We start from the raw sequence: 230,686 nt of genomic DNA on the forward strand, positions 1-230,686 counted from the left end.
ACGCCGCCCGGAGGTGGCGTGCACGGAATGTGTGGATTTCACGCTGCCGACGTCGGTGCTCAGTCCGTCGCGATCGTGGGAACCGTGCTCGTCGTACTCGGCGTGGTCGTGGCATCGAACGGACTCGAGGCACTGGAGGCGCCCCGAGTCCGCCGGGTGAATCAGTTGGTGGGGAAGGGGTTCGTGGCAACAGTCATGCCGAGCGCGTCCCCGACCTCAGGGGTGAAGAGCTCCCCGGCGTGGGTGCTCAGACCTGCGGCGAGCGCCGGACTCTGGGCGAGGGCGGTCTCCCACCCCAGGTCGGCGAGGCGCAGCACGTACGGGAGTGTGGCGCCGGTGAGCGCTTGCGTCGACGTACGCGCGACGGTGCCCGGCATGTTGGCGACGCAGTAGAACACGCTGTCGTGCACGGTAAAGGTGGGATCGTCATGCGTGGTGGGCCGCGAGTCCTCGAAGCAGCCGCCCTGATCGATGGCGATGTCGACCAGAACCGAACCCGGCTTCATCTGGGCAACAAGGCTGTTGGGCACCAGCACCGGGGCCTTCGCGCCGGGGACGAGCACCGCGCCGATGACGAGGTCGGCCTCGCGGATTGCTTCCGACAGTGCGAGCGACGTGCTGTATCGGGTCTGCACCCGACCACCGAACCGCGCGTCAATGGCGCGCAGCTTGGTGATGTCGAGGTCGAAGACGGTGACCTGGGCGCCCATGCCCATCGCGATGGTCGCAGCATTGACGCCGCTGACGCCGCCCCCGATGACCACGACATCGGCCGGCTCGGTGCCCGGCACGCCGCCCATCAGGACACCGCGACCGCCCTCCGAACGCATCAGGTGGTAGGCGCCGACCTGCGGGGCGAGACGTCCGGCCACCTCACTCATCGGTGCAAGCAGCGGCAACGATCCGTCGGCGCCGCGCACGGTCTCGTAGGCGATGGAGGTGGTGCCCGATGCCAGGAGGGCGTCGGTGCACTCACGGCTGGCGGCGAGGTGCAGGTAGGTGAACAGGGTCTGGCCGGACCGCATCCGTGAGTACTCCGCGGCGATGGGCTCCTTGACCTTGAGGATCATCTCGGCCTGGTCCCACACCTGATCGGCGGTGGACAGGATCTGCGCGCCCGCCTCCTTGAAGTCGGTGTCGGAGATGGCCGATCCCATGCCGGCGCCGGCCTCGATGACGACCTCGTGGCCGCGATGGGTCAGCTCGGCCACACCGGCCGGGGTGGCGGCGACGCGGTACTCGTGGTTCTTGATCTCGGTGGGGATGCCGATACGCATCTGGTGCTCCTGAAGTGTCGTCGGAAGTTGTGGTGAGGAAATGCAGGCGGATGAATGTTCCTCGATTAACGTGCCTCAATCGTGAAGTAACTACGAAAACAGGGCAAGAGATATGACGATGATTCTCCATAGGGCTATTCTGACGAAGATGAATCGACACGGAGGAGTGAGATGCCCGCTCAGGTGAAGGATGTTCGGCCGCAGCTCGACGAGATCGATCGTCGGTTACTGCGTCATCTGCAGTCCGATGCGCGCATCACCAACAGCGACCTGGCCGCACGAGTCGGGATCGCGGCGTCGACATGCCACGGACGGGTGCGGCGTCTCCTGGAGTTGGGTGTCATCCGTGGATTCTTCGCCGACGTCGATCCCGCCGCTGTGGGACGCCCGTTGCGCGCGATGGTGGCGGTGAGCCTGCAGTCGGACGCGCGGGGGCAGATCCGGCAGTTTGTCGCCGAGATCACCGGACATGACGAGGTCATCGACGTCTTCTTCCTCGCCGGCACCGACGACTACCTGCTGCACGTCGCCACTGCGGACACCGAGACCCTCCGACGCTTCGTGGAGATGCTCAATTCCCGGCGCGAGGTGGCCGGTACGACGACGTCCCTGGTCTTCGACCACCAACGCGGTGATGCGCCGATCTATTGAGTCGACGGGTTTGGTGCCGTGCCCATTTCTACGCATTCGCCGTGTGCGAGTACGCCAGGTGACCTGGGGTTTTGTTGACGTGTCACGTGGGGAATGCGTAGAAATGGGCGAGCGGTGTGGGCGAGGACGGCTTGTGACCCCCGAATCCGTTGACAGCGCTTGCCTGAACGGTGACAGCGCTCGGGTACCGCTCGTGACGCCGTTTCTCCTCGCCGATGGGCCAGGATTACGTGATTACCCCGACTGCATAGACTTGGCGCGACAAGCAACGACCGGCTGGTGGCCCAGCCGAGACGAAAGGCTGGCATGACAGACGGCATCAAGGTTGGCGTGTTCGGCTCCAACGGCAAGGTGGGCAAGGCGATCGTCGCCGGTGTCGAGGAGGCTGCCGACCTCACGTTCAGCGCCGGTGTCGACAAGGGTGACGACCCGGCGCGCTTCGTCGAGTCCGGCACCCAGGTCGTCGTCGACTTCACGCATCCCGACGTCGTGATGGACAACCTGAAGTTCCTGATCGACAACGGAATTCACGCGGTGGTGGGTACCACCGGATTCACCGAGGAACGTCTCGCGCAGGTACGGGAATGGCTGTCGGCCGCCCCGGGAGTGGGTGTGCTGATCGCACCAAACTTTGCCATCGGCGCTGTCCTGTGCATGCGTTTCGCCCAGCAGGCCGCACGGTTCTTCGACTCGGTCGAGGTGATCGAACTCCACCATCCGGCCAAGGCCGACGCGCCGTCGGGAACAGCGTTCCGCACCGCGTCGCTGATCGCTGAGGCCCGCGATGCCGCCGGTGTCGGCGTCAGTCCCGACGCCACCACCAGCGAACTCGACGGCGCCCGAGGTGCCGTCGTCGACGGCGTGCGGGTGCACTCGGTGCGGCTGGCCGGTTTGGTTGCGCACCAGGAGGTCCTGCTGGGTACGCAGGGTGAGACGCTGACGATTCGTCACGATTCGCTCGACCGAACCTCCTTCGTGCCGGGTGTCCTCCTCGGTGTCCGTAACGTCGCCGGCCGTCCCGGCCTGACCGTTGGTCTCGACGTCCTGATGGATCTCTGACCCGAATGGCGGCCGATAAACCGCGCCACCGCGATTCCCGCCCGATCGTCTGGATGATCGGGTTCCTCGTCGTCGCCATGTGCGTCTACTTCGTGCTGCTCGGGCAACGGGGTATCGACCTGATTTCCAGTGGCACCGCCGCTGGCATCGGTATCGGTATCGGTGTGCTCATCCTGCCGTTCCTCGGAATCTGGATGATCGTCGCGACCCTGCGCGCGGGCATCGAACACCAGAAGCTCGCGCGGATCATGGCCGAGGAAGGTCGCGAACTCGACGTCTCCGATCTCCCACGACGACCGTCGGGGCGCATCGAACGTGACGCCGCCGACGCACTCTTCGCCGAGGTGAAACTCGAGTGGGAGGCCGACCCTCAGAACTGGCGCAACACCTACCGCATCGCTCGCGCCTATGACTACGCGGGCGACCGTGGTCGTGCCCGGCAGATGATGAAACGTGCTGTCGCACAGTTTCATGAGTCCCCGGACGGAACCGCGTCGTGAGTCGTCTGCTGATCGTGCACCACACCCCGTCACCGCATTGCCAGGCGATGTTCGAGGCGGTGATCGCCGGTGCGACCGACCCCGAGATCGAGGGCGTCGAGGTGGTGCGCCGGGCGGCATTGTCGGTGTCGACGAGCGACTTCCTCGACGCGGACGGCTACGTGCTGGGCAGTCCGGCGAACCTCGGGTCGATCTCAGGTGCTCTCAAGCACGCCTTCGATTGCTCGTACTACCAGATCCTCGATTCCACGCGTGGCCGTCCGTTCGGCTTGTACCTGCATGGCAATGAGGGGACCGAAGGCGCGGAAAATGCCGTCGACCGGATCACCGCCGGGCTCGGCTGGGAGAAGGCCGCCGAGTACGTGATCGCGTCGAACAAGCCGGACAAGGCGGTTCTTGAGGCGTGCTGGGAACTGGGGGCGACGGTCGCCGCCGGACTGATGCCGCCGGACTGATGGAGTGCCATGTGCTTCGTGGTCGCTCACTCCCGGCGCTCGGGACAGACCGCATCGGTGACATAGGCGGCGATCGCGGCGTGGATGAGGAACCGGCCCGGCGAGAGCAGTTCTGCGAAGGTCATACTGACCACGAACTCCAGGGCTGTCCGCGGATCGGGGTGCAGGTGGCGAGCGAGTTCGGAATTCTCCACGTGGATCAGTGACGATGGTCCGGTGATCGGAACCGCGAATCATCCAGGGTGTCGGGGCGGCTCCGTCGAAGCGCAGCACTGCCTGGATGGTCTCGTTGGCGGCGTTGACGTCGAGCACCTCGCGAAGCAGCGTATGGATGGCGTCGAGTTCCGCGTCGATCAACGCCGCGATCAATTGATCGCGAGAGGCAAACCGACGGTTCACCGTTGCGCGGCTCAGGCCGGACTCTGTGGCGACGGCCGCGAATGTCAGGGCACCCACGCCGACACGTCGGAGACTGCGCGCGCCGCACACGGATGTGAATTCCCTCAACTCGACCCTCGCCGGTCGAGCCGGGAGCACCGGTTCTCCTATGTCGCCGAGGCGTCTCGCCGGGGCGGCACACCTGATTCGATCGTGACGATCGATCACCAGAACGGGGGATGCCGTCGCTACACCGTCGATGACGGTTCGACGGTGTGTGAGCTACTCTTCGCGGCCGAACCCGATGCCGACGGGGCGGAGGGGAGGGGTGACTGCTGACCCTCGAACATGTTCCGGCGCGCTGCGGTGTTCCCGGATGATCGTGCTCCCGGCCGAGGATCGATCCGGTCGCGGTCCGATGGCGACCGCCACGCTCGAGGGTCACGTTCCGATGACCTTCGACGGGGCGTTCGCCGCTCTCGGGTGATCGACCTCAGCCGATCTCGATGTGCACCGTACCCTCGTCGTCGACGCGCACCCCATAGGAGGTCGTCGAGTTCCCGTCGAAAGCCGTCTCGGCGCCGGTGCACAGGTCGAAGGTGTGATTGTGCAACGGGCACACGACGACCCGCGCGTCGAGGAGTCCGTCGGCCAGGGGACCCCCGCGGTGTGGGCACACGGCATCGAGTGCGCGCAGGGTGTCGTCGCGGAGCCGGAACACCGCGATCTGGCGGTCGCCGACCCCGAATGCGCGTCCTTCGCCGGGTGGGATCTCGTCGAGTCGTGCGACAGCGTGTTCGGTCATCGGACCGGGACCTGAGGGAGTGGGAGAAGTGGTAGAGCGGAACGGAATTGGCCCGGGGTCACCGGATCCTTGCCGTCGAGCCACGGGTCCCGGTACGCGTCCACCGATTCCTGCATGCGTGAATCCAGTTCGGCCGCAAGGCCGTCGCTGTCGTCGACGACGACCGCCCGTATCCGCTCGATTCCGTATCGCGGCACCCAGGCGTAGGTGCGTTCCAGCCATTTCGCGTTCTCGCGGTAGAACTGCAGGAATCGGCCCGTCAGGGTGATGACCTCGTCGGCGGTGTCGACGGTTGCGAGCAGATCGCCCTTGCGGATGTGGGCGCCCGCCGCACCGCCGACGTAGATCTCCCAGCGTCCGCCATCGATGGCCACCACGCCGAGGTCCTTGCACAATGCCTCGGCGCAGTTGCGGGGGCAGCCGGTGACCGCGAGTTTCATCTTGGCCGGTCCGGCGATCCCCTGGAACCGGGTCTCGAGGTCGATGCCCAAAGCCGTCGAGTCGCCAACCCCGAATCAGCAAAAGTCCATCCCCACACACGTTTTCACCGTGCGGAAACTCTTGCCGTAGGCATATCCGGACGGCATGTCGAGATCGGCCCACACCTTCGGTAGGTCTTCCTTGCGGATACCGAGGAGGTCGATGCGTTGTCCGCCGGTGAGTTTGATCATCGGGACGTCGTACTTCTCGGCGACGTCGGCGATGGTGCGCAGTTGGTCGACGCTGGTCACCCCGCCCCGCATCTGAGGCACCACCGAGAAGGTGCCATCACGTTGGATGTTCGCGTGCACCCGGTCGTTGATGAAGCGTTCGGCGCGTTCATCGATGAAGTCGGCGCCCCACATCATCTCCAGCAGCGACGACAGTGCCATCTTGGAGTTGGCATCCTCGGCGCCGTCCGGCGCGAGAGCGGCGAACACCGATGTGACGGAGTGCAACCGCAGTTCGCGGATCAGCCGCATCAGTTCCGGCTTCTCGTAGGGGATGGACGGCACATACCAGTTCACCGACGGATCCTCGGTGACGGCGTCACCGGCAGCCCACTCGACGATCTGGGAGACCAGTGATGTACATGAGCCGCACCCCTTGCCCGCGCGGGTCTGCGCCATCACGCCGCCGACCGATGTCGTTCCGGCCGAGACACATCCGACGATGGTCTTCTTGTTCACGCCGTTGCAGTTGCACACCTGGGCGTCGTCGGCGAGCTCGGCAACGCCAGTTTCCGCGTCGGGGGTGCCGACGTCGAACATCAGCGACACCCGCTCATCCGGAAGCGGTGTGCGCTGATCGAAGGCCTGCAGCAGGAACGACACCTTGCTGACGTCACCGACGAGGGTCGCGCCGATCAATCGGTTGTCACGGATCACGACGGTTTTGTACACGCCGTGACGCGGCTCGTAGAACTGGACGAACTCGTCGTCGGGGTGTTCCGGGTGTTTGACGCCCATCTGGGCGACGTCGACGCCGGCCACCTTGAGTTTCGTCGAGGTCCGCGAGCCGTGATAGGCGGCCGCGCGGTCGTGTCCGGTCAGGTGCGCGGCGAGGATCTTGGCCTGCTCCCACAACGGCGCCACCAAGCCGTACACCTGCCCGCGGTGCTGCGCGCATTCACCGACGACGTAGACGTCGTCGTCATCGATCGAGCGCATGTGATCGTCGGTGACGATGGCGCGTTCGACGGTCAGGCCCGCTGCGCGGGCAAGCCCGACGTTGGGGCGGATGCCGGTGGACAGCACCAGCATGTCGCAGTCGAGGGTCGTGCCGTCGGCGAAGCCGATCCCGGTGATAGCCCGGCGCTCGTCGGAAAAGGCCGTGGTGGTGCGTTTGTCGGTGACCACATCGATCCCGATGTCGCTGATGGCGCGGCGCAGCACCGCGCCGCCGGTCTCGTCGAGCTGGGCGTTCATCAGTACCGGTCCGGAATGGATCACGGTGGCCGCCACCCCGCGGCTCTGGAGTCCGCGGGCCGCCTCCAACCCGAGGAGTCCGCCACCGACGATCGCGGCGCGTGAGCGGCCCGGCGCGTACTCGATCATCGCGGTCGTGTCGTCGAGGGTACGAAACCCGAACACCCCGGATACCAGTGTCGTGTCGTCGACCCAGAGGCCATCGATCGGCGGCAGGAACGCCCGGCTCCCGGTCGCGATGATCAGTTTGTCGTAGGCCACGATCGAACCGTCGTCGGCGAACACCCGCTTGGCGAAGGTGTCGATGCGCACCACACGCACACCGGCACGCAACTCGATGTCGTTGTCGTCATACCAGGCCAGGCTGTTGAGGTAGATCCCGTCCGGGGTCTCCGACCCGGCCAGCACATTGGACAACTGGATGCGGTTGTAGTTGCCGTACGGTTCGTCACCGAAGACGACGATGGCAAACTGTTCGCCACCGCCGAGTGCGAGGATCTCCTCGAGTGCACGCGCGCCGGCCATCCCGTTGCCGATGACCACCAGCAATGCGCGGTCGGCCCGTGACGGGTGAGAAGCGGTGGCCGACATCAGAACTCGACCAATCCGAGGTCGATGATGAGGGTGCCGGTGGTGTCCTTGTCCGCGGTGACGTGCAACTCCACCACCTCCCCGGCATCGAAATCCTCGACCAGACGCAGCGGTACGTGCGTTGTGCCCTTCGCGCCGATCGGGAAGTACCGGACCGGCACACCGTTACGCAGCAGTGTGACGGTGACGAGTTCGTTGCTGCTGTTACCACCGCGAAAGTAGACCGCCTGCAGCGTCTTTCCGTCGGACACCGTGAGGGTCAGTGACTCGTCGATCGGTGCGAGACTGTCGAAGCCGTTGCCGGTGAACGGGAATCGGCCTTGCAGGAATCGCGGTGTGCTGGCATCGCTCATGGGGCATCCGTCCTGGGGTGATGGATATCTGGGGGTGATGGATATCTGGGGGTGATGGATATCTGGCGGCATCGACAGATGGTGGTGGTCAGGGCTGGTCAGTAGACATCGCGGACGTAGCGTTTCTCGGCAGACAGGGCCTTGACGTAGGCCTGTGCACTGGGACCGGACAGTTTTCCGTGTTGGGCGACGACGGCGGTCAAGGCGGCGTCGACGTCGCGGGCCATCCGGGTCCGATCGCCGCACACGTAGAAGTGGGCGCCCGCATTCAGCCACTCCCACAGCTGTTTTCCCTTGGCCATCATCCGGTCCTGCACATAGATCTTGCGGTCCTGATCGCGGGAGAACGCGAGGTCGAGGTCGGTGAGGAGGCCGTCGGCGTGAAAGCCCTCGATCTCGTCCCGATAGTAGAAGTCGGTGGCCGCGTGTTGCTCACCGAAGAACAGCCAGTTCTTTCCGGTGTGTCCCAGTGCGCGACGCTCCTGGAGGAACCCGCGGAAGGGCGCGATGCCGGTGCCCGGTCCGACCATGATCATCGGCGTGTCCGAGTCCGCCGGCGGACCGAAATGCGCCGACGGCGCGACCCACACACCGATCTCGTCGTCGCCGGCGTGATCGGCGAGGTAGGTCGAGCAGACCCCGTGGCGGGGCACGCCGTGGACGTTGTACCGCACCGCCGACACCGTCAGCTGCACCTCGCCGGGATTCTCCAGTTGCGACGACGAGATCGAATACTGGCGTGGGGCAAGCGGGGTGAGAACGGCGAGCCAGTCGTCGGCGGAGGCGCGGATTCTGTGCTCGCCCAGCAGGTCCGCGAGCTGTCGGCCCCACGACCAATCGTCGAACGTGGCGCGCTCGGCGCCGGCGAGCCCTTGCAGGTCCTCGGACCCGCACCGCTGCGCGACGAACGACACCAGGGGCTGGGTGAGGCGCGCGATGTCGAGCTTGTCGCGCAACGCCATGCGCAGGTCCATGTCGGTGCCGCCGATCGAGACCACCGACGATCCGTCGAGGCCGGTGAGCTCCAGGACGTGCTCGACCAGTGCCGGACTGTTGCGCGGCATCACCCCGACGGCATCGCCCGCGGTGTAGGTGAGTGTTCCTTCGGGAAGCGCAAACCCGATCTGGCGCACATCCTTCTGCGATCCGGCGCCGGTGAGGACGGTATTGCGGATCAGCCGCGTCGGCAAGGGGTTCTTACGGCCGTAGCCCACCGGCCGCGCGGACGACGGTTGCGCAGACGCCGGGGCCGGGGACGGGACGGACGACGTCACGGCATCCGCCGCCGCGAGGTTCTCGGTGACGGTATGCAGCCAGGCGGCGGCACTGTCTTCGAATTCCGGTTCACAGTCGGTGCGTTCGGCCAGGCGCGTCGCGCCGAGTTCGGCGAGGCGCGCGTCGAGTTTGCGGCCGAAGCCGCAGAACTCGTCGTAGCTGGGATCGCCGAAGGCGAGCACCGAATAGCGCAGCGCCGAGAGTGAGGGTGCGTCGGCGGCGCTGAGGCGGTCCCAGATGGCGCTCGCATTGTCGGGTGGATCGCCGTCGCCGGTGGTGCTGGTCACGAACAGTGCGGTGCCGCCGGAGGTCAGGGAGTCGAGCCCGGCCTCGTCGAGGGTGCGCAGATCTCCGGTCATCCCCGCCGAGGTCAGCGCGTCCACGACGGTGGGCACGTAGTCCTCGACGGTGCCCGTCTGCGACGCCCAGAGGACCGCCACGGCGCGCCGATCCGGCGACGGCGCGTCACCGGAGGAGTGGCCGGCCGGGGACGGTGTGGCCGTACGCGAGAACGTCCCCGCCAGAACGCCGTTCACCCATGCCCGGTCACGCTCGGACAGGGGGGCATCGGCGGGCAGGGTCGGGACGCCCGGATGGGCCGCCGATGATGCGAGGCCGGCCAGCACACCCGCCAGATACGAGCCGGCGACCGGATCGAACGCCGGTGGCGCGACGGGGCCGATGCCCAGCGCATCGGCGAGGGCGTTGCTCGGGGTGCCGACCTCCTGGGGTCGGGCACCCGGCGCCTGGGGGTCGATCGCAGCCGGGGCCGGAGCCGGCGCGAGCGCCACCGCACAGGCCTTGAACTCCGGTTGCAGCGAATCCGGGTCGACGGCGTCGTTGGTGATGGCGTTGATCGCGAGGTTCGCGCCGAACATATCGCTCCAATGAAACGGTGCGAAACAAGTACCGGGGCGTACGCGGTCGGTGACCACGGCCGGTAGCACCGCCTGGCCGCGGCGGGAGGACACGCGAACCGGATCACCGTCCTGGACCGACATGCCCGCGGCGTCGTCGGGGTGGATCTCGACGAAGGGGGCCGGGTTGAGTTTGTTGAGCTTGGCCACCCGGCCGGTCTTGGTCATCGTGTGCCACTGATGCTGGAGCCGACCGGTGTTGAGGACGAACGGGAAACCGTCGTCGGGCATCTCGGCGGGGGGCAGGCCCGGGCGGGCGTGAAAGACGGCGCGGCCGTTGGCGGTCGGGAACGCGAGCCGGGGCCGGGTGCCGTCGGCGCGGGCCAGCAGGCGTTGGCTGCGACCGTCGTTGAGGTAGCGGACCGGATGACGGTCGTCGGGATCGTCGGGCGGGCACGGCCACTGCACCGGGGTGCGGCGCAGGAGATCATAGGAGACACCGCGGATGTCCCAGCCGGTCAACGGATTCCAGAACCGTTGGATCTCGGTGAAGACGTCCTCGGCGTGGGAATGGGCGAACGATTCGGCGTATCCCATGGCGCGCGCGACGCGGGCGATGAGTTCCCAGTCCGGTGTGGCGTCTCCCGGCGGTGGCACGGCAGCCTGATACAGCGTCAGGTTGCGTTCCGAATTGACCATCACCCCTTCGGATTCGGTCCACATCGCGGCGGGCAGTGCGACGTCGGCGTAGGCGAGGGTCTCGTTGTCGGCGAACACATCCTGCACGATCACCAGCTCGCATCGCTGTAACGCCTCGATGACGGTCGCCCGATTCGCGACGCTGGCAACGGGATTGGTGCAGATGATCCAGCAGGCCCTGATCTCACCCGCGGCCATCTTCTCGAACATGTCGATGGTGCCGCGGCCGACCTCGGCGCGGATGGTGCCGCGGGGCAGACCCCATGCGTCCTCGGTGAAGTCGCGGTCGGCCTCGGACAGGACCGAGCGTTGACCGGGCAACCCCGGACCCATGTATCCCATCTCGCGGCCACCCATCGCATTGGGCTGCCCGGTGAGGGAGAAGGGTCCGCTGCCCACCCGGCAGATCGCGCCGGTCGCCAGGTGCAGATTGCACAGGGCGTTGGTGTTCCAGGTGCCGTGGGTACTCTGATTGAGTCCCATGGTCCAGCAACTCATCCAGTTGGGCGCCGCGGCAATCCAGCGTGCGAGGGTCTCGACGTCCGCGGCGGGCACGCCGGTGATTCGTTCGACCTCGGCGGGTGGGTAGTCCGCCAGGAACTCGGGCATGGCGTCGAAGCCGTCGGTGAACTCGGCGATGAAGTCGTGGTCGACGGCATCGGCGGCGATGAGCAGGTGGAGGAGCCCGTTGAGGAGGGTGAGATCGGTGCCCGGGCGCACCTGGAGGAACAGATCGGCCTTCTCGGCGGTGGCGGTGCGTCGCGGATCGACCACGACCAGTTTCGCGCCCGCCTTGACCCGTTCCATCATGCGCAGGAACAGGATCGGGTGGCAGTCGGCCATATTCGACCCGATGACGAGGAACAGGTCGGCGTGGTCGAAGTCCTGATACGACCCGGGTGGCCCGTCGGCGCCGAGCGACTGCTTGTATCCGGTCCCCGCACTCGCCATGCACAGTCGTGAGTTCGACTCGATGTGCACCGAGCGCAGCATGCCCTTGGCGAGTTTGTTGGACAGGTACTGCGATTCGAGCGACATCTGCCCGGACACGTAGAGCGCCACCGAGTCCGGCCCGTGCTCGTCGATGATCGCACGGAGTCGCCGGGCCGCGTGGTCGATGGCGTCGGACAGCGCCACCGCCTCCCGGTCGGCGGAGCGGTCGGTGCGTAGCGACGCCTTCTCCATCCGACCCGGTGCCGCCAGCATGTCGGCGGTTGTAGAGCCCTTGGTGCACAGTCGGCCGAAGTTCGTCGGATGATCCTTGCGTCCCACGGTTTTCGCGATCACCCGGGTGCGCGGCGTGGACGGCGACTCGTCGACCTTGAGTACCATCCCGCATCCCACACCGCAATAGGCACACAGGGACTGGACGTCGGACATGACCGTCACACCCGCTGCCGGTGGCCGGCTGCGACACATGCATCCCGGTATCGGGCGGCCATCAGATCCGCGATCCGGGGGTCCGCGCCGAGCGGAGCGGCTACTCCCGTAGCGCCCAGCGAATGCAACCTCTGGTGAAAGAGACCGGGAGCCAACAGGTATGACGCGATGAACACCCGACGGCGCCGACGCGACACCGTGGACACCACGTCGGCGATGGCCGGTTGTGCGGTGGCGATGTAGCCCACCGGCACCTCGCCGTGGACACGATCGGCGAGATGTGTTGCGGCACGTTCGACCTCGGCGAGCGCCTGCGGGTCCGACGAGCCGGCCGCGGCCATCACCACGCGGTCGCCGGGTCGCGCGCCCGCCTCACGCAGACGCTCGACCATGATGTCGGCGAGAACGGGATCGGGTCCGAGATTGCTCGCGACCACCGCATCGGAATGCCCGCTGGCCAGCACGTGATCGGGAATATCTTGTCGCACATGGTATCCCGAGGCGAGGAAGGCGGGCAGGACGACGGCCGGCACGGCCTCGTCGGAGAGCAGTTCCGACGGTGACGGGCCGAGTACGTCGACGAATGCGACGCGGGTGGCGCCGATGCGCTCGGAGGTCAGTTGCGCAAGGCGGGCGACGGTGGTGACTCCGTGGGGTGAACGCGTGCCGTGGGCCACCATGATCGGTGCCCGCGGGGCGGTCTCGTGAACGCCGTTGCGCGGAGCGTGGTCAGTCATCGTCTTCTCCTTCCGATTCGTCGTATTCGAGGTCGACGGCGAGCCGATAGCCACGTTTGACCACGGTCTGGATCATCTTCGGGTTGCCCAGCGCACCGCGCAGACGCGTCACCGCCATCTCCACCGCGTGGGTGTCGGTACCGCCCCCGGGCAGATGATCGAGGAGGTCGGGGCGCGAGATCACGTGTCCCGGAATTTGTGTCAGGGCACGGAGCAACACCAGCCCGGTGGTCGAGAGCTCGCGGGGAGTGCCGTCGATCACCACGCCGGAGGCGCGCACGGTCAGCTCCGAGCCCGCGACGTGAAACGTGCGGGCTCGCCGCGGTACCTCGTCGGCGATGAGCCGGGCCAGCGCGCCGAGCCGAAAACGCTGGGGCTGCATGGTCGGCACGCTCAGCGCCTGCAGTGGACCGGCGGTCACGTTGCCGACGCAGAACGCCGGTACGCGGGTGCGCATCGCGTGCAGCAACGCTTCGAGCACGCCGAGCTTGTCGGCCTGCCCCAGCATCGATGCCACCGCCGGGGCGGAGGTGAAGGTGATGGCATCGAGGGTCGAACCCACGACCGCGTCGATCATCAGTGCCATCGGTTCGGGGTTGTCCGGCGGAACCCAGCGGTAGACGGGGATCGGGATGATGGTGGCCCCGGCCTCGCGCAGCACCATCGCCAGGTCGGGCAAGGGCTCCCATTCGGTGGTCGCCCCGTGCAACTGCACGGCGACCCGAAGACCGTCGACTCCCTCGTCGAGGAGTTCCTCGATCAGTTCCGAGGATGACTCGCTCGGCGGCGACCACTGCTCGTGCAACCCGGCGGCGCGGACCGCGCCCTTGGCCTTGGGGCCGCGCGCGAGGATTCGGGTGCGGCCCAGACAGGTCACCAGGTCGTCGGCGAGGCCCCATCCGTCGGCGGCCTCCACCCAACCGCGGAATCCGATGCCGGTGGTTGCGACGGTGATGTCGGGTGGGTCGGCGAGGACGGCGTCGGTGGCGTGGCGCAACTCGTCGTCGTCGACGAGCGGGATGATCCGGATGGCCGGGGCGTGCATCACCCGGGCGCCGCGCCGTTCCAGGAGAGCGGCGAATTCGTCGGCCCGTCGCGCCGCGGTCACACCGATCGTGGCGCCGGCGAGCGGAAGGTCGGTGGGAGCGGTCACCGACTGTTCCCCGTCGCGGTCACACTAGCCGGTGACCGGCCGGTCGACGGGGCAGTGCGGTGGCCGATCTGGACGTCACCGTCGACGACGCGGACCGCGTACACCGGTAGTGCCCCGGTCGCGTCATCGAGGCATTCGCCGTCGTCGAGCGAGAAGACCTGCTTGAGCAGCGGTGACGCGACGGTCGGCACACCGTCGCGGTCGCCGACCAATCCGCGTGACATCACCGCGGCACGCCCGAACGGATCGATGTTGCCCACCGCACGTACGTCGGGGGCTCCGGACTCGTCGGTGCCGAGGTAGAAGACCGCCACCTGCCGGTCATCGAGCAGGGCGGCGACACCGCGGCCGGGAACGAGGTCGGCGAGTGGGCAGACGTGAACCCAGGTGCGCGATTCGACGATGGTCATCGTTGGTGTTCCCTCTCAGATGGTGCTGGGCTGGGTGCGGGCACCGGCACGGACGGCCGGTTCACCGAGGAGTACCGGAACCTTGCGGGCGCCGGAGTCGTCGAAGGCGATTGTCGGGTCCGGGGTGTCCGGGGCATTGACGAACGACACGAACCTGCGCAGTTTGTCCTCGTCGTCGAGGACGGCCGCCCACTCGTCGCGGTAGCCGGCGACGTGACGTTCCATGGCCGCTTCGAGATCCCCGGCGATCTCCAGACTGTCTGCGCAGATGATTTCCCGCAACTTGTCCAGGCCACCGTCGAAGGCCTGCTGCCACGGCGCGGTGCGTTGCAGCCGATCCGCGGTGCGGATGTAGAACATCAGGTACCGGTCGATGTAGCCGATCAGGGTGTCGTCGTCGATCCCGGACGCCAGCAGCTGCGCATGGACCGGATTCTGGCCGCCGTTGCCGCCGACATACAGATTCCAGCCGGCCTCGGTGGCGATCACGCCGACGTCCTTGCCGCGCGCCTCGGCGCATTCGCGTGCGCACCCCGAGACACCGAACTTGAGCTTGTGCGGCGACCGCAGTCCCCGATAGCGGGTCTCCAGCCGGACGGCCATCGCCACCGAATCCTGCACGCCGTACCGGCACCAGGTGGATCCGACGCAGCTCTTCACCGTGCGCAGACTCTTGCCGTAGGCGTGGCCGGATTCCATCCCGGCGTCGACGAGGCGCCGCCAGATCAGGGGGAGTTGTTCGACGCGGGCGCCGAACATGTCGATCCGCTGGCCGCCGGTGAGTTTGGTGTACAGCCCGAAATCGCGGGCGATCTCGCCGATCACGATGAGCTGCTCGGGGGTGACCTCCCCGCCGGGCATGCGGGGCACCACCGAATAGGTGCCGTTGCGTTGCAGATTGGCCAGGAAGTGGTCGTTGGTGTCCTGCAGGGCGGCTTGCTCACCGTCGAGGATGTGATCACTGGACGTCGAGGCCAGGATCGACGCCACGGTCGGCTTGCAGATCTCACATCCGCGTCCGGTCCCGAAGCGGCTCAACAACTCCGAGAAGGTGCGGATGCCGGTGGCCGCGACGACCGAGAACAACTCGGACCGTGACTGGGTGAAGTGCTCACACAAGGCCGTCGGCAGGTCGACGCCGGATTCGGCGAGCAACCGGGTCAGCGACGGCACGCAGCCGCCGCAGGTGGTGCCGGCGCCGGTGCACTTCTTGAGGTCGGCCACCGTGCACGCGCCCTCGGCGATGGCGCCGCAGATACTGCCCTTGGACACCCCGTTGCAGGAGCAGACCTCCGCGTCGTCGGGCAGTGCCGACAGACCGACACCCTCCGACGCGCCGCCGGCCGGTGCGATGAACGAGGCGGGATCACCCGGAAGTGCCTGTCCCACCAACGGTTTGAGCATCGCGTAGGCGTCGGCATCGCCGACCAGGATGCCGCCGAGCAGGGTGGTGGCGTCGTCGGAGATGACCAGTTTCTTGTAGGTGCCGGCCACCGGGTCGGAATGCACGATCTCCAGGGCGCCCGGTGTGGTGGCCATGGCGTCGCCGAAACTCGCCACATCGACGCCGAGGAGTTTGAGCTTGGTCGACATGTCGGCGCCGGTGAACTCCTCGTCGGCGACGTCGATGATGTCGGCGGCGGCGATGGCGGCCATCGTGTAACCGGGTGCCACCAGGCCGTAGCACCGACCGTTGACCGCGGCCACCTCGCCGATGGCATAGATGGCGGGATCGCTGGTGCGGCAACGGCTGTCGGTGATGATGCCACCGCGCTCACCGACCTCGAGTCCGGCGGCGCGGGCCACGGCGTCGCGGGGCCGGACGCCGGCGGAGAACACCACGAGCGCGGCGTCGAGCGTGCTGCCGTCGGAGAGGGCGACCTCCAGCATGCCCGGCGCGGAAGCGCTGGGGGCGTCGGCGATGGCCGTGGTGGACACCCCGGTGTGCACACTCAGACCCAGGTCGGTGACCAACCCGGCCAGCAGCGCACCGCCACCGTCGTCGACCTGCAGCGGCATCAGGCGAGGTGCGAACTCGACGACATGCGGTGACATCCCCAGCAGGCGAAGCGCATTGGCGGCCTCCAGGCCGAGGAGCCCGCCGCCCACCACGACACCCGGTGTGCCCGGCCCGGCCGCCTCGGCCGCGGCCCGGATCTCGTCGAGATCGGCGAGGGTGCGGTAGACGAAACTGCGCGGATGATCCGCTCCGGCGACCGGCGGGACGAACGGGTACGACCCGGTGGCCAGCACCAGGGTGTCGTAGCCGATGATCTCGCCGGTGCTCGTCGTCACGCGGCGGGTATCCCGGTCGATGACTGCGGCCGACTCGCCGAGACGCACCTCGACCATCTCGTCACCCGGATAATCGTTGCCAGGCAACGCCATTGACGCCGGATCCCACGCGCCGACATAACCGGACAACCCCACCCGGTCGTAGGCCGCGACCGGCTCCTCACTGAGCACCACGACCCGGCAGGTGTCGGCGACGTCGCGGCGACGGAGTTCCTCGACGAAGCGGTGACCGACCATCCCGTGTCCGACGACCACGACGGTGCGCAGATCGGTGGCGATGTGCAGATCGGAGGTGCTGCGTGGATCGGATGTGGTGTGCTGCGACATTGGTGTCCTCGTGGGCTGGTGGTGGTCGGTTCAGACGCGGGCGTCGCTGGGTGCGGCCACCGTGATGTCCGAGGTGGCGCTCGGCGCGGTGTTGCTCTGGTCGGCGTCGTCGAGGTGGATCTCGCGTCGGGCATAGAACCACCAGGTGACCGCAGCGGCCAGGGCGTAGAAGCCCAGGAACACCCAGAATGCCGCGGTGGCAGACTGATTCGCCTTGTAGCTGGTACGCAGGACCAGGTTGATGCCCACGCCACCCATGCCGCCCAGGGCGCCGGCGATGCCGATCAGCGCGCCGGACATCTTCCGTGACCAGATCACCTTGCCCATCGCGTCGAGGGTGGTGTTGGCGCGGGCCTTGTGCTCGAAGACGGTCGGGATGATCTTGTACACCGAGCCGTTGGCGATCCCCGAGATCAGGAACAGCAGGACGAATCCGACGATGAAGGCGGCCAGTTGCGGGGTTTCGATGCGGTGGGCGGGGTGACCGTCGGCGATGGTGCCGGCGACGACGAGGATGGCCGCCGAGGCGATCATGGCGCCGAAGCAGGCCAGGGTGATGCGGCCGCCGCCGAAGCGGTCGGCGAGTTTGCCGCCGTAGGGGCGGGCGATCGATCCGAGCAGCGGACCGATCCATGCGATCTGGGCCGCCGCCAGGGTCGGGTTCGCCGCGCCGGACGACTTGAAGCTCAGCTGCAGTACTTGGGTGAACGCGAAGCTGAATCCGATGAACGAACCGAACGTACCGATGTACAGCAGCGAGATGAGCCAGGTGTCGCGGTACTTCAGGCAGTCGAACATGGAGCGGTAGCTGGCGGTCTGGTGATCCAGATTGTCCATGTAGATGGCGGCGCCGATACCGGCGAACGCCAGGGCCACCAGGTAGATGGCGCAGATGATCTCGGGGCGGTCGGTGGTCAGCCAGATGACGACCAGGCCGATGAGCTGGATGACCGGGACGCCGATGTTGCCGCCGCCGGCGTTGAGTCCCAGCGCCCAGCCCTTGAGTCGCTGCGGGTAGAAGGCGTTGATGTTGGTCATCGACGAGGCGAAGTTGCCGCCGCCCAGACCGGTCAGTGCCGCCGCCAGCAGGAACCAGCCGAATCCGAACTCGCCGGGGTTGAGCATCAGGACCATCACCAGCGAGGTGGGGATCAGCAGTACGACGGCGGAGAAGATGGCCCAGTTGCGCCCGCCGAATTTCGCCGTCGCCTGGGTGTAGGGGATGCGCAGGCACGAACCGACGAATGCAGCGGTCGCGGTGATCGCGAACTTCTGATCCACGGAGATGCCGTACGCGGGCGTCATGAACAGGACCATCACCGAGAAAAGCGACCAGATCGAGAAGCCGATGTGCTCGCAGACGATGGACCAGGTGAGGTTGCGGCGGGCGATCTGCGCGCCGCCGCTGTCCCATGAGTCGCGGTCTTCGGGATCCCAGCCGGTGATGTGGTGTTTGCGGGTGTAGGTGTAGGCAGCCATCGGGCGTCATTCCTCGGGGTGGGCGTGTGTCGGCTGAGGCGTCCTCAGATGCGGAGTTCTCAGATGGGGGACTCGTCGACGGCGACGAGGTTGTCCTTAACGGTAGGAAGCCGGGATTGCCACGACTTATCTCAGCGTGAACCCGCGGTCACTTTCTGCTCACCGACCCGCGGCGGCGAGTGTGAGACCGATTGTGGGGACCGATGTCGGGCGAATCCGTGCCGTCGAAGTGTGCAGGTGCGTGCACACGCCGTCGTACCGTGTGATGCTGGGAGTTCTGCGTCCGGTACTCCGACCGGCAACAATGCGACGAAAGCGGTGCGAGTGGTCTCGGCGATCGGATCGGTCCTTCCCATTGCGATCGCGCTCGCCATCGCACCGTTGACCATCATCAGTGGCATCGTCCTGCTCCTCGGCGAGCGAGGGCGCCTCAAGGCGGCATTGTTCGGCGGTGGGTGGTTCGTGGTCATCGCGGCCGTCACCGCGGTGGCCTACCTGGTCACCGATGTGGCCGAGGAGGAGGACGTCGAGGTCGCCGACGACGGCGTGCACGTTCTGACCGCGGTGATCGGTGTGTTCTTCCTGGTGCTCGCGGTGGTCATGTGGTTTCGCCGGCCCCGAAGCGACGAGCCGCACGAGGAGTCGGCGCTGATCCGGCGCGTCACGGGAATGTCGCCGATCGGTGCGCTCGGACTCGGTGCGGCCGAGGGCGTCGTGGTGATCAAGAACATCCCGTTGTGTCTTGGCGCGGGCGCGGTCCTGGCGCGTTCCTCCGAGCTCGCGGCCCCGCAGGCGTGGGCGGTGATCGCCGCGTTTGCCCTGGTCGCGAGTGCGGGGGTGTTCATCCCGGTCCTCATCGCCGTGGCCGGTGGCCGGCGGCTCGATGCCCCGTTGGCTGCGACCCGGACCTGGCTCGAACACCACATGTCGCCGATCACCATCGTCACGCTGCTGGTGGTCGGCGTGTACTTCCTCCTCAAGGCCTTCACGGTCATTTGAGGTCGGGCGACCTACACTGGACCGCGTGACAACGGCCACCGACATCGCCGCCGGCGCCGCGGCGCAGATCCCCACGCCGTATGAGGATCTCCTGCGACTCGTCCTCGAGACCGGCACCCCCAAGGCCGATCGCACCGGCACCGGCACCCGAAGCCTGTTCGGCCATCAACTCCGATACGACCTGGCGCAGGGCTTCCCGCTGATCACCACCAAGAAGGTGCATCTGAAGTCGATCATCTACGAACTGCTGTGGTTCCTCCGGGGTGATTCGAATGTGCGCTGGCTGCAGGAACGCGGCGTCACCATTTGGGACGAATGGGCCGACGCGAACGGTGAGCTGGGCCCCGTCTACGGAGTGCAGTGGCGGTCCTGGCCCACGCCGTCGGGGGAGCAGATCGATCAGATCTCCGCGGCGCTGGACATGCTCAAGACCAACCCGGATTCGCGACGCAACATCGTCTCGGCATGGAACGTCGGGGAGATCCCGCAGATGGCACTGCCGCCGTGCCACGCGTTCTTCCAGTTCTACGTCGCCGACGGCAAACTCTCGTGCCAGCTGTATCAACGTAGCGCCGACCTGTTCCTCGGCGTGCCGTTCAACATCGCCTCCTACGCACTGCTGACTCACATGATGGCGCAGCAGGCCGGACTCGATGTCGGGGAGTTCGTCTGGACCGGCGGGGACTGCCACATCTACGACAATCACATCGAGCAGGTCACCCGGCAGCTCTCGCGTGAGGCGTACCCGTATCCGACGTTGGTGCTGCGGCACCGGGATTCGATCTTCGACTACGAGTTCGACGACATCGAGGTGCTCGGGTATCAATCGCACCCGGGGATCAAGGCGCCCGTCGCCGTCTGACGCCCACTCGACGGAATTCGGCGCCCACTCGGCCGGATAGGACGCCCACTCGACGGAATTCGGCGCCCACTCGACGGTAGGGTGGACGACATGATCACGCTGATCTGGGCGCAGGATCGGGCCGGGGCCATCGGCCGAGACAACACCATCCCGTGGCGGGTGCCCGAGGACATGGCCCGGTTCCGGGCGATCACCGGCACGCACGCCGTGGTGATGGGCCGCAAGACCTGGGAGTCGCTGCCGGAGCGGTTCCGCCCGCTGCCGGGGCGACGCAACATCGTGGTGACCCGTTCGGTGGACTATCGGGTGGACGGCGCCGACGTCGTGCACACCGTCGACGATGCGATCGCGCTGGCCGGGGTGGATGTGGTGGTCATCGGCGGCGGCGAGATCTATTCGGCCGCCATGGATCGGGCCACTCACCTGCGCGTCACCGAAATCGACGTGCTCGTCACCGGCGCCGACGCCTTTGCGCCGTCGGTCGACGAATTACGCTGGGACACCGTCGAAACGAGTGAGTGGCAGCGGTCGCGCACCGGTACCCACTACCGGTTCCTCGATTACGTCCGGCATTTGTGAGCGGGGCGTCGTCGGTCGATGTCCGCTGACCTCACGCCGACGCAGGCGCGGCGTGTCGCCCTGACCGCTCAGGGGTTCACCGATCGTCGGCCCACCGGTGCGCCGACGATGCGACTTGTCGAACGAGTTGTGCAGCGTGCCAAACTGTTTCAGATGGACTCGGTAAACATCGCAGTCCGTGCGCATTACCTGCCGCTGTTCAGTCGGCTCGGTGCCTACGATCGTGGACTCCTCGATCGCGCCGCCTGGCGACCGGGCCGGGGGCGCCGAGTGCTCACCGAGTACTGGGCGCACGAGGCGGCGCTCATTCCCACCGACGACTGGCCGCTGTTCGGCTTCCGGATGGCCGAGTTCCGCGACGGCCGGTATCAACACACCCGAGATATGATGCGGCGCAACCGAACCCTGGCCGCCGACATCCGTGACGTGATCGCCGCCGGCGGGCCGATGATTCCCCGGCGCATCGAGGCCGCGCTGGGCATCGAGCGGGATCCGGCCCCGTCGGGCGGCTGGTGGAATCGTGGTGAGGTCAAACACCTGTGTGAGGCGATGTTCGCCGCCGGCGAGTTGGCCGCCACCCGCGACGACGCGTTCGGCCGACACTATGACCTCGCCGAACGGGTGCTCGGACCGGATATCTGTGCCCGGCGCGTCTCACGGGAGGACGCCCACCGCGAACTGGTGGCCCGCGCCGCCGCCGCACTGGGTGTCGCGACCGTTGCGGATCTGGCCGACTACTATCGCCTCAAGGTGGTCGACGTCCGCCCGGCCATCGACGAACTGGTATATTCCGGTGAGCTGCAGGAGGTTTCGGTATCCGGGTGGAAGGATCGGACCTATCTGCACGCCACCGCCGACGGTGGTGGCCGCGCGAAACGCTCCCGCGCACCCCACGGGACGATTCTCTCCCCGTTCGATCCGCTGGTATTCTTCCGTCCCCGCGCCAAGCGGATCTTCGATTTCCATTACCGTATCGAGATCTACGTCCCCGAGCACAAACGCGTCCACGGGTACTACGTGCACCCGTACCTGCTCGGTGACCGGATCGCCGCCCGCGTCGACCTCAAGGCCGATCGCCGGCGGGGTGTCCTGATGGTGCCCGGCGCCTTCGTCGAAGAGGGACACGACCCGGGTGAGGTGGCAGAGAATCTCGGTGCGCACCTGCGTGAGCTGGCGCAATGGCTCGGCGTGGGCGATGTCGAGATCGGTGGTCGTGGATCGCTCGGCGCGGCACTGCGTCGAACGTTCAACTGACTGCGTCATCGTCGTGTAGCGCGCGGGGGGTCATCATCGATAGACCGGGTGAGCGTGACGCGCGCCGACGCCCGGCAACGGTCTCGATGGGATGCGGCGGTGTCGTCGGGGTGGCGCGTGGTGCATTTTCTCCGTTTTCGTGCATTCGGCGAGACGGCACATACATCGCGGCAAGCCGTTAGTGTGACAAAAGGACCAGACTTCCGGAGAGGAAACGCTGTGCACCTGTTGGGGCCGTGGAGCGAACAATCAGAGCTGGCCGGACGCGGGGGAGGCAAGGCCGGTGGCCTTCGTCTGTTGTCCGAAAGTGGTCTGCAGGTACCGGATTGGATCGTCCTGGGCACCGATGTCTTCGATCTGGTGGTGCTCGAAACCGGACTCGCGTCCGGTCTGCATCGACTCCGGACCGCGACCGAACTCGACGACGCCCTCGTCGTGGCCGCCGACGTGCGTGACGAGATCATCCACTGTGCCCTGTCTGCCGACGTGAGTGAGGTTATCCGACAGGCATATTCGCGGGTCGGTGGCTCGGCGGTGGCGGTGCGGTCGTCGATGGCGGGCGAGGACGGCGAGTATCGTTCGTACGCGGGCCAATTCGACACATTCCTGAACGTATGTGGTGAGTCCGCGGTGATCGACGCCGTGCGCGGATGCTGGGCGTCGGCGTTCTCACCACGGTCGATCGCCTATTCCCACGCTCGCGGCGGCGGTGACGCCGGCGGAGTCGCCGTCATCCTGCAACACCTCGTCGACGCCGATGCCAGCGGGGTCGTATTCACCTGCAACCCGATCACCGGTAGCGCACAGGAGACCGTCATCAGCGCGGTGTACGGTCTCGGCGAAGGCCTGGTGTCGGGTGCGGTGGACGCCGACACCTACATCGTCGACGCCGATGGTGTGATCGGCGATACCGCCATCGGCGCCAAGGAAAGTCGTCATCGACCCGATCCGGACGGCGGAGTGCAGCAGGAGCCGGTCGGCATCACCGAGCGGGCGCGTGTGGTACTGACCTCCGCCGAGATCGGCGAATTGACCTCGGCGGCACACCATGTCGCCGACTCCGTCGGGTCACCTCAGGATATCGAGTGGGCGATCAGCGATGGCACCCTCTGGTACCTGCAGGCGCGGCCGGTGACCGCGTCGGCGCCGGCGACCACCGACGTCGGCGGACACCGTGGCGATGGCGATGTCCGCGATACTGTTGTCCGCGAGGCCATTGCGCGCGGTGCGGTTGTGCGTGGTGCCGGAGAAATGCTGGGGGACAACGAGAAGCGAATCTGGGACAACTCCAACATCATCGAGAGTTTCAACGGCATCACCTCACCGTTGACGTTCACCACCGCCGCCGACATCTACGGGCGGGTATACCTCGGCTACGCCGAATCACTGCGTGTGCCGCCTGCCCAACTCGCGCAGGTCGCGCGGTGGACCCCGGTGATGCTGGGGACCTTTCACAGCCGGGTCTACTACAACCTGGTGCATTGGTACCGAATGGTGGGTATCGCGCCCGGGTACCCGCTGAACCGCAAGGTCCTCGAGGCCGCACTCGGCGTGGCCGAACCGCTGGACACCGCGTGGGCAAAGACGTTGCGACCCTACGACTTCGCCACACCGCTGCATCGGGTGGTCGGACGTGCGGTCACCACGGTCACCTATCTGCGCCGGCTGCGCGACATCGATGCCATCGTGGCGGACTTCCTCGAGGAGTTCTATCGGGTCTACGACCGCTTCGAGGAACTGGATCTGGACTCGGTGTCCGGAGCGCAGGCCTACGCCGCCTATCGGGATGTGGACGCCGATCTGGTCCGGCGGTGGGGACCGTTGATGGTGCTCGACGCGATCCTGTTGACCCTCACCGGCTCGATGTACCTGCTGACGAAGGTGTTTCTGCCGAAGGCCCCCGAATGGTTTCTCTATGCGGTCCTCGGTCCGGGTGCCGATGTCGAATCCGCGGAGCCGGCCCGGGCGATGACCGACCTGGCCCGGCGCGCGGTCGCCGACCCCGCGGTGCGGCACCTGATCGAGACGACCGCACCCGCGCGGTGCCGTGACGCCCTGGTCGCCGGCGGGCACACCGCGTTCCTCGCCGCGGTCGAGGACTACCTGCGCCGCTACGGGTATCGGAGCCTGGACGAGTTGAAACTCGAGATCCCCGACCTGCGTGAGGATCCGTCGTCGGTGTTCGTGATGGTGCGTAGCGCGATGACGCAGGCGCAGGACTCGTCGGTGACGCGCGGCGCGGGGAGCTCGTCGACTCCCACGGCGCAGGAGTATCTCGATGAGCACCTGGCCGGTATCCGGCGACGCATCTATGATCGCTTGCGCGCCAAGGTGTCCCGATGCGCAGCGCACCGCGAGCGGTTGAGATTTGCGCGCACCAGGGCCTTCGGGATGGTCAAGAGACTGATCCGGGTGATGGCTCGTGACCTCGTCGAGCGGGGGGTGCTGGAAAACTTCGAGGACGTTTTCGACCTCACGGTGCACGAACTGCGCCGGTGTTACGATTCCGGGCCCCCCGACGATATCGCTGACATGGTGCACGCACGACGGGCGGCGCGCCTGGACGATTCGGCGCTCGTGGCGCCGGAACGCTTCGTGACCGTCGGCGCGCAGTTCGGCGACGCCGAGCTCTCGGAGCAGGGCTGGGTGCCGCTCGAGTCGATTCCACCCGCACCGACCGGCTCGGTGCTGGTCGGCACCCCCTCGTGTGCCGGGGTCGCCGAGGCCACCGCCGCGGTGGTCACGCGGCCCGACGACGTTCGTGGTGGCGTCCTGGTCGCCTACCGCACCGATCCCGGTTGGGTGGCCGCGCTGCCGTCGGCGTCGGCCCTGGTGATCGAGCGCGGCAGCCCCCTGACCCACGTCGCGATCGTCGCGCGGGAACTCGGCGTGCCGACCGTCGTACAGGTCCGTGACGTGACGGCCCGATTGCGCAGCGGAATGCGGGTCCGGGTGGACGGCACCGTAGGCACCGTGACGGTGCTGGAGTCGGCACCCGAGGACGCGGCCGATGACGCCGAACCACTTCGTGAGGAGCGACATGCGTGAACTCGACGACCTGAGCGCCACCGAAGTCATCCGGGGCTGGTTACGGAACCCGTCGCACGACCGCGGCATTCATCTGGCCGGTGAGGGGCAGGAGTGGACGTTCCGCTCCTACGGCGCCATCGCCGATCATGCGGTGCGGATCGCGGCGGACGTGCGGGAGCACGGCGTCGCCGGCGGCGACGGGGTGTGTGTCATCCTGCCGACCGACCACACCTGTGCCGCGGCGTTCTATGCGGTGTGGGTGTGCGGTGGTGTGCTGACCCCCATCGTGCCGCCGACGTTTGCCGATCTCGACCAGTACCGGTCCCACGTCGCCGCCATCATCGATCAGGCGCGGCCACGGCTGGTGGTGACCGAACCGGGACTCGCCGGGCTGGTGCGGGAGGCACTCGAGTTGTCACGTGTGCGCTGCCGGCTGCTGGAGGTGACCGATGACCCGGCGCCAACGGCGGGCGAGGGCGCCGACCTCGACGAGGTGTGGGGCCCGGCCGGCGACTGTGCGTTGCTCCAGTTCACCTCCGGATCCACCGGTGCGCCCCGAGGCGTGCGTATCTCGTGGGAGAGTCTGTCCACCAACACCGCCATGATCAGCGAGCTACTCCGGTGGCGCGACGGCGAACCGATGGCATCGTGGTTGCCCCTTTATCACGACATGGGGCTGGTGGGCGGATTCCTGACCACCGTGACCAATCAGGAGGATCTCCACCTGATGCGGCCGGATCACTTCGTCCGTGACCCCGTGCGGTGGCTACGTGCGATGACCGTCGCGCGTCACACGCCGTCGCCCTCGTTCGCGCTGGGCTATCTCGCGCACCGCATCGGGGCCGACGAGATCGCGGACCTCGATCTGTCCGGGTGGCGAACGCTCGCCGTCGGTTCCGAACCCGTCGAGATCGGCGACCTGCAGTCGTTCACCGAGCTCGCCGGTCCGTGCGGATTCGATGCCGAGGCCGTCACCCTGGCCTACGGATTGGCGGAGTCGACGTTGATGGTCTGCTCCTCGCGCCGGGACGCACCCATCACATTGGTGCGTCCGGGCGTGGGTGGACTGCGCTTCGGGTACCCCGTCGACATCGCCGAGACCCGCGAATTCTCTGCTGGTGCAACCTATTCCGGTTCCGGATGGATCGCCGGACTCGGCTGTTCGACGGCCCGTTCACAGGTCGCGATCGTCGACGACGCCGGAGACACGCTCCCCGCCGGGGTTCTCGGTGAGGTGATCGTCACCGGCAGCTCGGTCGCCTCGGGCTATTCCGACGACCGCGCGCCGGCCGCCGGGAGCACCCGCATCATCGACGGGGTTCTCTACACCGGCGATGCGGGATTCCTGCTCGACGATGAACTCTTCGTGTTGGGCCGGATGGGGTCGAGCCTCAAGGTCCGCGGACGGTCGGTGTTCATGGAGGATCTGGAATCGAAGGTGTCCGCCGAATCCGGCATCACCAAGGGCAAACTCGCCGCCGTCGCCGTCACCGACTCGGGCGACCGCGGGGTCGCACTGTTCGCCGAAGCGCCACCCGGTGAGTGGATGAGTGCCGCGCGCACCATCATTCGTGCCGAGCTCGGGCCCGCGCACACGGTCACCGTCGTCACCGGGCCGCGCGGATTGATCCGCCGCACCTCCAGCGGTAAGCCTCGCCGGCGGCACATGTGGCAGCTGCACATCGCGGGCGCTCTCGACGGCGCCCAGACCCACGACGTGGACGGAACCAGCGCCCACCCGGCACCGACCCCGACCCTCGGCGCTCAGCGCGTCACCGGACTGCTGGACTCCGCACTGGAGTTGGTGACGGTGCCCGACGCATGTGCGGTGGTGTTCGAGGGTTCGCTCGCCGAGGGATTCGGCAACGAGGGTTCCGACGTCGACTTCCTCGTCATCGCGGCCGGCGACGACGAGATGCCGACGCTACCCTCGGTGCTGTTCGCCGATGGTCGTCGGCTCGAGATCCGCACGCGGTCGGTGGCCCAGCTGCGGGAGCAACTCGAGACGGTGGCGCGACACACCGCCACCGACTCCGTCGACGAACTCGGCGAGGACCTGCTCAACCGGTGTCAGCGATTCCTGAACTCCACCACCATCCGCGACGGCGCCGGGGTCGATCTGGACGAACTGCGAAACATCCTGTCGCGCGAGCGATTCGCCGATACGCTGACCTCGTGGTGGGCGGATCGGGCCCGGCAGGCCTTCCGTCAGGCGGTTGCGCTGCGTGTGCTGGGCTGTGCCGACGAGGCACTCGGGTGGGCCGTCGACGCGCTGACCCAGGCCGCCAAGTGCTGGTGCGCCGCGCATGGCGAAACCTACCTCGAATCCAAATGGCTGCCCCGTCAATTGGATCGGGCCGCCGAACGCGGTGACGCCGATCTGATCGACCGATATCGCGTCCTTGTCGACGACGCGCGTCGCACGCCGGAGCCCGACAGGGCGTGGTGGGCGCGGGTCGCCGAGATGTCGACCGCGTTCGGTGTCGACGCGGACCGATGGTGCGATCCGGCTCCGCTCCGCCTGACCCGGGTGCCGGGTGTGACGACCTGGACCGTGGCCGATCGTATCCACGTCATCCGTTCCGGCGCCGACGTTGTCGCGCTGAGCGACCGCGCGGCCCAGGTGTGGCGTCAGGTGGTGTTCCGCCGGCCCTTGACGGCCGTGCTCGGGGGTGCCACGGCGGCCATGGAGGAATCGGAGACCGACGAGTCCGGGGCCGGGGGAGCCGTTCGGTCCCGATTGCAGTCGCACTCGCAAACGGAGTCGCACCCGCCGTCGCCGTCGGTAGCCGCGTGTATCGCCGAGTTCATCCGTCTCGGGCTGGTGGGGCTGGACTGGCGAGGTGCGGGTCCGGTACGACCCGCGATGACGATGTGCGAACCCTCGCCGCCCTACACGCCGATGCCCTACACGCCGCCTCTCGGCGGCGGGCGACCGCTGGTGGGGCTGACCGGCGCGGCGCGACCCGACACCGGAATCGCGGTGCTCTCACCGCTGCCCGCCGCCCGATTCGCCTCCGCGGCACTGGATCTGACGTGGGCGAATGTGGTCGCGGAGAACGCCCGCGAGGATCTGGCCGGAGCGGTCAAGAGCGGCCAGGGCGCGGTGGCGCAGGTCGCCGCACATCGGCTGATCGCAATGTCGGCCCGAATGATGCTGTCCTCGAACGGTATCCATCCGTTGCCGCCAGACGTCGCACCGGTCGCGACGCTGCGGCGGCTGCTTCCCGACGGGGCCGGACACGACGCGTTGGTGATGCGGTTCGAGGCGGCCACCGCGGTGGACTTCCCGGCGCTGGTCGACGGGGGTGATCCGCTGGCCGGTCTCGAGACCCTCGACGACCTCCTCGGCGAGGTCCGGGCCCGCGTCGGGGGTGCCGACTTCCCGTCCTCCTTCGACTCGAAGGACCAATGGCGCGCCACCCTGGGGATCGCCTACGACTGGGTCCGTATCGGTACCCACCTCGGGGTCCCGCTGCCGTTGGCCGAGGCCGGCGACCTGGTCGGGACCGGAGGCGCGCAGCCACACACCGAAGCGCAGCCACACACCGGAGCGCAGCCATGAGCGAGGTGACGGCCGGTGTGCGCGAGGTGATCGCCGCCATGATTCCGCCGTCGGTAAGCAACGTGGGTGCCGAGGACCTCACCGGAACCGCACGCCTGCGCGAGGACCTAGGCTTCGAGTCCATCCGGCTCATCGAACTCACCATGGTCCTCGAGCGACGCTTCGCACTCACCGCGATACCACCGGAACACCTGGCCGGCGTGCGCACCGTCGACGATGTGATCGCCGTGATCACCCGAGCGGTCGAGGCGGGTGCGGCGTGAAGGACCATGTGCTGCTCACCGGCGCCGCGGGCCTCGTCGGCGTCGAAGTCATCGCCCGCCTTCAGGCACACGGGACGCCGGTGATCGCGTTGACCCACCATGTCGGTGAGTTCGTCGCGAATGACGGTGCGCTCGTCACCCCGCGACGCGTCGTCACCGGTGACGTCCGGGAGCCCGACTTCGGTTCCGGGGTCCGCGAGGTCGCCGACGATCTGCGTCGCGAGGTGGGGGCGATCGTGCACTGTGCGGCGACCACCGCGTTCGACGCCACCGACGAGGAGTACGCCACACTCAACGTCGCCGGCACCGCGAACGCCATCGAACTCGCCCGCCGCTGGGAGGTGCCGCTGGTGCACGTCTCCACCGCCTACGTCTGCGGGCTGCGCACCGGGCGGATCGCCGAGGACGATCTCGATGCCGGACAACGATTCGGCAACCGCTACGAGCACAGCAAGTTCCGTGCCGAGCAGCTCGTCGACCAGGCCCGCGACGAGGGCCTGCGTGCGGTCACGGTGCGACCCGGGATCGTCACCGGCACCACCACCGACGGGGCGATCCGCGACCACAAGAACCTCTACACCGTCGTCAAGCTGATGGTCGAGGGCAAACTGCGCACCCTGCCCGGTCGCTACGACGCCACCATCTCCCTCGCCCCGGTCGATCACGTCGCCGAGGTGGTCACCGCCGCGGCCCTGCGCGCCGACGAACTCGACGGGATGACGCTGCACGCCGTGGGTTCTCACCCGATGACCCTCCGCGAACTGTCCGATGTCCTTGCCGAATACCCCTCCTTCGCGGTGGCCACCTTCGTCCCCGACTCGGCCTTCGACGTCGACGCACTCGAGGCGATCGAACGTGACTACTACCTCCGCGTCGGATCGCTCTACACCAGCTACTTCGCGCGGCGCCTGTCCTTTGACACCACCCACGCCGACGCGCTCCTGGGCCGCCGGTCACCGGAATGCGGCGCCGAATACCTGCGACTGCTGCTCGACCACAGCCTCGACATCGGCTACCTCGGTGCGCCACTGCCCGGCGTCGAGGCGATCCTCGCCCGACTCGGGGGTCGACGATGAATGCTCCCGTCCCATCCCCGGCGCGCGAGATGGTCGGAACACCTCGCCCGACCGTGGACCTCCTCGCCGCACTCGGTGTCCCCGCCGCACACCACGCCGAACTGCTCGGTGACACCTACGTCCTCGAGGCGATCGAACATCTCGACCGCGCCGGAGTCGATCCGCGATGGTTCGCCACCGGATGCTCGTTGCTGCTGATCAAACCCGACGCGATCGTGGCGCGGGCCGTGCAACCCAGCCTGGACTGGCTCGCCGACCGGGGGTGGCTCGTGCGTCACGCCGCTCGGGTGCCCGCGGATCGTCATCTCGCACGGGCGCTCTGGGCGCGGTCCTGGGCGACCGCGTCACCGGAGCGGCGACGTCTCGCGGACTTGCTGGTAGGCATCTGCGATGCGATGGTTCTCGTCGTCGAGGAGCCCACGCAGCCGGGGACCGAATCGGCGACCGAACGGCTCACCCGGGAGAAGGGGCCGACGAAACCGTCGGCGCGGATGCCGGGGGAACTGCGGTACCTGCTCGGGCGCCACACGTACCTGCTGAACCTGGTGCACACCCCGGACACGCCGATCGACGTGCTGCGGGAATGGGCGATCATCTCCGATGAGGCGGCGAGGCAACGATGTCTGGCCGACCTGATCCGACCGCCCGACGTATCCGATGCTGCCGACGAATCCGATGGTGCCGCAGCGGCTCTGAGCCTGGCCCACGAGCTCTACCGCCAGGTGCCGGCGTGGGGTTTCGAGCGGGACGCGGCGCTGGCCCGTATCCGCCACGACCTCGCCGGCACCGGAATCGGAACCGGGTGCGCATCCGGCGATGACGCCGCGTGTGCCGCACTTCTTCGCGCCGCATGGGCGTCGGGAACGCCGATGGACCCGTGGTCGGTGATCGTGCTCGGCTCCCATGTCCTGCCGATGATCGGCGATCCACAGGTGCGCGCGGCGTCCTCGGCGCCGATCGCACCGACCACCTTCTCGACCACCCGGAGGGCACGATGAGTACCGACCCACTGAGCTCACGACCCGAACACGCTGTGCACGAGACGATCTCGACACACTCTCAGACCATTGCCCGTGAGCTCGTGCACCGCTGCGCGATCTCGGAGGTGTTCGTCACCTCGCTCGACCGACCGTATCCCAGGGGTGACGCCGATTTCGTCGTCGGTGCGCAACTGCCGCGTATGCACGCCTACTACGGCGATCACCTCGGTGCCCAGGCCGGGCGCCATGATCCGCTGATGGTGATGGAGGTGGCGCGGCAGGCGTCGATCGCATTGACCCACACCTACTTCGACGTCCCGATCGACAGCGCATTTCTGGTGCGTACCTTCAACGGGCTCGCCGCACCGGGATCCGCGTGGGAGATCGGTCGCGCACCGGCCGACCTGGACATCGCTGTGCGCGTGGCGAATCGGCATGTAGCCGCGGAACGGTTGCGGGGCCTCGATCTCATCCTCGACGTCGGCCTGGACGGCGCGCATCTCATGACCGTCGACGGTTCGTTCTCGTGGACCACCCCGAAGCAGTGGCGGGCGTTGCGGTCGCAGGCCCGTGGCGGCGCCGAGATCGGGCCCATCACGATGCCCGATCCGATCTCGGAGGAGACGGTGGGTCGCAACGATCCGCGCAACGTCGTCATCGGCTCGTGGGACCCGGCGGCCGGGGCACCGAGCGCACCGCTGGTCGTCGACATCGACCACGGTGGACTGTTCGACCATCATCTCGACCACGTGCCGGGAAGCCTGTTGCTGGAGGCCGCGCGGCAGGTCGCGCTCGCCGTGTCCGGTGTGGTGCCCGGTGTGCCGGCCGGCCGGATCACCGCCGTGCACAGCACATTCGGACAGTTCGTCGAACTGGATCGGCCCGCGGTGTGCGTGGCGCGGCGGGTCACCTCCGCGGACGGGGTCACCACGGTGCTGGTGAGCATCGAGCAGGAGGGTCGACGCTGTGCCGACATCCATGTCGCGGTGACCTCGGACGCGGCGCAGCGCCGGTGAGCGTCATCGACCGGGGTCGGGGCACGACGCCGCGAGGTGTCTCGGCGTCTCGGCTCGTCCGGTTCACCGCGGTCATGTACAAGCCGCAATATCTGCTGTACGGGATCCTGTGGACCCTGGCATTCGAGGGCACCGCGGCACATCTGAGCGGTCACGAGTGGCGGCCCGCAGCGGCGACCGCGGTGCGGATTGTCGTCGTCGTCATCGTGTTGCTCTACCTGCGCATGGTCGATGAACAAAAGGACCTCGAGTACGACCGTCTGCACCATCCCGATCGACCCCTGGTGACCGGTGCGGTGACCGCCGCCGATCTGCGCGTCGGGATGGCGGTGATCGCCGCTGTCGCGGTGGGGGTCTCGGCGCTGTTGTCGTGGGGATCGGCGGTGGCCATCGCGGTGGTCCTGGCCTACGGGCTGGGATTGTGGGCCGCCGAGTCGATGTGGCCGGCGTTGCGCGACGGCGTGCTGGTGAACCTGATCATCACTTACCCGATACAACTCCTGATCGCCGGCTATGTGCTGGTGTCGGGGATCGGCACCGGTCAGATCGACGCCGACGGGCAGGTCGGCTGGGCGGTGCTGATCGTCGCTGCCGCGTTTTTGCAATTCGAGTTCGCGCGCAAGATCTCCCGTAGACCCAGGCCGGGGGAGATGTACTACTCCAACACGCTGGGGGCGTGGCCTGCGGTCGGGGTGTCGCTCGGTCTGGTCGCCGTCGCCGTGGGTGCAAGCCTCGTCGCCTTGGCGCCATGGCGGTTCGGCGGATGGCCCGCCGCCCTCGGGTGGTTGCCCCTGGCGACCGCGATGATCCCGGGACCGGCCGCAGTCGCATTCCGTCGTGGCGGCGACGACTATTCGCCGGTACCCGCCGTCATCTTCGTCCTCGCGTTGTATCTCGAACTGATCGTGGCCGCACTGGTGGTGCCGGTGTCATGACGTGTTCGACGAGGAAGGTGATGCTGCCGTCACCGACGGACCTCGAGTCGTACCCGCAGATGCGACGGCGACGCGACGAAGTCGGTGGTCGACGGACGAACCGGGCGCGGGTCGGCGAGCCGCGGCGTCCGGCGCGCGAACAATGCCGCCGTGGCGAGCAGGATCGTCGACATCGCGAAGTTGCTTCCCGGGCAATGACGTTCGCCGACGCCGAAGGCAAGGTTGGCCCGTTTGTCGAGATGCTCGACCCGCCCGGGCGCCCAGCGGTCCGGATCGAAGGACTCCGGATCGGCGAAGTACCGGGGATCGTGGCTGACCAGGTACGGACTGTAGATCACCATCGCGTCGGCCGGCAGGGTCAGACGGCCGGTGGTGTCGTCGCCGAAAGTGACCGGACCGTCGGCGTTCTGACTGCTGATCCACGGACCCCACATTCGCAGTGTCTCCTGGACCACCCGCCGCAGGTACACCAACTCGGGCAGGTGGTCGGCACGGACCGGGCCGTCACCGACCACCCGCGTCACCTCGTCGACGACCCGCGCCATCACCGATGGTGCCCGCAGGATCTCGTACCAGACCCACGCGAGAATCGAAGCGGTGGAACCGACTCCGGCGGCCACCATCAACAGCAACTCGTCGACGATCTCGTCATCGGTCAGTCCGTCGGCGGGGTCGTCGGTGTGGCCGACCAATACCGACAGCACATCGTCGTGATCGCGGTCCTCGGTGCGGTACGCGGCGACGACGGCGCCGATCTCGCTGCGCAGCATGGCCGCTCGTCGGGCGAAGCGACGGTTGGCCACGATGCGCAGACGTTGCACCGGCGCCGGCAGCGCACCGCGCACGATCACCTCGCCCAGCAACCAGGGCACGGTGTCGCGGACACGTTCGAGGGCGGACGCGCCGAAATCGGCGCTGAACAGGGTGGAGGTGACGGTCTCCAGGATCAGTCCGTGTGCCTCGGTGGTGAGGTCGACGGTGTCCGCGGCGGGCAGTCGGCGCGACCACGAGTCGACCAGCGCGGCGGTGGTGATCGCGTATCGGGCGAGCCGGCCCTGCCGCAACGCCGGCGCCATCTGCCTGCGGCGCTTCTCATGTCGACTGCCGTGCAGCACGTTGGAGGCCTCGCGGATGGCCTCGTGCATCGCGCGCGCGAGGTCGTCGCGATGGAACTCGCCGGCGGTGCGGAAGCCGACCTGGCGGATGAGGTCCGGCGTGGTGAGCAGATACGCCGGCGAGCGCCCCAGGTTCAGGCGCACCACCGGGCCCACCGCACCGAGGGTGCGGATGAAGTGCAGACCACGGCGCAATGCCACCACGCTGTGCCCGAGAACCGGCACCGCGCCGGGTGCGGCGGGAACCTCGTCGGGTGTCGCGGGCAGGCGGGTGTGTCGCGCCCGGGCGTCGTCGATGAGATCGGAGTACAGCGAGATGATGTCGGTGCTCAGTTCCGATTGCCGGACGGGCGATGCGCCGCCGATGCCGGACGAACCGACTCGCGACAGGCGATCGGCGGCCTCCCGCAGGCGATGGCGATCGTCGGCGAGCCCGGCCAGCAACCCGGCCATCGTCGATGTGGTTGTGCCACCGAGGAATCCCGAGCCGGCGTGAATGCTCTCGGCGACGTCGGGATCGCTGTGGATCACCGGGAGTCCGGCGGCGGCCGCCTCGGTGAGGACGAGTCCCTGCGTGTCGAACCCGACCGAGGTGAACAACAGCGCGTCGTACCCACGCATTGCCGTGATCACCGCGGCGCGGTCCCGCCGACCGAGGAGACGAACCCGATCGGCGACGTTCAGTTCGGCGATGCGGTTGGCTGCGGCGGCGATCTGGTCGCCGTCACCGATGAGATCGAGTGTGACACCAGGGGATGCGGCGACAGCCTCGATCGCCTGAAGGGGCCGCTTCTCGGCGGAGAGCCGGCCACACCACAGCAGGCGCAACGGGCCATCCGCGGGATCGGGCCGCGATCCGGTGAGTTCGTCGATGAGGGCGTCGTCCACGCCGTTCGGGATCACCCGCACGTCGCCGGCGTAGCCGTGGTCGGTCAGCCGCGTGGCGAAGTGGTGGCTGGGTGTGATCACCGCGTCCGCGGCGCGGCACTGGGCGATCATGGTGTGCCACACGTGATGTGCCGCGCGCGATTCCGTGATTCGGGTGGTGCGGGCACCGCGGGCACCGCGGGCACCGCGGGCAGCTCGGGCACCAGGCACCGCATCGGACGGTTCCTCCCGGCCGCGCTGAGAGATGGCCGCGCGGTGCAGGATTCGCATCGCGAGGGCGGTCGGCAGGGGTGCCGGCGAGGTCAGTTCGACGAAGGCGTCGTCGCGGCTGTGCATGGTCTGGACGAGCGGCAGATGATGCCTGCGAGCGGCACGCACCCCGGCGGCGCCCACACCGTAGGTGGTGTGCACGTGCACCAGGTCGACCGGGCCGCGACGGGTGAATTGCTCATCGATGAGACCGGCGACCGACCGGGTCGGAAAGACCGCGGGAAAACCGTTGACGGACAAGCCGAACACCGGTGGCAGGGTGACGAGCCAGTCCGCCGCGGCGGTCGGCTCGTCGCGTTCGGATTCCGGTGCGAACACCGTCACCGTATGTCCACGGCGTCGCAGTTCTCGCGCCTGGTCGGCGACGGCAACCGAGATCCCACCCAGGGTGTCGGGGTGGAAATCGGTGAACATGGCGATGTGCATCACCAGCAGGGTAACCACATACGGCCGTGCGCGGCCAGCATCGTCGGCGGTCGCGCCGTCGTCTGGATGACGAATCGGAGGACAGCGCAATGAAAGTGGCGATACCACTCACGGGCACACGAGGTGATGTACAGCCGGCCATCGCACTCGGGCTGGAACTCATCCGGCGGGGCCACGACGTCCTGGTGGGTGCACCACCCAACCTCGTCGACTTCACCGGCCGCGCCGGACTGTCCGCCGTGGCGTGCGGACCCGATGTGGCGCAACTGTATTCGTCCGACGAAGGCCAGCGGGCGTTGGCCGCCGGCAGCACCCTGGCGCTGATGCGGATGGTCGGCGATCAGATGGCCGCCTACGCCGACCAGATGAACTCGGAGGTCATCGAGGTGTGCCGGGGGGCCGACGTCGTCGTCGCGACACTGCTCACCGAGGACCGCGCGGCGTCGGTCACCGAGGCATTCGACATTCCGCTGGTCACCATGCACGGATTCCCGGGGCGGCCGAGTCGCACCTACCCGTTTCCGGGGGCGCTTCCCACTCATCTGCGGCCACCGGCACTGGTGAACCGGGCCACGTGGACCATTGCCGACAACCTCCGTCGAATGGTGTTCCTACCGTACCTCAACCGTCTGCGTCGTGAACTGGGCCTGCGACGCAGCATCGCCACACCGACGGAGATGTGTGCCCGGCGTGGCGTGCCGGAGATCCAGATCTATGACCCGGCGCTGGTACCGGGTCTCGCCGAGGAGTGGGGCGACCGCCGACCCTTCGTCGGGTTCCTGCCGCTCGAGCGTGACGCTCGAGAGGCCGTCGGAGAGATGGCCGACGGACACGGCGAGGTGATGGACTGGATCGACGCCGGAGATCCCCCGCTGTACTGCGGATTCGGATCCATGCCGATCCGGGATGCGGCGGCCACCGTGGACATGGTGCGCGACGTCGCGGCACGTTTGGACACCCGCATCCTGGTCAGTGCCGGGTGGAGTGATCTCGATGCCGATCCTCCTGGCAGCGATGAGCGGGTCCTGGTGACCGGCGCGCTCGCCCACGACGTCGTGTTCCCGCGGTGCGTCGCGGCCATGCATCACGGTGGTATCGGCACCACCTTCGAAAGCCTGCGCGCCGGACTGCCAACCCTGGTGTGCTCGGTGTCCTTCGACCAGCCGATGTGGGGTGCACAACTCGAGCGACTCGGCGTCGGCGCCCACCTGCCGTTCGTGAAGCTCACCACGGACTCGTTGACCGCATCCCTGCGCACGGTGCTGGAACGCGATGTCGGGGTACGTGCGCGTGAGTTCGCCGGGCGTCTGGCATGTCGCACCGATGCGACGGCACGGACCGCCGACATCGTCGAGGCGGCGGCCCGGTGACGAGTCGATGCGCGGAAGTGTCGGTGGCCATGACATCCTGATCTCCACGAAGTCCACCCGCCGCGCCCCGGTGGGGCGATCTGTTTCGAGGAGTGAGCGCACAATGTCGGTGACCTATGGCGGCCACGAGTATCGGCTGGTCATGTTCGATCTCGACGACACTCTTGCCCCGTCGAAGAGTCCACTCGACGACTCGATGGTCGACGTGATGCGGCGCCTGCTGCAGCGCAGCCTGGTGTGCATCATCTCCGGCGGACGCTACGAACAGTTCCGGGCCCAGGTACTCGATCGGATCGGCGACATCGACGACGTAGCCAACCTGCACCTCATGCCCACCTGCGGCACCCAGTACGTGCGATGGTCCGACGGTCAGTGGCAGACCGTTTACGCCGAGGACCTCACCGACGATCAGAAGCAGCGCACCCTCGACGCATTGGAGACCGGCGCCAAGGAACTCGGTGTGTGGGAGTCGGAGACCTGGGGACCGATCCTCGAGGATCGCGGGAGCCAGATCACGTTCTCCGCGCTCGGTCAGTCCGCACCCGTGGATGCCAAGAAAGCATGGGATCCGGACGGCGCCAAGAAGGAAGCGCTGCGTGCCTACGCACAGGAACGACTGCCCGATCTCGAGGTGCGCAGCGGTGGCTCGACGTCGGTCGACGTGACCCGAAAGGGAATCGACAAGGCCTACGGCGCAGGCAAGCTGATGGAGATCCTCGATCTGAAGCTGTCCGACATCCTGTTCTTCGGCGACCGCCTGGATGAGGGCGGCAACGATCGTCCCGTACAGGACATGGGTATCGACTCGGCGGCCGTGCACGGCTGGGAAGACACCCACGCGAAACTTGTTGCGCTGCTGGAGAACTGATCGGTAACGCCGGGGACCACGGCGCGGTCAGAAGTGATCGAGGGGTGGCCGCCGTCGAAGTTCCTCGCGACGCAGGCTCTCGATCTGCACCGCTGTCGACAGCACCACCGGTTCACCCCCGGGCGGGCCGATGACCTGCACGCTCTGCGGAAGACCGGCCCGATCGAATCCCACGGGAACGGCAGCGGCGGGATTGCCGAGCACATTCCACATGCTCGTGTACGACGAGACATCGGACGCGGCCCGTGCGAGACCGACAAAACCGTGACGGTCGATCTGGCCGATCGACAGCGCCGTCGTCGGCGTGGTGGGCGTGAGCAGCACATCGACATCGGAGAACAGGGTGGCCAGAAAGCTCTGTGCGGTCGCCTCGGCGTTGCGTTCGGCGCGTCCCACGAACGGGCGCAGCACGCGGCCCAGCGTGGCCATCCGACGCGTCGGGCGTTCCAGGAGATCGGGATGCTCCACCCGGGACGCCTCCTCGGCCACTCCCGTTGCGACCTGAATCTGGAAGGGGATCGCGACATTCGGGTAGTCGGGGTCATCGTGCACCACCTGGTGGCCGGCGGCGGAGAGGTGGTCGGCCAGCGCGGTGAGCGCCGTGACGGATTCGGTATCGGCTTGCCCGCCACGCATCGGGTTGCGGGTGGAGACCAGAATCCGGAGCGGCTGCCGCGGAGAAGCGGCGGCCTCGGTGAAGGTGCCGGCCAATGGTTCCGCGCGGAAGCGATCGGTGTCGGCGGCGCCGGCGATGACGTCGTAGATGAGTGCGCTGTCGGCGACGGTGCGGGTCAGCGGGCCGAGAGTACCCAGGGCTCGCCACAGATCCGGGTGGGGTGCGGTCGGAACCCGGCCGCGCTGTGGTTTGAGGCCGAAGAGTCCGCACCAGGAGGCGGGCAGTCGGATGGATCCACCACCGTCGCCACCGATCCCGGCGGCCACCATTCCCGACGCCACCGCGACCGCGGTACCCCCGCTCGACCCGGCCGGTGATCGGGTCGGATCCCACGGATTGCGTGTCCACCCGTGCGCGGCGGACTCGGTGAACGGCCAGATCCCGAACTCGGGCATCCGGGTCTTGCCGATGATGATGGCTCCCGCCGCGCGCAGTCGACGCACTATCTCGGCGTCGTCGCGTGCCGGTGTGAGAACGGCGCCGCCCCCATAGGCGGTGGGGAGTCCCGCGACGTCGTTCTCGTCTTTGACGGCGATGGGGATGCCATGGAGCGGTCCGCGCAAGGTTCCCGCGCGACGTTGCGCATCGAGGTCATCGGCGGTCGCACGAGCCGAGTCGCTCAGGACGTGACCGAAGGCGTTGAGCGTCGGATTGAGGCGCGCGATCCGGGCGAGGCTGTGCTCGACGAGGTCGCGGGCGCTGACCACGCCGTCCGTTATCCACCTGCGCTGGTCTGTGACCGTACTGAACGCCAACTCCACCACGCAGGTCATTATGACGGGTAACGATCTGAGGTGTCGAGGCCCGTGCGATGCGGCTGGATCGGTGATGTGTGCCGGGGTGCGGATTCGCCGGCGCTGTCAATGGAAAACCGAGCGCTGTCAACGGAGAACCGGGCGCTGTCAATGGAAAACCGAGCGCTGTCAATGGAAAACCGAGCGCTGTCAACGGAGAACCGGGCGCTGTCAACGGAAAACCGAGCGCTGTCAACGGGGAACCGGGCGCTGTCAACGGAGAGCCGGGCGCTGTCAACGGAATTGCGGGCGCTGTCGGTTGGGCCACGGCGCCGTCAGGTGATGGGGCCTGCCGCCGGTTTGACGTACGGGGCGCCGCTGGCGACCGCAAAGGACCGCGCGTGGTAGCTGCCCGTGCGGGGATCGGTCTTGTCGGTGAGGAAGTACCAATCCATCTGTGTCGCAGACGGAGTGACGGTGAGGACCGAATAGCCGTGGGCGTCGAAATCGTTCCATCGGACGTGCCGGTTGGCGGCGATGAGGCCGGTGGTGACGGCCGTGCCCGCGGTGTGTTCGGGTACACCGAGAATGTCGTCGATGTTGCTCGACGTCACCGAGGTGACCACCAATTCGGTTGCCACCGAGCCCTTCTGGGGATAGGCCGCCGCGTCGACGGGGACGTCGCACGCCCACGACGAGTGGATGTCGCCGGTGATGAAGACGACATTGTTGATGCGGTTCTTCGTGATCGTGTCCAGCAGCCGATGCCGGTCGGCGGTGTAGCCGTCCCACTGATCGGGGTTGTAGGGCATGCCCTCCCGGGGGAGTCCGAGGGTCTCGGTGAGGGCGGAGGTTGTCTGGGCGTCCAGGGGTGGCAGCAGCACCGGGCTGATCATCACCGGATTGCCGACGATGCGCCACCGCGTGGATGAGTCGACCAAACCGTCTGTCAGCCAACGCATCTGGTCGGCTCTGGTGATCGATCGAGCCGGGTCGTCGATACTGCTCGAGGTCATCGACGCCTGTTCGTCGCGGTAGGTGCGCAGATCGAGCATCGACAGTTCCAGTAGTCGTCCGAAGCGGAGGCGGCGGTACAGGTGGCGGCCGCCGGCATCGGCGGCGGGGCGGACCGGCATCCACTCGAAGTAGGCGCGCTCCGAGGCGGCCTTGCGGGCCGCCCACGCACCCTCGTCGGCCGAGTGGTTCTCGGCGCCGCCGGACCAGGCGTCGTTGGCGGATTCGTGGTCGTCCCAGGTGCAGATCCAGGGCAGGAGACGATGCAGCGCCGCCAGATCCGCATCGGTCTTGTACTGTGCGTGTCGGATCCGGTAGTCGTGCAGGGTGATGATCTCGTTGCGGGGTTCGTGCGTGCGCACCGCGCCGGTCTTGCCGGTGTACCCGCCGTGTTCGTATTCGTAGAGGTAGTCGCCGAGATGGACGATGGCCGTCAGGTCGCGGTGGTCGCGCAGATGACGGTAGGCGCCGAAGTATCCGGCCTCCCAGTTGGAACACGACACCACGCCGAAGCGGACGCGCGCGACGTCGGCGTCGGGCGACGGCGCGGTGCGGGTGTGTCCGGTCGGTGACACGGCGCCTGCGGCCGGACCCGAGCTCACCCGGAACCGGTACACGTAGCGTGTGTCGGCCGACAATCCCGTTGCGTCGACCTTCACGGTGAAGTCGGTGTCCGGTCCGGCCACTGCCGAACCGGACGACACCACGTGGGTGAACTGCTCGTCGCGTGCGATCTCCCAGGCCACGGTTGCTGCGACTCCGCGCCCCGAACCCGGCGTCGCATCCGCCGTCGGTGTCACCCGGGTCCACAGGATCACCCGATCGGCCAGCGGATCCCCGGAGGCGACGCCGTGCGCGAAGACCGGATGGCCCGGCGCGGCCGCAGCCGGCGACCGGGCCGACAATGGTGCTCCGACGACGGCGGCGGAGCCGGCGATCAGCCCGGACCCCAACAGCGTTCGGCGTGACGTGCCGGTTCGTCCGAGATCGGGCCGTGTCGATCCGGTGGACGCCGAATCGGTGGTGGATGCGGTGATGATGTCCCCCGGACGCTCGCGATGATGGTGTGCGAGGCACATCATGCGGCACCGGCGGCGGTCCGCGCGAGTTCGGGCACACCGAAATCGTGTGGTCGGCAAAATGCGTCACCGGGGCGTCGCCTACTGTTCATCCCCCGGCTGTTCATTCCCCGCGACTCGGCGGTGAATCGTCGGCGTCGGCGAGGGCACGTCACCGGCGTCGACGCCGCTGGTGGACAATCGGTGGGATCGCGCGGCCGCGTGGCCGGCGACGACCAGATGAGGAGTCGACGTGTCGGAGATGGTGCCGTTGCGAGTGCAGATGGTGGCCGCCACTGCCTTCACCCCGCCCGCGGAGGTGCCATGGACCACTGATGCCGATGGGGGAGAGGCGCTCGTCGAGTTCGCCGGCCGGGCCTGCTACCAGAGCTGGGACAAGCCCAATCCGCGGACCGCCACCAACGCCGGATACCTGCGGCACATCCTGGAGGTCGGTCATCTCTCACTGCTCGAACACGCGACGGTGACCTTCTACATCACCGGGATCTCACGGTCGTGCACCCACGAACTCATCCGGCACCGGCATTTCTCCTACTCGCAACTGTCGCAGCGCTTCGTGCCCGAGCACGACTCGAACGTCGTGCCGCCCCCGGCCATCCGGGGTGACGACGAACTCGAGCGGCTGTTCACCGAGGCCACCGATGCGAGCCGGGAGGCCTACACCGAACTGCTGGCCGCCCTGGAAGCGAAGTTCGCCGACGTCCCCAACGCCATCCTGCGACGCAAGCAGGCCCGTCAGGCCGCGCGGTCGGTACTGCCCAACGCCACCGAGACGAAGATCGTCGTCACCGGCAATTACCGCGCATGGCGGCATTTCGTCGGCATGCGGGCCACCGAACACGCCGACGTCGAGATCCGCCAGCTCGCCGTCGAATGTCTACGGCAACTGATGGAGGTCGCACCGACCGTCTTCGGTGACTTCGAGATCGGCGAACTGGCCGACGGCACCGAGGTCGCGACGTCGCCGTTCGTCCTGGAGGGCTGAGCGACCCCAGCGCCGTATGCAGGTGCCAACAGCTGACACCTACGGACGGCACTGGCAGGGGACACGCCGGACACGCGTCACCTGCGACCCGTTCGCTCCGGCGAGGACCGCCACGGTAGCCTTGAGCACCATGAACGCAGCCGCTTCGCAGCCACAGGCGCACCCATTCGGGACCAACGTCGTGGCCATGGTGACCCCCTTCCGGCCCGACGGTTCGCTGGATCTGGACAAGGCTGCCGAACTGGCCGACCATCTCGTCGGAAAGGGCTGCGACGGGTTGGTGGTCTCCGGCACCACGGGGGAGTCGCCGACGACCACCGTCGCCGAGAAGCTGGATCTGTTGCGTGTGGTGCTCGACGCCGTCGGTGATCGTGCCCGCATCACTCAGGGTGCCGGTAGTTATGACACCGCCGAGAGCATTCGTTTCGCCCGGGCATCGGCACAGGCCGGTGCCCATGCCCTGCTCGTCGTCACGCCCTACTACTCGAAACCGCCGCAGGCCGGGCTGCTCGCACATTTCCGTGCCGTCGCCGACTCCACCGACCTACCGGTGCTCCTCTACGACATCCCGCCACGCTCGGTGGTGCCCATCGCCAACGAGACGATGCTGGCGCTCGCCGAGCACCCCCGGATTCTCGGGGTCAAGGACGCCAAGGGCGATCTGCATTCGGCCGCCGGACTCATCGCGTCCACCGACCTGGAGTACCTCTCCGGCGAAGACGCGCTGAACCTCCCGTGGCTGGCGATCGGCGCCACCGGATTCGTCAGCGTGATCGGACATCTCGTCGCGGATCGCCTGCGCGACATGCAGATCGCCGTGGAGAAGGGTGACATGCAGGCCGCGCGTGCGATCAACGTCACGATGCTCCCGCTCGTCAACGCGATGGGACGCCTGGGTGGGGTGACGATGGTGAAGGCGTCGCTGCGGATTCTGGGCCTCGAGGTCGGCGATCCCCGACTTCCTCAAGTGCCCGCCGACGGTCAGCAGATCGAGGCGTTGAACGCCGATCTGCGCGCAGCAGGGTTGCTGAGCTGATGACCCGCCCACCGCGTCGCCGCAGCGCCCGCCGCCAGGCCGGCCCGCCCGAGATCGCTCCCGAACAGCAACCGGCCGAACAGAATCCGGCCGATCAGACCACATCACCTCACACCGCCGACAATGCCGAACCGCCGGTGGTCGCGGTGTCCGAGGTGCCCGACACCACCGTTCCGGACAAACCGGCGGCCACCCGCGGGGGCAACCAGGGCTCACGCCGATCCGGACGACACGAGCGGCGTGACAACAGGGGATCCGAGAACAAGGGACCGGGCAACAAGGGATCGGGGCGGAACGCATCCGGTTCGTCGCACACCGCCCCCGTCGACCGGCTCGGCACTCCACGCCGTCTGCCGAAGGGTGCGCTGCGCGTGGTCGCGCTCGGCGGGATCGGTGAGATCGGCCGCAACATGACCGTCTTCGAATACGGCGGACGGCTCCTCATCGTCGACTGTGGGGTGCTGTTCCCCGAGGACGCCCAACCCGGCGTCGACCTCATCCTGCCCGACTTCCGCTACATCGAGGACCGGATGGATGACGTCGAGGCCGTCATCCTCACCCACGGACACGAGGATCACATCGGTGCGGTGCCATTCCTGCTCCGGTTGCGCAGCGACATCCCGGTGATCGGCTCGAAGTTCACGCTGGCATTGGTCGAGGCCAAGTGCCGCGAGCATCGGTTGCGTCCCAAGCTGATTCAGGTGCGTGAGGGTGAACGCACCCAGCACGGCCCCTTCGAATGTGAGTACTTCGCGGTCAACCACTCGATCCCGGACGCCATCGCCGTGGCAATCCGCACCCCGGCCGGTGTGGCGCTGCACACCGGCGACATCAAACTCGATCAGTTGCCGCTCGACGGCCGGTTGACCGACCTCGCCGGTTTCAGCCGCCTCGGTGACGAGGGCGTGGACCTGTTCCTCGTCGACTCCACCAATGCGGAGGTCCCCGGCTTCGTCACGCCCGAACGTCAGATCGGCGGTGTGCTCGACCAGGTGATCGGCAAGGCGCGGGGGCGCGTGATCGTGGCCTCGTTCGCCAGTCACGTGCACCGCATCCAGCAGATCATCGACGTCGCCCGCGCCCACGACCGCCGGGTCACCTTCGTCGGCCGGTCGATGGTCCGCAACATGCAGATCGCGCAGGATCTCGGATACCTCGAGGTGCCCGCCGGGGTCGTCATCGACATGGACACCGCGGCCACCCTGCCCGATCACCGCGTCGTCCTCATCTCCACCGGGTCGCAGGGTGAACCGCTATCCGCGTTGTCGCGGATGGCCCGCGGTGAACATCGACAGATCAACATCCGCTCGGCCGACCTCGTCGTGCTGGCATCCTCGTTGATCCCGGGCAACGAGAACTCGGTGTTCGCGGTGGTCAACGGCCTGGCGAAACTCGGTGCGACCGTCATCACCCAGCAGAGCGCCAAGGTGCACGTGTCGGGTCACGCCTCGGCGGGTGAACTGCTGTATCTGTACAACGCCGTCCGGCCGAGCAACGCGATGCCGGTGCACGGCGAATGGCGGCACCTGCGTGCCAACGCCGCCCTCGCCGAGGCCACCGGGGTCAACCCCGACAGCATCATGCTCGCCGAGGACGGTGTGGTGGTCGACCTCATCGACGGGCAGGCACGGATCGTCGGGCGTGTCCCCGTTGGCCACGTCTACGTCGACGGACTGTCGGTCGGCGACGTCGGCGAGTCCACCTTGTCGGAGCGACTCGTCCTCGGTGAAGGCGGCTTCATCGCGATCACCGTGGCGATCGACGCCACCACCGGTCGTGCGGTCAGCACCCCGGAGGTCTCCGGACGCGGATTCTCCGACGATCCCGACGCCCTCAAGGCCGCGGCCGATCTGGTCGATCAGACCCTCGACGCGCTGGCCGCCGAGGGTGTGTCCGACACCCATCGCATCGCGCAGGCGATCCGGCGCGCCGTGGGCCGATGGGTCGCCGACACCTACCGCCGGCGCCCGATGATCGTCCCGACGGTGCTGGCGGTCGGCGACTGATCGCTGCGGTCGGATCACCGGCCGACCGGTCGTTGGAACACAGTCGTTGGAACACAACGGCCGGACCGTCGCTTCGTCGCGCACGCCTTAGGGTCTTAGGGTGGAGTCGTGAGCTACGCACAGGATGAGCGCCAAGCCCTTGTCGAGACCTTTCGTGACGTCGGTCCGGATGCCCCCACGCTGTGCGAAGGATGGACGACCCGCGACCTGGCCGCGCACCTGGTGGTCCGGGAGAGGCGACTCGACGCCGCCCCGGGCATCCTGATCAAGGCCCTCTCCGGTCATACCGCCAAGGTGCAGGACAAGGTGGCCGCCGAGGCGGGATGGTCGAGGTTGCTCGACGACATCGCCTCCGGACCACCGATCTACTCGCCGATGAAGCCGGTCGACCGCTGGGCCAACCTCGCCGAATACTTCATCCATCACGAGGACGTGCTGCGCGGCGCGGCCGATCCCACCAGCGACTGGCAGCCCCGCCGCCTCGACCCGGGGCTCGAGAAGGCCCTGCTGACACCGCTCAAGACGATGGGCAAGATGTCGGTACGGTCACTGCCCGCGGATGTATCGCTCTGCCTGCCGGATGGCACCGTCGCACTGCGCGGCGGTTCGGGACCCGCGGTCACCGTGACCGGACCGGTCGGTGAATTGATCCTGTTTGCCACCGGCCGCAAGCCGGTGGCGGTGACCTTCGACGGTGATCCCGCCGCGATCGAGGCCGTGAAGGCGGGTGTGCACGGGTTGTGATGTGCCCGTGATGGGCGCCGGCCCGCTGGGGTCACAACTTCGACACACGCCCGTGTTGCCTGTGTTGCCCGTGTGACTGAGGTGATGGTTGCCGACTAGTCTGTCGGCATGGCTTCGAAAGCGAGCACTGGTACGCGCGCGTCCGCATCACGTGCGTCCGGGGGGAACAAGACCGGCGCCGGTTCGACCCGATCCGGTTCGACCCGATCGGCATCGGCCGGAACCGTGCGGTCGTCATCACCGAAGGGTTCCTCGGGGGCGGCGTCACGCTCGACCGGATCCCGTGCGCGGGGTGGTCCCGCCTCGACGGCGCGCAGTCGGACGTCGGGTGGTCGGACGTCGGGTGGTCAGGGTTCCCGCGGCGGCGCGGGCACGTCCCGTTCGCGTGCGGCCGCCTCGGCCGACATCTCCCGCAGGGGCAGGGGAGCGGGTGCCGCCGGTGCCGTCGGCAAGGGGGTCGGCAAGGGCATCGGCGCGGGCTGGTCATTGCTGGCGCGGGGGGTCGGTGGCGTGGCGCGCGCCGGTTCCGGTGGCGGTCGGCGACGTGCTGATCGGGCCTTCGACGACGCCTTGGATGTCGACCAGGACGTCGAACAGGACCTCGACTACGACGATGGCGGCGACGACCGGTCGCCGAACGCGCCGGAGCGTGGGGGCGCGGGGCACACCCATCGCCGCGACGGCACCGCGCTGGCGATCATCGCGATCGCCGTCCTGATCGCCGCCGGCGTCTGGTTCGGCGCGGCCGGCCCGGTCGGCGCGTTCATCGACGCATTCATCCGGGCGATCGTCGGGTTCCTCGCCGTCGTCGTCCCCGTCGCCCTCGTCGTGATCGCCGTCATCCTGATGCGGCGACCGCCGAACCCGCAGCGCCGCGGCCGTTACATCGGCGCCGGACTGCTGATCGTGCTGCCGTTGCTCGGTCTGATCCATCTCGTGGCGGGCTCGCCGACCGACCTGACGGATCGCTCGGCCGCCGCAGGATTCCTGGGATTCGCGGTCGGCACGCCCCTCACCACCGGCGTGACGGCCTGGGTGTCGGTGCCGATCCTGTTGTTGTGCATGGCCTTCGGCGTTCTGATCATCAGCGGTCGCACCGTCCGCGAGGTCACCGACGGCGTGCGTCGCTGGCTGGGTCTGAGCGCACCACTCGCCGAGGACTGGGACGACGACGCACCCTGGGATGACGAGACCGAGGGCGATCTCGACGCGTACGCCGACGATGACGACCTCGACGACGATGGCGCGCGGTTCTCGTCGTCGATCGCACGTCGAGGCGGATGGTCGGCCGACCCGTACGACAACTACCCGCCCGACGCCGTCGACGAGGCACCGCGACGCTCGGCGCGCCGATCACGCCGTCCGGCGCCCGGCGCCCGGGCCGGGGATGTGTTGGCGTCGGCGCCGACCGAACCACTCGGTGATGCGGCCACTGATCCGTTCGGCGCTGAGGGGTTCGGCGCTGAGGGGTTAGGCGCTGACATGTTCGACGAGCCGACCGAACCGATCGACGAGCCACCCGCGGCGCCGCGCTCTCCGAGCCGGTCGTCGGCGCGGGGTGCGTCATCGCGCACGCGTGATTCCGCCGCGCCGGCCAAGGCCGCCAAGGTCAGGGCTCCGGAGCCGGCACCCACGCCGAGTCCGGCCGATGACGCCGATGACGAGGCGTTCGCCATCGCCCCCACCGAGGGGGACTACCGCCTGCCGCCGACGAGTCTGCTCATCGAAGGGGATCCGCCCAAGCAGGGCAGCCGATCCAACGACGACATGATCGACCGGATCTCCGGCGTGCTGGAGCAGTTCAAGATCGACGCGGCGGTCACCGGCTACACCCGCGGGCCGACCGTCACCCGCTACGAGGTGGAACTCGGTCCCGGTGTGAAGGTCGAGAAGATCACTGCGCTGCAACGCAACATCGCCTACGCGGTGGCCACCGACAACGTGCGACTGCTCGCGCCCATCCCGGGCAAGTCCGCCGTCGGTATCGAGGTCCCCAACTCCGACCGGGAGATGGTGCGGCTGGCCGACGTGCTCGAGGCGCCGGCGACCCGCAAGGACACCCACCCCCTGGTGATCGGTCTCGGCAAGGACATCGAAGGTGACTTCGTCAGTGCGAATCTCGCGAAGATGCCGCATCTGCTGGTCGCCGGATCGACCGGCTCGGGTAAGTCCAGCTTCGTCAACTCGATGCTGGTGTCGCTGCTGACCCGGGCCACTCCCGAGCAGGTACGGATGATCCTGATCGACCCCAAGATGGTGGAACTGACTCCCTACGAGGGCATTCCGCATCTGATCACCCCCATCATCACGCAGCCGAAGAAGGCTGCGGCGGCGTTGGCGTGGCTGGTCGAGGAGATGGAACAGCGCTATCAGGACATGAAGGCGTCGCGGGTCCGTCACATCGACGACTTCAACGCGAAGGTGCGATCCGGTGAGATCACCACCCCGCTCGGTTCGGAGCGCGTGTACAAGCCGTATCCCTACATCATCGCGATCGTCGACGAGCTCGCCGACCTGATGATGACCGCCCCGCGCGACGTCGAGGATGCGATCGTGCGGATCACCCAGAAGGCGCGTGCGGCCGGCATCCACCTGGTGCTGGCGACCCAGCGTCCGTCGGTAGATGTGGTGACGGGTCTGATCAAGACGAATGTGCCGTCGCGGCTGGCGTTCGCGACGTCGTCGCTGACCGACTCCCGCGTCATCCTCGATCAGCCGGGTGCGGAGAAACTCATCGGCATGGGCGATGGCCTGTTTCTGCCGATGGGCGCGAACAAGCCGATCCGGATGCAGGGTGCGTTCATCACCGACGAGGAGATCGGTGCCGTCGTCGACTACGCCAAGGAACAGGCCGACCCGGAATACACCGAGGGTGTGACCACCGCGAAGGCCGGCGACAAGAAGGACATCGACTCCGACATCGGCAATGATCTCGACGACCTGCTCCAGGCCATCGAACTGGTGGTGAGCAGTCAGTTCGGGTCGACGTCGATGCTGCAGCGCAAACTGCGCGTCGGATTCGCCAAGGCCGGTCGCCTGATGGACCTGATGGAGACCCGTGGCGTCGTCGGTCCCAGCGAGGGCTCGAAAGCCCGCGAGGTACTGGTGAAACCTGACGACCTGGCCGGGGTGATCGCCTCGATCACCGGTGGTGGCGACGACGGGGATGACGAGGGGGCGCCGGCCGGGTAGGGCGGGCGGGTCAGGCCGACGGGTCGTGCTCGGCCAACCATGTCCGGGCACGGCGTGCCGACGCTCGCGACAGCCACGCGTCGGCGATGATCTCCGACAGCTCGGTCTCACTCACCTCGCCGATCCCGCGACGTGCGAAGCAGTACCGAGGGGTGTCCGTCGAAGTGCGCCGTGAAGAACGGTGACCGACTGTCGTGGACGAGTGCCTGTTTGTCGGCCTCCGACGGCACCCAGAGGACGACGACATCGTCAAAACGTTCACCGGTGTCGGCGTCGACGGCGTCTGGGCGCGGGGTGCGGAAGTAGACGAAGCTCTTCCCGCCGACCTGGTAGACGGGTCGCTCGGGAGCCCCGCCCGCGTCGGTCACATAGGGCATCGCACGGGCAAGGCGATGGATGTCGTCCACGGTTGCGGGCCGATCTCGGCGCCGGGGCATGGCTTGATGGTAGGCCGCACGCCGCCGCCCGCGAGCGCCGACGAGGCCCGACAAAACGGACATAGGGTATGGTGGTCCGCAGATCGAAGAGGGGAGTATCCCCACGCGGCGTATCCGTCAATACGGTCGCGGTAGTCAGAGATGCAGATCATTTTTGCGACCGCGGCCCGGGTACCCGGTCGTCCACCTCGGCGGGAGAGACCTCTGGCATCGCAACCAATTCTGTGCTGCGCGCTGGAGGTAGATCGTTCCCATGGAAGTAACCGCAACCATCTGGATCATCACGTGTGTGGTGATCGCCGGCCTGTTCATCTTCGACTTCTTCGCCCACGTGCGGGTGCCGCACGCCCCGTCGCTCAAGGAATCCGGATTCTGGTCGGCGGTCTACATCACCATCGCCCTCATCTTCGGCCTGTTCGTGTGGTGGAAGTGGGGATCGACATACGGCGGTGAATATTTCGCCGGCTACGTCACCGAGAAGGCGCTCTCGGTGGACAACCTGTTCGTGTTCGTGATCATCATGAGCAAGTTCGCCGTGCCCAAGGAGTATCAGCAGAAGGTGCTGCTGCTCGGCATCGTGATGGCCCTGGTGTTGCGTGGTGTGTTCATCGCCGTCGGTGCGGCCGCCATCAACGCCTACAGCTGGGTGTTCTACCTGTTCGGTGCCTTCCTGATCTTCACCGCGATCAAGCTGCTGCGTGAGAGCGACGATCCCGTCGACCACGAGGAGGAGCGCGAGTCGCGGCTGGAGCGTTTCCTCAAGAAGTACCTGCGGACCAGCGACGAGTACAACGGTGACAAGCTGTTCACCCGCATCTCCGGCAAGCGGATGGCCACCCCGATGCTGATGGTGCTCATCGTCATCGGCTTCACCGACATCCTCTTCGCGCTCGACTCGATCCCGGCGATCTACGGCCTCACCCAGGAGCCCTACCTGGTGTTCACCGCCAACGCATTTGCGTTGATGGGTCTGCGGCAGCTGTACTTCCTGCTCGGCGGACTGCTGGATCGTCTCGTCTACCTGTCGTTCGGGCTGTCGTTCATCCTCGCGTTCATCGGTGTGAAGCTGGTGCTGCACGCGCTGCACGAGAACACCTTGGGATTCATCAACGGTGGTGCGCACGTGTCGGTCCCGGAGATCTCCACGCCGCTGTCGCTGGGTGTCATCGTCGGCACACTCGTGATCACCACGGTCGCCAGCCTGCTCAGTTCCAAGCGCAACAACGTACCCGAGGTCGATTCTGCCGAAACCGATGGTGTGGAAGCGTCATCGGGACGCGATTACGACGCCAGGTAGGCGCGCGCCGCGGCGTCGAGGATCTCGACGGTGAGATCGCATGAACTGCGGTAGGTCTGGTACGCCTCGACCAGGGTCTCCGTGCGTTCGTACCGTCAGATCCGGGAGCCAGTCCGGGACCACCGTGGATCGACGCCTCATCGACACCGCCCATCGGCAGCGGCGTGAACGTGCCGAAGCCCAGGAGGTGAAACGGTGTGGGGGAGATCGAGTTCCGGGCGGTCGCCTCGTCGAAACGCAACTTACAGTCGATGATTTCGCTGGTGAGACCGACATCGCAGGGTTGCGCGTCGGCGGCCCGACGGCAATCTGTGGATAACTCGAACGGTGGGATCGCGCGGATCGCGCCTGTCAGGCGTCGAACGGACCGTAGACCTGGGTCCACTCGACGATGCGGACGCCGTCGATCGCCTCATGGGCGTTGAACGGATCGTTGGCCATGAAGGCCTCGGCGGCGTCGATCCCACCGTCGGCCTTGATCATGATCAGCGCGCCGGATCCGTCGGGATAGGGGCCCGAGATCAACACATTGCCCGCCCCGTACTCCTCGGACAGCCACTGCCGGTGTTGTGCCCGATGCTCGTCGCGGATCGCCGCCTTCGCTGCGGTGTAGGTGTAGTGGACCGCGTAGATCGCCACGGTGAAGGTCTCCTTGTGTTCGAGTGTCGTGTGTGAATTGTCTTGGGATGTCAGGGGTTCTGCGCGTCCGGGGTTTGCGCGTCCGGGGTTTGCGCGTCCGGGGTTTGTGCGTCCGGGGTGCCGTCGAGCGAGACCAGCATCCGGGTGTTGCCCAGCGTATTCGGCTTCACGTAACTGAGGTCGAGGAACTCCGCGACACCGGTGTCATACGACCGGCACATCTCCTCGAAGACCTCGCGCGTCACCGGGGTGCCCTCGATCTCGCGAAACCCGTGGCGGCCGAAGAACTCGGTCTCGAAGGTCAGCACGAACACCCGCGACAGCTGCAGTTCGCGGGCGACGCCGAGCAACCGGGCCACCAGGCGGTGGCCGATCCCGCGTCCGCCGCAGGTCTTGTCCACGGCGACGGTACGGATCTCACCGAGATCGGCCCACAGCACATGCAATGCGCCGCAACCGACGACCGCGTCGTCGAGTTCGCACACCCAGAACTCCTGCACCGCCTCGTACAGCGTGACGAGGTTCTTCTCCAGCAGGATCTTGCCCGCGTACTGGTCGACGAGGGCCTTGATCCGGGGAACGTCAGAGGTACGGGCACGTCGGATGGTCACCTCGCCGGTGGTGCTGCGGGTGTCATTCGATGAGGCGAACTCCACCCCGTCCTCGCTGTGCATGCGCCCATCTTGCCCCGAGGGATGTCGGCGCGTCCTACCAGGCTCGGTTCCGCTTCGTTCACACGCGTAGAGGAGTCGGCGAGTGCGACGATACGAGTTCACCGGGGAAGCTCGGAAAGATGTTGGGCGAGCGAACGCGCCGGCACGACAGTGATCGTGCGTCACGGGCGGCTCGACACGGCCGGGCGCGCGAGTCGATGCATCGTCGTGCGGCCGTTGTCGTGACCGACGGGAAAGCCATTGTCCTCTCGGTGAGATGGCAGAAACTCGTGCACCCGGATCGGACCGACCCGGGACCCGCGTAGGCGGCAACGGATCAATGCCGCAGCCGCCGACCGCTGCCGCGACCTGATCACGCGCAGAGGAATTCATCTACGGCAGCATCATCGACGGGGGAGATCCGGAGATCGTCGACGCGGCCCACACGGGCACCTCCGCGTTGGGACACGCCGCCATCGCCTTCGCCCTCCACGAGAGTTACCGCGGACCGGAGGGTATGACGGTGCGACCCCGATCGGCTTCCCGATGGCGGCACCGGATCGGGCTCGGGGACCGAAGCGCCCGGCTCCGGTGGGCTCGTATCCGACGATGTCCTCGTCGCCGAACTGGAATCGATCATGGTGTGTGGACGGGTCTGGGACGCGCCGGTGTTCACACGGCGATTCCTCGGCCGTCGCACCGGTTCCCCGAATTACTCGGGTGGTGTTCGCGGCGCGATCGAAAATCCGAAACTGTTGTGCCCGAACCCTTTCGGATCGCCAAGGACGGATCGCCAAGGACGGGACTCCGGTCGACGCGGACGGTCGGGTCGTCGACTTCGACACCGACACGGTGATCGGTGTGGCGCATCCGATGCGCATGGGTGAGCCGGCGGTACGACGGTGGCGCCGCGTCTTCGACGACCTCGGACCATCGCAGCCCTTCGAACAACTCCGGCGCACGGTCTACCACGTCTGCGCGGACACCGCCCGGGGCACTCAGTTTGACGCAGTCACCGGAATGGTCCTGCGAGTGACGACGCAATTCTGGCGAGGATTTCCCGGATCGTCATGGTCGATCACGGTGCGAATCCGTCCCGGAGTGCCGCGCGGCGCGGGCGTCCGCGATGACGGCATCGGCCGGCAGACGCTGGACGCGGCCACCCTCGTCGATGCGGCGGGGGCGCGCGTCGCGCCGGCAATCATCGATCCGGCGCTGTCCTCGGAGATCCTCGGCGAGCTCGACTGGTTGGCGTCGTGAGTAGAGAGCGGGTGGAGGCGATCGTGGGTGTACGGCCGGCCACGGGTCCGCCGACCGGATGACGGGACGGAGTCGATACTCTGTTGATCGTGCGAATGACTGACACCCGCCCGATGGCGAAGTGCCTCGATCGGCGCGTGCCGGCGCTGCCCGTCATCGCTGCCGCAGGTGTGTGCCCGTGACCGATCGGATGCGACGAGCGGTCAACGAGCGGGGATTGGCCGACGTCGGACGCGGACCCGATCACATCACCGATCCGGTGGACCCGGTGCCGGTGGTCAACATCGCCAACGCGTTGACGGTCTTCCGCATCGTCCTGGTTCCGGTCTTCGTGATCGTCCTGTTCGTCGCCGGCGGCCACGACACGGCGTGGCGTATCGCCGCCGCCGTCGTGTTCGGTATCGCCGCGATCACCGACCACATCGACGGCAGGCTGGCGCGGAACCGGGGACTGGTCACCGACTTCGGCAAGCTCGCCGACCCCATCGCCGACAAGGCGTTGATCGGGGCCGCGCTGATCAGCCTGTCGCTGCTGGGGGAGTTGTCGTGGTGGATCACCGCGATCATCCTGGCCCGTGAACTGGGGGTGACCGCCTTGCGGTTCTGGGTGCTGCGCCACGGGGTCATCCCGGCCAGTCGCGGCGGCAAACTCAAGACCTTGCTCCAGGCCATCGGAATCGGTCTGCTGCTGTTGCCACTGTCGGGCGCATGGCATCTGGGTGCCGTCGTCATCATGTGGGTGGCCGTCGCGATCACGGTGGCCACCGGGGTCGACTACGTGTGGCAGGCGATCAGGTTGCGCACCGGCAGTGGAGCGAGCGATCGGCGAGGACCCTCTGCGTCGCGCAACCGGACGCCGATCACCGACTCGGGTAGCGACGCGAGCTGATCGGTCGGTGGGGTCGGCATCTGTCCTCCGGTGATCTGTACCGGTGATCTGTCCATCGGCGGTACGGCACGCGGGGCAGGTGCGCGGCAACCGGCGCGGAATTCGACTACTGTCGTCCACACACGTCGCCGGAAACGGCGGCGTGTGGCTTCGGGAACGGTATGCGCTCGGCAGACGTTGAGGTACCGGTCGGTCCGGTTCGATGTCCGGCCCGGCGAGTCCAGGCCGTGGTGTGCGAATCGACTCACATCGAGTCGGCGCGGACCGTATATGGACTCATCGCAGAGGAGGAGGGATACCCGATGGCAGTGCTCTTGCGGGAGGCGCTCGGCGACAGCCTGCGCCGTGTTCGCACTCAGCAGGGCCGGACGCTTCGTGAAGTGTCCACCGATGCGCGGGTGAGTCTCGGTTACCTCTCGGAGGTCGAGCGGGGACAGAAGGAAGCGTCGAGCGAATTGCTGGCCTCGATTTGCGATGCACTGGACGTGGAGATCGCCGATCTGCTTCTCGAGGTCGGGACGGCGATGCGGCCCGAGCCTGCCCAGTCCACGTCTGCCGACCACGACGCCGCGATCACCCCGGCCGTCGTCATCCCTGCGCCCGAGGTGCATGCACGGGCCACCGCCCTGGCCGCCGCCTGACCGCGCGGGTCGACATCCGCATTGCCACCCGCTGTGGACGGCCGCGGTCGCGCGTCAGACGCCGGTGACTGTCATCCGCCGAAGACCGTGTGTCCGTGCCGCACCGGTGAGTGAGGCGCTAGATTGGGTGGAACCCTCACGACGAAATCCGTTCTGAATGGAGTTGACGAGAAGCATGGCGAACCCGTTCGTGAAGATGTGGCGATACCTGATGGCGCTCGGCAACGCGAAGATCGACGAAAATGCCGATCCCAAGGTGCAGATCCAGCAGGCGATCGAGGATGCCCAACGGCAGCATCAGGCCCTGTCGCAGCAGGCCGCATCGGTCATCGGCAACCAGCGTCAGCTGGAGATGAAGCTCAATCGGCAACTCGAGGACGTCGAGCGGCTGCAGGCCAACACCCGTCAGGCCCTGACGCTGGCCGATCAGGCCAACGCCGCCGGTGACGCTCAGAAGGCGCAGGAGTACACCAACGCCGCCGAGGCCTTCGCGGCGCAGCTGGTGACCGCCGAGCAGAGCGTCGAGGATCTGAAGTCGCTGCACGATCAGTCGTTGCAGGCCGCGCAGCAGGCCAAGCAGGCCGTCGAGCGCAACGCGATGATCCTGCAGCAGAAGCTCGCCGAGCGGTCGAAGCTGCTCAGCCAGCTCGAGCAGGCCAAGATGCAGGAGCAGGTGAGCGCCTCGCTCAACCAGATGAGCGAACTGTCGGTGCCCGGCAACACGCCGAGCCTCGATCAGGTGCGCGAGAAGATCGAACGCCGCTACGCCAACGCCCTCGGTTCGGCCGAGTTGGCGAAGAATTCGGTGCAGGGCCGGATGGCCGAGGTGGAGCAGGCCGGGGTGCAGATGGCCGGCCACGCGCGCCTGGAGCAGATCCGGGCCAGTATGTCGGGTGGTTCGCTGCCGGCCGGTGGCGCCGCGGCCCCCGCCACACAGCCGGCTCCCGGGCGGCTGTCCAAGCCCGAGCCCCCGCAGGCGGGCAGCTGACATCGTCGTCGTTCTCACGACACAACCCGCGGCCGCCGGTCGCGGGTTGTGTGCGTCTATCCGGGGATCGTCGGTGATCCGGTGAGGGTGGCGATCGTCGCCGGCCCCGATGCCGGACACGCCTTTCCCGCCTTCGCGCTTGCCGAAAGGCTTGTTGCGGAAGGTATTTCGGCGACAGTGTGGACGGGGACGTCGTGGTTCGCGTTGGCGGAATCGCGCGGGATCGACATCGCCGAACTGCCGGGACTCGCGGCCGAGGACGACGATGACGACACCGACGCCGGCAGGAAGCTCAGTGTCCGGGCGGCGCGGATGGCGGTGGCGCTGGCGCCGGTGCTGGCGGTGCGCGGCGTCGATCTGGTGATCTCCGATGTGATCACTGTGGCCGGGCTGTGGGCCGCCGAACTGTGCGGCATCCCGGCCGTCGAACTGTCCCCGCATCCGCTGTATCTGCCGTCGCGGGGACTGCCGCCGGTGGGTGCCGGTCTGGAACCGGGAACCGGGCTGCTCGGGCACCTGCGGGACACCGCGCTGCGGGCGGCGAGCAACACCTCGGTGCGTGCCGGTCGTCGCCAGCGGGGTGCCGCGCGCCGGTCGATCGGCTTGCCGGCCGACCCGCCGACGTATCGGCCACGGCTGATCGCCACCCTGCCGGCGCTCGAGGTGCCGCGGCCGGATTGGCCGGCCGACGCCCATCTGGTGGGCCCGTTGGTGTGGGAGCCGACCGCCGAGATCATCGAACCCCCGTCCGGCGACGCACCGCTGATCGTCATCGCGCCCTCGACCGCCCAGATCGGTGCCGACATGGTGGGTGCGACGATGGATGCGGTACGTGACAGGGCGGCGCATTCTCCTGTGCGCGTGGTGATCTCGGCGCTGCACCCACCTTCGGCGGAGCTTCTGGCCACGGCTCCCGGATTGTCGGTGCGGGCCGGGCTCGGGCGCCAGGATCGGCTGCTCGAGCGTGCCGACGCGGTGGTGTGCGGCGGCGGGCACGGGATGCTCGCGAAGTCGCTGTCGGCGGGTGTGCCCGTGGTGACGGTGCCCGGCGGCGGTGATCAATGGGAACTGGCCACCCGGGTGACCCGGCAAGGTGGTGGGCTCGTGGTGCGCCCGGTCGACGCCGAGGCGATCGGGCGGGCCGTCGGAGCGGTGCTCGACGATCCCGCGCATCGGGAGGCCGCGGCGCGTGCGGGCGCCTCGGCCGTCGACGTCGTCGACCCCGTGCGGGTCGTGCGAACCGTTCATCAGAGGTACCTCGCCTCGCGCGAACCGACCGAAGGGGCCGACGAATGCGACTGACCGAGTTCACCGAGCGGATCACCGAACAGTTCGGCGCGATGTCGGCGGATTCGATCATGACCGACCATGTGCTCACCGAACTGGGCGGCCGGACCGGCGCCCAGGCGATCGAGGACGGAGTGGACCCGCGCGACGTCTGGTTGGCGATCTGCCGGGATTTCGACGTCCCCAGACACGTGTGGTGAGAGTTGTGTGGTGAGAGTGCTGTGCTGAGATTTCTGTGCGGATGGTGCTGTGGCGATGGTTCTGGGGCCTTTGAGACGGCGGTGACGTGTGGCTGCGGTGATTTCCGGCGGCGTCCGCGTGTCACACTTGCCATCGAACACATGTTCTCCGAAAGTGGAGGGGTACGGACCGAACCGGGGTGGCGAGCGTCAGAACTTTTTGTCGGACCCCATGAGTAGCGTGCGACGCGTCAGAAGTTCCGACGGATATCCGTCGGAAACAGCCACCACCACCCACACGACAACCACAACCGCCGGAGCACTCCGGCGCACAACCGAGGAGACAAGTCCCATGGCACCAGCGGCCCCCGATCGTGACAAGGCACTCGATCTCGCCCTCGCGCAGATCGACAAGAACTTCGGCAAGGGCTCGGTCATGCGCCTTGGCGAAGAGACCCGTCAGCCCATCGAGGTGATCCCCACCGGTTCGATCGCGCTCGACGTCGCTCTCGGGATCGGCGGGCTGCCACGTGGCCGCGTCGTCGAGATCTACGGCCCGGAATCCTCCGGTAAGACCACCGTCGCGTTGCATGCGGTGGCCAATGCGCAGGCGCAGGGCGGCATCGCCGCATTCATCGACGCCGAGCACGCCCTCGATCCCGACTACGCCGCCAGGCTGGGCGTCGACACCGACGCGTTGCTGGTCTCCCAGCCCGACACCGGTGAGCAGGCGCTGGAGATCGCGGACATGCTGATCCGTTCCGGTGCGCTGGACATCCTGGTGATCGACTCGGTCGCCGCGCTGGTGCCCAAGGCCGAGATCGAGGGCGAGATGGGTGATTCGCATGTGGGTCTGCAGGCCCGGCTGATGAGCCAGGCGCTGCGCAAGATGACCTCGGCGCTGAGCAACTCCAACACCACCGCGATCTTCATCAACCAGCTGCGCGAGAAGATCGGCGTGATGTTCGGTTCCCCCGAGACCACCACCGGCGGAAAGGCACTGAAGTTCTATTCGTCGGTGCGACTGGACGTGCGCCGCATCGAGACCCTCAAGGACGGCACCGACGCCGTGGGCAACCGCACCCGCGTGAAGGTCGTCAAGAACAAGGTGGCGCCGCCGTTCAAGCAGGCCGAGTTCGACATCCTCTACGGCAAGGGCATCAGCAAGGAGGGCTCGCTGATCGATATGGGTGTCGCCGAGGGATTCATCCGCAAGTCGGGTTCCTGGTTCACCTACGAGGGCGATCAGCTGGGTCAGGGCAAGGAGAACGCCCGCAAGTTCCTGCTCGAGAACGACGACATCCGCGACGAGATCGAGAAGAAGATCAAGGAGAAGCTCGGCATTGGCGCGGTCGTCGACGCCGACGACGTGGCCCCGGCTCCGGTCGAGTTCTGATCGGTCGGCGTGGGCGACACCACCACCGACCCCGAGGGACGCAAGCAACCCAGCGCCTGGGACGCCGCTCTGCGGCTCCTCGGGGTCCGCGCACGGTCACGCAGTGAGATGCGGGAACGCTTGTCCCGCCGGGGTTTCGAACCCGACGTCGTCGACGACGTGATGGATCGGCTGGATCGCGGCGGCCTGCTCGACGACGAGGATTTCGCCGCCGAATGGGTGCGGTCCCGGCACGCCAACTCCGGACGGGGCCGCGTGGCGCTGCGTCATGAGCTGGTGGCCAAGGGTGTCGACGCGGACACCATCGAATCCGCACTGGCCGACATCGACCCGGACACCGAGCGGTCCGTCGCCGTCGGCATAGTCGAGCGAAAGTTGACGGCGACGGTCCGCGAACAGATCCGCGACGACCGCTCCGCACGGGACAGGCAGTACCGCAGGTTGGTCGGGCTGCTCGTGCGGCGTGGTTATCCGCAGACGTTGGCGATCGATGTCGTGGGGGAGTGTCTCGATGCGGCCGCCGCGGATGCACACCTCTGACCCGCCGGTCGCCCCGGAGATGCACTCCTGACATGCCGATGCCCTGACGATCTGCTGCTCGTCAGGGCATCGGTCACTCGGGCATCCAGTCTCGCAGGCCGCGTGCCCCGTGGCTGCGTACGATCCGGCGGTCGGTTCCGGCCGGCGGATCAGTGCTTGCCGAAGGACGGCATGTTCTCCATTGCGGCACGGTCGGCCTCGTCGGGGTCGGGAGCCGCGGTCTTACGACGCCCCTGCCGCAACGACTTCTCGATGAAGGTCGCCAACGACGACAGGCCGAAGTTGATGACGATCATCACGATGGCGACCACCACCAGCGCCGGGAGGTAGTTGCCGTAATACGACGCGGACTGCAGACCCGACCGCACCACCTCGACGTAACCGATGGCGTAGCCGAGCGCGGAATCCTTGAGCGCGATGACCATCTGCGAGATGAGTGCCGGCAACATGGCAGTGACCGCTTGCGGGAGCAGGATGATGCGCATGATCTGCGATTTGCGCAATCCCAACGCCTGAGCGGCCTCGGTCTGGCCCTTGGGCAGCGAATTGATCCCGGATCGCAGGATCTCGGCCATCACCGATCCGTTGTAGAGCGTCAGACCGGTGACGACCGCCGCGAACGCGAGCTGCGACGACGGGAAGATCGCATAGTCGGCGAACAGGTAGTACGAGAAGATCATCAGGATCAGCACCGGGATGGCGCGGAAGATCTCCACGAACAATCCGCTCAGGCTGCGCACCCACCAATGGTCCGACAGTCGGCCGATCCCGAGAATCGAGCCCAGGATCATCGCGAAGACGATCGAGAGGGCCGCAGCCTTCAGCGTTCCCCACAGTCCGGGGAGTATGTAGGTCGTCCAGGTGGTCCCGATGACGAAGGGATTCCACTTCTCGCCGGTGAGCTGGCCGTTGTTCGCCAGCACCACGACCACATACGCGAGGATCGCCACGATGATCGCGACGAAGACGACGGCGATGATCGCGTTGCGGACCCGGGCCTTCGGGCCGGGAGCGTCGTAGAGGACTGTTGCGCCGCTCATCGTTTCACCGCCAGTCGATTCGCGAGGTAGCCGAAGACGGCTCCCTCCAGGAGGGTGATGATCATGAATCCGACCGCGGTGATCGCGAAGATCGCGATGATCTGATCGGAGTAGGTCTCCAGCTCTTCCTTCATCAGCAACGCGGCCTCACTGACGCCGATCACCGAGGCGATCGTGGTGTTCTTCGTCAGGGCGATCAGCACGCTGCCCAATGGTCCGATCACCGCGCGCATGGCCTGCGGCAACACGATGATCCCGAACACCTGCAGGAACGGAAGTCCCAGCGACCGTGCCGCCTCCGCCTGCCCGATCGGCACGGTGTTGAAACCCGAGCGCAGCGTCTCGCACACGAACGTCGACGTGTAGAGGATGAACGCCAGAACCGCGAGCCAGAAATTGTTGTTCTTGACGAAGTTCTCGTTGTCCGGGGCGAGCGCCAGACCGAGGTTCTGGTAGAGCCCGATCGAGCAGAACAGGACGATCAACGTCAACGGCGTGTTGCGCACGATGTTGATATAGGTGGCGCCGAACCACCGCATCACCGGCACCGGTGACACCCGCATCCCGGCCAGGACCACACCCAGGATCAATGAGCCGAGGGCCGACCAGAAGGTCAGTTGGATCGTCACCCAGAATGCGGGCCACAACTGTGGCCCCATGCTGGACCAGAGGTCACTCATGGTTCACCCCTCTCAGCTCATGCCCGCAGGGCACGGCACCGACGGTGCGTCGATGATGGTCTGGACGGCTTCGACACTCGGATCGGGCAGGAATTTGTACTTCGCCGGTTCGCGTTCGGCACGCGTGATCATCTCGTCGACGTACTCGTTGCCGATCGCGTCACGCAGTGCGAGCTCCCACGCCGATTCGCTGCCGTTCGGGCCGGGCGCGAGCATCGCGTCCAGCGCCTGGTTCACCGCGACCACCGCGTCGGGGAACTGCTTGGCCATGCCGATGCCGTAGCGCTCGGTGGAAAACGGGGCCCCGGCGGTCTTGAGGACCTTCTTGCCGCTGCTGGTGACGCAGGCGGCGGCCGGGTAGGTCATCCCGACGATCTTGAACTCGTCCGGGAAGAAGTTCGCGTAGCCGGCGAGGATGACCTCGTCGGTGGTCAGCGCATCGACCTTGCCGCGGCGCAACGCCTCCACGCAGGAGGAATACGAGTCGTACTCCTGCAGCTGTACCGACGGCAACTGTGCCTTGACGTTCTGCGCCGACGTCGAGCCGGTCACCGAACACAGCTTCTTGCCCTTGTTCAGATCGGTCAGCGACGTGATCGAATCGTCGTCGTCGCGGACCAGCAGGCCCTGGTAATTGATCAGATACGGCCCGGCGAAGTCGACCTTCTTGGCACGTGCGCCGGTGATCGAGTAGGTGGCGGCGATCATGTCGACCTCACCGTTGTTGATCAACGTCTCACGCTGCGCCGACGGTGTCTCGCGCCAGGTGATCTCCGGATGCGGCACCCCCAGGGAGTCGGCGATGTGGTTGACCACGTACGTCGACACCGACGGATCGAATCCGGTGACGCTCTTGTCCGGGTTGCGGATGCCCAGTCCGGGCTGGTCGAACTTGGTTCCCAGCACCACCTTGCCGGCGCGGATCGAATCCAGCAGGTTGCGGGGTTCGGTGCTGCCGCACGCAGTCAGCGTCGCGGCGAGGACGGCCGCGATCGTCGCGATCACGCCGAGCGCCAGCATCCGGGGCAGTCGGGTCCGGGGTGTTCGGGTATGAGGTTGTGTCGTCTGTCGTGTCGACGAAGGTGTCATGTCAGTGGCCCAGAATCTTGCCGAGGAAGTCCTTCGCCCGGTCGGATTGGGGATTGTCGAAGAAGGAATCCGGGTCGGTGTCCTCGACGACGGCACCGTCGGCCATGAAGATCACCCGGTCGGCCGCCTTGCGCGCGAAGCCCATCTCGTGGGTCACCACCAGCATGGTCATGCCCTCCTTGGCCAGCGAGACCATCACGTCGAGGACCTCGTTGACCATCTCGGGATCGAGCGCCGAGGTGGGCTCGTCGAAGAGCATGATCCGCGGTTCCATCGCCAGCGAACGGGCGATGGCGACACGCTGTTGCTGCCCGCCGGAGAGCTGCGCGGGATACTTGTCCTTCTGGCTGGCGATACCGACGCGGTCGAGGAGTTCCAGCGCGCGTGTGGTGGCGTCGGCCTTGCTCTGCTTGCGCACCTTGATCGGTGCGAGGGTGACGTTCTGCAGAATCGTCTTGTGTGCGAACAGGTTGAACGACTGGAAGACCATTCCGACGTCGGCGCGCAGGCGCGCCAGGTCCTTGCCCTCGGCCGGCAGGAGCTCGCCGGAGATGCGGATCTCACCGTCGTCGATGGGTTCGAGCCGGTTGATGGTGCGGCACAGGGTGGATTTACCCGAACCCGAGGGCCCGAGAACCACCACCACCTGCCCACGGGGGACCTCGAGGTTGATCTCCTTGAGGACATGGAGCTCGCCGTAGTGCTTGTTGACGGCCGTCATCGAGATCATCGGAGGCGACTCGGATGCGGTAGACGGACCGGGTGCCTGGACGGGGGATTCGGTCATACGTGCCAAGCCTAATCACGGTCGGCGGTATCGGCGCGGCAAATGGGACATGCCCGGCGTGCCGCGAGCCGGCCGGCGCCGCGCGACCAGGCGATTTGCGCTCACACCGTACTCTGGATCCAGTGAGTATCGACCTGTCCGAGCCCGTGGCACCCACCCCGACATCGACTGCTGCGCCGTGGGCGCCGGCCGTCGCGGATGCCGATGCGGTCACCGCGCCCGTCGACGCATCGGCCGATTCGCCTCGATACCAGGTCCGCACCTACGGCTGTCAGATGAATGTGCATGACTCGGAACGGATTTCGGGTCTGCTCGAACAGGCCGGCTACGTCCGGGGCGCCGACGACGACGAGGTCGACCTGGTCGTGTTCAACACGTGTGCGATCCGGGAGAACGCCGACAACAAGCTCTACGGCAACTTGTCGCACCTGGCGCCGGTGAAGGCGTCGCGGCCGGGAATGCAAATCGCGGTCGGCGGGTGTCTGGCGCAGAAGGACAAGGACACCGTGCTGCGGCGGGCACCGTGGGTGGACGTGGTCTTCGGCACCCACAACATCGGCTCGTTGCCGGTGTTGCTGGACCGGGCCCGGCACAACGAGCAGGCGCAGGTCGAGATCCGGGATTCGCTCGAGGCCTTCCCGTCCACGCTGCCCGCCAAGCGGGAATCGGCCTATGCGGGCTGGGTGTCGGTGTCGGTCGGCTGCAACAACACGTGCACGTTCTGCATCGTTCCGTCGCTGCGCGGCAAAGAGGTCGACCGGCGGCCCGGCGACGTCCTCGCCGAGGTGCAGACCCTGGTCGACGCCGGTGTGCTCGAGGTGACGCTGCTCGGGCAGAACGTCAACGCCTACGGCATGTCTTTCGCCGATCCGGATCAGCCCCGCAACCGTGGTGCCTTCGCGGACTTGCTGCGCGCCTGCGGTGGCATCGACGGACTCGAGCGCGTCCGGTTCACCTCGCCGCACCCCGCCGAGTTCACCGACGACGTGATCGAGGCGATGGCGCAGACCCCCAACGTCTGTCCGCAGCTGCACATGCCGCTGCAGTCGGGTTCGGATCGGATTCTCAAGGCGATGCGGCGCAGCTATCGGCGCACCAGGTTCCTGGGCATCCTCGACAAGGTCCGCGACGCGATGCCGCACGCGGCGATCACCACCGACATCATCGTCGGATTCCCCGGCGAGACCGAGGAGGATTTCGTGCAGACCCTCGAGGTCGTCGAGCAGGCACGCTTCTCCAGCGCGTTCACCTTCCAGTACTCACCGCGGCCGGGCACCCCGGCCGCCACGATGGACGATCAGGTGCCGCCCGAGGTGGTCAAGGACCGCTACCAGCGACTGATCGACCTGCAGGAACGTATCTGCTTGTCGGAGAATCGCGCCATCGTGGGACGCGACGTGGAGTTGCTGGTCATCGCCGACGAGGGACGAAAGAGTGCCCATGCGCACCGGATGACCGGTCGTGCCCGGGACGGGCGACTGGTGCACTTCGCTCCCGGCGATCGGGGTGCGGCGATCCGCCCGGGTGACGTGGTGACCACGGTGGTGACCGACGCGGCGCCGCATCACCTGATCGCCGACGTGGGCATCGGTTCGCACCGACGGACGCGCGCCGGCGATGCCCACGAGCAGGCCCTGACGCCGACGACACCGCCGGTGGGAGTCGGCCTCGGAATGCCCGGGGTCGGACCGAGCGCTCCGGTCGCCTCCGGTGGCGGCTGTGAGTCCGGTGCCTGCGGGGCCCCGGCCTCCCGATGAGCGGCACACAGGACCGGACTACATCGAAGATCGAGGAAGCAGTGAACGAGCAGGACAACGCCGGCCCAGAGCCCGAACCGTCAGCGCGCCGCAATCCGGCGAAGCGTGATCCGATCGACGACGGCTTCGCCGGGTACGAGGACGATTTGCGCAGGGCCGAACGCAAGGTGGCCGGCGAGATCGATCCGGGTGCCCGCGCCGTCGTCGTTGCCGTCGCCGTGCTGGTCGCCATGGTGTCGTTGGTGCTTCCGCACACCGGTGCGGCGAGCGGCATCGACGTGTTGACGGTGTCGCCGGACGCGGTCACCGAACGGGTGGCCATCACCTCGAAGGTGTTCGTCTGGCTGTTGCTGGTATTCGGCATCGGGGCGTCGATGCTCGCCCTGCTCACGCGTCGCTGGATCATCGCCTGGATCGCCCTGTGCGGGTGCGCGGTCTCCTGCGTCGCCGGCATGCTGGCCTGGTGGACCCGCAACACGCCGGGCGTCGGCGGAGTGGAACCGCCGCACGGTGTCGGTATCGGCCTGATCCTCGGCTGGATCGCCGCGTTGGTCCTGACCTTCCACTGGGCGCGGGTGGTGTGGGCCCGCAGCACGTATCACCTCGCGCTGGAAGAGGAACGCCGTCGGGAGTCCGCCGCGCGGGAGGACGCCGCGCGCCGTCTCACCGGCCGCACCATCACCCGGCCGAGTGATATCCCGCGAGAAGACGGAACGACGGGAAGCTCGTAGCCGCCGCACGCCCAACGGGTAAGCGCGCCCACTCGACGGGGTCGGGGGTCACCGATCCTCGATGGCGCTCTGGGCCGCGCTCGCCCATTCGCGCCACTGCGCCGCCTGATCGCGCAGCTTCGCGGCGTCCTTGGCCTTGCCGCGTTCCACGGCCTTGCGGGCCTGCTCCTCGTACTGCGCGGCGCGTTCGGCGAACTGCGCGGCGCGTGCCTGCGCCTCCGGGTCGGTGCGCTGCCACTGCGCGTCCTCGGCGTCGCGAATCCGCTTCTCGAGCGCGCGTGCGCGGCTTTCCAGCGAATGCATCTGCTCGCGGGGCACCTTGCCGATCTCGTCCCACTTGTCGCGGAACGCGCGGAACTCCTTGCGTGCGCCGTCGAGGTCGGCGGCCGGGTCGATGCTCTTCTCGGCCTGCGCGAGGAGATCGAGTTTGGCCTGTCCGTTGGCGCTGAATTCGGCGTCGCGTTCGGAGGCGACCGCATTGCGTGCGGCGAAGAAGACGTCCTGGGCTGCCTTGAACCGCTGCCACAGCGCCTCGTCGGCGTCCCGGGGAGCACGTCCGGCGGCCTTCCACTCGGTCAGCAGGTCACGGAACTTCGCCGCGGTCGTGCCCCAGTCGGTGGAGCCGGACAGTTCCTCGGCCTGCGCGATCAACTCCTCCTTGCGTACCTTGGCGCCGGCGCGAACCCGGTCGAGTTCGGCGAAATGTGCGCCGCGCCGACGGTTGAATGCGTCGCGTGCCTTCGCGTACCGCTTCCACAGCATGTCGTCGGTCTTGCGGTCGATGCCTTTGATCGACTTCCACTCGTCGAGGATGGCTCGCAGCCGATCCCCGGACGACTTCCATTGGGTGGATTCGGCGCCGATGGTCTCCGCCTCCGCGGCCAACTCCTCCTTGCGCGCGATCGCGGCCGCGCGGGTGGCCTCCCGCTCCGCCTTGAGTGAGTCGGCGACCTCGTCGGCGGCCCCGACGATCACCGACAGGCGCTTCTCGAGGGCGTCGACGTCGCCGATGACCGCGGCGTAGGGCAGCGAGTCGAGCAGGTGACGGGCCGCGGTCTGTGCCTTGCGCGGATCCCCGGATCGCGCAGCCAGCCGTTCCTCGAGGATTTCCACCTCGGTGGCCAGATCGTCGAAGCGCCGGCTGAAGTGATTGAGACCGTCCTCGACGGAACCGGCCTGCCAGGAGCCGATCTGGCGTTCCCCGGATGCGGTGGTGAGCCAGACGACGCCGTCGGCGTCGATCCGTCCGAATCGGTGCGGGTCGGTGTGCGGGACGTGGGTGGGTGTCACCACCGGGGTCACCGCGGACGCGGCAGGTGGGGTCGGGCGGGGCCGCGGTCCGGGCTTGGGGCCGGGTCGGGGTCCGGGCTTCGGGACGGGCGTGGAAGCCCCGCCGATATCGGTTGCGCCGATATCGGTTCCGGGACCGGGCTCGCCGGTGTTGTCTCCGGTGCCGTCTCCGTTGCTGTCGTGTTCTCCGCTCATGTGCAGATGCCCCTTCTGCGCTTCATGGTGCCGCGCGACACGGCTGCCAGGTCACTGAATCCATCCCGGACGGACCACCGGCCGCCGGGCTGTTCCCCATTCAAGCAGCTCAGGCTCCGTCGCGTGCGCGCTGCGCGACAATGATCCGCGCGCGTCGCGTCGTCGATCTCCCCGGGGCACCGGCTTCCGGACCGGGCATTCGCCGGTGATCGGGTGGCGTGGACTAGCGTCGAGCAGGTGTTTGCCTGCGCGGTCTTCGTTCCGAGTGCACCTCTTCTCGTGCCCGAACTGACCGGACCGGAGGCCGACGAGGCCGATGCGGTTCGCGACGCCACCCGGCACGCGTTCGCTGCCGCCGCGCCGACGGCCACCACCTGGGTGGCGATCGGAGCGGCCGATCGGCCGCGGTCATCCGACGACGCCGGTCCTACCTGCGTCACCGATGTGCCCACCTCGGGAACGTTCGCGCGATTCGGGGTCGACGTTGGGGTGAGCCTCGATCCGTCCCGTGGTGCGCCCGCGGATGCGTCGGCCCCGGCCGAGCCGATGCCACTGTCGATGTTGATCGCGGCCTGGTTGCGGGAACAGGCAGGCGTTGCCGCACTCACCCCGGTCGTCATCGATCCGGAGGCGAGCACCGCCGAGTGTGCCCGCATCGGCGGTGAGATCGCCGCGGCACTGGACTCGCGCGCCCAGCCGATCGGGTTGCTGGTGGTCGGCGACGGTGCCTTCGCGTTGACGCCGAAGTCGCCCGGCGGGGGCCTCCGGGAGGAATCGGTACGCCTGCAGCGCCGGATCGAGGCGGCGATGGCTGCCGGCGACCCCGACGCACTTGCGGCACTGGACCAGGACGAGTGTGTCGCCGAGGGTGTCGGCGGGCGCGTCGCCTGGCAGACGGCGGCCGCAGCGGTACGTGCATCGGCCCGGACCGACGATCCCGCGGGAGCACCCGCCCTGACGGCGTCGGTGGAGTACGCCGATGCGCCGTTCGGCGTCGGATATGTGGTGGCCCGATGGCAGAAGTGACCTCGTCCGGCGTGGTCCCGGTCGCCGTGGTCGGCCCGACGGCGGTCGGCAAATCCGATCTGGCCCTGGATCTCGCCGAGGAACTCGGCGGAGAGATCGTCAACATCGACGCGATGCAGCAGTACCGCGGGATGGACATCGGGACGGCCAAACTGCCGCCCGAAGAACGTCGAGGTATCACCCACCATCAGATCGACGTGCTCGACGTCACCGAGGTCGCGACGGTGGCCCGCTACCAGGCCGCGGCGTCGCAGGACGTGGAGGCGCTGCTCGCGGCCGGGCGTACCCCGGTCATCGTCGGCGGTTCGATGCTCTACATCCAGGGACTGCTCGACGACTGGAAGTTCCCGGCCACCGACCCGGAGGTGCGGGCCCGCTACGAGGCACTTCTCGCCGAGATCGGCGTCGGCGCGTTGCACCGCAGACTCGCCGAGGTCGACCCGGCCGCCGCGGCGTCGATCCTCGACACCGATGGCCGCCGGATCGTGCGTGCACTCGAGGTGGTCGAACTCACCGGTGAACCGTTCGCCGCGTCGGCGCCGCAGATCGGCGAACCGCGCTGGGGCACCCGGATCCTCGCGCTGGACCGCGACACCGCCGATCTCGACGACCGGATCCGGGCGCGGACCGCGGCGATGTTCGCCGGTGGCCTCGTCGACGAGGTGGCAGCCCTGGCCGACCGCGGTCTGCGGGAGGGACGCACCGCTCGGCGGGCGATCGGGTACGCCCAGGTCCTCGACGCGCTCGATGGCGACGGTGACCTCGACCGCGCCGAGGCACTCACCGTCATCGGGACGCGCCGCTATGTGCGTCGCCAGCGGTCCTGGTTCCGTCGTGATCACCGCATCGTGTGGCTCGATGCGGCCGCCGACGATCTCACCGATCGCGCGCTGGCTACCCTGGACCGGTGACGATCAGCACCGCCCCGAGTGGGAACGACCTCAGCTTTGTGAAGGGGCACGGCACCCAGAACGACTTCGTCATCCTGACCGATCCGGCCGCCGAACTCGATCTCGCCGATGACCTCGTCGCCGCGCTGTGCGATCGGCAACGTGGCGTGGGTGCCGACGGCCTGCTGCGCGTGGCCCGCGCCGGTGCGTTGGTGGCGGCCGGGGTCCTGCCGGAGCTGCCCGCCGGGGTCACCCCGGATGACTGGTTCATGGACTACCGCAACGCCGACGGTTCGATCGCCGAGATGTGTGGCAACGGCGTGCGGGTGTTCGCACACTACGTTCGCGCCACCGGACTGGCCGAACGTGACGAGTTCACGGTCGGGTCGCGGGCCGGTGCCCGCCCGGTGATCGTGCACGCCTTTGATCACGTGGATGCCGACGTGAGTGTGCAGATGGGGCCCGCGCGACTCGGGGTGGAGACCACCGCACGGATCGGCGACGACCTCTATGTCGGCACGGCTGTCGACGTCGGCAATCCGCACCTGGCGTGTGTGGTGCCCGGACTCGACGTCGCCGGACTCGCGGCGGTCGACTTCGCCCAGGGGGTCACCTTCGACGCCGCGGTGTTCCCCGACGGCACGAATGTCGAGCTCCTGACCGTGCCCGAACCGACGGAGGGCGGCCTGCACGCCCACATGCGTGTCTTCGAACGTGGGGTGGGCGAAACACGCAGCTGCGGGACCGGTCTCGTGGCCGCCGCCGCGTCCGGTCTGGCGCACCTGCATCACCAGACCGGTGAGATGACCATCGACGTGCCCGGCGGGCGGGTGCAGGTACGCATTCTCGACGACGACGCATGGTTGCGGGGGCCGTCGCGGCTCGTCGCCGACGGCCGCCTCCGCGGCGGCTGGGCCCGCTGAGAGTGCACGTCGTCGGGGTGGGCGGCGAAATATTCGTGTGCACCGCGACGTTTCTCCATGCAACCATGGAAGGCGTATGAGCGAATCAACCCACATTTTCCCACCCGTCCCGGCCGATGACGCGAATCCAGAGCATGACGTCCGCGAGAGCGATCGTCACGAGATCACCGATCGTCACGAGATCACCGCGTCCGATCCGACGCTGGGTGAACTGCAACTCTCCGATCGTGCCTCGCTGCAACGTGTGGCCGGACTGTCCACCGAACTCGCCGACGTCACCGAGGTCGAGTACCGCCAGCTGCGCCTCGAACGCGTGGTGCTCGTCGGAGTGTGGACCCACGGCACCGCGGCGCAGGCGCGGGCGGCGATGACCGAACTGGCGGCACTCGCCGAGACCGCCGGTTCGCAGGTCCTCGAGGCCGTCATCCAACGCCGTAACGCCCCCGACCCCGGGACCTACATCGGCTCCGGCAAGGCCGACGAGTTGCGGGAGGTGGTGCTCTCCACCGGCGCCGACACGGTGATCTGTGACGGCGAACTGACCCCCGGTCAGCTGACCGCACTCGAGAAGGTCGTCAAGGTCAAGGTGATCGACCGGACCGCCCTGATCCTCGACATCTTCGCCCAGCACGCGACGTCGCGTGAGGGCAAGGCACAGGTGTCGCTGGCCCAGATGGAGTACATGCTCCCACGCCTGCGTGGTTGGGGTGAGTCGATGTCCCGGCAGGCCGGTGGCCGCGCCGGCAGCAACGGAGGCGTGGGACTGCGTGGTCCCGGTGAGACGAAGATCGAGACCGATCGTCGTCGCATCCGGGAACGAATGGCCAAGCTACGCCGCGAGATTCGCGACATGAAGAAGGCCCGGCTGACCAAACGGGCGGCGCGGCAACGCAGTTCCGTACCCAAGCTGACGGTTGCCGGTTACACCAATGCCGGTAAGTCCAGTCTCGTCAACGCGATGACGGGTTCGGGTGTGCTGGTGCAGGACGCACTGTTCGCGACCCTCGATCCCACCACGCGTCGCGCCACACTCGACGATGGACGCGAGGTGGTGTTCACCGACACCGTCGGTTTCGTCCGCCACCTGCCGACGCAACTGGTGGAGGCCTTCCGCTCGACCCTCGAAGAGGTCGTCGACGCAAACCTGGTGCTGCACGTGGTCGACGGTGCCGACGAGTTCCCCGCAGAACAGATCGCCGCGGTTCGCCAGGTGATCAACGAGGTGGTGGCCGACGAGGACGTCACCGCACCGCCGGAGTTGTTGGTGATCAACAAGATCGACTCGATCGACGCGACGCGGATGGCCGAACTCCGGGCGATGGCACCGGATGCGGTGTTCGTCTCGGCGCGCACCGGCGAGGGATTGCCGGAATTGTTCGACCGGGTCCGGGAATTCGTCGGACGCACCGACGTCGAGCTCACCCTCGCCGTCCCGTTCACCCGTGGTGAGGTGCTCTCCCGCATCCACCGCGAGGGTGAGGTGCTGAGCACCGAACACGATGAGCACGGATCGATTGTGCGAGTACGGGTTCCGCAGGCCATGGCAGGTGAGCTCGCCGACCTGGTGTTGGCGACGGCGTACTGAGCCGCCGATCCGGCTCCACCGGGCACGACCAGACGGGCACAACCAGACGAGCACGACCACCAGACCAGCAAGACGACACGAGACGGCCGGTCACCCGCACGGGTGACCGGCCGTCTCGTGTTGTCGAGATCGTCGGGGACGCTGCCTACTCGGCGTCGAGATCCTTGGCGACGAGTTGGGCGATCTGCTCGAGTGCGCCCGCGTCGTCGGAGGACACGATGACATTCGTTCCCTTCTCGGCGCCGAGGGTCATGATCATCAGGGCCGAACCGGCGTCGACCGGTTCACCGCCCTCGACGGCGAGGGTGATCGGGACGCCGGCATCGGCGGCGGCCTCGGCGATGATGGTCGCGGGTCGGGCGTGCAGTCCGACGGCGGAGCCGACGGTGACGGTGGTGCTGGGCATGGTGACTACTCCTTTGGAAGGTGACTGCTTCAACGGCAGGTGATGGTGAGGTGATTGTGCCCCGTGATCACCGTGACGGGCGGGATTTCGCCGACGCCCGCCACGGTGATCCGCCTCGTCAGGCGGCGACGGCCTCGCGTTCCACGGCGGCGACCTCGTCGTGGCCGTGGCCGCGCCCCCACTGCTTGGCGGCGATGACGCAGACCGCCGAGAGCACGGTGCCCGCGGCCAAGGCGACCAGGAAGAGCAGCCAGTGGTTCATCGTGAAGAACACGAAGATGCCGCCGTGCGGGGCGCGCTGGGTGACGCCGAAGGCCATGATCAGCGCGCCGGACAGCGCGCCGCCGGCCATCATCGAGGGGATGACGCGGAACGGATCGGTGGCCGCGAACGGGATGGCGCCCTCGGAGATGAACGATGCGCCCAGCAGCCAGGCGGCCTTGCCGTTCTCGCGTTCGGGTTCGGTGAACAGACCCGGGCGCAGGACGGTGGCCAGTGCCAGGGCGAGCGGCGGGACCATTCCGGCGCACATGACCGCGGCCATGATCTCCAACTGTGCGGTTCCGGCGATGGCCAGACCGGCGGTGGCGAAGAGGTACGCCGCCTTGTTGACCGGGCCGCCGAGGTCGAAGCACATCATCAGGCCCAGGACGATGCCGAGCGCGATCTTCGAGCCACCGGACATGCTGTTGAGGCCGTTGGTCATCTCGGTGGTCACCCAGGCGAGGGGTTTGCCGAGCAACATGTAGAGCACGACGCCGATGAACAGGCTGCCCAGCAGCGGGATGATCACCACCGGCATCAGGCCACGTGCCCATTGCGGCAACGGGAGTCGGGAGATCCACAGGCAGACGACGCCGGCGATCAGACCGCCGACCAGGCCGCCGATGAAGCTCGCCCCGACCGCCACGGACACCAGTCCGGCGACGAATCCGGGTGCGATGCCGGGTCGGTCGGCGATGGCGAACGATATGTAACCGGCCAGGACGGGCACCAGCATGCTCATGGCGAGTCCGCCGATCGCGAACAACACCGCGCCGATGTACTGTCCGAGTCCGCCGGCGGGCAGATCCCACAGGCTGTTGTGCAGTGCGATGAACTGTCCGTCGCTGAGTGCGCCGGATTCGTCGAGAGTCTTGTTGGCGATCTGGTATCCGCCGAGGAACGGCAGGAACGCCAGGGCGATGAGCAGGCCGCCGGCGGCGACGAACGGGATCATGTAGCTGACGCCGGTCATCAACGCCTGCTGCGTGCGCTTGCCCAGGCCGAGGGTCTCCCCGCCGGCCGCGTCGGCCGGGGCGTCGTTGCCGTCACCGTCGCGGACCACCGCGGCCTTCGGGTTGCGGGCGGCGGCCATGGCCTCGGCGATCATCGTGTCGGGCTCGTTGATGGCGCGCTTGACGCCCGAGGCGATCACCGGCTTGCCGTGGAATCGGCTCTTGCCCTTGACCCCCACATCGGTGGCGAAGATGACCGCGTCGGCACCCGCGATGACGTCGGGGGTGAACGGGGTCGTCCCCGACGAGCCCTGGGGTTCGACGTGGAAGTCGACCCCGGCGCGTTCGGCGGCGTACTTGAGGGCATCGGCGGCCATGTAGGTGTGTGCGATCCCGGTGGGGCAGGCGGTGATCGCCACGATCGAGAGCTTCTTCTCGGTGGTGGCGGGGGCGCCGACGGCCGCGGTGGTGGCTGCTGCGGCGGCGGGGGCGTCGGCCTTCGCGATCGAGACGGTGGCCTTCTCGGTGGAGGCGACCGTGTCGGGCTTCTTCGCCGGCGGATTGATCGCCTCGTCGACCAGTGTGACGATCTCGTCGTCGGTCTTCGCCGCCCGCAGGGACGCCACGAAGTCGGGGCGCACCAGCGCGCGGGCGAGCGAGCTGAGCAGTTTCATGTGTTCGGCGGCGCCGCCTTCGGGCGCGGCGATGAGGAACACGAGGTCGGCCGGGCCGTCCGGCGCGCCGAAATCGACCTTCTTGGACAGTCGTGCCATGCCGAGGCTCGCCTCTGTGACCGAGGCGGCCCGGGCGTGGGGGATGGCGATGCCGCCCGGCAGGCCGGTGGCGGACTTGGCCTCGCGGTCCAGGGCGCCTCGGGCGAGATCGGCGGCGTCGCTCGTGCGTCCGGCGGCGGCGAGGTTCTCGGCGAGGTAGTTGATCACCGCCGATGGGTCGTCGCCCGCGTCGACGTCGAGGTTCACCGTCGAGGCGGTGATGATCTGCTCGGACATGAGTCTTCCTTTACTGCTGGGTGTTTCGGGAGTATCGGGTGTGGGTGGGGGAGTTCGGGGATGTCGGGGTCATGTGGCGGGGGCGGCTCCGGCGAGGTCGGTGATCGCGACATGATCGGGGTCGAGCTGATCGGGCCGGGGTGGCTGGGTGCCGGCCAGGCCGGCGGCGGCCGCCCCGTAGGCGACGGCACTGCGCAGCCGTTCGGGTTCGTCGGCGCCGCGCGCCTCGGCGATGAGGTAGCCGGCCAGCGAGGAATCGCCGGCGCCGACGGTGCTTCGCGGGACGATCGGGGGAGGCGTGGCGAACCAGCTGCCCGATGTGGTGGTCAGCACGGCGCCCGCGGCACCCAGGGTCGTCAACACCGCGCCGCCGGTGTGCCCGGCGAGTTCGGCCGAGGCCGCGATGATCGGGTCCAGGTCGCCGGCGGCGGCGGCCCGCCGCAGCACCGTCGGGTCGGCGCCGCAGACCTCGGCGAGTTCGGTCTCGTTGGGCTTGATCAGGTCGACGTGGCCGGTGACCGCGGCGCGCAGTGGCTCCCCGGAGGTGTCGATGGCGACCCGGCAGCCACGCGCGATGAGCTGATCGGCCAGCTCCCGATACCAGGAGTCCTCGACTCCGGGGGGAAGCGATCCGCACAACGCCACCCAGGTGGCGCCGGCGGCGCGCGCCAGCACCAGATCGGTCAGGGCGGCGCGGCGGCGATCGTCGAGCGGTTGGCCGGAGGCGTTGATCTTGGTGGTGGTGCCGTCGGCCTCGGCGATGGTGATGTTGGAGCGGACCTCACCGTCGACCGCGACGGTCTCGTGGCGCAGACCGACGGCGTCGAGTGCGCTCAGCAGTGGGTCGCCGGCGCGGGCGGGCAGAACGGCGATGGTGTCGATGCCCGCCTCGGCGACGACGCGCGAGACGTTGACGCCCTTGCCGCCCGGTTCGGCGCGCACGGCCACCGCGCGCTGCACCTCACCGCGCTCGAGCGGCGCGGCGATCTCCAGCGTGCGATCCAGGCTGGGATTGGCTGTGATGGTGAGGATCATGCGATCACGACCTCGATGCCGCGGGCCGAGAGGGCAGCGGCGTAGGAGGGATCGACACCGGCGTCGGTGATGAGGATGTCGACATCATCGAGCGAGGCGAAGGACGAGAAGTCCTCGCGGTTCATCTTGGACGAGTCCGCCAGGACGACGACGCGTTGGGCGGAGGTCACCAGTGCCGCCTTGACTGCCGCCTCCTCGGGGTCGGGTGTCGACAATCCCAGGCCCTCGCTGATGCCGTTGGTCCCGATGAACGCCACGGAGGTGCGGAAGGTGGCAAGGCGGGCCACGGTCTCGGCGCCCACCGCGGCCTGGGTGAGGCCGCGTACCCGACCGCCGACGAGATACAGGGTGGCGTTGGGCTGATCCGCCACTACCGTCGCGATCGGGAGGCTGCTGGTGACGATGTGCAGGCGGCGATCGGTCGGTAGCGCGACGGCCGTCTGGTAGGTGGTCGTCCCGGCGTCGAAGGACACCGACCCGCCGTCGGCCGGCAGAAAGGCGAGTGCGGCCCGCCCGATGGCCGCCTTCTGGATGGTGTGGCTGGTCTCGCGTTCGGCGATGTCCTGCTCGCCGATGAGCTGAACCAGTTCGGGTCGGACCGCGCCGCCATGGACGCGTTGCAGGTGTCCGGAGCGCTCGAGGGTCGCCAGGTCGCGGCGCACTGTCTCGCTGGTGACATCGAATCGCTCGGCGAGCGAGCTAACCGATGCGCGGCCATGCGAACGAACCAGTTCGGCAATCGCCTGCTGTCTTTCTTCGGCGTACACATTGCTCCGATCGGAGAGGACGGGTGACGGCATGTCTGCGTCCATGTGGGTTTGAGTGGAAGTCGGTGTTGCTATGTCTTTGTTTACGCCTGTTTGTGTTGACAAGTCAAGGATTTCTTGTAACTTCAATCACAAGAGATGTGTGGCGGGCAGATTCTTCACAGATCGGGCCGCCGAGAGAGCGATCTCGAGACAGCACGGACCACAGATCGGCCGACGACGGCTGATACGAACCTCGAACGAAGGGCAACGCAGTGGAACATCAGCAGGGTCAGGAACTGCGTGGGACTCCCGTGGTCGGCGGGAAGGCCTACGGGCCGGTGGTTCGCCCCGGCGAGCGGATCGCCCCGGTGCACGACACCGTGACGATCCCCGAGGACGCGCGGGAGGCGGAGTTGTCCCGCTTCGTCGACGCGGCCGGGCTGGTGGCCGCCCGACTGCGCGAACGTGCCTCACATGCCTCCGGTGCGGCCGCGGAGGTTCTCATCGCGACCGCGGGCCTCGCCGAGGACCGCGGGTGGATCGGCGCGGCAGGCAAGCTGATCTCCTCCGGGTCGTCGGCGGCGTCGGCCGCGACCGCGGCGACCGAGCAGTTCGCCGCGCTGTTCACCAAACTCGGTGGTCTGATGGCCGAGCGCGTCACCGATCTCAACGATGTCCGTGATCGTGTCGTGGCCGAGTTGCTCGGACAACCCGAACCAGGTGTGCCGGTGCCCGCCGAGCCCTCGGTGCTGTTCGCCGCCGATCTGGCACCGGCCGACACCGCCGGACTCGACCCCAAACTGGTCACCGCGCTGGTCACCCGGCTCGGCGGTCCGACCAGTCACACCGCGATCATCGCCCGGCAGTTGGGCATTCCGTGCATCGTCGCGGTCGCCGATCTCGACGAGGTGACCGCCGGAACCCTGGTGCTCGTCGACGGCACCGCGGGAACCGTTGTGGTGGAACCGGATCCGGATCAGGCACGGGTGGCCGTCGATGAGAGCCGACGCGAGGCGGAACTCGTGGCGGGCTGGTCGGGGCCGGGGTGCACCGCCGACGGTCACGCGGTGGACATCCTGGCCAACGTGGCCGACGGCGTCTCCGCGCGCGCCGCCACCGCGTATCCGGTCGAGGGAGTGGGCCTGTTCCGCACCGAGCTGGCCTTCCTCGACAGCGCCGAGGCGCCCACGGTGGCGGAGCAGACCGAGCTCTACCGCGAGGTGCTGGAGGCGTTCGCGGGCCAGAAGGTCGTCGTGCGGACGCTCGACGCGGGTTCGGACAAGCCGTTGAAATTCGTCGACCACGGCACCGAGGCCAACCCGGCCCTGGGGGTCCGGGGTAATCGGATCACCGCTCGACACCCGGAGATCAGGGCCGGGCAACTCAACGCGATCGCGGCGGCGGCCCGCGAGACCGGAAGTACTCCGTGGGTGATGGCGCCGATGATCGCCTCGGCCGAGGAGGCCGCGGAGTTTGCCGCCGCGGTGCGCGGGCGCGGCTTGGTGGCCGGCGTGATGGTCGAGATCCCGTCCGCCGCGATACTCGCGTCGTCGATCCTCGCCGAGGTCGACTTCGTGTCGATCGGTACCAACGACCTGACGCAGTACACGATGGCGGCCGACCGGATGTCGGCCGATCTGGCCGAACTCACCGATCCGTGGCAGCCCGCGGTGCTCGCACTCATCTCGATGGTGGCCGAGGCCGGAAAGCGGATGGACAAACCGGTCGGCGTCTGCGGTGAGGCCGCCGCCGATCCGCTGCTGGCCTGCGTACTCGTCGGACTCGGCGTCACCTCGTTGTCGAGTGCGCCGGCGGCGTCGGCAGCGGTCGGCGCCAAACTCGGTGGCGCCACCCTCGATGCGTGCCGCGCCGCAGCGAGTGCAGCCTTGGCGACTTCCTCACCCGCGGCCGCACGTGCCGCCGCCACCGCGGCGCTCGCCGGCTGAACCTCGGCGAGCGCCGCATCGGGCGGGCCCGGGGCCCGATCAGATCCGGCGCATCACCGTGACGACCTTGCCCAGGATGGCGGCGTCGTCGCCGGGAATCGGTTCGAAATGCTCATTGTGCGGCATCAGCCACACATGACCGTCCTTGCGCTTGAAGGTCTTCACGGTGGCCTCGCCGTCGATCATCGCGGCGACGATGTCACCGTTGTCGGCCACGTTCTGCTGGCGCACGACGACCCAGTCGCCGTCGCAGATCGCGGCGTCGATCATCGACTCGCCGACCACCTTCAGCAGGAACAGTGATCCCTCGCCGACGAGTTCACGCGGCAGCGGGAAGACGTCCTCGACGGCCTCCTCGGCGAGGATCGGTCCACCGGCCGCGATGCGTCCGAGAACCGGGACGAAGGTGGGGGCGGGCAGATTCGACGCGACCGCGGTGTCGTCCGGTGGGGTGTGCTCGCCGTCCTGCACGTTGACCGCACGCGGGCGGTTGTGGTCGCGCTTGAGCAGTCCCTTGCGTTCCAGTGTCCGCAGCTGATGGGCGACCGACGACGTCGAGGCCAGCCCGACGGCGTCGCCGATCTCGCGGATGCTCGGCGGATAGCCGCGCTCGCGCACCGACTTGCGGATGACATCGAGCACGCCCCGCTGACGCGGCGTGAGCGAGGCCTCCGCGGTCGCCGCGTCGAACGGGACCTCCGGCTCGTCGGCGGCGGCCGGTCCGCGGCCGCGCTTGGTCGACGACGTCGACGTCGTCGAACGTCGGTTCTTCTCACTCATCGGGTGTTCGATCCTTTCGGTCGGAAACTCTGTCGTGGTCGGACGGTGTTGTCGGTTGTCCGGTGCGGTCGGTTGTCCGGTGTTGTCGGTTGTCCGGTGTTGTCGGTTGTCCCGTGCGGTCGGTTGTCCGGGGTGCGGCCGGGGCTGTCCGCGGGTCTGCGCTGCTGGTCAACGGCCAGATTAGTCCAGGTCACCGACAACTTCAAACACTTGTTCGACGTGTTGCGAGAAATTGTCGGAGGTGCGTGATAGAACTTCGAACATCAGTTCCTCGAACGAGTGATCGAGAAGTGATCGAGATCGGAGACTCTCATGCAGAACGCCTTGGTTCGCAATGAAACCGCAGGTCAGGCGCGTCGGGCGACGGTTCGGCGCTCCCCGTCCGGTGCCCGTTTGGGTGCCTTTCCCGACGCCCGGTGTGCGGTGCGAGACGATGTCACGGCCCGGCGCGGCGCGATCGTGCACGCAGGACGGCCGGCTCGCCGCGCCACCCCGGTGGCGCGGCACCGGCACCTCCACCGCCCCGCCGACAATCGTCCGGTCGATCGGCCTCGGGTCGCGATCCCCAGGCGCCCGGCCGGGACGCCGTGCGCCGGGCCCGTGTCGCAGTCCCGTCGGGCGGGCCGTCGCGGTGCCGCGGTGGCCCTGCTGACCGGGGTGGCGCTGGCGATGCTGGTGTGGTTGATCGGTGTCGCCGGCAGCGATTACCAGGAATCCACCGCCCCAACGCCGGTGGCCACGCAGGTGGTGCACGTCCGGGCGGGGGAGTCGCTGAACTCCGTCGCCGCGCGCGTGGCACCCGAGATGCCGCGGCAGGCGGTCATCGACCAGATCGTCGAGCTCAACGACATGGGTGGCAGCGCCCTGCATGTCGGTCAGGCGCTGCTGACGCCCGCATATCGCTGAGCGGTGAGGCGCTATTCTCGATGCATGCGCTGCCCGTTCTGCAGGAATGATGACACCAAGGTCATCGACTCCCGAGTCGCCGACGAGGGACAGGCGATCCGTCGTCGCCGTTCGTGCAGCGCCTGTGGCCGACGATTCTCCACCGTGGAGACCGCCGTGCTGGCGGTGGTCAAGCGCAACGGCGTCACCGAACCGTTCAGTCGGGAGAAGGTGATGCGCGGGGTGCGCCGCGCGTGCCAGGGACGGCACGTCCACGAGGACGATCTGGCCCAGTTGGCGCAGCAGGTCGAAGAGACGGTGCGCGCCTCGGGCGTTGCGGAGATCCCCAGCAACGAGGTCGGTCTCGCCATTCTCAAACCGTTGCGCGACCTCGACGAGGTCGCCTATCTGCGGTTCGCGTCGGTGTACCGGTCGTTCGATTCCCTCGAGGACTTCCAACGCGAGATCGACGATTTGCAGGGCAACCTCACGCGGCGCAACGGCACGGATACATCCGACGCCCTCTCAGCCGAGTCGATCCAGGGTTCGTAACGCGCGCTTCTCCGAGATCGGATATCGGGTGCCCAGCCGCTGGGCGAACAGACCCACCCGCAGTTCCTCGACCATCCAATGCGCCTGCTCGTTGACGAGATCGCGACGGGCCTCGGGTACCTCGGCGAGTCGCTGATTCCACCGCCCCGTGACCCTGTCGAGCGCGCTCATGGCCGCCCGGTCCCGGTCCGCCGATCCCGGAAGGTGTTCCAGCCGCTCGCGTGCGGCCGCCAGATATCTCGGGAGGTCGGCCAGGTGCTCACGGGGAGTGGCCAGGACGAAGCCGTCGAAGATCAGGTTGGCCAGTTGCTCGGCGACGTCATCGGCGGCGACATGACCGGAATGCTCATCGATTGCCTGACGCAGCGGCGCAACCATCCGGAGTGCGTTGACGGCCGAGGCGAGATACTCCGGTGCGGCCGTACGCACGCGCGGACCGAGTGCGGCGGCCAGCGCACCGAACTGCTGCGGTGACCGCACCCGGGCCGCCGCGTCGACGTCGACGAGATCCCGGATGGCCCGCCTGGTGCAGTCGGCGAAGAACTCGCTCGCATCCCGGTAGGGGTTCTGGCTCAACGCGAGTCGCCCCGCAGGGTCGAGGCCCGACGATGCCTTCGACGAGAGTCCGGTGATGGTGTGGTCGAGCAGCGCGATGACACCGGCGACCCGCATCCGGTTGGCCTCGTCCTCGGTGGCGGCGGTGGCCCGCGCGACGCCCACGGATCGGCCCGGCTCGCCGACGGCACGCAACGTGGGATGGCGGGTGATGCGTTGGCCCGCGACGTCGGCGGTCTCCGTGACGGCGAGGGTGCCGATTCCGTCGGCGGTCCAGGTGGTGTGCACGTCGGCCGGTGGTGTCGGGCGACGATCCGAGACATCGGCGGCGAGGTCTGCGAAGGATTTGCTGCGCCTGCGGATCTCGCCGGCCTCGTCGACGACGGCGAAGGTGATCCGCAGGTGGGCGGGCAGCCGATCGACGGCGAAGTCCGCCGGTGTCACGGTGTGCCGGGTGATCGTCGACAACTCGCGGGCCAGCCCACGGACCAATGGTTCGGAGCGAGGCGTCAGCCGGGACAGGGCCAGGTCGGCGAAGCGCTGTGCCGGGGCCATCGTCTTGCGAAGCTGTTTGGGCAGGGTCTTGACGAGTTCGGTGGCCAGTTCCGATCGCATTCCCGGTACCAGCCAATCGAATCCGGCGTTGCGGACGTGGGGGAGCAGGGCCTGCGGAATGACGACGGTGACCCCGTCGTCGGGTGCGCCCGGCTCGAATCGGTAGCGCAGTTCCAGGCGGGTGTCGCCCTGCTGCCATGCCCCCGGATAGTCGGTGTCGGCGACGACGACGTCGGCGGCCACATCGGCGGGGGTCAGATCCAGCAGGGTCGGGTCGGTGCGCCGCGCCGACTTCCACCACGTGTCGAAGTGCCGCGCCGAGGTCACCTCGGCGGGGATGCGCTTGTCGTAGAACTCGTAGAGTTGCTCCTCCGAGATCACCACATCGCGACGCCGTGCCCGGTGCTCGACGTCGGCGGCCTCGGTCAGCAACTGCCGATTCTGTTCGAAGAAACGATGATTCGTCCGCCAGTCACCCTCGACGAGGGCATGCCGGATGAACAGGTCGCGCGACACCTCGGGGTCGATCGGGCCGTAGTCGACGCGTCGGCGCGCCACCAGCGTCACGCCGTAGAGGGTGACCCGCTCGTAGGCCATCGCGGAGCCCCGCGTGGAGGACCAGTGCGGTTCGCTGTGAGTGCGTTTGACAAGATCGCCGGCGAGTTTCTCCGCCCACAACGGGTCGACCCCGGCCACCGTGTGCGCGAACAGCCGGGACGTCTCGATGATCTCGGCGGCCATCAGGAAGGCCGGCGGTTTCTTGGACACCGACGACCCGGGGAAGATCATCAGCGTCGTGTTGCGCGCGCCGGTGTACTCGCGGCCCTCAGCGCCCCGGACCGCGATGTTGCCGAGCAGGCCGGCGAGGATGGCGCGGTGGATCGCGTCGGCATTCGGTTCGGTCTCGGGGATCTGCCAGTCGAGGTCGGTGACGATTCCGCGCAACTGGCGGTGCAGGTCCTGCCATTCGCGGATGCGCAGATAGTGCAGGAACTCGCGCTCGCAGGTGCGTCGGAACTGATTGGCCGACAACTCCTTACGCTTCTCCTGCACATATCGCCACAGCTGCGTATAGCTCAGGAAGTCCGAACCGGGGACGGCGAAACGCCGATGACTGGTGTCGGCGGCCTCCCGGTGCTCGGCCGGGCGTTCCCGCACGTCGGGAATCGACAGGGCGGCCGCGATCACCAGCACGTGGTCGAGGCAGCCCTCGTCGCGGGCGCCCACCAGCATCCGGGCGATCCGCGGATCGACCGGTATGCGGGCCATCGTGGCGCCGACCTTCGTCAGGCGCACCTCGCCCGGGTGTCGGCCGCCGGCGTCCGATCCGCTGCCGCGTCCGGAGCCCTTGCCCGGCACCGTGATCGCTCCCAGTTCCGACAGCACGCCGACACCGTCGCGGACCGCGCGGGAATCCGGCGGCTGCACGAAGGGGAAGTCCTCGATGTCGCCGAGACGCAAGGACGTCATCTGCAGGATCACCGACGCGAGATTGGTGCGCAGGATCTCCGGGTCGGTGAAGGCGGGCCGCGCATCGAAGTCGGATTCGGAGTACAGCCGGATGCAGATACCCGGGGCCACACGTCCACATCGACCGGCGCGCTGGCGGGCACTGGCCTGCGACACCGGTTCCACCGGCAGCCGCAGGACCTTGGTGCGGGTGGAGTAGCGGGAGATCCGCGCGGTGCCCGAGTCGATCACATACCGGATTCCGGGGACGGTCAACGAGGTCTCGGCAACGTTGGTGGACAACACGATTCGTCGTCCGTCCGACGGTGTGAAGACGCGCTGCTGATCGGCGATGGACAGCCGCGCGAACAGCGGGACTACCTCGGCGCCCGCGGCGACCCGGCGCGACAACGCCGCCGCCGCCTCCCGGATGTCGCGTTCGGTGGGCAGGAACACCAGAATGTCGCCGCGACCGGCGGTGCCCCACAGTTCGTCGATGGCGGCGTCGACGCCCTGGAACAGATCGAGGTCGGCGTGTTCGCCGCCACCGCGTTCGTCGCCGGCATCCGGGTCCTCACGCAGGGTCAGTGGCCGGTAACGCACCTCGACGGGATAGGTCCGACCGGACACCTCGATCACCGGCACCGGTGGGCCGGAGTCGGTGGTGAAATGCCGGGCGAATCGGCCCGGTTCGATGGTGGCCGAGGTGATGATCACCTTCAGGTCGGGTCGGCGCGGCAGCAGCCGTCGCAGGTACCCGAGGATGAAGTCGATGTTCAGCGACCGCTCGTGGGCCTCGTCGACGATGATCGTGTCGTAGTGACGCAGCATCGGGTCGGTGGAGATCTCCCGGAGCAGGATGCCGTCGGTCATCACCTTGACGAGCGTGTCGGCGCCGGAGCGGTCGGAGAAGCGCACCGAGTAGCCGATGGCCTCACCGATCCGTGTTCCGGTCTCCTCGGCGATCCGCCGGGCCACCGAACTCGCCGCGATGCGGCGGGGCTGGGTGTGGCCGATCGCGCCACGCACACCGCGGCCGAGTTCGAGGCAGATCTTCGGTAGCTGGGTGGTCTTGCCCGACCCGGTCTCACCGGCGATCACCACCACCTGGTGCTCGGCGATCGCCGCCGCGATCTCGTCGCGAGCCGCCGAGACCGGCAGATCCTCGGGGAATTCCAGGACGGGGACGGCGGCGCGGCGGGCGGCGACCCGTCGTTCGGCACCGGCGAGGGATTTCTCCAGTCCGGCCAGTCGGTCCGCGGAGGGTTGCGGCCCGAGCTTGTCGAGGCGCCGCCGAAGCGCATGGGCATCGGCGATGCCGACGGCACGAATCCGCTCGAGGAGATCGCGGCGATCCGGTGGTGTCATGATCCCTCCAGGATATGGGCAGCCGCCGAGGTGCGATCCCGCCCCCGATCACCGCGTCGGCACACCCGCCCGGCATCATGGAGGTCATGGCTGGTTCGTTGTGGCATGGGTTCGCCGACATGGGTGCGGTGACCGCGAAGGGTCCGTTCGTCGTCGCCCGAGGTGAGGGCGCCCGCATCTGGGACGTCGACGGCAACGAGTACCTCGATGCCACCGCCGGGCTGTGGTTCACCAACGTCGGCCACGGACGCACCGAGATCGCCGACGCGGTGGCCGCGCAGCTCGGGCGGCTCGCGCATTACTCCGGCTTCGGTGATCTGACCGCCGACGTCACCGATGCCCTCGCCGACCGGCTGGCGCAGATCGCGCCGGTGCCCGGTAGCAAGATCTTCTTCACCTCCGGCGGTAGTGACTCGGTGGACACCGCGGCCAAACTGGCACGCCGGTACTGGAACGAGGTCGGTAAGCCGGAGAAGACCCTGCTCGTCGGGCGCACCAAGGCCTACCACGGCATGCACGTCGCCGGAACGTCGTTGGCCGGCATCCCGGTCAATCACGACGGCTACGGTCAGCTCATGCCCGACGCCGAGTCGGTGGACTGGGATGACGCGAAAAGCCTTCTGGGACTGATCGAACGGGTCGGTGCCGACAAGGTGGCCGCCTTCTTCTGCGAACCGATCATCGGGGCCGGCGGCGTGTACCTGCCGCCGGCGGGATACCTCGCCGAGGTCCGTCAGATCTGCCGGGACCACGACATCCTGTTCGTGGCCGACGAGGTGGTCACCGGCTTCGGCCGCATCGGCGGCGGCAGCTGGTTCGCCTCATCGCGTTTCGACCTTCAACCCGACATGATGACCACCGCGAAGGGACTCACCTCCGGGTATGTCCCGATGGGTGCGGTGTTCATCGCACCGCGCGTCGCCGAGCCCTTCTTCGCCGGCGGTGTCTGGTGGCGGCACGGCTACACCTACGGCGGTCACGCCGGTGCGGCGGCCGCGGCCATGGCCAACCTCGACATCATCGAGCGCGAGGGTCTGATCGATGATGCGGCACGCCTCGAAGGTGATCTGGCCACTCATTTCGCCCCGCTTGCCGAACTCGACGCGGTCACCGAGGTGCGCACCGGGCTCGGAGCGGTGACGGCGGTGCAGCTCACCGACGCAGCGACCGCGATGGCCGCGGTCGGTACGCTGCGTCGGCACGGCGTCAGTGGCCGGGCCGCAGGCCAAGGGGCACTGCAGATCTCGCCGTCGTTCGTGATGACCACCGAGCAGGTTGCCGACATGGCCGAACGGTTCCGGGCCGCACTGGCCTGAGATCTCCGGGATCGGCGTGCGCCATCGGCGGTGCGCCTCGCACGGTCGGCAGGACCTCGATCGCAGCCGCGTCGACGTCGGCGGGCAACGAGACCGACCGGGTCACCGCCTCGCGATGGCCGCCGTCGCGTTGCACAGCGCCATCGGGTTACAGCGCCATCGGGTTGGCGCCGGGTCCGCGCCCGGTGGCAACGTGGTGCGCGCGCTGTTTCTCGATCGGCGGGCTCGGTCCATCTATCCAGACTTCGACGAGGTCGCCGCTCCAGACAGTGGCCGACCTGCGTTCCCTGACCGGCACCGACATCGATCATGCTCGCAACGACGTCCGGGTGAAGTCCAACGGCACCAAGCGGATGATCCTCGATGGTGTCGGCTGCCTCGAATTGCGCTGGGACACACTCGAAGTGTCCGGAGCTCGCGGGCAATGCGTGGTCATTCGTCAAGCCGTCTCCGACAACCGGCAGCGACGAGAACTCGCGGCACTCGAACATCGCCACGGCGTGGATGCCGGCTGATCCGCCTGCAACGTTCGGACGTCATCGTCTCGGCCGGTCAGTGATCGGGCGCTCCGGCCGGCCGGGACGGCAACGCCACACAGATCATGACCGCCACGACGGTGAAGCCCACCGCCCACCAGAAGGCGGTGTGGAACGCGTGGGCACGGTCGGCCGGGGTGAGCGCGCCGCTCGCCGATGCCTCGAGGATGACCGCGAGCACTGCGGTACCGAAGGCGCCACCGACCTGCTGGGCCAGGCGCGTGATGATGCTGGCGTGCGGGATCTCGTCCCGGTCGAGGCCCACATAGGCCACGGCCATCACAGGGATCATGACCGCACCCATGCCGAAACCGCGCACCAGCAACACCACCATCAGCCACCAGTTGTTCGTGGTCGCGTCGGCGAAGGCGAAGGGGACGGTCGCCGCACCCATGACGACGAATCCGGTGATCGCGACGATCCGTGCTCCGAGGGTGTCGGTGTACCTGCCGGCCACCGTTCGACTCAGCAGCGCGCCGATCCCCTGCGGGATCAGCAGCAGGGCCGCGGTGAGTGGGCCCGCCCCCTGTGCGACCTGGAAGAACAACGGCAGCAACAACATCGACCCGTACAAGGAGGCGCCGGAGAGGAACAGCACCGCTGAAGACGACCCGACCGGCCGGCGGGTGAGTAGACCGACATCGATGAGGGCGGACGCCGGACGGCGCATCGCGCGGGCGGCGAAGGCTGCGACGAGCGTGACGCCGACGACGATCGGCAACCAGGCGTCGGTGCGCGCGAAGCCGCCGTCGCCGTGGACGTTGGAGAGTCCGTAGAGGACGCCGACGAGACCGGGGGAGATCAGCAGGAGTCCTACGGTGTCGACCGGGGACGTGCGGTGGGGCCGTCGGCAGGCAGGTATTTGCAGGCGAGCGCGAAACCGATGATGCAGAACGGGACGTTGACCCAGAACAGCCACGGCCAGCCGCCCCAGTGGAGGATGATGCCGCCGACCACCGGACCGAGGATCGGTCCGAGTGCGGCGGGCAGGCTGATCATCGCCATCAATCGCCCGAGATTCGCCCCACCACCCGGGATCTGCTGAATGGCCAGCGTCGCCATCAGGGGCATCAGGATGCCACCGCCAACGCCCTGGATCACCCGAAACGTGATGAGACTCGCGGCATTCCACGCGAGACTGCAGGCGATCGAGGCGAGCATGAACAGCATCAGGCCGGCCAGCCACAGCCGTTTGCCGCCGAAACGCGACTGGGCCCAACCGACGAGCGGGATGGTCACGCCCAGAGCGAGGAGGTAGCCGGTGGCGACCCAACCGATGGTGGCGATGCTGACCGACAGGTCCCGGGCCAGGGTGTCCAGGGCGATGCTGACGATCGTCGAATCGAAGATGACGGCGACGCCACCGACGATCAGGACCATCGCGGAGAGGATCGCCGAACGGGGGATCGGCGGTGCGGCCGGGGTGGGGTGCGATGTGGCCATGCGCGAGCCTTCCCATCCGTAAGATACGAGTCTGTACCTAAGGCAAGCTGCGCCCGTGCGATAAGATACGCAAATGTATCCAACGGATGATCGACCGCGTCGGCGACGGGGCCAGGAACTCGATGACGCGATTCTCGATGCGGCCTGGGCTCAGTTGGCCGACTCCGGGTACTCCGGGTTCACCATCGAAGCCGTCGCCGAGCGGGCCGGCACGTCGCGGCCGGTGATCTATCGGCGCTGGGAGGATCGGGACGAGCTCGCCGGGGCGGCGATCACACACGCGATCAATCGGCTGCCCCGCGGCGAGCCGGCGGACACCGGCTCGCTGCGCGGCGATCTGCTGGCCTTGCTGCGGCGTTCCAACGACAGTCGCGGTGAGACGGCGGCCCTGCTCGTCGCCGTCGTCGGCGCCTATCACGCCGAGACCGGAAGGTCGTTCGCGGATTTGCGCAGGGAGGCGTTCGGTGAGCGCGCGGCGCGCACGATCGACGAGGTCTTCGATCGGGCGATCGCGCGGGGCGAGATCGACCCGGCACGGTTGACGCCGCGGGTGCGGGCGGTGGCCTTCGATCTCTTCCGGCACGACCTGATGATGAACATGCGTCCACTGACCGACGCGGAGATGACCGGCATCGTCGACGAGGTGGTACTGCCGCTGGTGATGCCGCGGGCAACGCCGAGCGCCGACGGCCGATGAGAGGGATGCCGACACGACGACGGCCCGGTCACCTCACGGTGACCGGGCCGTCGTCATACCGGATGATCAGGCGTTCGTCAGCACCTCGGTGGTCGAGATGGCCTGGGCCACACCGGAGACGGTGGCGGCGACCTTGACGGCCTCCCACACTTGCTCCTTGGTCAGTCCGGCGTCGCGGACGACCTTGGCGTGGGCCGCAGTGCAGTCGTGGCAGCCGTTGATGGTCGAGACGGCCAGGCTCCACAGCTCGAAGTCGGCCTTGTCGACACCCGGGTTGCCGATGATGTTCATCCGCAGACCCATCCGCACCTGGGCGTAGTCGTCGCCGAGGAAGCTCTTGGCCCGGTAGGCGACGTTGTTCATGCCCATGATCGAGGCGGCACCGAGGGCGGCGTTGTAGGCCTCGGCCGACAGGGTATCACCGGCCTCCTCGGCGATCTCGGTGAGCACCTTGGCATTTCGGCTCGCGGCGGCGGAGGCGAGGAAGGTGCCCCACAACTGCTGCTCGTTGAGCTCGGTGGTGCGCGCCAGCGACGACAGGTTGAGCTTGAGGTCCTTCGCGTAGTCGGGAAGGGCTTCCTTCAGATTGTCGATGCTCATATCAGTCCTTCTCAGACGCTCGCGGTCAGCAGTTCGCCGGCGTTGATCGTCGGATCGCCCTTCTTCCAGTTACAGGCGCACAGTTCATCGGACTGCAGGGCGTCGAGGACCCGCAGCACCTCGTCGACGTTGCGGCCCACCGAGCCCGCGGTGACCGACACGAACTGGATCTCGTTGTTCGGGTCAACGATGAAGGTGGCGCGATCGGCCACCCCGTCGGCGTTGAGAACGCCTGCGGCCGAGACGAGTTCGCGCTTGAGGTCGCTGAGCATCGGGAAGGGGAGGGTCTTGAGGTCCTCGTGCTGGGCACGCCACTGGAAGTGGACGAACTCGTTGTCCACCGAGGCGCCGAGGACCTGGGCGTCGCGATCGGCGAACTCCTCGTTGAGCTTTCCGAATGCGGCGATCTCGGTCGGGCACACGAAGGTGAAATCCTTGGGCCAGAAGAAGATGATCCGCCACTTGCCGGGATGGTCATCGCTGGAGATCTGGGTGAAGTAGTCGTCGGGTTGCTGGGCGTCGACCTTCGACAGGTCGCCTCCGATGACAGCGGTCAGGTTGTAGGCGGGGAACTGGTCCCCGATTGTCAGCAGAGCCATGGCGTGTGACGCTCCCTTTCGTCTCGCGTGACACCGTCGTCGGCGCATGCGACGACGGTGTGTCGTGGTGGTTACCCCTCAATTCTGCGCCGAAACCGCCGAAAGTGAAACGTGATGATTAGCACTATACTGATAGGTATGGCTGATAAAACTTATCAACCCTCGCTGGCCGGCCTGAGGGCCTTCGTGGCGTTGGCGCGGACACATCATTTCGGTTCTGCCGCAGCAGAACTCGGGGTCAGTCAGCCGTCGCTGTCGCAGGCGCTGGCGGGTCTGGAGAACGGGTTGGGGCGCAAACTCATCGAACGCACCACGCGGCGTGTCTTCTTGACACCGGAGGGGCGCACGTTGCTCGATCGGGCGATCGCGGTGACCGATGCGGCAGACGAGTTCCTGGCCGCCGCGGCGGGTGCCGACGACCCGTTGGTGGGCACCCTTCGGCTCGGGCTGATTCCGACCGTCGCCCCCTACATCCTGCCCACCGTGCTGCGCGGATTGCCGGAACAACTGCCGGACCTCGGGCTGCGGGTGGTGGAGGATCAGACCGCGCGGCTGCTCGCCGCGCTGCGCGACGGCTCACTGGACGTGGCGATCCTCGCGTTGCCCGCCGACGCGCCCGGCATCGCCGAGATCCCGATGTACGACGAGGATTTCGTACTCGCCCTGCCGTCCGGGCACCCGCTGGCCGGCCGTAGGCGCGTCGACCCGAGCACCCTGGCCGAACTCCCGCTGCTGCTGCTCGACGAGGGGCATTGCCTGCGTGATCAGGCCCTCGAGGTGTGCCGGCTCGCCGGGGTCTCGCCCGACCTCGGTCAGACCCGTGCGGCATCGCTTGCGACCGCGGTGCAGTGTGTCGAGGGTGGACTGGGCGTCACCTTGATCCCGGACACGGCCGTCGAATCCGAAACCGCCGGAGGAGAATTGGCAACCGCCCGATTCAGCGCGCCGCGACCGGGGCGGCGCGTCGGGCTGGTCTACCGCGAGTCCTCGGGGCGCGACGACGCCTATCGTCGGCTCGCCGGGGTCATTGCCGGCCTGATCGGTGCGGGTGGCTCGGTACGTGTCGTCGCGGGCGTCGTCCCGGCCTGAGCGAGGTGTGCGTGGACGACCGTGCCGCGTCTCACCGCCCGGTGACCGCGGCGAGTTCCTCCCACTCGTCGAGCAGGCTGGAATCGACCTCGCGGACCATGGTGCCCACCCGATCGGTGATGTCCTCGATCTCGTCGGTGGCAACCGCCAACGGAAGGCCCTGTCGCAGAACGCGATAGCAGTCGGAGAGATACCGCAGCACGATGCCCTCGCTGCGGGCGAGTCCGTAGGCCGAGATCAACTCGGTGAAGGTCATCGCCCGTTCGAGCATCTCCCGCAGCACGGATTTGGGCTTCGGCGGAAACCCGGACACCCACGGATGCCCGCGACGGTAGACGTCGAAGGCATAGGTGATCTCATCGGCCAGCGGACGGGGCCAGGTGATCTCCTCGAGGCGCGCCATCCGTTCCTCGTACTCGACGCCGTCGGCCTTCATCTCCGCGATCGCCGCATCCCGCGCCACCTTGCGCTGCGCCAACAGCACCGGACGCGGATCCTCCAGCGTGCATTCGAGAACGGAGACCACATCGAGGGCATACGTCGACGATTGCGGGTCGAGGAGTTCGAAGGCGGCGAGCGCGAACGCCGACAGGGGATTGGTGAGGGCGAAGTTCTCCGGCATGTCGACGCTGAGCGAGACATGCCGACCCTCGTCGTCGGGTTCGTCGAGTTGCACCACGATGCCGGCGTTGCGCAGGTCCCGGTACAGCGCGATGGTGTGCCGGATGTGACGCAACTGCCGATCCCGCGGCTCGTGATTGTCCTCCAACAGATGTCGCATCGCGGCGAAGCAGTCACCCGGCCGGCCGAGCACCTCGAGCAGCATCGCGGTGGTCATCTGGAAATGCGAGCGCAGCGGCTCGTCAGGCGCCTGCGCCAACTGCAGGAAGGTCTTCTCGCCCCACGACACGAACCCCTCGGGCGGCTTCTTGCGGACGATCTTGCGCAGCTTCTTCGGATCGTCGCCCGCCTTGGCGACCGCGCGGGCGTTGTCGACGTCGTGTTCGGGTGCCTGGGCGACGACGTAGCCGATGGTGTCGAAGCCGGCGCGCCCGGCGCGCCCGGCGATCTGATGAAACTCTCGGGCCCGCAGCCGTCGCACCCGGGTGCCGTCGTACTTGCTCAGCCCGGCGAACAGCACGGTGCGGATGGGTACGTTGATCCCGACGCCGAGGGTGTCGGTGCCGGCGACCACCTTGAGCAGGCCACGCTGGGCGAGACGTTCCACCAACCGGCGGTACCGCGGCAGCATCCCGGCGTGATGCACGCCGATCCCGGCGCGCAGCAGTTTCGAGAGGGTGTTGCCGAATCCGGTGGCGAACCGGAAGTCGCCGATCGCCTCGGCGATCACCGCCTTCTCGGCCTTGTCGCAGATCCGGGCCGACAAGAGCGCCTGAGCCCGCTCCACGGCGGCGGCCTGGGTGAAGTGCACGACGTAGATCGGGGCCCGGCCGCGGTCGATGAGATCCTCGATCGTCTCGTGGATCGGGGTCATCGCGTAGTCGTACTCCAGCGGGACCGGCCGCTGCGTGCCGGTGATCGCGGCGGTGTCGCGGCCGGTGCGCTCACGGAGGTCGTCGACGAAGAAGCCGACGTCGCCCAGCGTGGCCGACATCAGCAGGAACTGGGTGTGCGGCAACTCGATCAGCGGCACCTGCCAGGCCCAGCCGCGGTCACGCTCACCGTAGAAGTGGAATTCGTCGGCGACGAGCACGCCGATGTCGGCGCCGCCCCGCAACGCCAGGTTGGCGACGATCTCGGCCGTCGCGCAGATGATCGGGGCGTCGGCGTTGACGGCGGCGTCGCCGGTGAGCAAACCCACCGACTCGGCGCCGAACTGCTCGCAGAGATCGAAGAACTTCTCGCTGACCAGCGCCTTGATCGGCGCGGTGTAGAACGCCCGGCGGCCCTGGCAGCGGGCGAAATACACCGCGCCGGAGGCGACCAACGACTTACCCGAGCCGGTGGGCGTAGCCAGGATGACGTTGCTGCCTGCGAGCAACTCCAGCAGCGCTTCCTCCTGGTGCGGATAGAACTCGATCCCACGGTCGGACCACCACTGGGTGAAGTGATCGAGGGCGGCGTCCTCGTCGGTGGTCGGCGTGAGTGGGATGGTGGCCGAGCTCAGATCGGGAATGATCGACCGCCGGGGTTGCCGTCGGAGTCCTCACCGGCGTCATCGGTGCCGGTGCCGAACCCCGGCTGCTCGCCGGAGCCGTCCGGGGCGCCTAGATCGGCCAGGAACCGCTCGAGTTCGGCGCCCAGCTCATCACCGCTCGGGAGGGATTCCTCGGTGGCCAACAGCGAAGCGCGTTCGGTCTGAGCCTGCGCGAACGCGTCGTACTGCTGCTCGAGCGCGGTGACGACGGACTCGATCTCGGTGTTCCCCGAAACCTCGTTGTCGACCTGCTCGCGCACCTTCTCGGCGGCCGAATCCAGTGCTGCGACCGGCAATTCGAGCCCGGTGAGCGACGACACCGTTTTCAGCAATCGGGCCGCGGCGGCGGGGTAGTCGGTCTGCGACAGGTAGTGCGGCACGTGCACCGACAGCCCGGTCGCGCGTCGGCCGGCCTGGCCGAGGCGCAGTTCCAGCAACATCGAGGCGCTCGCGGGAAGTTTCATTGCCGAACCCCACCGGGGCAGATCGCCGAGCAGGTCGGGATCGCTGCCATGCGCGGTGAGCGACGGCGGCCGGGTGTGCGGTACGGCCATCGGAATGGCGTTGAGCCCGATCACATCGGTCACACCGAAATGATCGGCGAGCCTGCGCACCGCCTCGACGAACTTCTCCCACCGCAGATCGGGCTCGGATCCCGACAGCAGCAGGAACGGGCGGTCCTCGGCGTCGCGGATCGCGTGCAACGTCAGCGTCGGCATGGCGACATCGGTGAAGGTCTCACCGCTGAAGTCGATGGTGGGGCGGCGGGACCGGTAGTCGATCAGCTCGTCGGTGTCGAACGTGGCGACCAGGTCGGAGCCGAATGCATCGCGCAGATGCGTCGCGGCCAGCGCGACGGCGTGGCCGGCGTCGGCGAAACCGTCCAGTGCGTGGATCAGGACCGGGCCGGTCTCGGCGCCGTCCCGTTGGACGGCGGGCGTGGGGAAGGCGAGCTCGTACAGGGGCCGGTCGTCGGCTGAGTGCTCGTCCATGTCGTCCCTCCTGTCGTTCTCGTGCCGGTCGTTGTCGGTGCCGGTGGTTCTCGTGCACCGAATGTCCCGTGCACGGAATGTCCATTGTCACGTATCGGCGCTGTTCGGGGCGAATCCCGTGGTCATTCCGCTGGCGGTGCGCGTACCACCCCGCACGAAGGTCGTGGCCGCCGGTGAACTCTCCATCCGGTGACCTCTCCAGAAGTACAACCGCGACGCGGCGCGGTAATTCCCGGTTCGGTGCTCGGTGACCGGTTGTCCCCCGGCCGAGGGGACCCCGGAGTGTCGGTGGGCGACTTGGTCCACGGAGGTGGCACAGTGGGGCGTTGTGCGGGTGAGCAGAACGATCGGCACGACGCGTCGACGTCGGCCAACGGGTGTCGTCGGTCGCTCGTCTCTGCGCACGCTCACCCTGGTGGCCTGCGTGGTGATGCTTCCCGTGGCCGCCGGCTGCACGGTGACCGGGCATTCGGTGGCCGACTCGGGTGACCTGTCGTCGTCATCGGTGCAGGCCGACGACTTCCCGGTTCCGGGGGCGACCCGCGTACCCACTCCGGCGGTGCCGTTCGCCGTGGCAGGCCTCGCCGGAACGGACCCGGCGATCGCGAGTCCATCCGACTGCATTCCGCCGCGCGTCGACGCCACCGGCGCGGTGGTGTGGCAGGTGATCGTCGACGGTGGTGCCTCCTCCTACACGAGTGCGGTGACCCATGCCGACGACTCGGTCGCCGCGGACGCGGCCCGGGCCGGGCGCTGCCCGGAGACACTCTCGGGTGACGCCGCAGCCGGCACCCGGATCACGACGACCGTGCTGCCCGCACCGCCCGGGCCGACCGGCGTCGACACCGCGGCGATCCGACGCATCACCGGAAGCGGCGACGACGAGCATCGGGTGATCACCAGTAGTCTCACGCTGATCGGTCAGCGCGACGGGGTGCGGGTGTACGCGCAGTACCGCGCGCCGGGGGAGGATGCCCTCCCCGCCGACGCCGCGGCCGGCCTCGACTCGTTGTTCACCAAGGCACTGGCCGCCGCGTTCGGGTGACCACCCGCGGCACGGAGACGAGTACCGCCGGCCTGTGGATGGCGGGACATCGGGGGATAACCCGTCGTCCCGGCGGTCGCCCCGGCCGGAAGTGGCCGCGACCCGGCGAACCATGTGCGCATGACATTCACACACCCCCGCCGTCTCAAGGCCGGCTCGCTTCTCAGCGCCGTTCCCGCGCTCCTCGGCTTCATCCCCGAATCCTCGGTCATCCTCGTCGTGCTGCACCCTCCCAACCTGGTCGGAGTGGCGATGCGCTACGACCTTTCCCTGACCGAGTCCGGTGCTCCCGACGACGATCTGCTCGACGTTCTCGACCGGCTCGGCACCATCATCGAGCGACAGGGCGGCGGCGGTCCGGTCGTCGGGGTGATCGCCGATCGCCGATTCCACCCCGATGATCGGCGCTACCGTCAGGTGATGGCGGTCGCCAACCGCTTCCTGGCTGCGGTCGGTGGCATCGCCCAGGGATTCGTCGTCACCAACTTCGAGGAACACGCGCCCTGGCATCTCATCTGGGATCCGCGAGGCGACGGGCCGACCGGCGCGACCCTGAGATCCGTTTCGGCGACCGGCACCATGACCGACCCACGCACGTCGCCGACCGCGATCGCGTCGGCGGTCGAGACGGGCCGCCGGATCCTGGCGCGCCGTTCGGACATGGCCGCGATGCTCACGCCGCTGCCGCATTGCACGTCTGCGTCATGTGAGCGCAGCGAATCCCCGGCGACCGCGCCGATGGCGGTGGTGCGGCCCGGCGTCACCGACCCCGACGAATGTGCGGCGCTGCTCACGGATCTACTCACCGCGATGGCCGAACCACCCGACTTCGGTTGTGCGGGCGTGGCCCGACTGGAACGAGCGATCCTGACGCTCGACGTCCGGGACGCCGCACTGGCATGCGCGGTGACCGATCTGCGGGCCGGCGCCGAGTACCTCTGGCGCGAGCTGGCGCGGCGGCTGATCGGCACGGGCCGGGCGAGCGCGGCCACGCTGCTCGCCCATCTGCATTACGTCGCCGGTGAGGGTGGATACGCCGGGGTGGCCTTGGACTGTGCTCTCACAGCAGACCCGGACTGGGCGTTGGCCGGACTGCTCGATCGCGCGCTCCGCGGTGGCCTGGAGCCTGCCGTACTGCGGGAAACGATCGATGACAGCTACGCGCAGGCAGCCGAGTGGGGGATGGACCTGCCGCGCATGACGTTGCGTCAGGTCGGTTGACGTCGGTGGGTGTGGCCCTACAGCCCTACACCTTCTCGACGAAGATCGAATGGGCCATCTCGGCCGACAGCACCAGGCCGTCGTGTCCCGGGGTGTCGATCTCCACCTTGTGTGGTGTGCAGGTGACCGTTACGCGGGCGTTGGGGACCACGCCCGCCTCGCGGAGGTCGGAGATCAGTTCCCGGTCGGACTGGGCGTGTTCGGCGACGCGTCGCACGATGACGGCGACGGCGTCGCCCTGCGGCAGGTCCGACAGACGGGTGGCCGAATCCTTGACCGGCGGGGCCTCGGCGCCGAGTGCTTCGAGGCCGGGAATCGGGTTGCCGTAGGGGGAGGTCGTCGGATTGTCGAGCACGGTCAGCAGGCGGCGTTCCACGTTCTCGCTCATCACATGCTCCCAGCGGCAGGCCTCGTCGTGCACCTGATCCCAGGGCATCCCGATCACGTCGACCAGCAGACGCTCGGCGAGCCGATGCTTGCGCATCACGGCGACGGCGAGTCCTCGTCCCTTGTCGGTGAGTTCCAGATGGCGGTCGCCGGCCACCCGCAGCAGCCCGTCGCGTTCCATCCGTGCGACGGTCTGGGACACCGTGGGTCCGCTCTGATCCAAGCGTTCGGCGATGCGTGCGCGCAGCGGCACGATGCCTTCTTCCTCGAGGTCGTAGATCGTCCGCAAGTACATCTCAGTGGTGTCAACCAGATCGTTCACTCTGCGTAGTCCCTTCGTCCCCTCAAGGGTACCTTGACCAGCACCGGAATCGAGGCTGCCGGCCGCGTCCGGTCAACGTGCCTCTCGGCCACGCCGTCGAACGCCCGTTGTCACTACCTCACAGTGGAAGTGGGGGATATGGCCTAGCCTGAGTGGCGTGGCAAGACAGTGGAGTCCGCGATGACCGCCGCGGTGATCTGGAGTGAGGACTTTCTGTCCTACCGATGGGCGCACACGCATCCGATGAATCCGGTCCGGCTCGCGTTGACGATGACGTTGGCCAACAGTCTCGGAGTCCTCGACGACGTCGACCTCGCGCCGCCCCTGCAGATCGACGACGACCAGCTCGCCGTGGTGCACACCCGCGACTACATCGACGCGGTGCGAGCGGTCGGGTCCGGCACGGCATCGCTGTCGGGACCGCTGTTGGAGCGTCTCTTCGGCCTCGGGGACGCCGACAATCCGGTGTTCGACGGCATGCACGAGGCGGCTCGTCTCCTCGTCGGCGGCACCCTCGCCGCCGCCCAGGCGGTGGCCTCGGGATCGGTACGGCGCGCGGTCAACATCGGCGGCGGCATGCACCACGCCATGAAGTCGCGGGCCGCCGGGTTCTGCATCTACAACGACTGCGCCGTCGCGATCCGGTGGCTGCTCGACAACGGCTTCGACCGCATCGCCTACATCGACATCGACGCCCATCACGGGGACGGTGTCCAGGCCGAGTTCGTCGCCGATCCGCGGGTGATGACGATCTCCCTGCATCAACATCCGGCGACGTTGTGGCCGGGTACCGGCTGGCCCACCGAGATCGGCGACGACGACGCGCACGGCACCGCGGTGAACCTCCCGTTCATGCCCGGAACGCAGGATCGCTTGTGGTTGCGTGGTTTTCACGCGGTGGTGCCGTCGATGATCGCGGAGTTCCGGCCGCAGATCCTGATCAGTCAGTGTGGCGCCGACAGCCATCGCGCCGATCCCCTCACCGACCTCGCCCTCACCGTCGACGGACAGCGGGCGGCGATGATCGCGATGCGGGAACTCGCCGAACGGTACTGCGAGGGACGGTGGATCGCCGTCGGCGGCGGCGGATACGGCGTGGTCAACGTCGTGCCGCGCAGCTGGACACATCTGCTCGGTGTGGTCCTCGACCGCGACATCGCCGTCGACCGGGTGATCGATGAGTCGTGGCGGTCCTCGGCCGAGCAGATCGCCGGACGCATCTACGAGGAGTACGCGGCACAGCCGGTCGGCGTGATGGGTGACGACGGTGATGTCGCCTATGTGCCGTGGGACGGCGACACCGGACAGTCGCCGCCACCGGGAATCGACGAGTCGGCACTGCGCCAGACCGACCGAGCCATCATGGCGACCCGCAAGGCCGTCTTCCCGCTGCACGGACTCGATCCGGAGGACCCGCGTGACTGATCAGCGACCCGACACCGCGACCACCGACACAGCGAACTCGGATTCGGATCCGGCCACGCCCGATCAGCAGACGGCCGGCCAGCACACGTCCGGCGGATGGGATTATCCACGGCATTGGATCGCCGACGTGCTCGCCTCCGACGGCGGCGTCGTGCATCTGCGCCCGATCGTTCCCGATGACGCCGACCGCGTGGTCCGCTTCCACGCCGGGTTGAGTGAACGCACGCGGTACATGCGTTACTTCGGTCCGACGCCGACCCTGCCACCGCGCGAAGTGGTCCGGATGACCACCGTCGACCACAAGACGCGCGTGGCGATCGTCGCGGTCCTCGGCGGCGAGATCATCGCGATCGGCATCTATGAGGGCCTGGCCGCCGACGGGAAACCGGAGTCGGCCGAGGTCGCGTTCGTCGTCGCCGACGAACACCAGGGCCGCGGACTGGGCCCGATCCTGCTCGAGCACCTCGCCGGTGCGGCCGCCGAGAACGGATTCACCCGGTTCGAGGCCGAGGTGCTCAGCGAGAACCCGAATATGGTGGCGGTGTTCCGCGACGCCGGATACCAGATCACCCGGGCCTTCGACGGTGCCACCGTCCATGTGGAGTTCCTCATCGATCCCACCGAGGCCCTGATGTCGGTGCGCAACGCTCGGGAACGGGCATCGGAGGCCCGCAGCGTCGCCAACCTGCTGCGGCCGGCGTCGGTCGCTGTGATCGGCGCGTCGGCCGACCCGAAAAAGGTGGGTAATGCGTTGCTCGCCAACATCATCGCCGGTGGCTTCACCGGTCCGGTTTTCCCGGTCAACGGCCCCGCTCATCGCGGCGGGGACGCCGACGCCGAATCCGAGCCCGGCGCCGCGCACGGGGCCGGTCCCGGACACCACGGTCCCGGACACCACGGTCCCGGACATCACGGCCACGGCAATCCCCGACGGCCGGTCCGTGAACGTCCACCGTCGGTGCGCGGCATCCGCGCCTACGAGTCGGTGCGCGACATCCCGGATCCGGTGGATCTGGCCGTGGTCGCCGTGCCGGCCGCGGTGGTCGACACCGTCCTCGACGACTGCCTGGTGAAGGGTGTGCGCACCCTGGTCATCGTGTCGTCCGGATTCGGCGAGAGCGGGGAGGCCGGGCTCGAGAGTGAACGACGACTCGTCGAGCAGATCCGCGAACACGGCATGCGCCTGGTCGGTCCCAACGCGCTCGGCGTCGCCAACAACGACCCGGAGATCGCACTGAATGCGACTCTGGCGCCCCGTATTCCGGCCGCCGGGCGGGTCGGGTTCTTCTGCCAGTCCGGTGCCCTGGGCATCGCGATCCTCGACACCGCTGCACGTCGGCAGATCGGACTGTCGACCTTCGTCTCGGCCGGCAACCGCGCCGACGTCTCCGGTAACGATCTGCTGCAGTACTGGGATTCCGACACCGCCACCGACGTGGTGCTGTTGTACCTGGAGAGCTTCGGCAACCCACGGAAGTTCTCCCGGATCGCGCAACGGGTGTCGCGGACCAAGCCGATCGTCGCGGTGAAGTCGGGCAAGGGCGCGATGACCGCGGTTCGCGCCGCGCGATCGGCCGGGGCCCGACTCGACGACCGCATCGCGCAGATGGTCCTCGAACAGGCCGGGGTCATCCAGGTCGACACCATCCCCGAACTCTTCGACTGCGCAACGATATTCGCCTATCAGCCGCTGCCCCGAGGTCCGCGCACCCAGGTCATCGGCAATTCGTCGGTCATCGCGAGTCTGGCCGCCGACACCGCGCGCACCGGCGGACTCGAGGTCATCGGCACCGTGGACCTGGGGGCCGGCGCGTCGGAGGAGGAATTCGAGTCGGCGGTCGCGGCGGCGATGGTCGACGACGGGGTCGACGCCGTCATCGTGGTCTTCGTACCGCCGGTGGCCGTCGACGCCGATTGGCATGCACGTGCGCTCATGGCCGCAGCGAACACGCCGGGCGGCGTTCCGAAACCGATCGTCACGACCTTCCTCGCGGTCGAGGGCATCCCGCCCGGACTGATGCGACCGGGACCGCACGGGTTGCCGGAGCGCGGATCCATCCCGTCCTACGGCAGCCCGGAGCGGGCCGCGGCGGCGCTGGCGAACGCGTGGCAGTACGCGCGGTGGCGCGGCACCCCCGAACCCACCTTCGCGCGACCGGCGGGTACCGATGCCGAGGCCGCCCGGATGTTCGTCCGTGAGCACATGGACGGTCTCACCGACGGACAGTCCGGCGATGGGGGTCGCGACCTCACCGAGGTCGAGGCCGCCACCCTGCTCGGCTGGTACGGCATCGACGTGGTGGAGTTCCGCGAGGTCCGCACCATGCACGAGGCCAGCGCCGCGGCCCGGGAACTCGGCTTCCCGGTCGCGGTCAAGGCCACGTCACCGGGATGGCGCGGCCGGCTCGACCGGGAGGGCGCACGTCTGGACCTGCCCGACCCGACATCGGTGGTGACCGCGTTCGCCGAATTGATCGAGCTCACCGGCGATCCGGTGCTGCACGTCCAGAAAATGGCCCCGAAGGGAGTCGGGACCGTCGTCACCATGCGCGACGACCCGTCGTTCGGGCCGCTCATCTCGTTCGGGCTGTCCGGCAGCACCTTCGACCTCCTCGGCGACCGCGCCTACCGGGCGGTGCCGCTGTCGGATCGCGATGCTGCCGAGCTCGTGGCGGCACCACGATCGGCACCCCTGCTCGACGGCTACCGCGGAGAAGAGCCGATCGACAAGGAAGCACTCACCGACCTGCTGCTGCGCATCTCCACGCTCGTCGACGACATCCCGGAGATCCGTGAGGTGGTGTGCGATCCGATACTGGTTTCGCCCGACGCCGTCGCGGCACTGAGCGCCCGGATCCGAATCGGCCCGGTGCCCTCCAGGAAGGACGCCGGGCCGAGACGGTTGAGTTAGTCGATCAGCTGGCGTAGGCGCGCAGACGCTCGGCGCGGTCGCCCTGACGCAGCTTGCCCATCACCTCGCGTTCGATCTGACGCACCCGCTCGCGGGAGAGTCCGAACATCCGGCCGATCTGATCGAGCGTGCGGGGCTGCCCGTCGTCGAGTCCGTAGCGCATCCGGATCACCTGCTGCTCGCGCTCGTCGAGCGTCGCGAGCACGGCCCGCACGTCGGAGTGCAGCAGTCCGGCGATCACCGCGTTCTCGGCCGAGGTCGCCTCGGCGTCCTCGATGAAGTCGCCGAGCGGTGCCTCCTCGTCACTGCCGACGGGCATGTCCAGGCTCACCGGATCACGGCTGTGATCGAGCAGGTCGGCGATCTTCTCCGCCGGGATGCCCGACTCGGTGGCCAACTCGTCGTCGGTCGCCTCCCGTCCGAGCTGCTGATGCAGTTCACGCTTGATCCGGGCGATCTTGTTGACCTGCTCCACGAGGTGGACGGGCAGCCGGATCGTGCGGCTCTGATCGGCCATGCCGCGGGTGATCGCCTGCCGGATCCACCAGGTGGCGTAGGTCGAGAACTTAAAGCCCTTGGCGTAGTCGAACTTCTCCATCGCACGGATCAGCCCGAGGTTGCCCTCCTGGATGAGGTCGAGCAACGGCATACCGCGTCCGGTGTAGCGCTTGGCCAGCGACACCACCAGGCGCAGGTTGGCCTCGAGTAGATGCGAGCGGGCCATCTCACCCTCGCGGATGACCGTGTTCAGATCGCGCTTCTTCGCGGCCGACAACCGCTTCTTGGTCGCCAACACGTGCTTGGCGTACAGGCCGGCCTCGATCTGCTTGGCGAGTTCGACCTCCTGCTCGGCGTTGAGCAGTGCGGTGCGACCGATCCCGTTCAGATAGACACGAACGAGATCGGCCGCGGGTGACTGAGCGTCGAGATCCTGCTCGGTCATGGCGGGTCGTGTGGAGGTGCTGGGTGCGTCGGTGAGATCAGTGAACGACGTGGTGGAGCGAGCAACGGTGGAGCGTGACATTCCGGCCTCCTGACTTAGGTGCATACAACCGGTCCAACGCGGATGTGTGGACGAAAGTTCCCCGGACGTGCTGGCGCCCCCGCTGTCACGAGTGCGGTGAGCTGCGCAAACGCAACAGTGGCTGCCGGAGCTGCTGAGAAGTTGCTGAGATGGTGAAGTGCCGGAACACGATCACGCACCCCGCGCGGGCGTTGCCGGTGACGTGCTCGGGACGACGAGGCCGCTCCGGGGCGGCCCGTCAGTTCTCGTGCGGCCCGTCAGTTCTCGTGCGGCCCGTCAGTTCTCGTGCGGCCCGTCGACGGTCGTCGAGTCGATGCTGCGGCCCGAGGGGCCCAGCGCCGGTGGTCCCACCACGTGATGATCGGGTCCGTACTTGTACTGCGGAACCTCGCCGCGTTTGCGGGGCGGACGATCGTTGGCGATCAGCACCGCGACCCAGGGCAGCGGAATCGACGCCGCGATGATCGCCAGGGCCCACCAGCCCGAACCCGTCGACGAGTACACGATGCCCGCGATGATCAGCGCCGGGACGCGGAAGGCCATCAGCGTGAGGTATTTGCGCACCCGGGCACGATGTTGCTCGTCGTACGGCGTGGGTGCACCGGTGATCAGGAAGGCGTCGGCGTTCCGGCGATCTCCCGTGGATCGCTGCGCCGCGTCGTGTTGATCACCCATGGATCCACTGTCCCACTTTCGTCGACCGCGCGCACCGTCGGGTTCGGCGGACATGTCGGGGTCGGGTCGCTGCTCGCGCGCTGGTGACCCGGGCCGGTCGTGGCGCACAATAGAAGCCATGCCCACCGAAACCATTGAGCGTCCCGATCTCGACGAGCGGATCGACACCGACACCCGGACAGACGAGCGGCCCGACGCCGACGCCACCGACCACGGCGATGACGATCGCCCCAAGTTCTTCCACTACGTCAAGAAGGACAAGATCGCCGAGAGTGCCGTCATGGGCAATCATGTCGTCGCGCTGTGCGGGGAGACCTTCCCGGTGACACGTTCGGCCAAGCCCGGCTCACCGGTCTGCCCGAAGTGCAAGAAGATCTACAACCGGATGCGGAAGAGCTGAGTGCCGGCGCCGCCGGGCGGCGTCACCCGTCGTCGGACCGATTGCGTCGGATCGGTCCGCTCGACAGCCGGTCCGGCAACGTCTTGAGTTGCTCGGTGACCTCCGCGGTCTGACTGTGCACCCACTTGCGGACGTGAATGGTGACGGCCGGTTTGGCCGGCCACAGCGACTGCACCGCCGCATTGAACTCGGCACCGATCACGATGGCGAACCCCAGGAAGAATGTGAACAGCAGGAAAGCGATCGGGGTTGCGAGCGCGCCGTAGCTGTAGCCGGCGCGGGTGATGGCGGCGAGGTAGAGACGCAGGAAGTAGCTCGCCACCCAGAAAGCGATTCCCGCGACGACGGCGCCGCCGACGAGTCGATGCCACGGCAGCGGGTTCGGAAGCGCCAGGTGATACAGCGTGGTCAGCACCAGCAACAGCAGCAGCGCGACGAACGGGAAGTAGCCGATGTTGATCGCCGAGGTCACCAACGGGTCCCAGGACTCGGGAACGATGTCGCGCAGGTAGTTGGGGCCCAACGCCACCAACGGCAGCAGCGGCACCGCGACGGTCAGGAACGCCAGGTAGAGCAGCAGCGCGAAGATGCGTTGCCACACCGGGTTTCGGACCTCGTGCTGGTCGTGGGCACGCACGATGGAGGCGACGAAACATGACACCGCCGACGACCCGGCCCACAGTGACAGCACGAAACCGATCGACACCACGCCCACCCGGCCGCGGCCCAGGACGTTGTCGACGGTCGGCTTGATCAGGTCGTCGACGACATTCGGGGAGAAGGTGCGTTGGGCGAAGGACAGGATGCGTTCGTAGATGACGTCGACGGTGTCCGGGCCGAACCACCCGGCCACGTAGCCGACGCTGCCGAGCAGCCCGAGTAGCAGCGGAGGCAACGAGAGGGCCTGCCAGAACGCCGCTTGCGCCGCCCAACCGACGATGCCGTCATCCCAGGCCTTGACGATCGTGCGCCAGACGAGTGTCGGGATGTTGCGGACCACGGGCGTGCGGGGCTGCGGTGGAGCGTCGGCCGGGTCGTCCTGACCGGTGCGCGGATCCGACGGAGCGGTGTCACGTTCCTTCGACAGCGTCCGATGGTGTGCGTCCGGCGCGTCGAGTTCCACCGACACCGGCGCCGGGTTGCGTCGCGGAGCGGATAACGGTGCTGTCGGGGTCTCACCGCGCGGTGGATGCGGCGTCACGGGCCGGGCGGGACCGATCACATCGGTGTCGGCCCCCGCGCCCGCGGGTGCCGGGCCACCGCCCGCCGGGCGCGGCGCCGGACCGCCGGCCGTGACGTCGGGCCGCCGTCGCCGGGGTGCCCCCGGCGACACGGTGTCGTCGGGGGTCATCGGTGCGGGATTGCGGCGTCGGGTGCTGATGTGTCCAGCATCCCCGATCAGGCCCGGCGATGGGCGACCACCCCACGCGCGACACGCGGGGCGGGGTGTGGCCGACACGCCGCACCGAGGAGGAGGACGCGGATATCACAGGAGTGTCGGCGGGTGCAGGGCCCGAGGGGCTCGGTAGAGTTGTCGCGTCCGCGCGGTGCGTCACCGCTTGCGCCCCATCGCGATCCCTGTCCCCAGCCCGTGTTTCCCTGTCCAGCACTGCCGACCCTCGGAGCCAGCACCCTTGACCTCTGCCGAAAACGTTGTCGTCCCCACGGTTTCGGGACCGCCGCTGCGGGCCTGGCAGCGCCGGGCCCTGACGCGGTACCTGGCGCAGGGCCCGAAGGACTTTCTGGCCGTGGCCACGCCCGGCGCGGGCAAGACCACATTCGGGCTGCGTGTCGCCCGCGAGTTGCTCGACGATCGGACCATCGAGCAGATCACCGTCGTGACACCGACCGAACACCTCAAGCATCAGTGGGCCCAGGCGGCCGCGCGGGTGGGGATCGCGCTTGATTCCCGGTTCAGCAACTCGGCCGGTCAGACGAGCACCGACTTCGACGGTGTGGCGGTGACCTACGCGCAGGTGGCCGCACACCCGACCCGGCACCGGGTGCGGACCGAGAACCGCCGCACGCTGGTCATCCTCGACGAGATCCATCACGGTGGTGACGCGAAGTCGTGGGGTGAGGCGATCCGGGAGGCCTTTGACGACGCCGAACGCCGGCTCGCGCTGACCGGAACCCCGTTCCGGTCGGATGACTCACCGATCCCGTTCGTCACCTACGAACCCGAGCCGGGTGGCGGCCAGCGGTCACGTGCCGACCATAGCTACGGCTACTCCGATGCCCTCGCCGACGGCGTCGTGCGGCCGGTGGTGTTCCTGGCCTACTCGGGTCAGGCGAGTTGGCGCACCAACGCCGGTGAGGAGTTCACCGCGCGTCTCGGGGAGCCGTTGTCGGCCGAACACACTGCGCGGGCGTGGCGAACCGCGCTCGATCCGCACGGCGACTGGATTCCCGCGGTGCTGCAGGCCGCGCACACGCGCCTGGGGCAGATCCGTGCCGCCGGGATGCCCGACGCCGGTGGCCTGGTGATCGCGACGGATCAGTCCGTGGCCCGCGACTACGCCGAACTGATCGAGTCGATCACCGGGCGGGCACCCACGCTGGTGCTCTCCGACGACCCGAAGGCGTCGTCACGGATCGCGGAGTTCGCCGCGTCCGACGACCAGTGGATGGTCGCGGTCCGGATGGTGTCCGAGGGGGTGGACGTGCCGCGGCTCGCGGTCGGCGTGTACGCGACGAGTTCGTCGACGCCGCTGTTCTTCGCCCAGGCGATCGGTCGGTTCGTGCGGTCACGTCGGCCGGGAGAGACCGCGAGTGTCTTCCTGCCGTCGGTACCGGTCCTGCTCACCCTGGCCAGCGAGATGGAGGCGCAGCGGGACCACGTCCTGGGCAAGCCGCATCGCGAGAGCGACGGCCTGGACGACGCACTGCTCATCGATGCCAACAAGCAGAAGGACGAGCCGGGGGAGGACGAGCGCGGATTCCAGTCGCTGCACGCCGACGCCGAACTCGATCAGGTGATCTTCGACGGTTCGTCGTTCGGTACCGCGACCTTCTCGGGAAGCGAGGAGGAATCCGACTATCTCGGGTTGCCGGGCCTGCTCGACGCCGATCAGGTGCGTGCGCTGCTGCGCAAACGCCAGGAGACCCAGGTGGAGCAGCGCACCGCGGCGGCGTCGGCGCCACCCGCCGAGGCACCACAGCGGGCGACGGGTGAGAATCTGGCGGCGCTGCGCAAGGAACTCAACACCCTGGTCGCCATGCATCACCACCGGACGGGCAAACCGCACGGCGTCGTGCACAGCGAACTGCGTGCCAAGCTCGGCGGACCGCCCACGGCGATGGCGTCGGGCGATCAGCTGCGTGAACGTATTCAGGCGCTGCGGGAGTGGCGCTGACCCTCGCCCCACGGCCGGGTGGCTTCCGGGCCGCGACACGAAACGACCCGGGACCGGTGGCGCCTGCCACCGGACCCGGGTCGTGGGTCCCTCGGTGTGGAAATCGGGGCCGATCGATCGGGTGTGATCGGATCGGTTGGTCCGGCCGGTTCGGCCGGACACCGGTTCAGACGAGTTCGCCGGCAGATTCGTCGACGGTCGCCTGCAGTTCCACGAGACGTGCCTCGTGCTCATTGAAGTGATGCCGGCAGAAGAGGAGTTCGCCGCCCTTCGGGAGAACGGCACGCACCTTCGCTGCGGCGCCGCAGCGGTCACAACGGTCCGACGCGGTCAACGGCAGGGAGATCGGGGGTGTGGTCGCGATGTCAGGCATTGTTTCCTCCGTCCCGGTCCGGCACTCGCAGGTGCCATTCCTTCTTGAGCCGACACATCCGGGCGATGCATCAACCTCACTGTGTCAGACGTTGTGGGGTTGCGTATTGTTCCGCGCACCCGTCGGCGTGTGTCGTCACTCACCCGTAACACGCGTGCGCCGCCCGCAACACGAGATCAAATCCCTGTTACCGGCGGCGCGACGTGGATCACATTCACCGTGAGCGGAATGTGAAGGGCGGTCGGCGATCTCAGCCCGCGGCGACGGCCGGGGACGGCGCTTCGGTGGCTCGTTCGCGTTCCTCCCGCAGTGCGCTGATGGCGTCGGAGGACTCCAGGTCGCGGTCCCGCAGATATTCGCGCAGCGAGTAGGCGAATGCGGCGGCCCAGGCCACGACGATGACGGTGTAGATGACCGTCTGCGCCGGACGGGGGACGTCGACGAGATCGGCGCGCAGCAGGGTGCGCGTATTCGTCAGGATGATCAGTCCACCGACCGAGGAACCCAGCAGTCGCGGCGGCACATGCCGCACCAGCCACGCGGCCAGGGGTGCGGCCAGCACACCACCGACCAGGATGGCGCCCACCCATGCGGAGTTGATGCCCTGCGATCCGAGGCTCACGAGGAATCCGAGGCTGGCCGCGACCGCGATGATGAACTCGCTGGTGTCGATCGATCCGATGACCTTGCGGGGTTCGAGACGCCCGCTGGCCAGGATCGCCGGGGTGCCGACCGGTCCCCAGCCGCCGCCACCGGTGGCGTCGACGAACCCGGCGACCAGGCCGAGAGGTGACAGGAATCGTTTGCGCAGCGGCTTGCCGAGGTGTTCGCGGGGAATGCCGGAGAAGGTGAAGCGAACCAGGATGTAGAGGCCCAACGCCAGCAGGATGGCGGCCATCACCGGCGCGGCCGCCTCGGTGGACAGGTGCGAGAGGACCGTGGCGCCGACGAATGCGCCGATGGCGCCGGGAAGCGCGATCCGGCGGACGACCTTCCAGTCGACGTTGCCGAACCGCCAGTGGGAGACGCCGGAGACCAGGGTGGTGCCGATCTCGGCGAGGTGGACGGTGGCCGACGCCGCCGCGGGGTTGGTGCCGATCGCCAGCAGCAGGGTGGTCGTGGTGACGCCGTAGGCCATGCCGAGGCTGCCGTCGACGAGTTGGGCGGCGAAGCCCACGAGGCCGATGAGGACGAGAGTGCGCATCAGTGGATGTCTTTCGGTGGTGACGGTGAGGGTGCGAGCCGATCAGCGGTTGCGAGGACAGATCGCGACCGACGGCGCAGGTGTGTGTGGGGGGGCGTGCCCGCGCTCAGGTCACCGACACAGCATGGATGCGACCCGTAACAGGTCGACGAGGCGACGGCTGACCAGCACGGGGAGCCCTCGGATGTCGGAAAGCGGCATGCCGGACATCCTATGAGTGACCGGGGCGCGGTACCGCATCGGTGCCGGGGTCGCGATCAGCACGGGCGCAACCCTTGACACGGGTGCCGACAGGGGGCCGTGAACGATCAACGCCCCGGCCATGCGGCCGGGGCGTTGATCTGATGATGCGGCGTTGTCAGTCCAGGTAGTCGCGCAGGACCTGGGACCGCGACGGGTGGCGCAGCTTCGACATGGTCTTCGACTCGATCTGCCGGATGCGTTCGCGCGTCACGCCGTAGACCTGTCCGATCTCGTCCAGCGTGCGCGGCTGACCGTCGGTCAGACCGAAACGGAGTCGGACGACGCCGGCCTCACGTTCGGAGAGGGTTTCCAGCACGGACTGCAGCTGATCCTGTAGCAGCGTGAAGCTCACCGCGTCGACCGCGACGACCGCTTCGGAGTCCTCGATGAAGTCACCGAGCTGCGAATCGCCTTCGTCGCCGATGGTCTGATCCAGCGAGATCGGTTCACGCGCGTACTGCTGGATCTCCAGCACCTTCTCCGGCGTGATGTCCATCTCCTTGGCGAGTTCCTCGGGGGTCGGCTCGCGGCCGAGGTCCTGGAGGAGTTCGCGCTGGATACGGCCGAGCTTGTTGATGACCTCGACCATGTGGACCGGGATGCGGATGGTGCGGGCCTGATCGGCCATGGCACGGGTGATGGCCTGGCGGATCCACCAGGTGGCGTACGTCGAGAACTTGTAGCCCTTGGTGTAGTCGAACTTCTCGACCGCACGGATCAGGCCCAGGTTGCCCTCCTGGATGAGGTCCAGGAAGGCCATGCCGCGGCCGGTGTAACGCTTGGCCAGCGAGACGACGAGACGCAGGTTGGCCTCGAGGAGGTGATTCTTCGCCCGGTTGCCGTCGCGCGAGATCCAGTTGAGGTCTCGTTTGGCGGCGGTGGACACCTTCTCGCCGGATGCCAGCATGCGCCGCAACCGCTCGGTGGCGAACAGGCCGGCCTCGATGCGCTTGGCAAGTTCGACCTCCTCCTCGGCGTTGAGCAGTGCGACCTTGCCGATCTGCTTGAGGTAGGCACGCACCGAATCGGCCGATGCGGTCAGTTCCGCGTCCTTGCGGGCCTGCCGCAGGGCCTCGGATTCCTCTTCGTCCCAGACGAAGTCGCCGGACTTGGCCTCCTTGGCGTCCTCTTTGGGCTTGGCTGCGGTGGCCTTGGAGGTACCGGTGGCGGCGGCCGGTGCCGGCGCGTCGGTCTTGGTGGCGTCGCCGTCGGCCTCGGCATCGTCCTCGTCGTCGTCCGAGTCGTCCTCGGACTCGTCCTCGGCGTCGTCGTCGATCTCGACGTCATCGATCTCGACGTCGTCGAGCTCGGTGTCGGGGACGTCGATGTCGTCGATCGAGGTGGGCTCGTCGTCGGAATCCTCGGTGGCATCGGCGGCGCCCGTGGCCACGGCCTTGGCGGCGGTCTTCTTCGCAGCCTTGCGGGCCGGGGCCTTCTTTGCTGCGGTCTTGCGGGCGGTTGCTTTCTTGGCCGCCTTCTTGGCGACCTTCTTCGCGGGTGCCTTGTCAGCCGCGGGGGCGGTTGACGTCGGATCCTCGACCTCGGCGTCGTTCTGGCGGGTCTGGGTGGCTGCCACGTACAACCTTTCGGATACGAATCGTGTCTATCGTTGCGGCAGCGGTGAGCCGTCGCTGATCAGGGCTTGATCCGGCGTGAAGTCGCCGGTGCGGACCATTGTAACGACACCCTCCGGCCGAATGTGACAAAGGCCTGGTCAGGATGGCTGTGTCAAGGTCACGGTCAGACGCGGAGACCCTGGTTGACGGCCATCGCGGCCCCGACGATGCCCGCGGTGTTGAGTAGGGTGGCCGGCACCACCGGGGTGGAGTTGGTCAGCAGCGGAATCCACTTGTCGGACTTGCGGCTGATTCCGCCTCCGGCGATGAAGAGTTTGGGCCAGAACAGGGCCTCGTACTCCTTGAGAACGGTCGACACCTTCTGGGTCCACTTCCCATACGACCATCCCTTCTCCTCCTTGATCCGTGAGGACGCCTGGTGCTCGGCCTCCTTGTTGCCGACGATGAGGTGCCCGAGTTCGGTGTTGGGCACCAGGGTTCCGTTGATGAGGATGGCCGAGCCGATCCCGGTACCGAAGGTCAACAGCATAACCACGCCGCTGACGCCCTTACCCGCCCCGTAAGCGTCCTCGGCCATCCCGGCGGCGTCGGCGTCGTTGAGCACCGACACCTGCCGTCCGCCCATCATCTCGCTGAAGAGGGCGTACACGTCGGTCCCGATCCAGGCGGGATCGATGTTGGCAGCGGTCCGCATCACACCGTCGGTGATAACGCCCGGCAGGGTGATGCCGACCGGTCCGGCCCAGTCGAAGTGGGCCACCACCTCGGCGACGCCCCCGGCGACCGCATTGGGTGTCGCGGGCTTGGGGGTGAGGACCTTGAACCGCTCGCCGACCAGCGCACCCGTGTCGAGGTCGACGATCCCGCCCTTGATGCCCGACCCGCCGACATCGACGCCGAAGCCCAGATTCGTTGCGGTGGTGGGGGAGTCGGGCACTGCGGAGTCGGTCATGGCGAGTCCTCTCAGGCGATGGTCGGGTGCCGGCCGACGATCACGCTCGCCGCGGCGTCTTCAGGCTATCGACACCGCGCGCAGGTCGCAGGGGTGTGCGGAGAACTCTCGTCGGGGGCGCCGGGCCCGACTTGCCCGATCGCACCGTCGGCCGGCGGGTGTGCTCACATGGAACGGTGGAGCACGCAGACAGGCAGGGTGTCGTCGACCATCGGTCCGGGAGTTCGGACGTGTCCGAGGCGGGTGGGGGCGCGGCCGACATCGACCCGGCGTCGTTGGGCGCGGTGGCGGTTGCGGTGGCGCACGAGGCCGCCGCACACGTGCGCACCCGACGGCCGGAACTGTTCGGTGGACCGGGTCCCGGCGCGGCCGAGGACGGCGTCGACGATGCGGTGACGACCAAGTCGACGCCCACCGATCCGGTCACCGTGGCCGACACCGAGACCGAGGCACTGATCCGCGCGATGCTGCATCGGCTGCGGCCCGGTGACCACGTCCTCGGGGAGGAGGCCGGCGGCAGCGTCGCCGTGCCGACCGGAGTGCGCTGGGTCGTCGACCCGATCGACGGGACGGTCAACTTCATGTACGGCATCCCGGCGTATGCGGTGTCGGTGGCCGCGCAGATCGACGGGCGATCGGTGGCGGGTGCGGTGGTCGACGTCGCACGGCGGGTCACCTACTCGGCGACGCTGGGTGGCGGTGCCGTCATGACCGTCGACGGAGTGCGAACCCCGTTGCGATGCAACGCCATCGACGAGGTGGGCCTGGCGTTGGTGGCCACCGGTTTCGGGTACGACGCCCGCCGGCGGCGTGCGCAGGGGGCGCTGGTGGCGCAGTTGCTGCCCAAGGTGCGGGACTTGCGCCGGATCGGGGCCGCCGCACTTGATCTGTGCATGGTCGCCAGCGGTGCCGTCGACGCGCACATCGAACACGGCCTGAGTCCCTGGGATTGGGCGGCGGGTGGGCTCATCGCCGCCGAGGCGGGCGCGAGAGTGCTGTTGCCGCCGCCGGATTCACGCTCGGACGACGGTCATCCCACGATCGCGGTGGCACCGGGGATCGCCGAGAGTTTCATCGCACTCCTCGACTCGGTCGATGCCCGGAGGGCGCTGCCCGCCCAGGCATGATCTGAGGCCGAACCCCGCGCCGGTCGCGGCGGGCGCGATCAGCAGCGCTGGGAATGCACGGCGCTGACCAGACCCGGGTCGACGCCGCTCTGCGGGTTCTTCGGATCCGCCGACCGCAGCGCCTCCAGCGCCGCCTGCGCATCCTGGGACTGCTCCTGGGCCTCGTAGTACTCGCCGAGCGCGACGTCGACGTCGGTGCCGCGACGTCCGTCGTTGACGAGTTGGGCGCACGGGATCGCGAGCCACACCGCCGCCGCGGCCGCCTGTCCGGCCGGGCCGAAGCGGATCTGCGCGACACAGTTGAGATCGTGGTTGGGGTAGAGCGGGTCGTCGCCGTAGGCGGAGTCGCTGGCCGGGGTGAAACCCTGCGCCGTCAGATCGCCCGACGCCGAGCGTGCCGCGCCGCGCTGTGTGGACGCGTTGAGCACCCGCACCTGGAATGTCGACAGCGCCGCCGGAGCGACCTTGAGCATGTCGTCGCGATCGACGACGGTGGAGGTCGGTTGTTCGGCGGAGGTCGGCGCCGGGGCCGCGTCGGCCGGTGCGGAATCGGTGGCGGAGGCACTCGCCGGGGTCGGAACGTTGCAGTCGGTGGGCGTCGCGTCGGCCTCCGAGCCCGCCAGCGCCACCGACCAGGCGATGACCCCCAGGGCAGCGAGCACGGCCAACACGATGAGAATGGGCCGGCTTCGGCGTCGGCGATACGGTCGCCCGTTGTGATCGGTGGGGTAACCGGTCGTAATCTGCGAGACCACCGTGGACTGCGCTCCTTCATCGCCAGCGGATTTGGGCCCACTGTAGAGGGTCCGTCCGTCGCCGGATCGGAGGCGGCGCCGACCAGAGATGGCACCGTGACATTCTCCGCGCCCACCGGGTGGCGGAGAGGAACGGGCTGCGTCGAGTGGCGATCGAGCCCGACCGAGCGGCGGTGACCGGCGTGATTGACTCTGTGCGATGTCTCCACTATGCTTCGGGCGCCCGCTCTCCCGAGCCCGAGGCGAGTAGGCATCAAAACGTGAGCAACTTCACAACGATCCGGTGGTCGATGGGTAACGAATCGCCCCGGTCATGACGTTGTAGGTACGCCGGCAAGACAATCCCGGCATGTACGGCACCCAGGGTTCATGACGGTCACAAGCCGAGGACTGCGTGGTGCGCTCCTCCAACCAGGTAAGGCACACAATGGCTACTGATTATGACGCGCCACGACGCACGGAGAGCGAAGACCTGAACGAGGACTCGCTCGAGGAACTGAAGGCGCGGCGCAGCGAGGCACAGGCCGCGGCCGTCGACGTCGACGAGACAGACACCGCGGAGTCGTTCGAACTCCCCGGGGCGGACCTGTCCGGTGAAGAACTGTCGGTGCGGGTCATCCCGAAGCAGGCCGACGAGTTCACTTGTAGCAGCTGTTTTCTCGTTTATCACCGCAGTCGACTCGCCCGTGAGAACGGCTCGTCGATGATCTGCGTCGACTGCGCCTGAGGTCGTCGGGGCGCTGCCCGGCGAACGGCGGGCCGGGTCGCCGGTGACCCTTATGAGGGCGCCGCGGCGTCCGGCACTCCGAGGGCTTCCAGCAATTCGCCGGGCCGACGGGTCGACACCAGCCAGTACGGGGTCGGGTCGTCGGGGTCGTCGAGAACCAACAGCACCATCGTCTTGACCCAGGCGTGGTGCACCAGGAATGCGGCCGGGTCGAGCTGGCGTCCCAGGGCCGCGCTCTTCGCCGAGGCGCTGATCGTCGCACCTCGAGCTATCACCGAACGCGGCAGGCGCGCCTTGCCCGCCCGGAGTTCGCCATCGGTCGTCACCCGGATGCGTGTGCGACCCATCGACCAGAGCGCCAACGCGCACACGATCGCGGTACCCACGTATCCGAGGTATCCCCATCCCGAACGGTGTGCCGAGAGCTCGATCTCGTGCCCGACCACGCCGGTCACCACCGCCGCGGCCAGCCACCACCACCACGGGACGCTCAGTCGTTCGTCGAAACGTGTGTCGCCCCCGGTGGCCCGATCGGCTGCGGAGCCACCGGCCGACCCGACGGCATTGCCTGCGGTCTGGGCGTCGGGATGGGACTCGCTGGGTTCGGGATCACTCACAGGGCCAGCGTAGTCTGCCAGCGTGACATCAGATCTCACCCCTGGTCCGAGCGACTCGCTGCCACCGGTTCGGGTCCGCCGCCTCGATCCCGATCTTCCGCTGCCGGCCCGGGCACACCCGGGCGACGCCGGCGTCGACCTCTGTTCCACCATCGACCTCGAACTTCCCGCCGGCCGTCGCCAACTGGTCGGCACGGGGATCGCCATCGCACTGCCGGTGGGCACGGTGGGCCTGATTCATCCCCGATCCGGGTTGGCGGCGCGCGCCGGGCTGTCGATCGTGAACACGCCCGGCACCATCGACGCCGGCTACCGCGGTGAGATCAAGGTGTGCCTGATCAACCTCGATCCGAGCGAGCCGATCCACATCGCACGCGGCGACCGCATCGCCCAACTGGTCATCCAGCGTGTCGAGCTCCCGTCGTTCGTGGAGGTCGACGAGCTCGACGAGACCAGCCGCGGCGCCGGTGGATACGGGTCCAGCGGTGGCCACGCCGCACTGTCCGGCCCCGAGTCCTGAAGAACGCGCATCCCCCGACATTTCCGGCCGGCGTCGACCGTTACCGCTGACCTCCGACGTCGCGGTCGGCCCGTCGATTACCCTGCACACGGGAAGGTCGGCACACCGTGGTTCGCGGTGAGGGCAGGAGATTGAGACAGAAGATGGCAGCGGACGACGAACTGCGGGTCGGGCAGGCGCGTGGACCCTACGACATCGACGAATTGGCCACGCCGGCCGAAGAATTGGCGAACTCTCATCTGGATCTGGGTTCGGTGCTGGTCCCCGTGGTCGAGGGGGGACAGGTGACCGTGGAGATGTCCCCGGATCATCAGCCGGAGGCGGTGTACCTCGTCACCCCGCACGGCCGGATCAGCGTGACGGCCTTCGCGGCACCACGGTCACCGGGCCTGTGGCGCGAGGTCGTGCGCGAGCTCGCGGCTTCCCTGCGCGACGAAGGTGCCACCGTGAGCGTCGAGGATGCGCACTGGGGTCGTGAGGTCCTCGCGGAGGTCCCCGGTGGCGCCCACCGCTTCATCGGTGTCGACGGTCCCCGATGGATGGTCCGGTGTGTGGCCAGCGGTCCGGACGAGTCACGGGACCAGCTGAGCCAATTGGCTCGGGCGGTGCTGGCCGAGTCCGTGGTCCGGCGCGGCAAGGACCCGCATCCGCCCCGGGAGATGCTCCCGATCGTCTTGCCGCCGGTCCTCGCCGAGCAGGTGGCCGCCGCACAGCAACAGATGGCGCAGCAGATGGGCGGTGCCGTGCCGCCCGGAGCCGCACCGGGCACCGAAACCTCACCGGTACCCGCCCCGGCTCAACCCGAGGACGTCGCCGAGACCCGCGTCGACAACGATGATGTGGATGGCGATCTCGGTGAGGACATCGACGTCGAACGCATCCCGGGCGGTGCGCTCGAACAGATCGAACAGGCCACCCTCGTGCGTGAGGCCGACCCGGCCGCCGACGTGATCAAGGAGGAGTCCGAGGCGATCCCGCCGTCGTCGGGTTCGGCGATGCAGCGCTTCCGGCGTCGCCGTTCCAAGAGCTGAGCCGTTCCAAGAGCTGAGCCGTTCCCCGAGCTGGATCGGGCCTGGGCGGCGCTCACCGCACGAGTTCACCCCACGCCCGCGCGCAGGAGCGCCCCAGAACGGACGGATCCTGTCCCCACTCGTGCAGACCCACGCGCACGAGGTGCGCCTCGGGCGCCGCGGCACACCAATGTTCCGCGACCTCGAGCGGATGCAGCGGGTCATCGGCTGCCGCGGTGATCGCCAGGGGCACGGCGAGGTGTGCGATGTCGTCGACCGTCGGGGCCCGATACCGCGCGGCCTGCTCCAACTGGCCGACCAGACCCGGGTACAGGGCCCGCCAGCTGCGGGTGAGTTCGGCACCCAGCCACGTGGGACTGCCGTGGCGCATCGCGGCGATCGTGGCCTCCAGCCCATCGATGCGCAGCGCCCGTGCGGTCGCCGCGGCGCTCTGGGCGGCGAGCGTCCAGTCGCCGACCCCGCTCCACGCCGGCAGGGCGGCCCACACCCCGGCGCACCGATCCGACCCGTCGGGGGCCCGATCCGACTCGCCGCCGCCAAGTGCCCAGTCGAGGGCGATGGCGGCTCCGATCGAGATGCCGCCCACCAGAATCCGGCCGTACCGTTCCGCCGATTCGTCCAGGCGCCGGCGGTGACCCTCGACGAGATCCTCCTCGGGTTGCAGGGAGATCAGTTCCACACCCATCCGCGCGGCGGCCGCACCGAAAGCCCGCCGGACGAAGTCGGCGTCCGAGCCTGTTCCGGGCATCACGACGAGCGCCGACACCGCGGTGTGAGACCTGCCATTCGTGCTGGTCACGGCGTGTATGTCATTCGCGGGCATGCCACGATCATGCCGTGCGCTGTACGCGTCGTGAGCTTGGGTCTACGCTGAGGCCAAGCACCCACGTCGGGGCGTCGAGTACTACATCAAGGCCCGGCCCACAAGGCACCACGACCCCGACTGGGCGAAGGCACATCGTCTTGGAGGTTGCGATGCCGACAGCCGGATATCTCAAGCGGCTGACGAAGCGGTTGACCGAGGATCTCGGCAACGCCGATGCGCAGCAGATCGCTGCCGAATCCGAAGCGACCGGCGCTCAGCGCGCCGTCGAGTGTTGCCGCGGTGACGAGGTCACCATGCACGGGGAACTGCGATCGGTGGAGATGTGTTCGCGCACCGCCAAGAGCGGAGTCCGGGCCGAGTTCTTCGACGGAACCGACGTCGTGATGCTGAAATGGCTGGGACGCAACCGGATCCCGGGAATCGAACCGGGCCGGAAGTTGACCGTACGGGGTCGCCTCGGCGAGCATGACGGCACCAAGGTGATCTACAACCCGTACTACGAGCTCTACGGCGACGAGGACTGACGGAGCGCACCACGAAGGCGGCCCACTGCGGCCGCCTTTCTGCTGCCCGGCGAGCAGTGCCCGGCTCGACGTGCGGGCTCTACCGTTGCCGCCGGGGGCTGTGTGCCCCTGGATCTGGCGGCTACTCGATCCGCATCGCGGCGTGCAGCGCGGGTTCGGCCTCGGCCGGTGCGATGAACACCAGTTCGTCGCCGCCCTCGAGCGGATCGTCGCGTTCGGGCACGATCACCCTGCCGCCGCGCAGGATCGCCACGAGCGCAGCATCTCTGGGCAACTGAAGCTTGTGAACGGGGCGGCCGGCGAGTGGCGTGTTCGCAGGCAACGTGAGTTCGACCAGGTTGGCCTGTCCCTGGCGGAATGTCATCAGGCGCACCAGATCTCCCACGGAGACCGCCTCCTCGACGAGCGAGGCGAGCAGCCGCGGCGTCGACACCGCGACATCGACGCCCCACTCCTCGCCGAAAAGCCACTCGTTGCGGGGGTCGTTGACCCGGGCGACCACCCGATTGACGGCGAACTCCGTCTTCGCGAGAAGACTCACCACCAGGTTGGCCTTGTCGTCGCCGGTCGCGGCGATCATCACGTCGAAGGACTGCAGATTCGCCGACTCGAGATTCGACAGCTCACAGGCGTCGGCGAGTAGCCATTGCGCGCCGGGGACGGCGTCGGTGTCGATGTGATCGGACTTGCGCTCGAACAAGGTGACCTCGTGCGAGTTGACGAGCAGCTCGCGGGCAATCGATCGCCCGACGGCGCCGGCACCGGCGATGGCGACTCTCATGACGTTCTCCTGTCGAAGACGGTGGTGACGGGGCGGATGGGCAGCCCATCAGATCAATGGCCGTTGTTGGTGGTCAGTCGTCGGTCAGCGGAGCGGCCACCAGTGCGCGTGTCTCCGGCAACCGGTCGAGCAGCACCGCGGCGAACACCACATCGCTTTGCTGCAGAACGGTCTTCGCCTCCGGCAGCACCGGCGTACCGACGCGGTTGAGGAAGGCGATCCGGGCGCCGGTGCGCTCCTGGAACTTGATCGAACTCGTCCCGATCCACGACTCGTGGATGTCGAGTTGCGCGATCGCCAACGTCCCCGACGGGTCACGCCACTCGGTGGTGGTCGAGGTCTCGCCGAGGGCCGAGACGAAACGTTCGGTGGTCCACGGCACCGTCGCCACCGTCGGGATGCCGAGGCGTTCGTAGACCGCCGCGCGTTTGGCGTCGTAGATGCGGGCCACCACGCGTTCGATGTCGAAGGTCTCGCGTGCCACGCGCGCGGAGATGATGTTGGAGTTGTCTCCGGAGGAGACGGCGGCGAAGGCGTCGGCTTTCTCGATTCCGGCGCGGATCAGCACGTCTCGATCGAATCCGACACCGACGATGCGATCACCGGTGAAGGCATCGCCGAGGCGCGCGAAGGCCGATGCGTCACGATCGATCACCGCGACCTCGTGCCCACGCTTCTGCATGGCCATCGCCAGCGCCGATCCGACTCGTCCGCAGCCCATGATGACTACTCGCACAGCGGTCCTTTCACGGTGCACCCTTTCCGGCGATCACTTGCCTGTGGGGTTCGCCCACGACTCGGCGGCGCAGGGATTCATCGACGCCACCAACGACCGCGTCGTCCATGCAGAGATGAACCTACCCGTACTGCCCGGCCGATGATGCGAGTCCTGGTGGCCTTCGGGTATCGCAGGTTCTAGTGTTGCCTGGTGTCCACCGTGTCAAAGGTGTCCGTCGCGACGAAACGTCTGCTGCTGGGACGTCCATTCCGCAGCGACAGACTCGGCCACACACTGCTGCCCAAGCGCATAGCGCTACCGGTGTTCGCGTCGGACGCGATGTCATCGGTCGCCTACGCGCCGCAGGAGATCTTCCTGGTCCTCTCGGTCGCCGGGTTGTCCGCCCTGGCGTACACACCGTGGGTGGCGATCGCGGTCGCGATCGTGATGGCGGTCGTCGTCGCCAGCTATCGACAGAACGTGCACGCCTATCCCTCCGGTGGCGGTGACTACGAGGTGGCCACCGTCAATCTCGGTCCCACCGCGGGCCTGACGGTCGGCAGTGCGCTGCTGGTCGACTACGTCCTCACCGTCGCGGTGTCGATCTCGTCGGCGGCGGAGAACATCGGCGCGGCGATACCCTTCGTGCACGAGCACCGCGTCTGGTTCTGTGTCGCGGCAATCATCGTGCTGGCGGCGGTGAATCTGCGCGGGCTCAAAGAATCCGGGTCGGTGCTGGCAATTCCGACCTATGCCTTCATCTTCGGTGTGCTGGGCATGCTCATCTGGGGATTCCTGGAGATCTTCGTTCTGGGACGCGACGTGCAGGCCGAGACCGCGAACTTCGAGATCAGGGCCGAGAACAATCACCTGATGGGTATCGCGTTCGTGTTCCTCATCGCGCGTGCGTTTTCGTCCGGATGCGCGGCGCTGACCGGTGTGGAGGCGATCAGCAACGGGGTTCCGGCCTTCCAGAAACCCAAGTCGCGCAACGCCGCGACGACGCTGCTCCTTCTCGGCAGCATCGCGATCGTGCTGCTGCTGGGCATCGTCTTCCTTGCCGAGCGGATCGGCGCGAAATACGTGATGAATCCGGAGACCGACCTGATCGGTGCGCCCCCCGGCTACCAGCAGGAAGCCATGATCGCCCAGTTGGCGCACGCTGTCTTCGAGGGTTTTCCGATCGGGTTCTATTTCGTCGCGACCGTGACCGCCCTGATCCTGATGCTGGCGGCCAACACCGCCTTCAACGGCTTTCCGGTGCTCGGGTCGGTGCTCGCCCAGGATCGTTATCTGCCCCGCCAGATGCACACCCGCGGCGACCGGCTGGCCTTCAGCAACGGCATCGTGTTCCTTGCCGTCGCAGCGATGGCCTTCGTGATCGCCTTCGGTGGTGAGGTGACCGCGCTCATCCAGCTCTACATCGTCGGCGTGTTCGTGTCGTTCACCCTGAGCCAGACGGGCATGGTGCGGCACTGGACGCGGTTGTTGCGCACCGAAACCGACCCGAGTGCGCGTCGGCGGATGATGCAATCCCGGGTGATCAACACGGTGGGTCTGATCATGACGGCGACGGTGCTGGTGGTCGTGCTGATCACCAAGTTCACCGCCGGCGCCTGGATCGCGATCCTGGCGATGGTCATCCTGTTCGTGATCATGAAACTGATCCACCACCACTACGCCTCGGTCCAGCGCGAGCTCGAACGTGCCGCCGACGAGGACGAGCAGGTGTTGCCGAGCCGGACCCACTCGGTGGTGTTGGTCTCCACGCTGCACCTGGCCACCAAGCGGGCCCTGCTGTATGCCCGCGCCACCCGCCCCGACGTGCTCGAGGCGATCACGGTCAACGTCGACGATCGCGACACTCGGCGGCTGGTGTCGGAGTGGGAGGCCAGCGACATCCGGGTGCCGCTCAAGGTGATTGCGTCGCCCTATCGTGAGATCACCCGCCCGGTGATCGATTACGTCCGTCGCGTCCGACGAGAGTCGCCCCGCGATGTCATCACCGTGTTCATTCCGGAGTACGTGGTGGGGCATTGGTGGGAGCAGATCCTGCACAACCAGTCGGCTCTGCGGTTGAAGACGCGCCTGCTGTTCGAGCCCGGGGTGATGGTGACGTCGGTGCCCTGGCAGCTCACTTCGTCCGATCGCCGCAAGGCGGATCTGTCCTACAACGCCCCCGGTGACACCCGGCGTGCCCTGGGTGGCCCCGACTCGTGAGTGCGCCCGAGTTGCTGACGTTGGCTGTGCAGCGGCCCGCGAACGGCGGCACCGCCATAGCCCACGCACCCGACGGCCGGGTCGTGTTCGTCCGGGGCGCGATTCCCGGTGAGACCGTGACCGCGACGATCGTCGGAGAGAAGCCGGGATTTCTCTCCGCGGAGATCTGCGACGTTCTCGATCCGTCGCCCTATCGCATCGAAAACCGTTGTCCGGCAGCGGTTCACGGAGCAGGCTGTTGCGACTTCGCGTTCGTCGCGGCGGCCCACGCGCGAACTCTGAAGTCGCAGGTGCTCCGTGACGTCCTGATTCGGGTGGGCGGCTTCACGCCGGACACCCTCGACGTTCTCGAGGATGCGTCCGCGGCGGTTCGCGCACTCGACGACGCCGAGGTGGGTTGGCGGATCCGCACCCGACTGACCGTCGACGCCGACGGTCGTGCGGGGGTGCACGAACGAGGGACCGCGGGAATCGTCGTCGGACACCCCTGCGCGCAACCCGATTCGACGATGATCGTCGGCGTCGACGCCGGATACACACCGGGCGCCGAGCTCGCCATCGTGCTCGACGACGACGGTCACCGTCACATCACCGAACTGGCACCACCGAGTCCCGGAGGCGGTTCCGGTGGTCGGCGTCGGGCAACGCAGCGTCGAGGCACGGACCGGCGGGGTGCGGACCGCCGGTCGGCGCAACGACGTCGACGCGGTCGTGAGGGCGCTCGTGCGCTGACCGTGCTCGAGGGAGAGGCGGCCGCGGTGCACCGGGTGGGGGGCCGTAGCTGGCGCATCCCGGTGACCGGTTTCTGGCAGGGTCACCGCGCAGCACCTTCGGTGTATGCCGCGACGGTCGCCGAGTTCGTGCGGCGGTATCTCGGGGGTGTCGGCGTCGGGACGGGTGAGCCGGTGACGTGCTGGGACCTGTACGGCGGTGCGGGTGTGTTCGCTGCTGCTCTCCTCGACGACGTCGGTGCCGGTCGGGTGGACATCGTCGACTCCGACGGCGGCGCACTTGCGGCCGCCGAGGTGACCTTCGGTGACGATCCGCGGGTGCGGTGCCATCGTGGCGAGGTGGCGGAGGCCATCGGTGACCTTCCCACACCGGATGTCGTGGTTCTCGACCCGCCGCGGACGGGCGCCGGGGCACGGGTGATCGACGGCATCGTCGCCGCGGGTCCACCGGTGGTGGTGCACGTCGGTTGCGACGTCGGCCGGTTCGCGCGGGATCTGCGTCTGTGGACCGCCCGGGGATATCGGGTGCGAGCCATTGCGGGGTTCGATGCATTCCCTCTCACGCACCATCTGGAGGCCATCGCAGTACTGGTGCGGTCGACCTCACTCGTCTGAGGGTTTGTCGCCGTCGGGCTGACACCGCGACATCCGTAGACTGACACAGATGACCTTCGTCGCCTCCCGGCGTCGAGGGACGAATCCCCCGGGTCGAACCGGTGGGTTCGTGGTCGGGGGCCTGGAGCTCAAGGGTATTCACCGGGGCAGCCCGCCGGTGTGGCGCCGGACCCGCCGACCGTGGACGACAACATGATGGAGGAGTGATGGGCCAACTCGAGCACATCAATTCACCGGCGGATCTGCGTGCGCTCTCGCCCGAGGACGTCACCGCGTTGGCGAGTGAGATCCGCGATTTCCTCGTCGAGAAGGTGTCGGCGGTCGGCGGGCACCTCGGACCGAATCTGGGTGTCGTCGAGCTGACCCTGGCGCTGCATCGTGTCTTCCATTCGCCGATCGATCCGGTGATCTTCGACACAGGGCATCAGTGTTATGTGCACAAGATCGTGACCGGCCGGCGTGACGGGTTCGATTCGTTGCGGCAGAAGGGCGGCCTCACCGGGTATCAGGATCGTGCCGAGAGCCCGCACGACTGGGTCGAATCCTCACACGCCTCGGCCGCGTTGTCGTACGCCGACGGCCTCGCGAAGTCGTTCGCGCTCACCGGGCAGGACGAGCGGACCGTGGTCGCCGTCGTCGGTGACGGTGCGCTCACCGGCGGAATGTGCTGGGAGGCCATCAACAACATCGCCGGTGCCGATCGGCCGGTGGTGATCGTCGTGAACGACAACGGTCGATCGTATGCCCCGACCATCGGCGGACTCGCCAAACACCTGTCCGGACTGCGGCTGCAGCCGGGGTACGAGCGCGTGCTCGACGAGGGACGCAAGGTGGTGCAGAAGCTGCCGGTCGTCGGCGACCCGGCGTACGCGCTGCTTCACGGGATGAAGAGCGGCTTGAAGGATCTGCTTGCGCCGCAGGCGATGTTCACCGATCTCGGCCTCAAGTACGTGGGACCGGTGAACGGCCACGACGTGGAGGCACTCGAGTCGGCGTTCCGCCAGGCCAAGGCCTTCGGCGGGCCGGTGATCGTGCACACGGTGACCCGCAAGGGCATGGGGTATGCGCACGCGGAGAATCACGTTGCCGATCAGATGCACTCCACCGGAGTCATCGATCCCGCCACCGGCCGTGCCAAGACCGTGTCGCCCCAGGATTGGACGTCGGTGTTCTCCGCTGCGCTGATGGAGGCCGGCGCCGCCCGGGACGATGTGGTGGCGATCACCGCCGCGATGCCCGGCCCGACCGGACTGGCGCCCTTCGGCGAGCGGTACCCGGACCGGATGTTCGACGTGGGGATCGCCGAACAGCATGCGATGACCTCGGCGGCCGGGTTGGCACTGGGCGGTCTGCACCCGGTGGTCGCGATCTATTCGACCTTCCTCAATCGTGCCTTCGATCAGTTGTTGATGGATGTCGCGCTGCTGAAACTGCCGGTGACGCTGGTCCTCGATCGTGCCGGGATCACCGGCCCCGACGGTCCGAGCCATCACGGAATGTGGGATCTGTCGCTACTGGGCCTGGTTCCGGGCATCCGCGTCGCCGCACCTCGTGATGCGGTGCGGCTGCGAGAGGAGTTTGACGAGGCCTTGGACATCGGCGACGGACCCACTGCGCTGCGATTCTCCAAGGGTGCTGTGCCGGAAGACATTCGGGCGATCGAGCGTCTGGATGACGGGGCTGATGTGCTGCGGCGGGGCACCTCGCCGACTGAGCCGATCGGCGGTGACGTTCTCATCGTGGCGGTCGGCGCCTTCTGCGCGTTGGCCCTGGATACTGCGGAGCGACTGCGGAGTCAGGGAATCGAGGCCACCGTCGTCGATCCTCGATGGGTGTTGCCGGTCCCGCCATCGGTGGTCGAACTCGCCGGTCGTCACCGACTCGTGGTCACACTGGAAGACAGCGGTGTGCACGGAGGCGTCGGATCGGCGGTGGCCGCTGCACTGTCGGATGCGGATGTGACTGCGCCGGTTCAGATCCGGGGGATTCCTCAGCAATTCATCTCTCACGCTTCCCGCGGTGAGATCTTGTCGGAGCTCGGTCTGACCGCGCAGGACTTGGCGCGGTCCATCACGGCCACGGTCTCCGGAATGCAGGTGACCCCCGGACTCGACCGTGCTGCGCTCGACGATTCCGAACTCGATGTGGCGCATGACGACTCGACATCGGCGGAACTGGAGACACCGGACGCGGACTGACGCGTCCTCCGCACGGTCACAGTGATTTTGCGGCGGCGTGGTGCGTCCAGGCAGCAAGGCTGGTTCAGGAGGTGTCGAGCCGGTGGTGGATCCGGCCGCCGGCCTGGACTCGTTTGATTCGGCTGTTGCGTGGGTTGCTGCCGACGGCGGCCGGTTCCTCGAGCTCACGTTCGCGGTCGACGCGGCTGGGACGGATGCCGCCATCACGGATGCGGTGCTCGCGTGGCTGACTTTCGGTGGTCGGGTCGCGGACCCGGACTCGGGTGCGCGAGGCACACTCCAGCCCGGCAGTGGTGTCGGGGTCGTCGGGATCGTCGGTGATCGCAACACCGTCTCCGTCGAAGATGACCAGGTCGGTGTCCCCGGTGTCGGTGACACCGGGTTCGTCGGGGTGCTCGACACCTGCGGCGTCGGGCCTGTCCCGTTGGTCGGGTGGTTGGGGCTCGACGGGATCGGATTGGGCAGCGCCTGAATCGTATTTGTCGACGCCTGGTTCGGGCTGGTCGGCGACGCCTGACTCGTGGTCGTCGCCCTCATCAAAGCTGTCGACAACGTTGGACCAGTCGGCGGCCGGAGCCGGATGATCTTTCGAAACACCACGATCGGATGGGGTTTCGGCCCCGACGGTCGGTGCCGCGTCCTCGTGGTCGGACTCGCTGTCAGCGTCCGAACTCGCCGAGTTGTCGATGTCGGCGGCGGTGGCGTCGGAATCGACCGACTCGGCCTCACCACCTGCGTCACCGTCAGCCGCGTCGGCATCGACGCTCTCGGCGTCAACCACGTCGGCGTCAACCACGTCGGTGTCTGCGGGTTCGGTTGCCCCGGCACCACTACCGGCGTCGGTGCTGGTGTGGTCGCGGTGGATGTGGTCGCGGATCTGGTCGAGTTCCTGCTTGTAGGGGGGCGGTGATGTCGGGGTGGTCGTTGACGATTTTCGGGGTTGTCGGGCGTGGCTGGTACGGCGTTGAGTTGCCAGGATGTGCATGGACCAATGGGATTGGGGTGGTCAAGTTCTCAGAATGAAGGGCTCGACCGGCGGGTGAGGGGAGGGTCTCGGCCGGCCGGATGGGAGTGATCGACCGGCGCGGGTTGGTGAGCTGGGCCGGTGAGATTGGGGGTCGATCAGTGGATTAGATTCTCACCCAACTGCTTTGGGGTTCGCCGATCGGACCGGAGTGCGCGGCCGAAGGTCAGTCGGTTCCGTTCGAGTCGGCGGCGGAGTCGTCGATGCTGTTGAGTGCGCCGGCAATTGGGCCTGCGGTCAGCGTGCGTTGCCAGCCCCGGGCATCCCCTGCGGCCAGGCGCTCGTTTACCGCTTCCGCGGTGACCGGCACCGGTAGTCCCTCCCAGCACAGCTGCCGGACGAGTTCCGGGTGGAGCAGGTTCTCGGCGGGGAGATTGTTGGCCTCGGCGATTTCCTTCACCAGCGGACGGACTCGTGCGGCGCGCGCGGCGGCCTCGGGATTGCGCTGCTCCCATCGGCTTACCGGAGGTAGACCCGTCGTCGGGATCTTTCGCGGGGGGAGTTCGGCTTCGGGCATGTCGCGTGCGCGCAGCAGGGCCGACAACCACGTTCCCGACTGCTTGCGTTGGCGCGGCCCGCCGAATACGGGTAGACGGATGAGCTCGGCCGCGGACTGCGGCCCGGCCGCTGCGGCGGTCACGATCGCCGAATCGGGCAACACGCGTCCCGGCGCAACATCTCGTCGTTGCGCGATCTCCTCACGCGCCGTCCACAATTCGCGCACGGCGGCAAGGCCGCGCGCGGTCTTGATCGTGTGGATGTTGGCCGTTTTGCGCCAACGATCCCTTCGCGGCGGCGATGCCGGCCGCGCCAGGACGTACGCGAATTCTTCGCGGGCCCACTCCTGCTTTCCGGCCTCCGACAAGGCCGCATCCATGGCGTCCCGCAATTCCACCAACACCTCGACGTCGAGTGCGGCGTAGTTGAGCCACTCGTCGGGAAGGGGTCGACGTGACCAGTCGGCAGCGCCATGCCCCTTCTGCAGGCCGAGCCCGAGGAACTGCTCGACCATCGCGGCGAGGTTCACCCGAGTGAGTCCGAGAAGTCGGCCCGCGAGTTCCGTGTCGAACAGTTCCCGGCCCCGGAATCCGACCTCACGCAGACAGGGGAGGTCCTGATCGGCGGCGTGCAGAACCCATTCCGGTCCCTCGAGAACGTCGATGAGCGGGGTGAGTGCGTCGGGATGTTCGATGGGATCGATGAGAAAGCTGCCGGAACCGTGACGACGGATCTGGATGAGGTAGGCCCGCTGGGAGTACCGGTAACCCGACGCGCGTTCGGTGTCCAACGCGACCGGACCGTCGCCGGCCGCGAGTTGCTCAGCGGCACGGGCGAATTCCGTCGGACTCGTCAGTACCGCCAGCACCCCGTCGCGCGGTGCGAGCAGCGGCGTCGTGGCCGGCCGGTCATCTTCGGGGCCGTCGGGTGTATCGGGTGGGGCCGGATCGTTCACGCGGACCCGAGTTCGGTGACCCCGACCGGTGGAAGGCCCGCGGCCGAGGCCAACACATCGCAGAAGGCCTCGAGATGACCGCCGAGACCGTCGGCCGTCGGTGCCGTCCATGACGCCCGCAACTCCAGTTGGTGTGCGCGCGGTGGACCGGCGATGTCGCCGTAGCGGACCGAGCTGGTCGACGTCACGGTGCCGCCCAACGCGGTCACGCTCACGGCCGAACCACCCGGATGCCCGTCGTCGGACGCGGTGTGGCCGACCGGCACGCCGAGCGCATCGGACAACCAACTCCACGCGACCTCGGGCAGCAGTGGGTCCATCGCAAGAGCCGCCTCCATCTCTGCCTGGATGTAGGCGACCAGGCGCATCGTGCCGTTCCACGCGTCCTGGCCATCGGGGTCGTAGAGCAGGATCAAACGGCCGAAGGCGCTGCCCTGCGAGTCGGTGTCGACGTCGTCGGAGTCGGGTGGACTGACCTCGGCACCGACGGCATAACTGAAGGGCGCGAGACGCTGGGGTGGGCGGATGGGTCCGACCTCGATGTCGCGGCGGATGCGGGCGGAATGCAGCGACTCGACCGCGATGCGGAAGTCGGCAGGCTCCGTCGGAGCTCCGGAGGAGGTCACGCTCCCGACAGTATGACGAGGACCACGCCCGGCGATGGAGGCGCGCCGGGTGATGACCCGACCGCAGGGTCCGACCGATCGGGCTCCGCGGACCGGATTGTGCTGAGGACATGGCAGAGTGAGTACCGATGTCGCACACACAAGCAACGCGCCGAACCCACACCCGAATGCCGCTGGTCGCGGCCGCACGCGGCCAGACCCCGACCCGCCGCCCGGTGTGGTTCATGCGGCAGGCCGGGCGTTCGCTGCCCGAATATCGCGCGATCCGCGCCGATCACGGGATGCTCGAATCCTGCTTCGACCCCGAGCTGGTCTGTGAGATCACCATGCAACCGGTCCGGCGCCACGACGTCGACGCGGCGATCCTGTTCTCCGACATCGTGGTTCCACTAAAGGCGGCGGGTATCGACCTCGACATCGTGGCCGGCACCGGACCCGTCATCGCCGCGCCGGTTCGGACATCGGCCGACGTCGAGGCCTTGCCGCGACTCGAACCGGGCTCGGTCGGTGCGGTGGCGCGGGCGGTGCGCCTCATCCTCGACCAGCTCTCCGAGACCACCGCGCTGATCGGATTCGCCGGTGCGCCGTTCACCCTCGCGTCTTACCTGATCGAGGGCGGCCCGAGCCGGAACTACGTTCACACCAAGGCGTTGATGCGGTCCGAGCCCGCGACCTGGCACGCGCTGATGGGGCGTCTCGCCGACATCACCATCACCTTCCTGCAGGTGCAGCTCGACGCCGGTGTCGACGCGATCCAGGTCTTCGACTCGTGGGCGGGAGCGCTCAGTGCCTCCGACTACCAGACCTACGTCGCGCCGCACACCGCCCGGGTGTTCGCCGAGGTGACACCCTACGACGTGCCGCGCATCCACTTCGGCGTGGGGACCGGAGAGCTCCTCGCCTCGATGGCGGCGCCCGCCGACGTCATCGGCGTCGACTGGCGGGTGCCCCTCGACGAGGCCGTGCGCCGCGTCGGATCCGGTAAGGCGGTGCAGGGAAACCTCGATCCGACGGTCCTGTTCGCCGGCCCGACCGTCGTCGAAACAGAGATCAAGCGGGTCATCGACGACGGCACACGCGCCCTCGCCGCCGGCGCGACCGGCCACATCGTCAACCTCGGTCACGGAGTTCTGCCCGACACCGATCCGGACGTGCTCACCCGCGCCGTCGAACTGATCCACGCGCTCTGACGATGGCGGTGCGCATCGCGATCGTCGGCGCCGGGATCTCCGGCCTGGTTGCGGCGCTGCGTCTGCGGCAGGGATTCGGTGCCGACGCACAGATCGACGTGTACTGCGACGATGACCGCCCGGGCGGCATCCTGCGCACCGTGGACGTCGGCGGATCGCCGGTGGATGTCGGCGCCGAGGCCTTCATCGTCCGCCGACCCGAGGCACTCGATCTGGTCACCGAACTCGGACTGGCCGACCGCGTCGTGTCGCCGACCACCCGGCGACCGGCGATCTGGTCCGCCGGCACGTTGCATCCGCTGCCGGCACCCGCCTTGATGGGGATACCGCGGTCGGCGACGGCGGTCGAGGGTCTTGTCGATCCGGTCGACCTGAGGCTCATCGACAGCGAACCCACCCGACCCCTGCGCTGGCATCCGGGGACCGATATCAGTGTCGGCGAATTGGTCGCCGGGCGGTTCGGTCTGTCGGTGGTGGATCGTAGCGTCGACCCGATGCTGGGCGGGGTCTATTCCAGTCTTGCTCGTGATATCGGTGTGCGCGAGGCGATTCCGGCTCTGGCGGCGCGCCTGGACGCGGGGGCAGGGAGCCTCACCGAGGCCGTCGGTGGCCTGCTCGACGAGAGTCGCGGTACCGGACCCGTCTTCGGCACACTCCTCGGTGGGTATCAGGTGCTCGTTGACGCCGTGATCGACGCAGCACGCCCGCGACTCATCACCGGATGTGCGGTCGCCGAGGTCACCCGAGTCGAGCGCTCCTGGTCGGTTCGCACCGCCGCGGGCGCCGGCCCCAGACCGGTTTATGACGGAGTCGTCGTGGCGGTCCCGGCCTGGATCGCCGCGCACCTTCTGCGCACTTCGGTACCCGCCGTCGTACCAGGACTGCGCGCCGTCGAACCTGCGTCGTCGGTGGTGGTGTCGGTCGCCCTGCGGCCGGGAACCCAGCTGCCCGACAACTCCGGGGTGCTGGTGGCCACCGGAGAAGACCTGCGGGCCAAGGCATTCACGCTGAGCTCACGAAAGTGGGCGCACCTGGACTCACCCGACCGTCCCGTTTCGGTGCGAGCGTCTTTCGGTCGCTACGGTGCGCCGATCCCCGGCGAGGACACCGAACCGGGCATCGACGAGCGATTGCGGGTGTGGGCGCTCGATGATCTCGACCGCGTGTGCTCCGCGGCCGGCGTCCCGGCGCCGTCGTCGCGAGTTGTGGCGACCTATCTGCAACGGTGGACGGGCGGCCTGCCGCGCTACGCCCCGGGCCATCTCGCCCGGATGACGCAACTACTCGGGGAATGTCCGCGCGGGCTGGTGCTGGCCGGGTCGTCGTATTCCGGTGTCGGGGTGCCGGCCTGTATCGGACAAGCCGGGCGTGCGGCCGCAGCGCTGCTCGACGACCTCGGCTGAGCATCCCTGGCTGCCGGGCACATCGGCGACGGTGGCACGATTGACGACATGAGCCGCCTGGATTACGCCGCACTGAACTCCACCATCCGTTACCTGATGTTCTCGGTCTTCTCGGTCCGGCCCGGAGAACTCGGCGACGACCGGGACGCCGTGAAGTCCGACGTCACCGACTTCTTCAAGTCTCTCGAGGACACCGACGTGGTGGTCCGCGGCGTCTACGACGTCTCCGGTCTTCGGGCCGACGCCGACTACATGATCTGGTGGCACGCCGAGAAGCTCGAAGATCTGCAGGCCGCCTACAACCGGTTCCGTCGCGAGACCCTGCTGGGACGCGGGAGCAACGCGGTGTGGAGCAACGTCGCGCTGCATCGCCCGGCGGAGTTCAACAAGAGTCACATCCCGGCCTTCCTGGCGGGGGAGGAGCCCGGCAACTACATCTGCGTCTACCCGTTCGTGCGGTCGTATGAGTGGTACTTGCTGCCCGACGAGGAGCGGCGCACGATGCTCGCCGACCACGGCAAGGCCGCCCGCGGGTACAAGGACGTCCGGGCCAACACCGTCGCATCCTTCGCGCTCGGCGACTACGAGTGGCTCTTGGCCTTCGAGGCGCCAGAGCTGCACCGGATCGTCGATCTCATGCGCGATCTGCGTGCCACCGAGGCCCGCATGCATGTGCGTGAGGAGACCCCGTTCTTCACCGGTCCGCGGATAGAGCCGACGGCGCTGGTCGACGCACTTCCGTGAGGCAGCGGCGGTCGTGGTTGGGATTGGCGGTGGTCACCGGCGCGGGTCTGGTCTCGTCCGGGTGCGCAGTGGGACTCGACGGCATCCCGTTGACGATCGAGTCGGTGACGGTGTCGGACTGAGACGGTGTCGGACTGATCAGCCCTCGTCCGGCTCCATCGTCAGACTGATCGAATTGATGCAGTAGCGCAGGTCGGTGGGGGTGTCGTAACCCTCGCCGGCGAAGACGTGACCCAGGTGGCTGCCACAGTTGGCGCACAGCACCTCCGTGCGGCGCATGCCCAGCGAGTCGTCGGATCGTTCGATGATCGCGTCCCCGGCGAGCGGGGAGAAGAACGACGGCCACCCGCAGTGCGAGTCGAACTTCTGCTCGCTGCGGAACAATTCGGAGCCGCACGCGCGGCAGCGGTAGACGCCTACGGTCTTGCTGTCGGTGTACTCACCGGTGAAGGGGGCCTCGGTACCGGCTTGGCGAAGGACGCGATACTCGGCGGGGGACAGGCGTTCGCGCCACTCGGCGTCGGACAGGTCGGCGAGATCGGCAGGACTCTGTGCGGGCGTGTCGGTCATGTCGTCCACGGTACGAGGCGACGGCCGGTGCCGCCACGACGGCGTCCTCCGAACAGCGCGCCCCAGACCAGGACACGAGTCGTTCAAGTGTCGGGGCGCGCGCGGATCATCTCCCGGGAGGGCTCACTGTCGTCCGGTGCAGGGAACACCCTCACTCGGGCAAGACTGGTCCGTCACCCGGCGAGTCAAGGCGTGGAAGCCGCGGATGTCGACCGACTTCGACACCATCCCGGTCGTCTGGACCGATCAGGCGCGGCGTCAACCGGTGCCGTCGCCGGTGAATCGTTCGATATCCGACCGGATCGATGACCCGCGGCGCGACGTGCGTGACACGTCGGCGAGTGGCGGCGGCCGCGTCGGACGGATTCTCCTGTTCTTGGTGTTCTGAACAGTTCGTGCGTGGCCGTACCGCGTCGTCGGCGCGGATGAGTGACATCGCACGATCGCTCACCGACGAATGCTTCCGCACGACCGCGGTCGCCGAGCGGCAGCATGCCCAGGGCTGGTGACCCGGGGATTACGCCGAGGCCGACTCGGGTGATGTCGTGGCGGACACCCCTGTCACGTCGCCCTCAGCCGACGGCGACCACTGGTTCCACCGTCCCGCCACACCGTCGCGGCGCATGTCCAGATACCGGAACAGCAACGAACAGAACACCGCGATCATCAGCAGCGACCACCCCCAGGTGACTTTGTTGTACTCGAGTTGCCGCCCGAATCCGTCCCATCGGGTCGATAGGAAGCTGTCGAGCGTGAAGCAGCCGTACACACCGAGCCAGGCGGGCCAGTTACGCATCGCGGAACCGGGGATCAGCACCGTCATCAGCAGCGGGAACAGCAGCATCGAGTAGTAACCCTGGCCGAGTGACCCGACCAGAAACGTCGTGCACAGCAACACTCCCGACGACGTGGCCATCCACAGCAGTTCATTGGTGTGCCGGTAGTAGCGATAGAGGAACCACAACGAGAAGATCGCCATCAGCGTGAACGCGATGCGCAGGACGACGATCAGCCAGTCGGCCACTCCGAAGTAGGCGCCGTTGCCGGTAATGGAGCTGTTGTAGTAGTCGCGGGTCGAAGTCAGGTACGGAACCGTGTGCGACAGGAAGGACTTGGGGTCGGCCGACACCGGCCACGCCAGAATCGTGAGCAGCACGGGAATGCCGATGGCGCCCACGAATATCCGCCACTGACGCGTCAGCAGAGGAAGCAGTAACAGCGGCGCGAGGACCGGTTTGACGGCCAGCGTCAGGCCGATGGGCACGCCGGCCCACCAGTCGTGGTTGCGCAGCATCAAGATCATGAACGCGAGCATGCCGAGCAGGACGAAGGCGTTGAAGTTGGTGAAGATCAGCGTGTGCGCGACGGTCTCGGTGCTGAAGAAGAAGAACAGCACCGTCGGCATCACCCAGGTGTTCACGCTGTACCCGAACAGCCGCGTGATCAGGTAAGCGCACGCGATCAGCGCGATCACGCTGACAGCGATGAACAACCAGCGGGAACGCTCGGGGTCGATGACCGCGATCGGCGACATGAGCAGCGTGCCCGACGGCGGGTACAGATAGTGCGGGTCGACGGTGTCAAGATTCTCCGCGTACACCGGCCGATGGTTGAGGAAGGCCAACGCGGCGTTGTAGACCGGTTTGAAATCGTCGGTTCGGTCACCGTTGACGCCGAGAATCACCGAGCGCTGGAGAATCATCAGCACGCTCAGTGGCCAGAGCACCAGCGGGATGATGCGTTGCGCGGGCATCTGCGGGTAGAGATACCTGTCGAGAATTGCCACCCGCGAACCGTACTACGGACGCCACCCGGAATTCGATCAGCCCCGCGCGGGCACACCGCCGCGCCCACCGGGGTGGATCTCGTCGAAGGCAGTCAGCTGGGGCACCCACGGTCGGCGGGACCGGTGAGCGGGTACTTCTCGACATACTCGGCGACGAGGTCGGCGACGCAGCTGCTGCGCGACACCGCCGAATACCCCAACCCGGCCCAGCTGACGGTCACCGGCTGGGCCTGGGCTCGGGCGAATACAGGGTCGAGTGCCGCGGCGCCGGTGCCGCCGTTGATCGGGTCTCCGGGGTTGTCGAGGATCAGCGGCACCACCGGGAAGCTGTTGGGCGGGTTGACCGCCTCGGCCGGTGCCCAGCCGTTACACCGCATCAGCGACAGCGCGGTGTCGGTGCCGGTCAGCGGATTCTGTTTGGTCCAGGTCGTGATGAGGCCGTTGATCTCGTTCTGGCTGACGGGGCCGCTGACGTCGTTGCATTCGGCGACGATCTGTCCATCGGTCAGACGCAGTGCCTCCGACCGCGTGGCCAGATCACGAAGTGCGCCGACGTCACCACGGTTGGCTGCGGAGATGGCGGTGGCGACGCCGCCGATCCCGTCGGCGGTGCCGGGTGCCAGCGCGATCCCGGTGGTGATCGCGGCGAGCGCCTGGGTGTCGGACAGCCCGCCGAGGTCGCCGGTGCGTCCCTTCGCCAGGACCGAGGCGATGGTGTCCGCGCCGTCGGACCCGAGCGCGCAGGCCGACCCGAGCGCTGCGCACCGTTGCGCGAACGTGGTGAGGGCGGCCTGGACACCGGTGGCCTGCGCGGCGCCGGTGTCGCGGGCGTTGGCGCCGAACGGAACGGGGGTGTCGAGGATCATCCGGCCGGTACGGCCGCCGTACAGGGAGGTGTAGGCGATCACCACATCGGACCCCTCGCCGAGCCCGATGAGACCGAGCTGGGGGACATCCCAGGCCTTGCGCAGGGTCTCCAGGTCGGAGGCGGCGCCGGCGACGCCGAAGGCCAGTTGGTCGGGGGACAGGGTCTCGGTACAGCCGTCGGACGCCGACGAGGCGGCGGTGGCCAGCGCGGCGATGCGCCGGTCGGTGGTGGCGCCCGGGGTGAGACCGTTGTCGGCCATGGTGTCGCGTTCGGTGCGGGTCAGGCAGTCCAACGCGGTGCTGCGGGGAATCCCGCGGCGATCGATCGCGACGATCGGATGCTTGTCGACGAGCGAACGTCCCGGACCGGATGCGAGCAGCATCAACGCCCGCGACGACGGCATGTCGACGCCGGACGTCAGGACGAGCGGTGAGGCGTCGGCGGGGGTGGCGTCGGTGGTGATGCGAGTGGCGGCGACGGTGAGTCCCGAATTGGACTGGTCGGGGTCGATGGGCGAGGTGTACTTCGCGCAGTCGACCGTCACACCCGACTGCACGGTCACCGCGTAGGCGTCGGCGATCGCGGGTCCGCACCCCGACCACGAGAGTTCCTTCGCCGGCTTCTGCAGGGTGGGGACGGGCGGAGGTGCACTCGAGGTGGCCGGCGCGGCGCCACCTTCTCCGCCACCCGGAACGAGATCCGGTCCCGGGTTGGGGCCGACGGCGCAACCGGCGACGCCGAGAACGACGACCGTCGCCGCCATCAGCTGCCGGCGCGCTCGACGCCACATCGCGCGCCGGCCCATCTCGGCTCGCCGGGGTGACGAGGCCGGTCGTGAATGTGCGTCGCCACCTGAACCCATGACGGCGAGCCTAGTCATCTCCGCACACCTGCTTGGTCACCGATCAGTTCGCGCGCGTCCAGCGGGTGTAGAGGAAGCCGTCGTCGTCGCCGAGGATGTGGTGTGGACGCATCGTCGGCGGCGTGTCGACGGGCGCGGGTCCGTGCGCGATGCGTGCGGCGTCGCCGGCGGCGAGGGTCGGGCTGATGGTGAGGCACAGTTCGTCGAGGAGGTCGTCGGCGATGATCGACCCGAGCAGGCCCGGACCGCCTTCGCAGAGGACCCGGAGCAGGCCCCGCTCGGCGAGATGGTCGAGGACGCGGCCGAACTCGACCTTCTCGGTTCCGCAGTCGACGATGGTCGCGCCGGCGTCCATCAAGGCCCGGCGGCGGTCGGCCGGTGAGTCCGCACAGGTCAGGACGGTGGTCGCCGGGTGGGACAGCGGTGGGTAGTCGGGCTGGATCGACAGCGAGTTGCTGATCAGCACCAATTCCGGTGCCGGCGATTGGCCGAGGTCGCTGCGTGCCGCCGCGAAGGCCTCGTCGGCTTCGGGCTGGTGATAGCTCTCGGCGGTCGCGGTGCCGGCCCCGACCACCACGACATCCGCCAGGCCGCGCAGGGTCCGGAAGATCGCGCGGTCGGTGTCGGACCCCAACCCTCCGGACTTGCCGTCGACCGACGACGCCCCGTCGACCGAGGCGACCATGTTCGCGCGGACCACCGGGCGGGTGAGGTCGTCGGGGTAGGGATAGTAATTGCTCAGAACGCGCAATCGGGCGGCGTCGTCGAGCTCATCGGATGTGACCTGGGTCGCTTTATGCTGATAGAGCATTATTCCTCGTGGTCGGCACTGACTAGGCTTGCGGTCCATGGTGGCACGTCTGTCCGACCGGAACCCGGTGGTCCCTCCCGAGCAGTTGATCGAGGAGATGGTCCCGCCGTCCACATTCGACGACGTGAGCTTTGACAGCTACATCCCCGATCCCAACGAGCCGTCCCAGGCGCAGGCGGTCGCCAAGGCCCGCGCCTTCGTCGAGCGGGCACGTTCGGCACGGGGCGGCAAGAAGGGATTGTTCTCCCGGAAGAAGGACCCGCAGGGAATCGGCCTGTACCTCGACGGCGGGTTCGGCGTCGGCAAGACCCACCTGCTCGCGTCGATCTACCACGCGATGCCCGCACCGAAATCGTTCGCCACCTTCGTCGAACTGACCCACCTCGTCGGCGCGTTGGGCTTCATGAACGCCGTTGAACGCCTCTCCGAGCAGAACGTGCTCTGCATCGACGAGTTCGAACTCGACGATCCGGGCGACACCATGATCGTGTCGCGGCTACTCACCGAGCTCACCGCCAAGGGCGTGTCCATCGCCGCCACCTCGAACACCCTGCCCGGACAGCTCGGCGAGGGTCGGTTCGCCGCGCAGGACTTCCTCCGCGAGATCAAGAAGCTCTCCGCCATCTTCGAGACCATCCGCGTCGACGGTCCCGACTACCGGCACCGCGACCTGCCGCCGGCCCCGGAGCCCAAGACCGACGCCGAGCTGACCGAGCTCGCCACGTCGACGCCCAATGCGACGCTCGACGACTTCGATGAGCTCTGCGCCCATTTGGCCAAGCTGCACCCGTCGAAGTACAAGGATCTCGTCGAGGGCGTCTCGCTGGTCTGCATCTCCGACGTGCATCCGGCGTCGGATCAGTCGGTGGCACTGCGGATCGTCGTTCTCGCCGACCGCCTCTACGACGCCAACATCCCGGTCACCGTGTCCGGCAGCAAACTCGACGAGATCTTCACCGAGGAGATGCTGCACGGCGGTTACCGCAAGAAGTACCTGCGCGCGACGTCGCGACTGCTGGCATTGTCGAGGTTCGCCGAATCGTCTGTCTGAGGCGACGGTTCGCCTGCATCCGGGCCGGCACCGCTACCGTGGGTCCCGCCGGAACCGATCTGACGAGGGGCGCGTGCAGTGAAAGAATACGAACTGTCCGAAGCGGATTCGGCGGCGTTATCCGATGCGATCTTCGCGCCGTGGGGTGTGAACCGGATGGACATCCGCCAGTACGGATCTGTGGAGAAGGCCCTGGCGAAGCTCGGTCCCGAACCAGAGTGGGATCGGGCGGTGTTCGTCGTGAATGTGCGCGGGGGCTCATCGGTCGGCATGCATGCGCGCATCCGAACCGGCGTAGGCCGTAGCGGTTGGCATGGACCGCGCCACTCCGAACCGCCGGTGACCCTGGAGATCGCCGAGGCGATCGGTGCCTCGATCATGACTACCGACCGGATGACGGTGATCATCGCGGCCGACCGTGCGACGGGCGGAATTCATGCGTACACGTCGACCGGTCCGGAAGCCTCGTTCTGGAACGAGGCGACCCTGTCGGTGGATCGCGCCGAGATCGGGAAGCTCTTCGGTGAGCGTGTCGATGGGGCTGCGGCCGAAGGCGATTCGATCCCGGAGGCGGACAGGTCCGACTGGCGTGCGGTGCTGCCGGAGGATCGGCAGCTAACGGGCACCCTGGTCCGGATCGAGGGTGTCGCGCGCGACGAGCGGGGAGCGGTGGTCATCTTGCCGTCAGGTACCACAACCGGCGATGAGCAGCGATACTTCGCCGCCGACGATGCTCCGCGGGTGACCGGCGACCTCGCCATCGTCGCCGAGGGTGACGATTCCGCGACTCGGGTCCGCGTCCGGACCGATCTCCTGCGGGTCAGACGACCGCGTCCGCCTGTGCGCGCCGGCGTGTTCACACAGAACCTCGCAGGCCGCTGGCGGTTGGTGCGGGTGCAGGAGACCGAGGTCGACTTCGACGAGACCGCCGACGACGAGGCCTGGTTGGATGGTCGGCCGGACCCGTCGGCGACGACGCGGAACGCATTGGGACCGGTCGAGGTCGGCCTACGGATCGAACTGACCATTCGTCCCGACGGATCGTTCTACGAGCTCACCGACGGTCGCATCGAATCGTCGATCCGGTTCTACGACGACGGTAATGACCACTCCCTGGGGAGCATGTTCGCCCGGGCACCTGGTCAGCCGTGAACGACGTGACTTCATGCGATCGGCGTGGGACGACCAGGCGTGGGGAGCGGTCGGGCGGCAGTCGTACCCCGACATCGTCGAAGAACTCATCCTCGGTCCCGACGGCACGTTGACCCGAGTGCAGAACGTCGTCGATGACGGGATGTACCGAATCCGGATCACCCTGGAGTACACACGTGTCGGTGAGTGGGACTCCGGGCAGGCTCCGGAGTAGCCCGCCGCAGGTTAGGCACAGATTTCCGATTGTGTTCCATGTGTCATTGACCACACCCCTGCGACCTGACTAGCATTGGCCACCAGGTTGTGCATGACACCCGGGGATGGAGCCGAAGACGTTGGATGTCAGTGACTTTGGTTCCTCGGGACGTGATCTGGCAGCAGCCGACGACTTCTACGACCGACCCACGGTGATCGAGCTGGTGGGCGCGGTACGTGAGTTCCTGGCCGGTGCGGTGATGGCCGAGACCGCAGGGTCCACCCGATTCCACGCACGAGTGGCGGCCAACGTCCTGGCCATCGTGGAGCGCCAGCTCGCCGCCGATCCCGCAGCCGTCGACGACTTCCATGCCGCGCTCGCCGGACTGGGTGTCACCGATGCCGTCGAACTCGTCGACGGCATCCGCGACGGCACGTTGGCCGGCGACGACCGTGTCCACGCACTTCTGACCGCCTCGGTGGAAGCCAAACTCCGCGTGGACAATCCCACGCTGATCGAAAAGAAGTGAACGGGGACAACAGATGACCTTCGAGGTGCCCGAGCACGTCCGGCCGCTGCGTGATCGCGTGTACGAGTTCCTTGTCGAACTGGTCGAACCGGCCGAACCCGAACTCGATGCGGGCGGTCCGGATGCCGACAAGATCATGGCGGAACTGCGCGCCGAGGCCAAACGCCGCGACCTCTGGGCACTGGGTCATCCCACCGAGATCGGTGGTGGGGGACTGCCGTTCCTGGATTACGTCTACGTCAACGAGGTGCAGGGTCGCAGCGAATACGGGCAACTCGCCCTGGGCACCTGGACGCTGCAGGACTCGATCATGCTGCATCGTCACGCATCCCCGCGCTGGCGCGACATGTACCTGGAACCGCTTGTGCGGGGCGAGATCTCGCCGAGTTTCGGGATGACAGAGCCGGACGTGGCCGGATCGGATCCGACTGGTCTGCAGACCACGGCTGTCCTCGACGGTGACGAGTGGGTCATCACCGGTCGCAAGTGGTTCACCACCGGCGCCGCACAGGCCGCGTACACGACGGTGATGTGCCGGACCGAAACCGACGCCCCACCGCACCGTGCATTCTCGATGATCATCGTGCCCACCGACAATCCCGGCTATCGGATCGTTCGGGACACGCCGGTTCTGGGCTTCGGTGGTCACCACTTCGAGGTGGCCTACGACGATGTGCGAGTGCCCGCGGAAAACATTCTCGGACAACGGGGTAACGGATTCGTCATTGCTCAGGAGCGACTCGGACCGGGGCGCATCTTCCACGCCATGCGATGGCTCGGGCAGGCGCAACGGGCGTTCGATCTCATGTGCAACCGGCTGATCGGACGCACCGCATTCGGTGAGCCACTCGCCGACAAGCAGTTGATGCAGCAACACGTTTTCGAGTCCTACAACGAGATTCAGGCCGCGCGTCTGCTGACCCTCAAGGCGGCCGAACGCATCGACGCGGGCGATCAGGCGCGAGTGGAGATCGGCGCCATCAAGGTCTACGGAGCGCGGATGCTGCACAACGTGATCGACCGCGCGGTACAGGTGCACGGTGCTGCCGGGCTCACCGATGACACCCCGCTCGGCAAGATGTACCGCAACGCCCGATCGGCGCGGATCTACGACGGCCCCGACGAGGTGCACATCTCGACTGTCGGGCGGCGCATCCTGAAGGAATACCGCAACGGCGGCAACTGGGAATTCGGTGTGCGCTGAGGAGGTTTCGACGCGGAGTGCAAACCTCAGACCCGCGCACCGAGCAGACTCAGCAGTTCCCACTCGTTCTCACTGACCCGGCGCCCGATGGCGGCCAATTCCACCGACCGGGTGGCGCCGGTCAGGTGCCGCTGCGCCTGATGCACGCAGATCAGTCCCCACCGCAGGGTGCCGTACACCTGCCACCAGAACACGGCGTCGCGGTCGACGGTCGTTCCGCTCTCGGATTCGTATGCGCCGACGAACTCGTCGAGATCGCATAGCCCCCCGACCACACCTGCGCCACCGAATCGCCACGCCTTCACGCACATCCAGCCCAGATCTTCCAGCGGATCGCCGACGTGCGCCAGCTCCCAGTCGAGGACGGCGGCCAGGCCGTCGTCGTCAACCAGGATGTTGCCGACCCGAAAATCGCCGTGCACCAGCGTACGTCCGGACTGCGCCGGCCGGTGATCTTTAAGCCACGCCAAGGCGTATTCGAAGGTGGGCATCGGGCGGTCGATGGCATCGAGTTCACGGTGCCAGGACTCGAGGGGGTCGTCGTCCGGCAGCCCCGGAATCGTGTCGGGATCGATGCTGTGCAGACGGGCCAGACCAAGCCCCAATTGCGCACCCAGCGCGTCTCGTGCGGCCGCGAAACGCTCATCGCGCAGGATCTTTCGTGGGATCGATTCACCGTCGACGCGATCCATCACGACGAAATCGCCACCGATGTCCGGGTGGTTCTCACCCGCGGCGACCACTGCGGGCGACGACACCCCGGCCTGCGAAGCGGCGCGCATCAGCGTCGCTTCGCGGGTGAGTGACGAATCCTCGAGCGCACCAGGAAGATCGAGACGGAGGATGAGGTTCAAAGGCACGTCGTCGATGGTGGCGCCGAAGGCCCACGTCTGCCGTGACGCGCCGGCCGGCAGGCGCGTCAGGTCGGTGACGGTGACGTTCCCGGTATGGTGCACCTCTCCCAGAACTGCGACGAGTCCTGACGAAATACGTTCGGCCAGTTCGGATTGACGGGAGTCTGACGGCGGCATGGCTGAAGTCTACGGGCCCATCGTCGAATATCGGACCGATTGGGACGCCCCGGCCACCCGGCACCCGGAAACCGGGGTGGATGTGCGGGTTTACCCGGTGTCGGTCCCGACCCGACATTCGTAGTCTCGATGTCACCGCGAACTCGTCACGGCGAGTTCCCCTGACCCGGAGGGACACTCATGGCCGCTACGAGATTCGTCAGGGGGCGGTATGTGGTGATCGTGTTGACCTGTGTGGCGGTCGCCGTGATGGCGCCTGCGCCGTACATCGGGTCGCGGATGCACGAGGTGGCGGCGAACGACACCGGGCTGGCGGCGCACTACGCGACGCAACCTCATTGGGTGGTCACGGTTCTCTACGTCCACATGTTCAGCGCCGGTATCGCACTGGGCATCGGGCCGCTGCAGTTCTCGAGGTATGTGCGGTCGAGGTGGGCGTGGCTGCATCGCGTGGTCGGGCGGGTGTACGTTCTTGCGGTCATTCCCGCCGGAGTGTCCGGACTTGTTGTGTCCGCGTTCAGCGCGGCAGGTCTTGCCGGGCTCTTCGGATTCGGATCGCTGGCGCTCCTGTGGCTGACGTTCACCGCACGTGGCACGCTGTGGGCCCGCCGCGGGGACATCGCACGCCACCGGGCGTGGATGATCCGGGGGTTTGCGATGACCTATGCCGCGGTCACCCTGCGGCTCTGGCAGAGTCTGCTGATGGCCGTGATCGAGGCGGCCGGGGGCGCCGGCGACGTCTTCGCCAGCGCGTACGCACCGGTGCCGTTCCTGTGCTGGATTCCGAATCTCGTTGTCGCCGAGTACCTGATCGCGCGGCGTGGACTCCCCGGATTGCGGTACGTGGTCCCGCCGATGGCGACGCCCACCGCGCCGGTGGTGTCTCAGACGAGTGGCAACGCCATCACATAGTCATGTTCGATGCTGCCACCCAGGTCGAAGGTTTTCACACCGGCCCGAGCGAACCCGAACTTGCCGTAGAAACGTTGGGCCCGAACGTTTTCCTGATTGACGCCGAGCCAGACCACCACGCTGCCGCGGCGTCGGGCCCGATCGACTGCCGCACGCATCAGCAGGTGCGATGGGGGATCGGCGCGAAGGCGACCGTGGTGGTCGGGGAGCACGTACATCTTCGAGATCTCCGAGCAGGGCCGTGCCGTGACGGCGGCCGCGACGTCGGGATCCGACGGATCCCGGTGATGAACGAGCGCGTAGCCGAGGAGGTCGCCGCCGTCGGTGCGCGCGAGGAAAACGTCGGATTCCGGGGACCGTACGAAGTCGGCGAAGTTGTCGGGGGACAGATGTGCCCGGATGAAACCTGCGATGTCGTCGGGTTGCGCGTGGGGCGGACATGCCAGCGGGAAGGTGGCCGCGGCGACCTCGGCAATGGCGACGGCCGACGCGGGGTCCGTAGCCCGCTCGACCGTGATGGTGGGTGCCGTCATGATGTGGGCCTCACTTCGCACAGATAACCCCTCGCATGACGTGCCACGCGAGGGGGAGTGGGGATGGGCGTGCTACTTCTTGCCGCAGGTGCAGTTCTCTCCGCACGTGCAGTTGGGTCCGCAGGTGCAGTCGGGGTTGTCGCAGGCCGGGGCATTCACATTGTTGATCATGCATACAACGTTACGACACCAGTGATCGACAGGGACACCGTCGTTGGTCCCGAATTGCCGCGATCGATGCCGATCACCACTACTCGTCGGCGTCGCGGTGGGCCCGGGCCGCGCGTGCGTCACGGGCAACGGCATCGCCGACGACCTGCCCGCCGGAGGTGAGCAGCGCACGTCGCCAGGGAAGGACTCCCTCGATCTCGATCTGGATGGACATCGACAAGATGGTCCGGATCAGCACGATCATCCCGAGGATCGCAGCATCGGTGAGGGACGGTTTGGAAGTGATGGTCCGAATGAGGTCGGCGGCGACCAGGATCTCCAGGCCGAGCAGGATCGCACCGCCCAAGGTCGTCCGGAGCACGGAGAATGCGGCAGCGCCGCCTTCATGCCGCAGCAGCGAGCGGGCACTGAGCACCGCGGCCGTGGCAAATCCGAGAATCATCGCCGCGGCACCGATGGCCTCGAAGGTCACCGCGATGTCGGAGAACGTCTCCTCGATCTTCATGCGGTGACCTTACCGACGTCGTGCTCGGGACGCGGTGTACCGGTCGGTGCGGGAGGGGTTCGGCGGAGCAGGACTTCGGCGGAGGAGGAGATGGACGTGCGGAAAGCGGTTGTCGAGGTCGGGGCGGCTGACAAGACGCCACGACTCGGTGAAGCCGGCGGTAGCGGCGCTGTCGGTCAACGCATCCGGATGCCAGCGCCACGCAGGCGCGACGGCATGGTCGAACTCGTGCACTCCGGCTTCGTCACTGCTCTGCATTGCGACGAGGAGGATGGCACCAGCGGGCAACCGGCGATGCCAGTCGTCCAGTACCGCGTGAACATCGCCCGGCGGGAGATGAATCAGGCTGAAGCGGGAGATGATTCCGGCGGTGGCGTGGAGATCGACGTCGCCCAACCACGCGTCGCCGAGATCGAACCGAAGGTGTGGATATGCCCGGCGTGCATGCGCCAGCATCTGCTCACTAGGATCCACGCCGAGGACGTCGACGCCGTGATCGTTCAGATCGCTTGCGACATGCCCTGTCCCACAACCCACATCGACGACGTGCGCGCCCGACTCGGGCAGCTCGTCGATGAACATGCTGATCGCGTGCCGTTCCAACGGCGACGCGTATGCCGTCGGAAACCGTGTCGCGTACACGTCGGCGAGCGCGTCGTAACCGGGTTGGATGCGGTCACCGGGGCAGGTCCCGGAGGATGTCATGGCTCGTCCCGGTGTCGTCAGTCCTTCACCAGTCCGCCGTCGACCACCAGGTTCTGCCCGGTGACCGCGCGCGACCACGGCGAGAGGAAGAACAGGACGGCGTCGGCGAATTCGGCCGGCGTGGTCACCGATCGCAGCGGAGTCGCGGCCGCGATGGCGTCGAACACCTCGGGCGGCGTGGCGGAACTGGCGTCGGTGGTGCGCAGCAGCCCGCCCGAGACCATGTTCACCGTGATGCCATCCGGGCCGAGATCGGCCGACAGGGTGCGTGTGAGCGCCAGTAACGCGGCTTTGGCTGTGGTGTAATCGTGGTAGGGGACAACGGGATTCTGGACCAGGTTGGTGCCGATGTTGATGATGCGGCCACCGCCGGCTGCCCGCATCCCGGGGAGTGCGGCCTGCACCGTGTGGAGAGCGCCACCGACGACACCACGGAATTGGACGTCGAGCTCGTCGACGCTCAGATCGTCGGCGTGGGATCGGGCGTCGCCGTTGAACGAGTAGTCGGGCAGCGCATTGTTGACGACCGCGGTGATCGGATCGCCGAAATGGGTTGCCGCGCTCTCGATCAGCGATGCTACGGCCGCCCGGTCAGTGACGTCGGCGGGCAGTGCGATGGCATTGGTGCCGATCGTTGCCGCGAGTGCGGCCGCGGCATCGGCGCTGCGACGGTAGTTGATGACGACGCGGGCTCCCTGAGCGGCGACCGCCCGCACGATGTGGGCACCGAGCCCGCGGGCTCCACCGGTGACGAGTACGACGTGTTGGGAAAACGGCAACGCCACAGGCATTCTCAGACCATCCCTTCGCCAGTGCTAACTGGAGCAGGTTCGACGGGTGTGTTCTCAGCCGGCCGGACGCCGGCACCCCGTGTCGTAGGTCATCGAATCGTATTGCCGCGACGGATGCAACCTTCTCGTGTCACGTTCTGCGTGCGACCTTCTGCAGCGGTCGACAGAGACCGCCGGGCCGACGCAGTGCGGTGCGGCGAGGAGGTCGGCGGGTGATCAGACCCCGACGAGGCGACGGGATTCGATCCGTGCAACAGCGGCACGGAGTTCCTCGTCGCGGGCGCGGATGTCATCGACGCGGCGGGTGATGGGAAGCAGGTCGGTGATCACCTCGGCTCCACTGACGGCAACATCGTGGGTGGTCACCCATTCAAGGGTGTACTGCAAGGCGGCGCGGTCCATGGTCATCACTGATCTCGGGTAGCGGGTGGGCTGGGATCTTCTCGGGTCGGTCGCGCTCGGATGGGGCACGTCCGACCCAGCAAGAAACCCACTGCGATGAGTGGGTTTCTCTCGTGCGCGATACAAGGATTGAACTTGTGACCTCTTCCGTGTCAGGGAAGCGCTCTCCCACTGAGCTAATCGCGCGGGATATGAAATTTTGACCGAGCGGATGACGGGATTCGAACCCGCGACCCTCACCTTGGCAAGGTGATGCGCTACCAGCTGCGCTACATCCGCATGACGGCACGCGCGGAAACCGCTACGACGTGCTGCGCAACCATATTCGATGCCGTGGTGATAATCCAAATGCGCAGGCAACGGCGTCGCGGTGGGGCCCTCGGAATGAAAAAACCCGCCGGTTCGGCGGGTTCTCGTGGTGCGCGATACAAGGATTGAACTTGTGACCTCTTCCGTGTCAGGGAAGCGCTCTCCCACTGAGCTAATCGCGCGGGCTATGAAATTGGCGTGGAAATTGACTCCCTTGGAGGTGGCGACGGGAATCGAACCCGTGTGCACGGCTTTGCAGGCCGTTGCCTCACCACTCGGCCACACCACCAGAGGCGAGCTTGCTCGCACCGAGCGGATGACGGGATTCGAACCCGCGACCCTCACCTTGGCAAGGTGATGCGCTACCAGCTGCGCTACATCCGCATGCCCCGCGAGCGATCTTGTGGACCATTGTGCTCGCGATGCGGGACAGAACATTATCCGAACGTTACGGCGATGCCAAATCGCCTGGTCAGCGTCGCGTCCAGGGGAGTTGTGGCACAGGGTCGGCGCCGTTGCGGGTGTGCATGATGGGGTTCCAGGGGTTTCTGGATACGGACGTCGCGGACAACGCAGCTGCTGTCGGCGGCCCATGCGTCGCTGGTCGTCGTCGGTGTCAGGCGATTTGGGTAAACCGGCAACGGGCGTGTACTGTTCCTGCTCGTGCACCGACGCCCCAGAGCGTCGGAACACGGTCCCGTGGCTCAGTGGAAGAGCGTCCCGTTCACACCGGGGAGGTCGCTGGTTCGATCCCAGCCGGGACCACCCAAGAAACACCAGTTCAGAGGCCCTAACCGATCACTCGGGGAGGGCCTCCTCCGTTTCCGTGGACACGGAATGGACACGCTTCAGTTCCGCGGCCCTCTGCTCGGAGAGTTTCGTGGCCACGCGCTCCAGGTCATCGGGGAACAGGTCCGCGTACGTGTCCAGGGTCATGGAGGCCTTGGCGTGACCCAGCATCCTCTGGACCGCCTTCACGTTGGCCCCGGCCGAGATGGCCAGGGACGCGGCTGTATGCCGGAGGTCATGGGTGGTCACCACCGGGAACTCCGGAGTGGTGGGGTGGCCGTCGGAGGCCTCGGCCACCTCCTCGGCCCGGGCCTTGGCCGTGCGCTCCACGATTCTCTCCACGGCCGGGGCCAGGGTTCGGTGGCGCCAGTTCGACGCCCGGAGGAGGCCGCCCTCCTCGGCCGGGAACACGGGCGAATCCAAGGCCTTCCCGCGGACACGGGTGGCCATCATCTCGTCCAGGAACTCCGGGTAGGGGACGGTTCGACGGGCCTGGGTTTTCGGGGCCTTAATCGGGTTGGCCGCGTCGGCCTCGGTGACGGCCCGCTCCACGGTGATCCGTCGCCGGGTGAGGTCCACGTCCCGGGCGCGGAGGCCTGCGGCCTCTCCGATCCGGAGGCCGGAGTAACAGAGGAACAGAACGAGGTCATGCCCGCGGGGACCGGCCTCGGTGGCCAGTTCCTCCACCTGTCCATGGGTGAGGTAACCCCGTGATCGGTGGAGACGTTTGGGCGCCGACACGTCCGCGGCCGGGTTGGCGGCCAGGTTCCCGTCCGCCACGGCCAGGTGAAGAATCTGGCGGAGGACCCCCAGGGCGCCCTCAATCATCACCGCGGAGGTCCCGGCGCCCATCATCTCCGAGACCCAGGCCTCCACGTGTGACCGTTTGATCCGGCCGACAGGCGTTGTCCCCCAACGTGGTTCCACGTCATGGGAGTAGACACTCAGACGATTCCGCCGAGTCTTTGCGGCCTTGGCGTCCAGGCCCTTCTTCCAGGCCTCCGCGACGGTGGCCACGGTGATCCTCCCGGCCGAGGTGGCCACGAACCCGCCCGTGGACTTGGAGACCTCGGTGGTGTGCATGTACGCCCGGGCGTCCCGTTTGGTGGTGAACCCCCGTTTGCGGGTGGTGGACCCGTTGGGGAGTCGATACCGGACCTCGTACCGCGTCCCGGCCTGGGTCTCGTAACTCGTCACGTTCGCCATGGAGGTGAGTCTAGATCGGCCATCCGACGGGGCAATAAAGGTCACGATTCAGTAACGAAGGTAACGGAACGATAACGGGACTCTCGGAACTTCGTAATTCATTGGGGGAGTTCGGATTACGGGCGTGGACGCTCAAGCCGGCATCGTGTCACCTCCCGGGGGTCCCCTGACGGAATGCACCCCACCTCCCCGGGGGTGACGGGCATCCCGTTTGACATGAAATGTCAAGGGCGCGTGCATGTTTCACGGTTCGTGTGTTCAATGAGGCACGTCAACGCACACCACCGAAACAGGAGAACTCACCATGACCACCGAAGTGATGGACACCAAGGAGGCCGCGGCGTACGTCTGCTCCACGCCCCGGACCCTCGAACAGTTCCGGTACCTGGGCAAAGGGCCGAAGTATTACAAGCTGGGCCAGAAGGTTGTCTATCGCCGTTCGGACCTGGACGCCTGGTTGGACGCCCACGCGGTCACCCCGGAGGCGTCGGCATGACCACCGCCCTCGTCCTGGTCCTCCTGGCCGCCATCGCCTACCCGGGCGGCCTGGCCATCGGCACCCAGGCCCGGAGGTGGGCGCGGTGATCGGCCGAGACCTCCAGGCCCAGGCCGCCGCGATGAGGTGCGACCTATGCGGACGCCCAGGGATGGTTCGCCATCACGTCGGAGGCACGGCCTCGGTGATGGTCACCCACAAGTCCAGGTGCCCGAACAACCCCCGCGGCCGACGTTCGCGCTAGCGCCAACCCAACCCATGAGACCTCTAAGGCCTTACGGCGCAACGCTTTACATATCCAGGAGTCTCGAATGACCCAGAACGCCAGAACGGCCCCCAGCAGACCATCCGGGGACCGTTCCGAGAACTTCACCATGACCGAAGGTAACCACTCCGTCGGCACGCCTACCATACCGGACCGCGGTCCAATTCCGTGGATCACCGAGGCACTGAACGTCCAGGTCCCGGGCCTGGGCATCGACCCGGAATCCGTGTCGGAGGTCCGCCTCCGCGGTGGTTGCGGAACGTGTGACGCGGACACGGTGGTCCCGGTGGCCTACGTGGACGGCGCGTTCACCATCCCCTCCACGGGACGAGTCTCGGTGATCCAGGTGGAGCACGACGACTGGTGTCCCGTGCTGGCCCAGGCCAACGGGGGCGCCCGATGAAGCGCGACGATATGACCTGGATTGATCCGGTCAACCCGACGACCGAACCACCCCGGCGCGTGTTCCCCACCGAGGCCTTCCCCGAGGTGGCCGCGAAGTACATCACCGAACTGGCCGCCCACTTCCAGGTGGACAAGGCCATGCCGGGGACCGCGGTCCTGGCCGCGATGGGTTCGGCCCTCGTCGGCCGCGTGGAGGTGTCCGAGGACCGCCAAGAACCGGCCCTCATCTGGACGGCCGTGGTCGCCAAGTCCGGAGACCTGAAGTCCCCGGTGGCCCGGACGGTGGAGAGGGCGTTGGTCCTCCCGGTGGAGAAGGCCGCCCGCGATGCCGACGAGGCCCCGCGGGGCATGGACCGGGAGGCCGCCGAGAACAAACACGAGGACGCGGTGAAGGCCGTAAAGGAACTCGAACGGCGCCTGGCCCGTGAACGCGCCAAGGAGGACAACCAGGCCGCGGTGGAGGCCGCCGAGGCCGCCCTGGCCGAGGCCCGGGAGGCAGAACACGAACTCCGGGTCCGTCCGGTTCCCCGCCTCGTGGTGGACGACATGACCCCCGAGGCGCTCCACCAGCGCATGGCCGAGAACCACGGCCGACTCACGGCGTGGATTGTGGAGGGGACGGGCCTGTTCCACAAGCTGTCCGGCAAGGACGCCGCCAACGTGGCGCCATGGTTGGCCGCGGCCGACGGTGACCCCATCCGGGCGGCCCGGGTCACCGCGGACCGCCCGGACGTGGACTCCGCCCGACTGACCTTGTGCATGTTCGTCCAACCCAAGGTCCTGGCCGATGGCATCACGGGAGACGCGTTGTCCTACAACGGTTTCCATAACCGGTTCCTCTACGCGGCCCCCGTGTCCCACGCGGGGCGTCGGATCGCACGTCCGCCCCGTGTGGACGCCTTCACCGAGGGCAAGCTGGCCACCCGCCTCCAGGCCGTCACCCGCGAACTCTGGAACCTGGAGACGCCCCGCCTCCTCCGGTTGTCGGCCGACGCCCAGGCCCGGTTCGATGAACGGTTCCTGGAGGTGGACCGCGCCCAGGGGTCCACCCTGGCCGACGATGACCCGATAGCGGAGATGACCTCCAAACTCCTCGGGAAAACGCTACGGATCGCGGGCGTGTTCGCTCTCGTGGACAACCCCCAGGCCACCGAGGTGAGCCGGGAGTGGTTCCTCCGCGCCGAGGCCGTGGCGAACTTCTACCACGCGGAGGCCTGGGCCTTGTGGGGCCACATGCTCACCGCGTCCGGTGAGGCCCGCCACCTTGTCCGGTCCATGGCCCGCGTGGTCCTGAAGTACCGGGACAAGGGCGTGGTGACCTCACGAGACTTCAACCGCTACGGATCACGCCCATTACGGCGCCACCTGGCGGAGATGGTGTGCGGCGACACCAAGCGTGAGAACCCGGCCGAACTCATCTTCGCCGAGGCCATCCGTCACCTCATCGTGTGCGGGTGGATCGCCAACCCTGACGGCTATCGACGCCACAAGTGGGCGGTGTCCCCACGCCTCGGGGACTTCACCGTGGAGGACCTCACGTGAGCCGCGGCCAGTTGTCGGACGTTTGTCGGACGGTTGCGGACGGTTTGCGGACGTTTGTCGGACACCCCCACTCCGCGGGTTCACCCAGGTCAGACGTGGTTTCCGGCCACTTTGTCGGACGTTTTGGCCGTTTGCGGGGGTCCGCCTCGTTTTCACCACCGCCGCGGGCGCCTCTCCCACGCCTCCCACGCCCCCACTTGTCGGACGTATTTCACCAGGTGAGAAGTATTTTTTTGAACTTACTACTACTTCTTGTAGTAGACGGTGAATCGCTCTGGTGGGGCGGCGTGGGAGCGGCATGGGTGGACGTGCGGAACAACCCCCACCGGCGCGAACGTCCGACAAAACGCCCATCACCCCAGGTCATAGGGCATTTTCGACCGTCCGACAAGCGTCCGACAAACGTCCGACAGGAAACGCGTTTTCCCAGGTCACCGCGGACTATCGCCCGTCCGCGCATGTCCGCACAACGTCCGACAAACGTCCGACAACTGGCCCACGCCCCTCCGCGGGCGGGCGTGGAGCAGAGATTCCGGACCCCACCGAACCATCACCCAAGGAGTGAAATAGCGATGGCCACAACACAATCCACCGAGGCGGAGGCGAACCAGTGACCGGCCGCAACCGGCGCCCTCGTCGGCCCAAGGTGTCGCGGACGGCCGTTCTCGACGCCCTCGGGGTCTACCGGCCTGGGCCGGAACGGGAACCCCTTCTGGAGGCCCTCGGAGTCCAACGGCCTGGCATGTCCGACGAGGACCGGAAGGCCTTGGCCGAACAGGTGGTGGACGAATACGAGGGCCGGAGGTCCGCCCAGTGACCCGGGGACTCCACCGAATCCAACAGGACAAGGACGGGCCGGTGGCGTTGGCCGTCGCCATCCTCACCGGGTCCGCCAACCTCCGCGGGGCCGCATGTACCCGCAACCCGCGTCTGTTCGATCCGGACGTGTCGGCCTCGGCCCTCGGGTTCACCTCTCACCGGGACCGGGAGAAGGCCGTGGAGGCAACGTGTGTTTCATGTCCGGCCCGTGGTGCCTGTTGGGCGTGGTCCTCGGAACTCCCGTCCATGCGGATCACCGGACCCACCGCGGCCACCTCGGGCATCCAAAGCGTGATGAGGCCTCGGAGGCCACGCCCACCGCGCACGGCCACCCCCGAGGACCCCGCCGACGTTCCAGACCCGCCACGGCCCGCACGGCGCCGCGGAGCACGGTCCCGAGGCCGTCCCTCCATCCACCGCAACCGCTAGACCCCTACCCAAGGAGAAGAACATCATGACCACACGACGAGAACGGCCCATGGAGACCGGGGACCGCGCATACCGGAAGGTGCGCGCACGATTCCGCGCCCAGTGCGAGGAGGTGGGCGTCACCTGCCACCTCTGCGGCCAACCCATCGACTACACCGAGGACTCCCGGGACCCGTGGGAACTGGACCACTTCTACCCGCGGTCCACTCACCCCAAGCTGGCCTTGGACCCGGCCAACTTCCGCGCCGCGCACCGGTCATGCAACCGATCACGCGGGGACGCGACGGTGAAGCCAACCCTCGGCATCCTGTCCGAGGACTGGTGACCCCCGAGGGGTCCGGATCACAAACGAACGCCCCTCACGGAGCCTCCGCCGGTCAAGTTTCGTTTTCAAAACGCGCGCTTGACCAGCACGTTTCCCCGCCCCGATTGACCAGCACACACCAAGGAGAACCCCTCATGCGCGACATACAACGCGGTGACCGTGCCGCATCTCTGGCCGCCCGGATGATTCTGGCCCTCCAGAACGAGGACGAGGTGGCCGCCCAGGCCGTCCTGGCCGACTGTCACGACAACCCGGCCCAACTGAAGGACCTGGCGGTGACTCTCGGGGCCTTGGCCGCGGCGACCATCACCGACGGAGGCGCCCTGGCCATCGCCACGGTGGCCGCGGACAATCTGGCCTCCCCACCCCCGTCGTCGGGTTCCGTTTGATCTCCCGTGTCACGGAACAGGTTGGGACACAACCAGTTCCGTGACTCCGGGCGGGGCCTCGGGTAGGCTCTCAGTCGGAGCACGTCGCCAACCGGCCGCCACCCATGCCAGGGCATGGGCCGCGTAGTCCAGGTCCGCGAACGTCATCCGGCGCGAAACTCCCAGGGGGAGTTCATATCTCGTGTCCGCCGATTACTCCATCTCTCACACCCTAGGAGGGTGAATCGTGCATGTTCTGCACAAGAATTACGAACTGTCCGGCCTGAAAACGGCCGGGTTGGCCGACGGTGAGTTCATCGGTTGGGCCAGCACCTACGGCAATATCGACGCCCAGGGTGACCGGGTGGTGAAGGGCGCGTTCGCGGCCTCGGTGAAGTCGATCACCGACGGTGACGTTCTGCCGGTCCTCTGGGAACACGTCAAGAACGATCCCCGGATGCAGGTGGGCCAGATCAAGTCCGCCGAGGAGACCGACGAGGGCCTCCGCGTCCACGTCGCCCTGGACCTGGACACCGAGACCGGCCGTGCGGCCTACAAGGCCGTGAAGTCGCGCCGCGTGAAGTCGCTGAGCATCGGTTACGGAGTCCTTCAGGCCACCAAGGCCGCCGATGGCGCCCAGGAATTGAAGTCCCTGGACCTCGTGGAGGTGTCCCTGGTGGCCCGTCCGGCCAATGACCGGGCGACCATCACCGCCTCCAAGGCCGCCGACAAGGCCGGGACCCCGGCCCTCGTGAAGGCCCGCAAGGCCTCCGCGGAGTTGGTGGCCGACGACGAGACCACCGACGAGGACACCACGGAGATGACCGTGGGTGAACGTCTCGTGGCGTCCCTGGAGGCCGCCCTGGCCGCCGCCCAGGACCTCATCGACGCCGCCGAGGCCGAGGGACGAGACCTCACCGACTCCGAGGCGGAGTCCGTGGAGAAGGCCCATGGCCGCGCCCGCCGAAACAAGGCGGACCTGGAGGCCTGGGAGGCCAAGTCCCCGTCCGAACGCCACGGCCTCCAGTTTCTGGCGGACGTGATCGACGGACGGAAGTGCTCGGCCTCGGAGTTCACCGCCCGGTGGGGTACCTCGGAGTCCCCCGCCGACGCCCTCACCAAGTCCGTCTCCACCCCCCTCATCCAGACCACCAAGCACACCACCAAGGAGTTCCACATGGACACCAAGGACAAGTTCCTCCAGTTCGGTTCGGGCCGGAAGGCCGCGGCCCAGACCATCGTCGCCAAGATGCTCGGCACCGATAACGCCAACGCGTTCCAGGGCGGAAGTCTCCCCGGAACCAAGGCGCTGACCACCAGCGGCCAGGTCATCACCGATGTTCCGGTGGCCTCGGAAGTGATGGCCACCGGCCGCCCCGCGGTGTCCATCCTGGACGTGATCCCCACCAACCAGCGGTCCGGCCCGATGTACCGCTACATTCGCCAGACTTCGCGGGCCTTGGACGCCGCCGCAGTGGCCCCGGGCGCCGAGAAGCCGGTGAGCGCCATGGGCACCACCACCGTGGACGCCCAGGTGTCGGTCATCGCTCACCTGTCCGAACCCATCGACAAGTTCGTTCTGTCCGACGCGCCCCAGTTGGCCCGGTTCGTCCAGGAGGAGATGCTCTACGGCCTGGCCGTGGCCATCCAGGCCCAGGTCCTCTCCGGCGACGGAACCGGCGCGAACCAGACCGGCCTCCTGAACACCTCGGGAGTCCAGGTCCAGGCGTTCGCCACCAATATCCTGACCTCGATCCGGAAGGCGATCACCGCCCAGGAGAGCCTGGGTTACGCCCCGTCGGTCCTGGTCATCTCCCCGGCCGACTGGGAGGCCCTGGAACTGTTGGCCACCACCGACGCCGCCCTCTCGTACCGGGGTGTCCCCCTGGACCAGGGTGAACGGCGTATCTGGGGTCTCCGGGCGGTCCTGTCCACCAGCCTCCCGGCAAAGACGGCCTTGGTCCTGGACCCCAACGCGGTGAGCATCGACACCGTGGGCGGGGTGGAGGTCGAATGGGCCAAGGAGGCCGGGGACCTGTTCAGCCACAACCAGATTCAGGCCCGCGTGGAGACCCGTATCGGTGTCTCGGTGTACCAGCCCGCGGCCGTGGTGAAGGTGGCCACCGCCGCGTGATCCACTCCGGCCCAGGCCTCCACCATCGCGGGGGCCTGGGCCGGACCCCTTCTCTCACAAAGGAGTTGACCCATGGGCATCGGGAACCTCATCGGGGACGCCATCACCTTCATCGGTGGCCATCTGGAGGGTGAGAGTCACTCCACTGGCAACGGATACTCCGGCCACGTGGACCTCGTGGGGTCGAAAATCGCCCCGGACCCCACCCGCCTGGTCAGTTTCCGCAACGGTGGCGTCATCGGTGAGAGTCGCGCCCAGGTCAACGCCCGACGGGCCGAGGGGTCCCAGGCCAAACTGGCCGCCCTCCACCAACGTGGAGGAGGACCCAGCGGTCCCGGCCGCCGACAAGGCGGGGCCTCGGCACCCACCCGGAGGGGTACGGCCACAACTCACGCCCACCAGGGTGGGGGTTCACGGTCCCGGCCCGCCCACGGCATCGGGGACGGCCTCGTACTGGCCCCCGGTATCGGCATGGGCGGCCGAGGTGGTGGAGGAGGGCATCGACGCCCGGACGAGGTGGCGCCCGGAGTTCCCTGTCCATCGTGCGCGTCGGGTATCACGGTCCCGGTCCGATAGTCGGATATGCTTGTCCCACAACTTCATATGCTCGGAGATGCCCTCGGGCGTCATGCCGTGCGTCTCGTCGGAACCCTCGTCCTCACACCCCCGTGGACGGGGGTTCCGTCGTTCACGGGCGTGGAGGTCCTGGAGGGCGTTGGGAGGACCTGGCGTGGACACGGAATGGACACAAACTGTGTCCAAACGGAGTGATTCTGGTTGAACTCGATTGAGTGAATCCCCAGTTCAAGACTGGTACGCCCAGGTCCACGCGGTGGCGTTTTCCCGTTCACACCGGGGAGGTCGCTGGTTCGATCCCAGCCGGGACCACCAGGTTAGAGCGATATTTCGTTGTCTTGCACAACATTTGCACAACATCGACCCGGAAGCCGTCGTGGTGAAGGGAGTCGTCGACTCGTGGGCCACAAGCACGACATCGTGTTCACTGGCCTCATCCACCCGCAAGCAGGGAACTGGCGGCTAGATCACCCGATCAAGTTGGCTAGTGGTAGTCGACAGGTCGAGGTGTACTTCAATCGGTCCGCGTTTAACGTCCGGGTCACCTTCGAGGATGACTACCAAATCGGCAGTGGCAATGAGAACGACTCTGTTTGGCTCAATCCCATCTGGTACGAAGTCGAGGCGTCGGTTCGCGGCGTACTCTCTCTGGGATTTGTCCTTGCTGCATCTCTAGAGATCGAGATGACTACGGGCAGAGCCGACGTAGAGGGGTTCGTGGGTAGCAACACAACGATGCCAGCCTTCGCCCGAGTCGAGGGCGATCGTGTGGAAGCTGAACTGCTCGGGAGGTACCTCGCAGCTGTGGGCCAGAACGCGAACGTGAGGCACGCGCTTGCCGACATGCGGATGGCTCTCCGGCTTTCGATTGACACCGCCTTCTATTGCTACCGCGCAATCGAATGTCTGCGCCATGAGTTCGTACACCTCGAAGACGGCGATAAGACCGCGCCATCGTGGAGCAGGATGCACGCTGCTCTAGGCACGTCAAAAGCTGAGATGGACCCGCTCACGGCGCTGGCTACCGCGCGTCGCCACGGGGAGAGTCTTGCGCTCTCGCATGACGATCGAATCACTTGGCTCCGATGGGCGCGGGAGGTGGTGGCCAAGTACATCGAGGACTACTTGCCGAACGTCCGCGCTGTTGAATCTGGCCAGAGCTGACACAACACTGCCGCCCCGTTTCGATTGGCCTCGAAGTAGGGGCGGCGGTGTTGGTTTCGGGTGAGCGGGCGGTGAACCGATAAGACCGAGGCGCGCACGCCGCACGCCAAGCACGTTTCGCGGCGCGATGAGATCGGTCGGCGAACCGGCCGTCATGGCGACCACCGATCGGCCCCCGACGATCGCTACGCCGGCATCAACGCCTGTCGTTGTCCGAACAGGTCACCGAGAGGGCAAGGCGGACGATCACGGTGACCACCTCGTGCCGGGTTGATCGCCGGATCTCAGCGGTGTCGACGCCTTCCGGCGGCTTCTCGTACTCATCGGGTCGAGCCCGCGTGCGAGTTATGGTGAGTGCCGCCACGCGCCGACGTGCCGTGCGGGCACTGTTCCTGCCGGGTGACATGCCTTAATCTGCCGGATATGTCGGCCGTCAGCGCAGCATTGGTCGCGGCCTTCCGGCCGTCGGGTGCTCCGTTCGCAGTGTCCGGGGCCGTGCGCGCCCTCGTTGCGGGTGGAACGCTGCTGCTCCTCGGTTGGGCCATCGGCGACTGGGACAAGCTGGGTGTTGCGTATCTCGGTGCGGCGTGTTCGGTCGCGTTCGTGATCGGCGACTCGTATCGGGGTCGGCTGACCGGGCTCCTCGCGCAGGCCTCGGGTGCGGTGATCGGGATCGGCATCGGTGGATGGTTCGTCGATGGCCCTACGGCAATGATCGGGCTGGCCGCGTTGGCCGGAGCGGTGTCGGGCCTCGTCGGAGCGGTAGGCCCCGCCGGGCCCGCGTTCGGCATGATGCTCAGCATCGGTGTCGCCTTCGGACAGTTCGGCGGGTCCCATCTGGCTCCCGGCGTCCAAGCCCTCTGGTACCTGATCGGCGTGCTGGTTGTCGGGTTGGTGCACGTCGCGGATTGGCCCTTTCGTCGGGGTGCGGTCCAACGCCGTGCCGCAGCCGGTGTCCGCGACACGGCAGCCGAGGTGTGCCTGGCGATCGGTCAGGGGGACGCCCGTGCCGCCCGCACCCGCATGGCAGCAGCATCGGCGCAGTCACGAAACGCCGGATGGGATCCGGCAACGGAGGGCATCGCCTACGCAACGGCCGCACTGTACGCGGAGCGGCGACGCGTCCCGGTCGAGGTCGCGGACGCCCTCCACACGGCAGCCGAGCAACTGCGTGCCGGGCAGCCCCAGGAGGTGGTCACCGATTGGCCTCCGACGACACCGGGATTGCGGGCAATGACCCAAGCCCTGACCGTGGATCGCCAAGAACCGTCGCCAGCCAAGGATCGCCGTCGGATCACGTTGGGGCCGTTGGTGACCCGGGAATCGATGACCAACGCGATCCGCATGGCCCTATGCCTGGGTGTGGCCACGGCGGTGACCCTCGCCGCCCACGATCCGCGCCACTCGTTCTGGCTGCCGCTCACCGTGGCGGTGATCGTGCGCCCGGAGTACGCCTCGATCGTCGTACGAACGGTGAACCGGGTCGTCGGCACCCTCGGCGGGGCACTCGTCGCGGCGGCGGTGCTGACTCTGTGGGACACCGGATTCGCGGTGGCCGCAATTGCCTCGGTAGGCCTGGCCTTCGCCGTATTCACCGCGCCCAAACTGTACGGCCTCAACGTCATCGGCGTCTCGGTGTCTGCGATCCTTGCGTCCTCGATAGGCGGCGCGGACATCGTCGCGCCCGCGATCCGGGTGCTCGACACCGCCGTCGGAGCGCTCATCGCAGTCATCTTCGGTTACCTTCTGTGGCCGGGTGCTCGACGACTCCCACAGCAGGCTCGCATCGACGACGGAATCGACGCGGCCACCGTCTACCTCAATGATGTACTCGGGCCGGGAACTGTGCGGGATGCGTTCGTCCGCCACCGCGACGACGCCTACCGGCTGGCGCACAGATCGAAGGCGGCATGCCTGGCGGCCTTTGCCGAGCCGCCACCGGTTCCCGCGCGGGCCCGGGAAATGCTGCCATTGGCAATCGAATTGGAGGAGATCGTGGACCAGATCACCCAGCTCGCGCTGGCCGCCAACGGCGCCGATTCGCCGCCACAGGCGAGCGTGGACCGGACCCGCCGCCGCCTCGACAAGCTCCGCGCCGCGGTTGTGGCGACCGCGACCTCATGAGAGCGCCGAGCTCGCGGCCGCCGTCCCGGCAAGTCTACTGAGTTCATAAGTCCTTGAGTCCGTCCACCGGGGCATGCAGAGGCCTTGCGGCCCAGCGGCCGACGTCGTTCGAGCAGTTCACGAAAGCGCGTCACCACGCTCAACGCCGACCGGGGGTCATGCCCTATCTCACGGCGGTCCACGACGAGTGTCCCGCCGCATCGCCCGACCGCACCAAGCACGACGAGTCACCGCACTGGCGGCGTTAACCGATCAGGAGGCTGACGTGGTGACTTTGGCGACGGAGGGCAAGACCAACAACGAGATGGCCTCGACATTGTTCGTGAGCGTGAAGGCAGTCGATCAGAACCTGGCGATCGGCCGTGCCGATCACTGGATGTGTCTCGCGAGCAATCGTCAAACCTCACCGCTCCAGAGGAGGCGAGGTCAAGCGTTTATTCTTGCGCAGTGAATGCACCGAAACGCGGGGCTCCGGCACGGGGAATTGCCGGCCGCCGCCTCACCTACCTGGCTTTCGCTGTGATCGTCGTCGCCTATCTCGCGATCATCAAGGTCAGCGGCACGCTAATCGGCCGCTGGGCTGACGAGGATGACATGCTGACCACCCGAGGGGTGGTCTTCACCATGCTGATCCCGCTCGGGCTTTCCGTCATCTTCACCTACGGTGTCATCGCAGCGCTCGGGTGGTGGCGGCCGGTGATGAGGGACGATCGCCCGGTAAACCGATGGGTCTGGGTCGTGCTCGCGATCCTCCTCGGCGCGATCCTGCTGGGAATCAATTACAGCGCGCTGTCGGAGAAGGGCTGGCTGTTCATTATCTGTCTGGTCATCGCCACGCAGTTCGTCGGTTGGGGTGAAGAAGGCATGTTTCGTGGTATCGGCGTGACAGTGCTGCGCCAACACGGTCTCCGCGAGGGGCAGGTCGCCTTGTGGTCCAGCCTCATCTTCGGCGTGGTGTACCTGTCCAACGCCTTCACCGGCGGCGGCGCCGGCTCGATCGCCCAGGCCGCCATCGTCAGCGTCGCGGGGTACTTCTTCTACCTCACCCGCCGCGTCTCGGGCAGCAACGCACTCAACTCAGTCATGCACGGACTCTTCGACTTCTCGCTGCTCACCGGGGCCGCCATCCTTCTGAACCAACAGGCGTACCTCGGCACCTTCGCCCCACTGCTGGCCTACCCGATCCTCGCGATCGTTTTGCTCGTGAAGCGGAGGAGCATCGAACCCGCCGACCGCGCCATTGACGACACGGTAGCGTCGGACGCCTAGCCCGCGCCTTTCCCGGCGCGTGGTGAACCGCCCGGGGTTTGTAGGGTTTGTCGGAGGCTCTCGAACCTGTGAAGGATGGAGAGGCAGCTCCTCGGAAGTACAGCGTTGAGCTGAACGAGCGGCAACGTGGATGGCGGTGGAAGCCTGTCAGGACCCGGCCGCGATGCCGGAAGTGCTCAAACGGATCGCTGATCAACCCGGCGCACATCCTGAAGCGCTGCGTATGTGGGTCAAGCAGGCTGAGGTCGATGGCCGGGTGCCCCCGGGCACCGGCACCAATGACGCCGAACACATCGCGCAAGTGGAACGGGAGAACCTCGTGTTACGGCGGACACGATCGTGAAGCAGGCGATTGATATGTAGTGATCGGCGAGTCGTTGCCGGCATCGCCGGGAGGTCAACTGCCCACACCTAATCCATCTTCCGACCGGGAGCGCAGATACCGAGCCATCCGGTACACCGAACGTCTCGTCGAAGCTGATGCAGCGACTTCTGTTGGCTTTAAAGGTGATTGCCTACGCGATGCGATGGCCTTAGGGGCTCAACTCGTTGTTCAAGCCGAGCGCATCCGCCACCACCCGGTCCGCACCATCCTCAATCTCGCAGGTCCGAGTCGCATCGACTTTGCAATAGCCCGGTGGCCTCCCGCTCGACGGTGCATGAGCAGCCGCTGTCGGCCCAGGAGTCAGTGCCTCGACTGCCGCCGGAATCCGTACAGGGCGGCACGGTAGCCGCGTTCATAACTCTGCTTGATGTCGGGGATCCGGCCGTCGGACAATGCGGTTGCGGCGTGATGTGTGGCCCAGGCGCGCGGCATCGACGCGAGATAGCTTGCGGCGTCATCATATCCGCGCTGGAACTCCACGGCGTCGACGGTCGGATCGGCGAGCGTGGGATCGGCGAGTGCGCTATCCGTCCCGACCGACTTGGCGTTAGGGAAGGTGGGTAGGGACAGGACGCGGGGCCCGCTCGTGGTCATCGTGTGGTCCTCTTCTCGGCGAGTGTTCGATACAGGGTGGCGCGGCTCACCCCGAGGGTGGCCGCGATCGTGGGCACGGGATCTCCCTTGGCGCGCATACGTTTCGCGAGTTCCACCTGATCGTCGGTGAGAACACGCGGGCGGCCGAGGGACGGACCACCGTGGCCGGGAGCGCGGATGCGGGCACGTCCGCGTGCGGCGTGGGCCTCCTCGTCGACGACGGCCAGCGACGCCAGAACTCCGACGATCATCGCGCCCGCGTCGTCGGCGGTGGTCAGTCGTTCACGTAGAGCGCGGACCCCGAGTTCGCGCGCGGCGAGGAGGCGAAGCGTCGACAAGACCTCCGGCGTGGTGCGGCCGAGGCGGTCGATCCCGATCACCACGACGGTGTCGCCGGCGCGCGCGTAGTCGAGGAGTGCGTCAAAGCCTGGCCTCGGCGCGTCGGGTGCACCGGCACGCGTTTGGTCGGTGTACACGCGGGCCGGTGGCACGCCGCCCTCGACGAGTGCGTCGATCTGGGATTCGAGTGTGGAGTCCGCCGACGACGCATCCGTACCCGCGCGCGCATAGCCGAGCATCATCCCGGCGGGCGCCGACGGGCCGATGGAGGTCATGACGCAGACTCTATCTCAAAAGGCTGCGACTCGATAACGCGACACAGCAACTTATGAGACAAGCGGGTGCACTCGACTCGCTGCTGTTGATTACTCTCCGAGAGGAGTACTGCCTGCTGTCATCAAACCTGTAGGCGCCGAAACATCCGACTCTCCGTGACGTCGGTTGTCGCATAAATATCCATCGTATTGAGCAGCTGAGTTATGAGATTTACGGCACGCGGATATAGCCCGAGACGCCTGACGAGGCACTACCCCGGCCGGTCATGGCCGATGGGCTGATGGTTCGGTCCGGAGCCGAACTCAGTGCGTCGTCAGTTCTGACACCGAGATTCTCTGCCACATCGAGTGTGTGTCACCGGCCGGCACCCGCACGGCGTCCGGGCCGACGTTCGCTGCCTCCACGCACACGAACTCGCGCCAGTGGGTGCCGACGTCGGCCATGTCCGCGGCGCTCGCCTCGCCGGGGTTCCAGACGACCGCGCTGCGCGCGGACCGTGCCGTCACCGTGATGGCCCTGCGAAGGCCCGGATCGATGAGTCGATAGCGCCCGCCGGCGCCGGGATACACGCGGTCGCTGCGTGGGAGGTCGCGGGGGAGGGACCAATCACCCTGTTGCTCATGGGATCTCATACCGTCGAACTTGTCCAGATAGGCCAGTCCGGATAGGCCTTCCACGCGGATCCGGGTGGCGTCGGAGACCTGGAAGTAGTTGTGAAAGGCCTGGGTGATCGTGGCCGGCTCACTTCCGGGATTGTGGGTGTGCATGCCCGACTCGAGATGGGTACCCACATGAATCGTCATCCGCAGGCCGAGGCCGAGGTGGTCGAGGCCGGTGGGCGCGAGTTCCAGATCGACGCCACCCGAATCGGTGCGTCGACCATCGATCAGCGCCCACGTCGCGGTACGCGCATAGCCGTGCGACGGGACGTCACCGGTCTGACCCTCCCGCGCGAAGTACGGCCAGCACAGCGGCACACCACCGCGAATCGGTGTCGGCAGCGCGGAAAGCTGCGGCGACACCCACAGCACATCGGTGTCGGATCCGGCCGGAACAAAGGAGATCACCTGTCCGCCGAAGACGGCGATCGCCGCGGTGGCGTCAGTGGTCTCGATGCAGAAGGCGTCGAGGCCATGCACCGTTCCCCGGCGCACGCCGTCGATGTCGACTGAAGGGTTCACCGGTTCAGCGTGGCACAACCTGACACGGAACACCCCGTACTCGTGATCGCGTAGCGTCGATCACTGTGACCCACATCGACGTCCAGGCTCCCGTTGTGACCACTTCCACCGGTCGGGTATCCGGCCTCCTCGACGGCGGGATTTCGTCCTACCTCGGAATCCCCTATGCCGCACCGCCCATCGGGCCTGCGGCGTTCGCGGCGCCGCTGCCGCCGATCGTGTGGGACGGCATCCGGCCGGCCACCGACCACGGTCCGACCGCCCCACAGGTCGGATATCCCGCACCGATCGCGGCGCTCCTCGACAACGTCATCGTCGCGGGTGACGACTACCTGAACCTCAACGTCTGGACCCCGGATCCGGGCGCGAGTGGACTACCTGTGATGGTGTGGATCCACGGCGGAGCGTTCATCCGCGGCTCCAATCGCATCGAGATGTACGCCGGCGACACGTTCGCGCGTGACGGCGTCGTCTGCGTTGGGATCAACTATCGCCTCGGGGCGGTCGGGTTCGCATCCATCGACGGGGCGCCGGAGAACCGTGGGTTGCTCGACCAGCTCGCCGCACTGCGATGGGTGCGCGACAACATCGCCGCCTTCGGTGGCGATCCCGACAACATCACGGTCTTCGGCGAATCGGCCGGAGCGATGAGCGTTGCGTCGCTACTGGCGTCGCCGATGGCCACCGGGCTGTTCACCCGGGCGATCATGCAGAGCGGTAACGGGTCCGCCGCCGCAGACCCGGCCGACGCCCGCAAGCTCACCGCTCGAATGGCCGCCGTTCTCGGTGTCGACGCCACCGCCGAAGCATTCGGGGCACTCGGTATCGACGCGCTGCTGAGTGCGCAAACCCAGGTGGCACTGGAACTCATGGTCAACCCCGACCCCGAACTCTGGGGCGAGTCGATTGTGGCGACGGGCATGGGGATCATGTCGCACTTCCCGGTCGTCGACGGCGAGGTGCTCACGGCAGTACCCCACGAGTCGATCGCGGCCGGGTCGGGCGCCGACCTCCCGCTGCTGGCCGGGTGGAACGCCGACGAGTTCCGGTTCTTCATGGTTGCCACCGGGGGCGCGGGCGCCGTCACCGAGGAGGCCGCCTCGGCGATTCTCGGACGCAGCCATGGCGGCCTGGAGTTTCTGCGGTCTCGGCTCGACGTCGGTGTGACTCCCGGGGACGCGGTCAGCGAGGCGCTGACGGCTCGCGCGTTCTCGGCACCGACGACCGCCATCGCCGCCACTCGCCCGAAGGGGTCCACCCACCTGTACGAATTCGGCTACCGCAGTCCGCAGGCCGACATCCAGGCCGGTCACGCGGTGGAGATCCCATTCGTCTTCGATCACCTCGCAGCCGCACATCCGCTGGTTGGTCCCGAACCCGATCAGGGTGTTGCGGACGCCATGCACCGCGCGTGGGTCGACTTCGCGATCGGCGGTGACCCAGGATGGTCTGGATACCGGAGTTCGGCTGACATCAAGCATTTCGGCTGACATTCACCGGCTCGCGGACCCTGGATTTCGGAGAAACCCACTGATTTCCGGCAATTCCCGGCGGAATTCTCCGGCAACCGGAACGCCACGACGATATGTGTTCTGAGCTGCGCGGTAAGCGTCGTACGGTAGTGGCATGTCGGTCAACCGCACCACATCCACCGACCGCGGGAATCGCCGATCGATCGGCTGGGGGCTGGTCGTCAGTGGCGCGGTCGTCGCCGTAGCGGTCGTGATCTGGCAGGTCACCGTCATCCCGCACTCGAATCCGTTCTACGGGCTGTTCCACAACATGACCGACCTGAAGGTGTACCGCGCCGGCGCGGACACCGTCGTCCACGAGACTTCGCTCTACCAACACCCGGTGTGGTCTCGGCTGGAATTCACCTATCCGCCGTTTGCCGCAGTGGTGTTCGTGCCTTTTGCCCTCATGTCCCTACCCGTGGCGAAGATTGTGTGGTGGGCCGCGATCTATCTCGCACTGGTGGCCGTCGTGATCCTGGGATTCCGGTCGCTGGGATATCGGGCCGATCGTCGTCTGTGGCTGTTCGCGTTGGTGGCGGCCGTGTCGGTGACGGCACTCGAGCCTGTGCGAACGACCATCTGGCTCGGTCAGATCAACATCTTCCTGATGTTGATCGTTCTCGCCGACCTCGTCTTCTGCGACCTGCGGAAACCTCGCTCGAAGCTGCGTGGCGCAGGCGTGGGCATCGCCGCCGGACTCAAACTCACCCCGGCATTCATGGTGGTTTACCTCCTCGCGGTGCGGCGGTTCCGGGCCGCCGTGGTTGCGGGCGCTGCGTTTCTCGCGACCGTTGTCGTCGGCTTCATCGTCATCCCCGGCGACGCCCTCGATTACTGGACCGACTACGTCGGTGGTGCGTCGCGGGTCGGGCGGGTCGATTCGCCCGCCAATCAGTCGGTGAACGGATTTCTGTCGCAGTTGTTGGCCTACTTCGACATCAGCCGCTTCCGCCACGCCTATCCCGACGGGGGGACGGTCTACGAAGCGCCGCCGTGGCTCTGGATTCCGATCGCGCTGATCGCCGCCGTGCTCGGGCTCTGGGCAGCGGTGGTCGCCTACCGCCGGGGGTGGCGACTGCTCTCGGTCACGATCGCCGCGATGACCGGGGCGACGGTTTCACCGTTCTCGTGGGGGCATCACTGGGTGTGGTTCGTACCGTTGCTCGTGGTCGCCGTCGAGGCTGCCTATCGAGGTACGCGGGACGGCCGTGGTCGCTGGTGGTGGTGGCTGGGCCCGGTGGGCATCGCTGTGTGTTCGTTTGCGTGGTCCTACAACTGGTGGGACAGCGGGCCGTATCACGGCTCCGATCACGCCATCGCGATCGGCGTGTTCATGATGCCGCGCTGGGCCGATGTGCACTGGTACGACTCACTCGCCGTGGTGGCGTATTCGGGTGCCTATCCGGCGGTTCTGCTCGGGACGATCATCGTCACGCTCGTCGTCGCACACCGCGGCGCTCCCGGTTGTGTCGGCACCGGCTCCGGTGAGGGCCCGAACCCCGACATCACCGACGATCCCGGCCGCTATCCTGGAGTCCCCACCACGACATAGGAGGACAGCCGACAGTGCGGGCCTGGCAACGACTCCGGATCTGGGCGCGCAAACGCCGCTACATCGTCCGGCGCGATCCTCGGCTGAATCTCACCTATCGGATCTCCGTCGGAGTGCTCGGTGCCCTGGTCCTGGCCGTCGGCATCTTCGCTATCCCGTATCCCGGTCCCGGGTGGGTCATCGTGTTCATCGGTCTCGGCATTCTCGCGTCGGAATTCGACTGGGCGCACCGCCTGCTGAAGTTTGCGCGCGCGAAATACGACGCGTGGATCGAGTGGATGAAGCGGCGGCACTGGTCGGTCCAGGGTCTCCTCGGGCTGGGAACCTGCGCCGTCGTGGTCGGCTCGCTGTGGATGCTCGGCGTGTTCGGGACGCTCGCCGGATGGTTCGACGTCAATGCCGGGTGGGCGCAGAGCCCCATCCTGTGAACCCGGCCCGTGGGCGAGCGGGTCGAGTCGGTGTCGCGTACCGCGGCTGGTGAATTCCGCCCATCCGGTGGCAAACCGGGGTACCTCACGCGGATACGATCAACGTCGAACCGCAAAGTCGCCGGTGCGTGAGTGAACGAACCGGCCCTGTATCGAGGAGCGTCCCCGTGCCCGACGATGTCACCGTGAGTCACCCAGCCACCGTGCGTGTGCCTGCCGGGACCACCGCGGGCACCGCGCTGCGTGAGCACGACCTGCCCAACAAGGGGCCCGAGGCCATCGTCGTGGTGCGCGACGCCGCCGGCGACCTGCGGGATCTGTCGTGGACGCCGGAACTCGACACCGACGTCGAACCCGTCGCCGCCAATACCGAGGCCGGGCGCTCGGTCATCCGGCACTCAACCGCCCACATCCTCGCCCAGGCCGTGCAAGAGCTGTTCCCGGAGGCCAAGCTGGGGATCGGACCGCCGATCAAGGACGGCTTCTACTACGACTTCGAGGTCGCCGAACCCTTCACCTCCGACGATCTCGCCGCGCTCGAGAAGAAGATGAAGCAGATCATCAAATCGGGTCAGCGGTTCTCTCGCCGTGTCTACACCTCCAAGGACGAGGCGCGGATGGAGCTGGCCAAGGAACCGTTCAAACTCGAGCTCATCGACGACAAGGGTGCCGCCGCCGACAGCGAGGTCATGGAGGTCGGCGGGGCCGAACTCACCGCCTACGACAACCTCAATCCCCGCACCGGAGAACGCATCTGGTGCGACCTGTGCCGTGGTCCGCACGTTCCCACCACCAAGTACATCGCCGCATTTCGGCTGACCCGCAGCTCGGCGGCGTACTGGCGCGGTGACCAGGCCAACGCCGACCTGCAGCGCATCTACGGGACCGCGTGGGAATCGTCGGAGGCGCAGGACACCTACCTCGAGTTGCTCGCCGAGGCCGAACGGCGCGATCACCGCAAGCTCGGTGCCGAGCTCGACCTGTTCAGCTTCCCCGACGAACTCGGATCGGGGTTGCCGGTTTTCCATCCCAAGGGCGGGATCATCCGCACCGAGATGGAGGACTACTCGCGTAAGCGGCATATCGAGGCGGACTACGAATTCGTCAACACCCCGCACATCACCAAGGGCCATCTGTACGAGGTGTCCGGACACCTCGACTGGTACGCCGAGGGCATGTTTCCTCCGATGCAGCTCGACGCCGAGTACAACGAGGACGGTTCGGTCCGCAAACCGGCGCAGGACTACTACCTCAAGCCGATGAACTGCCCGATGCACAACCTGATCTTCGGTTCGCGAGGTCGGTCCTATCGTGAGCTCCCGCTTCGACTCTTCGAATTCGGCACGGTGTACCGCTACGAGAAGTCCGGCGTCATCCATGGCCTGACCCGGGCTCGCGGTTTCACCCAGGACGACGCGCACATCTATTGCACCCGCGAACAGATGCGCGATGAGTTGCGCTCGTTGCTGACCTTCGTCCTCGACCTGCTCAAGGATTATGGCCTCGACGATTTCTACCTGGAGTTGTCGACGAGGAATCCCGAGAAATCCGTCGGCGACGACGCCACGTGGGACGAGGCCACCGAAACCCTCGCCGAGGTCGCCCGGGAATCGGGGTTGGATCTGGTGCCCGATCCCGGTGGTGCGGCGTTCTACGGGCCGAAGATCTCGGTGCAGGTGAAGGACGCGCTCGGGCGCACCTGGCAGATGTCGACCATCCAGCTCGACTTCAATCTGCCCGAGCGATTCGGTCTCGAATACACCGGTGCCGATGGCGGCAAGCACCGCCCGGTGATGATCCATCGCGCCCTGTTCGGCTCGATCGAACGATTCTTCGGCGTTCTCACCGAGCACTACGCCGGCGCTTTCCCGGCCTGGCTCGCGCCGGTGCAAGTGGTGGGTATCCCGGTCGCTGAAGCGTTCGTCGATCACCTGCAGGCGGTGATCGCCGAGCTGAAGAAGCGCGGCATCCGCGCCGAAGTCGATTACTCTGACGACCGCATGCAGAAGAAGATCCGCACCCACACCACCGGAAAGGTGCCGTTCATGCTGCTCGCGGGCGAACGCGACGTCGCCGCCGGCGCGGTGAGCTTCCGATTCCGCGACGGTACCCAGGTCAATGGGGTGCCGACGGCGCAGGCCGTCGACGTCATCGCCGAATGGGTGGCATCGCGACGCAACGAGTCACCGAGCGGGGACCTGATCCTCACCGACCCGACCTCCGCCGACGAGGCGGGTGGGAGCACCGATGGCTGACGACGCGGGCGAGTCCGGGTCGACGATCCGGGACTGCGGTACCGGCGATCCGGACCGGCTGCAGCGGCTGTGGAGTCCGCATCGGATGACCTACATCACGGCCGATCCGCCGGCGACGACCTCGTCCGGCCATCCGTTCCTCGACATCCCCACCATGAGTGACGAGGACGGGTTGATCGTGGCCCGCGGTGAGCACGTGTATGCGGTCCTCAACCTGTACCCGTACAACCCGGGGCACACCATGATCGTCCCGTATCGGCAGGTCGCCGACCTGGAGGCACTGACCCCGGGGGAGTCGGCGGAGTTGATGGCGTTCACCCAGCGAATGATCCGCATCATCAAGTCGGTGTCGAATCCGAACGCGTTCAACGTGGGACTCAACCTCGGCTACGCGGCCGGCGGGTCACTGGCCGAACACCTGCATCAGCACATCGTGCCTCGGTGGGTGGGTGATGCGAATTTCATCACCGTCGTCGGTGGGGCCAAGGTGATGCCGCAATTGCTCCGCGACACCCGCGCGCTGCTCGCCGACGCATGGACCGCGCACGCCGACACCGCCGACACGGGAGAACAGCGATGAGTCCCTCGCGTACCGGGCGGGAAGGAGTACATCGGTGCTGAGCATCCTGGGCCGCGCTTCGGTGTCGAAGGTGACCCTGCCGATCGGTCGCGCCCTGCTGCGTACCGGGCTCACACCCGACATGATGACGGTGATCGGCACCGTCGCCACGATCGCTGCGGCGGTGACCCTGTTCCCGATGGGGCATCTGTTCATCGGCACCCTGGTCATCTGGCTGTTCGTGATGTTCGACATGCTCGACGGTGCGATGGCCCGTGCCCGCGGTGGTGGCACCCGCTTCGGTTCGGTGCTCGACGCCACCTGCGACCGCATCGCCGACGGCGCGATCTTCGCCGGACTGGCCTGGTGGTGCGTGTGGACCGAGCCGCATCAGTTGCTGTTCATCGCCACGCTGATCTGCCTGGTCACCTCGCAGGTGATCTCCTACGCCAAGGCCCGCGCCGAGGCGGCCGGGCTGTACGGCGACGGTGGCCTCATCGAACGGCCCGATCGCCTCATCATCGTGTTGGTCGGTGCGGGATTCACCGGTCTGGGTCTGTGGTGGGCGATCCACGTGGCGATGTGGCTGCTCGCTGTGGGCAGCGTGATCACGGTGGGTCAGCGGATGTTCTCGATCGCCGCCTCGCCGGGGGCGCGGGAGTTGATTCCGCTGGCCGCGCCGGCCGCTCCGGACAGCGATGCCGGGGACTCCGGCGGCAACGGCACCGCCGGTACCGCGGGCACCGACTCCACCGGCGCCGATGCTTGAGCGTGTCCGCGCGGAGCTGACCGACCTGGGGTATCGGGCCGGCTGGGCGGGGGTACGCCACGCACCCGACTGTCTTGCGCGGGCGTTGTTCGACCGTGGCGGGGCGTTCGCCGGGCGCCGCGACGGCGGCCCGGAACAGTTGCGGCGCAACCTGGCCCGCGTGATCGGGACGCCTCCCGCGCAGGTACCCGACGACCTTGTCGAGGACGCCATGCGCTCCTACGCGCGGTACTGGTACGAGGCATTCCGTCTACCGGCGCAGGATTTCGTCGCCACCGCCGCCACGGTCGACGTACCCGCCGACGACCAGGTTCGTCTCGACGCCATCCTCGATCGCGGAAAGGGTGCGATCCTGGCGTTGCCGCACACCGGGAACTGGGACATGGCCGGGGTTTGGCTGGTCCAGAATCGGGGCAACTTCGCCACCGTCGCCGAACGCCTGAATCCGGAGTCGCTGTTCCGGCGGTTCGTCGAGTACCGCGAGTCGCTGGGTTTCGAGATCTTCCCGCTCTCCGGGGGCGAACAACCCCCGTTCGGCCTGCTCGCGCAGCGTCTGCGGGCCGGCGGCATCGTCTGTTTGCTCGGTGAACGCGACATCGCCCGCCATGGCGTGCCGGTCACCTTCTTCGGTGAGCGCACCCGGATGCCCGCCGGGTCGGCGCGGCTGGCGATCGAGACCGGCGCCGGCCTGCTGCCGGTGCATCATTGGTTCACCGAGGCGCCGTATTCGCAGATCAGCTGTGGTCAGGAGATCGACGTGTCGGTCGGCGTCGAGGCCGCCACCCAGGCGCTGGCCGATGCCTTCGCCGCCAACATCGCCGCGCACCCGACCGACTGGCACATGTTGCAGCCACTGTGGGAGGCCGACTGGACCGACCGCCAGCGCGCCCGGGTGCAGGGGGCCACATGAGAATCGGGATGGTGTGCCCGTACTCCTTCGACGTCCCCGGCGGTGTCCAGGCACACGTCGTGGAACTGGCCCAGGTGTTCATCGAGCGCGGCCACTTCGTGAGTGTGATCGCGCCGACCGATCACGCCGACGAGCTACCCGACTACGTGGTCGCGGGCGGGCGCGCCCTGGCGATCCCGTATAACGGGTCGGTCTCGCGAGTGAACTTCAGCCCCAACGGATATCGGCGCCTGCGCCGCTGGATCGCCGACAACCATTTCGATGTTCTGCATGTGCACGAACCGAATTCACCCAGTCTGTCGATGATGGCGCTGATGGTGGCATCCGGTCCGATCGTCGTGACATTCCACACCTCGACGTCACGATCGTTGTGGCTCAGCACTTTTCAGGGTGCCCTGCGCCCGTACCACGAACGGATCGCGGGCAAGATCGCGGTCAGTGAACTCGCCCGTCGCTGGCAGATGGAGTCCCTCGGCTCCGATGCGGTCGAGATTCCCAACGGCGTCGACGTGGCGTCATTCGCGACTGCCCAACCGCTCGACGGTTATCCGTGGCCGGGGCGGTCGGTGCTGTTCCTGGGACGCTTCGACGAACCCCGCAAGGGCATCGACATCCTGATGCGGGCGCTGCCGACGGTCGTCGCGGCCTTCCCCGACCTGCGGGTGCTGGTGGTCGGCGGTGGCAATCAGAAGGCGTTGCGGCGGCGGGCCGGCGACCTCGCCGATCACCTCGTGTTCCTCGGGCAGGTCGACGACGACACGAAGGCGCGGGCGTTGGCATCGACCGACGTGTACTGCGCCCCGAATCTGGGCGGTGAGAGTTTCGGCATCGTGCTGGTGGAGGCCATGGCCGCGGGCGCGGCGGTCGTCGCGAGCAAGCTCGATGCGTTCCGGCGGGTGCTCGACGACGGGCGGGCAGGCACCCTGGTCGGCGTCGGCGCCGCCGACGAACTGGCCGAGGCCATCGTGGGCCTGCTCTCCGACGACGACGCCCGCGCCGCGCAGGTGGCGGCCGGTCGCGCGCGAGCGGATCGGTACGACTGGTCGCGGGTCGCCGACCAGATCATGCGCGTCTACGAGACGGTCACCGTGGGCGCCGGGTCCGTCGTGGTGTCGGACTGATGTGCGGTGACGACATCGCCGCCGGCCATCGCGGCGCGACCGGGATCCAGGGAGGGCGATCATGTCGACGGCTGTGACCGTGCTCCTCGTCGTGGCGACCATCGTGGTGGTCATCGTCGGTGGCTGGGCCTACGGGCGCGCCAATCGACTCGACCGCCTCAATGTCCGCGTCGACCTCGCCTGGCAGGCACTGGAGGCGGCGCTGGAACGGCGGACCGTCGTCGTGCGGGCGATCGCCGCTTGGATGGACGACTCCGGTGACGCCGACACCCGTGCCGCCGCCCGGACGCTGGTCGCGCGTGCCGATGCCGCCGAACACGCCGCGCGGGATCGGCGCGAGGACGCCGAGAACGAACTGTCGGTGGCCCTGGGGCACCGCGATCCCGCCGCGCGCCCACCGGCGCTGGTGGCCGAACTCGCCGACGCCGAAACCCGGGTGATGATGGCGCGACGCTTCTACAACGATGCCGTCCGTGACACCCGCAGCCTCGCCGACCGTCGGCTCGTGCGGCTGCTGCGACTCGGGGGCACGGCCAAACGACCCGAGTACTTCGAGATCGTCGAGCGGGTGACCCCGAGCTGAACCTCGGCGCTGTTTGCCCGATTGCGTCGGCACCGTCGTCCGGCGTCCGGACCGGCGATCATCATCCAATGACCCTCGCCTATCCTGGATCGGAGACGTTCGCGGCGCGCGGACATGCGAGAACGAGAAGCAGGAGAGCATCAGTGAGCCAACCGAACACCCCCATCACGGAATCAGGTCTGGGGACTGCCCGGGTCAAGCGGGGAATGGCCGAGATGCTCAAGGGCGGCGTCATCATGGACGTGGTCACACCCGACCAGGCCAAGATCGCCGAGGATGCCGGTGCGGTGGCGGTCATGGCCCTCGAGCGTGTGCCCGCCGACATCCGCGCCCAGGGTGGGGTGTCGCGGATGAGTGATCCCGACATGATCGACGGAATCATCAGCGCGGTGTCCATCCCGGTGATGGCCAAGGCGCGCATCGGGCACTTCGTCGAGGCCCAGATTCTGCAGAGCCTCGGCGTGGACTACATCGACGAGTCCGAGGTGCTCACCCCGGCCGACTACGCGAACCACATCGACAAGTTCGCCTTCACGGTTCCGTTCGTCTGTGGTGCGACCAATCTCGGTGAGGCACTTCGACGTATCACCGAGGGCGCGGCGATGATCCGCTCGAAGGGCGAGGCCGGCACCGGCGACGTGTCCAACGCGACGACCCACATGCGCAAGATCCGCGACGAGATCCGTCGCCTGACCTCCCTGCCCGCCGACGAGCTCTACGTCGCGGCGAAGGAACTGCAGGCGCCGTATGAGCTGGTCGTCGAGGTCGCGCGAGCCGGCAAGCTGCCCGTGACGTTGTTCACCGCCGGTGGCATCGCCACACCGGCCGACGCCGCGATGATGATGCAACTCGGTGCCGAGGGCGTGTTCGTCGGTTCGGGCATCTTCAAGTCCGGCAACCCCGCGCAGCGCGCGGCGGCCATCGTGCAGGCCACCACCTTCCACGACGACCCGGATGTGCTCGCCAAGGTCTCCCGCGGCTTGGGGGAGGCGATGGTCGGCATCAACGTCGACGACATCCCGGCTCCGCACCGCCTCGCCGAGCGCGGTTGGTAGCGGCGCCAGTCGGATGAACAGCGTCAACTCGGTGTGGCCTGCTGACTGTTTCGGCGTCGGCGCCGGTAGGATCTGCTGACCATGGATTCGGTGAGCATCGTCCGTGATGCGGCGACGGCGGGCACCCATTTCGTCCAGAATTTGCGGCTGGAATGGGCGGTGCGCTGCAGCGTCGGTCGGGTGCGGGAAACCAACGAGGACGCTGCGCTGGTGATGCCGGGCAAGTACCTGCTCGCCGACGGCATGGGGGGCCACGACAGCGGTGAACTGGCCAGCGAGGCCGCCCTGCTCACCCTGTCGGCGGCCGACGGTGCCGGGGAACTGATCGAGACCCAGAAATCACTGATCGATCTGCTCGACGAGGCGCAGACGCGTATCTCGGAGATCGAGACCTCGTCGGAACGCCGGGCCGGGACCACCACCACCGGGGCGTTGCTGGTGACCGTCGAGGGTGAACCGCACTGGCTGATCCTCAACATCGGGGATTCCCGGACCTACCGGTATCAGCACGGCACCCTGCAACAGCTCACCCGCGATCACTCGCAGGTCCAGGACTTCATCGACGCGGGTTTCCTGACGCCCGAGGCGGCGCGAACCGATCCGCGCCGCAACGTGATCACCCGTGCCCTCGGTGCGGGGATGATCGATCCGGTGGCCGACTACTTCAGCACCGTCGCCTTACCCGGTGACATCCTGCTGATGTGCTCGGACGGGCTGACCGGGGAACTGCCTGACGACGAGATCGCGCGGATCCTCGGTGACGCCGACACCGCCGAACGCGCTGCCGACGACCTCGTCGAGGCAGCCCTCGAACTCGGCGCCCACGACAATGTGACCGTCATCGTCGTCGAGGTCCACGAGTCGGTGGCCACGCTGCAGATACCGATCGTCGACGGGGAGGAATCGGAGGCCGATGCGTCGGATGCGTCCGACACGCCGATGACCGCGGACGACGCCGGGCCGAGCGAAACCGAGCCGGACGAAACCGATTCGGTCACCTCGGATTCCGAGACGGCTTCGGACGGGACGGATGATTCCGATGACGACGCACCGGACGCCGCGCCGACAACGGAGAAATGATCGGGACGAGTTGAATGGTTCCTGAGTACGAACCCACCGGGAGCGGCACATCGGTACCGCCGGGGATGACGTACGTCGACTACTGCGGCGAGCGATTTCCGCTGCCCGGGGACCGTCGATTCACCATCGGTCGTGAGGCCGATCTCTCCGTCGATGACAATCCATATCTCCATCGTCGATTTCTGTTGCTGCACAACGAAAACGGACTGTGGTGGCTCACCAATCTCGGCAGTCACCTGTCGGCGAGTGTGTCCGCCGGCGACGTCGGATTCTCCGCGACCCTCGGGCCGGGGGCGCGTATGCCGCTCGTGTTCGGGGAGACCACCGTCGTGTTCACCGCCGGACCCACCACTTACGAGCTGATCGTCTACGCGACGGCGCCGCAGGTGCGGCCGGTCACCGAACAGTCCTTCGCCGTCGGACGCACCACCGAGGGCGTGCCGATGCTCACCGAGAGTCAGAAGCTGCTCATCGTGGTGCTGGCCGAGGAGATCCTGCGTCGTGAGGGCACCGGTGCCAGCGCGATCCCGTCGTCGGCGAAAGCCGCTGCCCGACTGGGCTGGCCGCTGACGAAGTTCAACCGCAAACTCGACAACGTCTGCGACAAACTCGATCAACTCGGGGTCAGCGGGATGCGTGCCGGTGGCGGAAAGCTCGCGAGCAATCGTCGGGCACGGCTGATCGAGTACGCCATCTCCTCGCGCATCGTGACCCGCGACGATCTCCCGTTGATCGACGAGGAAGCGGCCCGCAACGCCGCGAGCTGACGGCGCTCTCGGACACGTTGACGGCGCTCTGAGGCGCGTTGACAGCGCTGTCGGACACGTTGACGGCGCCCGGTATCCGGTTGACCGCACTCTCGGACACGGTGACCGCGCTCAGGCTTCTTGAGGTTAAGCGCTGTCAACGTTGTGGTGAGCGCTGTCAACGTTGTGGTGAGCGCTGTCAACGTTGTGGCGGTTCCGTGTCCGAGTTGAGGGAATGACAGGGGAGCGCAGTGGGTAGTCGCGATGGGGACCATGGGTATGGTCCGGGAATCTCGTCCGAGCACCCCCTCTGACCTGCACGTATTCCATGGGTAGAACTACCCATGGGCAGGGGAGTTCTCCCCATCGACCTTCTTGCGAAACGCTCATAACGTCTTGTGTATCGGGTAACCGAGCCCACCAACCAGAAGACACACGACACGCACAGGAGCACACGATGACCGCAGTTGTTTCGCACATCCCCGCCGGCAACCTCGCCCAGGCCGCCCGTCGTCGCGCCGAGGCCGATCGGCGTCGCACCGAGGCTCTGGCCCGTCTGGCCGCACGTCGGATGCCGCTGCCCGGTCAGCAGGCCGCTCCCGTCGCCGAGCCCCGGATTCACCTGGTCCCCGAGGCCCGCGAGCCGCAGGCCCCCGAGGTCCCGGAGCTGCCGCGCCCGAACCTGACCACCCGTGAGGTCGAGGTGCTGCGTACCTGGCTGATGGTCGACTCCAAGCCCGCGGTCGCGCAGGAACTGTTCATCTCCCTGGGCACCGTGAACACCCACCTGACCCGTATCCGCGCCAAGTACGCCGAACTCGGCCGCACCGCGCCGACCAAGGCGGCGCTCGTGGCCCGCGCGGTGCAGGACGGACTGGTTCGTCTCGACGAGCTGTGACAGGGACGCGGCGTCGCAACCGGGTTGACGCCGCGTCGCAGGGTCCGGGCACGGTGCGCGATACTTGTCCGGTGGCAGACATCGAGGACATCCTGCGCGTCGAGCGCATCGAGACCGACATCTACCGGGGTGGGGCGTTCGAGAGCCATCTCCAGCGGACCTTCGGCGGACAGGTTGCCGGGCAATCGTTGGTCTCGGCGACTCGCACCGTCGGCGACGAGTTCGCGGTGCATTCGCTCCACGGGTACTTCCTCCGCCCGGGCAATCCCGACATCCCAGCGGTCTTCCTCGTCGACCGCGTCCGCGACGGACGGTCCTTTGCCACCAGGCGCGTGACCGGAATCCAGAACGGCGAGGCCATCTTCACCATGTCCGCGTCCTTCCACGTGACCAGCGATCACGGCATCGAACACCAGGACCGGATGCCCCCGGCGCCGAATCCCGACGAATTGCCGGATCGCGCAGACGATCTGAGCGTCGAGGAACAGGCGGTCCTGCGGGAGTGGACGAACTTCGACATCCGGGTCGTGCCGGCCGAGCAGATGATCACCAACGAGTATTTCGCCGCGCAGCAGCGGGTGTGGTTCCGCTACCGCCATCCCTTGCCCGACGACCAGACGATCCACGTGTGCACGCTGGCCTACATGAGCGACATGACTCTGCTCGGATCGTCACGGGTGCCCCATCCCGACGTGACGCCGCAGGTCGCCTCCCTCGATCACGCCATGTGGTTTCTGCGCCCCTTCCGCGCCGATGAGTGGCTGCTCTACGACCAGACCTCGCCGTCGGCCGGCGGTGGGCGAGCCCTCACGCAGGGACGCATCTTCGACCGTGCCGGCCAGATGGTCGCCGCGGTCACCCAAGAGGGGCTGACCCGACTCGGCCGCACCATGCCCGCCGACCAGCACGCGCGGCAGGAGCGGTGAGCGCGCCTCGTATCGGTGTGCTGGCTCTGCAGGGGGATGTGCGTGAGCATCTGGCCGCGCTGACCGAGGCAGGTGCCGACGCGCTCGCCGTCCGCCGACGTGCCGAACTCGACTCCGTCGACGGCCTGGTCATCCCGGGTGGGGAGTCGACGACGATGAGTAAATTGCTCGGGGTGTTCGACCTCTACGGTCCGCTCCGGCAGCGCCTTGCCGAGGGCATGCCCGCGTACGGATCGTGCGCCGGCATGATCATGCTGGCGTCGTCGATCCTGGACACCCGGGCCGACGCACGCCACCTCGACGCTCTCGACATCACCGTGCGGCGCAACGCTTTCGGACGTCAGGTTGAGTCCTTCGAGACCGATCTCGAGGTAGCCGGGATCACCGACGCGACCCTCATGCGTGCGGTGTTCATCCGGGCACCCTGGGTCGAATCGACCGGCGACGGCGTCGAGGTCCTCGCCCGTGTCCCGGACGGTCCCGCGGCCGGCCGGGTGGTCGCGGTACGCCAGGGTGATGTCCTCGCCACGTCCTTCCATCCGGAGGTCACCGGCGACAGACGTGTGCATGCCTACTTCGTCGACATGGTCCGCCGGTAGACTCACCTGTCAGGTTGTGCGCCCACGACCGTGATACCGGTCACGGCTGGGGTGGCGCACTGAGTCATCGAGAGTTGGGCACGTCAGTGCCGGAAGGATCGGGTAGAGCGTATGAGCGGCCATTCCAAATGGGCCACCACCAAGCACAAGAAGGCCGTCATCGATGCCAAGCGCGGCAAGATGTTCGCCAAGTTGATCAAGAACATCGAGGTCGCGGCGCGAACCGGTGGTGGCGATCCGGCGGGCAATCCGACGCTCTATGACGCGATCCAGAAGGCCAAGAAGAGCTCGGTACCCAATGACAACATCGAACGCGCACGCAAGCGCGGCGGCGGCGAAGAGGCGGGCGGCGCCGACTGGCAGACCATCACCTACGAGGGCTACGGGCCCAACGGCGTCGCGATCCTGATCGAGTGCCTCACCGACAACCGCAATCGTGCGGCCGGCGAGGTGCGCACGGCGATGACCCGCAACGGCGGCAACATGGCGGATCCGGGTTCGGTGGCGTACCTGTTCACCCGCAAGGGTGTGGTGACGCTCGAGAAGGCCGGGCAGTCCGAGGACGACGTGCTGATGGCCGTTCTGGATGCCGGGGCCGAAGAGGTCAACGACCTCGGTGAGACCTTCGAGGTGGTCAGCGAACCCACCGATTTGGTGGCCGTACGCACCGCACTGCAGGACGCCGGCATCGACTACGAATCCGCCGAGGCCGATTTCCGGGCGTCGGTGGAGGTTCCCGTGGACGCCGAGGGTGCCCGCAAGGTGTTCAAGCTGATCGACGCGCTCGAGGACTCCGACGACGTGCAGAACGTCTACAGCAATGTTGACGTGAGCGACGAGGTGCTCGCCGAACTCGACGCCTGACCCGACCGGCGCGCTCGACATGCACCCGGCGATGCCGGACTCCCGGTGTCATCGGATGGCGATGGCCGGTCGTTCGGGATGGTCGTAGCGCACCTCGATGTCGGGCGGCGGCCCGAGTTCCTGCTGCTCCATGAGCGCGGCGATCGTCCAGTGCTCGTCCGGCGGCAACCGTCGACGCAGCGTGGGCGGGCTCATCCGCAGTGCGATGCCCAGATCGAGGTCGAGATCCTCGCGCAGCACCATGGGGCCGGCGACGAGAAGTATCTGGTCGTCGGTCGCGTGCTGCCGTTGATCGCGAAAAGATCTGTCGGAGTGGCCATCCCAGAGTCGCGGCAGCCACCGTCGATGGTGTCGGAGACCGTCGAGCACCTCGCGGCGCAGGGCCGGGTAGTCGTACCACGACGTCCGGAAGCTCTCGACGTCGTGGGCACCCCACTCCAGCCGGAGGGATGCGGGACGGAGGTAATCGATCACCCGGATCACCGCGGCGGCACGGCCGCGCGCCCGCAGAGTCGCCGCGATGGCCTCGGCGATCGATTCCGGCCGGGCCGGCGACGCGCCGTCGACGCCGACGATCGACGCGCCGTCGAGGTCCAGGCAGGTCTGCGCGCACATCTCGACGAGACCATCGGGATCGATCGGGGTGTAATGCGTCATCACCGGACATTCTCCCCGGCGCGAATCGGGGTCGTGTCGATCCGTTGCATTGTCGGTGGCCGCCGGTAGCATCTCGAACAGCTGTTCGTCTTGCGGAGAGAGGTGTGTGACCGTGCGGGTGATGGGCGTCGACCCGGGCTTGACCCGGTGTGGCATCGCGCTGGTCGAGTCGGGGAGTGGTCGGCAGGTGACCGCCCTCGACGTCGACGTGGTGCGCACGCCCACCGACATGGACCTGGCGCAACGACTGCTCGCGGTCTACTCCGCCGCCTGCCATTGGCTCGACGTCCATCAGCCCGACGTGGTCGCGATCGAGCGGGTCTTCGCGCAGAACCAGGTGTCCACCGCGATGGGTACGGCGCAGGCGGGTGGGGTGATCGCGCTCGCCGCCGGACAACGTGATGTGCCCGTCCGATTTCACACGCCGTCGGAGGTGAAGGCCGCGGTGACCGGCAACGGCCGCGCCGACAAATCCCAGGTCACCTCGATGGTGACGCGCATCCTCGGGATGCAGACCAAACCGCGTCCGGCCGATGCCGCCGACGCCCTGGCCCTCGCCATCTGTCACTGCTGGCGTGGCCCGATGATCGAGCGCATGGCGCAGGCGCAACAACGCGCCGACGAGATCGCTCGGACGCACCGTCGCCGGGTGGCGGCGGCCCAACAAGGGAGAAAGCGATGATCGCCTCGGTACGGGGGCCGGTGCTGGAGGTAGCGCTCGATCACGTCGTCCTCGACTGCGCCGGAGTCGGCTATCGCGTCCTGGCCACACCCGACACGTTGTCGCGGCTGCGCCGGGGTGAGGAGGCGACGCTGCTGACCTCGATGATCGTCCGTGAGGACTCGATGACCCTGTACGGGTTCACCGAGCCCGACGCCCGAGCCCTGTTCGCGCTGCTGCAGACAGTCACCGGGGTCGGGCCCCGACTCGCGATGGCGACCCTTGCGGTCCTCGAACCCGACGCGCTGCGGCGGGCGCTGGCCGATTCCGACACCAAGGCGCTGACCTCGGTGCCCGGTATCGGCAAGCGGGTGGCCGAACGTCTCGTCGTGGAACTGCGTGACAAGGTCGACCGGCCGGTCGCCGACACCGCGACGGCGTCGGGTGCGGTCGGCGCGGGTGGGATCGCCGGGCAGGTCACCGAGGCACTCATCGGACTCGGATTCACCGCGGCCCCCGCGGAGAAGGCGGTCGCGTCGGTGCTGGCCGAGTCGCCCGACGCCGACGCATCCGCGGCGTTGCGTCGATCTCTGGCCCTGCTGGGGAAGACGGCATGAGCGGCGAGTATCCCGAGCAGGCGGGACCCGAGGAGGAACGCGAGGTCAGCGCGCTGCCGGTGCGCGCCGACGGCGATTTCGACGCCGGGTTGCGGCCGCGGTCCCTGGCCGATTTCATCGGTCAGCCCCGCGTGTGCGAACAACTCGAACTCGTGCTGCACGGGGCGAAGAAGCGGGGGAGCACCCCCGACCACATCCTGCTGTCGGGTCCACCCGGGCTCGGCAAGACCTCGCTGGCGATGATCATCGCCGGGGAGATGGGATCGGCGATCCGGGTGACGTCGGGGCCCGCGCTGGAACGAGCCGGTGATCTCGCGGCGATGCTGTCGAACCTCGTCGAGGGTGACGTCCTGTTCATCGACGAGATCCACCGCATCGCCCGGCCGGCCGAAGAGATGTTGTATCTGGCGATGGAGGACTTCCGGGTCGACGTCGTGGTCGGAAAGGGCCCCGGTGCGACCTCGATTCCGCTCGACGTCGCACCGTTCACGCTGGTCGGGGCGACGACGCGGTCGGGCTCGCTGACCGGGCCGCTGCGTGATCGCTTCGGGTTCACCGCGCACATGGAGTTCTACGAGACCGACGAGCTGGTGCGGGTGCTGCGACGGTCGGCGGGCATCCTCGGTCTCGACCTGCAGGCCGACGCGTCGTCGGAGATCGCGAGCCGGTCACGCGGCACCCCGCGCATCGCCAACCGACTGCTCCGCCGGGTCCGCGACTACGCCGAGGTACGGGGCGACGGGATCATCACCGTCGACATCTCGCGCGCGGCCCTGGCTGTCTACGACGTCGACGAACTCGGCTTCGACCGCCTCGACCGAGCCGTCCTCAACGCCCTGATCAGGGGATTCGGCGGTGGGCCCGTCGGCGTGTCGACGCTGGCCGTCGCGGTCGGCGAAGAACCGGCAACCGTCGAGGAGGTCTGCGAACCGTTCCTGGTCCGGGCCGGGATGGTGGCCCGCACCCCACGCGGGCGGGTGGCCACCGCGGCCGCCTGGCATCACCTCGGCCTGACACCGCCGGCCGGCGCGCTCAACGCCACCTTCGGCGTTCGACCCCGCGACGGCGGAACCGCGTCACTGTTCGACGAGCTGTGATCGGGCAAATCCGGCACCCCGACGGCGGCCACCTCGACATGACGGCCTTAGTGAACCGGTGATGGCCATGGCACACTGGACACAGTGCATGCCGACACACACTTGTCGGCACCCCCGCGACCCGTGGTTCCCACGCAGCGTCACGGGTGACATTCTCGATACGACAAGGACGTTTGTTTCCTGATGACGGAATCTCTGTTTCTCCCGTTGCTGCTGGTCTTGATGGTCGGTTTCATGGTCTTCTCGATGCGCAAGCAGAAGAAGCGTGCGGCCGAGATGCAGGACATGCAGAACTCGGTGCAGACCGGCACCCGCATCCAGCTCTCCAGCGGTCTGTTCGGCACCGTGATCGACGCAACATCGTCGGACTACGTCGACGTGGAGATCGCCACCGGCCTGGTCACACGGTGGAACCGGCTGGCCGTCATGCGTGTCGTCCCGACCGAGGAGGCCGCCGCCACCTACCCCGGCTATGTCCCGCCGTTCGCCCTCGAGGATGACGATGATCACGACCTCGACGACGCGGTTGCCGACGACACCACCTCGGACACCCCGAACCTCAACAAGTCCTCCGACGACAAATCGGCCGATTCCGAGAAGTAGGACATCGGCGTCGCGTGACCCGCGACGCACCTGCCCCGCCCCCGGGATTCCCGGGGGCGGGTGTCTGTGTGCGGGACGCTACAGTGGCCGGGATGATCGCACGTTCCCGCCGACACTGCGCTGATCGACGTTCGTATCAAAGGAGATCGAGTTCGTGAGTTTTTCCCGTGGGGCCGAATCGAAGGGGGCCTCCGCCGACGGAACCGGCGCGAGCGGTCCCACACCGAGCGGACCTGATCCCCGGACGACCGGACCGAAGGGCTCGCGTCGGCGGGCACGTCCGGACTCGGATTCAGCGAAGCCCACCACACGCAAACGGGCCCGGTCATCGGCGCGCGAGATCCCGCCGTGGCAGCCGCTCACCGCATTCGTGGGGTTGCTGGTCCTGGTGTACCTGCTGATCTTCTTCACGGGGGGCGGTTCGCCGGAGCCCAAGCTCGGTATCGACCTGCAGGGCGGCACACGCGTCACCCTGACCGCTCGCACCGACAACGGCCAGGCTCCCAACCGCGATCAGCTCAACCAGGCCAAACAGATCATCGAGCAGCGCGTCAACGGACTCGGCGTCAGCGGCTCGGAGGTCGTGGTCAGTGGCAACAACCTGATCATCACCGTGCCCGGCAAGGACGGCGCGCAGGCCAAGTCGCTGGGCCAGACGGCGCGGCTGTACGTGCGACCGGTCGAACAGCAGACCGCGGCCACCCCGCAGCCCGCCGATCAACAGCAGGATTCCGAGAACTCCGAGAATCTTCCGGCCGATCAGGTCGCCGCCCAGATCACCGAGGCGAAGAAGAACCGGCAGGCCCCCGCGAACTCCAACACCGATGCCCTCGCGGCCTACATGGCCAAGATGGACTGCTCAACCGACGCCAACGATCCGTTGCGTGGCAACGACGATCCCTCCCAGTACCTGGTGGCCTGCTCCACCGACGGCAAGACCGTGTACCTGCTCGGACCGGAGATCATCGACGGCCGCGACATCAAGTCGGCAAGTGCGGGCACCGAACCACAGACCGGTGAGTGGATCGTGAGCCTCGAGTACAAGGGCGACGCGGCGAGCTTCTGGCCCACCTACACCGCACAGAACGTCGGCAAGCAGACCGCCTTCACCCTCGACACCCGGGTCGTCTCGGCACCGGTCATCAATCAGGCGATCACCGGGGCCACCCAGATCAGCGGTAATCCGTTCAGCGAATCCGAGGCCACCGACCTCGCCAATGTGCTCAAGTACGGATCGCTGCCGTTGTCGTTCTCGACCTCCGACGCCGAAACCGTGTCGGCGACCCTGGGATTGTCGTCGTTGCGCGCGGGTCTGCTCGCCGGCGCGATCGGCCTGATCGCGGTGTTGATCTATGCGCTGGCCTACTACCGGATGCTGGGCTTCCTCACCGTGGCGTCGCTGTTGCTGTCACTGGTGATGGTGTACGGCATCATCGTGCTGCTGGGGCGTTGGATCGGCTTCACCCTCGATCTGGCCGGTATCGCCGGTCTGATCATCGGTATCGGCATGACTGCCGACTCCTTTGTCGTCTACTTCGAACGCATCAAGGACGAGATGCGCGAGGGACGAAGTTTCCGGTCGGCGGTACCCCGCGGCTGGGCGTCGGCGCGGCGCACCATCTGGTCGGGCAATGCGGTCAGCTTCCTGGCCGCCGCGGTCATCTACATCCTGGCTGTCGGTGAGGTCCGCGGATTCGCCTTCACCCTGGGTCTGACGACGATCCTCGACATCGTCGTCGTCTTCCTGGTGACCCATCCGCTGGTCGTGCTGGCCAGCCGCTCGGAGTTCCTGTCACGACCCGGCGTCAACGGCCTGGGTGCGGTCAGTGAGGTGGCCCGCAGGCGCCGCACCGAACGCGCCGAGCGGGTGGGCGCGTTGACCGGTGCCGGCGCTCGGGGTGCTGCGACCACCGAGGCGACCTCGGGGTCGCCGAGCCTCACCAAACAACCCGGCACCGCCGGTGCCGGCACCGACCAGGCCTCCGGTGACACGCCGGCCGGCGACGCATCGGCGAAAGGATCGTCGAAATGACCAGCGCCAGTCAGACCACCAACGACACCGACGGCGCGACAACCACCGCCCCGGCGACCGGCAGTGACGCCGACTTCCGGGCCGACACCTCGCGATCTTTCCTGTCGCGGCTCTACACCGGCACCGGCGCCTTCGAGGTCATCGGCAAGCGCCGACAGTGGTACATCGTCACCGCGGTGATCCTGGCGATCTGCGTGATCTCCATCGGCGTGCGTCAGTTCAGCTTCGGCATCGACTTCGAGGGCGGCACCCAGATCTCCATCCCGGTGTCGCAGGGCATCAGCAGCCAGTCCGTGGAGGATGTCGTCGGCAAGGCACTCGGCACCGCACCGGATTCGGTGCAGACCGCGGGGTCCGGTTCCAGTGAGACCGTCCAGGTCCGTACCGACGCGTTGACCCTGGAACAGGCGCGGACGGTGACCGTGGCGCTGACCGACGCCTACGGGCCCGAACTCACCGCGCAGGACGTCAGCATCTCGGAGGTCAGTTCCACCTGGGGCCGCGAGATCACCGAGAAGATGCTCATCGCGCTCGCGGTCTTCCTGGTGATCGTGTTCATCTACATCGCGATCCGCTTCGACCGGGAGATGTCCACCGCCGCGCTGGCAACGCTGTTCTTCGACATCATCGTGACCGCGGGTGTGTACTCGTTGGTCGGATTCGAGGTCACCCCGGCCACCGTCATCGGCCTGCTCACCATCCTCGGCTTCTCGCTCTACGACACGGTGGTGGTGTTCGACAAGGTGTCGGAGAACACCCGTTCGGTCCTGCAGACCACCCGCCGCACCTACGCCGAGCAGGCCAACCTGGCCGTCAACCAGACCCTGATGCGCTCGATCAACACCACCGTCATCTCGGTGCTGCCGATCATCGCGCTCATGGTGATCGCGGTCTGGTTGCTCGGCGTCGGCACGCTCAAGGACCTCGCACTGATCCAGCTGGTCGGTGTGGTGGTCGGTGCGTACTCATCGGTGTTCCTGGCCACGCCGCTGCTGGTCACCCTGAAGGAACGCCGCGAGGACATCTCCCGGCACACCGCCCGGGTGCTCGCGCGCCGCGCCGCGATCGAGAAGGGGGAGGACCCCGACGCCGGTGACTCCGCGGCACGACGACGTCCGGCCCGATCACCCGGGACGCGCCGGGCCGGGGGAGCGCGGCAGGCCGCCGCCGGCGACACCCCCGCCGTGCCGAGCGGAAAACGGCGCCGCACGCGATAGTCTCGGCACTCGTGACGAGGGGTTCGCGCACCATGCGCGGGGACGATGCGCGGTCGACGCGCCGCCGGTCGACGGTGATGCGGCTGCTGGTCGTGGTGGTGGGTGCGGCGCTGGCGGCGACACTGGTGTCGGCGTGCTCCGATCCGCCACCGCCGACCATCGACTATGCGGTCGACGCCAAGCTGAGCACCTACAACGCCAACACCCGGGAGGGCAACGCCAACGGCGTGCTGATGGCCACCACCCGCGTGCTGCCCGGTTTCAGTTACCTCGGCGATGCCGGGCAGGTGACTCCGGACCGTGACATCGGAACCGTGACCCGCGAGCCGGGTGGCCGATTGACGCTGCGCTACGACTTCAACCCGAAAGCGACGTACTCCGACGGCGTCCCGCTGACGTGCGATGAGATCGTGCTGGCCTGGGCCGCGATGAGCGGCCGGTTCGACGACTTCACGCCCGCGACCACCGCCGGCTACCGCGACATCGACTCGGTCGATTGCACCCCCGGAGCGAAAACGGCCACGGTCACGTTCGCGGCCGGGCGTGACTACCAGGACTGGGCATCGCTGTTCGGTGCCGGCACCCTCCTGCCGGCACATGTCGTCGCCCGCGACGCCGGGGTGGCCAACATCGTCGACCCGATCCGCGCGCGCAACCGTGCGGTCATCGAACGGATCGCGAAGTCCTGGAACACCGGGTTCGACTTCACTCCCGGACATTTCGATCGCAGTCGGTTCCCGGCGTCGGGGCCCTACCGATTCGAGAGTTACTCCACCTCCGGCGGCCTCGTGCTGGTGGCGAACGACACCTGGTGGGGTGACCGTCCGGCGGCGTCACGGATCACGATGTGGGGCCGCGGCAACGACGTCGCCCAACGCCTGGCCGACGGCGCGTACGACGTCGCCGATGTGACGGCCGGTCTCGCCGGAGGCCAGGGCGGCCCACGTCCGACCGACGGGGCCGAATCACAGGCACTGGCCGTCGAGGGCCTGGTGCTCTCGGGTCGTGGCGTGTTCGCCGACGTCAGGGTGCGTCGGGCGTTCGCATCCTGCGTGCCCCGCGACGGGCTGGCACGGCAGTTCGGCAGCGGTGCGCAGATGTGGAACATGCGGGTCCTGGCACCTGGTGATGAGTTGGCAGCCTCGCTGAACGGCGAGTTCGGGCGCGAATATCAGCGTCCCGACCTCGGGCGCACCCGAACACTGCTGGCGGAGGCGGCCGGTACCGCCGATGACGGCACCCCGCGTCGGGCGTCGCGCACCGTGCGCATCGGCTACCTGGCGCCCACCCCGCGCTGGAACCAGATGGTCGCCGCGATCAACGCGTCCTGCGCCTCGGCGGGTATCACCGTGACCGACACCGCGTCGTCGGTCACCGGCGTCGGCGGGCTGGGATCGCAGGCGGATGCACTGCTGGTGGCGAGCGGCGCCTCGTTTTCCGCGGCGGGGTCCTCGGATCCGATTCGCGACGCCTATCAGCTGCGTGGCGGCGATCCGCTGAATCTGACGACCCTCAACAACCCGCAGGTCAACACCGCCATCGATCAGCTCGCCGTGGCGGATCTGGAGGCCGAGCGACTCGGCCTGGTCCGCACCATCGAGACCGATGCGTGGGCGCAGGTGGCCTCGATCCCGTTGTTCGCTGCTCCGCGCGTGCGGTATTGGAATGATCAGGTCGACAATGTGGTCGCCGGATTGGGGCGCAACGGGACGGGATGGAACATGGATCGGTGGATGCTGACGTGACGACACTGATGACCCCGCAACCCTGGGAACCGCAACGCCGGGGATCGCATGGTGGGTGGACCCGATGACCGATGACGTCTCCGACGACACGACCCGGCCGATGGTCGACGGTGACATCACCGCCGACGCCCTGAAACGTGCCCGGATCGCCATCACCGAGCACGGCCGGATGGTCGCCGACTTCCCGGAACCGGGTATCGACTTCAAGGACCTCACGCCGGTCCTCGCCGACCCGGACGGGTTGTCCTCGATCGTCACCGCACTGACACATGGGTGTACCACCATTGACCTTGTCGCTGGCATCGATGCCCGCGGGTTTCTGCTCGGCGGCGCGGTCGCACGCGAGCTCGGGGTCGGGGTGCTGGCGGTCCGCAAGGGCGGCAAGTTGCCGCCGCCGGTCCACGGGATCGACTACGACCTCGAGTACGGACGGGCCCGACTCGAGATCCCGGCCGGCGGGATCGACATCACCGGCCTGCGGGTCCTGCTCGTCGACGATGTCCTCGCCACCGGTGGAACCGCCGTGGCGGCGGCCGAACTCCTCGAACGCGCCGGCGCCCGGGTCCTGGCCGTCGCGGTGATCATGGAGCTGAGCGCCCTCGGCGGTCGTCGGCGCATCGCCGACGCCCTCGGCGAGATTCCGGTGCACTGCATCACCACCGACTGATCCGGACGCACCTTCTCGTCCGGGCGGCGGGGTCGGGCGGCGGTGCACATCGGGTTGCGTGCGGCCCGCGGATTAGACTTGACGAATAGTCCGCCTGAGTCCGAGATGGTGTCCGCACCGGTCGCCGGTCCGGATTCGTGTCGCTGAATGGAGGGTCGCATGGCCAATGAGCCCAACCCCGGCCCGGTGAATGCCACGGCCACCGAGGACGCGGCACGCTCTCGCGACGACGACGCCGCCCGTCCTCACCCGGCCGCCACGCAGGCGGTCGGAACCTACGCCGACGGCGGCACGACCAGCGCGACCACATCCGATGCGCCCGCGCCCGAGAGGGTCGCACCGACGACACCGTCGGACGGCGCCGACGCCACTGCACCGGAGACGAGTGCGATCCCGCCGCAGCACTCCTCGGCGTCGCGTCGCGTCCGGGCCCGGCTGGCGCGGCGGATGACCGCGACGCGGTCACCGGTGCGGCCGGTGCTGGAGCCCCTGGTGACGCTGCACCGGGAGATCTACCCCAAGGCCGACGTCGCGCTGCTGCAACACGCCTACGACATCGCCGACGAACGGCACAGTGGGCAGACGCGGAAGTCGGGTGATCCTTACATCACCCACCCCCTCGCGGTGGCGACGATCCTGGCCGATCTGGGGATGGACACCACCACCCTGGTGGCAGCACTACTGCATGACACCGTCGAGGACACCGGCTACTCGCTCGAGGCGCTGGAGAAGGACTTCGGTGCCGAGGTCGCCCACCTCGTCGATGGCGTGACCAAACTCGACAAGGTTGCGCTCGGCTCTGCGGCCGAGGCCGAGACGATCCGCAAGATGATCATCGCGATGGCGCGTGATCCGCGGGTGCTGGTGATCAAGGTCGCCGACCGTCTGCACAACATGCGCACCATGCGGTTCCTGCCGCCCGAGAAGCAGGCGCGCAAGGCTCGTGAAACGCTGGAAGTCATTGCGCCGCTTGCTCATCGGTTGGGAATGGCGACGGTCAAGTGGGAGCTGGAAGACCTCTCCTTCGCGATCCTGCACCCCAAGCGCTACGAGGAGATCGTGCGGCTCGTCGCCGACCGCGCGCCCTCGCGTGACACCTACCTCGCCCGGGTGCGCGCCGACATCAACAACGCCTTGAGTTCGGCCAAGATCACCGCGACCGTCGAGGGCCGGCCGAAGCACTACTGGTCGATCTACCAGAAGATGATCGTCAAGGGCCGCGACTTCGACGACATCCACGACCTCGTCGGCATGCGGATCCTCTGCGACGAGGTGCGCGACTGCTATGCGGCGGTGGGCGTGGTGCATTCGCTGTGGCAGCCGATGGCCGGACGGTTCAAGGACTACATCGCGCAACCACGGTTCGGCGTCTACCAGTCGCTGCACACCACGGTCATCGGTCCGGAGGGCAAGCCCCTCGAGGTGCAGATCCGGACGCACGACATGCACCGCACCGCGGAGTTCGGGATCGCCGCGCACTGGCGCTACAAGGAGGGCGGCTACAAGGACCGCAAGGGCCGCCGCACCGATGTCGCCGAGGTCGACGACATGGCCTGGATGCGTCAGCTTCTCGACTGGCAGCGGGAGGCCGCCGACCCGGGCGAATTCCTCGAGTCCCTGCGCTACGACCTCGCCGTCAAGGAGATCTTCGTGTTCACCCCCAAGGGGGATGTGATCACGTTGCCGGCCGGCTCCACGCCGGTGGATTTCGCCTACGCCGTGCATACCGAGGTCGGCCACCGATGCATCGGCGCGCGGGTCAACGGTCGTCTCGTCGCACTCGAACGCCAACTCGAGAACGGTGAGGTGGTCGAGGTCTTCACCTCCAAGGCGCCGAACGCCGGACCGAGCAAGGACTGGCAGAACTTCGTGGTGTCCCCGCGGGCCAAGGCCAAGATCCGGCAGTGGTTCGCCAAGGAACGGCGCGAAGAGGCCCTCGAGACCGGCAAGGACGCCATCGCGAAGGAAGTGCGACGGGGTGGACTTCCGTTGCAGCGCTTGATGAGTGCCGATTCGATGGCCGCGGTGGCGCGCGAGTTGCGCTATCAGGACGTCAGCGCCCTGTACACGGCGGTGGGGGAGAATCACGTGTCGGCCCGGCACGTGGTCAACCGGTTGGTGGCCGCGCTCGGCGGGATCGACGCGGCCGCCGACGAGATCGCCGAGTTGACCACCCCGTCGACCATGCCGACCCGATCCCGCCAGGGCGGCGACGCCGGTGTGGTGGTCGAGGGCGTCGACAACGTGCTCATCAAACTCGCCAAATGCTGTACGCCCGTACCGGGCGACACCATCATGGGTTTCGTCACCCGGGGCGGCGGGATCAGCGTCCACCGCACCGACTGCACCAACGCCGCGGCGCTGCAGGGGCAGGCCGAACGGATCATCGACGTGTCCTGGGCGCCGTCGCCCGAGTCGGTGTTCCTGGTGGCCATCCAGGTCGAGGCGCTCGACCGGCATCGGCTGCTGTCCGACGTCACCAAGGTCCTCGCCGACGAGCGGGTGAACATCCTGTCGGCGTCGGTCACCACCAGCCGAGACCGGGTCGCGATCAGCAAGTTCACCTTCGAGATGGGTGACCCCAAGCACCTCGGACATGTGCTGAACGTGGTGCGCAACGTCGAAGGCGTCTACGACGTCTACCGCGTCACCTCGGCGGCCTGACACCGACTGACCGACCCGTCACCGGCCGCTCGCTCGGGCGTCGATCGACGCCGATGGCCCGCCACCTGGGGTGACGGGCCATCGGTTGTCTGTTATCGCGATCGCGAGCGGAGTGTCAGGACACCACCGCGGTCTCCACGGTCACCGGGATCTTCGGCGCGCCGTCGTCGGTCTTGCGTTCGAGTGCCCCGGTCATCTGGTTGGTGCCGATGCCGGGTTCGACGCCGCCGGCGTACACCTTGTCGATGACCTTCATTCCCGCGGCGTCGACGGTGCCGACGACGGCGTAGTTCGGGGGCAGTTGGCCATCCTGGATCAGGACGAAGAACTGCGCGGACCCCCCGGAATTGGCCTCACCCTGTTGGGCCTGACCGCTGTTGGCGATGGCGACGGTACCGCGTGGGTAGGTGACCACCTGCTGCTGCATGGCCGAGGCCTCACCGACCGGTTTCAGATTGGTCGGCGGCTCGTCCGGGCTGGTCCAGCCGGGCGACCCGAGGCCGCTGCCGGTGGGATCACCGCACTGCAGGACCTTGAGGTCGGCCGTCGTCATCCGGTGACACGGGCTGCCGTTGTAGTACCCGTTGTCGGCAAGGGAGATCACCGCGGCGGTGTTGCAGGGCGCGCCGGTCCGGTTGAGGTCGATCGGAATCGCACCCTGGTTGGTGTTCAGGGTGAGGGTGGCGGTCCCGTCCTTGGGCTGGGTCGAGTCCGGTTTCGGCGACGTCTTCTCGTTGCCCTTGCCGGCGTTGACCTTGTCGATCTGCTCCTGATACAGCGCGCGTTGCGCCGGATCGGTGACCTGGGCGGGTGGGCTGGTCGGCACGTCGGCCAGGTTGCTGGCCTTGTCGGTGTAGGTACACGTCGTGTGCGCGGCGTTGAACCGATCGGTCTGGATCTTGTCGACGATGAAATACGTCGCGGTCGCCACCACGGCGATCACCACCGCACCGGAGATGGTCCCGATCATGATCTTGCGCTTGCGCTGTGCCTGCCGTTCCCGCTCCAGGCGCTCCTCGAGCTTGCGTTTGGCGGCCTCGCGTCGCTGCTCATTGGTCAGCGCGCGGCGGGTCGCGGCGTCGGTCGCGGTCGACGTGTCGACGACCGCGGTGTCGTCGGCCGGAAATGATGAGTCTTGGGATTCCGGCTTGCCGGGCTCGTTGTCGCTCGCCACGCTCTGCACGCCCTCCTCGTCCTGGTGCTGCGATCGTGCTGGTGCTGGATTGACCTGGTGCTGCGGTTCTGGAATGTCCGGGCGGCCACCGAACACCCCATGCAGTGTGCCAGTATCACCCGTGAAGTCACTGCACCGGGTCTTTGACACTCCCCGCACGTGACGGTCGTGAGGAGATCGCCGGTTCCGACAGGCCACGCAAACCGCCTGGATCCGATGGGCCACAATGGAGAGCATGCTCATCACCGGCTTCCCTGCAGGGATGTTCCAGACCAACTGCTACATCGTGGCCGCCGGTCCGGGATCCGAGGCCATCATCATCGACCCGGGCCAGGATGCGGCCCCCCGGGTGCGGGAAATCCTGGCCGAACACCAGCTGACTCCGGTGGCGGTGCTGTTGACCCATGGGCACCTCGACCACACCTGGAACGCGACCGAGTTGTGCGACGAGTTCTCCATCCCCGCCTACATTCATCCGGATGATCGACCCATGCTCGCCGACCCGGCGCGGGGCCTCGGGCCCGCACTCGGTCCGATGATCGGTTCGCTGACCTTCCGTGAACCGGAGAAGGTCGTCGATTTCGTCGACGGTGAGGACGTCGAGGTGGCCGGCCTGCGCCTGGCCGTCGACCACGCGCCGGGACACACCGCGGGATCGGTGTTGCTGACCATGGACGTGCCGATTCCCGATGAGCAGTCCGGCGACGGGGCCGACGCCGGGGCCACGGTGCCCGTGTGTTTCTCCGGTGACGTACTGTTTGCCGGGTCCATCGGCCGGACCGACCTGCCCGGCGGCAGTCATCAACAGCTGCTCGAGTCGATCGGTGCGCGGCTGCTGACCCGTTCCGACGACACACAGGTGCTGCCCGGCCACGGCCCGCAGACCTCGGTCGGCCAGGAGCGGCGCACCAACCCGTTCCTCGTCGACGTGGCAGCCGACCCGTCCGCGCGGGCCGCGGACGACACCTCGACGAAGGGATCTCGACGACTGTGAGCGCCGACTTCTCCGCGCCCCGCGGAGTTCCCGACTACTACCCGCCGCGTTCGGCCGACTTCCGTCGTGTCCGCGACACCCTCACCGAGGCCGCGCGCCGCGCCGGTTACGGCCACATCGAGTTGCCGGTCTTCGAGGAGACCGCCTTGTTCGCGCGCGGCGTCGGCGAGTCCACCGACGTCGTGAGCAAGGAGATGTACACCTTCGCCGACCGCGGTGAGCGGTCGGTGACACTGCGGCCCGAGGGCACCGCTGGCGTGATGCGTGCGGTGATCCAGCACGGCCTCGACCGCGGACAACTGCCCGTCAAACTCTGCTACGCGGGACCGTTCTTCCGGTACGAGAAGCCGCAGACCGGTCGTTATCGGCAGTTGCAGCAGGTCGGCGTGGAGGCCATCGGCGTCGACGACCCGGCCCTGGACGCTGAGGTGATCGCGATTGCCGACGAGGGGTACCGGCGGCTCGGGCTGTCCGGCTTCCGCCTGGAGATCACCTCACTCGGCGATGATGACAGCCGTCCGCGGTATCGGGAGGCGTTGCAGGAGTTCCTCTTCGGGCTCGATCTCGACGAGCCGACCCGCGCCCGCGCGCAGATCAATCCGCTGCGGGTGCTCGACGACAAGCGACCCGAGATCAAGGCGGCCACCGCCGACGCGCCGCTGCTGCTCGATTATCTGAGCGACGACGCGCGCGCCCACTTCGACACCGTGCTCGCGCACCTGAAACGACTCGGGGTGCCCTACGAGATCAACCCGCGCCTTGTCCGCGGTCTCGACTACTACACGAAGACGACCTTCGAGTTCGTCCACGACGGACTCGGGGCGCAGTCGGGCATCGGCGGCGGTGGACGCTACGACGGACTGATGCGCCAGATCGGCGGCAAACAGGACCTGTCCGGGATCGGATTCGGTCTCGGCGTCGACCGGACGATGCTCGCGCTGGAGGCCGAGGGTGTCGCCGACGCCGACGCCGCGCGGGTCGAGGTGTTCGGGGTGCCCATGGGTGCGGAGGCGAAGGCCGAATTGGTTTCTGTCGCAGGACAACTGCGGGCCGCCGGGATCAGCGTCGACCTCGCCTACGGCGATCGCGGACTCAAGGGCGCGATGAAGGCCGCCGATCGTTCCGGCGCGCGTCTTGCGCTCGTGCTGGGGGATCGCGAACTGGCCGAGGGGAAGCTGGAGATCAAGAACCTCGGCAGCGGTGACCAGCATCAGGTGGAGTTGGCGCGCGTCGTCGACGAGGTGAGTGGGTTGCTGGGTCGCTGATCCGGCCGGTCGCGTCTGTCGAACGGTGTAATCCGGCCGCAGTGTGTGATGTGCATCATATGTCGCTGGCATGCTGTTGCGATCGGACTGCAGCGACTCGCGGAGGTTGCCATGGGTGTTCACGGCACGAGAATTCATCGACGTTGCGGTGCGATCGGGACGGGTGCAGTCGCGATCTTGTCGATCTGCGGATGCGGGGCACTGTCTGTCGGTACGGGCGGCGAACCGGTGGCCGAGAGTGTGTCACCGCACACGAATGCCCAGTCCACAGCGCAGATTACGTCGACCTCCACCGCGACCTCGAGTGTGGCGCCGACATCGACCGATGTTCCGGCTCCGGACACAACGACTGGCGAGGCCGAAGCGGCCCCGTGCTACCGGTACAGCGAGACTGGTCCTCGGGGCTCATTCCGACCTCGTTCTGCCGGCCCGGGACGTACCGCATCATTCGCGAACGAGTGGCCAGTGAAGAGATGTGTCCACCCGAAACCACCCATGTTTACACCAGTGACAGTCCAACCGAATTGCACGGACCGGTGGCGTGTCTCGTCGAGGTGTCGTAGGCCTGCCTCACGCCGTGTGAGCGGGAGTCGGATCACCGCGACCGGTGTCTGCGGCATGCCGCGCGGTCACCCGTTGGAGTGCGCCGACGAGACGTGACCACCCCGGCCCGGTCGGATCGGCCCACGAATCGTGGCCGATGCCGTCGAGCACCTCGAGTGACACGTTCGAGTTCCCGGATGTCTTCGCTTGTGCCACATACCGTTCGGACAGTTCGACCGGGACGTCCACATCGTCGGCGCCGTGCAGGATGTGCACGTCCACATCCGGTGCGAGGCGGGTCGGGTCTGCGACGGCATACACCTCGGGGATCTCTTCGGGAGTGCCGCCGAGGAATTCGGCGACCGCGTCGTCGCCGAGATGGAGTTCGGCGGCACGGGCCAGATCGGCGATGGGCGCGAGCGCGACCACTCCGGTGATCTTCGGGCTCGCTGTGCGCCAACGGTTTCCCTCGGGCAACGAAGTGCGCCCGGCCACCCAGAGTGCGAGTTGGCCACCGGCCGAATGGCCGACCAGGGTCGTCACCCGCGACGCATCGTTTCCTATGGTGAATTCCCTTCCGCTGAGCCCGATCTCGTCGATCGCGCTGATCACGTCGTCGACGGCGTCGGCCCAGCTCCCCGGCCCGCGGCGGTATTCGACGGCCGCGGTGAGATGTCCGGCGCCGGCCAGTTCGCGCCCCACCGCCCAGGTGCGGGTGCGGTCGGATTCTCGCCAGAATCCGCCGTGCAGCAGGATCACCAGCGAATCGGTCGGTTCGGCGGGCTCGAAGATGTCGGCGAGCTGGGACCGGGCGGGCCCGTAACGCACCGACGCATCCGGATAGTCGGAGTCGGTGGCCGGAATGGACTCGGTGGGTGCGGAATCGGCCGTCATGGGCTCACAGTACTCGGGCGCGCCGGGCCGCCATCGGGCCTTGGCGTCAATCGTCCCAGCTGGAGAACTGCTGGCCGGATGAGTTCGCCGCGATACCCCGATAGGCGTCCCGGTAGTACCGCTCCCACACCGGCCACGCCATGAACCGGTCACCGGCCGTGGCCCGGTAATCGCGGTAGGAGCGACGTGCGGTGATGGTCAAGCTCGTGCGCGCCGACCGCGCTGCGCGTTCCGCTCGACGCCGAGCGGTGTCGCGCTCGAACGCAGTCAACTTCGGGCCCCGATCGGAGAAGATCGGCGAACGTCGCAGCAATCCCATGCGGCTGATTGTCGCCGACGACTCGGCGTCGTGCTACACCGTGTCGGTCATCTCGCCGACCAGCACGTCGAGGCTCACCCCACCCAACGCCAACGCCCGGGTGTGGAAATCCTTGAGCGTCCACTCGGGGTGGGCCTCCAGGGCGGCCTGCCGGGTCTGCTGCCAGACCCGTTGTCCGAGAGCGTAGGACGGTGCCTGACCGGGCCAGCCGAGGTAGCGGTCGAGTTCGAAACGCAGCACCGCGCGATCCATCGCCACCGACGCGGTGAGGAAGGTCCACGCCTTGTCGGCATCCCAGACGCCACCGCCGAGGCGCTCGGGTGCCCGCAGGCCACAGTGCACACCGATGTCGACGACGATGCGTGCGGCCCGAAGTCGTTGCGAATCCAGCATTCCCATCCGGTCGCCGAGATCGTCGAGCCACCCCAGCTCGGCCATCAGGCGTTCGGCGTAGAGGGCCCAGCCCTCACCGTGCCCGGAGGTGAACGACGCCAGCTTGCGCCAGGCGTTCAGGTTGTCGTCGACGATGGCCGACCCGAGCTGCAGGTGATGGCCGGGCACCCCCTCGTGGTAGACCGTGGTCTTCTCCTGCCAGGTGTGGAACACCGTCTGGGCCGGCGGCACCGCCCACCACATGCGTCCGGGCCGGGTCAGATCCGCGCTGGGCTGGGTGTAGTAGATGATGCCCGTCGACGACGGGGCCAATCGGCACTCCAGTCGCGTCAGTCGGTTCGGGATGTCGAAGTGGGTCCCGGCCAGCCCGGCCACCGCGTCGTCGGAGGTCTGCTGCATCCAGTCGACGAAGGCCGTCTTGTCGTGGATCTGATACCGCGGGTCGGCGTCCAGATGCGCCAGTGCCGCCGCCACGTCACCGCCGTGGCCCAGGGCCGCGGCGATCTCGCCTTGTTCGGCGGTGATCTGTGCCAACTGGGTCAGACCCCACGCATATGCCTCGTCCGGATCGACGTCGGCGCCGAGGTAATGCGGCAGATGCAGGAGATAGCGATCCCGGCCGACCGCATCGGCGTCGGAGGAGCCGGGCGCGATCCGGGTTCGCAGGTGATCGGCGTACGCCGCGAAGGCAGCCCCGGCCCGCTGTGTGGCGCGTTGCAAGTCGGTGGCCAGTGCCGGATCGGCGGCGATTGCGTCCGTCGTGGCCGTGATCGCGGCGGGTGCCGTGTCGGCCTGCTCGGCGGCCAGCAGCACCTGGCGACGGGCGAACGGTGGGCCCGCGGCCAGGCGGTGATCCAGGCCGGCGATTGCGCCCGCCAGGCTTTCCGGGATGGCCGTGAGCCGTGCCACGACATCGCGGCGAGCCGCTTCGGTGTCGGTGGGCATCAGGTCGAAGACGTCGCGGATGGCCTGCAGCGGGGAGGCGATCACGTTGCACACGCCGGTCGACTCGCCCGCATCGGTCAACGCCAGTTCGCGGCGCAGGGACGCGGTCATCGTGGCGATCGTGACGCGGTCGACGTCGTCGGTGGGGGATGCGGCGGACAGCGCCGCCAAGGTCGCGCGTACCTGATCGGCGCGTGCCGTGACGGCGTCCGGCGAGAAATCGGTCAGCGCGTGATCGTGGCCGGGCAGACCGAACTCGGTGGCCAGGATCGGGTCGGCGGCCGCCATCGCCGTCAGGTGGGCCTCGGCGAGCGCATCGATCGGCGTCGCGGGTCGCGCCCCCGATGATCCTGGCGTCGGTCCCGGCGTCGTGGCCGTCACAGGTCGTTGGTCGCGAACGTGTCGCACCGCTTGGGGTCACCGCTCTGATAGCCGACGTTGAACCACCGGGCGCGTTGCTGCGCCGACCCGTGGGTCCAGCCCTCCGGGTTGGAGTTCGAACCCTGGATCGTGTCGTCGCCGATCGCCTTGGCGGTCTGGATGACCCCGGCGATCTGATCCTGCGTCAGGTCATTGAGTGCGAAGGGCAGGTTGTCGTCGTCGGCGTGATTGGCCCACACCCCGGCCAGGCAGTCGGCCTGCAGTTCGACACGTACCGAACCCGATCGCGGTCCCTGCGACCCGAGCTGCTGGCCCTTCTGTAGGGCGCCGGTCAGGTTCTGCACGTGATGTCCGTACTCGTGGGCGACGACGTACTCCTGGGCGAGCGCCCCGTCACTGCCGCCCATCTGTTCCAGTGTCCGGAAGAACGACGGATCGAAATACGCGGTCTGATCGGCGGGGCAGTAGAACGGGCCGGTCGCCGAGGTGGCGGCGCCGCACGCGGTGTTCACCGAATCGTTGAAGATGACGGTCTTGGGCGGGGTGTAGCCGCTCATCAGGGTCGGCCAGACGGTGTCGAGGCTGTTCGTGGTGGCCACGATGCGGCAGATCTCGTCGCCCTGGTTGGCCATCTCGACGGTGCACGATTGGATGTGTTGCTCGATCTCTGCGGACGCCGCGGAACTGCTCGACGTGGTGGTGCCACCACCGCCCAGGATGTCACCCGGATTCACCCCGAAGAGCAGCGCGACGATCGTGATGATCAGGCCGGCACCGCCTCCGAGCGCGATGCGGCCGCCGCCACCCCCGCCACCCCCGCCGCCGGAGACGTTCCCGGTGTCGAGGGGGCCACTGCCCTGAAAGGTCATGGGGGGAAGCGTACCGACGAAACACGGACATCCCGGGGTGTTCGGTCCACTCCGGCGTGGCCTGCCGCCGCCCGGTCGGGCCGCGGTACCACCGGGTGGGCCGACGCCGCGGGCGGCTACGTACGATTGACCCGGGCATTTGTCCCATCGACTTTTCCACCCCAGGAAGGACTCCAGTGCTTCGCACGCATCAGGCCGGATCTCTGCGCCGCGCAGACGCCACGCAGACCGTCACCGTCGCCGGATGGGTGGCCCGCCGGCGCGACCACGGTGGCGTGGTGTTCATCGACCTGCGTGACAGCAGCGGACTGGTGCAGGTCGTGTTCCGCGACGAGCAGGTCGCCGCGGCCGCGCACCGGTTGCGCGCCGAATACTGCATTGCGGTGACCGGTGTCGTCGAGGTCCGCCCCGAGGGCAGCGAGAACCCGAATCTGCCGTCCGGGGAGATCGAGATCAACGCGGCCGAGTTGCACGTGCTCAACGAGTCGGCCCCGCTGCCGTTCCAGCTCGATGAGTCGCCCGGGGAGGAGGCGCGGCTGCGCTACCGCTACCTCGACCTGCGTCGGGACCGTCCGGGAGCGGCGCTGCGGCTGCGCTCGAAGGTCAACGCCGCCGCCCGCGGTGTGCTGCTGGCCCGCGACTTCGTCGAGATCGAGACCCCGACGCTGACCCGGTCCACTCCGGAGGGGGCGCGCGACTTCCTGGTGCCCGCCCGACTGCAGCCGGGTAACTTCTACGCGCTTCCGCAGAGCCCGCAGTTGTTCAAGCAGCTGCTGATGGTCGCCGGCATGGAACGCTACTTCCAGATCGCCCGCTGCTACCGCGACGAGGACTTCCGGGCCGACCGGCAGCCGGAGTTCACCCAGCTCGACGTGGAGATGAGTTTCGTCGACCAGGATGACGTGATCACCCTCGCCGAGGAGGTCCTGGTGGCGTTGTGGCGCCTCATCGGCGTCGAACTGTCCACCCCGATCCCGCGGATGACCTACGCCGACGCGATGCGCCGGTACGGCACCGACAAGCCCGACCTGCGATTCGGGATCGAACTCGTGGAATGCACCGAGTACTTCGCGCAGACCCCGTTCCGGGTCTTCCAGGCGCCGTACGTGGGTGCGGTCGTCATGCCGGGCGGTGCCTCCCAGCCGCGGCGCACGCTCGACGCCTGGCAGGAGTGGGCCAAGCAGCGTGGCGCCAAGGGCCTGGCCTACGTCCTGATCGGTGAGGACGGCACGCTCGGTGGGCCGGTGGCCAAGAACCTCTCCGACACCGAACGCGAGGGGCTGGCGGCCCATGTCGGCGCGGCGCCGGGGGACTGCGTGTTCTTCGCGGCCGGACCGGCCAAGGCTCAACGGGCGCTGCTCGGCGCCGCGCGGGTCGAGATCGCGACCCGTCAGGGCCTGATCCCGGCCCCGGGGGAGGTCATCGATCCCGCGACCGCCGACTGGGCGTTCGTGTGGGTCGTCGACGCCCCGCTGTTCGAGCCGACCGGTGAGGCGACCGCGGCCGGTGACGTCGCGGTCGGTTCGGGTGCGTGGACCGCGGTGCACCATGCGTTCACCTCACCCACACCGGAGTCGCTCGAGCATCTGGAATCCGATCCCGGTGCGGCGCTGGCCTATGCCTATGACATCGTCTGCAACGGCAACGAGATCGGTGGTGGGTCGATCCGTATCCACCGCCGCGACGTGCAGGAACGGGTCTTCGAGATCATGGGCATCGGGCCGGCGGAGGCGCAGGAGAAGTTCGGCTTCCTGCTCGACGCGTTCGCCTTCGGTGCCCCGCCGCACGGGGGTATCGCCTTCGGCTGGGACCGCATCACCGCCCTGCTCGCCGGGGAGTCGTCGATCCGTGAGGTCATCGCCTTCCCCAAGTCCGGTGGTGGCGTGGATCCGTTGACCGAGGCCCCGGCGCCGATCACCGCGCAGCAGCGCAAGGAGTCGGGAATCGATGCCAAGCCGGTGGTCCGCCACGCGCCGGCCGCCGATGCCGCGGTGGCCGACGCACCCGCTTCCGCCGACAGCTGATCGACCTCGCCGGTGACGCCCGTCGCACGGCGGGCGAAACCGCAACATCTGTGATGAGATTTGACCCCGTAAGGACTCATCGCCCGAGTTCACCCGGTGACCGATAGAGAGGTGGTCGACCCATGACCATCAAGGTCGCGCTGGAGCATCGCACCAGCTACGCCTTCGACCGACCCGTCAAGATCTTTCCGCATGTGGTCCGGCTCCGCCCGGCCCCACATTCGCGGACCCCGATCGAGGCGTATTCACTCAAGGTCGAGCCGGGTGATCACTTCCTCAACTGGCAGCAGGATGCGTTCAGCAATTACCTTGCGCGCCTTGTCTTCCCGGAGCCCGCCAAATCCCTGTCGATCACGGTCAGTCTGGTTGCCGACCTCACGGCGATCAATCCGTTCGACTTCTTCATCGAGGACTGGGCCGAGCACTACGGCTTCGAGTACCCGGCCGAGCTGAAGGAGGACCTCGAGGTCTACCTGCGGCCCGTCGGGGTCAACGAGGGCGAGTTCGCCGGGGCCCCGGTGCATCCGGACGTGGCCGAGTTCGCGGCGCGGCATCTGCCGACGAAGAAGATCCGCGTCATCGATTTCCTCGTCGGACTCAATCAGGCGGTCCAGCAGGCCGTCGGCTACACCGTGCGTCTGGAGCAGGGTGTGCAGAGTCCGGAGTACACGCTGTCCTCGGCGATCGGGTCGTGCCGTGACTCGGCGTGGCTGCTGGTGGCGTTGCTGCGGGAGCTGGGCCTGGCCGCCCGCTTCGTCTCCGGGTACCTGGTGCAGCTGACCTCCGATGTGAAGTCGCTCGACGGTCCGTCCGGACCCGACGCCGACTTCACCGACCTGCACGCCTGGACCGAGGTCTATCTGCCCGGCGCCGGCTGGGTGGGGATGGACCCGACGTCGGGACTGTTCGCCGGTGAGGGACACATCCCGCTCGCCGCGACGCCCAGCCCGGGCGGGGCCGCGCCGATCACCGGGGCCACCGGCCCGTGCCACGCCACCCTCGACTTCTCCAACACCGTCAGCCGCTACCACGAGGACCCGCGGGTCACGTTGCCCTACACGGCCTCCCAGTGGGAACGGGTCGTCGACCTCGGCGCCGTGGTGGACGCCAAGATGAAGGCGGGTGACGTTCGCCTGACGATGGGCGGCGAACCGACCTTCGTCAGCATCGACAATCAGAGCGATCCGGAATGGACCACCGCCGCCGACGGTCCACACAAACGTCAACTGGCCTCCGAGCTGGCCGGCCGCCTGCAGAAGGACTACGCGCCGCAGGGACTCGTGCAACGCAGCCAGGGCAAGTGGTATCCGGGTGAACCGCTCCCGCGCTGGCAGATCGCGCTGATGTGGCGAGAAGACGGCAAGCCGATCTGGACACGTCCGGAACTGCTCGCCGACCCGTGGTCGAGCCGCAGCGCCGCCGACGAGTCCATCGCCACCGAGATCGCCGGACCGGCACCCACCGCCGAGGGTGCGGCGGCCGCCGAGAAGTTGCTGCTGTCGTTCGCCGGTGCGCTGGGCCTGCCCGAGTCGCAGGTCATGCCGGCCTTCGAGGATCCGCTCGTGCGGATGCGTGAACTGGCCGCGCTGCCGCCCGGCGATCCGGGTATGGACCCGACCACGCCGACCGCCCGAGCCTTCGCGCGCGCCGAGGCCGCCGTGGAGATCGACGATCCCGACACCGACATCGAACCGCCCGCCGACTCCACCGAAGCGCGTCGAGACCTGCTGCAACGCCTCGACGCCGCCGTGGTCGACCCGACCGCCTACGTGTTGCCGCTGAGCCGGTCCGAGGACGAGACCGCGTGGAACAGTGCGCGCTGGACCACCCGACGCGGTCGGCTGGTGCTGACCGCGGGCACCTCGCCGGCGGGTCTGCGGCTGCCGTTGAACTCACTGTCGTGGGGACCTGCGCCGACGATGTTCGTCGCCGACCCGTCGGCACCGCACGAGGCGCTGCCCGACGATCCCGCGGAGACGTTGGGCTACCAGGTCATCGACATGCACCCGGCCGCCTTCGTCCCGCGGTCGGCGGTCGTCGCCGAGAAGCGCGGCGACACGATGTTCGTGTTCCTGCCGCCGACGGCCACCCTCGAGGAGTATCTGGCGATCGTCGGGATGATCGAGGAGGCCGCCGCGGCCACCTCGACCGCGGTGGTGATCGAGGGATACGGACCGCCCGCGGATCCGCGTCTGACCACCCTGACCGTCACCCCCGATCCGGGTGTCATCGAGGTCAACATCCAGCCGACGACGAGCTTCGCCGACCAGTCGGAGTTGTTGGCGTCGTTGTACGAGCACGCCCGTCACACCCGGCTGGGGACCGAGACCTTCGACCTCGACGGCAGTCACGGCGGCACCGGTGGTGGTAACCACATCACCCTGGGCGGGCCCACCCCGGCCGACTCGCCGCTGCTGCGCCGCCCCGACCTGCTGGTGTCGATGCTGACCTACTGGCAGCGGCATCCCGCGCTGTCCTACCTGTTCAGCGGCAAGTTCGTGGGAACCACGTCGCAGGCGCCGCGTGCCGACGAGGGGCGCGAATCGGCGCTGTACGAACTCGAGATCGCGTTCGCCGAGATCGACCGGCTGTCGGAGAAGGCACCCGCCGGTGAGAGCGCGGACGCGCCGCCGAACCCATGGGTCACCGACCGAGCCCTGCGGCATCTGCTCACCGACATCACCGGCAACACCCACCGCGCCGAGTTCTGCATCGACAAGCTCTACAGCCCCGACTCGCCACGCGGCCGCCTCGGCCTGCTGGAACTGCGCGGCTTCGAGATGCCGCCGCATCACCGCATGGCGATGGTCCAGTCGTTGCTGGTGCGTTCGCTGGTGTCGTGGTTCTGGGAGCACCCCTACCGGGCACGTCTCATCCGCCACGGCGGTGACCTGCACGGCAAGTACCTGCTGCCGCACTACATCATCTCCGACATCGCACTGGTGGCCGAGGAACTGCGCGAGGCGGGGTATCCGTTCGACACCTCGTGGCTCGACCCGTTCACCGAGTTCCGGTTCCCACGGTTGGGCACCGTGCAGATCCGTGACCAGGAGGTCGAGCTGCGCGGCGCGATCGAGCCGTGGAACACCCTCGGTGAGGAATCCACCGGGACCGGCACGGCCCGCTACGTCGACTCCTCGATCGAACGCGTCCAGGTCCGCGTCACCGGCGGTGACGACGATCGGTATGTGCTGACCTGCAACGGGCATCCGGTACCGCTGCGCGGCACCGGCCGCACCGGCGAACGTGTCGCCGGCATCCGGTTCCGGGCATGGCAGCCGCCGAGCTCCCTGCATCCGACGATCACCATCGACACCCCGCTGACGTTCGACCTCGTCGACACCGTCAACGGGCGTTCGGTCGGCGGCGCGACGTATCACGTCGTCCACCCGGGTGGACGCGCCTACGATCGGCCGCCGGTCAACGCGGTGGAGGCCGAGTCGCGGCGCAACGGCCGCTTCGAGGCCTCCGGGCACACCAGCGGAGATCTCGACGTCGGGTTGTTGCGGGAGCGTCAGGCCCGGCAGGCCGTCGACGCCGGGGTCCCGGCGGTACTCGATCTACGCCGGGCACGTACAGTTCTCCGGTGACTGTTTCTGCGGGTGGTCGGCTACCCGCGGTGTTCGACCGGTATCGCTCCGACGGATTTGCGCTGTTCGATCTCGACCAGCTCGGTGAGGGCGCGGTCGCCGCTGCCGCCGACAGGGATCTTGGTGCCGCCGACACGGATTCCGGCGCCGCCGGAACGGGCCACTACGACGAGATGCTCGACGCCACCGGCGCGGTGCGTCCGGCGTGGGACGAGCTGGTCTCCGGTTACGGCATGCGCGGCGATGCGCGGCTGGCCGCCGCCGCCGCGCGGCTGGCATCGGCGACGAGTGACGAGGGTGTCGTCTACAACGCCTTCGACGGGTCGACGACCCTCGCCCGGCCGTGGCAGGTCGATCCGGTGCCGCTCATCGTCGACGGCGTCGAGTGGGCCTCGCTGGAGAAGGCGATCACGCAGCGCTCGATGCTGCTCGACCTGATCCTGCGTGACCTCTACCGCGACCAGAAGCTCATCACCTCGGGCCTGGTGCCGCCGGCGATGGTGTTCGGCCATCCCGGCTACATCCGTAAGGCCGCGCGACTGCAGGTCCCGGGTCCGCATGCACTGTTCCTGCACGCGGTCGACCTGTGTCGGATGCCGGACGGCAGCTTCGTCACCTATGCCGACCGCACCCAGGCGCCGTCGGGTATCGGGTTCGCGATCGTCGACCGGCGGCTGGTGTCGCGGACCTTCCCGCAACTGTTCCAGTCGTGCGCGCCGCGACCGATGACGACGTTCGCCGGAACCCTGCGCCTGGCCCTGTTCGACTACGCGCCGCGCGGCGTCGACGATCCGACGGTGGCCGTGCTGAGTCCGGGCAGCATGTCCGAAACGGCGTTCGACCAGGCCTATCTCGCCTCGACGCTCGGCGTGCCGCTGGTCGAGGGTGCCGACCTCACCGTCCGCGACGGCGCGGTGTACATGCGGTCGCTGGGCAAGTTCAAACGCGTCGACGTGCTGCTGCGGCGCCTCGACGCCGCCTACGCCGACCCGCTCGACCTGCGCACCGATTCGCGGTTGGGTGTGGCCGGGCTGGTGGAGGCCATCTCGCGCGGCACCGTCACCGTCGTCAACACCCTGGGCAGCGGGGTGTGTGAGAACCCGGCATTGCACACGGTGCTCGACCGCATCGCCCCGGTCCTCCTCGACGAGGAACTCGCCCTGCCGTCGGTGCCGACGTTGTGGGCCGGCGACGACCTGCAGCGCACGAAGGTCCTCGCCGACCTCGACCACCTCGTGCTGACCAACACCCGCACCGGTGACGAGCTGATCGGCCCGCTCCTCGACAGGGCCGAACGCGAGGAGTTGGCCGACCGCATCGGCGTGCGCGGCATCGACTGGGTGGCGCGCACCATCGAGCACTACTCGGTGGCACCGACGATGACCCAGGGTGTGTTCCCCGGACGTGCCGGGGGAGTGCTCCGCGCGGCGCCGGTGTCGGTCCGCGCGTTCAGCGTCGCGCAGGGCCCCACCTATGCGGTGATGCCGGGTGGACTGGGATCGGTGCTCGCCGACGGTGTCGGCGGTGCGGCGTTGCAGACGGTCGCGGCCAAGGACGTGTGGGTGACCAGCACGGAGGTCGGCGGGCACGTGTCGCGCCGCTCCGAAACCCGCGGGGAACCGGCCGAAGAGGTCATCACGATCCGTCCGGAGCGCGTGTCGGTCTCCGACTATCAGGAGGTCGCGGCGGGCGCGAGCCCACGCGTGCTCGCCGACATGTTCTGGTTCGGTCGTTACGGCGAGCGGACCGAACTGGTGACCCGGCTGGCCAAGGTGGCCCGCGAGCGCTACCAGGACTTCCAGTACCGGCCGTGGATGAACGGCACCTCGGCCGTGCCGCTGCTGCTGCATGCGGTGGCCACGGTGACCGGCACCGCCGAGCACCTGCACACCGCGGATCTGCTGGTCGAGGACGTCAACCGGCATCCGTCGCCGGCACAGGTCAACGAGGCCATCGTGCGGATCACCGATCTGACCATCGACCGGTGGGTACCCGGCACCGTCGCGTACGCCGTCGAACGTCTGGTCGCGACCGCACGCGCCGTCCGCGATCAGATGTCGACCAGCACGTGGATGGTGCTGACGCCGATGGAGCGGGCCATGGAGACCCTGACGCGGCAGGTCGGGCGCGCCCACGAGATCGACGCCGCCACCGGTGCGCGCACCGACGGGATCTTCGGTGACGCCGCGCTGGATCTCGGACCCGATCTGGCCCGCACCCACGAGGACATCCTGCACGGCGTGCTCGGGTTGTCGGGGTTGCAGGCGGAGTCGATGGTGCACGACGCCGCGTGGTTGCTGATGGACGTCGGGCGCCGGATCGAACGCATCATCACCCTCGCGGACCTGACCGCCACACTGTTCGCATCCCCGCACGAGACGTCGGTGGAGCAGGCGCTGCTCGAATCTTTCCTGATCGCCAACGAATCGGCGGTCATCTACCGGCGCCGCAGCCGCGGTCTGTACCAGCTGCTGCCGGTCGTACAGTTGCTGCTGTTCGACGAGACCAATCCGCGGGCGATGATCTATCAGCTCGACCGGCTGCGGTCCGATCTGACCGGGCTGCCCGAGGAACTGCGGTCGGCGGTGGCCGAACGCATCGTCGAGGAGATGACGGCCGAACTGCGGCGCATCGATCCCGCCGACCTGGGGGCACTGGGCGACGACGGGCATCGCGGTGACCTCGTCGAACTGTTGACCACCCTGCGAGAAGGATCCTCTGAACTGTCGGATACGTTGACGCGCACCCGATTTGCGCCGCCGCTGCCCGCCCAGCCGATCTGGGGTGTCGGAGGTGGTGACACGTGAGCGCACCCGAGGCGACCTCGACCGTGCCGACCACTCGCCGGTACCGGGTGATCCACCGGACCTGTTACACCTACGACGCCGAGGTGTCCTCCTCATATGGCCGGTGCTATCTGACCCCGCGCGAGCTGCCGCATCAGCGGGTCCTCGACACCGACGTCACGATCGATCCGGACCCCGACGACCGGTCCTCGGGACTCGACGCGTACGGCAACACCGACACCTACTTCCATGTGCACGCCGATCACCTGGCGCTGGTGGTGACCGGGGCGTCGGTGGTCGAGGTCGACCCGATCGACTCGGGTCTGCTGGTCAGTCCGGCCGTACGGGCGCCGTGGGAGGAGGCCCGTCCGGTGGCCGCCGGTGCGGGCCTGGCCGCCGAGTTCACCCTCGATCTCGACCCGCCGGAGATCACCGACGCGGTCCGCGACTACGCCAGTGAGGTGTTCACCCCGGGGCGGCCGCTGATCGATGCGGTCGTCGACCTGACCTCGAGGATCTTCCGCGATTTCACCTACAAGTCCGGCGCCACGGCGATCAGCACGCGGGTCGACACCGTGATGTCGCGTCGCGAAGGGGTCTGCCAGGACTTCGCGCGGGTCGCGATCGCCTGCCTCCGGTCGGTGGGGCTGGCCGCCCGCTACGAATCCGGATACCTGGCCACCGATCCGCCGCCCGGCCGGGAACGCACCTTCGGCGCCGATGCGAGCCATGCCTGGGCCGCGGTGTGGCTGCCCGGTGACCGCTGGCTGGCGTTCGATCCGACCAACGACAAACTCGTCGACGAGCGTCATGTGACGGTGGCGTGGGGCCGTGACTACGACGATGTGCCGCCGTTGCGTGGGGTGATCTACACCGATGCGACGCGCAGCGAGATCGACGTCTCCGTCGACGTCAGTCCCCTCGAGGAGGGCGTCGACCCTGCCGCGGGGTTGGCCGCCGCAAAATCCGCAGCCGAGAAATCCGCAGCCGAGAAATCCGCAGCCGAGAAATCCGGCGCGGAATCGTCGGCCGGTAATTCGTCGGCCGACGATCCCGCCGCGGTGGGTCGCTCCGCACCGCAGGTGTCGCCTCAGCGGTCCCCCGATGAGGGGATCGGCTGAGGTCAGCGGCCATCCCGCCGGCCATCTCGGCGCTGCGCGGGGTCATCTGAACGATCACGAAACGAATGCGGCACTGACGTCTGTCGGTGTCTTTGGGTAGCGTGGAAGGCGCCATGACGGTCATCACAGAAAGCCGCATCACCAGTGTGGTGCGTGCAGCAGAGGCCCTGTTGTCGCATCGAGCCGGTTCGCCGGTGGTGCTCGCCGAACCGGAGGATCTCGGTGGAAGTGGGCGCACCATCGTGGTGCGCGTACGAGTCGCCCAGAATCCGCTGTCGATGGATCGCACCCTCGTCATCAAGGCCCTGCCGCAACACGAGGATCCGCACGCGTTCCACCGCGAGATCGCGTCCTACAAGTACGCCACCGCGCTGCCCACCGAGTCCCGGCCGGGCCCGCAGCTGATCGCATCGGATCCGGATGTACGACTGATGGTGCTGTCCGACCTCGGACGAGGCAATGCCATGACCGATCTGCTCGCCGGGACCGATGTGGTCGAGACCTCCCGGGCGATCAGCGCGTGGGGTCAGGCGCTCGGCCGTATGCACGCGGCCACCGTCGGTGGCGAAGGAGACTTCGCGGCGCTGGTCCGGCGCGGACCGGCCGGCACCCAGGGCGGTGACCTGCTGCGTGAGGAGGCACTGCGCGCGTCACGGGTGGCCCGTGCCCGGGCCGCCGATCTCGGCGTCGAGATGGGGTGCAGCGTCGTCCGCGCGCTCGACACCGCCTGCCGGCTCTTCGACGAGGGCGATCACCGCGCCTTCAGCCCGTCGGATGTGGGCCCGGAGAACATCCTGCTCAACGAGGCGGGCGTGCAGTTCATGGATTACGAGTGGGGTGGCTTCCGGGACGCCAGCCTCGACATCGCCTACGCGTTGGTCACCTTCGCCGCGCAACTGGGCCCGCAGGCCCTCGATCGGCACGGTGACCTGGAGATCGCCATGGTCGATGCGTGGCGTTCGGAGGTCCACGGCATCTGGCCGGCGCTGCGTCGGGACGGCGACCTGCAACGCACCCTGGTGATCGCACGGCTGCTCTGGGTGTGGTTGTCGACGATCTGGATGCTGCCCGACGACGACGCCGACATCGGGGGTGCCGCGCACCTGCCCGTCGGCCACGGGGACGAGGATCTCGCTGCCCACGGTGTCGACCTGCGCGACCTCGACGGCACCGCCGTCGACGGTGTGAGGATCGACGGACTGGGGATCGGCGACCTCGATCTGGACACCGTCGACATCGACGCCGACGAGGCGGTCGGCTCGCACTACGCCCACGACTGGGCCCTGCACACCAACGATCCTCGGGTGATCGTCGCGCGGTGGTCGGATCTGGCGACGGCGGCGGCGTCGGTCGATCCGGAGATCGCCGACTTCGCGACCGCGATGGGTGTGGCGTTGCACCGGGTGTGGCTCTCCTGACCCTCGAGATGGACGCACTGTTCGAGCCACCGGAGCCTCCCGGAATGCCCACCAGCGGTGACACCGGGGCCGGTGTCACCGGATCGTCGCCGACTGGGCCGCTGGCCGTGCGGATGCGTCCGCGCACCCTCGACGAGATCGTCGGTCAGCAGCATCTGCTCGGAACCGGGTCACCTCTGCGGCGCCTGATCAGCGGGTCCGGTGCGGCATCGGTCCTGCTCTACGGCCCACCGGGGACGGGCAAGACCACCATGGCGTCGTTGATCTCGACGGCCGCCGGTGGTCGGTTCGAGGCGTTGTCGGCGCTGTCGGCCGGGGTCAAGGAGGTGCGTGCGGTCATCGAGGTCGCCCGTCGCCGACTCGTCGACGGCGAGCAGACCGTTCTGTTCATCGACGAGGTCCACCGCTTCTCCAAGACCCAGCAGGACGCACTGTTGCACGCTGTGGAGAACCGCATCGTGCTGCTGGTGGCGGCCACCACCGAGAATCCGTCCTTCTCGGTCGTGTCGCCGCTGCTGTCCCGATCGCTGGTGCTGCGACTGCGATCGCTCACCGACGACGACATCCGCGAGGTGCTGCGGCGCGCCGTCGCCGACGACCGTGGGCTCGGCGGCCGGGTCGCGGTCACCGACGCCGCCTACGACCATCTCGTCGCCGTCGCCGGCGGGGATGCGCGTCGCGCACTGACGGCGTTGGAGGCGGCCGCCGACACGGTGCTCTCCGACACGGACCCGGACGAGGGTGACGCCGTGCCGCCGGTCGATCTCGCCGACGTCGAGGCGGCCATCGACAAGGCCGCCGTGCGCTATGACCGGGACGGCGACCAGCACTACGACGTCACTTCGGCGTTCATCAAGTCGATCCGCGGGTCCGACGTCGATGCCGCGCTGCACTATCTGGCCCGGATGATCAGCGCGGGGGAGGACCCGCGATTCATCGCACGACGGCTGATGATCCACGCCAGCGAGGACATCGGCATGGCCGATCCGACCGCACTGCAGACGGCCGTGGCCGCCGCACAGGTGGTCGCGCTGGTCGGCATGCCCGAGGCCAAACTGGCCCTCACCCAGGCCACGATTCATCTCGCGACCGCCCCGAAGTCGGCGGGGGTGGTGACCGCGATCGGCGCCGCACTTGCCGACGTCGAGGCGGGGAAGGCCGGCGCGGTACCCGCTCATCTGCGTGACAGTCACTACGCCGGCGCGAAGACGCTGGGCAGCGGGGTCGGCTACCGGTATCCCCATGACGACCCCGATGGTGTTGTGCCGCAACAGTATCCACCCGATGATCTGGTGGGCGTCGACTATTACGAACCCACCGACCACGGTTTCGAACGTGAGATCGGGCCGCGGGTCAACAAACTGCGATCCATCATCCGGCGGGTGACCTCACGCTCGCGATCACACTGACAGCGCTCTCTCACCGACTGACTGCGCTCTCGCCCTCACTGATAGCGCTCGGCTCCTCACTGACGGCGCTCTCTCACCCACTGATAGCGCTCTCTCACTGTCCGCCGCTCACGAGCCGGGTGTGGCAGGCGTGGCGGGCGTATCCCGGCGCCGGTGAGATCGCCGGGAAGTACTCGACGGTAGGCTGGTAAGTCGCAGATAGCCCAACCACTTCCCGAGGACGACACCGCAGTGCAGACGCATGACATCCGGAAGCGATTCCTGGATCACTTCATCTCCGCCGGGCACACCGAGGTGCCCAGTGCCTCGCTCATCCTCGACGACCCGAACCTGTTGTTCGTCAACGCGGGCATGGTGCCGTTCAAGCCGTACTTTCTCGGTGAACAGACGCCGCCGTTCGATCGTGCGACCAGCGTGCAGAAGTGCGTCCGCACCCTCGACATCGACGAGGTCGGCATCACGACCCGCCACAACACGTTCTTCCAGATGGCCGGCAACTTCTCCTTCGGCGACTATTTCAAGCGCGAGGCCATCAACTTCGCCTGGACGCTGCTGACCAACAGCGTCGAGGACGGCGGATACGGCATCCCAGCCGAAAAGCTGTGGCCCACGGTCTATCTCGACGACGACGAGGCCGAGTCCATCTGGCGCGACGAGATCGGGGTGCCCGCCGAGCGCATCCAGCGGCGTGGTCTGAAGGACAACTACTGGTCGATGGGTGTGCCCGGGCCGTGCGGGCCGTGTTCGGAGATCTTCTACGACCGCGGCCCCGATTACGGCGTCGAGGGTGGCCCGGAGGCCGACGAGGACCGCTACATCGAGATCTGGAATCTCGTGTTCATGCAGAACGTCCGCGGTCCCGGCGGCGGCAAGGAGGGCTACGAGATCCTCGGGCCGCTGCCCAAGAAGAACATCGACACCGGCATGGGTATCGAACGTGTCGCATGCCTGCTGCAGGGTGTCGACAACGTCTACGAGACCGATCTGCTCAAGCCGATCATCGACCTCGCCGCCGAGGTCACCGGACGCGCCTACGGCGCCGGCCATCACGACGACGACGTGAAATTCCGCGTCATCGCCGACCACACCCGCACCTCGGCGATGCTCATCGGCGACGGCGTGCTGCCCGGTAACGACGGCCGCGGCTACGTGCTGCGCCGACTCCTGCGGCGCGTCGTCCGCTCGGCGCGTCTCCTCGGCGCGCAGGGACCGACGATCGGGGCGTTCGTCGGCATGGCGATCGACCTGATGGCCCCGTCGTATCCGGAACTCGCCGCGCAGCGGGACCACATCCTCACCGTCGCCGAGGGGGAGGAGAACAGCTTCGCCAAGACCCTCGCCGCCGGCACCAAGCTGTTCGCCGACGCGGCCGCGGCCACCAAAAAGGCCGACAAGACGATTTTGTCCGGCAACGACGCCTTCACCCTGCACGACACCTACGGCTTCCCGATCGATCTGACCCTGGAGATGGCCGCGGAGGCCGGGCTGAATGTCGACGAGACCGGTTTCACCGAACTCATGGCCGAACAGAAGGCCCGCGCCAAGGCCGATGCGACCGCCCGCAAGACCGGGCACGCCGACGCCGGCATCTATCGCGAGTTCCTCGACCGCGGTCCCACCGAGTTCACCGGCTACGAGGAGCTGGTGTCGGAGGCCCGGGTCCTCGGACTCATCGCCGACGGGGTGCGGGTACGCAACGCCACCGCGGGTCAGGAACTGACCGTGATCCTCGACCGCACACCGCTGTACGCGGAGTCCGGCGGTCAGATGGCCGACACCGGCAGCATCACCACCAGCACCGGTGCCCGCCTGCGGGTGCGTGATGTCCAGCGTGCGGGGAAGACCGTGTGGTTGCACAGTGTGGTGGTCGAGGCCGGGGAGATCGTCGAGGGCGACGAGGTGATCGCGGCGGTCGACCAGGCGTGGCGGCACGGCGCCACCCAAGGACACTCCGGAACCCATATGGTCCACGCCGCGCTGCGGCAGGTCCTCGGTCCGAGCGCCACGCAGGCCGGCTCGCTCAATCGGCCCGGATACCTGCGTTTCGACTTCCATTCCGGCTCGGCACTGACCGAGGCGCAGCGCACCGAGATCGAGGAGATCAGCAACGCCGCGGTCGAGGCCAACTATCCGGTGAACACCTTCGAGACCGGGTTGACCGAGGCCAAGGCGATGGGGGCGCTCGCCCTGTTCGGCGAGAACTACGGCGACGAGGTCCGCGTCGTCGAGATCGGCGGGCCGTTCTCGATGGAATTGTGCGGTGGTACCCACGTCGCATCGTCGGCGCAGATCGGGCCGGTGACGGTGATCGGTGAATCCTCGGTCGGATCGGGTGTCCGACGTGTCGAGGCCTACGTCGGGATGGACTCGTTCCGCTATCTGTCCAAGGAACGCGCCCTGCTCGCCGGGCTGGCGTCGTCGTTGAAGGTGCCCTCCGAGGAGGTGCCCGGACGCGTCGAGTCCCTCGTCACGAAGCTGCGCGACGCCGAGAAGCAGGTGGAGAAGTTGCGGGCCGACGCGGCACGCGCGGCGGCCTCCGGACTGCTCGACGAGGCGACGACGGTGGGCTCGACACTGCTGGTCAGCGGCATCCTGCCGGGCCTGGACGCGAACGGTCTGCGGTCGGTGGCCACCGATCTGCGGGGCCGGGTCGCCGATCGGGCGGCGGTCGTCGCGCTCTTCTCGACCACCGGGGACGGCGCCGACACCAAGGTGCCGTTCGTCATCGCCACCACCGACGCGGCGCGGTCCGCGGGCACCAAGGCCGGTGACATCGTCAAGGACATCGCCGGACTCGTCGGCGGCCGCGGCGGTGGCAAACCGGATCTCGCGCAGGGATCGGGCACCGATCCCGTCGGCGTCGACGCGGCGGTTCGCCGGATTCGCGAGTTGCTCGGCTGATGCCATTGCAGCGGGGACGTCGCCTCGGCATCGATGTGGGCAGTGTGCGCATCGGTGTGGCGGTCTGCGATCCCGACGGCATCCTCGCCACGCCGGTGGAAACCGTGCGTCGCGACAGTTCCGGTGGCACCGACATCGCCCGGATCGCCACGCTGGTGGCCGAGTACGAGGCGATCGGCGTGATCATCGGATTGCCCAAGACCCTGCGCAACACCGATGGCGTCGCGGTGGCGGCGGCCCGGGAGTTCGGCGACGCCCTGACCAGTGCAATTGCGCCGGTCGGGGTGGAGTATGTGGACGAGCGTCTCACTACGGTCACCGCGGCGCAGGCATTGCGCGCCAGCGGCCGTTCGGCAAAGTCTTCGCGCGGGGTCATTGATCAGGCGGCCGCGGTCGCTATTCTGCAGGGATGGTTGGACGCGCGACGATGAGTCCGCGCGCATTCGGCCGACGTCCATCGATCGGAGAGTCCGATCGTCACGCAGCGTTGGTGCTGCGTGAAGTGCGCACGTGCCGGGGGGCGGTGCGGCGAGCAGCCACACCGTCGAACCGGAACCAGGGAGGGTATCCGCGGTGACCGACGAACGGCATCGGAGTCGCCATCGAGAGCAGTCCGATCACACGGGCGGGAGCATGGATCCCGAACGGTTGCGGTACTTCACGCAATCGGTCGAGGGGCGACCCAGCACCCGGCACCGCCGGCGTCGCGCGGACGGCACCGCCGGTCCGGCTCCTGCGACCACCCCCGGCCCGAACCGCAGCAGCGCGCCGGCCTCACCGGGCGCCGCCCCGACGGGGTTGGCGCCGACCTCGATGCGGGCCCGGGTGGCTTGCACCGACACGATCGACACCACGGTCGACACCCGCAAGATGGCGCCGGTCGCGACGCCGACGGTCGACGAGGCCGCCGTCACCGACCTGCGCAAGCGTCCCGAGCCTGCGACCGAGGTCATCGAGCAGCCGGTCTCCGAGCAGCCGGTCTCCGAGCAGTCGGTCTCCGAAGAGTCGGTCTCCGAGCAGTCGGTCAGCGCCGCGACGCCCACCGCTCCGCTCGAAGAAGACGTCGATGCGGACCAGATCGGCACCGAGCAGACCGAGCAGAGCGACCTCGACGGGTTCGGCACCGATGAGATGCCCACCGAGACGGTCGATCCGACGTCCGTCACGTCACGGGTGGTGGCGCCCGGAGCGCTTGCGGCACTGGCAGATCCGACCGAGTCGGACGAGGGTGGATCCGGTTTCGCCCATACCGCAGCCCACGACACGGTCATCGCGCACGACACCGCCGATCACCGGACCGTCGCCGACACCGTCGTCGCAGAGACCGACGGAGCACCGGTCGACGATCATCCGGATCGGCGGCCCGCCGGCATCCGCCGCCGTCGGCGTCGTCGGATCGGGATGATCATCGCCGCCGTCGTGGTGTTGTTGCTCGTGGTCGGGGTCGGTCTGGTAGGCGCGAAGAAGGCGGGATTGCTCGATTCGCGTAAGGATTATACGAATGCCCAGGGCACCGGCGACGTGTTGGTGCACATCCCCGATGACACGACGATCAAGCAGATGGGACAGATCCTCGTCGACGACGACGTGGTCGGCAGCGTGCACGCCTTTGTCGATGCCGCGGGTGATGCGTCGTTGTCGAGTGGGTACTACAAGATGCGCACCGAGATCCCGGCGTCGACGGCGGTCGAGATGATCTCCGATCCGGATGCGGCGCACCGCGTCGGGCGGATCGTGGTTCCCCCGGGCACCCCGGTGGACACCAAGCGGGACACCTCCGGGCGGGTCACCCCGGGCATCTTCGAGATGATCGCCAATCAGACCGGGGTGGACATCAACGGCCGACGGATCGGGGTGACCGTCGAGCAACTCGACGACGCCGCCGCGCAGGGGAGCGTCACCGACCTGGGGATTCCGTCGTGGGCGCGCGCCGCGGTGACCGGTCTGGACGGGGACCATCGTCGGATCGAGGGCCTCATCGCCCCCGGGACATGGGAATCGATCGACCCGGGTCAGTCGGCCACCGAGATCCTGCGCACACTGATCACCCAGAGCGCCGCGACGTATGAGAAGTGGGGGCTGTTGAGCAACAACAGCTCCGGTCTGAGCCCGTACCAGACGCTGGTCGCGGCCTCGCTGCTGCAGGGCGAGGTCAATCCGGCCGACTACCCCAAGGTGGCCCGGGTCATCCTCAACCGGTTGGACAAGGGTCAGAGGCTGGAGTTCGACTCGACGGCCAACTACACCGCTCAGGTGGTCGACCTCAACGTGCATGACGAGGACCTGCGGGCCGGTACGCCGTGGAACACCTATGTGATCCGGGGGCTGCCACCCACCCCGATCGGGGCGGTCGAGGAGCAGGCACTCGAGGCGATGGAGCAGCCCGCCGACGGCGATTGGCTGTACTTCGTCACCGTCGACGCGAAGGGGACGACCCTGTTCACCGCCGACTTCGATCAGCATCGGCGCAACATCAGTACCGCGTGCCGCAACAGGTTCATCACGTGCCGGTGAGCCCTCTGCCGTTGGACCGACCGGTGCTGGCCGAGCCGGTGGGCGGACGACATGCGCGTGCCGCGGCGGTTCTCGGCTCACCCATTTCGCATTCGCGGTCGCCGGACCTGCACCTGGCGGCATATCGTGCCCTCGGCCTGGCCGACTGGACCTACGTGCGTACCGAATGCACCGCCGACACACTGCCGACGATCGTGCGTTCGGCGAACCCGGCGCAGGTCGGGTTCTCGGTGACGATGCCCGCGAAGCTGGCGGCCCTCGGGGTCGCCGACGAACGCACCCCGCGGGCGGTACTGGTGGGATCCGCCAACACCCTGGTCCGGACCGAGACCGGATGGCGTGCCGACAACACCGACATCGACGGGATGACCGGCGCGCTCGCAGCGCTCGGGGTGCTCCCCGAGACGGTCGGCGCCACGCTGCCCCGCGCAGCCGTCGTCGTCGGAGCCGGTGGGACCGCCCTGCCCACCGTCGCCGCGCTGGTGGCGGTCGGAGTCGATGACGTGACCGTCGTCGCCCGTAGCGCCGACCGGGCGCGCGGAGTTCTCGACCTCGCCGACCGACTCGGGGTCCGCGCGTCCCTGCTGTCGTTCGCCTCCGACGACGAGCTCACCCGGCGCTGCGCCGAATCCGCGGTGACGGTGTCGACCGCACCCGCCGCGGGGGCCGCCGCCGTGGTCGGCTCGCTGTCGGCGGCCGCCCGGGTGGTTGACGTGATCTACGATCCGTGGCCGACCCCGCTCGCCGCCGCGGTCACCGAGGCCGGCGGACGGGTGGTCGGTGGTCTGGTGATGTTGTTGAACCAGGCCTTCTCCCAGGTGGAGCAGTTCACCGGGTATCCCGCTCCGCGGGAGGCGATGGCGGCGGTGATCGGCGCCGCGGCCGGGTGAGCCGGTGCGGGCCGACCGGACAGACCGGCGCCCGCGCGTCCTCACCGTCATCCCCAGAGCCTCCGGGGCTCACAGGTGGGCGGCGATGCCTGCTTCGGTGACGTGGCGTGGTGCCCATCGTCGGTGACACTGCACTGATGACCCCTGCAGCGGCCGTCACGGCGTCGGCAACCTCGGTGATCCTCGCGTGGCTGGCGGTGATCGCCGGATTCGATCACCGGCATTCCCGGATACCGAACATCGCCATCGTCCCTGGTGTCGCTGCGGTGATCATCGCCGGCGGCATCCATCCCGTCGTGTTGGCCGCGGCGTCCGCCGGGTCCCTGGCCTACCTGTTGGGATTCCTTGCAGGTGCGTGTGGCGCCGGCGACGTCAAGCTCGCCTTCGTCCTCGGTGGTGTGCTCGGCGACCCGGTGTCGGCGCTGGTGATGGTGCTGATCGCGCAGGTGATCACGCTGGCCGAATTCGTGCTCGGTCGCGGTGGACGAGTGCGCCGACCGCACGGGCCCGCACTCGCCGGGGCCTTCCTGGTCACGGCCGCGGTCGGGGTCGTCGTCGGCGCATGGAACAATTGATCCTTGTGTTGCGCTGGATAACCGCCGGAGAGTCCCATGGCCCGGCCCTCGTGGCGATCGTCGAGGGAATGGTCGCCGGAGTCGAGGTCACGTCATCGGATATCGCCCTGCAATTGGCCCGTCGTCGACTCGGCTACGGCCGGGGCGCCCGGATGAAGTTCGAGGCCGACAAGGTCACCGTGATCGGCGGCATGCGTCACGGCCGCTCCATGGGCGGGCCGATCGCGATCGAGATCGGCAATACCGAGTGGCCCAAGTGGGAAACCGTGATGGCCGCCGATCCCGTCGACGCCGCCGACCTCGAGGGCAGTGCGCGGAACGCGCCGCTGACCCGGCCACGTCCCGGGCATGCCGATTTCTCCGGCATGCTCAAGTACGGCTTCGACGACGCGCGGCCGATCCTCGAGCGGGCCAGTGCCCGCGAGACCGCCGCCCGGGTGGCCGCCGGGACCGTGGCCCGCAACTTCCTGCGTCAGGTACTCGGGATCGACATCGTCTCCCACGTCATCTCGATCGGTGCGAGCGATCCCTATGCGGGTCCGGCCCCGACGATCGCCGATCTCGAGGCCATCGACGCCAGCCCGGTGCGGGCCTTCGATACGACGGCCGAGACTCAGATGATCGCCGAGATCGAGGCCGCCAAGAAGGACGGAGACACCCTCGGCGGCGTCGTCGAGGTGGTCGCCACCAACGTGCCGGTCGGACTCGGTTCCCACGTGAGCGGCGAGACCCGACTCGACGCGCGCCTGGCCGGTGCCCTCATGGGTATCCAGGCCATCAAGGGGGTCGAGGTTGGCGACGGCTTCGCCACCGCGCGCCGCCGCGGTAGCCAGGCGCACGACGAGATGGTGCCCGGCCCCGACGGTGTGCTGCGGTCCACCAACCGCGCCGGCGGCCTGGAAGGCGGCATGTCCAATGGCGAGGACATCCGGGTACGGGCGGCGATGAAGCCGATCTCGACCGTGCCGCGGGCGTTGTCGACGATCGACATGAGCACCGGTGATCAGGCCAGTGCGATCCATCAGCGCTCGGATGTGTGTGCGGTGCCGGCCGCGGGTGTGGTCGCCGAGTCGATGGTTGCGCTCGTGCTGGCGCAGGCCGCGCTGGAGAAGTTCGGTGGCGATTCGGTGGCCGAGACCAGTGAGAACCTGCGGGGCTACCTGAAACACATCGCGACCCGGCCGCCCCGCTCATGACGGCCCCCGGCGAGACCGGTGCACAGGTCGGCGGGCCCGATCGTCCGGCGGCGGTCCTGATCGGCTTCATGGGGGCCGGAAAGTCCACCGTCGGAAAGGTTCTCGCCGATCGCCTCGGTGTCGACTTCATCGACACCGACACCGAGATCGAACACCGTGTGGGGCAGACGATCCCGGAGATCTTCACCGGTTCCGGACCGATCCGGTTCCGAGAGATCGAACGCGACGTCGTCCTCGACATCTTGGAGAATCATCGCGGAATCGTCGCACTCGGAGGTGGTGCGGTGACGACGCCGGCGGTCGCCGACGGCCTCGCCGGACACCGGGTGATTCATCTGCGTGTCGGTGCCGAATCCGGCTTCGCGCGGGTGTCGGGTTCGGATCGGCCGCTGCTCGCCTCCGCCGAACCGGCTGCGCGATACCGCGAATTGCTCGAGCAGCGCGCCGACACCTACGCCGGAGTGGCCACCATCGAGGTCGATGCCGCGGCCGGTGATCCCGAGCAGGTCGCCGACGAGATCGTCACAGCCATCGCCCACGAACTTCGCGAAATCGTTCCCGAGAGGACGTCATGACCGACCCCGCCACGTCGACCGAACCCGTCCGCATCGCGGTCAACGCATCGTCGCCCTATGAGGTGATCACCGGTCGTGGCCTTCTCGGTGATCTGGCGCAGGCTGCGGCCGGTGCCGACCGGGTGGCCATCCTGTACCAGCCGACCCTCGCGCAGACCGCCGAACAGATCAGGGAGTTCCTGTCCGACAAGGGATTCGATGCACATCGCGTGGAGATCCCGGACGCCGAGGCGGGTAAGGACCTCAAGGTCGCCGAGTTCTGCTGGGATGTGTGCGGCCGGATCGGCCTGAAACGCAACGACAAGATCGTGTCGCTGGGCGGGGGAGCGGCCACCGACCTCGCCGGATTCGTCGCTGCCACTTGGATGCGGGGCATCGGCGTCATCCACGTCCCGACGACCCTGCTGGCCATGGTCGACGCCGCCGTCGGCGGCAAGACCGGCATCAACACCGACGCCGGGAAAAATCTCGTCGGGGCCTTCCACGAACCCGACGCCGTCCTCATCGACATCGCCACCCTCGAGACCGTGCCGCGCAACGAGGTCATCGCCGGCCTCGCCGAGGTCATCAAGACCGGTTTCATCGCCGATCCGGTGATCCTCGACCTCATCGAGGCGGATCCGGCCGCGGCCACCGATCCCACCGGAGCAGTGCTGCCGGAGCTCATCCGGCGGTCGGTGCAGGTGAAGGCCGACGTGGTGTCCGCCGACCTCAAAGAGGCCTCACTCCGCGAGATCCTGAACTACGGGCACACCCTCGGCCATGCCATCGAGCGGCGTGAACGGTACCGCTGGCGCCACGGTGCCGCCGTGGCCGTCGGACTGGTGTTCGCCGCCGAGCTCGCGCGCCTGGCCGGGCGTCTGGACGACGCCACTGCCGACCGCCACAAGTCGATCCTCGATCTCGTCGGATTGCCCACCACCTACGACGCCGACGCGCTCGGTGACCTGCTGACGACCATGGCCGGGGACAAGAAGAATCGTTCGGGTGTGATGCGTTTCGTCGTCCTCGACGGACTCGCCAAGCCGGGGCGACTCGAGGGACCGGATCCGTCGCTGATCGCGGCCGCCTACTCGGCGGTGGCCGCCGACGCCGCGCCGAACGGCGTCACTCTGTTGTAGTCGTCGGGTCGCCGCGCGTGTGAGCAGTCCCTGGTGTCACCGACGCCGAGGAGCTCGAGGACGCCTGCGACTCGCCCGACGTCGGGGTCACCGCTGATCCCGACGCTCCCGGCACCGCGGGCACGCTGCCTCGAGTGCCCGGACTCGCCTCAGACCCGCTCGATCTGCTCGGTCTTCTCCGCGTCGGGATGCACCGACCAGTCGCTGGTGTCGGGTGCGTTCTTGCGCTGATCCCGCCGGATCAGGAAGCGACCGACCGCCGCACCCACGAAGGCGGGCACGAAGATCAGCAGCGCAGTGAACGAACCGCCGGCGAACAACTCGACGGCGAAATTGGCCTGGCCGATCCCGGCGAACACGAAGGTGCCCAGCACCCACGAGATGATCGCCGACGCGGCGCCGGCCAGGACGCCGGCCTTGAGCCAGCGCACGGTGAGGTCGTCGTAGTCGTCCGGGTCGGGATTGGCGCGTGCGTCGGAGATTCCGTCGATTCCGCCCCACAGCACCGCCACGAGGACGACAGCTGCCACCGCGATGGTCTTCCACACCGTGGAATGCAACGGGGAGTGGATGATCGCGATGCCGAGGAGTACGCGGACACCGACGTGGACGGCGGTCATCACCACACCGCGCAGCAACCAAGGGAGAGCCATGGCGAGAAGAGTACAAGAGAGGGAGCTCGCAGAGTGCCGTTGGCCACAGTTGGGTGTTGCCGGTGAGCGTCGCCGGCCGGGGCGGTGGCCGCGTCGAAAGTGACGACGACGTCGTAGCGTGGAGGAATGCCCACCACCCCCGACCACGCCGCCCGCCGCGAACGCCTGCGAGGTCTGCTGACCGCCGACGAGGTGCCCGTCGACGTGCTGATCGTGTCCGACCTGATCAACCTGCGGTATCTGACCGGGTTCACCGGGTCCAACGGCGCGCTGCTCATCTCGGCGTCGGGTCCCGAGACCGACCGCATCTGCACCGATGGCCGATATCTCACCCAGGTCGCCGCGCAGGCCGGTGACCTCACCGCCGTCATCGCACGCGACTGCCCGCAGGAACTGCTCGGGGTCGCCGCCGCGGCGGGTGCCACGATGATCGGGTTCGAGGCCGACGCCCTGACCGTCGCCGCGCATCGGCGACTGGCCGACACGGCACCCGGCGGTGTCGACCTCGTCGGCCGATCGGGCCTGGTCGAGGGCCTCCGCGAGGTGAAGGACGCCGGTGAGATCGCGTTGCTGCGCCAGGCCTGCGCGATCGGCGACGACGCGCTGGCCGCGATCATCACCGACGGCGTGATCCGGGCCGGGGCCACCGAACGCGAGGTCGCGCGGGCCCTCGAGTGGGCGATGTACCGGCTCGGTGCCGACGGCATCGCCTTCGAGACGATTGTCGCCGCCGGCGCACATTCGGCGATCCCACATCATCGGCCGACGGACGCGGTCCTCGCCGACGGCGACCTGGTCAAGATCGACTTCGGGGCGCTCTATGGCGGCTATCACTCGGATATGACCCGCACCTTCGTGCTACGCCGAGCGGCAGCATGGCAGAAGGACATTTACGACCTCGTCGCCGCCGCGCAGGCCGCCGGCCGGGCAGCACTGGCACCGGGTGCGGATCTGCGCGAGATCGACGCCGCCGCCCGCGCGATCATCGCCGACGCAGGCCACGGCGACGACTACGTGCACGGCCTCGGCCACGGCGTCGGCCTGCAGATTCACGAAGCACCGGGAATCGGCAAACTGGCGACGGGTACACTGCCATGCGGCGCAGCGGTGACCGTGGAACCCGGGGTGTACCTCCCGGGGCGAGGCGGAGTCAGGATCGAGGACACCCTCGTCGTCACCGACGGCGATCCGGAGCTGCTGACCGCCACCGACAAGGCATTCACCGTCATCTGACGGCAATCGGACAAATCCAGGAAAGAAGACGACACCTATGGCGACCACCGCCGATTTCAAGAACGGCCTCGTGCTGCGCATGGACGACCAGCTGTGGCAGATCCTCGAATTCCAGCACGTCAAGCCCGGCAAGGGCCCGGCCTTCGTGCGGACCAAGATCAAGAATGTGCTCTCGGGCAAGACCGTCGACAAGACCTTCAACGCCGGTGTGAAGGTCGAAACCGCGACCGTCGACCGCCGTGACATGACCTTCCTCTACAACGACGGCACCGACTACGTGTTCATGGACACCCAGGACTACGAGCAGTACGCGCTCCCGCCGGCCGTCGTCGGTGACGGCGCCCGCTTCCTGCTGGAGAACATGACCGTGCAGGTCTCCCTCAACGACGGCAATCCGCTGTTCATCGAGCTTCCGGTCACCGTCGAGATGGAGGTGACCCACACCGATCCCGGTCTGCAGGGTGACCGTTCCACCGGCGGCACCAAGCCCGCCACCATGGAGAGCGGCGCCGAGATCCAGGTTCCGCTGTTCATCAACACTGGCGACAAGCTGAAGGTCGACTCCCGCGACGGCAGCTACCTCGGCCGCGTCAACAGCTGAGCGAGACCTCCCCACGTGAAGCAGCCCGGAACCCGACACAAGGCGCGCAGACGCGCCGTTGACCTGTTGTTCGAAGCGGAGGCCAAGGGGGTCGCCCCCGACAGCCTCATCGCCGAACGCCGCATTCTGGTCAACTCCGACGAGAGCGTCGGACAGATTCATTCCTACACCCAGCGGGTGATCGACGGCCTTGTCGCCGACAGCACCCAGATCGACGCGGTGATCTCCTCTCATCTGAAGGGGTGGACCCTCGAGCGGCTGCCGGCAGTCGATCGCGCCATCCTGCGTCAGGCGACGTGGGAACTGTTCAATGCCACCGATGTCGACCCGGTCGTGGTGGTGGATGAGGCCGTCGAACTGGCCAAGGAACTGTCGACCGACGATTCCCCGGCCTTCGTCAACGGAGTGCTCGGGACGATCGCCGAACTCGCTCCGCAGGTGCGGGCGGCCGCCGCCGCGCAGCCGCGGACGGACCCGCCGCAGATCTGACTGCGCCGACGTCAGCGCACCCGACGGCGGCGTGTAAGGTACCTGACGAGAAAGACATCCTTTAACGATCCGTCCCGTGAGGCGGAGAAGGAGGTCGGCGTGGTCACGCCTACCGACGGTGCCCCACCCAATCGGCGCGTTCTGCTCGACGCCGGCGATGTGTCGAGAACCATCGCCCGGGTGGCCCATCAGGTGATCGAGAAGAATACTCTCGACGCCCCCGACGCGCCGCATGTCATCATCATCGGAATTCCCACCCGCGGAACGACTCTCGCCGACCGGTTGGCGGCCAAGATCGCCGAGTTCGCCGGTCGGGAGATCCCCGTCGGATACCTCGACATCACCCTGTACCGCGACGACCTACGCGACAAACCGCACCGCCCCCTCGAACGCACCATGGTGCCCACCGGTGGCGTCGACAATGCGATCGTCATCCTCGTCGACGACGTGCTCTACTCCGGCCGGACGGTGCGGGCCGCCCTCGACGCACTGCGTGACCTGGGGCGCCCGGCCGCTGTCCAGCTGGCGGTGCTCATCGACCGCGGTCACCGCGAACTACCGTTGCGCGCCGACTACGTCGGCAAGAACATCCCGACCTCCCGCGACGAGAACGTGGCGGTCCACCTCACCGAGCACGACGGCGTGGACGAGGTCGTGCTCAGCTCCGCCGGGGCGGTGCAGGCCTGATGCGGCACCTGCTCTCCACCCAGGACCTCACCCGCGACGACGCCACCGAACTGCTCGACGACGCCGAACGTTTCGAGCAGGCACTCACCGGCCGGGAGGTGCGCAAACTCCCGACGTTGCGAGGCCGCACCGTGATGACGGTGTTCTACGAGAACTCCACCCGCACCCGCGTGTCCTTCGAGACGGCGGGCAAGTGGATGAGCGCCGACGTGATCAACGTCTCGGCGTCGAGTTCCTCGGTCGGCAAGGGAGAATCCCTGCGAGACACCGCGATGACGCTACGCGCGATCGGCGCCGACGCCCTGATCGTGCGGCATCCGGCCTCCGGCGCGGCCCATCAGATCGCGCAGTGGACCGGCGGCGCCGGTATCGGGCCCAACGGCCGGGAAACCAGTGGGCCCGCCGTCATCAACGCGGGTGACGGCACCCACGAACATCCCACCCAGGCGCTGCTCGACGCGCTGACCCTGCGCCAGCGACTCGGCTCCCTCGACGGCCGCCGCATCGGCATCGTCGGCGACGTGCTGCACTCGCGGGTGGCGCGATCCAACGCCCACCTGCTGGCGACCCTCGGGGCCGAGGTGGTGCTGATCGCCCCACCGACCCTGCTGCCGGTCGGGGTCGACCAGTGGCCGGTCACCGTGACCGGCGACCTCGACGCCGAACTGCCCACCCTCGACGCGGTGATGATGCTGCGCGTGCAGGCCGAACGCATGAACGGTGGCTTCTTCCCGAGTTCCCGCGAGTACTCGGTGCGCTACGGACTCAACGCACGACGGCTCGCCCTGCTCGACGACGACGCGGTGGTGCTGCACCCCGGACCAATGCTGCGCGGCATGGAGATCGGCTTCTCCGTCGCCGATGCACCGCAGGCCACCGTCCTCGAACAGGTCCGCAACGGCGTGCACGTGCGGATGGCGGTGCTGTTCCGCCTGCTCGTCGGCACCGACACGACCGACCAGACAGGAGTCACACTGTGAGCGCCCCGATCCCCGGACCCATTCCGGGACCCGATGCCATCGGAACCGTTGTCCTGCAACAGGTGCGCCCCTACGGCGAGGGCGATCCGGTGGATGTGGCGGTGATCGACGGCTCCATCACCGAGATCGGATCCTCGCTCACCGTCCCCGAGGGTGCCGAGATCATCGACGGCGCGGGAGCGGTGCTGCTGCCCGGTCTCGTCGACCTGCACACCCACCTGCGCGAACCCGGGCGCGAGGACACCGAGACCATTCGAACCGGCTCCCGAGCGGCCGCGCTCGGCGGCTACACCGCGGTGTTCGCCATGGCCAACACCGACCCGGTTGCCGACAACTCGACCATCACCGACAACGTCTGGCGGGTCGGGCGCGACGTCGGACTCGTCGACGTGCACCCGGTCGGGGCGGTCACCGTCGGCCTGAAGGGCGAACAACTCGCCGAGATGGGCATGATGGCCTCCGGCGCCGCCGGTGTCCGGCTGTTCAGCGACGACGGCAAATGCGTCTTCGATCCGCTGATCATGCGTCGGGCCCTGGAGTACGCCACCGGCCTCGGGGTGCTGATCGCCCAGCACGCCGAGGAGCCTCGGCTCACCAAAGGTGCTGTCGCACACGAGGGTCCGAACGCCGCCCGACTCGGACTGGCCGGTTGGCCGCGCGCCGCCGAGGAATCCATCGTCGTCCGTGACGCGTTGCTGGCCCGCGACGCCGGCGCGCGCGTGCACATCTGCCACGCGTCCACCGAGGGCACCGTCGAATTGCTGCGCTGGGCCAAGGACCAGGGCATCGCGATCACCGCCGAGGTGACCCCGCATCACCTGTTCCTCAACGACGAACGGCTGACCACCTACGACGGGGTGAACCGGGTCAATCCGCCGCTGCGCGAAACCCGGGACAATCTCGCGCTTCGTCAGGCCCTCGCCGACGGCATCATCGACTGCGTCGGTACCGACCACGCACCGCATGCGGCGCAGGAGAAGTGCTGCGAATTCGCCCTCGCCAAACCGGGAATGCTGGGCCTCGAGACCGCACTGCCGATCATCGTCGAGACGATGGTCGTTCCCGGTCTGCTCGACTGGCGTGGCGTGGCGCGCGTGATGAGTGAGCGCCCCGCGGAGATCGTCGGTCTCACCGATCAGGGGCGTCCCATCGCGGTGGGGGAGCCGGCGAATCTCACCATCGTCGATCCGGACCGGTCGTGGGTGGTGCACGGTCCCGACTTGGCAAGCCTGTCGGACAACACTCCGTATGAATCCATGACGATGCCGGCGACCGTGGTCGCGACGCTTCTGCGCGGCGTCGTCACCGCCCGTGACGGACGGGCGAGCGCATGAACGAGCTGTGGACCGACCTGATCATCGTCATCGTGGTGCTGGTGGTGTGGTTGGCGCTGGTCGCCCTGGTGGTGCGCGGGTGGCGCAACCGCGGACGCCGACAGGCCGAGATCATCGGCGAGATCCCGACGGCGCCGGCCGAACTCGGAGACACGCTGCGTGGTCCCGACACCGGGCTCTACCTCGGCGCCACCCTCGCGCCGAGCTGGCAGAATCGGATTGCGGTGGGGGACTTCGGCGATCGGGCGTCCGCGCGACTGTCCGCACATCCTGACGGGATCCTGATCGAACGGACCGGTGCGAGCGAGATCTGGATTCCCCGGGCATCGATCACCGCGGTGCGGACCGAACGTGGTCACGCCGGCAAGGTGATGAGCGCCGACGGAGTGCTGGTGATCCGCTGGACGTTGCCGGGTGGCACCGAGATCGACTCCGGATTCCGCGCCGACGACAAGAGCATCTATCCCGGCTGGATCGACGACACCCACCCTGCCGACTCCGCGGCCACCGACGCCGAATCCACCGATGCCGAATCCACCGATGCCGCGGCCATTACGCCCAAGCCCACCACCCCCGAGGAGACGGCGACCGCTGCCCCGGCGCGCTCCGAGACCGAACAGAGGAAAGATCAATGACCGCAGCGGTTCTGGTGCTCGAGAACGGTCAGGTGTTCTCCGGCCGGGCCTACGGCGCCGTCGGCGAAACCCTCGGCGAGGCCGTGTTCTGCACGGCGATGACCGGCTATCAGGAAACCCTCACCGACCCCAGCTATCACCGGCAGATCGTGGTGGCCACCGCCCCGCAGATCGGCAACACCGGCTGGAACACCGAGGACGGCGAATCCACCGGCAGCGCCGGCAGCGGCAGCCTCGATGGTGATTCCGGCAAGATCTGGGTGGCCGGCTACGCGGTCCGCAATCCCACACGCCGCGTGTCGAATTGGCGTGCGACCACCTCGCTCGAGGACGAGTTGGTGCGCCAGGGCATCGTCGGCATCTCCGGCATCGACACCCGCACCGTGGTGCGTACGCTGCGCGATCACGGATCGATGCGGGCCGGGGTATTCTCCGGTGCCGCACTCGACGGGGCGGGGGCCGAAGAACTCTTCGGACGTGTCCGCAGTCAACCGTCGATGAAGGGCGCCGACCTCGCCGGCGAGGTGTCCACCGACACCGGCTACCTCGTGGAGCCGGCCGGTGAGACGCGCTACACCGTCGCCGCCATCGATCTGGGCATCAAGACCAACACGCCGCGGATGTTCGCGCAGCGCGGGGTCGCGGTGCGTGTTCTGCCGTCGAGCGCCTCCTTCGCCGACATCGCCGAGTTGAGGCCCGACGGTGTGTTCCTGTCCAACGGTCCCGGCGACCCGGCCACCGCCGACGCCGCCGTGGCGTTGACCCGAGAGGTCCTCGGTGCGGATCTGCCGCTCTTCGGAATCTGCTTCGGCAACCAGATCCTCGGCCGCGCACTGGGTCGGCGCACCTACAAGATGACCTTCGGTCACCGCGGCATCAACATCCCGGTCATCGACCACGCCACCGGCGCGGTCTCCATCACCTCGCAGAACCATGGCTTCGCCCTCGAAGGCGAAGCAGGTGAGGAGTTCGACACCGACTTCGGACGCGCCCGGGTCAGCCACGTCTGCGCCAACGACGGCACCGTTGAGGGCGTCGAATTGCTCTCCGGCAGAGCATTTTCCGTCCAGTACCATCCGGAGGCCGCGGCCGGTCCGCACGACGCCGCCTACCTCTTCGACAAATTCGTCACCCTGCTCGAGAGTGACCGCGCCAACGGAACGAGGGCCTGATGCCGCGCCGCACCGATCTCAAGCACGTCCTGGTGATCGGCTCCGGACCGATCGTCATCGGCCAGGCCTGCGAATTCGACTACTCCGGAACCCAGGCCTGCCGCGTCCTGAAGTCCGAGGGTCTGCGGGTGAGCCTGGTGAACTCGAATCCGGCCACCATCATGACCGACCCGGAGTTCGCCGACGCCACCTACATCGAGCCGATCACCGCCGAGTACGTCGAGAAGGTCATCGAGGCCGAACGTGACGCCGGCCACCCGATCGACGCCGTGCTGGCCACACTCGGCGGCCAGACCGCCCTCAACACCGCTGTGGCACTGCATGATCGGGGTTCGCTGGAGAAGTACGGCATCGAGCTGATCGGTGCCGACTTCGACGCCATCCAGCGCGGTGAGGACCGGCAGATGTTCAAGGACATCGTCGCCAAGGTCGGTGGCGAGAGCGCCCGCTCGGCGGTCTGCCACACGATGGAAGAGGTCCGGGAGACCGTCGCCGAACTCGGCTATCCGGTGGTGGTGCGGCCGTCGTTCACCATGGGTGGACTCGGCTCGGGCATGGCCTATGACGAGGCCGACCTCGACCGCATCGCCGGCGGGGGTCTCGCCGCGTCGCCGACCGCGAACGTCCTCATCGAGGAATCCATCCTCGGCTGGAAGGAATACGAGCTCGAGCTGATGCGCGACAACCGCGACAACGTGGTCGTCATCTGCTCCATCGAGAACGTCGACCCGGTCGGCGTGCACACCGGTGACTCGGTCACCGTGGCCCCCGCGATGACCCTGACCGACCGCGAATACCAGAAGATGCGAGACCTCTCGATCGCCATCCTGCGCGAGGTGGGCGTCGACACCGGCGGCTGCAACATCCAGTTCGCCCAGGACCCCGCCGACGGTCGCCTCGTCGTCATCGAGATGAACCCGCGCGTCTCGCGGTCGTCCGCGTTGGCCTCCAAGGCAACGGGATTCCCGATCGCCAAGATCGCCGCGAAGCTCGCCATCGGCTACAGCCTGGATGAGATCACCAACGACATCACCAAGGAGACCCCGGCCTGCTTCGAGCCGACGCTGGACTACGTGGTGGTCAAGGCGCCGCGGTTCGCGTTCGAGAAGTTCCCGGGTGCCGACGACACGCTGACCACCACGATGAAGTCGGTGGGTGAGGCGATGAGCCTCGGCCGCAGCTTCGCCGAGGCACTCGGCAAGGTGATGCGATCCCTGGAGACCAAGGCCGCCGGATTCTGGACCGAACCGGGCCGGGTCGACCCCGCGACCATCGACCTGCCCGCACTGCTCGAGGAGCTCTCGGTCCCCAAGGACGGCCGACTCTACGGCATCATGTTGGCCTTCGAGGCCGGTGCCAGCGTCGAGGATCTCTACGAGTCAACCAAGATCGACCCGTGGTTCCTCGCCGAGATCGGTGGCATCGCCGCGCTCGGTGCCGATATCCGCGACGCCGACGAATTGTCCGAAGAGCTTCTCCGGGAAGCCAAGTCGACCGGCTTCTCCGACCGCCAGATCGCGGCGCTGCGTGGCGACCTCGCCGACGAGAACGCGGTTCGCGCACTTCGTCACGAGCTGGGCGTGCGGCCGGTCTACAAGACCGTCGACACCTGTGCCGCCGAGTTCGAGGCCCGCACGCCGTATCACTACTCCACCTATGAGCTCGATCCGGCGGCCACCAGCGAGGTGGCACCGCAGACCGAGCGGCCCAAGGTACTCATCCTCGGGTCCGGACCCAACCGGATCGGGCAGGGCATCGAGTTCGACTACTCGTGTGTGCACGCCGCGCTCACCCTGAGCGAGGCCGGTTACGAGACGGTGATGGTCAACTGCAACCCGGAGACCGTCTCCACCGACTACGACACCGCCGACCGTCTCTACTTCGAGCCGCTGACCTTCGAGGATGTCCTCGAGGTCTTCCACGCCGAATCGGAGTCGGGCACCGTGGCCGGGGTCATCGTGCAACTCGGTGGGCAGACCCCGCTCGGACTGGCCCATCGCCTCGAGGCGGCCGGGGTGCCGATCGTCGGCACCTCCCCGGCGGCCATCGATCTGGCCGAGGACCGCGGCGAGTTCGGCAAGGTGCTCACCGCCGCGGGCCTGCCCGCCCCTGCGTTCGGCACCGCGACCTCCTTCGACGAGGCCCGCGACACCGCCGCACGGATCGGCTACCCGGTTCTGGTACGTCCGTCCTACGTGCTGGGTGGCCGTGGCATGGAGATCGTCTACGACGAGAAGTCCTTGGCGGACTACATCTCCCGTGCCACCGAACTCACCCCCGATCATCCGGTGCTGGTCGACCGTTTCCTCGAGGACGCCGTCGAGATCGACGTCGACGCGCTGTGTGACGGTCAGGAGGTCTACATCGGCGGGATCATGGAGCACATCGAGGAGGCCGGCATCCACTCCGGCGACTCGGCGTGTGCGCTGCCGCCAGTGACCCTGGGCCGTGCGGATCTGGCGATGGTGCGCGCATCCACCGAGGCCCTGGCCAAGGGCATCGGGGTGCGCGGGCTGCTCAACGTGCAGTACGCCCTCAAGGACGATGTTCTCTACGTGCTGGAAGCCAATCCGCGGGCGAGCCGCACCGTGCCGTTCGTCTCCAAGGCGACCGCGATCCCGCTGGCCAAGGCCTGCGCGCGAGTGATGCTGGGTACCTCGATCGCCGAACTGCGCGAGCAGGCGATCCTGGCAGCCGACGGCGACGGCGGCGACGCCCCGTCGCATGCGCCGATCGCGGTGAAGGAAGCGGTGTTGCCGTTCAACCGGTTCCGCCGCCACGACGGCACCGGCGTCGACTCCTTGCTCAGTCCCGAGATGAAGTCCACCGGCGAGGTGATGGGTATCGACGCGGACTTCGGCCGGGCATTCGCCAAGTCGCAGACCGCGGCCTACGGATCGCTGCCCACCAACGGTGCGGTGTTCGTGTCGGTGGCCAACAAGGACAAACGTGCACTGCTGTTCCCGGTCAAGCACCTCGCCGACCTCGGATTCACCATCCTGGCCACCGAGGGCACCGCAGACGTGTTGCGTCGCAACGGGATCGATGCCACCACGGTGCGCAAGCACTTCGAGGCCGGACCGGGTGAGCCGACGATCCTCGACGCGATCCGGGCCGGCGAGGTGGCGATGGTGATCAACACCCCGTACGGACAGTCCGGACCCCGTGTCGACGGCTACGAGATACGTAGTGCCGCCGTCGCCGCCGGCATTCCGTGCATCACCACCGTGCAGGGGGCGAGTGCGGCGGTGCAGGGGATCGAGGCCGCGCGGAACAAGAGCATGGGCGTCGAGGCGCTGCAACGTCGGCATGCGGCACTGGTGAACGAGCGGTGACCGGCTTCGGGTCGCGCTACCGCGAGGCCGTCTCCGGGCGGGGGCGGCTGTGTGCCGGTATCGACCCACACGCCGAACTGCTGACGCAGTGGGGGTTGAGCGTCGACGCCGACGGTCTGGCCCGCTTCGCCGACATCTGCGTCGAG

At 67.8% G+C, this 230,686-nt stretch carries 202 protein-coding genes, 7 tRNA genes, 4 pseudogenes and 1 riboswitch (1 of these 214 cut by a window edge); of the genes and pseudogenes, 135 read left to right on the top strand and 78 right to left on the bottom strand.

Annotation, left to right across the window (positions count from 1 at the left end; translation table 11 throughout):
* Positions 1–161 precede the first annotated feature (161 nt).
* Complete coding sequence (ald, locus tag ACWETB_RS07570; protein WP_452210330.1) at positions 162–1,277, bottom strand: alanine dehydrogenase; 1,116 nt, start codon at positions 1,275–1,277, stop codon at positions 162–164.
* 171 nt (positions 1,278–1,448) lie between these two features.
* On the opposite strand from ald, the gene ACWETB_RS07575 reads away from it, so the two are divergent.
* The 4 genes from ACWETB_RS07575 to ACWETB_RS07590 all read left to right on the top strand — a co-directional run bounded on the left by ACWETB_RS07575 (position 1,449) and on the right by ACWETB_RS07590 (position 3,942).
* The gene (locus tag ACWETB_RS07575) at positions 1,449–1,928 is read left to right on the top strand and encodes an Lrp/AsnC family transcriptional regulator (protein WP_449744777.1); all 480 of its coding nucleotides are present in this window, start codon (positions 1,449–1,451) and stop codon (positions 1,926–1,928) included.
* A 306-nt stretch (positions 1,929–2,234) separates the two neighbouring features.
* Positions 2,235–2,987 (top strand): 4-hydroxy-tetrahydrodipicolinate reductase, encoded by a 753-nt coding sequence (dapB, locus tag ACWETB_RS07580; protein ID WP_449744776.1) that lies wholly within the window; start codon positions 2,235–2,237, stop codon positions 2,985–2,987.
* Between the two features lie 5 nt (positions 2,988–2,992).
* Complete coding sequence (locus tag ACWETB_RS07585) at positions 2,993–3,487, top strand: hypothetical protein (RefSeq protein WP_449744775.1); 495 nt, start codon at positions 2,993–2,995, stop codon at positions 3,485–3,487.
* Positions 3,484–3,942 (top strand): flavodoxin family protein, encoded by a 459-nt coding sequence (locus tag ACWETB_RS07590; RefSeq protein ID WP_449744774.1) that lies wholly within the window; start codon positions 3,484–3,486, stop codon positions 3,940–3,942. Before ACWETB_RS07585 ends, ACWETB_RS07590 begins: the two co-directional genes overlap by 4 nt.
* Before the next feature lie 26 nt (positions 3,943–3,968).
* Here ACWETB_RS07590 and ACWETB_RS07595 read toward each other — a convergent pair whose 3' ends face one another.
* Together ACWETB_RS07595 and ACWETB_RS07600 are read right to left on the bottom strand one after the other, a co-directional pair.
* Positions 3,969–4,136 carry a hypothetical protein gene (locus tag ACWETB_RS07595; protein WP_449744773.1) on the bottom strand — a complete coding sequence of 56 codons (168 nt, stop codon included), beginning with the start codon at positions 4,134–4,136 and terminating at the stop codon, positions 3,969–3,971.
* A 217-nt stretch (positions 4,137–4,353) separates the two neighbouring features.
* Positions 4,354–4,548, bottom strand: a pseudogene (locus tag ACWETB_RS07600) (hypothetical protein); the annotation flags it as partial.
* On the opposite strand from ACWETB_RS07600, the pseudogene ACWETB_RS07605 reads away from it, so the two are divergent.
* Positions 4,462–4,659, top strand: a pseudogene (locus ACWETB_RS07605) (carotenoid oxygenase family protein); the annotation flags it as partial. The pseudogenes ACWETB_RS07600 and ACWETB_RS07605 sit on opposite strands and share 87 nt — an antisense overlap.
* Positions 4,660–4,813: 154 nt before the next feature.
* Here ACWETB_RS07605 and ACWETB_RS07610 read toward each other — a convergent pair.
* The 9 genes and pseudogenes from ACWETB_RS07610 to ACWETB_RS07650 form a co-directional block, all read right to left on the bottom strand.
* The gene (locus tag ACWETB_RS07610) at positions 4,814–5,125 is read right to left on the bottom strand and encodes a Rieske (2Fe-2S) protein (RefSeq protein WP_449744772.1); all 312 of its coding nucleotides are present in this window, start codon (positions 5,123–5,125) and stop codon (positions 4,814–4,816) included.
* A pseudogene (gene nirB, locus ACWETB_RS07615) lies at positions 5,122–7,623 on the bottom strand (nitrite reductase large subunit NirB). The gene ACWETB_RS07610 and the pseudogene nirB (ACWETB_RS07615) overlap by 4 nt, the downstream one beginning before the upstream one ends.
* Complete coding sequence (locus ACWETB_RS07620; protein ID WP_449744770.1) at positions 7,623–7,976, bottom strand: molybdopterin oxidoreductase; 354 nt, start codon at positions 7,974–7,976, stop codon at positions 7,623–7,625. The pseudogene nirB (ACWETB_RS07615) and the gene ACWETB_RS07620 overlap by 1 nt, the downstream one beginning before the upstream one ends.
* Positions 7,977–8,074: 98 nt before the next feature.
* Positions 8,075–12,187, bottom strand: a complete 4,113-nt coding sequence (locus tag ACWETB_RS07625) for a molybdopterin-dependent oxidoreductase (RefSeq protein WP_452210334.1) — start codon at positions 12,185–12,187, stop codon at positions 8,075–8,077.
* 5 nt (positions 12,188–12,192) lie between these two features.
* Positions 12,193–12,924, bottom strand: coding sequence for a sirohydrochlorin chelatase (locus ACWETB_RS07630; RefSeq protein WP_449744768.1), 732 nt, complete (start codon positions 12,922–12,924; stop codon positions 12,193–12,195).
* Complete coding sequence (locus ACWETB_RS07635; RefSeq protein WP_449744767.1) at positions 12,917–14,077, bottom strand: uroporphyrinogen-III synthase; 1,161 nt, start codon at positions 14,075–14,077, stop codon at positions 12,917–12,919. Before ACWETB_RS07635 ends, ACWETB_RS07630 begins: the two co-directional genes overlap by 8 nt.
* Positions 14,074–14,487, bottom strand: a complete 414-nt coding sequence (gene nirD, locus ACWETB_RS07640; protein ID WP_452210337.1) for a nitrite reductase small subunit NirD — start codon at positions 14,485–14,487, stop codon at positions 14,074–14,076. The genes ACWETB_RS07635 and nirD overlap by 4 nt, the downstream gene beginning before the upstream one ends.
* Positions 14,488–14,502: 15 nt before the next feature.
* The gene (gene nirB / locus ACWETB_RS07645; RefSeq protein WP_452210339.1) at positions 14,503–17,109 is read right to left on the bottom strand and encodes a nitrite reductase large subunit NirB; all 2,607 of its coding nucleotides are present in this window, start codon (positions 17,107–17,109) and stop codon (positions 14,503–14,505) included.
* A gap of 30 nt (positions 17,110–17,139) precedes the next feature.
* The gene (locus ACWETB_RS07650) at positions 17,140–18,588 is read right to left on the bottom strand and encodes a nitrate/nitrite transporter (protein WP_449744764.1); all 1,449 of its coding nucleotides are present in this window, start codon (positions 18,586–18,588) and stop codon (positions 17,140–17,142) included.
* Between the two features lie 324 nt (positions 18,589–18,912).
* On the opposite strand from ACWETB_RS07650, the gene ACWETB_RS07655 reads away from it, so the two are divergent.
* The 11 genes from ACWETB_RS07655 to ACWETB_RS07705 all read left to right on the top strand — a co-directional run bounded on the left by ACWETB_RS07655 (position 18,913) and on the right by ACWETB_RS07705 (position 33,147).
* Positions 18,913–19,587 (top strand): GAP family protein, encoded by a 675-nt coding sequence (locus ACWETB_RS07655; protein ID WP_452210560.1) that lies wholly within the window; start codon positions 18,913–18,915, stop codon positions 19,585–19,587.
* Between the two features lie 25 nt (positions 19,588–19,612).
* Positions 19,613–20,449 (top strand): thymidylate synthase, encoded by an 837-nt coding sequence (locus tag ACWETB_RS07660; protein ID WP_452210341.1) that lies wholly within the window; start codon positions 19,613–19,615, stop codon positions 20,447–20,449.
* 90 nt (positions 20,450–20,539) lie between these two features.
* Entirely contained in the window at positions 20,540–21,028 is a 489-nt protein-coding gene (locus ACWETB_RS07665; RefSeq protein ID WP_449744761.1) for a dihydrofolate reductase, read from the top strand.
* Between the two features lie 18 nt (positions 21,029–21,046).
* Complete coding sequence (locus ACWETB_RS07670) at positions 21,047–22,282, top strand: winged helix-turn-helix domain-containing protein (RefSeq protein WP_452210343.1); 1,236 nt, start codon at positions 21,047–21,049, stop codon at positions 22,280–22,282.
* A gap of 219 nt (positions 22,283–22,501) precedes the next feature.
* A complete protein-coding gene (locus ACWETB_RS07675) occupies positions 22,502–25,330 on the top strand; it encodes a PEP/pyruvate-binding domain-containing protein (protein WP_452210345.1) in 2,829 nt (942 codons plus the stop codon).
* Positions 25,323–28,877: an AMP-binding protein gene (locus ACWETB_RS07680; protein ID WP_452210347.1), complete on the top strand. Its 3,555-nt coding sequence runs from the start codon at positions 25,323–25,325 to the stop codon at positions 28,875–28,877. The genes ACWETB_RS07675 and ACWETB_RS07680 overlap by 8 nt, the downstream gene beginning before the upstream one ends.
* The gene (locus ACWETB_RS07685; RefSeq protein ID WP_449744757.1) at positions 28,874–29,140 is read left to right on the top strand and encodes an acyl carrier protein; all 267 of its coding nucleotides are present in this window, start codon (positions 28,874–28,876) and stop codon (positions 29,138–29,140) included. The genes ACWETB_RS07680 and ACWETB_RS07685 overlap by 4 nt, the downstream gene beginning before the upstream one ends.
* A complete protein-coding gene (locus ACWETB_RS07690) occupies positions 29,137–30,216 on the top strand; it encodes an SDR family oxidoreductase (RefSeq protein ID WP_449744756.1) in 1,080 nt (359 codons plus the stop codon). Before ACWETB_RS07685 ends, ACWETB_RS07690 begins: the two co-directional genes overlap by 4 nt.
* Positions 30,213–31,214, top strand: a complete 1,002-nt coding sequence (locus ACWETB_RS07695; protein ID WP_449744755.1) for a nucleoside-diphosphate kinase — start codon at positions 30,213–30,215, stop codon at positions 31,212–31,214. Before ACWETB_RS07690 ends, ACWETB_RS07695 begins: the two co-directional genes overlap by 4 nt.
* Positions 31,211–32,212, top strand: coding sequence for a ScbA/BarX family gamma-butyrolactone biosynthesis protein (locus tag ACWETB_RS07700; RefSeq protein ID WP_452210350.1), 1,002 nt, complete (start codon positions 31,211–31,213; stop codon positions 32,210–32,212). Before ACWETB_RS07695 ends, ACWETB_RS07700 begins: the two co-directional genes overlap by 4 nt.
* A gap of 74 nt (positions 32,213–32,286) precedes the next feature.
* Entirely contained in the window at positions 32,287–33,147 is an 861-nt protein-coding gene (locus ACWETB_RS07705; RefSeq protein ID WP_452210352.1) for a hypothetical protein, read from the top strand.
* Between the two features lie 29 nt (positions 33,148–33,176).
* Here the strand turns inward: ACWETB_RS07705 and ACWETB_RS07710 are convergent, their stop codons facing one another.
* Positions 33,177–35,846: a cytochrome P450 gene (locus ACWETB_RS07710; RefSeq protein ID WP_452210354.1), complete on the bottom strand. Its 2,670-nt coding sequence runs from the start codon at positions 35,844–35,846 to the stop codon at positions 33,177–33,179.
* An 89-nt stretch (positions 35,847–35,935) separates the two neighbouring features.
* On the opposite strand from ACWETB_RS07710, the gene ACWETB_RS07715 reads away from it, so the two are divergent.
* Both ACWETB_RS07715 and ACWETB_RS07720 read left to right on the top strand, forming a co-directional pair.
* The gene (locus ACWETB_RS07715; RefSeq protein ID WP_449744751.1) at positions 35,936–37,216 is read left to right on the top strand and encodes a glycosyltransferase; all 1,281 of its coding nucleotides are present in this window, start codon (positions 35,936–35,938) and stop codon (positions 37,214–37,216) included.
* 103 nt (positions 37,217–37,319) lie between these two features.
* Entirely contained in the window at positions 37,320–38,084 is a 765-nt protein-coding gene (locus ACWETB_RS07720; protein ID WP_449744750.1) for an HAD-IIB family hydrolase, read from the top strand.
* 27 nt (positions 38,085–38,111) lie between these two features.
* On the opposite strand, the gene ACWETB_RS07725 is transcribed toward ACWETB_RS07720, so the two are convergent.
* Positions 38,112–39,533, bottom strand: a complete 1,422-nt coding sequence (locus tag ACWETB_RS07725) for an amidase (RefSeq protein ID WP_452210357.1) — start codon at positions 39,531–39,533, stop codon at positions 38,112–38,114.
* Between the two features lie 296 nt (positions 39,534–39,829).
* A complete protein-coding gene (locus ACWETB_RS07730) occupies positions 39,830–41,590 on the bottom strand; it encodes an alkaline phosphatase D family protein (protein WP_452210359.1) in 1,761 nt (586 codons plus the stop codon).
* 229 nt (positions 41,591–41,819) lie between these two features.
* On the opposite strand from ACWETB_RS07730, the gene thyX reads away from it, so the two are divergent.
* The 5 genes from thyX to ACWETB_RS07755 all read left to right on the top strand — a co-directional run bounded on the left by thyX (position 41,820) and on the right by ACWETB_RS07755 (position 49,550).
* A complete protein-coding gene (gene thyX / locus ACWETB_RS07735; protein ID WP_348803529.1) occupies positions 41,820–42,572 on the top strand; it encodes an FAD-dependent thymidylate synthase in 753 nt (250 codons plus the stop codon).
* 130 nt (positions 42,573–42,702) lie between these two features.
* Positions 42,703–43,608 carry a 4-hydroxy-tetrahydrodipicolinate synthase gene (gene dapA, locus ACWETB_RS07740; RefSeq protein ID WP_449744747.1) on the top strand — a complete coding sequence of 302 codons (906 nt, stop codon included), beginning with the start codon at positions 42,703–42,705 and terminating at the stop codon, positions 43,606–43,608.
* Positions 43,608–45,614, top strand: a complete 2,007-nt coding sequence (locus tag ACWETB_RS07745) for a ribonuclease J (protein WP_452210361.1) — start codon at positions 43,608–43,610, stop codon at positions 45,612–45,614. The genes dapA and ACWETB_RS07745 overlap by 1 nt, the downstream gene beginning before the upstream one ends.
* 108 nt (positions 45,615–45,722) lie before the next feature.
* Positions 45,723–46,358, top strand: a complete 636-nt coding sequence (locus tag ACWETB_RS07750) for a TIGR03085 family metal-binding protein (protein ID WP_449744745.1) — start codon at positions 45,723–45,725, stop codon at positions 46,356–46,358.
* A gap of 108 nt (positions 46,359–46,466) precedes the next feature.
* A complete protein-coding gene (locus ACWETB_RS07755) occupies positions 46,467–49,550 on the top strand; it encodes a DNA translocase FtsK 4TM domain-containing protein (RefSeq protein WP_452210364.1) in 3,084 nt (1,027 codons plus the stop codon).
* 10 nt (positions 49,551–49,560) lie between these two features.
* On the opposite strand, the pseudogene ACWETB_RS07760 reads toward ACWETB_RS07755, so the two are convergent.
* Positions 49,561–49,987, bottom strand: a pseudogene (locus ACWETB_RS07760) (hypothetical protein).
* Positions 49,988–50,240: 253 nt separating this feature from the next.
* Here ACWETB_RS07760 and ACWETB_RS07765 point away from each other — a divergent pair.
* A complete protein-coding gene (locus ACWETB_RS07765) occupies positions 50,241–51,284 on the top strand; it encodes a TerC family protein (protein ID WP_452210366.1) in 1,044 nt (347 codons plus the stop codon).
* Positions 51,285–51,635: 351 nt separating this feature from the next.
* Here ACWETB_RS07765 and ACWETB_RS07770 read toward each other — a convergent pair whose 3' ends face one another.
* Together ACWETB_RS07770 and ACWETB_RS07775 are read right to left on the bottom strand one after the other, a co-directional pair.
* Positions 51,636–51,923 (bottom strand): YciI family protein, encoded by a 288-nt coding sequence (locus tag ACWETB_RS07770; protein ID WP_449744742.1) that lies wholly within the window; start codon positions 51,921–51,923, stop codon positions 51,636–51,638.
* Between the two features lie 50 nt (positions 51,924–51,973).
* Positions 51,974–52,597, bottom strand: coding sequence for an amino-acid N-acetyltransferase (locus ACWETB_RS07775; protein ID WP_452210368.1), 624 nt, complete (start codon positions 52,595–52,597; stop codon positions 51,974–51,976).
* A gap of 588 nt (positions 52,598–53,185) precedes the next feature.
* Here ACWETB_RS07775 and ACWETB_RS07780 point away from each other — a divergent pair.
* From ACWETB_RS07780 to ACWETB_RS07815, 8 genes are all read left to right on the top strand, one after another.
* A complete protein-coding gene (locus ACWETB_RS07780; RefSeq protein ID WP_452210370.1) occupies positions 53,186–53,836 on the top strand; it encodes a DUF4132 domain-containing protein in 651 nt (216 codons plus the stop codon).
* Positions 53,837–54,014: 178 nt separating this feature from the next.
* Positions 54,015–54,725 (top strand): CDP-diacylglycerol--glycerol-3-phosphate 3-phosphatidyltransferase, encoded by a 711-nt coding sequence (pgsA, locus tag ACWETB_RS07785; RefSeq protein WP_452210372.1) that lies wholly within the window; start codon positions 54,015–54,017, stop codon positions 54,723–54,725.
* Between the two features lie 302 nt (positions 54,726–55,027).
* The gene (locus ACWETB_RS07790; protein ID WP_452210374.1) at positions 55,028–55,366 is read left to right on the top strand and encodes a helix-turn-helix domain-containing protein; all 339 of its coding nucleotides are present in this window, start codon (positions 55,028–55,030) and stop codon (positions 55,364–55,366) included.
* A gap of 175 nt (positions 55,367–55,541) precedes the next feature.
* Positions 55,542–56,354: a PspA/IM30 family protein gene (locus tag ACWETB_RS07795; protein ID WP_449744737.1), complete on the top strand. Its 813-nt coding sequence runs from the start codon at positions 55,542–55,544 to the stop codon at positions 56,352–56,354.
* An 81-nt stretch (positions 56,355–56,435) separates the two neighbouring features.
* A complete protein-coding gene (locus tag ACWETB_RS07800) occupies positions 56,436–57,656 on the top strand; it encodes a glycosyltransferase (protein WP_452210376.1) in 1,221 nt (406 codons plus the stop codon).
* On the top strand, positions 57,647–57,841 hold the full coding sequence (locus ACWETB_RS07805; RefSeq protein WP_452210378.1) for a DUF3046 domain-containing protein: 195 nt from the start codon (positions 57,647–57,649) through the stop codon (positions 57,839–57,841). The genes ACWETB_RS07800 and ACWETB_RS07805 overlap by 10 nt, the downstream gene beginning before the upstream one ends.
* Positions 57,842–58,172: 331 nt before the next feature.
* Positions 58,173–59,216, top strand: a complete 1,044-nt coding sequence (gene recA, locus ACWETB_RS07810) for a recombinase RecA (RefSeq protein ID WP_348803547.1) — start codon at positions 58,173–58,175, stop codon at positions 59,214–59,216.
* A 108-nt stretch (positions 59,217–59,324) separates the two neighbouring features.
* Entirely contained in the window at positions 59,325–59,756 is a 432-nt protein-coding gene (locus ACWETB_RS07815; protein WP_452210562.1) for a regulatory protein RecX, read from the top strand.
* Positions 59,757–59,905: 149 nt separating this feature from the next.
* Here ACWETB_RS07815 and ACWETB_RS07820 read toward each other — a convergent pair whose 3' ends face one another.
* The 4 genes from ACWETB_RS07820 to ACWETB_RS07835 form a co-directional block, all read right to left on the bottom strand.
* Positions 59,906–60,796, bottom strand: a complete 891-nt coding sequence (locus ACWETB_RS07820; protein WP_452210381.1) for an amino acid ABC transporter permease — start codon at positions 60,794–60,796, stop codon at positions 59,906–59,908.
* Positions 60,793–61,476, bottom strand: a complete 684-nt coding sequence (locus ACWETB_RS07825; RefSeq protein WP_449744734.1) for an amino acid ABC transporter permease — start codon at positions 61,474–61,476, stop codon at positions 60,793–60,795. Before ACWETB_RS07825 ends, ACWETB_RS07820 begins: the two co-directional genes overlap by 4 nt.
* Positions 61,477–61,488: 12 nt before the next feature.
* Positions 61,489–62,496 carry a glutamate ABC transporter substrate-binding protein gene (locus ACWETB_RS07830; protein WP_449744733.1) on the bottom strand — a complete coding sequence of 336 codons (1,008 nt, stop codon included), beginning with the start codon at positions 62,494–62,496 and terminating at the stop codon, positions 61,489–61,491.
* A 70-nt stretch (positions 62,497–62,566) separates the two neighbouring features.
* A complete protein-coding gene (locus tag ACWETB_RS07835; protein ID WP_449744779.1) occupies positions 62,567–63,295 on the bottom strand; it encodes an amino acid ABC transporter ATP-binding protein in 729 nt (242 codons plus the stop codon).
* Between the two features lie 179 nt (positions 63,296–63,474).
* On the opposite strand from ACWETB_RS07835, the gene miaB reads away from it, so the two are divergent.
* Positions 63,475–65,109, top strand: a complete 1,635-nt coding sequence (miaB, locus tag ACWETB_RS07840; protein WP_452210383.1) for a tRNA (N6-isopentenyl adenosine(37)-C2)-methylthiotransferase MiaB — start codon at positions 63,475–63,477, stop codon at positions 65,107–65,109.
* A 113-nt stretch (positions 65,110–65,222) separates the two neighbouring features.
* A complete protein-coding gene (locus ACWETB_RS07845) occupies positions 65,223–65,840 on the top strand; it encodes an Rv2732c family membrane protein (protein ID WP_452210564.1) in 618 nt (205 codons plus the stop codon).
* Positions 65,841–65,888: 48 nt separating this feature from the next.
* Here ACWETB_RS07845 and ACWETB_RS07850 read toward each other — a convergent pair whose 3' ends face one another.
* A complete protein-coding gene (locus tag ACWETB_RS07850; RefSeq protein ID WP_452210385.1) occupies positions 65,889–67,325 on the bottom strand; it encodes a DUF349 domain-containing protein in 1,437 nt (478 codons plus the stop codon).
* A 237-nt stretch (positions 67,326–67,562) separates the two neighbouring features.
* On the opposite strand from ACWETB_RS07850, the gene ACWETB_RS07855 reads away from it, so the two are divergent.
* The 4 genes from ACWETB_RS07855 (at position 67,563) to hflX (ending at position 71,749) form a co-directional block, all read left to right on the top strand.
* Complete coding sequence (locus ACWETB_RS07855) at positions 67,563–68,351, top strand: hypothetical protein (RefSeq protein ID WP_452210566.1); 789 nt, start codon at positions 67,563–67,565, stop codon at positions 68,349–68,351.
* Positions 68,339–69,262: a tRNA (adenosine(37)-N6)-dimethylallyltransferase MiaA gene (miaA, locus tag ACWETB_RS07860; RefSeq protein ID WP_452210387.1), complete on the top strand. Its 924-nt coding sequence runs from the start codon at positions 68,339–68,341 to the stop codon at positions 69,260–69,262. Before ACWETB_RS07855 ends, miaA begins: the two co-directional genes overlap by 13 nt.
* Complete coding sequence (dapF, locus tag ACWETB_RS07865) at positions 69,259–70,164, top strand: diaminopimelate epimerase (RefSeq protein ID WP_452210389.1); 906 nt, start codon at positions 69,259–69,261, stop codon at positions 70,162–70,164. The genes miaA and dapF overlap by 4 nt, the downstream gene beginning before the upstream one ends.
* Positions 70,165–70,240: 76 nt before the next feature.
* Positions 70,241–71,749 carry a GTPase HflX gene (hflX, locus tag ACWETB_RS07870; protein ID WP_452210391.1) on the top strand — a complete coding sequence of 503 codons (1,509 nt, stop codon included), beginning with the start codon at positions 70,241–70,243 and terminating at the stop codon, positions 71,747–71,749.
* 145 nt (positions 71,750–71,894) lie between these two features.
* Here the strand turns inward: hflX and ACWETB_RS07875 are convergent, their stop codons facing one another.
* The 4 genes from ACWETB_RS07875 to ACWETB_RS07890 all read right to left on the bottom strand — a co-directional run bounded on the left by ACWETB_RS07875 (position 71,895) and on the right by ACWETB_RS07890 (position 76,184).
* Positions 71,895–72,155, bottom strand: a complete 261-nt coding sequence (locus ACWETB_RS07875; RefSeq protein WP_449744668.1) for an HPr family phosphocarrier protein — start codon at positions 72,153–72,155, stop codon at positions 71,895–71,897.
* Positions 72,156–72,273: 118 nt separating this feature from the next.
* Positions 72,274–74,382 carry a PTS fructose transporter subunit IIABC gene (locus tag ACWETB_RS07880; protein WP_452210394.1) on the bottom strand — a complete coding sequence of 703 codons (2,109 nt, stop codon included), beginning with the start codon at positions 74,380–74,382 and terminating at the stop codon, positions 72,274–72,276.
* Between the two features lie 69 nt (positions 74,383–74,451).
* Complete coding sequence (locus tag ACWETB_RS07885) at positions 74,452–75,417, bottom strand: 1-phosphofructokinase family hexose kinase (RefSeq protein WP_452210396.1); 966 nt, start codon at positions 75,415–75,417, stop codon at positions 74,452–74,454.
* Entirely contained in the window at positions 75,414–76,184 is a 771-nt protein-coding gene (locus ACWETB_RS07890) for a DeoR/GlpR family DNA-binding transcription regulator (RefSeq protein WP_452210568.1), read from the bottom strand. Before ACWETB_RS07890 ends, ACWETB_RS07885 begins: the two co-directional genes overlap by 4 nt.
* A gap of 254 nt (positions 76,185–76,438) precedes the next feature.
* Between ACWETB_RS07890 and ptsP the strand changes: the two genes are divergently transcribed.
* On the top strand, positions 76,439–78,112 hold the full coding sequence (gene ptsP / locus ACWETB_RS07895; protein WP_452210398.1) for a phosphoenolpyruvate--protein phosphotransferase: 1,674 nt from the start codon (positions 76,439–76,441) through the stop codon (positions 78,110–78,112).
* A gap of 39 nt (positions 78,113–78,151) precedes the next feature.
* Here ptsP and lexA read toward each other — a convergent pair whose 3' ends face one another.
* The gene (lexA, locus tag ACWETB_RS07900; protein ID WP_452210400.1) at positions 78,152–78,892 is read right to left on the bottom strand and encodes a transcriptional repressor LexA; all 741 of its coding nucleotides are present in this window, start codon (positions 78,890–78,892) and stop codon (positions 78,152–78,154) included.
* A 600-nt stretch (positions 78,893–79,492) separates the two neighbouring features.
* On the opposite strand from lexA, the gene ACWETB_RS07905 reads away from it, so the two are divergent.
* Together ACWETB_RS07905 and nrdR are read left to right on the top strand one after the other, a co-directional pair.
* Positions 79,493–79,798 carry a LysM peptidoglycan-binding domain-containing protein gene (locus ACWETB_RS07905; RefSeq protein ID WP_452210402.1) on the top strand — a complete coding sequence of 102 codons (306 nt, stop codon included), beginning with the start codon at positions 79,493–79,495 and terminating at the stop codon, positions 79,796–79,798.
* Between the two features lie 24 nt (positions 79,799–79,822).
* Positions 79,823–80,329: a transcriptional regulator NrdR gene (gene nrdR, locus ACWETB_RS07910; protein ID WP_449744662.1), complete on the top strand. Its 507-nt coding sequence runs from the start codon at positions 79,823–79,825 to the stop codon at positions 80,327–80,329.
* Here nrdR and hrpA read toward each other — a convergent pair.
* The gene (gene hrpA, locus ACWETB_RS07915) at positions 80,303–84,256 is read right to left on the bottom strand and encodes an ATP-dependent RNA helicase HrpA (protein WP_452210405.1); all 3,954 of its coding nucleotides are present in this window, start codon (positions 84,254–84,256) and stop codon (positions 80,303–80,305) included. The two genes, nrdR and hrpA, sit on opposite strands and share 27 nt — an antisense overlap.
* An 86-nt stretch (positions 84,257–84,342) precedes the next feature.
* Between hrpA and ACWETB_RS07920 the strand changes: the two genes are divergently transcribed.
* Both ACWETB_RS07920 and ACWETB_RS07925 read left to right on the top strand, forming a co-directional pair.
* Positions 84,343–85,572, top strand: coding sequence for an aminotransferase family protein (locus tag ACWETB_RS07920; protein ID WP_449744660.1), 1,230 nt, complete (start codon positions 84,343–84,345; stop codon positions 85,570–85,572).
* A gap of 269 nt (positions 85,573–85,841) precedes the next feature.
* Positions 85,842–86,087: a hypothetical protein gene (locus ACWETB_RS07925; RefSeq protein ID WP_449744659.1), complete on the top strand. Its 246-nt coding sequence runs from the start codon at positions 85,842–85,844 to the stop codon at positions 86,085–86,087.
* Between the two features lie 37 nt (positions 86,088–86,124).
* On the opposite strand, the gene ACWETB_RS07930 is transcribed toward ACWETB_RS07925, so the two are convergent.
* Both ACWETB_RS07930 and ACWETB_RS07935 read right to left on the bottom strand, forming a co-directional pair.
* Positions 86,125–87,027 (bottom strand): MFS transporter, encoded by a 903-nt coding sequence (locus ACWETB_RS07930; protein WP_452210407.1) that lies wholly within the window; start codon positions 87,025–87,027, stop codon positions 86,125–86,127.
* Complete coding sequence (locus ACWETB_RS07935) at positions 86,922–87,551, bottom strand: MFS transporter (RefSeq protein ID WP_452210409.1); 630 nt, start codon at positions 87,549–87,551, stop codon at positions 86,922–86,924. Before ACWETB_RS07935 ends, ACWETB_RS07930 begins: the two co-directional genes overlap by 106 nt.
* Positions 87,552–87,624: 73 nt before the next feature.
* Between ACWETB_RS07935 and ACWETB_RS07940 the strand changes: the two genes are divergently transcribed.
* Positions 87,625–88,248, top strand: coding sequence for a TetR/AcrR family transcriptional regulator (locus ACWETB_RS07940; RefSeq protein ID WP_452210411.1), 624 nt, complete (start codon positions 87,625–87,627; stop codon positions 88,246–88,248).
* Positions 88,249–88,314: 66 nt separating this feature from the next.
* Here ACWETB_RS07940 and ACWETB_RS07945 read toward each other — a convergent pair whose 3' ends face one another.
* Positions 88,315–88,848, bottom strand: a complete 534-nt coding sequence (locus ACWETB_RS07945; RefSeq protein WP_452210413.1) for a carboxymuconolactone decarboxylase family protein — start codon at positions 88,846–88,848, stop codon at positions 88,315–88,317.
* A gap of 11 nt (positions 88,849–88,859) precedes the next feature.
* Complete coding sequence (locus ACWETB_RS07950) at positions 88,860–89,447, bottom strand: peroxiredoxin (protein WP_449744656.1); 588 nt, start codon at positions 89,445–89,447, stop codon at positions 88,860–88,862.
* A gap of 138 nt (positions 89,448–89,585) precedes the next feature.
* On the opposite strand from ACWETB_RS07950, the gene ACWETB_RS07955 reads away from it, so the two are divergent.
* Entirely contained in the window at positions 89,586–90,536 is a 951-nt protein-coding gene (locus ACWETB_RS07955; protein ID WP_452210416.1) for a hydrogen peroxide-inducible genes activator, read from the top strand.
* A gap of 31 nt (positions 90,537–90,567) precedes the next feature.
* Here the strand turns inward: ACWETB_RS07955 and ACWETB_RS07960 are convergent, their stop codons facing one another.
* Together ACWETB_RS07960 and ACWETB_RS07965 are read right to left on the bottom strand one after the other, a co-directional pair.
* Positions 90,568–92,664 (bottom strand): DEAD/DEAH box helicase, encoded by a 2,097-nt coding sequence (locus ACWETB_RS07960; protein WP_449744670.1) that lies wholly within the window; start codon positions 92,662–92,664, stop codon positions 90,568–90,570.
* A complete protein-coding gene (locus ACWETB_RS07965) occupies positions 92,661–93,686 on the bottom strand; it encodes a proteasome assembly chaperone family protein (protein ID WP_449744654.1) in 1,026 nt (341 codons plus the stop codon). Before ACWETB_RS07965 ends, ACWETB_RS07960 begins: the two co-directional genes overlap by 4 nt.
* A 334-nt stretch (positions 93,687–94,020) precedes the next feature.
* Between ACWETB_RS07965 and ACWETB_RS07970 the strand changes: the two genes are divergently transcribed.
* Together ACWETB_RS07970 and ACWETB_RS07975 are read left to right on the top strand one after the other, a co-directional pair.
* Entirely contained in the window at positions 94,021–94,731 is a 711-nt protein-coding gene (locus tag ACWETB_RS07970) for a hypothetical protein (RefSeq protein WP_449744652.1), read from the top strand.
* Positions 94,732–94,851: 120 nt separating this feature from the next.
* Complete coding sequence (locus ACWETB_RS07975; RefSeq protein WP_452210418.1) at positions 94,852–95,952, top strand: DUF4192 domain-containing protein; 1,101 nt, start codon at positions 94,852–94,854, stop codon at positions 95,950–95,952.
* A gap of 25 nt (positions 95,953–95,977) precedes the next feature.
* On the opposite strand, the gene ACWETB_RS07980 is transcribed toward ACWETB_RS07975, so the two are convergent.
* Positions 95,978–96,661 (bottom strand): metal-dependent transcriptional regulator, encoded by a 684-nt coding sequence (locus tag ACWETB_RS07980; RefSeq protein ID WP_452210420.1) that lies wholly within the window; start codon positions 96,659–96,661, stop codon positions 95,978–95,980.
* 180 nt (positions 96,662–96,841) lie between these two features.
* Here ACWETB_RS07980 and ACWETB_RS07985 point away from each other — a divergent pair, with 180 nt between their 5' ends.
* Complete coding sequence (locus tag ACWETB_RS07985; RefSeq protein WP_452210422.1) at positions 96,842–98,086, top strand: acetoin utilization protein AcuC; 1,245 nt, start codon at positions 96,842–96,844, stop codon at positions 98,084–98,086.
* The gene (locus ACWETB_RS07990; RefSeq protein WP_452210424.1) at positions 98,079–100,997 is read left to right on the top strand and encodes a bifunctional acetate--CoA ligase family protein/GNAT family N-acetyltransferase; all 2,919 of its coding nucleotides are present in this window, start codon (positions 98,079–98,081) and stop codon (positions 100,995–100,997) included. Before ACWETB_RS07985 ends, ACWETB_RS07990 begins: the two co-directional genes overlap by 8 nt.
* Before the next feature lie 4 nt (positions 100,998–101,001).
* Here the strand turns inward: ACWETB_RS07990 and ACWETB_RS07995 are convergent, their stop codons facing one another.
* Together ACWETB_RS07995 and ACWETB_RS08000 are read right to left on the bottom strand one after the other, a co-directional pair.
* Complete coding sequence (locus ACWETB_RS07995; RefSeq protein ID WP_449744647.1) at positions 101,002–102,021, bottom strand: sigma-70 family RNA polymerase sigma factor; 1,020 nt, start codon at positions 102,019–102,021, stop codon at positions 101,002–101,004.
* Positions 102,022–102,297: 276 nt separating this feature from the next.
* Complete coding sequence (locus ACWETB_RS08000; RefSeq protein WP_449744646.1) at positions 102,298–102,696, bottom strand: DUF3099 domain-containing protein; 399 nt, start codon at positions 102,694–102,696, stop codon at positions 102,298–102,300.
* 118 nt (positions 102,697–102,814) lie between these two features.
* Here ACWETB_RS08000 and ACWETB_RS08005 point away from each other — a divergent pair, with 118 nt between their 5' ends.
* The gene (locus tag ACWETB_RS08005) at positions 102,815–103,096 is read left to right on the top strand and encodes a DUF3039 domain-containing protein (RefSeq protein WP_348803581.1); all 282 of its coding nucleotides are present in this window, start codon (positions 102,815–102,817) and stop codon (positions 103,094–103,096) included.
* Between the two features lie 22 nt (positions 103,097–103,118).
* On the opposite strand, the gene ACWETB_RS08010 is transcribed toward ACWETB_RS08005, so the two are convergent.
* On the bottom strand, positions 103,119–104,447 hold the full coding sequence (locus tag ACWETB_RS08010; RefSeq protein ID WP_452210427.1) for a YihY/virulence factor BrkB family protein: 1,329 nt from the start codon (positions 104,445–104,447) through the stop codon (positions 103,119–103,121).
* Positions 104,448–104,730: 283 nt separating this feature from the next.
* Between ACWETB_RS08010 and ACWETB_RS08015 the strand changes: the two genes are divergently transcribed.
* Entirely contained in the window at positions 104,731–106,452 is a 1,722-nt protein-coding gene (locus ACWETB_RS08015; protein ID WP_452210429.1) for a DEAD/DEAH box helicase, read from the top strand.
* Positions 106,453–106,618: 166 nt separating this feature from the next.
* On the opposite strand, the gene ACWETB_RS08020 is transcribed toward ACWETB_RS08015, so the two are convergent.
* The 4 genes from ACWETB_RS08020 to ppgK form a co-directional block, all read right to left on the bottom strand.
* On the bottom strand, positions 106,619–106,825 hold the full coding sequence (locus ACWETB_RS08020) for a DUF7455 domain-containing protein (RefSeq protein WP_348803585.1): 207 nt from the start codon (positions 106,823–106,825) through the stop codon (positions 106,619–106,621).
* A 250-nt stretch (positions 106,826–107,075) separates the two neighbouring features.
* The gene (locus tag ACWETB_RS08025; RefSeq protein ID WP_452210431.1) at positions 107,076–108,029 is read right to left on the bottom strand and encodes a sulfite exporter TauE/SafE family protein; all 954 of its coding nucleotides are present in this window, start codon (positions 108,027–108,029) and stop codon (positions 107,076–107,078) included.
* Positions 108,030–108,387: 358 nt separating this feature from the next.
* Complete coding sequence (locus tag ACWETB_RS08030) at positions 108,388–109,848, bottom strand: RNA polymerase sigma factor (RefSeq protein WP_452210433.1); 1,461 nt, start codon at positions 109,846–109,848, stop codon at positions 108,388–108,390.
* A gap of 164 nt (positions 109,849–110,012) precedes the next feature.
* A complete protein-coding gene (ppgK, locus tag ACWETB_RS08035; protein ID WP_449744641.1) occupies positions 110,013–110,801 on the bottom strand; it encodes a polyphosphate--glucose phosphotransferase in 789 nt (262 codons plus the stop codon).
* A 230-nt stretch (positions 110,802–111,031) separates the two neighbouring features.
* Here ppgK and ACWETB_RS08040 point away from each other — a divergent pair, with 230 nt between their 5' ends.
* Entirely contained in the window at positions 111,032–111,928 is an 897-nt protein-coding gene (locus ACWETB_RS08040; protein WP_449744640.1) for an inositol monophosphatase family protein, read from the top strand.
* A 38-nt stretch (positions 111,929–111,966) separates the two neighbouring features.
* Here ACWETB_RS08040 and cei read toward each other — a convergent pair whose 3' ends face one another.
* On the bottom strand, positions 111,967–112,683 hold the full coding sequence (gene cei / locus ACWETB_RS08045) for an envelope integrity protein Cei (RefSeq protein ID WP_452210435.1): 717 nt from the start codon (positions 112,681–112,683) through the stop codon (positions 111,967–111,969).
* A gap of 427 nt (positions 112,684–113,110) precedes the next feature.
* Here cei and ACWETB_RS08050 point away from each other — a divergent pair, with 427 nt between their 5' ends.
* Entirely contained in the window at positions 113,111–113,410 is a 300-nt protein-coding gene (locus ACWETB_RS08050; RefSeq protein ID WP_348803593.1) for a DUF4193 domain-containing protein, read from the top strand.
* A 50-nt stretch (positions 113,411–113,460) separates the two neighbouring features.
* Here the strand turns inward: ACWETB_RS08050 and ACWETB_RS08055 are convergent, their stop codons facing one another.
* Entirely contained in the window at positions 113,461–114,027 is a 567-nt protein-coding gene (locus tag ACWETB_RS08055; RefSeq protein ID WP_449744638.1) for a DUF3093 domain-containing protein, read from the bottom strand.
* Between the two features lie 22 nt (positions 114,028–114,049).
* On the opposite strand from ACWETB_RS08055, the gene dut reads away from it, so the two are divergent.
* Positions 114,050–114,547 (top strand): dUTP diphosphatase, encoded by a 498-nt coding sequence (dut, locus tag ACWETB_RS08060; protein ID WP_348803595.1) that lies wholly within the window; start codon positions 114,050–114,052, stop codon positions 114,545–114,547.
* A gap of 143 nt (positions 114,548–114,690) precedes the next feature.
* Positions 114,691–115,578, top strand: a complete 888-nt coding sequence (locus ACWETB_RS08065) for a DUF3710 domain-containing protein (RefSeq protein WP_449744637.1) — start codon at positions 114,691–114,693, stop codon at positions 115,576–115,578.
* 52 nt (positions 115,579–115,630) lie between these two features.
* Here ACWETB_RS08065 and ACWETB_RS08070 read toward each other — a convergent pair whose 3' ends face one another.
* A complete protein-coding gene (locus tag ACWETB_RS08070; protein ID WP_452210438.1) occupies positions 115,631–116,377 on the bottom strand; it encodes an alpha/beta hydrolase in 747 nt (248 codons plus the stop codon).
* Between the two features lie 176 nt (positions 116,378–116,553).
* On the opposite strand from ACWETB_RS08070, the gene ACWETB_RS08075 reads away from it, so the two are divergent.
* Positions 116,554–116,928: an OB-fold nucleic acid binding domain-containing protein gene (locus tag ACWETB_RS08075; protein ID WP_449744635.1), complete on the top strand. Its 375-nt coding sequence runs from the start codon at positions 116,554–116,556 to the stop codon at positions 116,926–116,928.
* Positions 116,929–117,049: 121 nt separating this feature from the next.
* Here the strand turns inward: ACWETB_RS08075 and ACWETB_RS08080 are convergent, their stop codons facing one another.
* Both ACWETB_RS08080 and ACWETB_RS08085 read right to left on the bottom strand, forming a co-directional pair.
* Entirely contained in the window at positions 117,050–117,709 is a 660-nt protein-coding gene (locus ACWETB_RS08080; RefSeq protein ID WP_348803599.1) for a potassium channel family protein, read from the bottom strand.
* Between the two features lie 73 nt (positions 117,710–117,782).
* Positions 117,783–118,445, bottom strand: a complete 663-nt coding sequence (locus tag ACWETB_RS08085) for a potassium channel family protein (protein ID WP_449744633.1) — start codon at positions 118,443–118,445, stop codon at positions 117,783–117,785.
* Positions 118,446–118,637: 192 nt separating this feature from the next.
* Here ACWETB_RS08085 and ACWETB_RS08090 point away from each other — a divergent pair, with 192 nt between their 5' ends.
* The 3 genes from ACWETB_RS08090 (at position 118,638) to dxs (ending at position 124,191) form a co-directional block, all read left to right on the top strand.
* Entirely contained in the window at positions 118,638–120,647 is a 2,010-nt protein-coding gene (locus ACWETB_RS08090) for an APC family permease (RefSeq protein WP_452210441.1), read from the top strand.
* Complete coding sequence (locus ACWETB_RS08095) at positions 120,644–121,993, top strand: class I SAM-dependent RNA methyltransferase (protein WP_449744631.1); 1,350 nt, start codon at positions 120,644–120,646, stop codon at positions 121,991–121,993. Before ACWETB_RS08090 ends, ACWETB_RS08095 begins: the two co-directional genes overlap by 4 nt.
* 206 nt (positions 121,994–122,199) lie before the next feature.
* Positions 122,200–124,191 (top strand): 1-deoxy-D-xylulose-5-phosphate synthase, encoded by a 1,992-nt coding sequence (gene dxs, locus ACWETB_RS08100; protein WP_449744630.1) that lies wholly within the window; start codon positions 122,200–122,202, stop codon positions 124,189–124,191.
* Between the two features lie 64 nt (positions 124,192–124,255).
* Here the strand turns inward: dxs and ACWETB_RS08105 are convergent, their stop codons facing one another.
* From ACWETB_RS08105 to ACWETB_RS08115, 3 genes are all read right to left on the bottom strand, one after another.
* Positions 124,256–125,176, bottom strand: a complete 921-nt coding sequence (locus ACWETB_RS08105) for a hypothetical protein (RefSeq protein WP_452210444.1) — start codon at positions 125,174–125,176, stop codon at positions 124,256–124,258.
* A gap of 205 nt (positions 125,177–125,381) precedes the next feature.
* A complete protein-coding gene (locus ACWETB_RS08110; protein ID WP_452210446.1) occupies positions 125,382–126,668 on the bottom strand; it encodes an HRDC domain-containing protein in 1,287 nt (428 codons plus the stop codon).
* Complete coding sequence (locus tag ACWETB_RS08115; protein ID WP_449744627.1) at positions 126,665–127,294, bottom strand: DUF3000 domain-containing protein; 630 nt, start codon at positions 127,292–127,294, stop codon at positions 126,665–126,667. Before ACWETB_RS08115 ends, ACWETB_RS08110 begins: the two co-directional genes overlap by 4 nt.
* Before the next feature lie 128 nt (positions 127,295–127,422).
* On the opposite strand from ACWETB_RS08115, the gene hemE reads away from it, so the two are divergent.
* Genes hemE through ACWETB_RS08135 form a run of 4 tightly spaced genes read left to right on the top strand, consistent with a single transcriptional unit; the run spans position 127,423 to position 130,753 of the window.
* Positions 127,423–128,484: a uroporphyrinogen decarboxylase gene (gene hemE, locus ACWETB_RS08120; protein ID WP_452210448.1), complete on the top strand. Its 1,062-nt coding sequence runs from the start codon at positions 127,423–127,425 to the stop codon at positions 128,482–128,484.
* Between the two features lie 2 nt (positions 128,485–128,486).
* The gene (gene hemG / locus ACWETB_RS08125) at positions 128,487–129,887 is read left to right on the top strand and encodes a protoporphyrinogen oxidase (RefSeq protein WP_452210450.1); all 1,401 of its coding nucleotides are present in this window, start codon (positions 128,487–128,489) and stop codon (positions 129,885–129,887) included.
* Positions 129,888–129,935: 48 nt separating this feature from the next.
* Complete coding sequence (gene hemQ, locus ACWETB_RS08130) at positions 129,936–130,631, top strand: hydrogen peroxide-dependent heme synthase (protein ID WP_449744624.1); 696 nt, start codon at positions 129,936–129,938, stop codon at positions 130,629–130,631.
* A complete protein-coding gene (locus ACWETB_RS08135; protein WP_449744623.1) occupies positions 130,628–130,753 on the top strand; it encodes a hypothetical protein in 126 nt (41 codons plus the stop codon). The genes hemQ and ACWETB_RS08135 overlap by 4 nt, the downstream gene beginning before the upstream one ends.
* A 16-nt stretch (positions 130,754–130,769) precedes the next feature.
* Here ACWETB_RS08135 and msrB read toward each other — a convergent pair whose 3' ends face one another.
* Positions 130,770–131,201: a peptide-methionine (R)-S-oxide reductase MsrB gene (gene msrB, locus ACWETB_RS08140; protein ID WP_449744622.1), complete on the bottom strand. Its 432-nt coding sequence runs from the start codon at positions 131,199–131,201 to the stop codon at positions 130,770–130,772.
* A gap of 205 nt (positions 131,202–131,406) precedes the next feature.
* Between msrB and ACWETB_RS08145 the strand changes: the two genes are divergently transcribed.
* Positions 131,407–131,589: a hypothetical protein gene (locus tag ACWETB_RS08145; RefSeq protein ID WP_449744621.1), complete on the top strand. Its 183-nt coding sequence runs from the start codon at positions 131,407–131,409 to the stop codon at positions 131,587–131,589.
* Between the two features lie 129 nt (positions 131,590–131,718).
* Here ACWETB_RS08145 and ACWETB_RS08150 read toward each other — a convergent pair whose 3' ends face one another.
* From ACWETB_RS08150 to ACWETB_RS08160, 3 genes are all read right to left on the bottom strand, one after another.
* Positions 131,719–132,987, bottom strand: a complete 1,269-nt coding sequence (locus ACWETB_RS08150) for a glycosyltransferase family 87 protein (protein ID WP_449744620.1) — start codon at positions 132,985–132,987, stop codon at positions 131,719–131,721.
* A gap of 92 nt (positions 132,988–133,079) precedes the next feature.
* Positions 133,080–134,645, bottom strand: coding sequence for an alpha/beta hydrolase (locus ACWETB_RS08155; protein ID WP_452210570.1), 1,566 nt, complete (start codon positions 134,643–134,645; stop codon positions 133,080–133,082).
* 115 nt (positions 134,646–134,760) lie between these two features.
* The gene (locus ACWETB_RS08160) at positions 134,761–135,528 is read right to left on the bottom strand and encodes a pyrimidine reductase family protein (RefSeq protein ID WP_449744619.1); all 768 of its coding nucleotides are present in this window, start codon (positions 135,526–135,528) and stop codon (positions 134,761–134,763) included.
* 37 nt (positions 135,529–135,565) lie between these two features.
* Between ACWETB_RS08160 and zapE the strand changes: the two genes are divergently transcribed.
* From zapE to ACWETB_RS08185, 5 genes are all read left to right on the top strand, one after another.
* Positions 135,566–136,579 (top strand): cell division protein ZapE, encoded by a 1,014-nt coding sequence (gene zapE, locus ACWETB_RS08165; RefSeq protein WP_452210454.1) that lies wholly within the window; start codon positions 135,566–135,568, stop codon positions 136,577–136,579.
* A 78-nt stretch (positions 136,580–136,657) separates the two neighbouring features.
* Positions 136,658–137,731, top strand: coding sequence for a hypothetical protein (locus tag ACWETB_RS08170; protein ID WP_452210456.1), 1,074 nt, complete (start codon positions 136,658–136,660; stop codon positions 137,729–137,731).
* A gap of 13 nt (positions 137,732–137,744) precedes the next feature.
* Entirely contained in the window at positions 137,745–137,945 is a 201-nt protein-coding gene (locus ACWETB_RS08175; protein WP_449744616.1) for a hypothetical protein, read from the top strand.
* Positions 137,946–138,051: 106 nt separating this feature from the next.
* Positions 138,052–138,456 (top strand): DUF6285 domain-containing protein, encoded by a 405-nt coding sequence (locus ACWETB_RS08180; RefSeq protein WP_452210458.1) that lies wholly within the window; start codon positions 138,052–138,054, stop codon positions 138,454–138,456.
* A 13-nt stretch (positions 138,457–138,469) separates the two neighbouring features.
* Positions 138,470–139,660: an acyl-CoA dehydrogenase family protein gene (locus tag ACWETB_RS08185; protein WP_452210460.1), complete on the top strand. Its 1,191-nt coding sequence runs from the start codon at positions 138,470–138,472 to the stop codon at positions 139,658–139,660.
* A 26-nt stretch (positions 139,661–139,686) separates the two neighbouring features.
* Here the strand turns inward: ACWETB_RS08185 and ACWETB_RS08190 are convergent, their stop codons facing one another.
* On the bottom strand, positions 139,687–140,691 hold the full coding sequence (locus ACWETB_RS08190) for a phosphotransferase family protein (RefSeq protein WP_452210462.1): 1,005 nt from the start codon (positions 140,689–140,691) through the stop codon (positions 139,687–139,689).
* Positions 140,692–140,871: 180 nt separating this feature from the next.
* On the opposite strand from ACWETB_RS08190, the gene ACWETB_RS08195 reads away from it, so the two are divergent.
* Positions 140,872–141,603, top strand: a complete 732-nt coding sequence (locus ACWETB_RS08195; protein ID WP_452210464.1) for a DUF2306 domain-containing protein — start codon at positions 140,872–140,874, stop codon at positions 141,601–141,603.
* Here the strand turns inward: ACWETB_RS08195 and ACWETB_RS08200 are convergent.
* From ACWETB_RS08200 to ACWETB_RS08245, 10 genes are all read right to left on the bottom strand, one after another.
* Positions 141,576–142,136: a GNAT family N-acetyltransferase gene (locus ACWETB_RS08200; protein ID WP_449744610.1), complete on the bottom strand. Its 561-nt coding sequence runs from the start codon at positions 142,134–142,136 to the stop codon at positions 141,576–141,578. The genes ACWETB_RS08195 and ACWETB_RS08200 overlap by 28 nt on opposite strands.
* A 250-nt stretch (positions 142,137–142,386) precedes the next feature.
* A complete protein-coding gene (locus ACWETB_RS08205; RefSeq protein WP_449744609.1) occupies positions 142,387–142,812 on the bottom strand; it encodes a DUF1622 domain-containing protein in 426 nt (141 codons plus the stop codon).
* A gap of 9 nt (positions 142,813–142,821) precedes the next feature.
* A complete protein-coding gene (locus tag ACWETB_RS08210) occupies positions 142,822–143,517 on the bottom strand; it encodes a class I SAM-dependent DNA methyltransferase (protein ID WP_452210466.1) in 696 nt (231 codons plus the stop codon).
* A 17-nt stretch (positions 143,518–143,534) separates the two neighbouring features.
* A complete protein-coding gene (locus tag ACWETB_RS08215) occupies positions 143,535–144,308 on the bottom strand; it encodes a 3-oxoacyl-ACP reductase (protein ID WP_452210468.1) in 774 nt (257 codons plus the stop codon).
* A riboswitch (TPP riboswitch) is annotated at positions 144,302–144,398 on the bottom strand. It overlaps the preceding gene by 7 nt.
* A 126-nt stretch (positions 144,399–144,524) precedes the next feature.
* A complete protein-coding gene (locus ACWETB_RS08220) occupies positions 144,525–144,674 on the bottom strand; it encodes a hypothetical protein (protein ID WP_449744606.1) in 150 nt (49 codons plus the stop codon).
* A gap of 150 nt (positions 144,675–144,824) precedes the next feature.
* Positions 144,825–144,896, bottom strand: a tRNA-Val gene (locus ACWETB_RS08225).
* 20 nt (positions 144,897–144,916) lie between these two features.
* Positions 144,917–144,989: transfer RNA gene (locus tag ACWETB_RS08230), tRNA-Gly, on the bottom strand.
* A 137-nt stretch (positions 144,990–145,126) separates the two neighbouring features.
* Positions 145,127–145,201 (bottom strand) — tRNA-Val (locus ACWETB_RS08235).
* 33 nt (positions 145,202–145,234) lie between these two features.
* Positions 145,235–145,308, bottom strand: a tRNA-Cys gene (locus ACWETB_RS08240).
* Positions 145,309–145,330: 22 nt separating this feature from the next.
* Positions 145,331–145,403: transfer RNA gene (locus ACWETB_RS08245), tRNA-Gly, on the bottom strand.
* A 309-nt stretch (positions 145,404–145,712) separates the two neighbouring features.
* On the opposite strand from ACWETB_RS08245, the gene ACWETB_RS08250 reads away from it, so the two are divergent.
* Positions 145,713–145,784 (top strand) — tRNA-Val (locus tag ACWETB_RS08250).
* Between the two features lie 33 nt (positions 145,785–145,817).
* Here the strand turns inward: ACWETB_RS08250 and ACWETB_RS08255 are convergent.
* Positions 145,818–147,014: a tyrosine-type recombinase/integrase gene (locus tag ACWETB_RS08255; protein WP_452210471.1), complete on the bottom strand. Its 1,197-nt coding sequence runs from the start codon at positions 147,012–147,014 to the stop codon at positions 145,818–145,820.
* 304 nt (positions 147,015–147,318) lie between these two features.
* Here ACWETB_RS08255 and ACWETB_RS08260 point away from each other — a divergent pair, with 304 nt between their 5' ends.
* From ACWETB_RS08260 to ACWETB_RS08320, 13 genes are all read left to right on the top strand, one after another.
* Complete coding sequence (locus ACWETB_RS08260; protein WP_452210473.1) at positions 147,319–147,510, top strand: helix-turn-helix transcriptional regulator; 192 nt, start codon at positions 147,319–147,321, stop codon at positions 147,508–147,510.
* Between the two features lie 374 nt (positions 147,511–147,884).
* Positions 147,885–148,178 (top strand): hypothetical protein, encoded by a 294-nt coding sequence (locus ACWETB_RS08265; protein WP_452210475.1) that lies wholly within the window; start codon positions 147,885–147,887, stop codon positions 148,176–148,178.
* The gene (locus ACWETB_RS08270; protein WP_452210477.1) at positions 148,175–149,722 is read left to right on the top strand and encodes a DUF3987 domain-containing protein; all 1,548 of its coding nucleotides are present in this window, start codon (positions 148,175–148,177) and stop codon (positions 149,720–149,722) included. The genes ACWETB_RS08265 and ACWETB_RS08270 overlap by 4 nt, the downstream gene beginning before the upstream one ends.
* Positions 149,723–150,995: 1,273 nt before the next feature.
* Positions 150,996–151,295: an HNH endonuclease gene (locus tag ACWETB_RS08275; RefSeq protein WP_452210479.1), complete on the top strand. Its 300-nt coding sequence runs from the start codon at positions 150,996–150,998 to the stop codon at positions 151,293–151,295.
* A 134-nt stretch (positions 151,296–151,429) separates the two neighbouring features.
* A complete protein-coding gene (locus ACWETB_RS08280) occupies positions 151,430–151,684 on the top strand; it encodes a hypothetical protein (protein ID WP_452210481.1) in 255 nt (84 codons plus the stop codon).
* Between the two features lie 226 nt (positions 151,685–151,910).
* Positions 151,911–153,797, top strand: a complete 1,887-nt coding sequence (locus ACWETB_RS08285; protein ID WP_452210483.1) for an HK97 family phage prohead protease — start codon at positions 151,911–151,913, stop codon at positions 153,795–153,797.
* A 72-nt stretch (positions 153,798–153,869) separates the two neighbouring features.
* On the top strand, positions 153,870–154,373 hold the full coding sequence (locus tag ACWETB_RS08290; protein ID WP_452210484.1) for a hypothetical protein: 504 nt from the start codon (positions 153,870–153,872) through the stop codon (positions 154,371–154,373).
* Positions 154,374–154,619: 246 nt separating this feature from the next.
* Positions 154,620–154,688 (top strand) — tRNA-Ser (locus ACWETB_RS08295).
* A gap of 84 nt (positions 154,689–154,772) precedes the next feature.
* Positions 154,773–155,537, top strand: coding sequence for a hypothetical protein (locus ACWETB_RS08300; protein ID WP_449744605.1), 765 nt, complete (start codon positions 154,773–154,775; stop codon positions 155,535–155,537).
* A 423-nt stretch (positions 155,538–155,960) separates the two neighbouring features.
* Complete coding sequence (locus ACWETB_RS08305) at positions 155,961–157,661, top strand: FUSC family protein (protein ID WP_452210486.1); 1,701 nt, start codon at positions 155,961–155,963, stop codon at positions 157,659–157,661.
* A gap of 187 nt (positions 157,662–157,848) precedes the next feature.
* Positions 157,849–158,112 carry a LuxR C-terminal-related transcriptional regulator gene (locus ACWETB_RS08310; RefSeq protein WP_452210488.1) on the top strand — a complete coding sequence of 88 codons (264 nt, stop codon included), beginning with the start codon at positions 157,849–157,851 and terminating at the stop codon, positions 158,110–158,112.
* Entirely contained in the window at positions 158,109–158,930 is an 822-nt protein-coding gene (locus ACWETB_RS08315; RefSeq protein ID WP_452210490.1) for a CPBP family glutamic-type intramembrane protease, read from the top strand. Before ACWETB_RS08310 ends, ACWETB_RS08315 begins: the two co-directional genes overlap by 4 nt.
* Positions 158,931–159,060: 130 nt before the next feature.
* Positions 159,061–159,273: a hypothetical protein gene (locus tag ACWETB_RS08320; RefSeq protein WP_452210492.1), complete on the top strand. Its 213-nt coding sequence runs from the start codon at positions 159,061–159,063 to the stop codon at positions 159,271–159,273.
* A gap of 342 nt (positions 159,274–159,615) precedes the next feature.
* Here the strand turns inward: ACWETB_RS08320 and ACWETB_RS08325 are convergent, their stop codons facing one another.
* From ACWETB_RS08325 to ACWETB_RS08335, 3 genes are all read right to left on the bottom strand, one after another.
* On the bottom strand, positions 159,616–159,909 hold the full coding sequence (locus tag ACWETB_RS08325; RefSeq protein WP_449742986.1) for a hypothetical protein: 294 nt from the start codon (positions 159,907–159,909) through the stop codon (positions 159,616–159,618).
* A complete protein-coding gene (locus ACWETB_RS08330) occupies positions 159,906–160,523 on the bottom strand; it encodes a recombinase family protein (RefSeq protein WP_449742985.1) in 618 nt (205 codons plus the stop codon). Before ACWETB_RS08330 ends, ACWETB_RS08325 begins: the two co-directional genes overlap by 4 nt.
* A 303-nt stretch (positions 160,524–160,826) precedes the next feature.
* Positions 160,827–161,705 (bottom strand): D-hexose-6-phosphate mutarotase, encoded by an 879-nt coding sequence (locus ACWETB_RS08335; protein ID WP_452210495.1) that lies wholly within the window; start codon positions 161,703–161,705, stop codon positions 160,827–160,829.
* Positions 161,706–161,770: 65 nt separating this feature from the next.
* Here ACWETB_RS08335 and ACWETB_RS08340 point away from each other — a divergent pair, with 65 nt between their 5' ends.
* The 16 genes from ACWETB_RS08340 (at position 161,771) to ACWETB_RS08415 (ending at position 177,564) form a co-directional block, all read left to right on the top strand.
* Positions 161,771–163,195 (top strand): carboxylesterase/lipase family protein, encoded by a 1,425-nt coding sequence (locus ACWETB_RS08340; protein WP_449742983.1) that lies wholly within the window; start codon positions 161,771–161,773, stop codon positions 163,193–163,195.
* Positions 163,196–163,331: 136 nt separating this feature from the next.
* A complete protein-coding gene (locus ACWETB_RS08345) occupies positions 163,332–164,771 on the top strand; it encodes a glycosyltransferase 87 family protein (protein ID WP_449742982.1) in 1,440 nt (479 codons plus the stop codon).
* A 14-nt stretch (positions 164,772–164,785) separates the two neighbouring features.
* A complete protein-coding gene (locus ACWETB_RS08350) occupies positions 164,786–165,199 on the top strand; it encodes a TIGR02611 family protein (RefSeq protein WP_449742981.1) in 414 nt (137 codons plus the stop codon).
* A 167-nt stretch (positions 165,200–165,366) separates the two neighbouring features.
* Entirely contained in the window at positions 165,367–167,454 is a 2,088-nt protein-coding gene (gene thrS, locus ACWETB_RS08355) for a threonine--tRNA ligase (RefSeq protein WP_452210498.1), read from the top strand.
* Positions 167,447–168,034: an HIT family protein gene (locus ACWETB_RS08360; RefSeq protein ID WP_452210500.1), complete on the top strand. Its 588-nt coding sequence runs from the start codon at positions 167,447–167,449 to the stop codon at positions 168,032–168,034. The genes thrS and ACWETB_RS08360 overlap by 8 nt, the downstream gene beginning before the upstream one ends.
* A 34-nt stretch (positions 168,035–168,068) precedes the next feature.
* Positions 168,069–168,782 carry a phosphatidylinositol phosphate synthase gene (gene pgsA / locus ACWETB_RS08365; protein WP_449742978.1) on the top strand — a complete coding sequence of 238 codons (714 nt, stop codon included), beginning with the start codon at positions 168,069–168,071 and terminating at the stop codon, positions 168,780–168,782.
* Positions 168,775–169,692 (top strand): phosphatidylinositol mannoside acyltransferase, encoded by a 918-nt coding sequence (locus tag ACWETB_RS08370; protein ID WP_452210502.1) that lies wholly within the window; start codon positions 168,775–168,777, stop codon positions 169,690–169,692. The genes pgsA (ACWETB_RS08365) and ACWETB_RS08370 overlap by 8 nt, the downstream gene beginning before the upstream one ends.
* On the top strand, positions 169,689–170,813 hold the full coding sequence (locus ACWETB_RS08375) for a glycosyltransferase family 4 protein (protein WP_452210504.1): 1,125 nt from the start codon (positions 169,689–169,691) through the stop codon (positions 170,811–170,813). Before ACWETB_RS08370 ends, ACWETB_RS08375 begins: the two co-directional genes overlap by 4 nt.
* Positions 170,814–170,874: 61 nt before the next feature.
* Positions 170,875–171,396: an NUDIX hydrolase gene (locus ACWETB_RS08380; protein WP_449742975.1), complete on the top strand. Its 522-nt coding sequence runs from the start codon at positions 170,875–170,877 to the stop codon at positions 171,394–171,396.
* 206 nt (positions 171,397–171,602) lie between these two features.
* Positions 171,603–172,451: a pyridoxal 5'-phosphate synthase lyase subunit PdxS gene (pdxS, locus tag ACWETB_RS08385; RefSeq protein WP_449743008.1), complete on the top strand. Its 849-nt coding sequence runs from the start codon at positions 171,603–171,605 to the stop codon at positions 172,449–172,451.
* An 81-nt stretch (positions 172,452–172,532) separates the two neighbouring features.
* Positions 172,533–173,531, top strand: a complete 999-nt coding sequence (locus ACWETB_RS08390) for a PP2C family protein-serine/threonine phosphatase (RefSeq protein WP_452210507.1) — start codon at positions 172,533–172,535, stop codon at positions 173,529–173,531.
* Positions 173,532–173,545: 14 nt separating this feature from the next.
* Positions 173,546–174,298, top strand: coding sequence for an FHA domain-containing protein (locus tag ACWETB_RS08395; RefSeq protein ID WP_348803644.1), 753 nt, complete (start codon positions 173,546–173,548; stop codon positions 174,296–174,298).
* Between the two features lie 436 nt (positions 174,299–174,734).
* Positions 174,735–175,175 carry a response regulator transcription factor gene (locus ACWETB_RS08400; protein WP_348803645.1) on the top strand — a complete coding sequence of 147 codons (441 nt, stop codon included), beginning with the start codon at positions 174,735–174,737 and terminating at the stop codon, positions 175,173–175,175.
* 71 nt (positions 175,176–175,246) lie between these two features.
* Complete coding sequence (locus tag ACWETB_RS08405; RefSeq protein ID WP_348803646.1) at positions 175,247–176,101, top strand: acyl-CoA thioesterase; 855 nt, start codon at positions 175,247–175,249, stop codon at positions 176,099–176,101.
* The gene (gene pdxT / locus ACWETB_RS08410) at positions 176,098–176,700 is read left to right on the top strand and encodes a pyridoxal 5'-phosphate synthase glutaminase subunit PdxT (RefSeq protein WP_452210509.1); all 603 of its coding nucleotides are present in this window, start codon (positions 176,098–176,100) and stop codon (positions 176,698–176,700) included. Before ACWETB_RS08405 ends, pdxT begins: the two co-directional genes overlap by 4 nt.
* Positions 176,701–176,811: 111 nt before the next feature.
* A complete protein-coding gene (locus ACWETB_RS08415; RefSeq protein ID WP_348803648.1) occupies positions 176,812–177,564 on the top strand; it encodes a YebC/PmpR family DNA-binding transcriptional regulator in 753 nt (250 codons plus the stop codon).
* A gap of 48 nt (positions 177,565–177,612) precedes the next feature.
* Here ACWETB_RS08415 and ACWETB_RS08420 read toward each other — a convergent pair whose 3' ends face one another.
* The gene (locus ACWETB_RS08420; protein WP_452210511.1) at positions 177,613–178,221 is read right to left on the bottom strand and encodes a hypothetical protein; all 609 of its coding nucleotides are present in this window, start codon (positions 178,219–178,221) and stop codon (positions 177,613–177,615) included.
* Between the two features lie 112 nt (positions 178,222–178,333).
* Here ACWETB_RS08420 and ruvC point away from each other — a divergent pair, with 112 nt between their 5' ends.
* The 9 genes from ruvC (at position 178,334) to ACWETB_RS08465 (ending at position 189,524) form a co-directional block, all read left to right on the top strand.
* Positions 178,334–178,903 (top strand): crossover junction endodeoxyribonuclease RuvC, encoded by a 570-nt coding sequence (gene ruvC / locus ACWETB_RS08425; RefSeq protein WP_449743007.1) that lies wholly within the window; start codon positions 178,334–178,336, stop codon positions 178,901–178,903.
* Entirely contained in the window at positions 178,900–179,499 is a 600-nt protein-coding gene (ruvA, locus tag ACWETB_RS08430; protein WP_449742973.1) for a Holliday junction branch migration protein RuvA, read from the top strand. The genes ruvC and ruvA overlap by 4 nt, the downstream gene beginning before the upstream one ends.
* On the top strand, positions 179,496–180,596 hold the full coding sequence (ruvB, locus tag ACWETB_RS08435; protein WP_449742972.1) for a Holliday junction branch migration DNA helicase RuvB: 1,101 nt from the start codon (positions 179,496–179,498) through the stop codon (positions 180,594–180,596). Before ruvA ends, ruvB begins: the two co-directional genes overlap by 4 nt.
* Before the next feature lie 183 nt (positions 180,597–180,779).
* A complete protein-coding gene (gene yajC / locus ACWETB_RS08440) occupies positions 180,780–181,199 on the top strand; it encodes a preprotein translocase subunit YajC (protein WP_452210514.1) in 420 nt (139 codons plus the stop codon).
* Between the two features lie 154 nt (positions 181,200–181,353).
* The gene (gene secD / locus ACWETB_RS08445; protein ID WP_452210516.1) at positions 181,354–183,231 is read left to right on the top strand and encodes a protein translocase subunit SecD; all 1,878 of its coding nucleotides are present in this window, start codon (positions 181,354–181,356) and stop codon (positions 183,229–183,231) included.
* Positions 183,228–184,448: a protein translocase subunit SecF gene (gene secF / locus ACWETB_RS08450; RefSeq protein ID WP_449742970.1), complete on the top strand. Its 1,221-nt coding sequence runs from the start codon at positions 183,228–183,230 to the stop codon at positions 184,446–184,448. The genes secD and secF overlap by 4 nt, the downstream gene beginning before the upstream one ends.
* A 32-nt stretch (positions 184,449–184,480) precedes the next feature.
* On the top strand, positions 184,481–186,193 hold the full coding sequence (locus ACWETB_RS08455; RefSeq protein ID WP_452210573.1) for an ABC transporter substrate-binding protein: 1,713 nt from the start codon (positions 184,481–184,483) through the stop codon (positions 186,191–186,193).
* Between the two features lie 64 nt (positions 186,194–186,257).
* A complete protein-coding gene (locus ACWETB_RS08460; protein WP_449742969.1) occupies positions 186,258–186,860 on the top strand; it encodes an adenine phosphoribosyltransferase in 603 nt (200 codons plus the stop codon).
* Between the two features lie 159 nt (positions 186,861–187,019).
* A complete protein-coding gene (locus ACWETB_RS08465; RefSeq protein ID WP_452210518.1) occupies positions 187,020–189,524 on the top strand; it encodes a RelA/SpoT family protein in 2,505 nt (834 codons plus the stop codon).
* Between the two features lie 115 nt (positions 189,525–189,639).
* On the opposite strand, the gene ACWETB_RS08470 is transcribed toward ACWETB_RS08465, so the two are convergent.
* Positions 189,640–190,584, bottom strand: a complete 945-nt coding sequence (locus tag ACWETB_RS08470; RefSeq protein WP_348803927.1) for a peptidylprolyl isomerase — start codon at positions 190,582–190,584, stop codon at positions 189,640–189,642.
* 349 nt (positions 190,585–190,933) lie between these two features.
* Here ACWETB_RS08470 and ACWETB_RS08475 point away from each other — a divergent pair, with 349 nt between their 5' ends.
* The gene (locus ACWETB_RS08475) at positions 190,934–191,692 is read left to right on the top strand and encodes an MBL fold metallo-hydrolase (RefSeq protein ID WP_348803657.1); all 759 of its coding nucleotides are present in this window, start codon (positions 190,934–190,936) and stop codon (positions 191,690–191,692) included.
* Positions 191,689–192,957, top strand: coding sequence for a histidine--tRNA ligase (hisS, locus tag ACWETB_RS08480; protein WP_452210520.1), 1,269 nt, complete (start codon positions 191,689–191,691; stop codon positions 192,955–192,957). The genes ACWETB_RS08475 and hisS overlap by 4 nt, the downstream gene beginning before the upstream one ends.
* A 570-nt stretch (positions 192,958–193,527) precedes the next feature.
* Here the strand turns inward: hisS and ACWETB_RS08485 are convergent.
* The 4 genes from ACWETB_RS08485 to ypfJ form a co-directional block, all read right to left on the bottom strand.
* Positions 193,528–194,394 carry an alpha/beta hydrolase family protein gene (locus ACWETB_RS08485; protein ID WP_452210522.1) on the bottom strand — a complete coding sequence of 289 codons (867 nt, stop codon included), beginning with the start codon at positions 194,392–194,394 and terminating at the stop codon, positions 193,528–193,530.
* 46 nt (positions 194,395–194,440) lie between these two features.
* A complete protein-coding gene (locus tag ACWETB_RS08490) occupies positions 194,441–194,713 on the bottom strand; it encodes a hypothetical protein (protein WP_452210524.1) in 273 nt (90 codons plus the stop codon).
* Positions 194,714–194,746: 33 nt separating this feature from the next.
* A complete protein-coding gene (locus ACWETB_RS08495; protein ID WP_452210575.1) occupies positions 194,747–196,339 on the bottom strand; it encodes a DUF885 domain-containing protein in 1,593 nt (530 codons plus the stop codon).
* A gap of 89 nt (positions 196,340–196,428) precedes the next feature.
* Positions 196,429–197,301: a KPN_02809 family neutral zinc metallopeptidase gene (gene ypfJ / locus ACWETB_RS08500; RefSeq protein WP_452210526.1), complete on the bottom strand. Its 873-nt coding sequence runs from the start codon at positions 197,299–197,301 to the stop codon at positions 196,429–196,431.
* A gap of 176 nt (positions 197,302–197,477) precedes the next feature.
* On the opposite strand from ypfJ, the gene aspS reads away from it, so the two are divergent.
* The 8 genes from aspS (at position 197,478) to ruvX (ending at position 212,981) form a co-directional block, all read left to right on the top strand.
* Complete coding sequence (gene aspS / locus ACWETB_RS08505) at positions 197,478–199,325, top strand: aspartate--tRNA ligase (protein ID WP_452210528.1); 1,848 nt, start codon at positions 197,478–197,480, stop codon at positions 199,323–199,325.
* Between the two features lie 122 nt (positions 199,326–199,447).
* On the top strand, positions 199,448–202,915 hold the full coding sequence (locus ACWETB_RS08510; RefSeq protein WP_348803665.1) for a transglutaminase family protein: 3,468 nt from the start codon (positions 199,448–199,450) through the stop codon (positions 202,913–202,915).
* Positions 202,912–205,722, top strand: coding sequence for a circularly permuted type 2 ATP-grasp protein (locus tag ACWETB_RS08515; protein ID WP_348808679.1), 2,811 nt, complete (start codon positions 202,912–202,914; stop codon positions 205,720–205,722). Before ACWETB_RS08510 ends, ACWETB_RS08515 begins: the two co-directional genes overlap by 4 nt.
* Positions 205,719–206,822: a transglutaminase family protein gene (locus ACWETB_RS08520; RefSeq protein ID WP_348803667.1), complete on the top strand. Its 1,104-nt coding sequence runs from the start codon at positions 205,719–205,721 to the stop codon at positions 206,820–206,822. The genes ACWETB_RS08515 and ACWETB_RS08520 overlap by 4 nt, the downstream gene beginning before the upstream one ends.
* Positions 206,823–206,935: 113 nt before the next feature.
* On the top strand, positions 206,936–208,240 hold the full coding sequence (locus tag ACWETB_RS08525) for a hypothetical protein (protein WP_449742962.1): 1,305 nt from the start codon (positions 206,936–206,938) through the stop codon (positions 208,238–208,240).
* An 8-nt stretch (positions 208,241–208,248) separates the two neighbouring features.
* Complete coding sequence (locus tag ACWETB_RS08530) at positions 208,249–209,649, top strand: replication-associated recombination protein A (RefSeq protein WP_449743004.1); 1,401 nt, start codon at positions 208,249–208,251, stop codon at positions 209,647–209,649.
* A 231-nt stretch (positions 209,650–209,880) separates the two neighbouring features.
* A complete protein-coding gene (gene alaS, locus ACWETB_RS08535) occupies positions 209,881–212,550 on the top strand; it encodes an alanine--tRNA ligase (protein WP_452210531.1) in 2,670 nt (889 codons plus the stop codon).
* Positions 212,550–212,981: a Holliday junction resolvase RuvX gene (gene ruvX, locus ACWETB_RS08540; protein WP_449742960.1), complete on the top strand. Its 432-nt coding sequence runs from the start codon at positions 212,550–212,552 to the stop codon at positions 212,979–212,981. The genes alaS and ruvX overlap by 1 nt, the downstream gene beginning before the upstream one ends.
* A gap of 186 nt (positions 212,982–213,167) precedes the next feature.
* On the opposite strand, the gene ACWETB_RS08545 is transcribed toward ruvX, so the two are convergent.
* Positions 213,168–213,392, bottom strand: coding sequence for a hypothetical protein (locus ACWETB_RS08545; protein ID WP_452210534.1), 225 nt, complete (start codon positions 213,390–213,392; stop codon positions 213,168–213,170).
* Between ACWETB_RS08545 and mltG the strand changes: the two genes are divergently transcribed.
* The 6 genes from mltG (at position 213,376) to aroB (ending at position 219,421) form a co-directional block, all read left to right on the top strand.
* A complete protein-coding gene (mltG, locus tag ACWETB_RS08550; protein ID WP_452210536.1) occupies positions 213,376–215,064 on the top strand; it encodes an endolytic transglycosylase MltG in 1,689 nt (562 codons plus the stop codon). The two genes, ACWETB_RS08545 and mltG, sit on opposite strands and share 17 nt — an antisense overlap.
* Positions 215,055–215,954 (top strand): shikimate dehydrogenase, encoded by a 900-nt coding sequence (locus ACWETB_RS08555; protein ID WP_452210538.1) that lies wholly within the window; start codon positions 215,055–215,057, stop codon positions 215,952–215,954. Before mltG ends, ACWETB_RS08555 begins: the two co-directional genes overlap by 10 nt.
* Positions 215,955–216,091: 137 nt before the next feature.
* On the top strand, positions 216,092–216,529 hold the full coding sequence (locus ACWETB_RS08560; protein WP_452210540.1) for a prepilin peptidase: 438 nt from the start codon (positions 216,092–216,094) through the stop codon (positions 216,527–216,529).
* Complete coding sequence (gene aroC, locus ACWETB_RS08565) at positions 216,517–217,725, top strand: chorismate synthase (protein ID WP_452210542.1); 1,209 nt, start codon at positions 216,517–216,519, stop codon at positions 217,723–217,725. The genes ACWETB_RS08560 and aroC overlap by 13 nt, the downstream gene beginning before the upstream one ends.
* Positions 217,722–218,300 carry a shikimate kinase gene (locus ACWETB_RS08570; protein ID WP_452210544.1) on the top strand — a complete coding sequence of 193 codons (579 nt, stop codon included), beginning with the start codon at positions 217,722–217,724 and terminating at the stop codon, positions 218,298–218,300. Before aroC ends, ACWETB_RS08570 begins: the two co-directional genes overlap by 4 nt.
* Positions 218,297–219,421 carry a 3-dehydroquinate synthase gene (gene aroB / locus ACWETB_RS08575; protein WP_452210546.1) on the top strand — a complete coding sequence of 375 codons (1,125 nt, stop codon included), beginning with the start codon at positions 218,297–218,299 and terminating at the stop codon, positions 219,419–219,421. The genes ACWETB_RS08570 and aroB overlap by 4 nt, the downstream gene beginning before the upstream one ends.
* 149 nt (positions 219,422–219,570) lie before the next feature.
* Here the strand turns inward: aroB and ACWETB_RS08580 are convergent, their stop codons facing one another.
* A complete protein-coding gene (locus ACWETB_RS08580; protein WP_348803681.1) occupies positions 219,571–220,074 on the bottom strand; it encodes a B-4DMT family transporter in 504 nt (167 codons plus the stop codon).
* A 126-nt stretch (positions 220,075–220,200) separates the two neighbouring features.
* Between ACWETB_RS08580 and ACWETB_RS08585 the strand changes: the two genes are divergently transcribed.
* From ACWETB_RS08585 to pyrF, 10 genes are all read left to right on the top strand, one after another.
* A complete protein-coding gene (locus tag ACWETB_RS08585) occupies positions 220,201–221,307 on the top strand; it encodes a M24 family metallopeptidase (RefSeq protein ID WP_452210549.1) in 1,107 nt (368 codons plus the stop codon).
* A gap of 37 nt (positions 221,308–221,344) precedes the next feature.
* A complete protein-coding gene (gene efp, locus ACWETB_RS08590; protein WP_348803683.1) occupies positions 221,345–221,908 on the top strand; it encodes an elongation factor P in 564 nt (187 codons plus the stop codon).
* A 15-nt stretch (positions 221,909–221,923) separates the two neighbouring features.
* Positions 221,924–222,397, top strand: coding sequence for a transcription antitermination factor NusB (nusB, locus tag ACWETB_RS08595; RefSeq protein ID WP_449742950.1), 474 nt, complete (start codon positions 221,924–221,926; stop codon positions 222,395–222,397).
* Between the two features lie 99 nt (positions 222,398–222,496).
* Positions 222,497–223,084, top strand: coding sequence for a bifunctional pyr operon transcriptional regulator/uracil phosphoribosyltransferase PyrR (gene pyrR, locus ACWETB_RS08600; protein ID WP_449742949.1), 588 nt, complete (start codon positions 222,497–222,499; stop codon positions 223,082–223,084).
* Positions 223,084–224,064, top strand: a complete 981-nt coding sequence (locus tag ACWETB_RS08605; protein WP_452210552.1) for an aspartate carbamoyltransferase catalytic subunit — start codon at positions 223,084–223,086, stop codon at positions 224,062–224,064. The genes pyrR and ACWETB_RS08605 overlap by 1 nt, the downstream gene beginning before the upstream one ends.
* Positions 224,065–224,084: 20 nt before the next feature.
* Complete coding sequence (locus ACWETB_RS08610; protein ID WP_452210577.1) at positions 224,085–225,398, top strand: dihydroorotase; 1,314 nt, start codon at positions 224,085–224,087, stop codon at positions 225,396–225,398.
* Positions 225,395–226,033, top strand: coding sequence for a PH-like domain-containing protein (locus tag ACWETB_RS08615; protein WP_452210554.1), 639 nt, complete (start codon positions 225,395–225,397; stop codon positions 226,031–226,033). Before ACWETB_RS08610 ends, ACWETB_RS08615 begins: the two co-directional genes overlap by 4 nt.
* Positions 226,030–227,205: a glutamine-hydrolyzing carbamoyl-phosphate synthase small subunit gene (gene carA, locus ACWETB_RS08620; RefSeq protein ID WP_449742945.1), complete on the top strand. Its 1,176-nt coding sequence runs from the start codon at positions 226,030–226,032 to the stop codon at positions 227,203–227,205. Before ACWETB_RS08615 ends, carA begins: the two co-directional genes overlap by 4 nt.
* Positions 227,205–230,540 (top strand): carbamoyl-phosphate synthase large subunit, encoded by a 3,336-nt coding sequence (gene carB / locus ACWETB_RS08625; protein ID WP_452210556.1) that lies wholly within the window; start codon positions 227,205–227,207, stop codon positions 230,538–230,540. The genes carA and carB overlap by 1 nt, the downstream gene beginning before the upstream one ends.
* Positions 230,537–230,686: the 5' portion of an orotidine-5'-phosphate decarboxylase gene (pyrF, locus tag ACWETB_RS08630; RefSeq protein ID WP_452210558.1), read on the top strand. It continues 672 nt past the right edge of the window; the window shows 150 of its 822 coding nt (coding positions 1–150); its start codon is at positions 230,537–230,539; the stop codon falls past the right edge of the window. The genes carB and pyrF overlap by 4 nt, the downstream gene beginning before the upstream one ends.

This window comes from Gordonia sp. NPDC003950 (assembly GCF_053605205.1).

What these genes read in the sequence shown, in the direction of transcription:
- ald (WP_452210330.1), bottom strand. Translation starts at nt 1,277, where the DNA reads ATGCGTATCGGCATCCCCACCGAGATCAAGAACCACGAGTACCGCGTC.
- ACWETB_RS07575 (WP_449744777.1), top strand. Translation starts at nt 1,449, where the DNA reads ATGCCCGCTCAGGTGAAGGATGTTCGGCCGCAGCTCGACGAGATCGAT.
- dapB (WP_449744776.1), top strand. Translation starts at nt 2,235, where the DNA reads ATGACAGACGGCATCAAGGTTGGCGTGTTCGGCTCCAACGGCAAGGTG.
- ACWETB_RS07585 (WP_449744775.1), top strand. Translation starts at nt 2,993, where the DNA reads ATGGCGGCCGATAAACCGCGCCACCGCGATTCCCGCCCGATCGTCTGG.
- ACWETB_RS07610 (WP_449744772.1), bottom strand. Translation starts at nt 5,125, where the DNA reads ATGACCGAACACGCTGTCGCACGACTCGACGAGATCCCACCCGGCGAA.
- ACWETB_RS07620 (WP_449744770.1), bottom strand. Translation starts at nt 7,976, where the DNA reads ATGAGCGATGCCAGCACACCGCGATTCCTGCAAGGCCGATTCCCGTTC.
- ACWETB_RS07625 (WP_452210334.1), bottom strand. Translation starts at nt 12,187, where the DNA reads ATGTCCGACGTCCAGTCCCTGTGTGCCTATTGCGGTGTGGGATGCGGG.
- ACWETB_RS07630 (WP_449744768.1), bottom strand. Translation starts at nt 12,924, where the DNA reads ATGACTGACCACGCTCCGCGCAACGGCGTTCACGAGACCGCCCCGCGG.
- nirD (WP_452210337.1), bottom strand. Translation starts at nt 14,487, where the DNA reads ATGACCATCGTCGAATCGCGCACCTGGGTTCACGTCTGCCCACTCGCC.
- nirB (WP_452210339.1), bottom strand. Translation starts at nt 17,109, where the DNA reads ATGTCGCAGCACACCACATCCGATCCACGCAGCACCTCCGATCTGCAC.
- ACWETB_RS07650 (WP_449744764.1), bottom strand. Translation starts at nt 18,588, where the DNA reads ATGGCTGCCTACACCTACACCCGCAAACACCACATCACCGGCTGGGAT.
- ACWETB_RS07665 (WP_449744761.1), top strand. Translation starts at nt 20,540, where the DNA reads ATGATCACGCTGATCTGGGCGCAGGATCGGGCCGGGGCCATCGGCCGA.
- ACWETB_RS07670 (WP_452210343.1), top strand. Translation starts at nt 21,047, where the DNA reads ATGTCCGCTGACCTCACGCCGACGCAGGCGCGGCGTGTCGCCCTGACC.
- ACWETB_RS07680 (WP_452210347.1), top strand. Translation starts at nt 25,323, where the DNA reads ATGCGTGAACTCGACGACCTGAGCGCCACCGAAGTCATCCGGGGCTGG.
- ACWETB_RS07685 (WP_449744757.1), top strand. Translation starts at nt 28,874, where the DNA reads ATGAGCGAGGTGACGGCCGGTGTGCGCGAGGTGATCGCCGCCATGATT.
- ACWETB_RS07695 (WP_449744755.1), top strand. Translation starts at nt 30,213, where the DNA reads ATGAATGCTCCCGTCCCATCCCCGGCGCGCGAGATGGTCGGAACACCT.
- ACWETB_RS07700 (WP_452210350.1), top strand. Translation starts at nt 31,211, where the DNA reads ATGAGTACCGACCCACTGAGCTCACGACCCGAACACGCTGTGCACGAG.
- ACWETB_RS07705 (WP_452210352.1), top strand. Translation starts at nt 32,287, where the DNA reads ATGTACAAGCCGCAATATCTGCTGTACGGGATCCTGTGGACCCTGGCA.
- ACWETB_RS07710 (WP_452210354.1), bottom strand. Translation starts at nt 35,846, where the DNA reads ATGCACATCGCCATGTTCACCGATTTCCACCCCGACACCCTGGGTGGG.
- ACWETB_RS07715 (WP_449744751.1), top strand. Translation starts at nt 35,936, where the DNA reads ATGAAAGTGGCGATACCACTCACGGGCACACGAGGTGATGTACAGCCG.
- ACWETB_RS07720 (WP_449744750.1), top strand. Translation starts at nt 37,320, where the DNA reads ATGTCGGTGACCTATGGCGGCCACGAGTATCGGCTGGTCATGTTCGAT.
- ACWETB_RS07725 (WP_452210357.1), bottom strand. Translation starts at nt 39,533, where the DNA reads ATGACCTGCGTGGTGGAGTTGGCGTTCAGTACGGTCACAGACCAGCGC.
- ACWETB_RS07730 (WP_452210359.1), bottom strand. Translation starts at nt 41,590, where the DNA reads ATGATGTGCCTCGCACACCATCATCGCGAGCGTCCGGGGGACATCATC.
- dapA (WP_449744747.1), top strand. Translation starts at nt 42,703, where the DNA reads ATGAACGCAGCCGCTTCGCAGCCACAGGCGCACCCATTCGGGACCAAC.
- ACWETB_RS07745 (WP_452210361.1), top strand. Translation starts at nt 43,608, where the DNA reads ATGACCCGCCCACCGCGTCGCCGCAGCGCCCGCCGCCAGGCCGGCCCG.
- ACWETB_RS07755 (WP_452210364.1), top strand. Translation starts at nt 46,467, where the DNA reads ATGGCTTCGAAAGCGAGCACTGGTACGCGCGCGTCCGCATCACGTGCG.
- ACWETB_RS07765 (WP_452210366.1), top strand. Translation starts at nt 50,241, where the DNA reads ATGGAAGTAACCGCAACCATCTGGATCATCACGTGTGTGGTGATCGCC.
- ACWETB_RS07775 (WP_452210368.1), bottom strand. Translation starts at nt 52,597, where the DNA reads ATGCACAGCGAGGACGGGGTGGAGTTCGCCTCATCGAATGACACCCGC.
- ACWETB_RS07780 (WP_452210370.1), top strand. Translation starts at nt 53,186, where the DNA reads ATGTCCTCGTCGCCGAACTGGAATCGATCATGGTGTGTGGACGGGTCT.
- ACWETB_RS07790 (WP_452210374.1), top strand. Translation starts at nt 55,028, where the DNA reads ATGGCAGTGCTCTTGCGGGAGGCGCTCGGCGACAGCCTGCGCCGTGTT.
- ACWETB_RS07795 (WP_449744737.1), top strand. Translation starts at nt 55,542, where the DNA reads ATGGCGAACCCGTTCGTGAAGATGTGGCGATACCTGATGGCGCTCGGC.
- ACWETB_RS07805 (WP_452210378.1), top strand. Translation starts at nt 57,647, where the DNA reads ATGCGACTGACCGAGTTCACCGAGCGGATCACCGAACAGTTCGGCGCG.
- recA (WP_348803547.1), top strand. Translation starts at nt 58,173, where the DNA reads ATGGCACCAGCGGCCCCCGATCGTGACAAGGCACTCGATCTCGCCCTC.
- ACWETB_RS07815 (WP_452210562.1), top strand. Translation starts at nt 59,325, where the DNA reads ATGCGGGAACGCTTGTCCCGCCGGGGTTTCGAACCCGACGTCGTCGAC.
- ACWETB_RS07820 (WP_452210381.1), bottom strand. Translation starts at nt 60,796, where the DNA reads ATGAGCGGCGCAACAGTCCTCTACGACGCTCCCGGCCCGAAGGCCCGG.
- ACWETB_RS07825 (WP_449744734.1), bottom strand. Translation starts at nt 61,476, where the DNA reads ATGAGTGACCTCTGGTCCAGCATGGGGCCACAGTTGTGGCCCGCATTC.
- ACWETB_RS07830 (WP_449744733.1), bottom strand. Translation starts at nt 62,496, where the DNA reads ATGCTGGCGCTCGGCGTGATCGCGACGATCGCGGCCGTCCTCGCCGCG.
- ACWETB_RS07835 (WP_449744779.1), bottom strand. Translation starts at nt 63,295, where the DNA reads ATGATCTCGATGACGGCCGTCAACAAGCACTACGGCGAGCTCCATGTC.
- ACWETB_RS07850 (WP_452210385.1), bottom strand. Translation starts at nt 67,325, where the DNA reads ATGAGCGGAGAACACGACAGCAACGGAGACGGCACCGGAGACAACACC.
- miaA (WP_452210387.1), top strand. Translation starts at nt 68,339, where the DNA reads ATGGCAGAAGTGACCTCGTCCGGCGTGGTCCCGGTCGCCGTGGTCGGC.
- hflX (WP_452210391.1), top strand. Translation starts at nt 70,241, where the DNA reads ATGAGCGAATCAACCCACATTTTCCCACCCGTCCCGGCCGATGACGCG.
- ACWETB_RS07875 (WP_449744668.1), bottom strand. Translation starts at nt 72,155, where the DNA reads ATGCCCAGCACCACCGTCACCGTCGGCTCCGCCGTCGGACTGCACGCC.
- ACWETB_RS07880 (WP_452210394.1), bottom strand. Translation starts at nt 74,382, where the DNA reads ATGTCCGAGCAGATCATCACCGCCTCGACGGTGAACCTCGACGTCGAC.
- ACWETB_RS07885 (WP_452210396.1), bottom strand. Translation starts at nt 75,417, where the DNA reads ATGATCCTCACCATCACAGCCAATCCCAGCCTGGATCGCACGCTGGAG.
- lexA (WP_452210400.1), bottom strand. Translation starts at nt 78,892, where the DNA reads ATGAGTGAGAAGAACCGACGTTCGACGACGTCGACGTCGTCGACCAAG.
- nrdR (WP_449744662.1), top strand. Translation starts at nt 79,823, where the DNA reads ATGCGCTGCCCGTTCTGCAGGAATGATGACACCAAGGTCATCGACTCC.
- hrpA (WP_452210405.1), bottom strand. Translation starts at nt 84,256, where the DNA reads ATGACACCACCGGATCGCCGCGATCTCCTCGAGCGGATTCGTGCCGTC.
- ACWETB_RS07920 (WP_449744660.1), top strand. Translation starts at nt 84,343, where the DNA reads ATGGCTGGTTCGTTGTGGCATGGGTTCGCCGACATGGGTGCGGTGACC.
- ACWETB_RS07935 (WP_452210409.1), bottom strand. Translation starts at nt 87,551, where the DNA reads ATGGCCACATCGCACCCCACCCCGGCCGCACCGCCGATCCCCCGTTCG.
- ACWETB_RS07940 (WP_452210411.1), top strand. Translation starts at nt 87,625, where the DNA reads ATGTATCCAACGGATGATCGACCGCGTCGGCGACGGGGCCAGGAACTC.
- ACWETB_RS07945 (WP_452210413.1), bottom strand. Translation starts at nt 88,848, where the DNA reads ATGAGCATCGACAATCTGAAGGAAGCCCTTCCCGACTACGCGAAGGAC.
- ACWETB_RS07950 (WP_449744656.1), bottom strand. Translation starts at nt 89,447, where the DNA reads ATGGCTCTGCTGACAATCGGGGACCAGTTCCCCGCCTACAACCTGACC.
- ACWETB_RS07955 (WP_452210416.1), top strand. Translation starts at nt 89,586, where the DNA reads ATGGCTGATAAAACTTATCAACCCTCGCTGGCCGGCCTGAGGGCCTTC.
- ACWETB_RS07965 (WP_449744654.1), bottom strand. Translation starts at nt 93,686, where the DNA reads ATGGACGAGCACTCAGCCGACGACCGGCCCCTGTACGAGCTCGCCTTC.
- ACWETB_RS07975 (WP_452210418.1), top strand. Translation starts at nt 94,852, where the DNA reads ATGACATTCACACACCCCCGCCGTCTCAAGGCCGGCTCGCTTCTCAGC.
- ACWETB_RS07985 (WP_452210422.1), top strand. Translation starts at nt 96,842, where the DNA reads ATGACCGCCGCGGTGATCTGGAGTGAGGACTTTCTGTCCTACCGATGG.
- ACWETB_RS07995 (WP_449744647.1), bottom strand. Translation starts at nt 102,021, where the DNA reads ATGTCACGCTCCACCGTTGCTCGCTCCACCACGTCGTTCACTGATCTC.
- ACWETB_RS08000 (WP_449744646.1), bottom strand. Translation starts at nt 102,696, where the DNA reads ATGGGTGATCAACACGACGCGGCGCAGCGATCCACGGGAGATCGCCGG.
- ACWETB_RS08005 (WP_348803581.1), top strand. Translation starts at nt 102,815, where the DNA reads ATGCCCACCGAAACCATTGAGCGTCCCGATCTCGACGAGCGGATCGAC.
- ACWETB_RS08010 (WP_452210427.1), bottom strand. Translation starts at nt 104,447, where the DNA reads ATGACCCCCGACGACACCGTGTCGCCGGGGGCACCCCGGCGACGGCGG.
- ACWETB_RS08020 (WP_348803585.1), bottom strand. Translation starts at nt 106,825, where the DNA reads ATGCCTGACATCGCGACCACACCCCCGATCTCCCTGCCGTTGACCGCG.
- ACWETB_RS08025 (WP_452210431.1), bottom strand. Translation starts at nt 108,029, where the DNA reads ATGCGCACTCTCGTCCTCATCGGCCTCGTGGGCTTCGCCGCCCAACTC.
- ppgK (WP_449744641.1), bottom strand. Translation starts at nt 110,801, where the DNA reads ATGACCGACTCCGCAGTGCCCGACTCCCCCACCACCGCAACGAATCTG.
- ACWETB_RS08050 (WP_348803593.1), top strand. Translation starts at nt 113,111, where the DNA reads ATGGCTACTGATTATGACGCGCCACGACGCACGGAGAGCGAAGACCTG.
- ACWETB_RS08065 (WP_449744637.1), top strand. Translation starts at nt 114,691, where the DNA reads ATGGCAGCGGACGACGAACTGCGGGTCGGGCAGGCGCGTGGACCCTAC.
- ACWETB_RS08075 (WP_449744635.1), top strand. Translation starts at nt 116,554, where the DNA reads ATGCCGACAGCCGGATATCTCAAGCGGCTGACGAAGCGGTTGACCGAG.
- ACWETB_RS08080 (WP_348803599.1), bottom strand. Translation starts at nt 117,709, where the DNA reads ATGAGAGTCGCCATCGCCGGTGCCGGCGCCGTCGGGCGATCGATTGCC.
- dxs (WP_449744630.1), top strand. Translation starts at nt 122,200, where the DNA reads ATGGGCCAACTCGAGCACATCAATTCACCGGCGGATCTGCGTGCGCTC.
- ACWETB_RS08105 (WP_452210444.1), bottom strand. Translation starts at nt 125,176, where the DNA reads ATGCACATCCTGGCAACTCAACGCCGTACCAGCCACGCCCGACAACCC.
- hemE (WP_452210448.1), top strand. Translation starts at nt 127,423, where the DNA reads ATGTCGCACACACAAGCAACGCGCCGAACCCACACCCGAATGCCGCTG.
- hemG (WP_452210450.1), top strand. Translation starts at nt 128,487, where the DNA reads ATGGCGGTGCGCATCGCGATCGTCGGCGCCGGGATCTCCGGCCTGGTT.
- hemQ (WP_449744624.1), top strand. Translation starts at nt 129,936, where the DNA reads ATGAGCCGCCTGGATTACGCCGCACTGAACTCCACCATCCGTTACCTG.
- msrB (WP_449744622.1), bottom strand. Translation starts at nt 131,201, where the DNA reads ATGACCGACACGCCCGCACAGAGTCCTGCCGATCTCGCCGACCTGTCC.
- ACWETB_RS08145 (WP_449744621.1), top strand. Translation starts at nt 131,407, where the DNA reads ATGTCGACCGACTTCGACACCATCCCGGTCGTCTGGACCGATCAGGCG.
- ACWETB_RS08155 (WP_452210570.1), bottom strand. Translation starts at nt 134,645, where the DNA reads ATGTGGCGTCGAGCGCGCCGGCAGCTGATGGCGGCGACGGTCGTCGTT.
- ACWETB_RS08160 (WP_449744619.1), bottom strand. Translation starts at nt 135,528, where the DNA reads ATGCTCTATCAGCATAAAGCGACCCAGGTCACATCCGATGAGCTCGAC.
- zapE (WP_452210454.1), top strand. Translation starts at nt 135,566, where the DNA reads ATGGTGGCACGTCTGTCCGACCGGAACCCGGTGGTCCCTCCCGAGCAG.
- ACWETB_RS08175 (WP_449744616.1), top strand. Translation starts at nt 137,745, where the DNA reads ATGCGATCGGCGTGGGACGACCAGGCGTGGGGAGCGGTCGGGCGGCAG.
- ACWETB_RS08180 (WP_452210458.1), top strand. Translation starts at nt 138,052, where the DNA reads ATGGAGCCGAAGACGTTGGATGTCAGTGACTTTGGTTCCTCGGGACGT.
- ACWETB_RS08185 (WP_452210460.1), top strand. Translation starts at nt 138,470, where the DNA reads ATGACCTTCGAGGTGCCCGAGCACGTCCGGCCGCTGCGTGATCGCGTG.
- ACWETB_RS08190 (WP_452210462.1), bottom strand. Translation starts at nt 140,691, where the DNA reads ATGCCGCCGTCAGACTCCCGTCAATCCGAACTGGCCGAACGTATTTCG.
- ACWETB_RS08195 (WP_452210464.1), top strand. Translation starts at nt 140,872, where the DNA reads ATGGCCGCTACGAGATTCGTCAGGGGGCGGTATGTGGTGATCGTGTTG.
- ACWETB_RS08200 (WP_449744610.1), bottom strand. Translation starts at nt 142,136, where the DNA reads ATGACGGCACCCACCATCACGGTCGAGCGGGCTACGGACCCCGCGTCG.
- ACWETB_RS08205 (WP_449744609.1), bottom strand. Translation starts at nt 142,812, where the DNA reads ATGAAGATCGAGGAGACGTTCTCCGACATCGCGGTGACCTTCGAGGCC.
- ACWETB_RS08210 (WP_452210466.1), bottom strand. Translation starts at nt 143,517, where the DNA reads ATGACATCCTCCGGGACCTGCCCCGGTGACCGCATCCAACCCGGTTAC.
- ACWETB_RS08215 (WP_452210468.1), bottom strand. Translation starts at nt 144,308, where the DNA reads ATGCCTGTGGCGTTGCCGTTTTCCCAACACGTCGTACTCGTCACCGGT.
- ACWETB_RS08255 (WP_452210471.1), bottom strand. Translation starts at nt 147,014, where the DNA reads ATGGCGAACGTGACGAGTTACGAGACCCAGGCCGGGACGCGGTACGAG.
- ACWETB_RS08260 (WP_452210473.1), top strand. Translation starts at nt 147,319, where the DNA reads ATGACCACCGAAGTGATGGACACCAAGGAGGCCGCGGCGTACGTCTGC.
- ACWETB_RS08265 (WP_452210475.1), top strand. Translation starts at nt 147,885, where the DNA reads ATGACCGAAGGTAACCACTCCGTCGGCACGCCTACCATACCGGACCGC.
- ACWETB_RS08270 (WP_452210477.1), top strand. Translation starts at nt 148,175, where the DNA reads ATGAAGCGCGACGATATGACCTGGATTGATCCGGTCAACCCGACGACC.
- ACWETB_RS08275 (WP_452210479.1), top strand. Translation starts at nt 150,996, where the DNA reads ATGACCACACGACGAGAACGGCCCATGGAGACCGGGGACCGCGCATAC.
- ACWETB_RS08280 (WP_452210481.1), top strand. Translation starts at nt 151,430, where the DNA reads ATGCGCGACATACAACGCGGTGACCGTGCCGCATCTCTGGCCGCCCGG.
- ACWETB_RS08290 (WP_452210484.1), top strand. Translation starts at nt 153,870, where the DNA reads ATGGGCATCGGGAACCTCATCGGGGACGCCATCACCTTCATCGGTGGC.
- ACWETB_RS08305 (WP_452210486.1), top strand. Translation starts at nt 155,961, where the DNA reads ATGTCGGCCGTCAGCGCAGCATTGGTCGCGGCCTTCCGGCCGTCGGGT.
- ACWETB_RS08320 (WP_452210492.1), top strand. Translation starts at nt 159,061, where the DNA reads ATGGCGGTGGAAGCCTGTCAGGACCCGGCCGCGATGCCGGAAGTGCTC.
- ACWETB_RS08325 (WP_449742986.1), bottom strand. Translation starts at nt 159,909, where the DNA reads ATGACCACGAGCGGGCCCCGCGTCCTGTCCCTACCCACCTTCCCTAAC.
- ACWETB_RS08330 (WP_449742985.1), bottom strand. Translation starts at nt 160,523, where the DNA reads ATGACCTCCATCGGCCCGTCGGCGCCCGCCGGGATGATGCTCGGCTAT.
- ACWETB_RS08345 (WP_449742982.1), top strand. Translation starts at nt 163,332, where the DNA reads ATGTCGGTCAACCGCACCACATCCACCGACCGCGGGAATCGCCGATCG.
- ACWETB_RS08360 (WP_452210500.1), top strand. Translation starts at nt 167,447, where the DNA reads ATGGCTGACGACGCGGGCGAGTCCGGGTCGACGATCCGGGACTGCGGT.
- ACWETB_RS08370 (WP_452210502.1), top strand. Translation starts at nt 168,775, where the DNA reads ATGCTTGAGCGTGTCCGCGCGGAGCTGACCGACCTGGGGTATCGGGCC.
- ACWETB_RS08375 (WP_452210504.1), top strand. Translation starts at nt 169,689, where the DNA reads ATGAGAATCGGGATGGTGTGCCCGTACTCCTTCGACGTCCCCGGCGGT.
- ACWETB_RS08380 (WP_449742975.1), top strand. Translation starts at nt 170,875, where the DNA reads ATGTCGACGGCTGTGACCGTGCTCCTCGTCGTGGCGACCATCGTGGTG.
- pdxS (WP_449743008.1), top strand. Translation starts at nt 171,603, where the DNA reads ATGGCCGAGATGCTCAAGGGCGGCGTCATCATGGACGTGGTCACACCC.
- ACWETB_RS08390 (WP_452210507.1), top strand. Translation starts at nt 172,533, where the DNA reads ATGGATTCGGTGAGCATCGTCCGTGATGCGGCGACGGCGGGCACCCAT.
- ACWETB_RS08395 (WP_348803644.1), top strand. Translation starts at nt 173,546, where the DNA reads ATGGTTCCTGAGTACGAACCCACCGGGAGCGGCACATCGGTACCGCCG.
- ACWETB_RS08400 (WP_348803645.1), top strand. Translation starts at nt 174,735, where the DNA reads ATGACCGCAGTTGTTTCGCACATCCCCGCCGGCAACCTCGCCCAGGCC.
- ACWETB_RS08415 (WP_348803648.1), top strand. Translation starts at nt 176,812, where the DNA reads ATGAGCGGCCATTCCAAATGGGCCACCACCAAGCACAAGAAGGCCGTC.
- ACWETB_RS08420 (WP_452210511.1), bottom strand. Translation starts at nt 178,221, where the DNA reads ATGACGCATTACACCCCGATCGATCCCGATGGTCTCGTCGAGATGTGC.
- ruvA (WP_449742973.1), top strand. Translation starts at nt 178,900, where the DNA reads ATGATCGCCTCGGTACGGGGGCCGGTGCTGGAGGTAGCGCTCGATCAC.
- ruvB (WP_449742972.1), top strand. Translation starts at nt 179,496, where the DNA reads ATGAGCGGCGAGTATCCCGAGCAGGCGGGACCCGAGGAGGAACGCGAG.
- yajC (WP_452210514.1), top strand. Translation starts at nt 180,780, where the DNA reads ATGACGGAATCTCTGTTTCTCCCGTTGCTGCTGGTCTTGATGGTCGGT.
- secF (WP_449742970.1), top strand. Translation starts at nt 183,228, where the DNA reads ATGACCAGCGCCAGTCAGACCACCAACGACACCGACGGCGCGACAACC.
- ACWETB_RS08455 (WP_452210573.1), top strand. Translation starts at nt 184,481, where the DNA reads ATGCGCGGGGACGATGCGCGGTCGACGCGCCGCCGGTCGACGGTGATG.
- ACWETB_RS08460 (WP_449742969.1), top strand. Translation starts at nt 186,258, where the DNA reads ATGACCGATGACGTCTCCGACGACACGACCCGGCCGATGGTCGACGGT.
- ACWETB_RS08465 (WP_452210518.1), top strand. Translation starts at nt 187,020, where the DNA reads ATGGCCAATGAGCCCAACCCCGGCCCGGTGAATGCCACGGCCACCGAG.
- ACWETB_RS08475 (WP_348803657.1), top strand. Translation starts at nt 190,934, where the DNA reads ATGCTCATCACCGGCTTCCCTGCAGGGATGTTCCAGACCAACTGCTAC.
- ACWETB_RS08485 (WP_452210522.1), bottom strand. Translation starts at nt 194,394, where the DNA reads ATGACGGCCGATTCCGCACCCACCGAGTCCATTCCGGCCACCGACTCC.
- ACWETB_RS08490 (WP_452210524.1), bottom strand. Translation starts at nt 194,713, where the DNA reads ATGGGATTGCTGCGACGTTCGCCGATCTTCTCCGATCGGGGCCCGAAG.
- ACWETB_RS08495 (WP_452210575.1), bottom strand. Translation starts at nt 196,339, where the DNA reads ATGGCGGCCGCCGACCCGATCCTGGCCACCGAGTTCGGTCTGCCCGGC.
- ypfJ (WP_452210526.1), bottom strand. Translation starts at nt 197,301, where the DNA reads ATGACCTTTCAGGGCAGTGGCCCCCTCGACACCGGGAACGTCTCCGGC.
- ACWETB_RS08510 (WP_348803665.1), top strand. Translation starts at nt 199,448, where the DNA reads ATGACCATCAAGGTCGCGCTGGAGCATCGCACCAGCTACGCCTTCGAC.
- ACWETB_RS08525 (WP_449742962.1), top strand. Translation starts at nt 206,936, where the DNA reads ATGACGGTCATCACAGAAAGCCGCATCACCAGTGTGGTGCGTGCAGCA.
- ACWETB_RS08530 (WP_449743004.1), top strand. Translation starts at nt 208,249, where the DNA reads ATGGACGCACTGTTCGAGCCACCGGAGCCTCCCGGAATGCCCACCAGC.
- ruvX (WP_449742960.1), top strand. Translation starts at nt 212,550, where the DNA reads ATGCCATTGCAGCGGGGACGTCGCCTCGGCATCGATGTGGGCAGTGTG.
- ACWETB_RS08560 (WP_452210540.1), top strand. Translation starts at nt 216,092, where the DNA reads ATGACCCCTGCAGCGGCCGTCACGGCGTCGGCAACCTCGGTGATCCTC.
- aroC (WP_452210542.1), top strand. Translation starts at nt 216,517, where the DNA reads ATGGAACAATTGATCCTTGTGTTGCGCTGGATAACCGCCGGAGAGTCC.
- ACWETB_RS08570 (WP_452210544.1), top strand. Translation starts at nt 217,722, where the DNA reads ATGACGGCCCCCGGCGAGACCGGTGCACAGGTCGGCGGGCCCGATCGT.
- aroB (WP_452210546.1), top strand. Translation starts at nt 218,297, where the DNA reads ATGACCGACCCCGCCACGTCGACCGAACCCGTCCGCATCGCGGTCAAC.
- ACWETB_RS08580 (WP_348803681.1), bottom strand. Translation starts at nt 220,074, where the DNA reads ATGGCTCTCCCTTGGTTGCTGCGCGGTGTGGTGATGACCGCCGTCCAC.
- ACWETB_RS08585 (WP_452210549.1), top strand. Translation starts at nt 220,201, where the DNA reads ATGCCCACCACCCCCGACCACGCCGCCCGCCGCGAACGCCTGCGAGGT.
- efp (WP_348803683.1), top strand. Translation starts at nt 221,345, where the DNA reads ATGGCGACCACCGCCGATTTCAAGAACGGCCTCGTGCTGCGCATGGAC.
- ACWETB_RS08605 (WP_452210552.1), top strand. Translation starts at nt 223,084, where the DNA reads ATGCGGCACCTGCTCTCCACCCAGGACCTCACCCGCGACGACGCCACC.
- ACWETB_RS08615 (WP_452210554.1), top strand. Translation starts at nt 225,395, where the DNA reads ATGAACGAGCTGTGGACCGACCTGATCATCGTCATCGTGGTGCTGGTG.
- carA (WP_449742945.1), top strand. Translation starts at nt 226,030, where the DNA reads ATGACCGCAGCGGTTCTGGTGCTCGAGAACGGTCAGGTGTTCTCCGGC.
- carB (WP_452210556.1), top strand. Translation starts at nt 227,205, where the DNA reads ATGCCGCGCCGCACCGATCTCAAGCACGTCCTGGTGATCGGCTCCGGA.